The 218469-nt window shown below is 44.3% G+C and carries 162 protein-coding genes and 5 pseudogenes; 74 read left to right on the top strand and 93 right to left on the bottom strand.

The genetic code is table 11. From position 1 onward, the window contains the following. From BQ8014_RS07350 to BQ8014_RS07340, 3 genes are all read right to left on the bottom strand, one after another. Nucleotides 1-1013, bottom strand: a 1013-nt coding sequence (locus BQ8014_RS07350; RefSeq protein ID WP_234998004.1) for a carboxypeptidase-like regulatory domain-containing protein, incomplete at its 3' end; no start/stop codon positions are given. A 162-nt stretch (nt 1014-1175) separates the two neighbouring features. After that, entirely contained in the window at nt 1176-2186 is a 1011-nt protein-coding gene (locus tag BQ8014_RS07345) for a FecR family protein (RefSeq protein WP_080903809.1), read from the bottom strand. Between the two features lie 86 nt (nt 2187-2272). After that, complete coding sequence (locus BQ8014_RS07340; RefSeq protein ID WP_080903808.1) at nt 2273-2839, bottom strand: RNA polymerase sigma factor; 567 nt, start codon at nt 2837-2839, stop codon at nt 2273-2275. Nucleotides 2840-3078: 239 nt separating this feature from the next. Between BQ8014_RS07340 and BQ8014_RS07335 the strand changes: the two genes are divergently transcribed. The 7 genes and pseudogenes from BQ8014_RS07335 to BQ8014_RS07305 all read left to right on the top strand — a co-directional run bounded on the left by BQ8014_RS07335 (nt 3079) and on the right by BQ8014_RS07305 (nt 8855). Continuing rightward, on the top strand, nt 3079-4041 hold the full coding sequence (locus BQ8014_RS07335; protein WP_080903807.1) for a PstS family phosphate ABC transporter substrate-binding protein: 963 nt from the start codon (nt 3079-3081) through the stop codon (nt 4039-4041). A gap of 8 nt (nt 4042-4049) precedes the next feature. Beyond that, on the top strand, nt 4050-4274 hold the full coding sequence (locus BQ8014_RS07330) for a hypothetical protein (protein WP_080903806.1): 225 nt from the start codon (nt 4050-4052) through the stop codon (nt 4272-4274). Between the two features lie 70 nt (nt 4275-4344). Further along, nucleotides 4345-4791, top strand: a complete 447-nt coding sequence (gene argR, locus BQ8014_RS07325; RefSeq protein WP_080903805.1) for an arginine repressor — start codon at nt 4345-4347, stop codon at nt 4789-4791. 38 nt (nt 4792-4829) lie between these two features. After that, nucleotides 4830-5375, top strand: a pseudogene (locus BQ8014_RS07320) (GNAT family N-acetyltransferase); the annotation flags it as partial. Between the two features lie 176 nt (nt 5376-5551). Continuing rightward, nucleotides 5552-6751 carry an argininosuccinate synthase gene (locus tag BQ8014_RS07315; RefSeq protein ID WP_080903804.1) on the top strand — a complete coding sequence of 400 codons (1200 nt, stop codon included), beginning with the start codon at nt 5552-5554 and terminating at the stop codon, nt 6749-6751. Continuing rightward, complete coding sequence (argC, locus tag BQ8014_RS07310; protein ID WP_080903803.1) at nt 6748-7716, top strand: N-acetyl-gamma-glutamyl-phosphate reductase; 969 nt, start codon at nt 6748-6750, stop codon at nt 7714-7716. Before BQ8014_RS07315 ends, argC begins: the two co-directional genes overlap by 4 nt. 11 nt (nt 7717-7727) lie before the next feature. Further along, complete coding sequence (locus BQ8014_RS07305; RefSeq protein ID WP_080903802.1) at nt 7728-8855, top strand: aspartate aminotransferase family protein; 1128 nt, start codon at nt 7728-7730, stop codon at nt 8853-8855. A 110-nt stretch (nt 8856-8965) separates the two neighbouring features. Here the strand turns inward: BQ8014_RS07305 and BQ8014_RS07300 are convergent, their stop codons facing one another. The 10 genes from BQ8014_RS07300 to BQ8014_RS07255 all read right to left on the bottom strand — a co-directional run bounded on the left by BQ8014_RS07300 (nt 8966) and on the right by BQ8014_RS07255 (nt 22929). Further along, entirely contained in the window at nt 8966-10366 is a 1401-nt protein-coding gene (locus BQ8014_RS07300; RefSeq protein ID WP_080903801.1) for an efflux transporter outer membrane subunit, read from the bottom strand. Beyond that, complete coding sequence (locus BQ8014_RS07295) at nt 10363-13551, bottom strand: efflux RND transporter permease subunit (RefSeq protein WP_080903800.1); 3189 nt, start codon at nt 13549-13551, stop codon at nt 10363-10365. Before BQ8014_RS07295 ends, BQ8014_RS07300 begins: the two co-directional genes overlap by 4 nt. Nucleotides 13552-13581: 30 nt before the next feature. Next, complete coding sequence (locus BQ8014_RS07290) at nt 13582-14691, bottom strand: efflux RND transporter periplasmic adaptor subunit (RefSeq protein WP_080903799.1); 1110 nt, start codon at nt 14689-14691, stop codon at nt 13582-13584. A gap of 15 nt (nt 14692-14706) precedes the next feature. Continuing rightward, nucleotides 14707-15171 (bottom strand): MarR family winged helix-turn-helix transcriptional regulator, encoded by a 465-nt coding sequence (locus BQ8014_RS07285; protein ID WP_087880495.1) that lies wholly within the window; start codon nt 15169-15171, stop codon nt 14707-14709. Between the two features lie 202 nt (nt 15172-15373). Next, nucleotides 15374-16558, bottom strand: a complete 1185-nt coding sequence (locus BQ8014_RS07280) for a C1 family peptidase (protein ID WP_080903797.1) — start codon at nt 16556-16558, stop codon at nt 15374-15376. 209 nt (nt 16559-16767) lie between these two features. Then, on the bottom strand, nt 16768-18912 hold the full coding sequence (locus BQ8014_RS07275; RefSeq protein WP_080903796.1) for a peptidylprolyl isomerase: 2145 nt from the start codon (nt 18910-18912) through the stop codon (nt 16768-16770). Nucleotides 18913-19002: 90 nt separating this feature from the next. Continuing rightward, nucleotides 19003-20262, bottom strand: coding sequence for a hemolysin family protein (locus BQ8014_RS07270; protein ID WP_080903795.1), 1260 nt, complete (start codon nt 20260-20262; stop codon nt 19003-19005). A gap of 12 nt (nt 20263-20274) precedes the next feature. After that, nucleotides 20275-20913, bottom strand: coding sequence for an LPS export ABC transporter periplasmic protein LptC (lptC, locus tag BQ8014_RS07265; RefSeq protein WP_080903794.1), 639 nt, complete (start codon nt 20911-20913; stop codon nt 20275-20277). A 23-nt stretch (nt 20914-20936) separates the two neighbouring features. Further along, nucleotides 20937-22208: a hypothetical protein gene (locus BQ8014_RS07260; RefSeq protein ID WP_080903793.1), complete on the bottom strand. Its 1272-nt coding sequence runs from the start codon at nt 22206-22208 to the stop codon at nt 20937-20939. Further along, nucleotides 22195-22929: a type III pantothenate kinase gene (locus tag BQ8014_RS07255; RefSeq protein ID WP_080903792.1), complete on the bottom strand. Its 735-nt coding sequence runs from the start codon at nt 22927-22929 to the stop codon at nt 22195-22197. The genes BQ8014_RS07260 and BQ8014_RS07255 overlap by 14 nt, the downstream gene beginning before the upstream one ends. A gap of 187 nt (nt 22930-23116) precedes the next feature. Here BQ8014_RS07255 and BQ8014_RS07250 point away from each other — a divergent pair, with 187 nt between their 5' ends. The 4 genes from BQ8014_RS07250 to ald all read left to right on the top strand — a co-directional run bounded on the left by BQ8014_RS07250 (nt 23117) and on the right by ald (nt 30646). Beyond that, the gene (locus BQ8014_RS07250) at nt 23117-24304 is read left to right on the top strand and encodes a lipoprotein N-acyltransferase Lnb domain-containing protein (protein WP_080903791.1); all 1188 of its coding nucleotides are present in this window, start codon (nt 23117-23119) and stop codon (nt 24302-24304) included. Continuing rightward, on the top strand, nt 24301-25887 hold the full coding sequence (locus tag BQ8014_RS07245; protein WP_080903790.1) for an alkaline phosphatase family protein: 1587 nt from the start codon (nt 24301-24303) through the stop codon (nt 25885-25887). The genes BQ8014_RS07250 and BQ8014_RS07245 overlap by 4 nt, the downstream gene beginning before the upstream one ends. A 22-nt stretch (nt 25888-25909) precedes the next feature. Further along, complete coding sequence (gene secA, locus BQ8014_RS07240; protein ID WP_080903789.1) at nt 25910-29236, top strand: preprotein translocase subunit SecA; 3327 nt, start codon at nt 25910-25912, stop codon at nt 29234-29236. A 306-nt stretch (nt 29237-29542) separates the two neighbouring features. Then, a complete protein-coding gene (gene ald / locus BQ8014_RS07235; RefSeq protein ID WP_080903788.1) occupies nt 29543-30646 on the top strand; it encodes an alanine dehydrogenase in 1104 nt (367 codons plus the stop codon). A 95-nt stretch (nt 30647-30741) separates the two neighbouring features. Here ald and rseP read toward each other — a convergent pair whose 3' ends face one another. From rseP to BQ8014_RS07145, 18 genes are all read right to left on the bottom strand, one after another. Beyond that, nucleotides 30742-32076, bottom strand: coding sequence for an RIP metalloprotease RseP (gene rseP / locus BQ8014_RS07230; protein WP_080903787.1), 1335 nt, complete (start codon nt 32074-32076; stop codon nt 30742-30744). Between the two features lie 33 nt (nt 32077-32109). Further along, a complete protein-coding gene (locus tag BQ8014_RS07225) occupies nt 32110-33264 on the bottom strand; it encodes a 1-deoxy-D-xylulose-5-phosphate reductoisomerase (protein ID WP_080903786.1) in 1155 nt (384 codons plus the stop codon). Nucleotides 33265-33268: 4 nt separating this feature from the next. Further along, nucleotides 33269-34138 (bottom strand): M23 family metallopeptidase, encoded by an 870-nt coding sequence (locus BQ8014_RS07220; RefSeq protein ID WP_080903785.1) that lies wholly within the window; start codon nt 34136-34138, stop codon nt 33269-33271. A gap of 10 nt (nt 34139-34148) precedes the next feature. Then, entirely contained in the window at nt 34149-34670 is a 522-nt protein-coding gene (gene rimM / locus BQ8014_RS07215) for a ribosome maturation factor RimM (RefSeq protein ID WP_080903784.1), read from the bottom strand. A 13-nt stretch (nt 34671-34683) separates the two neighbouring features. Further along, nucleotides 34684-35988, bottom strand: a complete 1305-nt coding sequence (murA, locus tag BQ8014_RS07210; protein ID WP_080903783.1) for a UDP-N-acetylglucosamine 1-carboxyvinyltransferase — start codon at nt 35986-35988, stop codon at nt 34684-34686. Further along, nucleotides 35985-36596 carry a DUF4290 domain-containing protein gene (locus tag BQ8014_RS07205; RefSeq protein ID WP_080903782.1) on the bottom strand — a complete coding sequence of 204 codons (612 nt, stop codon included), beginning with the start codon at nt 36594-36596 and terminating at the stop codon, nt 35985-35987. Before BQ8014_RS07205 ends, murA begins: the two co-directional genes overlap by 4 nt. Nucleotides 36597-36919: 323 nt before the next feature. Then, a complete protein-coding gene (locus tag BQ8014_RS07200) occupies nt 36920-39037 on the bottom strand; it encodes a tetratricopeptide repeat protein (protein WP_080903781.1) in 2118 nt (705 codons plus the stop codon). A gap of 56 nt (nt 39038-39093) precedes the next feature. Further along, nucleotides 39094-39426 carry a biotin/lipoyl-containing protein gene (locus BQ8014_RS07195; protein WP_080903780.1) on the bottom strand — a complete coding sequence of 111 codons (333 nt, stop codon included), beginning with the start codon at nt 39424-39426 and terminating at the stop codon, nt 39094-39096. A 23-nt stretch (nt 39427-39449) separates the two neighbouring features. Beyond that, nucleotides 39450-40997: an acyl-CoA carboxylase subunit beta gene (locus tag BQ8014_RS07190; RefSeq protein WP_080903779.1), complete on the bottom strand. Its 1548-nt coding sequence runs from the start codon at nt 40995-40997 to the stop codon at nt 39450-39452. Between the two features lie 15 nt (nt 40998-41012). Further along, complete coding sequence (def, locus tag BQ8014_RS07185; protein ID WP_080903778.1) at nt 41013-41570, bottom strand: peptide deformylase; 558 nt, start codon at nt 41568-41570, stop codon at nt 41013-41015. Between the two features lie 2 nt (nt 41571-41572). Continuing rightward, on the bottom strand, nt 41573-41995 hold the full coding sequence (gene ruvX / locus BQ8014_RS07180; RefSeq protein WP_080903777.1) for a Holliday junction resolvase RuvX: 423 nt from the start codon (nt 41993-41995) through the stop codon (nt 41573-41575). Nucleotides 41996-42060: 65 nt separating this feature from the next. Further along, nucleotides 42061-43458, bottom strand: a complete 1398-nt coding sequence (locus BQ8014_RS07175) for an undecaprenyl-phosphate glucose phosphotransferase (protein WP_080903776.1) — start codon at nt 43456-43458, stop codon at nt 42061-42063. A 98-nt stretch (nt 43459-43556) separates the two neighbouring features. After that, entirely contained in the window at nt 43557-44708 is a 1152-nt protein-coding gene (locus tag BQ8014_RS07170) for an OmpA family protein (RefSeq protein ID WP_080905866.1), read from the bottom strand. Between the two features lie 111 nt (nt 44709-44819). Next, entirely contained in the window at nt 44820-45971 is a 1152-nt protein-coding gene (gene gmd / locus BQ8014_RS07165; protein WP_080903775.1) for a GDP-mannose 4,6-dehydratase, read from the bottom strand. Between the two features lie 12 nt (nt 45972-45983). Continuing rightward, on the bottom strand, nt 45984-47057 hold the full coding sequence (locus BQ8014_RS07160) for a GDP-L-fucose synthase family protein (RefSeq protein WP_080903774.1): 1074 nt from the start codon (nt 47055-47057) through the stop codon (nt 45984-45986). 26 nt (nt 47058-47083) lie between these two features. After that, the gene (rfbA, locus tag BQ8014_RS07155; RefSeq protein ID WP_080903773.1) at nt 47084-47965 is read right to left on the bottom strand and encodes a glucose-1-phosphate thymidylyltransferase RfbA; all 882 of its coding nucleotides are present in this window, start codon (nt 47963-47965) and stop codon (nt 47084-47086) included. A gap of 10 nt (nt 47966-47975) precedes the next feature. Continuing rightward, entirely contained in the window at nt 47976-49115 is a 1140-nt protein-coding gene (locus BQ8014_RS07150) for an adenylyltransferase/cytidyltransferase family protein (protein ID WP_234998003.1), read from the bottom strand. Between the two features lie 199 nt (nt 49116-49314). Next, nucleotides 49315-50619, bottom strand: a complete 1305-nt coding sequence (locus BQ8014_RS07145; protein ID WP_080903772.1) for a serine hydrolase — start codon at nt 50617-50619, stop codon at nt 49315-49317. Nucleotides 50620-50730: 111 nt separating this feature from the next. Here BQ8014_RS07145 and BQ8014_RS07140 point away from each other — a divergent pair, with 111 nt between their 5' ends. The 7 genes from BQ8014_RS07140 to BQ8014_RS07110 all read left to right on the top strand — a co-directional run bounded on the left by BQ8014_RS07140 (nt 50731) and on the right by BQ8014_RS07110 (nt 66907). Beyond that, the gene (locus tag BQ8014_RS07140; RefSeq protein WP_234998002.1) at nt 50731-54846 is read left to right on the top strand and encodes a hybrid sensor histidine kinase/response regulator transcription factor; all 4116 of its coding nucleotides are present in this window, start codon (nt 50731-50733) and stop codon (nt 54844-54846) included. A gap of 209 nt (nt 54847-55055) precedes the next feature. After that, nucleotides 55056-58352, top strand: coding sequence for a SusC/RagA family TonB-linked outer membrane protein (locus BQ8014_RS07135; RefSeq protein ID WP_080903771.1), 3297 nt, complete (start codon nt 55056-55058; stop codon nt 58350-58352). Between the two features lie 11 nt (nt 58353-58363). Continuing rightward, nucleotides 58364-60178, top strand: a complete 1815-nt coding sequence (locus BQ8014_RS07130; protein WP_080903770.1) for a RagB/SusD family nutrient uptake outer membrane protein — start codon at nt 58364-58366, stop codon at nt 60176-60178. A gap of 90 nt (nt 60179-60268) precedes the next feature. Next, complete coding sequence (locus BQ8014_RS07125) at nt 60269-62173, top strand: heparinase II/III domain-containing protein (RefSeq protein WP_080903769.1); 1905 nt, start codon at nt 60269-60271, stop codon at nt 62171-62173. Between the two features lie 14 nt (nt 62174-62187). Beyond that, the gene (locus BQ8014_RS07120; protein WP_080903768.1) at nt 62188-63723 is read left to right on the top strand and encodes a right-handed parallel beta-helix repeat-containing protein; all 1536 of its coding nucleotides are present in this window, start codon (nt 62188-62190) and stop codon (nt 63721-63723) included. Between the two features lie 12 nt (nt 63724-63735). Continuing rightward, the gene (locus BQ8014_RS07115) at nt 63736-65682 is read left to right on the top strand and encodes a heparinase II/III domain-containing protein (protein ID WP_080903767.1); all 1947 of its coding nucleotides are present in this window, start codon (nt 63736-63738) and stop codon (nt 65680-65682) included. 10 nt (nt 65683-65692) lie between these two features. Then, the gene (locus BQ8014_RS07110) at nt 65693-66907 is read left to right on the top strand and encodes a glycoside hydrolase family 88 protein (protein ID WP_080903766.1); all 1215 of its coding nucleotides are present in this window, start codon (nt 65693-65695) and stop codon (nt 66905-66907) included. Nucleotides 66908-67084: 177 nt separating this feature from the next. Here BQ8014_RS07110 and BQ8014_RS07105 read toward each other — a convergent pair whose 3' ends face one another. From BQ8014_RS07105 to hisG, 6 genes are all read right to left on the bottom strand, one after another. Next, nucleotides 67085-67318: a YecH family metal-binding protein gene (locus BQ8014_RS07105; RefSeq protein WP_080903765.1), complete on the bottom strand. Its 234-nt coding sequence runs from the start codon at nt 67316-67318 to the stop codon at nt 67085-67087. Between the two features lie 93 nt (nt 67319-67411). Then, nucleotides 67412-67813 carry a lipocalin-like domain-containing protein gene (locus tag BQ8014_RS07100; protein ID WP_080903764.1) on the bottom strand — a complete coding sequence of 134 codons (402 nt, stop codon included), beginning with the start codon at nt 67811-67813 and terminating at the stop codon, nt 67412-67414. Beyond that, a complete protein-coding gene (hisB, locus tag BQ8014_RS07095; RefSeq protein WP_080903763.1) occupies nt 67814-68941 on the bottom strand; it encodes a bifunctional histidinol-phosphatase/imidazoleglycerol-phosphate dehydratase HisB in 1128 nt (375 codons plus the stop codon). Further along, entirely contained in the window at nt 68938-69978 is a 1041-nt protein-coding gene (gene hisC, locus BQ8014_RS07090) for a histidinol-phosphate transaminase (RefSeq protein WP_080903762.1), read from the bottom strand. The genes hisB and hisC overlap by 4 nt, the downstream gene beginning before the upstream one ends. Then, nucleotides 69975-71255, bottom strand: coding sequence for a histidinol dehydrogenase (gene hisD / locus BQ8014_RS07085; RefSeq protein ID WP_080903761.1), 1281 nt, complete (start codon nt 71253-71255; stop codon nt 69975-69977). The genes hisC and hisD overlap by 4 nt, the downstream gene beginning before the upstream one ends. 10 nt (nt 71256-71265) lie before the next feature. Further along, a complete protein-coding gene (gene hisG, locus BQ8014_RS07080) occupies nt 71266-72117 on the bottom strand; it encodes an ATP phosphoribosyltransferase (RefSeq protein ID WP_080903760.1) in 852 nt (283 codons plus the stop codon). 1393 nt (nt 72118-73510) lie between these two features. On the opposite strand from hisG, the gene BQ8014_RS07075 reads away from it, so the two are divergent. From BQ8014_RS07075 to cysC, 9 genes are all read left to right on the top strand, one after another. After that, the gene (locus BQ8014_RS07075; RefSeq protein WP_080903759.1) at nt 73511-76609 is read left to right on the top strand and encodes a SusC/RagA family TonB-linked outer membrane protein; all 3099 of its coding nucleotides are present in this window, start codon (nt 73511-73513) and stop codon (nt 76607-76609) included. Nucleotides 76610-76631: 22 nt separating this feature from the next. Then, nucleotides 76632-78170 (top strand): RagB/SusD family nutrient uptake outer membrane protein, encoded by a 1539-nt coding sequence (locus tag BQ8014_RS07070; protein ID WP_234998001.1) that lies wholly within the window; start codon nt 76632-76634, stop codon nt 78168-78170. 109 nt (nt 78171-78279) lie between these two features. Beyond that, nucleotides 78280-79782: an aryl-sulfate sulfotransferase gene (locus BQ8014_RS07065; protein ID WP_080903757.1), complete on the top strand. Its 1503-nt coding sequence runs from the start codon at nt 78280-78282 to the stop codon at nt 79780-79782. A 2-nt stretch (nt 79783-79784) separates the two neighbouring features. Further along, nucleotides 79785-80978 carry a chromate efflux transporter gene (gene chrA / locus BQ8014_RS07060; RefSeq protein ID WP_080903756.1) on the top strand — a complete coding sequence of 398 codons (1194 nt, stop codon included), beginning with the start codon at nt 79785-79787 and terminating at the stop codon, nt 80976-80978. After that, a complete protein-coding gene (locus BQ8014_RS07055; protein ID WP_080903755.1) occupies nt 80971-81996 on the top strand; it encodes a sulfotransferase family protein in 1026 nt (341 codons plus the stop codon). Before chrA ends, BQ8014_RS07055 begins: the two co-directional genes overlap by 8 nt. A 13-nt stretch (nt 81997-82009) precedes the next feature. Continuing rightward, a complete protein-coding gene (locus tag BQ8014_RS07050) occupies nt 82010-84997 on the top strand; it encodes a glycoside hydrolase domain-containing protein (protein WP_080903754.1) in 2988 nt (995 codons plus the stop codon). A 57-nt stretch (nt 84998-85054) separates the two neighbouring features. Then, nucleotides 85055-88234, top strand: coding sequence for a DUF5107 domain-containing protein (locus BQ8014_RS07045; protein WP_234998000.1), 3180 nt, complete (start codon nt 85055-85057; stop codon nt 88232-88234). A gap of 30 nt (nt 88235-88264) precedes the next feature. Further along, nucleotides 88265-89089 (top strand): 3'(2'),5'-bisphosphate nucleotidase CysQ, encoded by an 825-nt coding sequence (gene cysQ, locus BQ8014_RS07040; RefSeq protein ID WP_080903752.1) that lies wholly within the window; start codon nt 88265-88267, stop codon nt 89087-89089. 104 nt (nt 89090-89193) lie between these two features. Next, nucleotides 89194-89793: an adenylyl-sulfate kinase gene (gene cysC, locus BQ8014_RS07035; RefSeq protein WP_200814365.1), complete on the top strand. Its 600-nt coding sequence runs from the start codon at nt 89194-89196 to the stop codon at nt 89791-89793. A 72-nt stretch (nt 89794-89865) separates the two neighbouring features. Here the strand turns inward: cysC and BQ8014_RS07030 are convergent, their stop codons facing one another. Next, complete coding sequence (locus tag BQ8014_RS07030; RefSeq protein WP_080903751.1) at nt 89866-90450, bottom strand: hypothetical protein; 585 nt, start codon at nt 90448-90450, stop codon at nt 89866-89868. 198 nt (nt 90451-90648) lie between these two features. Here BQ8014_RS07030 and BQ8014_RS07025 point away from each other — a divergent pair, with 198 nt between their 5' ends. Further along, complete coding sequence (locus BQ8014_RS07025; RefSeq protein ID WP_160150051.1) at nt 90649-92784, top strand: ATP-dependent helicase; 2136 nt, start codon at nt 90649-90651, stop codon at nt 92782-92784. 10 nt (nt 92785-92794) lie between these two features. Here the strand turns inward: BQ8014_RS07025 and BQ8014_RS07020 are convergent, their stop codons facing one another. The 12 genes from BQ8014_RS07020 to BQ8014_RS06965 form a co-directional block, all read right to left on the bottom strand. Then, nucleotides 92795-93538 (bottom strand): TIGR02757 family protein, encoded by a 744-nt coding sequence (locus BQ8014_RS07020; protein WP_234997999.1) that lies wholly within the window; start codon nt 93536-93538, stop codon nt 92795-92797. A gap of 127 nt (nt 93539-93665) precedes the next feature. Then, a complete protein-coding gene (locus BQ8014_RS07015; protein WP_080903748.1) occupies nt 93666-94706 on the bottom strand; it encodes a LicD family protein in 1041 nt (346 codons plus the stop codon). 10 nt (nt 94707-94716) lie between these two features. Continuing rightward, on the bottom strand, nt 94717-94986 hold the full coding sequence (locus BQ8014_RS19360; RefSeq protein WP_080903747.1) for a glycosyltransferase family protein: 270 nt from the start codon (nt 94984-94986) through the stop codon (nt 94717-94719). Nucleotides 94987-95171: 185 nt separating this feature from the next. Then, entirely contained in the window at nt 95172-97382 is a 2211-nt protein-coding gene (locus BQ8014_RS07005) for a peptidase domain-containing ABC transporter (protein ID WP_087880547.1), read from the bottom strand. A 322-nt stretch (nt 97383-97704) separates the two neighbouring features. Continuing rightward, nucleotides 97705-99168: a TlpA family protein disulfide reductase gene (locus tag BQ8014_RS07000; protein ID WP_160150049.1), complete on the bottom strand. Its 1464-nt coding sequence runs from the start codon at nt 99166-99168 to the stop codon at nt 97705-97707. Between the two features lie 151 nt (nt 99169-99319). Next, a complete protein-coding gene (locus BQ8014_RS19160; RefSeq protein WP_139785093.1) occupies nt 99320-99556 on the bottom strand; it encodes a hypothetical protein in 237 nt (78 codons plus the stop codon). A 114-nt stretch (nt 99557-99670) separates the two neighbouring features. Further along, nucleotides 99671-100735: a vitamin K epoxide reductase family protein gene (locus tag BQ8014_RS06995; RefSeq protein WP_160150048.1), complete on the bottom strand. Its 1065-nt coding sequence runs from the start codon at nt 100733-100735 to the stop codon at nt 99671-99673. Nucleotides 100736-101796: 1061 nt separating this feature from the next. Further along, the gene (locus BQ8014_RS06985) at nt 101797-102762 is read right to left on the bottom strand and encodes an ABC transporter permease (RefSeq protein ID WP_080903743.1); all 966 of its coding nucleotides are present in this window, start codon (nt 102760-102762) and stop codon (nt 101797-101799) included. After that, nucleotides 102759-103499: an ABC transporter ATP-binding protein gene (locus tag BQ8014_RS06980; protein ID WP_080903742.1), complete on the bottom strand. Its 741-nt coding sequence runs from the start codon at nt 103497-103499 to the stop codon at nt 102759-102761. Before BQ8014_RS06980 ends, BQ8014_RS06985 begins: the two co-directional genes overlap by 4 nt. A 4-nt stretch (nt 103500-103503) precedes the next feature. Then, on the bottom strand, nt 103504-104655 hold the full coding sequence (locus BQ8014_RS06975) for an NEW3 domain-containing protein (RefSeq protein ID WP_080905861.1): 1152 nt from the start codon (nt 104653-104655) through the stop codon (nt 103504-103506). A gap of 108 nt (nt 104656-104763) precedes the next feature. Further along, complete coding sequence (locus tag BQ8014_RS06970) at nt 104764-106743, bottom strand: DUF4954 family protein (RefSeq protein ID WP_080903741.1); 1980 nt, start codon at nt 106741-106743, stop codon at nt 104764-104766. 70 nt (nt 106744-106813) lie between these two features. Next, a complete protein-coding gene (locus tag BQ8014_RS06965) occupies nt 106814-107569 on the bottom strand; it encodes a copper homeostasis protein CutC (RefSeq protein WP_087880546.1) in 756 nt (251 codons plus the stop codon). 592 nt (nt 107570-108161) lie between these two features. Between BQ8014_RS06965 and thrA the strand changes: the two genes are divergently transcribed. Genes thrA through BQ8014_RS06945 form a run of 4 tightly spaced genes read left to right on the top strand, consistent with a single transcriptional unit; the run spans nt 108162 to nt 114055 of the window. Beyond that, a complete protein-coding gene (gene thrA, locus BQ8014_RS06960) occupies nt 108162-110600 on the top strand; it encodes a bifunctional aspartate kinase/homoserine dehydrogenase I (RefSeq protein ID WP_080903739.1) in 2439 nt (812 codons plus the stop codon). Between the two features lie 17 nt (nt 110601-110617). Beyond that, nucleotides 110618-111823 (top strand): cofactor-independent phosphoglycerate mutase, encoded by a 1206-nt coding sequence (locus BQ8014_RS06955; protein WP_080903738.1) that lies wholly within the window; start codon nt 110618-110620, stop codon nt 111821-111823. Between the two features lie 7 nt (nt 111824-111830). Next, nucleotides 111831-113135: a threonine synthase gene (gene thrC, locus BQ8014_RS06950; RefSeq protein ID WP_080903737.1), complete on the top strand. Its 1305-nt coding sequence runs from the start codon at nt 111831-111833 to the stop codon at nt 113133-113135. Between the two features lie 41 nt (nt 113136-113176). Beyond that, nucleotides 113177-114055: a LamG domain-containing protein gene (locus BQ8014_RS06945; RefSeq protein WP_080903736.1), complete on the top strand. Its 879-nt coding sequence runs from the start codon at nt 113177-113179 to the stop codon at nt 114053-114055. Between the two features lie 64 nt (nt 114056-114119). On the opposite strand, the gene BQ8014_RS06940 is transcribed toward BQ8014_RS06945, so the two are convergent. Next, entirely contained in the window at nt 114120-114941 is an 822-nt protein-coding gene (locus BQ8014_RS06940) for an aldo/keto reductase (RefSeq protein ID WP_080903735.1), read from the bottom strand. Nucleotides 114942-115105: 164 nt separating this feature from the next. Beyond that, nucleotides 115106-117151 carry a M13 family metallopeptidase gene (locus tag BQ8014_RS06935; RefSeq protein WP_080903734.1) on the bottom strand — a complete coding sequence of 682 codons (2046 nt, stop codon included), beginning with the start codon at nt 117149-117151 and terminating at the stop codon, nt 115106-115108. A 175-nt stretch (nt 117152-117326) separates the two neighbouring features. Between BQ8014_RS06935 and BQ8014_RS06930 the strand changes: the two genes are divergently transcribed. From BQ8014_RS06930 to BQ8014_RS06910, 5 genes are all read left to right on the top strand, one after another. Next, nucleotides 117327-117671 carry a hypothetical protein gene (locus BQ8014_RS06930; RefSeq protein WP_080903733.1) on the top strand — a complete coding sequence of 115 codons (345 nt, stop codon included), beginning with the start codon at nt 117327-117329 and terminating at the stop codon, nt 117669-117671. A gap of 39 nt (nt 117672-117710) precedes the next feature. Then, nucleotides 117711-118391, top strand: coding sequence for a YiaD family glycine zipper/OmpA-like lipoprotein (locus BQ8014_RS06925; RefSeq protein ID WP_080903732.1), 681 nt, complete (start codon nt 117711-117713; stop codon nt 118389-118391). Between the two features lie 85 nt (nt 118392-118476). Further along, nucleotides 118477-120606, top strand: a complete 2130-nt coding sequence (locus BQ8014_RS06920; RefSeq protein WP_080903731.1) for a Tex family protein — start codon at nt 118477-118479, stop codon at nt 120604-120606. 3 nt (nt 120607-120609) lie between these two features. Beyond that, nucleotides 120610-121089: a Cys-tRNA(Pro) deacylase gene (gene ybaK / locus BQ8014_RS06915; protein ID WP_080903730.1), complete on the top strand. Its 480-nt coding sequence runs from the start codon at nt 120610-120612 to the stop codon at nt 121087-121089. 258 nt (nt 121090-121347) lie between these two features. After that, on the top strand, nt 121348-121971 hold the full coding sequence (locus BQ8014_RS06910; protein ID WP_200814363.1) for an REP-associated tyrosine transposase: 624 nt from the start codon (nt 121348-121350) through the stop codon (nt 121969-121971). Nucleotides 121972-122331: 360 nt separating this feature from the next. Here the strand turns inward: BQ8014_RS06910 and serS are convergent, their stop codons facing one another. Further along, nucleotides 122332-123603, bottom strand: coding sequence for a serine--tRNA ligase (gene serS, locus BQ8014_RS06905; RefSeq protein WP_080903729.1), 1272 nt, complete (start codon nt 123601-123603; stop codon nt 122332-122334). A gap of 274 nt (nt 123604-123877) precedes the next feature. After that, nucleotides 123878-124405: a C40 family peptidase gene (locus BQ8014_RS06900; protein WP_080903728.1), complete on the bottom strand. Its 528-nt coding sequence runs from the start codon at nt 124403-124405 to the stop codon at nt 123878-123880. A gap of 134 nt (nt 124406-124539) precedes the next feature. Between BQ8014_RS06900 and BQ8014_RS06895 the strand changes: the two genes are divergently transcribed. Beyond that, complete coding sequence (locus BQ8014_RS06895; RefSeq protein ID WP_080903727.1) at nt 124540-126531, top strand: KUP/HAK/KT family potassium transporter; 1992 nt, start codon at nt 124540-124542, stop codon at nt 126529-126531. Between the two features lie 66 nt (nt 126532-126597). Here the strand turns inward: BQ8014_RS06895 and rpmA are convergent, their stop codons facing one another. Both rpmA and rplU read right to left on the bottom strand, forming a co-directional pair. After that, the gene (rpmA, locus tag BQ8014_RS06890) at nt 126598-126870 is read right to left on the bottom strand and encodes a 50S ribosomal protein L27 (RefSeq protein WP_080903726.1); all 273 of its coding nucleotides are present in this window, start codon (nt 126868-126870) and stop codon (nt 126598-126600) included. Between the two features lie 21 nt (nt 126871-126891). Further along, a complete protein-coding gene (gene rplU / locus BQ8014_RS06885; protein ID WP_080903725.1) occupies nt 126892-127209 on the bottom strand; it encodes a 50S ribosomal protein L21 in 318 nt (105 codons plus the stop codon). 300 nt (nt 127210-127509) lie between these two features. On the opposite strand from rplU, the gene BQ8014_RS06880 reads away from it, so the two are divergent. Next, nucleotides 127510-129762: a GH92 family glycosyl hydrolase gene (locus tag BQ8014_RS06880; protein WP_080903724.1), complete on the top strand. Its 2253-nt coding sequence runs from the start codon at nt 127510-127512 to the stop codon at nt 129760-129762. Between the two features lie 269 nt (nt 129763-130031). On the opposite strand, the gene BQ8014_RS06875 is transcribed toward BQ8014_RS06880, so the two are convergent. Both BQ8014_RS06875 and BQ8014_RS06870 read right to left on the bottom strand, forming a co-directional pair. Then, nucleotides 130032-130310: a hypothetical protein gene (locus BQ8014_RS06875; protein ID WP_080903723.1), complete on the bottom strand. Its 279-nt coding sequence runs from the start codon at nt 130308-130310 to the stop codon at nt 130032-130034. A gap of 168 nt (nt 130311-130478) precedes the next feature. Continuing rightward, the gene (locus BQ8014_RS06870; RefSeq protein WP_080903722.1) at nt 130479-131999 is read right to left on the bottom strand and encodes an amino acid permease; all 1521 of its coding nucleotides are present in this window, start codon (nt 131997-131999) and stop codon (nt 130479-130481) included. Nucleotides 132000-132987: 988 nt separating this feature from the next. Between BQ8014_RS06870 and BQ8014_RS06860 the strand changes: the two genes are divergently transcribed. Genes BQ8014_RS06860 through BQ8014_RS06850 form a run of 3 tightly spaced genes read left to right on the top strand, consistent with a single transcriptional unit; the run spans nt 132988 to nt 138183 of the window. Beyond that, nucleotides 132988-136143, top strand: a complete 3156-nt coding sequence (locus tag BQ8014_RS06860; RefSeq protein ID WP_080903720.1) for a SusC/RagA family TonB-linked outer membrane protein — start codon at nt 132988-132990, stop codon at nt 136141-136143. Between the two features lie 22 nt (nt 136144-136165). Beyond that, nucleotides 136166-137653: a SusD/RagB family nutrient-binding outer membrane lipoprotein gene (locus tag BQ8014_RS06855; RefSeq protein ID WP_080903719.1), complete on the top strand. Its 1488-nt coding sequence runs from the start codon at nt 136166-136168 to the stop codon at nt 137651-137653. Between the two features lie 29 nt (nt 137654-137682). Next, nucleotides 137683-138183, top strand: a complete 501-nt coding sequence (locus tag BQ8014_RS06850; protein WP_080903718.1) for a lipid-binding protein — start codon at nt 137683-137685, stop codon at nt 138181-138183. 431 nt (nt 138184-138614) lie between these two features. Here the strand turns inward: BQ8014_RS06850 and BQ8014_RS06845 are convergent, their stop codons facing one another. Next, nucleotides 138615-139808, bottom strand: coding sequence for an ATP-binding protein (locus BQ8014_RS06845; RefSeq protein ID WP_080903717.1), 1194 nt, complete (start codon nt 139806-139808; stop codon nt 138615-138617). A gap of 383 nt (nt 139809-140191) precedes the next feature. Continuing rightward, on the bottom strand, nt 140192-140455 hold the full coding sequence (locus BQ8014_RS06840) for a hypothetical protein (protein ID WP_234997998.1): 264 nt from the start codon (nt 140453-140455) through the stop codon (nt 140192-140194). Nucleotides 140456-140743: 288 nt separating this feature from the next. On the opposite strand from BQ8014_RS06840, the gene BQ8014_RS06835 reads away from it, so the two are divergent. The 6 genes and pseudogenes from BQ8014_RS06835 (at nt 140744) to BQ8014_RS18965 (ending at nt 145377) form a co-directional block, all read left to right on the top strand. Beyond that, entirely contained in the window at nt 140744-142087 is a 1344-nt protein-coding gene (locus BQ8014_RS06835; protein ID WP_080903715.1) for an ATP-binding protein, read from the top strand. Between the two features lie 103 nt (nt 142088-142190). Further along, nucleotides 142191-142937, top strand: a complete 747-nt coding sequence (locus BQ8014_RS19695) for an ATP-binding protein (RefSeq protein ID WP_234997997.1) — start codon at nt 142191-142193, stop codon at nt 142935-142937. A gap of 46 nt (nt 142938-142983) precedes the next feature. Further along, a pseudogene (locus tag BQ8014_RS19690) lies at nt 142984-143283 on the top strand (DUF4143 domain-containing protein); the annotation flags it as partial. A 213-nt stretch (nt 143284-143496) separates the two neighbouring features. Continuing rightward, complete coding sequence (locus tag BQ8014_RS06825; protein WP_080905859.1) at nt 143497-144492, top strand: type IV toxin-antitoxin system AbiEi family antitoxin; 996 nt, start codon at nt 143497-143499, stop codon at nt 144490-144492. Then, nucleotides 144470-144802 carry a hypothetical protein gene (locus tag BQ8014_RS18970; RefSeq protein WP_087880494.1) on the top strand — a complete coding sequence of 111 codons (333 nt, stop codon included), beginning with the start codon at nt 144470-144472 and terminating at the stop codon, nt 144800-144802. Before BQ8014_RS06825 ends, BQ8014_RS18970 begins: the two co-directional genes overlap by 23 nt. A gap of 47 nt (nt 144803-144849) precedes the next feature. Beyond that, nucleotides 144850-145377 carry a hypothetical protein gene (locus BQ8014_RS18965; RefSeq protein WP_087880493.1) on the top strand — a complete coding sequence of 176 codons (528 nt, stop codon included), beginning with the start codon at nt 144850-144852 and terminating at the stop codon, nt 145375-145377. Nucleotides 145378-145585: 208 nt separating this feature from the next. On the opposite strand, the gene BQ8014_RS06815 is transcribed toward BQ8014_RS18965, so the two are convergent. Next, nucleotides 145586-147343 (bottom strand): DNA polymerase III subunit gamma/tau, encoded by a 1758-nt coding sequence (locus BQ8014_RS06815; protein WP_080903714.1) that lies wholly within the window; start codon nt 147341-147343, stop codon nt 145586-145588. Nucleotides 147344-147414: 71 nt separating this feature from the next. On the opposite strand from BQ8014_RS06815, the gene BQ8014_RS06810 reads away from it, so the two are divergent. Together BQ8014_RS06810 and BQ8014_RS06805 are read left to right on the top strand one after the other, a co-directional pair. Beyond that, entirely contained in the window at nt 147415-147720 is a 306-nt protein-coding gene (locus tag BQ8014_RS06810; protein ID WP_080903713.1) for an FtsB family cell division protein, read from the top strand. Continuing rightward, complete coding sequence (locus tag BQ8014_RS06805; protein ID WP_080903712.1) at nt 147720-148043, top strand: hypothetical protein; 324 nt, start codon at nt 147720-147722, stop codon at nt 148041-148043. The genes BQ8014_RS06810 and BQ8014_RS06805 overlap by 1 nt, the downstream gene beginning before the upstream one ends. 300 nt (nt 148044-148343) lie before the next feature. On the opposite strand, the gene BQ8014_RS06800 is transcribed toward BQ8014_RS06805, so the two are convergent. Then, complete coding sequence (locus BQ8014_RS06800) at nt 148344-148955, bottom strand: OmpH/Skp family outer membrane protein (protein WP_080903711.1); 612 nt, start codon at nt 148953-148955, stop codon at nt 148344-148346. A gap of 263 nt (nt 148956-149218) precedes the next feature. On the opposite strand from BQ8014_RS06800, the gene BQ8014_RS06795 reads away from it, so the two are divergent. From BQ8014_RS06795 to BQ8014_RS06785, 3 genes are all read left to right on the top strand, one after another. Next, the gene (locus tag BQ8014_RS06795) at nt 149219-150676 is read left to right on the top strand and encodes an aminoacyl-histidine dipeptidase (RefSeq protein ID WP_080903710.1); all 1458 of its coding nucleotides are present in this window, start codon (nt 149219-149221) and stop codon (nt 150674-150676) included. Between the two features lie 267 nt (nt 150677-150943). After that, nucleotides 150944-152437 (top strand): hypothetical protein, encoded by a 1494-nt coding sequence (locus BQ8014_RS06790; protein ID WP_080903709.1) that lies wholly within the window; start codon nt 150944-150946, stop codon nt 152435-152437. Between the two features lie 23 nt (nt 152438-152460). Further along, on the top strand, nt 152461-153459 hold the full coding sequence (locus BQ8014_RS06785; RefSeq protein WP_080905858.1) for an endonuclease/exonuclease/phosphatase family protein: 999 nt from the start codon (nt 152461-152463) through the stop codon (nt 153457-153459). Between the two features lie 5 nt (nt 153460-153464). Here the strand turns inward: BQ8014_RS06785 and BQ8014_RS06780 are convergent, their stop codons facing one another. Beyond that, on the bottom strand, nt 153465-154424 hold the full coding sequence (locus tag BQ8014_RS06780) for a DUF4886 domain-containing protein (protein WP_080903708.1): 960 nt from the start codon (nt 154422-154424) through the stop codon (nt 153465-153467). Between the two features lie 142 nt (nt 154425-154566). On the opposite strand from BQ8014_RS06780, the gene BQ8014_RS06775 reads away from it, so the two are divergent. Continuing rightward, nucleotides 154567-156258 (top strand): M23 family metallopeptidase, encoded by a 1692-nt coding sequence (locus tag BQ8014_RS06775; RefSeq protein ID WP_080903707.1) that lies wholly within the window; start codon nt 154567-154569, stop codon nt 156256-156258. Nucleotides 156259-156430: 172 nt separating this feature from the next. After that, nucleotides 156431-156841: a DUF3836 domain-containing protein gene (locus BQ8014_RS06770; protein WP_080903706.1), complete on the top strand. Its 411-nt coding sequence runs from the start codon at nt 156431-156433 to the stop codon at nt 156839-156841. Nucleotides 156842-156931: 90 nt separating this feature from the next. On the opposite strand, the gene BQ8014_RS06765 is transcribed toward BQ8014_RS06770, so the two are convergent. The 7 genes from BQ8014_RS06765 to tgt all read right to left on the bottom strand — a co-directional run bounded on the left by BQ8014_RS06765 (nt 156932) and on the right by tgt (nt 167409). After that, nucleotides 156932-158692: a DUF3857 domain-containing protein gene (locus BQ8014_RS06765; protein ID WP_080903705.1), complete on the bottom strand. Its 1761-nt coding sequence runs from the start codon at nt 158690-158692 to the stop codon at nt 156932-156934. A 20-nt stretch (nt 158693-158712) separates the two neighbouring features. Then, nucleotides 158713-160665 carry a DUF3857 domain-containing protein gene (locus tag BQ8014_RS06760; RefSeq protein WP_080903704.1) on the bottom strand — a complete coding sequence of 651 codons (1953 nt, stop codon included), beginning with the start codon at nt 160663-160665 and terminating at the stop codon, nt 158713-158715. 44 nt (nt 160666-160709) lie between these two features. After that, complete coding sequence (locus tag BQ8014_RS06755; RefSeq protein ID WP_080903703.1) at nt 160710-161942, bottom strand: Cof-type HAD-IIB family hydrolase; 1233 nt, start codon at nt 161940-161942, stop codon at nt 160710-160712. 68 nt (nt 161943-162010) lie between these two features. Further along, a complete protein-coding gene (locus tag BQ8014_RS06750) occupies nt 162011-163462 on the bottom strand; it encodes an ArnT family glycosyltransferase (RefSeq protein WP_080903702.1) in 1452 nt (483 codons plus the stop codon). A 35-nt stretch (nt 163463-163497) separates the two neighbouring features. After that, a complete protein-coding gene (locus BQ8014_RS06745; RefSeq protein WP_080903701.1) occupies nt 163498-165051 on the bottom strand; it encodes a DUF4435 domain-containing protein in 1554 nt (517 codons plus the stop codon). A 119-nt stretch (nt 165052-165170) separates the two neighbouring features. Continuing rightward, nucleotides 165171-166256 carry an LptF/LptG family permease gene (locus BQ8014_RS06740; RefSeq protein ID WP_080903700.1) on the bottom strand — a complete coding sequence of 362 codons (1086 nt, stop codon included), beginning with the start codon at nt 166254-166256 and terminating at the stop codon, nt 165171-165173. Nucleotides 166257-166263: 7 nt separating this feature from the next. Then, the gene (gene tgt / locus BQ8014_RS06735; protein ID WP_369808785.1) at nt 166264-167409 is read right to left on the bottom strand and encodes a tRNA guanosine(34) transglycosylase Tgt; all 1146 of its coding nucleotides are present in this window, start codon (nt 167407-167409) and stop codon (nt 166264-166266) included. Between the two features lie 201 nt (nt 167410-167610). On the opposite strand from tgt, the gene BQ8014_RS06730 reads away from it, so the two are divergent. Next, nucleotides 167611-167964, top strand: a complete 354-nt coding sequence (locus tag BQ8014_RS06730; RefSeq protein ID WP_080903699.1) for a hypothetical protein — start codon at nt 167611-167613, stop codon at nt 167962-167964. Nucleotides 167965-168036: 72 nt separating this feature from the next. After that, entirely contained in the window at nt 168037-170046 is a 2010-nt protein-coding gene (locus BQ8014_RS06725; protein ID WP_080903698.1) for an AAA family ATPase, read from the top strand. Here BQ8014_RS06725 and BQ8014_RS06720 read toward each other — a convergent pair. From BQ8014_RS06720 to BQ8014_RS06705, 5 genes are all read right to left on the bottom strand, one after another. Further along, a complete protein-coding gene (locus tag BQ8014_RS06720; protein WP_080903697.1) occupies nt 170043-171224 on the bottom strand; it encodes a trans-sulfuration enzyme family protein in 1182 nt (393 codons plus the stop codon). The two genes, BQ8014_RS06725 and BQ8014_RS06720, sit on opposite strands and share 4 nt — an antisense overlap. A 155-nt stretch (nt 171225-171379) precedes the next feature. Continuing rightward, nucleotides 171380-171982, bottom strand: coding sequence for a nitroreductase family protein (locus BQ8014_RS06715; protein ID WP_080903696.1), 603 nt, complete (start codon nt 171980-171982; stop codon nt 171380-171382). A 102-nt stretch (nt 171983-172084) separates the two neighbouring features. Continuing rightward, nucleotides 172085-172750: a class I SAM-dependent methyltransferase gene (locus tag BQ8014_RS06710; RefSeq protein ID WP_369808784.1), complete on the bottom strand. Its 666-nt coding sequence runs from the start codon at nt 172748-172750 to the stop codon at nt 172085-172087. An 18-nt stretch (nt 172751-172768) separates the two neighbouring features. Beyond that, nucleotides 172769-172924: a hypothetical protein gene (locus BQ8014_RS20010; RefSeq protein ID WP_369808783.1), complete on the bottom strand. Its 156-nt coding sequence runs from the start codon at nt 172922-172924 to the stop codon at nt 172769-172771. Then, nucleotides 172924-173253 carry a cupin domain-containing protein gene (locus BQ8014_RS06705; RefSeq protein ID WP_080905856.1) on the bottom strand — a complete coding sequence of 110 codons (330 nt, stop codon included), beginning with the start codon at nt 173251-173253 and terminating at the stop codon, nt 172924-172926. The genes BQ8014_RS20010 and BQ8014_RS06705 overlap by 1 nt, the downstream gene beginning before the upstream one ends. Before the next feature lie 351 nt (nt 173254-173604). Here BQ8014_RS06705 and pheT point away from each other — a divergent pair, with 351 nt between their 5' ends. Together pheT and BQ8014_RS06695 are read left to right on the top strand one after the other, a co-directional pair. Continuing rightward, on the top strand, nt 173605-176067 hold the full coding sequence (gene pheT, locus BQ8014_RS06700; RefSeq protein ID WP_080903695.1) for a phenylalanine--tRNA ligase subunit beta: 2463 nt from the start codon (nt 173605-173607) through the stop codon (nt 176065-176067). A gap of 33 nt (nt 176068-176100) precedes the next feature. Further along, nucleotides 176101-176820, top strand: coding sequence for a YebC/PmpR family DNA-binding transcriptional regulator (locus BQ8014_RS06695; protein ID WP_080903694.1), 720 nt, complete (start codon nt 176101-176103; stop codon nt 176818-176820). A 77-nt stretch (nt 176821-176897) separates the two neighbouring features. On the opposite strand, the gene BQ8014_RS06690 is transcribed toward BQ8014_RS06695, so the two are convergent. The 5 genes from BQ8014_RS06690 to mscL form a co-directional block, all read right to left on the bottom strand. Continuing rightward, entirely contained in the window at nt 176898-177947 is a 1050-nt protein-coding gene (locus BQ8014_RS06690; RefSeq protein ID WP_139785092.1) for a 6-bladed beta-propeller, read from the bottom strand. Nucleotides 177948-178012: 65 nt separating this feature from the next. After that, nucleotides 178013-178549, bottom strand: a complete 537-nt coding sequence (locus BQ8014_RS06685; RefSeq protein WP_080903692.1) for an HdeD family acid-resistance protein — start codon at nt 178547-178549, stop codon at nt 178013-178015. Nucleotides 178550-178712: 163 nt separating this feature from the next. Next, nucleotides 178713-179342, bottom strand: coding sequence for a peroxiredoxin (locus tag BQ8014_RS06680; RefSeq protein ID WP_080903691.1), 630 nt, complete (start codon nt 179340-179342; stop codon nt 178713-178715). A gap of 243 nt (nt 179343-179585) precedes the next feature. After that, on the bottom strand, nt 179586-180068 hold the full coding sequence (locus BQ8014_RS06675) for a ferritin (RefSeq protein WP_080903690.1): 483 nt from the start codon (nt 180066-180068) through the stop codon (nt 179586-179588). 77 nt (nt 180069-180145) lie between these two features. Beyond that, entirely contained in the window at nt 180146-180568 is a 423-nt protein-coding gene (gene mscL / locus BQ8014_RS06670) for a large-conductance mechanosensitive channel protein MscL (RefSeq protein WP_080903689.1), read from the bottom strand. A gap of 207 nt (nt 180569-180775) precedes the next feature. Between mscL and BQ8014_RS06665 the strand changes: the two genes are divergently transcribed. The 9 genes and pseudogenes from BQ8014_RS06665 to kdsB all read left to right on the top strand — a co-directional run bounded on the left by BQ8014_RS06665 (nt 180776) and on the right by kdsB (nt 190867). Then, on the top strand, nt 180776-183046 hold the full coding sequence (locus BQ8014_RS06665) for a cation:proton antiporter (protein ID WP_080903688.1): 2271 nt from the start codon (nt 180776-180778) through the stop codon (nt 183044-183046). Nucleotides 183047-183103: 57 nt separating this feature from the next. Continuing rightward, entirely contained in the window at nt 183104-184384 is a 1281-nt protein-coding gene (locus BQ8014_RS06660; protein WP_080903687.1) for a replication-associated recombination protein A, read from the top strand. A gap of 121 nt (nt 184385-184505) precedes the next feature. After that, the gene (gene serC, locus BQ8014_RS06655; RefSeq protein WP_080903686.1) at nt 184506-185573 is read left to right on the top strand and encodes a 3-phosphoserine/phosphohydroxythreonine transaminase; all 1068 of its coding nucleotides are present in this window, start codon (nt 184506-184508) and stop codon (nt 185571-185573) included. Nucleotides 185574-185576: 3 nt separating this feature from the next. After that, the gene (locus BQ8014_RS06650) at nt 185577-186500 is read left to right on the top strand and encodes an NAD(P)-dependent oxidoreductase (RefSeq protein WP_080903685.1); all 924 of its coding nucleotides are present in this window, start codon (nt 185577-185579) and stop codon (nt 186498-186500) included. Between the two features lie 14 nt (nt 186501-186514). Continuing rightward, the gene (locus BQ8014_RS06645; protein ID WP_080903684.1) at nt 186515-187765 is read left to right on the top strand and encodes a DUF1015 domain-containing protein; all 1251 of its coding nucleotides are present in this window, start codon (nt 186515-186517) and stop codon (nt 187763-187765) included. A 219-nt stretch (nt 187766-187984) separates the two neighbouring features. Continuing rightward, nucleotides 187985-188125: pseudogene (locus tag BQ8014_RS19150) on the top strand (3-phosphoglycerate dehydrogenase); the annotation flags it as partial. A 14-nt stretch (nt 188126-188139) separates the two neighbouring features. Further along, nucleotides 188140-189390, top strand: a complete 1251-nt coding sequence (locus BQ8014_RS06640) for a DUF1015 domain-containing protein (RefSeq protein ID WP_080903684.1) — start codon at nt 188140-188142, stop codon at nt 189388-189390. Nucleotides 189391-189457: 67 nt separating this feature from the next. Beyond that, nucleotides 189458-190099 (top strand): HAD family hydrolase, encoded by a 642-nt coding sequence (locus BQ8014_RS06635; RefSeq protein ID WP_080903683.1) that lies wholly within the window; start codon nt 189458-189460, stop codon nt 190097-190099. A 9-nt stretch (nt 190100-190108) separates the two neighbouring features. Further along, entirely contained in the window at nt 190109-190867 is a 759-nt protein-coding gene (gene kdsB / locus BQ8014_RS06630) for a 3-deoxy-manno-octulosonate cytidylyltransferase (RefSeq protein WP_080903682.1), read from the top strand. 3 nt (nt 190868-190870) lie between these two features. On the opposite strand, the gene BQ8014_RS06625 is transcribed toward kdsB, so the two are convergent. The 11 genes and pseudogenes from BQ8014_RS06625 to BQ8014_RS06575 all read right to left on the bottom strand — a co-directional run bounded on the left by BQ8014_RS06625 (nt 190871) and on the right by BQ8014_RS06575 (nt 204702). After that, complete coding sequence (locus BQ8014_RS06625) at nt 190871-192175, bottom strand: TolC family protein (RefSeq protein WP_234998113.1); 1305 nt, start codon at nt 192173-192175, stop codon at nt 190871-190873. A 57-nt stretch (nt 192176-192232) separates the two neighbouring features. After that, complete coding sequence (locus BQ8014_RS06620; protein WP_080903680.1) at nt 192233-193378, bottom strand: efflux RND transporter periplasmic adaptor subunit; 1146 nt, start codon at nt 193376-193378, stop codon at nt 192233-192235. 32 nt (nt 193379-193410) lie between these two features. Continuing rightward, on the bottom strand, nt 193411-194673 hold the full coding sequence (locus BQ8014_RS06615) for an ABC transporter permease (RefSeq protein WP_080903679.1): 1263 nt from the start codon (nt 194671-194673) through the stop codon (nt 193411-193413). Between the two features lie 23 nt (nt 194674-194696). Then, nucleotides 194697-195974: an ABC transporter permease gene (locus BQ8014_RS06610; protein WP_080903678.1), complete on the bottom strand. Its 1278-nt coding sequence runs from the start codon at nt 195972-195974 to the stop codon at nt 194697-194699. Then, nucleotides 195961-196650 (bottom strand): ABC transporter ATP-binding protein, encoded by a 690-nt coding sequence (locus BQ8014_RS06605; protein ID WP_080905855.1) that lies wholly within the window; start codon nt 196648-196650, stop codon nt 195961-195963. Before BQ8014_RS06605 ends, BQ8014_RS06610 begins: the two co-directional genes overlap by 14 nt. A gap of 284 nt (nt 196651-196934) precedes the next feature. Continuing rightward, entirely contained in the window at nt 196935-198341 is a 1407-nt protein-coding gene (gene asnS / locus BQ8014_RS06600; protein ID WP_080903677.1) for an asparagine--tRNA ligase, read from the bottom strand. A gap of 90 nt (nt 198342-198431) precedes the next feature. Further along, nucleotides 198432-199847 carry a pseudouridine synthase gene (locus tag BQ8014_RS06595; protein WP_080903676.1) on the bottom strand — a complete coding sequence of 472 codons (1416 nt, stop codon included), beginning with the start codon at nt 199845-199847 and terminating at the stop codon, nt 198432-198434. A 54-nt stretch (nt 199848-199901) separates the two neighbouring features. Further along, complete coding sequence (gene purB, locus BQ8014_RS06590; RefSeq protein ID WP_080903675.1) at nt 199902-201245, bottom strand: adenylosuccinate lyase; 1344 nt, start codon at nt 201243-201245, stop codon at nt 199902-199904. Between the two features lie 438 nt (nt 201246-201683). Then, on the bottom strand, nt 201684-202451 hold the full coding sequence (locus tag BQ8014_RS06585) for an FAD-dependent oxidoreductase (protein WP_080903674.1): 768 nt from the start codon (nt 202449-202451) through the stop codon (nt 201684-201686). Nucleotides 202452-202485: 34 nt separating this feature from the next. Then, nucleotides 202486-203076: pseudogene (locus BQ8014_RS06580) on the bottom strand (lyase family protein); the annotation flags it as partial. Nucleotides 203077-203514: 438 nt separating this feature from the next. Continuing rightward, nucleotides 203515-204702 (bottom strand): protoporphyrinogen/coproporphyrinogen oxidase, encoded by a 1188-nt coding sequence (locus tag BQ8014_RS06575; RefSeq protein WP_080903672.1) that lies wholly within the window; start codon nt 204700-204702, stop codon nt 203515-203517. Nucleotides 204703-204824: 122 nt separating this feature from the next. Here BQ8014_RS06575 and BQ8014_RS06570 point away from each other — a divergent pair, with 122 nt between their 5' ends. The 3 genes from BQ8014_RS06570 to hemN are packed head-to-tail and all read left to right on the top strand — an operon-like array spanning nt 204825 to nt 209516. After that, the gene (locus BQ8014_RS06570; RefSeq protein WP_080903671.1) at nt 204825-206918 is read left to right on the top strand and encodes a TonB-dependent receptor; all 2094 of its coding nucleotides are present in this window, start codon (nt 204825-204827) and stop codon (nt 206916-206918) included. Between the two features lie 11 nt (nt 206919-206929). Further along, nucleotides 206930-208171, top strand: a complete 1242-nt coding sequence (locus BQ8014_RS06565) for an MFS transporter (protein WP_080903670.1) — start codon at nt 206930-206932, stop codon at nt 208169-208171. Further along, nucleotides 208149-209516 carry an oxygen-independent coproporphyrinogen III oxidase gene (hemN, locus tag BQ8014_RS06560; protein WP_080903669.1) on the top strand — a complete coding sequence of 456 codons (1368 nt, stop codon included), beginning with the start codon at nt 208149-208151 and terminating at the stop codon, nt 209514-209516. Before BQ8014_RS06565 ends, hemN begins: the two co-directional genes overlap by 23 nt. Nucleotides 209517-209697: 181 nt before the next feature. Here hemN and BQ8014_RS06555 read toward each other — a convergent pair whose 3' ends face one another. Next, on the bottom strand, nt 209698-211371 hold the full coding sequence (locus BQ8014_RS06555) for an arylsulfatase (protein WP_080903668.1): 1674 nt from the start codon (nt 211369-211371) through the stop codon (nt 209698-209700). 31 nt (nt 211372-211402) lie between these two features. Then, a complete protein-coding gene (locus tag BQ8014_RS06550) occupies nt 211403-212767 on the bottom strand; it encodes a sulfatase-like hydrolase/transferase (RefSeq protein WP_080903667.1) in 1365 nt (454 codons plus the stop codon). A 1380-nt stretch (nt 212768-214147) separates the two neighbouring features. Between BQ8014_RS06550 and BQ8014_RS06545 the strand changes: the two genes are divergently transcribed. The 3 genes and pseudogenes from BQ8014_RS06545 to BQ8014_RS19355 form a co-directional block, all read left to right on the top strand. Next, nucleotides 214148-217234, top strand: coding sequence for a SusC/RagA family TonB-linked outer membrane protein (locus BQ8014_RS06545; protein WP_080903666.1), 3087 nt, complete (start codon nt 214148-214150; stop codon nt 217232-217234). Nucleotides 217235-217252: 18 nt separating this feature from the next. Next, the gene (locus BQ8014_RS06540) at nt 217253-218128 is read left to right on the top strand and encodes a RagB/SusD family nutrient uptake outer membrane protein (RefSeq protein ID WP_160150046.1); all 876 of its coding nucleotides are present in this window, start codon (nt 217253-217255) and stop codon (nt 218126-218128) included. Between the two features lie 18 nt (nt 218129-218146). Beyond that, a pseudogene (locus BQ8014_RS19355) lies at nt 218147-218469 on the top strand (RagB/SusD family nutrient uptake outer membrane protein); the annotation flags it as partial.

The following is a 218469-nucleotide window of genomic DNA, read 5'->3' as shown; positions in this document are numbered from 1 at the left end:
TTTTTCGTGGTGATAATAATCACACCATTAGCTGAACGTGAACCATAAGCCGCAGCAGAAGTCGCATCTTTTAAAATATCATAGGATGCTATGTCGTTCGGATTTATATTACTTAAGCTTCCCATGAATATGACTCCATCTACCACGATTAAAGGATCATTGGAACCGGAAATGGATTTCTGACCTCTCAGCTGCATCGAAGGTTGGCCTCCGGCTGAATTGGTTGCTCCAATATCCAAACCGGCGACATTACCTTTGATGGATTCGAGTGCATTCAGATTAGATGTTAAAGCTATAGGAGAATTTTCCAGACGGATAGATGAAACCGATCCGGTAAAATCCTGACGTTTGACAGTACCGTAACCGATAACAACCACCTCATCCAAAGCTTTGGAATCTTCTCTCATTTTGATGGATATGTCTTGCTTGGAACCTATCGGCATGTCCTGTGTATCATAGCCTATATAGGATATCTGTAATAAAGCATCCGGATCGATCTGGAGCGAGAACTTTCCTTCAATATCAGTCATGGTACCGTTTGCTGTTCCCTTTTCTACCACATTTGCACCGATAATGGGCTCACCCCGTTCATCTGTTACAGAGCCTGTAATTTGTCTTCTCGGCTTTTTGATTAGTCTTGTAATTAGAATGGAGCGTCCGGAGGTAGAATACTGCAGCCCCCTGGGAGGTAATACCTCTTCTAAAATTGAAGTAACCGGACGTTGGATCGCATGGATTGAAATGTCCGCTTTCCCTTCTACAACTATATCCCGGTACGAGAAAGTATAAGGGGTTTGTTTTTCAATGGCTTCAAAAAATTGCTTTAATGTCGCGTCTTTGACGGAAACTGTGACTGGGTTTGTTTGTGAGAAGATTGAAAATGGCATAAGTAACGCAAAAAGTAACATCATTATAAAGAGATTTGCTTTTTTCTCTTTATCTTTACCTACCAAAGGGTTTTGTTTCTTTTGATAATGGTTAAACATGTTTTTTAGAATATTAGGTTGATACATAAGATTATTTGTTTTACGGAATTCACCGCAAAAAATTAAGAAGTGTTGACCTTTGGAACCGAAGAATGGCCAGATTCTTCGGTTCTTTCAATTTTAATCAGGATGTGTTTGGTTGCATAGTCTTTAATTTAAGGTTATTATTACTACTGCTTCAACCCTTCGCTATCGGCGGGGAGAAGTAATATAGATATGATCTCCTACGATTTTATATTGGAATGAATAATGGGCCCGCAGGATTTTCATTATATCTGAAATGTATTCGCTGTCAAAAGTCCCTGTAAAGACATCATCTTCTATATTCTTATTATCCAGATGAATGGTCACGCCATACTGTCGCTCCAGTTTATAGAGTATATCCCTTAATGGTACGGAACGAAAAACCAAAGCTCCTCTTAACCAAGCCGTCTCTATGCGCTTGTCCGTTTTTTCCACTCTCAGATCTCCTGACGCTATATGATATAATGCTTTTTCATCCGGATTTAAATAGGCTACACGGACGGGAAACGTATGGGTCATTATTTTTACTTTTCCGGTAATTAAAGTGGTCTCTACGATCTGTTCTTCTTCATAGGCATAAATATTGAAAGAGGTGCCGAGCACTTCAATATCCAAGTATTGGGTTTGTACGATGAAAGGAATATGCGGATCCTTTTTAACTTCGAAAAACCCTTCTCCTTTCATCGCTACTTTGCGAACGCTGTCTCCATAGTTAAGCTTATATTGTAACATGGATGCCGCATTTAAACGAACTTGTGAACCGTCCGGCAAGGTTACCCTCACTTTTTGACCTCTTTCGGATCGTACCGTCATTTCGCGCTCCCCGGCTTTTTCATACTGCTTTTTCTCTTTAAGTAAAAAGAGAGAAGTCACCGAAAGAAAAGAAATAAGGAGTGCTGCCGCAATACCTAACGCATAAGAAACTTTTCTGCGAATCTCCAAGCGGATCCGCTGCTTCCTGGTTCTGGATTTTATCTGTCTGAAGATGTCGTCCATCAGGGTATTTTCGGGTAGTTTGGCTGGTTTATATTCGTTCCATAAACGGTGCACATGGACTGATAGTTCTTCATCATCCGAGAGATTTACCAAGGTCCTGAGTTTAAGTAATTCTTCCTTCGTGATCGTTTCTGAAACATAACGTACTAATAACTTATATAGAGGTTGTTTTTCAAGCATGCATCCTGAGTTTGTAAGTTATACACTATTCATGCCTGAATATAACATTCCTTTTTGAGTGTTATAAAACATATAGAAGAAACTTCTCAGAAGAATATAAAGAAGAGAGATAGATATTGGCTCATTTCTTTTCGTAGGATTTGCATAGCCATGGATATCTGGTTTCGAACGGATTGTTCGGAAATGGAAGTTTTCTCAACTATTTCTGAGATGGATAATCCCCGTTCCTTATTCAATTCAAACAGTTCGCGTTGGCGGGGAGTTAATTGTTTTTTCGCTTCTGATAGTTGGCGGTTAAATTCATCAATGGAGATTTTCTGCTCCGCATTGTTTTCTACCTGAAGGTTTTCTTGGGCATCGGTATGTTCATCCAGCGGCAGGGTGCGATTTACCTCTTTTCTAAATTCATTCAATAATTTATTTTTGGCAATGGTAAACAGATAAGACTGGAAAGATTGTTCGGGATCAAGGAAGGAACGATGTTCCCAGACCTTGATAAATGTTTCCTGGACGATGTCCTTCGCAAGCGGTTCGGCATGCGTAAGACTGAATATGAAAGCATACAAACGGGAAGAATAGAGTTCATATAAACAGGTAAAGTCATGATATGATCCCTTTATTAAACCCTCTATGTATTCTTTCTCATTAGGCATTTGCTGATCCAAGTGTTGTTAAATGCAAATATAATATATTTCGGATGATTATAGTTGAATACGGTTTACCAAATATTTGCTATCTTTAGAAGTGAGATAAAAAGATGTATAGTTGAATATTATAAATAATTTTAGGCCTGTATGTGAATCTGGCATCAAGCACGGAATGCTGTATGAATAAAAGGGACCTTACAAATGAGCGGCAAAAAATATGCGGAATACTTTAAATTAGGGCGATTATGAATAAATTTATTTTTATTACAGTTTTAGTTGTAATAGTTGTGTGTACCGGTTGTGCTAAAGATGAGCAGGAAGAAGAAACTTTTGTGGGAATAGAAAATATTTCGTTTGAAAATTATCCGAAAGTAGATGGTTCGACCTCTTCAAGTGTACTTAATGTGATGGTTGCCTGTAAACTGCTGGGTGTCCCTTGTAGATGGATTGAACCAGGAATTGTTACTGAATGGACTTTGCATCCTAAATATGAAGAACTCCCCGAACAGTATAAAAACTTTTTTTGGCAACATGTTAAGAGTTCTCAAACGCATGGTGCATTTATGAATTTGATTGACGGAGACGCTGATGTTATCCTCACACACAGAACTATTTCGCCAGACGAAAAAAACCATGCCGATGCTGTCGGAGTTACGCTGATTGAAACGCCCATTGCATTAGACGCTTTTGTTTTTGTTGTTAATAAGAATAATCCTGTAAAATCGCTGACGGTCAATCAAGTTCAGAAAATATATACAGGAGAAATAATCAATTGGTCGCAAGTTGGCGGTAAAAACGCAAGTATAAAAGTATTTACACGTCCCCGCAATTCGGGCAGCGAGGAAGTGCTGAGAGAGTTAGTAATGGATGGTTTGGAACCGGCTGATTTTCCGGAAAGCGAAATAGGCGGAATGTCACAGGTTTTTGGTGAAATTCTGTATAACATGGATGCTATCTGTTATACTTTCAATAATTACAAAAATTTACAAGCCCGGGTACCCGACAGTGAAGTACCTAAAATTGCTATTAACGGTATTTTTCCTGATGAGAAAACGGTTAAAAACGGAACATTTCCTTTTATATCGAAGGTACATGTTGCAATCCGTTCCGATTTAGACCATCATTCGATGGCTTACAAACTATACGAATGGTTGCAATCAGAAAATGCCAAATCAACTATTATAGAATGTGGTTTTCTGCCAAAATAATATCAATCATGACAATTGCAATAATAAATCAACTCGCCTTGACAAACTTATATCAACAAATAAAGCATAGATGGGGAGGATCGCTCCGTTTAAGCCTCGTTCTCAAATTGATAAAGTTGGTCAATCAGCTCCTGGGAGGAGCGGTAGATAGGCATGTCCGGAGTCGTGTAATCCGCGGCGGTACGGATATCGGAGGTGAAATATTATTGAAAAACATCTTAATTATTTTATAAAAAGCCACAAAACGTATATTTATTCAAAATAAACCCCTATATTTGCAACATAAATGAATATTTATACAGTATGAACATAAAAGAACAACGTCTGACAGCAATCTGCGAAATTGTACGCTCCGATTCAATCCGAAGCCAAGAAGATTTACAGCAAAAACTGAAGGAGAGAGGCCTTAATGCAACGCAGGCCACTTTGTCAAGGGATATCAAACAATTGAAGATTGTAAAGATCCATGATACGGACGACCAATATATTTATACTTTACCGGAAACGAAGCCGGCGCTCCTACCCGAGGAACTAACAGCGGCAGAGCATCAGAAGATAGAATTCTCGGGAAATTTAGCGGTACTGAAAACCCGTCCGGGATATGCCATGGGCATCGCATCCGACATTGACCAACATGCCCCGGCAGAAATACTGGGCACCATTGCCGGCGACGATACGATACTGATCATCCCAAGGGAAGGCTATAGCCGGGAGAGCATTGCAGCCGCCCTGGAACGGTTTATTGATTGACTTACATAAGATTGTTTTTTTTTAGATTTTAAGGCAAGATGAAAGAAAAAGTAGATATTGATGTGATGGTGGCAGACGAAAGCCACGAGAAATATGTGGACACCATCCTTGACACCATCGAGGCCGCAGCCAAAGTGCGCGGTACCGGCATAGCCAAACGTACGCACGAATATGTGGCGCAGAAAATGAGAGAAGGAAAAGTTGTGATCGCCCTCGCCGGGGAGGAATTCGCCGGCTTCAGTTATATTGAATCGTGGGGAAACAAACAATATGTAGCTACGTCCGGTTTGATCGTTGCAGATAAATTCAGGAACCAGGGGCTGGCAAAAAGGATCAAACACGCGACTTTCAGCCTTGCACGAATCCGTTGGCCAAAAGCGAAACTGTTCAGCCTGACTTCCGGTAGCGCCGTGATGAAGATGAATACGGAGTTGGGTTATGTACCGGTTACCTTTGCCGACCTGACCGACGACGACGCTTTTTGGCGGGGATGCGAAGGATGCGTCAATCACGATGTACTAACGCGGACAAATCGCCGTTATTGTATATGTACAGCCATGCTTTTCGATCCATCCGATCCGCGTTGCCAGATTCTCGAAGAGACCTACGAGTCGCTCCGCCAACGCATCAAGGAGAAGGAAAAGGAACAGAACGCCTCGGTACAGGAACCGGTAGAACCGGAACCGGCCTCCGTAAAAAAAGAACCGGAACCGGAGAAACAAGAACAGAAGAAAGAAAATAATCAATTAATATCACAAGAATGAAAAAGAAAGTAGTATTGGCGTTCAGCGGAGGATTGGATACCTCTTTTTGCGCCATGTATCTGACAAAGGAGAAAGATTACGAAGTATACACAGCCTTGGCCAATACCGGAGGATTTAGCGAGGCGGAATGCAAAGCTATCGAAGAAAGAGCATACAAACTGGGAGTGGCCCAACACATTACTTTAAATGTGGAAAAAGAATACTACGAAAAAAGTATCAAATACATGGTCTTCGGCAACGTATTGCGCAACGGGACCTATCCTATTTCGGTCAGCTCCGAACGGATTTTCCAAGCGTTGGCCATCATTCAATACGCAAAGGAAATCAAGGCCGATGCCGTAGCGCACGGAAGTACGGGCGCGGGGAACGACCAGGTACGCTTCGATTTGACATTCAACGTACTGGCTCCTGAGATAGAGATCATTACTCCTACCCGGGATATGAACCTAAGTCGCGAATACGAAATCAACTACCTGAAACAACACGGTTATGAGGCCGATTTTGTAAAGATGGAGTATTCCATCAATAAAGGGCTTTGGGGAACGAGCGTCGGCGGTAAAGAGACGCTTCACTCCGACCAGACCTTGCCGGATGAGGCATATCCTTCCCAGTTGCAAGCCACCGGTGAAGAGAAACTTACCATTGAATTTGATAAAGGAGAAATCAGCGGAGTAAACGGTATTGCATATGATAATAAGGTAGACGCCATCCGTAAAGTAGAAGAAATCGGGAGCCGTTGGGCCATCGGGCGGGACATGCATATCGGTGATACGATTATTGGAATTAAAGGGCGTGTAGGCTTCGAAGCAGCCGGCCCCCTCTTGATCATCAACGCCCATAAAATGTTGGAGAAACATACCCTGACCAAATGGCAGCAGTACTGGAAAGACCAAATAGGCAACTGGTACGGCATGTTCCTGCATGAAGCCGAATATCTGGAACCGGTAATGCGCGATATGGAAGTTTTCCTGCAGAGCACGCAGAAGCAGGTAAGCGGAAAGGTATTCCTCACCCTCCGCCCCTACGGCTATACGTTGGTCGGCATCGAAAGCAAGCACGACCTGATGAAGAGCGACTTCGGCGTATACGGAGAAGAACAGAAGGCCTGGACGGCAGACGACGTGAAAGGTTTCACCAAGATACTGGGCAATCAAATGAAGATCTATTATAACGTCAACAAGGAAGATACAATATGATTAAAGTAGGAATCATAGGAGGTGCGGGATATACGGCAGGCGAACTAATTCGCCTGCTGATCAACCATCCGGATGTGAAGATTATCTTCGTGAACAGTTCAAGCAATGCGGGAAACAAGATCACGGATGTCCATGAAGGACTTTATGGAGAAACGGACCTTACATTCACAGACGAATTGCCCTTGGAAAAGATCGATCTTCTCTTTTTCTGTACCGCTCACGGCGACACACGCCAGTTCCTCGATACGCACACTATCCCTGATTCATTGAAAATCATCGATCTCAGTATGGACTACCGTATTGAAAGTCCCGAAAATGACTTTGTTTACGGCTTGCCGGAATTGAATCGGCGACGAATTTGCGCCGCTAAAAAGGTGGCTAACCCGGGATGCTTTGCAACTTGTATCCAGTTGGCGGTTCTGCCGTTGGCAAAACATCTGTTGCTGAATGATGAACTGCATGTCAATGCAATCACCGGTTCGACCGGAGCAGGCGTAAAGCCGTCGGCGACGTCACATTTTAGCTGGCGTAATGACAATATTTCCATTTACAAGCCGTTCACGCATCAACATTTGGGGGAAATCAAACAAAGCCTCAGGCAGTTGCAGAACAGCTTTCAGAGTGAGATTAATTTTATTCCGGTAAGAGGTAATTTCTCCCGTGGGATTTTTGCGACAACGTATATCCATTGTAAGGTGGAACTCGACGAAATCAAAAAGATCTACGAAGAATATTATTCGGATCATTCCTTCACCTTCCTGACGGATCGCAACCCCGATTTAAAGCAGGTTGTCAATACAAACAAGTGTTTGCTCTATCTGGAGAAGCATGACGATAAGCTTTTAATTGTTTCGGTAATCGACAATTTGCTGAAAGGAGCCAGCGGACAGGCAGTCCATAATATGAATCTGCTTTTCGGATTGGAAGAAACGGTCGGACTCCGCCTCAAGCCATCGGCTTTTTAAAAAATAAACACATGAATTTATTTGACGTCTATCCACTTTTCAATATCGAAATAGTCAAAGGCCTCGGAGCCCATGTCTGGGATACCGAAGGAAACAAATACCTGGATCTCTACGGAGGTCATGCCGTGATTTCGGTGGGACATAGCCATCCGGACTATGTGGCCGCCATCACCTCCCAGGTAAATCAATTGGGGTTCTATTCCAACTCCGTAGTCAATAGCCTGCAAAAGAAACTGGCGAAGAAACTGGGAGAAGCCAGCGGATATGAAGATTATTCGCTTTTCCTTATCAATTCCGGTGCTGAAGCGAATGAAAATGCGCTGAAGCTTGCGTCTTTCCATAACGGGAAAAAACGGGTGTTAAGCTTTCAGCACGCTTTTCACGGCCGTACCTCGGCAGCCGTACGGGTAACCGATAATCCGAAAATTATCGCTCCGGTAAATGAAAGCATGGCGGTCACTTATCTTCCGCTGAATGACACCGCTGCAGCGGAAGCAGAACTGAAGAAAGGGGATGTCTCTTCGGTCATTATCGAAGGGATCCAGGGCGTTTCCGGCATTCATGTCCCCGATGACTGTTTCCTGCAAGAGTTAAGCGCATTATGCGAACGATACGAAGCCTGCCTGATCCTGGATGAGATCCAGTCTGGTTACGGGCGGAGCGGAAAGTTCTTCGCCCACCAATACGCCGGTATCCGTCCGGATCTGATTACTGTCGCCAAGGGAATAGCCAATGGCTTCCCTATGAGCGGGCTGCTGATTCATCCGAAATTCAAGCCGGTCTATGGGATGCTGGGCACCACTTTTGGAGGAAATCATCTGGCTTGTGCCGCTGCCATTTCCGTATTGGAGATCATGGAAAAAGAAAAGTTGCTCGAAAATGTGAACAAGGTAGGCTCCTACTTATGGGACGCCCTTCATCAACTGCCGGGTATCAAGGAAATCCGCGGACGAGGGCTAATGATTGGCATTGAATTTGAAGAGCCGATCCAGGAGATTCGCTCCAAACTTCTTTTAGAGGAAAAAGTTTTTACAGGAGTAGCCGGCGCATATACGCTCCGTCTTCTGCCTCCGCTCTGCCTGACTTTGGAAGAAGCGAAAGACTTCATCACCCGCTTCAAGAAGATTTTGGGAACATAATCAATTCCTGGGCCAAAAGTCGAAGTAAGCCGGCAAAATCCGGAATATCAATAAAAAGGGAATCAGTCCTTTACGGATGATTCCCTTTTTTCATTTATGTAATAGGTAGATTATTCTATTCCACCGCCTAAAGCGCGATACAGATTCACTCCGTATTGCAATTGCTCCAGTTTATCATTGACCTGGCCCAAGCGAGCTTGCAAATAACTCTGCTCCGCCTGAATCACTTCCAGATAATTGGCTTCATTGGCAATTAAAAGTTTCTTTGTATAATCAACCGATTTAGACAAGGAAGTTACTTGCTTGGTACGGATTTCATTCTTGCTTACAGATGCTTTAAAGCCGAACATGATATCCGAAACTTCTTTTCCCGCAGTCAGAATCGTACTTTGGAAATTGTATAAAGCTTCCTGTTGTTGCGCTTTCGCGATCTTAAGGTTAGCCGTAAGTTTATTCTGGGCAAAAAGAGGTTGCGTAATGCTCCCGAGAATATTCAGAATAAGATTTTCCGGATTAAATCCACCCACAAACCCGAAGTTCGTCCCCGTATTCAGAGTGACCTGCGGATAAAAACTGGCCCGGGCCGCATTCGTTAATTCGAAAGCCGAGCGGAAAGCAAGTTCCGCTTGCAGTACATCCGGACGTTTTGCCAACATCTGTACCGGGACTCCATGCGCCAATTCATCCGGCACATGTTGTGCTTCGATCGATTGACGGGCAATTGGCCCGGGTTTACGTCCCAACATAACGGACAAAGTATTTTCCAACTGACGGATTTGATCTTCCAAATCAGGGATAGTAATCTGCGTATCGTAAAGTAAAGCGTAACTTTGTTCTACGGCCGCTGCATTTTGAAATCCGGCCTCTTTCAAAGCTTGCATCGTACGGGCCGATTCTTCCAGCAAACCGACAGTCTCTTTCACCACTCTCAACTGTTCATCCAATGCCAACAAGGAATAATAAGATGTAGCAATGTTGGCAATCAATGAAGTCTGTATCAAATTACGATAGGTATGAGAAGCTAAAAATTGTGCATATTGTGCCCGGTGCTGGCGATTGAGTTTTCCCCAAAGGTCCGCTTCCCAGGTTACAACTACGCCTAATCCATAAATATCCGTTGTATGATAGCCGAGTACATCCTTTCCTCTACTGCCGCTACTTAACCATCCCTGCTGGGTTTGTCCGGATAAAGCGATGTTGGGAAAATAAGAAGCACGCGCCATACTTAAGTTGGCTTCCGCCTGTTGAATACGCGTATAGGCAATACGAAGGTCAAAATTGGATTGCAGCCCTTCTTCAATCAATAGCTGCAGTTGAGGATCTCTAAAATATTCGCGCCAGGGGATCGAGGCAATGGTAGTCGTATCCGTCGGCTCTTCCTCTCTGTACAAGCCCGTCATGTCTACCTCCGGCGATTTATATTTGTTCACTATCTGACAGGAACTCAATCCTACTAAAGCAACCAGCCCCAATAGAAGGATTCCCTTATAATGTTTTTTTATCTGTATCATTCCTTTTTAGTTTTACGTGTAATCACTTCATCATTCGTATTGATCAATCCGGAACTGCTAAACTTATCCTGAAGCATTTGGAAGATGATATAGAGAGACGGAACGACCAGAATTCCAATCATCGTACCGACTAGCATACCTCCGATAGCACTGATACCAATAGACTTATTACCAATTGCACCGGCACCAGAGGCTAAGGCCAATGGCAACAATCCGAAGATAAAAGCAAAAGAGGTCATCAATATAGGACGTAAACGGGCAACAGCTCCATTTACTGCAGCTTCAACAATACTCATCCCCTGTTGTCGCCTTTGTATTGCATACTCTACTATCAAAATCGCATTTTTAGCAAGCAATCCGATCAACATGATCATTGAGATCTGCACATAAATATTGTTTACAATACCACGCGACAGTCCGAAGAGACCTATAAAGATAAAAACACCAGCTAAGCCCACCGGCAAAGAGAATATTACAGCAAGCGGTATTATATAGCTTTCATATAAAGCGGCAAGCAGAAGATAGATGAAAATTAAACAAAGAGCAAAGATCAGGAGGGTTTGGCTGCCACTCGTTACTTCTTCGCGGGTCATACCGGAATATTCATACCCGTATCCAGCAGGAAGCGATTCCGATGCAATTTCTTCAATAACTTTAATCGCATCTCCCGTACTGTATCCTTTATAAAAATTGGGTATAATAGTTATATCCATTGACGAATACATATTAAACCGGTTTAACATCTGAGGGCCCGACACGTCTGTAATAGTGATAAATTCAGTAATAGGAGCCATTTCCCCGCTTCCTGTCTGCACATAAATACCATCCAAGTCTTCTATTTTTTCACGATACTCGGGAGCCGCTTGTACCATTACCCGAAATTGCTTCCCATAGAGATTAAAGTTAGAAATATACATACTTCCCACATAGGCCTGCAATGTCGACATAACGGAAGATAGCGTCATTCCCGCCTCTTTAATCTTCGGAACATTAGCCTCCAACAGCTTCTGAGGAAAGTTAGGATTAAAAGTCGTCATCGCCATCATTACTTCATCTCTGGCTTTGATTTTATTCAGGAAGTCTGTCGTTATATTATAAAATTTATTGATATCTCCACCGGTTTTATCCTGCATCTGCATTTCCACACCACTACTAAGACCGAAGCCTTGTAAAGTAGGTGTTCCGAAAAACATAAAAGTTGCATTTTGAATCGTTTTAGTCTTCGCAGTCAAAATTGCAGCAACCTCGGCTGCCGTTTTTTTCCTTTGCTCCCAAGGTTCCAACTTCAAAATATAAGTGGCATACGAACTACTCAAGACTCCCCCTCCCATGAAGTTAACTCCGGTAATATTCATCCGATGAGCCAATTCAGGTACATTCTCGTCTATAATCTTATTCAGGGCCTGTACCATTGAGTCTGTCCGTTCCAATGATGTTCCGGGAGGCATTGTAACGAATGCCATCACACCGCCACTATCTTCCTGAGGAACAAAGCCGGTAGGAATCAATTTCATCAATCCGAATAAAATAAGAGAAGAAACTAAAATAATGGCGACCGTAATCCAACGATGTCCTTTTTTCCCCAGAAAATGAAGAGACTTCTTATATTGTTGGGTGGCAGCGCTGAATGTGATGTTAAAACTATAATAAAATCGTTTCAGATAATTCTTCTTTTTCCCTTTTTCTTCCTCTTCCTTGGGTTTGAGGAATAATGCACAAAGGGCCGGACTTAACGTTAAAGCATTGACCGCCGAAATAATGATGGAAATTGCCAGCGTCAAACCGAATTGTTTATAGAAAACGCCACTGGTTCCGCCGATAAAACTGACAGGAATGAATACGGCAGACATAACCAATGTGATTGCCACAATAGCGGGAGCAATTTCCTTCATTGCCTTCAAAGCCGCTTCTTTCGGATCTTTTTCTCCGGCATCTAACTGGGCATGAGCTGCTTCCACAACCACGATCGCATCATCCACAACAATACCGATTGCAAGCACTAACGCAAAAAGAGTAAGCAAGTTAACCGAGAATCCAAATAGCTGGAGGAAAAAGAAGGTTCCGATGATAGCAACCGGAACTGCAATAGCCGGAATCAAGGTAGAACGAAAATCCTGTAAGAAAATGAAGACTACCAAAAAAACCAGCAATAAAGCCTCTATCAAAGTATGTACAACCTTATTAATGGAAGCATCCAAGAATTCGTTTGCATCCATCATGAATGTAGCTTTCATTCCCGGAGGAAAACTTTTCGAGGCTTCTTCTACAACGGCCTTTACATTATTGATAACTTGCTGGGCATTGGATCCGGCTGTTTGATTAATTCCGACAGCGATAGATTCTTTTCCATCCATATTCGAAATGACGGAGTAGTTTAACGCTCCAAGCTTGACGTCCGCAATATCTCTTACACGTAGAATTTGCCCATTCTGGGAACGAATAATAATATTACCGAATTCCTCGGCCGTTTTTAACCGACCGGTATACTTCATTGTATACTGGAACGTCTGATCCGAATTCTGTCCTATTTCACCAGGAGCCGCCTCTATATTTTGATCGTTGAGGGCGTTCACTACTTCAGTCGGAGAAATTTTATAGCTCGCCATCACATCCGGCCTAAACCATACGCGCATAGAATAGTCTTTGGCCCCAAATACATTCGCGTCTCCTACGCCATACACACGTTTAATCTGGGGAAGAATATTAATATTTGCATAGTTTTGAATAAAATTGGCATCATATTCCGGATTATCCGATGTGAGACTTACCATCATAATCGTACTCGCTTGTCGCTTACGTACAGTAACTCCGCTTCGTGTCACTTCGGTAGGGAGCAAAGGATTTGCCGTGGCCACCAGATTCTGGACCTTCACCGCTGCAATATCCGGATCCGTACCTTTTTGGAAATAGACCGTGATATTCGCCATTCCGTTGTTTGAAGCGCTGGAGGTCATATATGTCATTCCTTCAACCCCATTAACCTGTTCTTCTATCGGAATAACCACACTGTTCATGACTACATCCGCATTTGCACCGCTATATGAGGCGGAGATCGACACTGTCGGAGGAGCAATATCCGGATATTGTTCTACCGGCAAAGTAGCTAAACCTATAATCCCCAATACCACAATTAAAATGGATATTACGGTAGATAATACAGGCCTTTCTATAAATGTTTTTAACATTGATTTCTCTTTTAAGTTTTACGAAAAATATTATTCTACTGCAATTTTCTGCCCATTCTTTAAGGTAATGGCACCGTCTGTAACGATCCGGTCACCTGCAGAAAGTCCTTCCGTAATGACATAGCGTTTTCCGTCCGGCATAGGAAGCACCTCGATTGTTTTCTGCACTACGGAATCCCCCTGTACTTTAAACACCAGATATTTGTTCTGAAGTTGAGTCGTACTTTTCTGAGGAATAACCAAAACGCTGTCCATATGCTGCGGAATCACGATTCTTCCACTCGTTCCACTGCGAAGAAGGCCGTGTTCATTAGGAAATTGGGCCCTGAAATTAGCTGAACCGGTCGTTACGTTTACAACTCCGGAAATTGTTTCGATCTTTCCTTTTGCTTCATATTCGCTTCCGTCGGCAAGAATAAGGCTGACAGGAGGTAGTTGCTTGATTTTCTCCGCCTGTGTCGTTCCCGGCAATCCCTTCAACCAATTCATCAGGGTTTTCTCATTCATGGAGAAATAGGCATAAACATCCCCGATATTAGCCACGGTAGTCAAGATATTTGCCGAGTTGACCAGACTTCCCAAACGGTAGGTAATGGTACCGACAACTCCGTCGACCGGACTCGTCACAGTTGCCCAAGACAAGGTTGCCCTGGCATTTGCCAATGCAGCATCGGTCTGTGCCTTGGCGGCCAATGCCGATTTATAAGCATTCTCATAAGTCTGTAACTGTACCTGGCTAACAATACCTTCTTCTGCTAACGGTCTGATCCGGTCTACGTTCAGTTTAGCAGTATTGACGGAAGCCTGGGCGCTTTCCACAGCAGCCTTGGCCGTATTATAGTCTTGTTCCGACTTCGGTGAATTGATTTTGAATAGGGCTTGTCCTTTCCTGACAACAGATCCCTCATCCACATAAATAGCATCGATAAACCCATCTACGCGGGGGCTTATCTCAACATCCTCTCTACCTCTGATTGTCACAGGGAAAATTTGCTGCAACTCAGCACTTTGGGCAGATAACACCTCTGTAGGATATTTCTGAGGCGGAGTCTCCGCTGATTCTTGCTTTCTTCCACAAGAATTCATCAACAGAAGCGATAATGCACCTGTTACACCTAACGTAATCACTTTTACATTCATAACTAACACCTAAGTTTAATTGTTATTTCTTTCCAATCGTTCAAATATATCCAATAATAATTTCATATCCGAAATTATTTGATCCCTATCAAATTCTTTATAAATAAAATCTTGTATGCTTTCCGCCTTCAGATATGCCTTTTTCAAGATCTCTTCACCGCTAGCCGTCAGTTCGATAATCCGGGCACGTGTATCGACTTCACTATATTTCCTAAGGATTAATTTTTTCTTTTCCAGATTTCGCAAAATAGTGGAGGTCGTCATCGGGTCAATATGAATTAGTTGGGAAATATCAATTTGCTTAATTTCTTTCTTCTCCAGCGATAAGGTATGAACAGCTCCCAACATTTCAACTTGCGGACCGGTTAAATCGAATTCATTCAGCATTTTCTGTTTCACTCGTCCCCAAGACTTAGATATAACCCAAATAAGATAATTGAAATTATCTTTACAAGCGAACTTCATTTGCTCTTCATTCATATAAACACAATTATGGCTGCAAATATAATAAGTATACATACAATAAACGGGTTATCCCCGCCAAACTTTATTATAATTAACAAACACTGCCTTTCCGTAACCCAATTATTCAAACTATAACATATTTTCTCCATAGGGCCATAACAAAAAACGGATAGATTTTATCTACCCGTTCTCCACTATCTTTCTTTTATTTAATTTATTACAATCCTAATTTAGCCCTTATTGCCTTAGGAACGGCATCTTTGTGCACGACAATATTCATGGTCTTATAAGCGACAAACGCTTCGGATGCATACCATAGGCCTTTGTATTTGCTATCGGTGCCCCACGAATTCTTTACCATATAGAACTTACGTCCGTTCTGGTCTTTGGCGATGCCGTATATCAACATGCCATGATCGTCCGTCGTTTGGTAATTGTCATACCCCTTCTGACGTAGTTCCTGTGTAACCTCCACTTCCTTCACACCCGGTTTCCCTACCAGTTTCTTTATCTCAGCTTCTTTTTCCGCTTTGCTCAAGCCTACCCATCGCGCCTGATCGGAACCTGAAGTTTCCAATGATTCGATGTCGGCCGCCACAGCAATACCGTTACGCGTAAATCCTTTTTCACTCACATCCGCTCCCCAGGCTATAGTGTAACCGGTATTGATCGCATTATCAAAGACTTGAATCAGTTCATCCAGTGGTAAATTATATGAGGAAGACCACCGCCAGTTATCCGGTATTTCCAAATTGAATGAAGAATAGAAAGGCTCGTGCGTATAGGAAGTTAACGATATATAATCATCAAAATTCAATCCAAGAGACTCTCCAAAACTCTTCGGCGTATATTCCTTACCTTTATAGCTAAACTTTTCGGGGATGACGCCCAGATAATTGTCGATAACTCCGTCAAAACCTTTTTTCCAAACGGGAGTCAGCTTTTCTTCACTATTTTCAACGACAGCTTTCACATAACCGGTTGCCACCTTTTCCAATTCTCCATGTACATGTTGGTCATCATATAATAAACCGGTATACGCTTCTCTCGGAACAGCTCCATAATGCTTAAAGGCGTAAATCACATCGGAAAATGCGCCGCCTTGGGCAAAATTCAGGAATCCATGTAGCCGTACGTATTTTTCCGCCTTATCTTTATAAGAATGATTGACAATAAACATTTCCGACAAATCATACGTCCCCTTGCCTGTTCTCAGCAATTCGGCCTCAATAAAACCCACACCGGAGAACGACCAGCACGTACCTGTCCTGTTCTGATTCTTTACCGGTGTAATTTTCAACTCCTTCACTGGTGTAAAAACATACTCCGCATTATCCTGGGCGAAAACAGTAGTTAGTAGAAAGACCGACAACAGCCCTACCATGACAACCTTTTTAACCATATTGTATCTTTTATTTGTTATTTTATACGCAAATATAGAAATTCCCCATCGAATAAAAAACCTTTCCCGTCATCTATCACCAGCGATTGGACAAGAATGCTTAAAATAATGGTCTTCTTACCCTAATATCCAATTCATCTATAACAGAAAAGAACTGCCCTTCGAATAGATCGAAGGGCAGTTCTTTCTGATTTATGGACGTACCGGAATTAATAGAAACGAATCCGGTTATCTTCGATTTTTGCCTTACTGATGAGATATTGAATGCTTTGGTAGCCAATCCGGTAGGAGCTGTTTGCTTCCAGCACACGAATCTGTTCGGCTTCGTTGTATTCCTTCGCCTCTTTCGTACGGTTGTTTACAATGAAAGCGTATACGCCGTTGTTACCTTGGACAGGACCGGTCAACTGGTTCAATGGGGCCAAGGTTACCGCCGCATTCATTTTGGGTTCCACGCCGACTTGCGTAATACGGGTCGTATTGAAGTTAATGAAGCGTACGGAATCGATCTTGCTGCCCATTGCTTCGGCATAGGCCTCCAATGAGGTCAGTTTCTTGGCTTTCAAATCAGCAGCGATTTTCTCTCCTTTCTTCTGAGCAAGCAATTCGGCTTTCAATTCCGGCTCGACGGATGCCAGCGAGCGATATCCTTTAGGCAGCGTACCCTGTACGGCTGCGACGACAAATTTGCTATCACATTCAAAGATTTCGGAAAGTTTGCCTTTGTCATTCTGGAAGGCCCAACGGATGACCGGACGGGAATTCTTAATGCTTCCGACAATCTGGTCGGCGGCCGTTACCTTCACATCCGAAACAACGGCATAACCGGCTTCTTTTGCCGCTTCGTCCAGTTTATCGATCTTGTTGTTTTTGGCAACGAACTGGTTCAGATCATTATAAATCGCACTGTAAGTCTTGGAGCTGGGAGAGACTTTGATTTCCACGTCTGCAACTTTATATTTCGTTATATTTGCCGTCCGTTCATCCACATTTACGATATGGGTTCCGTAGGTCGATTTTATAACCGTCGGCTGATTAACAGGAGAGTTGAAGATGGCGTTTTTGAAATCTTCGTTCAATCCCCTGACGGCCGTTAATTCGGTAAACCATCCGAGCTCGCCACCCTTTTCAGCCGATTGATCAGCGGAAAATTCCCTAGCGATATCGGCGAATTTAGCTCCGCCCTTCAAGACGTTGATCAAGCTGTCCGCCAATTTAGCCATTCCGGCCTCATTACGGTTATGAGCCAACATGATATGACTTACTTTGACCGAATCCGGAGCGATCTTCTTATCGATGAGTTTGAAAAGACGATATTGATCGTTTTCGAAAATCGGTTCGTTTACCGTTCCCACCTCGGCTGTCGTTGCAAAGCGTTCCAATTGTTCGTCGAACAGCTTGGGAGAGACATAGGCATCGACGAAAGGCATATCAGAGCTTTCGTTCACAATATCCGCCACATGGTTGCCGGTAGCTTCGATCAATTCCTGGCGTACCTTGCCGACTTCTTCACTGGCGTTATCGTAATCTTCCTGGCTCGGACGGATATCCACGGCAAGATATTTGATGACCTTGGCTTCCTCCTGTTTGAACCGCTCTTTCCGCTGGTCATATAACTTTTCCAATTCACTCTTCTTCACCTCAATCGTGGAATCGGGAATTGAAGAATACGGTTGCATGGCAAAAACAATATCCGAATTCTCGACGGAAGAATCGAAAGCATCTTTGGCATCCAGTTTATTCGCGACAACGGCTTTTCCGAGGAGTGTCGTGTATTTTTGTTCCAGTCGCTGGCGTTTGATGTTCTTTTCCCAAAATAACCAGAAGTTTTTCGCTTTAAGCAATTCGGATTGTTGGTCGGCCGGGAGGCTGGCCACGTTTTCATTTTCAATTGTTTTCAGAAAATTCAACAAAGCGGATTTATCGAAAACGCCTGTCTGCGGATTGACGAACATGGGCATTTGCTGGATCAGAGGCGAAATATTCTCACCTTGTACCATATCGAAGAGCTCTTCCGGTGATACGATAATTCCGATTTTATCCAACTCTTTGTCGACAACGACTTCCTGGATCAAGGCGTCGTATACGGACTGGCGGATCTGTGCCGCATACTCATCCGGCAGGTTGGAGTTTCCCGATTGCATCTTGTACACTTCGATCATTTCATCCACACGGGCCTGATAGTCCTGAATACTGATAGGTGTCCCGTCCACATCTGCCACCACTTCCTGTTTCTGTCTAAAAAAAGTTGAGCCGGAGTTTAAGAAATCTCCGATGATAAAAGCGAATAAAGCCAATCCTACTACAATAACAAGCAGTCCGGCTTTGTTTCTGATTTTTTCAAGCGTAGCCATTTATCTCTAATGAATTTTAATTTATATTTCCACTTTTAGGGCACGAAGATACAAAAAAAAGGAATAGCCCTCCCTTTTATCCTTTTTTTTTCATTCTTTGGAGATCAACATGTGTACCAATTCTATTTTAGTCGCTGTCACTTTAAGAATCTTAAAGGTATACTTGCCGATCACGATCGTTTCGTTCAATTTGGGAAAACTCTGGTAGTAATGCAGGATATAGCCGGCAATCGTCAGATAGTCGTCCGATTCCTCCAGATCCAGGCCGAATGTTTCGTTCAGGTAATCGATTTCGATCCGTCCGGAAAGAAGATATTCCCCCTCTCCTACCTTTCGGGCAATGTACGACCTGGTATCGTGTTCATCTTCAATCTCCCCGAAGATTTCTTCCACCAAGTCTTCGAGCGTGACGATCCCGGTCGTCCCCCCGAACTCATCAACGACGACGGCAATGCTTTTCTTCTCCTGCATCAGCCTTTTCATCAGCTTATTGGCCGCCATAGTTTCAGGAACGATAGAGACCTTACGGAGATGCTGTTTCCAGTCGTCGTAATGCTTGAACATCTCGGAAGAATGGATATAACCGACGATATTATCGATGTTATTATTATAGATGACAATTTTCGACAGGCCGGTCTCAATGAATTTTGAACGGAGCTCGTCGATGGAAGCCGTCAGGCCGGCCGCCACGATTTCGGTACGGGGGACAGCGCAATCCCTTACACGCACATTCGAAAAGTCAAGCGCGTTCTGGAAGATCTTCACTTCCGTATTGATATCCGAATAATTGCTGTTCTCGTCGATTCCCTGCTGAATAAAACTGTCCAGATCCGTACGGCTGAAACTATGCCGGATGGATACGGGAGGATTTTTCACTCCGGAGAGGCGCAGGATTCCCCAGGAGACAAAAGAAAAAAGCTTCGACAGGGGAAAAAGCAGGAGAGAGACAAAAAACAGGGGGATGGCGGAAATCAAAAGAACCTGGTTCGGATTCAACCGGCAGATCATCTGAGGAACAAACTTCCCCAAAAAGAGCCAGATAAAGGTAGCGATCAGAATCTTTAGAAGAAGCAACCAGAATTCAGCTCCTTCGTGCGTCACCATCGACGACTGGAAAACGAACAACAAGTAGACGGAATAAGTCGCCAGAGAAATACATTCCCCGATCCGCATGATCAGGATAAACTGGTCCGGATTACGGTAAAAGCGATCTAAAATCCTATATAGCAAATTCTTTTCTTCCCGGTTCAGTTGATACTCCAATTTGCCGGAAGAAATGAAAGCCGCCTCTATTCCGGCAAAAAAGCCGGAAACCAATAACAACACGATTATATTAATCAACAGTTCCACCGCATTAATATATTATATGGAGTCGGCCGCCGCTATCGGAACATTCGCTCCGGGCGGGACCGTATCCGGTTTTTCTTCAATTGGAAAAGTTCCCTGCATACTGAAAATACGATACTTCGACATACTCATTGTCGATTCGAAACCTATTCCCGTAATAATCCGGTCGGCCTGTTCGATACGAATGAATTTATCGGAATAGACCCGGTCCGATTTCCGGTCGATATGAAGCAGCGAGGTTTCGAAACGCTGTCCTTCCCGGTTAACAATATGTACATTCCCAATCAGCGTGATCATGTCTTTCTTGACATAATAAAAAGCCGTATCCGCCTTGACGCTGGCTTCTACCTGCAGTAGCGTATCGAATTGTTCGGCATATACTCCTTTGGGGAAGAACCAATAAGGCTCCCGGGCTTCTTCGAACATCAGGCATTCCGGGGTTACCATCTTATATTTTGTAATCCCCGAATCCGATATGAAGGTAGTCATGTTCAGCGTTTTCATGGTATAGGTAGAATCCGGGTTAAAACGGACTTCCACGATCTCCTTCGGTTCTTTCCGGCAGGATACATGAAAGAAAAGAGGCACAACAAGCAGTAAAACAAAAGCTGTCATGCCGGGATGTCCCGTATTACCGGGAAGACGTCTGGACATATCCGTGTGTTTATACTTCTTCTTTACTCTACTTTCCGTTTAAAGAACCAGAATTCATTAAATGTATAATTGATTGCAAAACGGAAGTATTGTTCGTCGATCATAAATTTGGCGTCAGGGCTAATTTTTACATATTCGAAGGAAAGGTTCAGAAAGGAACGGTTGTCGATCAACGGCAAGCCCAATCCCACGCTGGCCCCGTATTCCTTATAGCCTTCCCTCGACTGGCTTTCCATCACCTCAAATTTCTGGTAAGAGTTACTGTAATGAAGTCCGCCACGATATCTCATTCGCTTTAAGAAAGAGCGCCCGATGATGTTCGGAATGTATTCTCCTCCCAAAGCCACCCGCAGGCGATCCTGAAAGCCATCTTTCGTATCGAAAAACTTGGCATCGCTCCATTGTTCATGTAATACATCCGCTCCCACCATCCATTTATTTCCTCTTGTATAGGTAAAACCGAATCCCAGGGAGTTGGGAAGCCCGAAGGCATTGCTTGGGTTTTTGATAGTATCCGTTTCACTTGTACTTCCCGTATATTGCAACAGCATCTGGGTGTAAGAAGTCGTATTCAGATTTGCCTTGGGGCTGAAAGTCAAGCCTAAGGTTATTTTATCCGTCTTGCTCAAGGGGTGCGTATATTGGATTCCAAAATCATATTTCAAATCCCGCACTCTCAAACGCTGGGAAATGGACAAAGGGTAAGAACCGGACGAAGAGGAAGAAGAATAGCGGTCATGTTTTACATCTCCGAACAGGTAACCGATATTGGCCCCCAAGGCAAGCCTGTTCTTCCATAAATCGTAAGACAAGCCGGCATAGAGCTCGGTAACGCCTCCGGAACCCGAATAAGTGTTAATATAGGTCAATCCGTTCGAGGTCTGCTCCGTACCGTAACTGTACCCTACATGGGAGAAGGGAAGCAATCCGACGCTCATCGCCAGGGAACGGCTCAAGGGGAACTGCATGGCCATGTATTCTACATTCCCGTTCGTATCTTTCTGTCTGTTCGTTCCGTCGTCAAACCAGGATAATTGCGCCATCGCCCCGAAGTCGAAGATGAAAGTCAGGGAATCCATAGAGGAATAGGAAGCCGGGTTCATCGGATTGATTTGCTTGGAAGAACGCAACCCATAGCCGAGACCTCCCATTGCGCGGCCGGCTCCGAAAGAACGATTACCTAATTCTCCATAACCATAACGCGTATAGGGGGAATTCGTATTATTTTGTGCAAAGGCGGCTATTTGCGTAAATATCAGAATACAAACAAGCCCGGTTTTATTAATTCTCAACATTATATTCCAAGATTCTATTTAATCCAATCAACACTAAATTAATATCCGCAAAGATGGAGTTTTTTAAGCGTCTTTCAAAGTAAAACGAATGACCGCCAGTTAAAAAAACGAAAAGATCGGGATATTTTACTTTCCACTCATTAATAAACCCATCCATTTCATAAACGATGCCGTTGACGACACCCGCCTGAAGCGCCGTGTCGGTCGTCGTCCCGATAAAAGGCAATTTCTCGCATTCCTTTACCAGTGGTAATTTACTGGTAAACTGATTCAGCGCCTTGAAACGGGTAGTCATGCCCGGAGAGATATTCCCTCCCAAATAGACACCCTCCGGTGTTATAAATTCATACGTAATCGCGGTTCCGGCGTCGATAACCAACAAAGGCCTTCCCGGTTCCCTGTAAATTGCCGCCACAATGGCAGCCAGGCGATCTTTCCCCAACACAGGCAACATCGGTTCCGGGATGTGGACAGATGGTGGCAAAGGCACGAATTCATCTAAAAAGATAAAATAAGGAAGCCGCTCACGAAGGTAGGCGATTAATTCCACATTCACATCAATAACCGTAGAAAGAATGCCATGCGTAAGCGGGTATTTCTCAAAAAGGCTCTTGATATCGGACAAATGAAACGGCTTGAATACGAATGTTTCCACGATTACTTCCCCGTTGACGACGGCTACTTTAGTGGAAGAATTTCCTTGTTCTATAATAAGATTCACGTGTTCTGTATATTTTCTCGCTGAATTTGTCCACAAAGAAAAACAAAATCGATGAGAAAATTGGCCAATCGATGAAAGAAGATTTGGAAACTGTTCAAATTTTACCGAATGATTTCCTTGTTTGACTTCGCAAATAGGGCAATCTTCTCTTTTTTTCTTAATTTTGTCGCATTAATTGAAATCACAAATGAAACGTTTCCGGATCCTGCTCTTTCTTTTTCTCTTGTACGGCATGGCGGTACATGCAAAGCCCCTTGTCCTGAGCGAAGCAGCCGAAATCAGCTTGCTGACCAGTACACCCATCGACGACAGAGTCTACACCTTGTACGGGCATACTTCCGTCCGGGTGCATGATCCTCAACAAAATGTGGATTTGCTTTTCAATTACGGCATTTTCAGCTTCGACAAGCCGAACTTCATTTACCGTTTCGCAAAAGGAGAGACCGACTATATGCTGGAGGCCTACCCACTTCAAGATTTTGTCATCGAATGCCAAATACGCGGAAGCGGACTGACCGAGCAGGTGCTGAACTTTACCCAAGCGGAGAAACAGGCCTTATGGGAGGCACTGGTTGAAAACGCCCAACCCGAAAACAGAGTCTACCGTTATAACTTTTTCTTTGACAACTGCGCCACACGCCCGGCCGTACTGGTCGAAAAATATACGCAGGGGAAAATCGATTATGCCGATCCAGGCGAGCGGCATACATTCCGGGAATTGATTAATTATTGTACCCGGAATCATCCTTGGCTGACTTTCGGATGTGATCTGGTATTAGGTAGCCCGACCGACCGGGAGGCGACACCGCACGAAGAGTTTTTCCTGCCCCAATATCTGGAACGCGCATTCGCCAAAGCGACAATTCTCCAACCGGACGGAAGTACACGCCCCCTGGTAAAGGCTACCCGGACACTCACCGAAGAAGCTACCCGGGAGACTTCCGAAAAGCCTCTTTTTACCCCGCTCGTATGCAGCCTGTTCCTTTTAGCGTTTGTCTTGCTGGTTACATGGACGGAGCGGCGGAAGAAAACCTATTACAGATGGGTCGATGTCCTACTCTTTTCCATTGCCGGGCTTTGTGGGATCGTCCTGTTTTTCCTCAGTTTTATCTCAGTCCATCCAAGCATGTGGCCGAACGTCTGGTTAATCTGGCTGCATCCCCTCCATCTTGCCGGCGCTTTCTTCTTTATGGTAAAAAAGCTGAACAAAGCGGCCTATTTCTATCATTTTATTAACTTTGCGGCGCTAACGCTTTTGCTTCTTGGCACAGGATTTGTATCACAACATGTAAACGAGGCTTTTATACCGCTGATTTTATGCCTGTGGATACGTTCTGGATACAGTCTCATTAGAAAGAAATGGAATATTGAATGAATAGAATTATCTCATCGCTGATCGCTATTTTTGTCGCTTCAAATCTAAGCGCTCAACAGGCTGCTCCCAAATTGGTCGTTTGCATTACCATCGATCAGCTAAGGGGAGACTATATAGAATATTTTTATAATACATTCGGTGAACGCGGATTCAAGCGCCTGATGAATGAAGGGGCGGTTTATAAAAATCTCCGTTTCGAATTCAATAATATAGACGAGGCCAGCGCTTTTGCCACCCTCTTCACCGGCTCCAATCCTTGTTTCAACGGCATTACGGGTAAAAAAAGTTATGATTTCGAAAATAACAAGGAATATTCCTGTCTCTATGATCCGGAATACATCGGAAATTATACAAAAGAAAACTATTCCCCGGCAAAATTGCTTAGCTCGACCATTGGCGACGAACTGAAAATCGCCTCCAAAGGTCGGAGTGATGTGTATTCCATCGCCCCGAATGCGGAATCTGCCATCTTGTCGGCCGGCCATGCCGCCAATGCCGCTTTCTGGATTGACGATACCAACGGCAAGTGGGCCACAACTACCTTTTACAAAAGCATTCCCTGGTATGTGGACCGTTATAACAGCGGCATCGAGTCCTTAGCTGTCCGGGCCGACCAGATGGTTTGGACGCCCACCTTACCGATCGAACGGTATAATGCACTGCCCTACGTATTGGAAGACATTCCCTTCCGTTATTCCTTCAAGGAAAAAACAGCGGACCGGTATAAAAACCTGAAGACTTCTCCTTTTATCAACAAGGAAGTCAACCGACTGGCCCTTCAATTCATCCAATATGGCGATTTAGGCGGAAGATCCTGTCCGGACATGCTGTCGCTTACCTACTATGCCGGGAATTACCGTACAATCGCACAGAAAGAATTTACACGGGAAATACAGGATACCTATCAACAACTGGATAAGGATATTGAACAATTGCTGGATGCGATCGACAAAAAGATCGGTCTGAAAAATACGCTGATTGTAGTAACCGGGACAGGGTACCATTACATCGAAGAGACTTTCGAAGAACAATTCCCGCTTTCCGGGGGCGAGTTCCATCCCAAACGCTGCGTCGCCTTGCTGAATATGTATCTGATGGCGATTTACGGTCAGCAGGATTGGGTAAAAGGCTACCATAATCAACAACTCTTCCTCAACAAGAAAGCGATTGAGGATGCGAAACTGGATTTAAAGGACGTTCAGGACAAAGCGGCCGAATTTGTAACCCAGTTTAGCGGCGTCCAGCAGGTAACAACCGACATTTCTCTACATACTGGAGCTTGGAATGAAGGCACGGCAAAATTCCGGAACGGAACTTTCCATAAGGGACGCGGTGATTTGATCATCGAGCTGCAACCGGGATGGAAGATCAATAACGACCAGCCGGAAGAAAAGGTGAAAATGGTACGCAATAATGCCATTATCACTCCACTGATATTCATGGGCAATGGCTTGAAACCCCAACATATTTATCGCGAAGTAAAGGCTACCGAAGTAGCCCCGACGGTGACTCATGTCTTGCGCATCCGCCCGCCAAATGCCTGCCTGGACATTCCATTATTCGAGTTATCAAGCAATAAATAAAAAATAAAAAGAAATATACATTATGGGATTTAATGAAATAATGACCAAGTTCTTCGGGAACAAGTCACAACGGGATCTTAAGGAAATAACCCCTTACGTTGATATGATAAAGGCTGTTTACCCGTCGATCAAGGAACTTTCAAATGATGACTTACGCACGAAAATAGACGAAGTCAGACAACAGATACAAGACTATGTCGCCGATGAGAGAACGAAAATGGAAGAACTTCGCAAAGGCATAGAAGAAAAGGAACTGGAACAAAGGGAAACCATCTGGGCGGAAATCGACAAGATAGAAAAAGTAATTACCGACAAATTGGAAGTTATTCTGGAGGAAGTATTGCCGGTGGTCTTTGCCGTTGTAAAAGATACGGCCCGCCGTTTTGCCGAGAACGAGGAGATCATAGTTACGGCGAATGACTTCGACCGTGATCTGGCGGCAAAGCACGATTTTGTACGGATAGAAGGAGACAAGGCAATCTACAGGAACCACTGGAAAGCGGGTGGAAATGAGATAACATGGGACATGATCCACTATGATGTACAATTATTCGGAGGAGTGGTATTGCACAAGGGGAAAATCGCAGAAATGGCAACCGGTGAAGGAAAAACACTAGTCGCAACGTTACCTGTATTCTTAAATGCACTGACCGGAAACGGAGTTCATCTGGTTACGGTAAATGATTACTTGTCCAAACGTGACTCCGAATGGATGGGACCTTTATATATGTTCCACGGACTATCGGTCGATTGTATCGACAAACACCAGCCGAACTCGGACGCGCGTCGCGCCGCTTATAACGCCGACATCACTTTCGGAACAAATAACGAATTCGGATTTGACTATCTTCGTGACAATATGGCTATCAGTCCGCAGGATCTGGTACAGCGGAAACATAATTACGCCATTGTCGATGAAGTCGACTCCGTATTGATTGACGATGCCCGTACGCCATTGATTATCTCCGGCCCCGTGCCCAAGGGGGAAGAACAACTTTTCGAACAGTTCCGGCCGAACGTAGAGGTAGTTGTCAATGCCCAAAAGAACTTGTGCACGAAACTGCTGACCGAGGCAAAAATAAAAATGAACAGCAGCGATGAGAAGGAGCGGGAAGAAGGCAGCCTCCTACTCTATCGTTCGCATAAGGGATTTCCCCGTAACAAAGCGCTGGTAAAATTCCTGAGCGAGTCGGGAATCAAAGCCTCCATGTTGAAAACGGAAGAGTTCTATATGGCGGAAAATATGCGCAACATGCACCTTGTTACCGATGATTTATACTTCGTCATTGATGAGAAGAACAATAGCATTGAATTGACAGACAAAGGTATCGACCTGCTGACCGGTAATTCGGACGATCCCAGCTTCTTCATTCTGCCCGATATCGCATCGGAATTATCCCAAGTTGAAAACATAAAGGGTACCCCGGAAGATATACAGGCAAAGAAAGACGAGATATTAACTAATTACGCGATAAAAAGTGAACGGGTACATACCATCAACCAGCTCTTAAAAGCCTACACCCTGTTTGAAATAGACGACGAATATGTCGTAATCGACGGACAGGTGAAGATCGTAGACGAGCAAACGGGACGTATTATGGAAGGGCGCCGTTATTCCGACGGCTTGCACCAAGCTATCGAAGCGAAGGAACGGGTAAAGGTGGAAGCCGCCACACAGACATTCGCGACTATTACGCTTCAGAATTATTTCCGTATGTATCACAAGCTGGCCGGTATGACCGGTACGGCTGAGACGGAAGCGGGCGAATTCTGGGATATTTATAAATTGGACGTGGTAGTCATCCCGACCAACCGGCCGGTGGTACGGAACGATATGAACGACCGTATTTATAAGACCAAACGTGAAAAGTACGCCGCCGTAATCGAAGAAATCAGCAAGCTGGTAGCGGCAGGACGCCCGGTACTGGTCGGTACCACTTCAGTCGAAATATCCGAATTGTTAAGTCGTATGTTGAATCTGCGCAAGATTCCGCACAATGTATTAAATGCAAAACTGCACCAAAAGGAAGCTGAGATCGTGGCACAGGCCGGACAAACCGGAACGGTGACTATTGCAACCAATATGGCGGGTCGTGGTACGGATATCAAGTTGTCTCCTGAAGTGAAAGCCGCCGGAGGTTTGGCGATCATCGGTACGGAACGCCATGAGAGCCGGCGGGTAGACCGTCAGCTAAGAGGCCGTGCCGGACGTCAGGGAGATCCGGGTTCTTCCGTGTTCTTTGTCTCTTTGGAGGACGACCTGATGCGTTTGTTTGCTTCCGAAAAGATTGCCGGGTTGATGGACCGCTTGGGCTTCAAGGAAGGCGAAGTATTGGAACACAGTATGCTGAGCAAGTCGGTAGAACGAGCCCAGAAGAAGGTGGAGGAAAACAACTTCGGTATCCGTAAACGTCTGTTGGAATATGACGACGTAATGAACTCCCAACGTAACGTTATCTATACACGCCGCCGCCATGCCCTGATGGGTGAACGTATCGGAGTCGACGTGCTGAATACGCTTTATGATACGGCCTCAACCATTGTCGAACAAAGTACAGACGCCGATGATTACGAAGGGCTGAAGATAGAGATTGTCAAGGCATTCGCTATGGAATGTCCGGTCACAAGCGAAGAATTTAAGGACTGGAATACGGAAAAGCTTACCGATACGATTTATGAAGAAGCATTGGCCAATTTCAAACGCCGGATGGAACGTATCACACAGGTTGCCGCACCGGTCATCAAAGAGGTATACGAGAAACACGGGTCGCTTTATGAGAATATCATGGTTCCGCTTACCGACGGAAAACGGATATACAATATCTCCTGCAATCTGAAGGAAGCATATGATACGGAATCCAAATCCGTTGGCAAAGCTTTCCAAAAAGCGATTATCCTGCATACCATTGATGAATCCTGGAAGGAACACCTGCGTGAAATGGACGAATTGCGTCATTCCGTACAAAATGCAAGTTACGAAAACAAGGATCCGTTGCTGATTTATAAACTGGAATCTTACACACTGTTCAAGCAGATGGTAGACCAGATGAACCGGAAGACTGTTTCTATCCTGATGCGCGGCCAGGTGCCAATGCGTGAGGAAGCGGCAGAATCACAACGCGTGCAAGTCCGTCAAGCTGCACCGGAAAAACGGCAAGACATGAGCCGCTATCGTACGGAAAAAGACGACCTTGACCAATCTAACCAAACGCAAAAAGAAGCTGGAGCAGCTGTATCGCAACAGGTCAAACAGGCCCCGATCCGGGTAGAGAAGCAGATAGGACGAAACGATCCCTGTCCTTGCGGAAGCGGCAAGAAATACAAAAACTGCCACGGAAAAGGATTGTAAGGCAATCACTCTTTTTCCTGACGATTAGGAAAAGAGATGTGAAATAATTAAGAAAAAAGGCGGGTTTCGTAAAGAAACCCGCCTTTTTTCTTAAACAGAAATACTTTTTACTTTGTTATTAATAAACAAGACTCTTATAATCGCATGTCCAGGAGAAAGAACAAACAACAAAATAAAACATAGTCTACACTAATACTATCAAATAGAAATACATCATCAAATTATATAATATATTTTTCCACAAAATTAGTAAATAAAACAGAAATATGTAACTTGCGAACAATTTTCTAATCAATATATATCAATATGATTATAGGTGTTCCAAAAGAAATCAAAAACAATGAAAACCGCGTAGGAGTTACTCCCGCCGGCGTAAAAGAATTAGTTGAAAGAGGTCATACCCTGTATGTACAACACACTGCCGGAGAAGGTAGCGGATTCAGTGATGAACTCTATACTGCCGTAGGTGCAACCGTGTTACCGACCATAGAAGAGGTATATGCCATTGCCGAGATGATTATTAAAGTAAAAGAGCCTATCGAACCGGAGTATGCTTTGGTAAAGAAAGGACAACTTCTCTTTACTTATTTTCATTTTGCTTCCGAAGAACATTTGCTTCATGCAATGTTGAAAAGCGGAGCCACATGCCTAGCCTACGAAACGGTATTGGACAAAAACGGTCATCTCCCGTTGCTCGTTCCGATGAGCGAAGTAGCCGGACGGATGGCCATTCAGGAAGGTGCTCATTTCATGGAAAAACCAATGGGTGGCAATGGAATACTCATCGGAGGGGTTCCTGGGGTAAAACCTGCCAAAATACTAATTTTGGGAGGTGGCGTAGTCGGGTACAACGCCGCAGTTGTAGCCGCAGGTTTCGGTGCGGATGTAACAATTACAGACATTTCGCTTCCCCGCCTTCGTTATCTGTCCGAAGTATTGCCATCCAATGTTAAAACACTCTACTCTTCCGCGCACAACATCGAACAGGAATTGCCTAATACCGATCTGGTCATAGGGTCAGTCCTGATTCCCGGCGCCAAGACTCCTCACCTATTGACACGGCAGATGCTGAAACTGATGAAAAAAGGCTCTGTCCTTGTGGATGTAGCGATCGATCAGGGAGGATGCTTTGAAACATCCCACGCAACGACCCATACGGAGCCGACTTATGAAGTCGACGGCATCCTGCACTATTGCGTTGCGAATATACCGGGAGCAGTAGCTCATACTTCGACATTAGCTCTCACGAACGCCACCCTGCCTTATGCCATCAAACTGGCTGAGAAGGGATGGAAACAAGCCACAGCCGAGGATGCCGGATTAAAGAACGGCCTGAACATTGTAGACGGTAAAATTACATTCAAGGCGGTAGCTGATGTATTTAATTTACCTTACCATCCGATTGACTAAATAATTCTTTATTAATAAAAACGCCGTGGTTTTCTAAAACCACGGCGTTTTTTTATTTAGCTTCATTCAGCCCTTTTCCCGATCATCGTTTCTTCTCACTTATTGAAGAAGAAACGGAAGATATCGTTCCCGTTTGCATAAAGCAAGAGGCCGAAAAGAAGGCACATACCGGTAATCTGGGCGTATTCCATAAATTTATCGCTGGGCTTGCGGCGCGTGATCACCTCGTAAAGTAAAAACATTACATGCCCGCCATCCAAGGCCGGAATCGGAAGGATATTCATTACAGCCAGAATGATAGAAAGGAAAGCCGTCCGTTCCCAAAACGTCCGCCAATCCCACTGGGCAGGAAACAAGTTTCCAATAGTGCCGAAACCTCCGAGACTCGATGCTCCCTCCTTGGTAAAGACATACTTCATATCATTGACATATCCTTTCAAGGTATTGACGCCCAACATAATCCCGGCCGGGAAAGATTCGAAAAATCCATACCTGATCGTATGGGTGGGATAGACTTCCGATGCGCGGGCAATGACTTCAATCCCGATCTTACCGGTAGAATCCGTATGGACGGCAAAGCTCTTAAAATCATTCCCTCGATGGATACCCACCGTGATTTCCCGGTCTTTCTTCGTTGCCAGCAAATCAAAAGCATCAACCAGAGTAGGCGTTGCCGTACTGTCAATCGACACGATCGTATCGCCGGGTAGAATCCCCGCCAGTGAGGCAGGCGATTTCAGATCAGGCAGTTTCTTCACAACCATCGGAAAGCGATCGGGAGAGGCAAAACCTTTTTTATCTCTCAGCACACGCTGCATCATATCATCCGGTATCGGAATATTTGTTTCCGTTCCATCCCGCAAAACAGTTACCTGATCCGCCTCTACAACCCGGCGGAAACAGGACTCATTAAATCGCTCCAAAGGTACTCCGTTGGCAGCCAATAGAATATCACCGTCTTGGAAGCCGACTTTCTGAAAAGTCTCGCTGTAAAACATTCCCATCTTCATGTTCTTCAACGGAAGATAGGTATCTCCCCAGGCAAAAAGAATCATGGAATAGATAAACAAAGCCAGCAGAAAATTAAAGAGTACGCCGCCAATCATAATCATCAGCCGTTGTCCGGCCGGCTTCGATCGAAATTCATAGGGCTTTGGAGGCAAAGCCATCTGCTCCTTATCCATCGACTCGTCTATCATACCGGATATCTTGCAATAGCCGCCCAGTGGAAGCCATCCTACTCCATACTCCGTTTCACTTTTTTTCGGTTTCCACCGGAAAAGGGCAAAGCCGGCGTCGAAAAACAGATAGAACTTCTCCACCCGGACTTTAAAAAGCCGGGCAAAAAGATAATGCCCGAACTCATGAACTATCACTAATATCGATAAACTCAATATGAGTTGTAACGCCTTAATCAAAAAAGTCTCCATTTACCTAATTACCTATTATTTATTATTAATAACTCATCCCAATAATCCGGACGCAATGCGGCGCGCCTCTTTATCTGTTTCTACATAATCTTCATATGTCGGCCCGGCCTTAAAAGTTGCACGAAGCATTGTCTGCTCGATGACCTCGCTCATTCGAAGAAAACCAATCTGATCTTTAAGAAAAGCAGCTACAACCACTTCATTGGCCGCATTCAGGATACAAGGCATATTTCCTCCCCGGCGGATGGCCTCGAAGGCAAAGCCTAAGTTGGGAAAACGATCCTGATCGGGAGCCTCGAACGTCAAGCCGGCATATCGGCCGAAATCCAATCGCGGCGACAGGCTTTTCAGCCGGTGCGGATACGAAAACGCATAACTGATCGGCAATTTCATATCCGGGATTCCGAGCTGGGCCTTTATGGCGCCATCCTCGAATTGCACCATGGAATGGATCACCGACTGGGGATGCACCCAGATCTCGATCTGATCCGGAGAAACACCGAACAGCCATTTAGCCTCAATCATTTCAAAACCTTTGTTCATCATCGAAGCCGAGTCGATGGTCACCTTCGCTCCCATCGTCCAGTTCGGATGCTTCAGGGCCTGTTCTTTTGTTACCACTGACAGTTGCTCCCGCGTCAGCGTACGGAAAGGACCTCCGGAGGCCGTCAGCAAAATCTTTTCCACCGGATTCTCCCACTCGCCCGCCAGGCATTGGAAAATAGCTGAATGTTCCGAATCGACCGGCAAAACCGGCGCCTTATATTCGGCAGCCAACCGGGTAACTAATTCGCCGGCAACGACCAACGTCTCCTTGTTGGCCAAGGCAATCGCCTTCCCCGCCCGGATCGCCGCCAAGGTGGGACGAAGCCCCGCGTAGCCGACAATAGCCGTAAGAACGATGTCGATCGCATCAAACTGCACTACTTGTTCGACCGCCTCCGTTCCCGCCCATACCTTGACAGGCAGGTCGGCCAAAGCGTCCTTCAAAGTAAGGTATTTTTCTTCATTTGCGATGACAACAACCTCCGGTTTATATTTTTTTACCTGCTCGATAAGCAAGTCGACCTGATTGTTCGCTACTAATGCATAGGCCTCCAATTGGTCGGGATGCGCCTCGATAACCTGCAAGGCCTGCGTCCCGATCGAACCGGTGGAGCCGATGATCGCTATTTGTTTTTTCTTCATTGACTTAAAACACAATAAAATCTTCCGGGTTTACCGGAGCTCCTTTATACCACAATTCAAAATGCAAGTGAGGTCCGGTCGATAATTTCCCCGTATTCCCCACGATTGCAATGGCTTCGCCGGCGGCTACATGATCCCCGACTTTTTTCAATATCAATTCGTTATGCTTATAGATCGATATAAAACCATTTTTATGCTGCACTTGTATCACATTCCCCATATTGGGATCAAAACCAATGAAGACCACCGTCCCGTCCAGGGTTGCCAAAACGCTGGCCCGCAAGGAAGCGACCAAATCGACTCCATAATGCCGTATCTCCGCATTATAGGAGGAAGAAATGATCCCGTCGACCGGCTTGTAAAAGAAAAGTCCGTCCGTCGGAAACGGATCGGGATTTAACACCGTCAAATTATATTTTTCGTCTTCTTCAAATGTTTTGATATATTCCGCCTCTTTTCTTGAGCGCGGAATGTCATAATCAGCCTCCGTACGCGCCGTCGAATCGATCGTACGAATAGAATCCAAACTGATATTCCCCGACAGGATATTTCCTACATTCTCCAGATATAAGTTCTGTATCTCGATCAGCCGCTCCAACGAATCGGCTCTCAAAGCATTATTAATGATTTCCCTTCGCACTTCCACATCCAAATAGCCGGGCAGGTAATTACGGATCGGTGTCTTGATAATAATAAAAGAGGTAACTCCCACCAGCAGAAAAGCGAACAAAACGATCACAGCAAAAGCCGACAGTTGGGATAAACGGAAAGACCAGACTTCCTCCAACGTCGACTCATTAATAAATGACAACTTATACTTAAAGCGTATCCGGTGCCAAAACGATTTCTTTTTCTTTTGTTGTTTGGTCGCCATTCTTCTCCAATCACAAATTCAATAAGCCCTCCGGCAGGGAAACCGACAATTCCTTTCTGTCCGGGTCAACCGACCGGATCAACTCTCCTACCGCCGGCAGCAAAAACTCACCGTCTCCCGTCTCAATCCGGAGCAGGACATTCATCGTACTCTCGTCGATATCCGTCACGATGCCTACGCTTGCCCGCTCTTCATCCACCACGTGGTATCCGATCAAATCGCGCCACGTGACCTCATTCGGCAAGCTGTCCATCGCCTCTTTCGGATAATAGACCTCCAGGTTGGCAAACTCGGCCGCCTGGGCTTCTGTATCTACATTTTGCAGCTTTATCAAAGTAACAGCATCACTCTTAGGCCGGTATCCTTCTACAAAAAAGGGAACCAGAATGCCGTCGATCTCACAAAACAGGAATAAATCCGGCTCCGGAGATTCCGCAAAAAGATCGTAATCCGTCATCAAGGCAATTTCTCCCTTTACTCCATGAGGCTTCATGAATTGCCCTACCTTTATCATCTCTTCTTTCCGGATCATTCGCCTTTTGTTTTTAGCATCTTGTAATTCGTGCTCCGATAAGATTCAACCGTTTGTCCACATCCTGATAGCCTCGGTCGATCTGCTCAATATTATCGATACGGCTGATGCCTTCCGCACTCAAGGCGGCGATCAGCAACGAAATGCCGGCGCGGATATCCGGCGACACCATCCTTGCGCCCCGGAGCTTAAACCGTTTTCCAAGTCCGATTACCGTCGCCCGGTGCGGATCACAAAGGATAATCTGCGCCCCCATGTCAATCAGTTTATCGACAAAGAAGAGACGGCTTTCAAACATCTTCTGGTGAATCAATACGCTTCCGATCGCCTGGGTGGCCACGACCAGGAAAACACTCAGCAAGTCGGGAGTTAACCCCGGCCAGGGAGCGTCGGCTATGGTAAGAATCGACCCGTCCATAAAGGTATCGATTTCGTAAAATTCATGAGTCGGGATATGAATATCATCCCCTACCTGTTCTATAGTGATGCCCAAGCGGCGGAAGGAGTCGGGAATAATCCCCAGTTTACCGTATCCTGCATCCTTGATGGTAATATCCGAACCTGTCATGGCAGCCATTCCGATAAAGCTGCCGACTTCGATCATGTCCGGCAGGATAGTATGCGTCGCGCCTCCCAGCGATTTCACCCCTTCGATGGTCAAAAGGTTGGAACCGACGCCGGAAATATGAGCGCCCATCCGGATCAGCATAGCTGAAAGTTGTTGGATATAAGGCTCGCAGGCGGCATTATAAATGGTAGTCATCCCTTCGGCGAGTACGGCTGTCATCAATATATTGGCCGTCCCGGTGACGGAAGCTTCCTCCAACAGCATATAAGTTCCCCTCAGATGCGGAGCTTCAATGTCATACAGCTTCCTATCGGGATCATATCGGAAGGTGGCGCCCAGCTTCTGGATGCCAATAAAATGGATGTCCAGGCGGCGCCGGCCGATCTTATCACCTCCGATTTTGTGGAGAACCGCCTTGCCAAAGCGGGCCAGCAACGGCCCGATAATCATGACCGATCCCCTTAGCGAGCCGCTTTTCCGGGCAAATTTCTCAGAGTTCAGATACTCCATATCCACCGTGTCGGCCTGAAAGCGGTAGCTGCCTGCCCCCAGGGGTTCGACTTTCACTTTCATTTCACGCAGCAAACCGATCAGGTTGTTCACATCCAGAATATCGGGCACATTATGAATCGTAACCGGTTCAGGAGTCAGCAAGACTGCACAAATCACTTCCAAGGCCTCATTTTTAGCCCCTTGCGGATAGATATCCCCTGAAAGCCGGTGACCGCCTTCTATAATGAATGAACTCATCTGCCTTTACGTGCGTAATTTTTCTTATTGTTATTGGGAGTTACGTTGTTCCGGTTCAAGATATCCCGGTTTTCAATCAATTTATAGGATTCTTCATTTAAGGTGATCTTACCCTCAGACAATTCCGCCAGGTCACTTAAGATTTTGCGGTCATCTACAGACTCTTTGTTCCACGCCATAAAAGATTTCTTCATATGATTGGCCAGCAAACGGATTAAAGCATCCCTTTCTTCTCCGTCTTCCAACTCTACAGCCTTCTGGATCATCATCTCCAATGTCCGTCCGTAATGGCGGTAGCGGATGCGTGAAGAGTTATAAGGAATACGGGGAGGGCGTGTATGTAAATTTTCCTTCTCTATAATTTCGTATGGATAGTCGATATCCAGTTTAAAATCGGCCATAATAGCCAGGTGGTCCCATAGGATATGCTTGAAGTCGTTTACGTCGCGTAAATGAGGAAACATGTTTCCCATAATATTAATAATAGTATTCGCGCATTTTTTACGTTCTTCGCGATCCTGAATCGTCAGGCAATAATCTACCATATTCTGTATATTACGGCCATATTCAGGCAAAACCAATCGTTTTTCGTTTGTATTATAATCCATTCTGTCGTGTATATTATATCTTGCAAAGATAGTTATTATTATTGATTTACCAAAACAGGACTTTTCCATTCAAGCATTTATTTTTGCCGATCCATAGCGGGAAAACGGCATCGCTACGCACTGGTTTCCATGTCGAATGCGTGCCCCATCTATTTTTCACCAAGGTGGGCCACCAGGTTGACCAAGGTTAGTCACCAGGTTAACCAAGGTTAGTCACCAGGTCAACCATCGTCAAAAATAGAACCGCCGCTGAAATGGCAGCAAAGAGAGGTTGCCCCGGCAACGTTTTGCCTGTGCCCCGACATGTAAAAGGAAGAAGCCTTTTATTCGGAAGTCGTCATCCGTTTGATTATGCTGTAAGCGTTGATGATGCCTAATTCGCCGGCCTTGCTTAAATCGGCAATCCCCCGGTTGGCGTCTCCCTGCGACAAGCGCGCCAGTCCCCGGTTGAAATAGGCTTCGGCAAAGTCGGGATCACGGAGAATCGCCTCGTTATAATCGAGAATGGCCGCCCGGAAATCGCGTTGGGAACAACGGATATTCCCCCGATTGAAATAAGCGTAGACAAAACCGGGATTCAGTTGAATGACCTTGTCATAGTCCCTGATGATTTTTTCATGCTCATACGCCCGGGTATTATCTTTCAACATGCCAGAGGCCGGATCATTCACAACCGACGGCGCTCCGCTCTGTATAACATTGGGCTTCGCATTCAGGTCGATGACCCCGGAGGCATAGTCGTCAGAGGCCGGCAACTGGGACTGGGTGTATTCCAATTGCTTGTAACGGACTACCGCGCGATTGAAATAGGCCAGCATATAGCTCGAATCCTGTTCGATCGTCTTGTCGTAATTCCTTATAGCTTCAGCGAAATCCTGCACTAGCATATAGTCCAATGCCCGCCCGAAATAGTAATCAGGATTGGACGGGTCTTGTTCAATTTTTGAGGAGAATTCATTAATGGAAGCAAAATGGGAGGCAATTTGGGCTTCCGTCAGCGCTGCCTCCTGATTGGTTAGGCGTAACTGGCGGGGCAACACCATTCGGTTGTTGAAATCTTCCATCGACTTGTCGTAGTAGACCAACGCCTTGACCTGATCGGGACGCTCGTAATAGGTGAGGATGAACTGAGGTTCGATGTCTATGCGCACATTCCGGTCCTGGACGCGTCCGCGGATCTCACTATTGTATTTGCTTTTCCGTTCTTCTTCCTTGTCGTAGACAACCAAGCGGTTAAACTTTTCTATGTTATTATCCGACTGCTCGCGGGTCTTCTCATCGCTGCCCGCTTGTGCCGTAGCATTGGAGGAAGCCGTTCCGGATGTTCCACCCTTCTTCGTTCCCTTTTTTTTATTCATTTCCTGTTCCATGTCAACGGCCGTCCAGTAATCCCGGTCGGCCCCGACGGCATCGTTCATCTTCCGCTTAGCTTCGGAGCGGCTGTAATAGCCCGGCAGAAAGTTCGGATATTGTTTCAGTACGACATCAAAATCGCTGACAGCTCCCCGGTAATCTCCTACTTCCAGGTTTAGTAGGGCGCGGTTGTAATAAGCCATGTAATTATCCGGTTCCAGTTCGATCACGACGCTAAAGTCCTCGATCGCCCGGTTGTTGTCTCCCACCTGAAAACGGAGCAGCCCTCGGTTAAAGCGGGCTATCAGGTTCTGCTTATCCATTGTGATCACCTGGTCGTAATCGCTCATCGCCCCGCGCAAGTCGTTCATGTGATAGCGTACCAAACCGCGGTTGATGAAGTAACCGCTCTCGCGGCTGTTCAGACGGATCGCCTCGTTCAAATCAGCCAGAGCTCCCTTCAGGTTGCTTTGTTGAAAGAGGATGATAGCTCGATTGCCGTAGCTAGGTGCATAATATGGGTCTATTTCGATCGCCTTGTCATAGTCGCCCAACGCTTTGACCGTATCTCCGGTTTCCAGGTACATCGCTCCCCGCGTCAGATAGCTCATTGCGTCTTTGGGATAGTTCTTGATCAGTTCCTCAAAAAGGGTTCCCGCTTCCTTGTAGTCTTTTTTCTGAATATAGGCGACCGCCTGGTTGACCATCATCTGGCGGTCGTTCGGCCTGAATTCCAAGCCTTTCTTGTAATCCTGGATAGCAAGGTCGTATATTTCGAGGCTTTGACGGGCGATGCCACGGGCATAATAGGCCTGTACGTAAAAAGGGTTCCGCTCAAGACATAATGTACAGTCTTCTTCGGCACCCTTATAATCATCCAGGTTCAGTTTGGCCACGGCCCGATAGAAGTAGGGCTCCGCAATCCAGGGCTTTGCTTTGATGACCTGGTTGAAATATTGGATCGACAGGACGTAATCCTCAAAGTATAAAGCATTACGTCCTATCGCCAAGACACGATCCGTATTGACTTGCGCAAAAGTCGCACAGATACAGATTTGAAAAAGAAAGGAGATGATTATTTTTCTCATTTTTGTCGCCGCCTGTTTATCTATTGTAACGGCAACAAAAATAAAGAAATAATCTTTTATTTCGGCTCTATTTTCGCCATCAAATGATTCTTTCCGATTTTATCACCTTCTTTCACATCTAATTCTTTCACAACCCCGTCGAACGGAGCCAGAATCCGATTCTGCATTTTCATCGCTTCCTGAATCAAAAGCAGGTCTCCTGCCTTTACAGAAGCGCCGACAATGGCCGTCACCGTCAATACGGTTCCGGGCAAACTGGACAGGATTTCTCCCACCACCGGCTTATGCCAGACTTCCCGATTTTTAAACTTTTTTGTAAGGAGCGTTTTATAGACGTCATCCTCGAGTGGGAAATTAGCCCACTCTTTCCCGTTTATTTTTTCTTCCATGTAAATAGATACGATTAAATGAATTAAAACGGAGGCAACCCATGTTTCTTCTTCGGACGGTCTTCACTCTTGGTTTCGGCAAATTTCAGTGCCTGAAGCAAAACAGAGCGTGTTTCTTTCGGCTCGATGACCGCATCCACAAAACCCCGGCCGGCTGCGACATACGGGTTGGCGAATTTATCCGTATATTCTTTTACCTTCTCTTCACGCATGGCGTCTTTATCCTCCGCTCCTTCGATCTCCTTCCTGAAAATGATGTTAGCGGCTCCTTCCGGGCCCATCACGGCAATTTCGGCAATCGGCCAGGCAAACAAGGAATCGGCACCCAGATGGCGGGAATTCATGGCGATATACCCTCCGCCATAAGCCTTACGGAGAATAACCGTGATCTTGGGAACAGTCGCCTCAGAATAGGCGTAAAGGACTTTCGCTCCGTGGCGGATCACGCCGGCATGTTCTTGGTCGACACCCGGCAGATAACCCGGCATATCTTCCAAAGTGACGATCGGAATATTAAAGGAATCACAGAAACGTATGAAACGGGCGGCCTTGTCTGCACTGTCGCAGTCCAGCACTCCGGCCAATACCTTCGGTTGATTGGCGACGAAGCCGATGGTCTGGCCTCCCATACGGCCAAAACCGATTACGATATTTGCCGCCCATAACTCCTGGATTTCAAAAAATTCGGAGCGATCGGTGATGCATTTGATCACGTCCCGGACATCATAAGGCTGGCGGGGATCAGAGGGAACAACGTCTTCTATATTCAGTTCCGTTACCGGTTCTGCAGGCTCTACCGCCTTTGCTTTTAATTCATTACTCGAAGGGATGTAATTGAGCAGTTTCTTTACCTGATCGAAACACTCTACTTCCGTCAAGGCATAGAAATGGGCATTTCCGGTAATTTCGGCATGTACACGGGCGCCTCCCAGGTCTTCCATGGAAATATCTTCTCCTAATACCGTTTTAATCACGTTCGGCCCGGTAATGAACATTTTCGAAATATTCTCGACCACAAAAACAAAGTCAGTCAAAGCGGGAGAATAGACCGCGCCTCCGGCGCAAGGGCCGAGGATAAGGGAAATCTGGGGGATGACACCTGAAGCAATTGTATTGCGGTAAAAGATTTCCCCGTAACCGGCTAAAGCGCCCACGCCTTCCTGAATGCGTGCACCGCCGGAATCGTTGATACCTATCAAGGGACATTTCATCTTCAATGCGATGTCCATTATTTTAGTAATCTTCCGCGCGTGCTGCAAGCCCAACGAGCCTCCCGATACGGTAAAATCCTGTGCATAGATGCAAACAGGCTCTCCATGGATCGTCCCGGTACCCGTCACTACGCCGTCTGCGGCAAGTTCTTTTTTCTCCATTCCGAAATCACGGCCGTCATGCTTGATAAAAAGATCGTACTCCTGGAAAGAACCTTCATCCAGCAGGGCATGGATCCGCTCGCGCGCCGTTAATTTACCGATTGATTTCTGTTTTTCAATAGCAGCTTCACCTCCGCCCAATTCAAGTTTAGCCTTTTTCTGGCGGAGTGTTTGAATTTCTTGTTTTAAATCAGCCATTATGTAGAATATTAATTATTTACCGACTGCCTTTGTCCGGTAGGAACAAGCAGTATTACCTTTAATAATATTATTTAATTTGCCTTTATCCATTTGTTTGCGCATAGTGGAAAGATTATCGATAAATACGCGTCCTTCCAGATGTTCGCATTCATGCTGCACGACCCGGGCGGCAAAGCCGTCAAAGAATTCTTCTTTCTCCTCAAAGTTCTCGTCCAGATAGCGGATACGTATCGTACGGGCTCTCGACACCTTTTCGTGCAAACCGGGAAAGCTGAGGCAGCCTTCTTCCATAACTATTTCGTCGTCACTTTTCTCGATAATGTCCGGGTTAATCATCGCCCGCTTCAGATCCTTGCATTCCGGATAGTCATCCCCCATAACCGAAGCGTCGATGACAAGTACACGGATGGAATATCCTACCTGAGGCGCTGCCAGTCCTATTCCGTCGGCATGATACATCGTATCGAACATATCCGTAATCAGCTGTTTTATATTTGGATAGTTCCGATCTATTTCCTCCGTCGGCTTCCTCAGTACCGGTTGTCCATATAAATAAATAGGTAAAATCATGTTTAAAATCTGTTTTTTATGCTTTCTAAATAACTCTGCAATATGATCACGGCGCTGATTTCGTCCACCCGTCCTTTCTCCTGTCTTTTCTTCTTTTTCATTCCGCCGTCAAGCATTGCCTGCTTTGCAAGTACCGAAGTAAAGCGCTCGTCATAGTACTCTACGGGGATCTGTGGAAAAGTCCTTTTCAAATGGGTCACAAAAGAGGCGACATATTTCATATTTTCAGATGGTTCATTATTCATTTGCTTAGGGAAGCCCACCACCATTTTATCGACCGGTTCTTTCAAAATATAATCCGCAAGAAAGGCGACCACTTCTCCGCTCGGCAAAGTAGTCAATCCGTTGGCTATCATTTTCAGAATATCCGTTACCGCTAATCCGGTACGTTTCCGCCCATAATCTATTGCTATTATTCTTCCCACGCGTTGCAAAGATAGTGAAAAAAGGGAAAACCTACACACTTAAGGGAAAAGTGTGCAGGAGAATATCAGTAAGCATTCTTTTCTCCCCTGAACATATTGATCACAGTCACAACAATAATCTTCAGATCCAAGAAGAAGGACCAGTTTTCAAGGTACCAGACATCCCGCTTGACACGTCCTTCCATCTGTTCCAAGGTCTTTGTCTCACCCCTGTAACCGGTCACTTGGGCCCATCCAGTTACTCCCGGTTTGACCAAATGGCGCACCATGTATTTATCAATCAGAAAGGAATATTGTTCGGTATGTTTCAGCATATGGGGACGGGGGCCTACCACAGACATCTCTCCTCTGAAAACATTGACGAACTGGGGAATTTCATCCAGATTGGTTCTCCTAAGGAAGCTGCCGATATGTGTGGTACGGGGGTCGTCTTTTACAGCCTGTAAAATATCCGCCGCCTCGTTCACTTGCATTGTCCGGAATTTATAACAATCAAATTCATGGCCGTACAAGCCGGTGCGCTTTTGCTTGAATATGACCGGCCCCTTGGAGCTCAGCTTAATCAGGATTCCAACGATGATGTACAAAAGCGGATAGACGGTCAATAAGACAATTGTAGAGAAAACTATATCGAACACCCGTTTGATAAAGCGGTTGTAGGCTGATTGCAAAGGTTCGCGCCGGATTGTCAGCATCGGGATCGTATCCATCAACTCCAAAATCATACTCCGCTTCACATTCCGGTATACATCCGGAATGATATAAAAACGAACCATATGTTTTTCGGCAAAATTCAATAGCTGGGAGATTTTCTCGCTATTACTTCCGGGAAGCGTACAGTAAATCTCGTCCACTTCATTCTTCAGGACAAATGATTCCACCTCATGCGTCAGCCCCAGATAATTCGGCAACACATCTTTCAACGCATAATTATCATCAAAAAAGCCAAGGATCCGAAAGCCATAGGAAAGATCGTCTTTCATCACCCGGTAAAGCTCCATACCGTTCTTACCAGCACCGACAATAATCACACTCTTTAAGTTGTATCCTTTCCTTCTATAGAATTTCAGGCAAATGCGCAGGAGTACTCTCCAAAAAGAAAAAACGATAATAGCGGAAACGAAGTAAACGACCAGGAAGGTTCTCAGTTGGTATCCGACATTCAAAAAGATGAGGCAGGTTGCGAACAGAAAGGTCTGGAAAGTAATCAGCGTAAAAGATCGTTGTACTATCTTATCAATGAAGACAACCGCCATATGCACCTGAATCGGTACAAAATACAAAGCAAAGAAATAACAGAAATTCAACAGGAGAACGACTTCTCTTAAATTACGGGATATAGCATGAGTATAATAATCTCCCATGCCATAATAAACAGCAAAAAAAAGAAGATTCAATACAATTAAATCTCCCATGCCAACAAGCCATTGGATAAGATATCCTTGTTTTCTGTTTAGATCCATAGAGTTAAATCTGACTGCAAAAATAAGCAATATTTTGCGTAATAAAAAAGGCTACACACCTGTGCAGCCTTTTTTATATTTTAAATTTAAAATTTCAATTATTCATTTGCAGACATTACGACTACACGGTTCCAATTATTTTCAGCATAAGGCTGAACATCCGAACCTTTCCATTCGATAGTAATCTGATTGGAAGAAATGCCGTACTTTTCGATCAATTCTTTTGCAACGGCTCTTGCACGTCTTTCTGAAAGTTTCAGGTTATAATCAGATGTACCTGTTTTCTTGTCGGCATAACCAACGACCTTGATCGGAGTACTATTCTTCTTAACGAACTCGGAAGTGTTGAAGATATTGATCTCCTGGTTCTTGTCAATCTTAGCGCTGTTTAAGCGGAAGTAAACCACATTCTCAATATAATTGTTTTCAACAATAGCAGCTGCTGCAGGAGGACATTCCGGGCAAGATTCCGGACGTTTGCCCAATTCTTCGTTCTCAGAACGTAAAGCATTAATCTTGGAATTCAAATCGTTTAACAGATCGTAATCCATCGGTTGAAGAACTTCGAAGTCTGTTTTGCCAAGTTTGAAATTCAAACCTAAAGTAACAGCGGCAAAACCGTCTTCTTCATGTCCCATGTCAATACGATTGAAGTGTTCGCCCAGCAAAGCTCCCTGAGCTTCCAGATTCAAGTCAATACGCTTGCTTAAACGGAAAGCTGCGATTGCACCGAAGTTGATGGAAGGAGATTCGGATCTGCGGTAGTCTACACCACCGGAAACCTTACCGGAGTTAACAGCATATCCCAAACCGACGAAAGGAATGAAACGGAATACTTTTGCTTCATTATAAGGAGCCCAGAAATTAGTAATATCCCATAACAAATCTGCATGGGCATTAAAGAATTTCTTATGTTGCATTACTTCTGCATTATCTCCTACGAATCCATGAAGAGATCCGCCTTGTAATTGAATACGTCCTCCCAAATAAGGATTATACCATTTTCCAAAGGATACTTGAGGAAGAATGTTCAACCGATTAACAAAATCAGCTTCCTTGTTTTGATCACCAATAAAAATGGAAGCACCGCCACCCAAAGTAATAAACCAATTATCGCCCGCTTTATTTTTTTTGAAATTCGTCTTAGACCCGTTTTCAGTGCTAAAGCCAATTTGAGGTTTATATTCCTGTGCAGATGCAGAAAATATAAATCCAGACAGTAATGCGAAAAGTAAAACCTTAGTCTTCATATTATACATTTTTTGATTAAACATTTCATAACTCACATAAGCAGCTAACTCTCGGCAAAAGTAACGCTTTTTTATATTACAACAAACCTTTTTCGTAAATTGTTCCCATTATCACTCAAAATAGTTCAAAATTTGATACCCACCTTTCTTTAAATAGGATTCTTTTTTCATTAATTTCACATCAGAGAGCATCATATCCTGTATTAAATCCAAAAGCGAGTATCGAGGTTCCCAACTTAAAATCGTGCGGGCTTTCGTGGCATCGCCCAATAACAAATCCACTTCCGTCGGCCGAAAATACTGAGGATCAACGCCTACAAGCGTTTCACCAATTCTTTTTCTGATGGATTCCAAGTAAGCCTCTCCTATCTTTTGATTGAAAACAGATTCATTCACAGCGGACAAGCAAGCAATCTCGTCCACGCCTTCTCCTTTGAATTCAGCCTCCAATCCGATTTCCTGAAAGGCTAACCGTATAAAATCACGAATCGTAGTCGTTATCCCGGTCGCAATCACATAATCGGAAGGTTCGTCCTGCTGAAGGATCAAATACATCGCCCGGACATAATCCTTGGCATGGCCCCAATCCCGTTTGGACGACAGGTTCCCCATATATACCTTTTGCTGGATGCCCAAGGCGATCCGGGCAACGGCACGCGTTACTTTGCGAGTAACAAAAGTTTCTCCCCTTAAGGGAGATTCGTGGTTAAACAAGATTCCGTTGGAAGCGTGCATCCCGTAGGCTTCCCGATAATTTACAGTAATCCAGTAGCCATATAGCTTGGCGACGGCATAGGGGCTTCTCGGATAAAACGGCGTCGTTTCTTTTTGCGGAACTTCCTGCACCAATCCGTATAATTCGGAAGTAGACGCCTGGTAAATGCGCGTCTTTTCCGTCAGCTTGAGCAAGCGTACCGCCTCCAGTATGCGCAAGACCCCTAGCCCGTCCGCATTGGCCGTATATTCAGGGGTATCGAAGCTGACTTTGACATGGCTCATCGCAGCCAGGTTATAAATTTCATCAGGCTGAATCTCCCCGATGATACGCGTCAGGTTCAGGCTGTCCGTCAGATCCCCATAATGCAAGATCAGATTTCGGTTCACCTCATGGGGATCCTGGTATAGATGATCGATCCGTTCGGTATTGAACATCGAGGAACGGCGTTTGATTCCATGTACCTGATAGCCTTTTTTAATCAGATATTCCGCCAGATAGGCACCATCCTGTCCCGTTATGCCGGTTATTAATGCGACTTTGCTCATTGTTTCTTTTTTTTATTGATTTTGCAGATACCATTTATATAAACGGTCGATTCCCTCTTTTATTTCAACAGAGTGGCTCCAACCTAAATCATGCAGCTTCGTTACGTCCGTCAATTTGCGAAGCGTACCGTTCGGCTTGGAAGCGTCAAAGCGGATTTCACCGCCAAACCGGATCTCGTCCCGGATCAGGTAAGCCAGCTCCCGTATACTCAACTCCAAACCGGTACCTATATTTATATGTGTATTCCGTACTGGGCCTTGCGCCGGCTTCAAGTCATCAAAATCAACCCGCTCCATAATATAAACGCAGGCATCCGCCATATCTTCGCTCCACAGAAATTCCCGCAGAGGTTCTCCGGTTCCCCAAAGATCGACCCCCGACTTATGAATCCCGTATTTGGACAGGATTTCCTCCATTTCCTTTTCCGTCGATTCCCCCGTAACGCCTTCCACCGGACGGGCGTTCAGGTCTTTCCGGACAGCCTCCCGGTCGCCTCGGTTCAGGCTATGCGCCAGATGGATTTTCCGGATCATGGCCGGCAGCACATGGGAAGTCTCCAGATTGAAATTGTCATTGGGGCCGTAGAGGTTGGTCGGCATGACGGAAATATAATTCGTGCCGTATTGCAAATTATAACTCTCACACATTTTTATTCCCGTGATCTTGGCGATTGCATAAGGTTCGTTAGTATATTCCAGCGGGGAAGTCAGCAGGCAGTCTTCCGGCATAGGCTGAGGAGCCTCTCCCGGGTATATGCAGGTACTGCCCAGAAATAAAAGTTTTTTCACCCGGTGGCGGTAAGAAGCATGGATGACATTATTCTGAATCATCAGGTTCAGATAAATAAAATCCCCGCGGTAACGGCTATTCGCTAGAATGCCGCCTACATGTGCCGCCGCCAGAAAGACATAATCAGGTTTCTCTTCCTCAAAGAACGTCTCCACCGCCCGCTGGTCAGTCAGATCCAATTCGTCATGCGTTCGCAAAACGAAATGATCATATCCTTTGCTCCTAAGGTTTTTCAGTATGGCGGAGCCTACCAATCCCCTATGCCCGGCAACAAAGATCTTGCTTTCTTTTTCCATTTTTCCTATTTATTAATTTTCTCGTTTTACTGATTTCCCTTGGCTAATTTCATCAAATATTGTCCGTAGGGATTCTTAATCATCGTCAAAGCAATATTCTCCAACCGCTTCTCATCAATCCAGCCTTGGTTAAAGGCTATCTCTTCGAGACAGGCTATCTTCTGCCCTTGCCTCTTTTCTATCACTTCCACAAAAGTAGAGGCTTCCGACAACGAATCATGCGTCCCCGTATCTAACCAGGCAAATCCACGACCCAAGAGTTTAACCCTTAAGGCCTTGTCTTTCAGAAACTGCTGGTTGACGGTCGTGATTTCCAACTCACCTCTCGCGGAAGGTTTTATTTCTTTCGCTACGTCTAATACCTTGTTCGGATAAAAATAAAGTCCGACTACGGCGTAATTGGATTTCGGACTTTCCGGTTTCTCTTCTATGCTTAAGACGACTCCGTCTTCATCAAATTCGGCCACGCCGTATCGTTCGGGATCATTCACATAGTAGCCGAAGACGGTCGCCTTTTGCTCTTTTTCCGCATTGGCGACAGCCTCTTTCAGCATCGCCGTAAAACTCCGCCCGTAAAAGATATTATCGCCTAACACCAGGCAGGCAGACTCACCACCGACAAAGTCCGCTCCGATAATAAATGCCTGGGCCAACCCGTCGGGCGACGGTTGCTCGGCATATTCGAAGCTCAGCCCATAGTCCGACCCGTCGCCCAAAAGCCGGCGAAATCCCGGCAGATCCTGCGGGGTCGATATGATGAGGATCTCCCGGATACCAGCCAGCATCAGCACCGATATCGGATAATAAATCATCGGCTTGTCATAGATCGGGAGCAACTGTTTAGAAACTCCCTTCGTAATCGGATACAAACGGGTGCCGGAGCCTCCGGCTAAAACGATTCCTTTCATGGTATTTTTTTTATCGTCTGATTCTTATTTGCATTGCATTCTCTATCGGTTTCTCGTTGATGAAAACAAGATAGCCTCCGCCGCCGGCGCCGGTCATTTTCCATCCATAGACCCGCGATTTATATTTGGACAGGATTTCCAGTATCTCCGGAGAAACCATCCGGGGAAACATGCTGATCTGCGCCTCGAAACTTCTCACTGAAGCCTCTCCCCATTTACGGATATCCCGGGAGCAGATGCCCTCCCAACAATCATCGGCGGCCCGGCTTAAGGCCTTTACACCGGCTTCATCCACACAAACTTCTTCCAACACATCGAATCCCGCCCGGCGAGGGAAAAGAGGTATTAACCAAAGGCGTTTTTCCACCCATCCCAACAAATCCGGATCTACCTCCGACTCGATGGATTCCGGCCAATAGCCACCGTCATACATCAACCGGTTCAACCCGGGAAGGACAATGCCCAACGAGTCTTGCGAACCGCTGACATACTGCGTTCCCGGAGGATTCTCAAAGCAGAACAAAGTGCGCGCCAGCTTGATTTTGTCACCCTCGGGAATATCCGTTTGCCATAACTCGATCGCCTTTTTCCGCGAGCTGGTCGACATGCCGCTCCGGTCGTTGAATTCATAATCCGGTTCGATGCTGATAGTCAAGACAGCGCCGGGATAGTATTTGCTGACATACGGTTGGTCCAGCCATCCGCCCGCCAAGTCGATACGGTAAGGGATCCGGCATTCTTTCCGCAAAGCGGTTGTAGAGCGGGCCGGCAAATTGGCATGGGGAATCCGTTGGCTGACCACGTATTCAATCCCCAGCTCTTTGCATAATTGTTCTTTCATCGGAGAATGGCCGTCGGTATTCACAAAGAAGATATCCGGCTTCAGCTCCTTCAACTCGGCTTCAAAGTCCAGTACCCCGTTCCCCTTGTTGATCCAAGCGTTTTTCACCACCTTCAGGGCTTTCACCATATACAACCTTTCCTCATCCGTATTGATTGTCTTACGTGCCTTCAGCTCATAAATAGTCTTATCGGAACCAACTCCGACATATAACTCGCCCAGCCGGGCAGCTTCCTCAAAGAAGGCGACATGCCCGCTATGCAGCATATCATAACACCCGCTCACAAAGACTTTCTTCATTTTTTCCATTCTTCCTGATCTTTCTGAAATATATGCATCAGAGCCACAAAAATAGGAAAAAAAAGTAAGGATACCTTGAAAAGCCCAAGAGTATGAATATAGTTTTACACTACTGTCCGACAAAAAAGAAGAGATAGAAAAGCCTAACAAAAAGAAAGATACAGCCAAGGCACCCAGGGAGGAGGTCGGCCTATTGGATTGTAAGACTTTAATTGGCCGCGGAAGAAATTACCGGACGATTGTCGGGAACCCGTTTTTCATAAAGAATAACAAAATCAGATAAGTCGGGAATAATCGTTCTTTTCCTCTTCAGTTCATATTGGTAGACCGTTTGTCCCAACTGATATAAGAAAGGCCTTCCCGCCGTATCATACTCATAAATGCCATCATTAATAACATCGTCTTCATTGACATATACAGTTGCCGCCAGCATATATTCGATTTTGTTTTTAAAATCCACAACATAAGAAACATCCGTCATAAACCCATAGGACCAACCGACTTTATTAAAGACCCTCACTCCCTCCGGAAGGGGATGTTGCGCACTGTCACTAAAAAAGAATTTCACATAACTGTCAGAGTATTTTTCCCGGTCATATTTAGGATAGTTGGTCTCTCCGGGAAACTGGGAAAGGTATTGATAGAGAAAGTGATAATCCGAATCCTTCAGATTAAATCGCCGGTTCTCCGGAGTTGAAGCAGGAAACAGAACGGCCTTTAGCATATCGTGCAGCGATTGGAGAGGCAAATTATTTTGTTTGGTAAAATCCATGGGAGTATAGATAACACTATCGTTGTTGTCCCAATGAGCTTTCCCCAACAAAACAGGTTCTTTCGGGAAATCAAATATCAAATCGGAATAGGTTTCCGGCTGAGCATATAAAACGGAACCATTTGAATCGATAAAACGCATCGGATTGGTATAACGGTTCCCTTCTTCCGTGAAATTCGGAGCAAACCGCCGGATGATCCGGACGTCCGAATATCCTCTCTTCCACAATTCGCTATTCAGATATTTCTGCCCCAGAAACTCATACATACGCGTATAAGGATTGTTTTCACTGATCAATAATGCTTCTTTAATAAAGTGGGCAATCGAAGGATAAGCGTTCTCAGAGGAAGGATCCGTTCCTTGTTTTGTCTGAGGCGAACGGGCACTATCGATCAGCAGGGAAGTAGATTTATCTACGCCAGGGACCTTCAGCTCATTCAGCTTTTGCAAAGAAAGAATGGCCACCGGAAGTTTTACCGTCGATGCGGGATTGAAATACAAATCCTTATCCACATGATAACGATAGGTTTTGAAAGAGGGATTGTTGTCTTTATCCCGATTGATCTCAGTATATATAATCTGAATCCGGTAATGTTCCGGATCCGACAGGAGGCGTTGGAAAAGCGTATCTTTGTTTACACTCAAAATAGCCTTTAAATGCGAATCAGTAGCCACCTGCCCAAAGGTAAGCATTCCACCCCCTAAACAAATAAAAATAAACGAAAAAATAATTTTCACCATACGTTATAATCAATAAAAGGCTTTATTAACAACAAATAGATTTTCAATCCTTCCACAAAACTACGCCTAATTAACCGAAAAAACAATCACCTTCCCTAAAATTTGAGCAATTTGATTAAATTTGCCCCTCATATTATACGAAAAGTTTCCATGCGTATCCGAAAACCGATACAAAAAAGGTTAGTCTTAGTCTTGGGGTTCCTCTCTTTTTTGATGGAGATGACACTTGCCGCCCAAGCGCTGGAGAAAAAATATTACTTAAGAACACTGGACATTTCCAACGGATTATCCCAAAATACGGTCAACTGCATTTTTCAGGACAAGCTCGGTTTTATATGGTTGGGGACGAAAGACGGGCTGAATAGATACGACGGGTATTCTTTTACCATATTCAAGAAAGAGCTCGGGAATAAGAATAGCTTAGGAAGTAATTTCGTAACGGACCTCTATGAAGACGGGCATCGAAATCTTTGGATCGGAACAACAGACGGCATTTTCATCTACGATATGGACAACGAATCTTTTAGGGATTTCGGGGAACAAACCGCCGACGGGCAAAGAATCACCTATCCGGTCAATAATATCATACAGGATAAAGAAGGATTCTTCTGGATCAGTACGGAAGGGCAAGGCGTTTTCCGTTATGACGCCCGGAGAAGAGAGCTGCTTCGGTACCTGCCCGGAGGCGACGGACAGCCTGGAAATTCCAAAGTCAGGCTTTTACGGACAGATCCTTCGGGATTCATCTGGTTCTCTTTGGGCTCCAGAGGGTTATTCTACACGAAAGACAAGATGAAAACCATTCTGCCTTTTGAAAAGGAACCCGGACGGAATCTTTTTGAAGGGGAAGTGATTCTCGACATGTTCTTCGGGGAAGACCAGCTTTTATATCTTATCTTACCCCAAAACGGATTTGTCAGTTTAGACCTGTCGACCGGCCGGCTGACCGAACTCTTCGGTAAAGAGAAAAAGCTGTTCATGAGAAAAATCATACAAACCACTCCCGATGAGTTTTGGATCGGTTCGGAATCAGGCGTCTATATCTATCATAAAAAAAGGACGCCACCCACTCATTTATTTCATATCAATGACGATCCTTATTCCCTATCGGATAATGCCATACACAGCCTTTATAAAGATAGGGACGGAGGAATCTGGATTGGTTCCTATTTCGGCGGAGTGAATTACTATCCTAAACAATACACCTATTTTGAAAAGTATTATCCCAGTTCCCAGAACGGACTGAGAGGGAAAAGAATCCGTGAGTTCTGTGAAGACCCTTCCGGTTCGATCTGGATCGGAACGGAGGATAAAGGTTTAAGCCGGTTCGATCCGAAAACCAAAAAGATCGAACCCATCCATGAAGCGGAACTTTATTCCAACATCCATGGCCTCTGTATGGACGGTAATGAGTTATGGATCGGCACCTATTCGCAGGGATTATACAAGTTGAACACAGTTACCCGGAAGATCAAACGATACATACAAAAGAATGCCCGGGAGCAAGAAGGATTGTCCTATTCCCCCGAAAAAAACATTTATGTCGTCTGTAAAGATCAATCAGAAGAAATCTGGATCGGAGGCGGAAGCGGACTATACCAATATAACAGGCGCTCCGACTCCTTTACCGAAATTCCCAAACTGAATGGAAACCTGATCCGAGACATTAAAGAGGATTCGGACGGAAACATCTATGTCGCCACGGCGATCAACGGTCTATTTTGCTTCAACCGGGCCGAAAACAGATGGCGCAATTACTTCCATGACGAAAAAAACGCCAACAGTCTTCCTCAAAATAATATTTTAAGCCTATTTATCGACAGCAAAAAAAATATCTGGCTGACTACACAGGGAGCCGGATTTTGCTTGTTTGATCCGCAGACGGAGTCTTTTACCTCCTATAACTCCTTTAACGGACTGCCGAACGATGTAGTTTACCAAATAATCGAAGATGAGAAGGGGCGCTTCTGGATCTCCACAAATAACGGACTGTCACACTTCGATACCAAGACATTGCAATTCACCAATTATACGGTATCCGACGGGCTGCCGACCCAACAATTCAACTATAGCTCCGCATTGAAGGCTACCGACGGAACACTTTATTTCGGAACCATCAACGGCTTTATCGCATTCAACCCCAATTCCCTGAAAAAAAATGGACGGATGCCTCCCCTGGTTTTAACAGATTTCCTGTTGTTCAACAAGAAAGTGATTGTCTCAGAGCCGAAATCTCCATTAAAAAAAAGCATAACATTTTCCGACCGGATTACACTCTCTTATAAGCAAAATTCGTTTTCTTTCAAGTTTGCCGTCCTGGGCTATGAATCCCCCGGCCTCGACCGCTATGTTTATAAACTAGAAGGATTCGACGAAGAATGGTACCGCGTCAATGAATCTCATTTGGTCAATTTCTCAAACCTTAGGCACGGCAATTATGTATTCCGTTTAAAAGCCTATAATCCCGATAATCCCCGGAAAGAGAAGATCGTTTCGTTGCAAATCCGGATATTGCCGCCCTGGTGGCTTTCCCCTTGGGCCTATATTCTTTATGTTATTCTATTAGCCGGCGTTTTGTATTTGATTTACAATCAAGTCAGGCGGAGGCATAAGCGAAGGATGAAACGTCAGATGGAACGCTTCGAACAAGAAAAAGAGCGGGAAATTTATACGGCGAAAATCGATTTCTTCACCGAAGTGGCCCATGAAATCAGGACACCATTAACCTTGATAAAATCACCGCTGGAAAATGTAATTGGAAAAAAGAACCTGCCCGAGGAAATCAAAGAAGACCTCGATATCGTAAACCGGAACACCAATCACTTACTCGGCTTGACAAACCAACTGCTCGATTTCAGGAAAATGGAACGCGCCGGTTTCCAATTAAATTTCAGGGAATGTAACGTCTCTTCCCTGATAAAGGAAACAGCACTCCGTTTTAAGCCATCAATTAAACTGAACCATCTGGAATTCAGAGAAGAACTCCCCGAGAAGGATTTTTACGCCTCGTTGGATAAAGAAGCCGTCACTAAAATTATCAGCAACCTCTTTGCCAACGCAATCAAAAATGCAGCGACCTACCTGTCTGTTTCGCTTCTTTCGGAAAGCATAAAAGGAAACGGATACTTCGACATTCTTGTCGGAAATGACGGAACAATCGTCCCGGATGAACAAAAAGAAGAGATATTCAAGCCTTTCGTACAATATAAGCATTCGGGAACAATAAAACAGGGAACCGGCTTGGGATTATCCCTATCCCGTGCTTTCGCCGAACTGCATCAAGGATTTCTGACAATGGACAAGATAAGCACCTGTAATCGTTTCCGTCTGTCTTTACCTATTATCCAGGAATACAGCCTTCATCTCACACAGGAAAGCCCGGAAGAGAAAGAGGTTGCGCCCGAATCGGAGAAAGAGGATGAAAAACGAAAACCGATCGTGCTCATAGTCGAGGACGATAAGGAATTGTCTTCTTACCTCACCAAATTTTTAACTCCCTATTACTCGCTTATCCTGGCTTTTGATGGAGAAAAGGCGCTCCGGGTTCTGGGAAAACAGTATGTTAATCTGGTCTTGTCCGATGTCATGATGCCTAATATGGATGGCTTTGAACTCTGCAAAAAAATAAAATCGGACATAAACTACAGTCATATACCCATTGTATTACTCACAGCAAAGACCGGACTGCAAGCGCAAATCGAAGGAATGGAAATAGGGGCCGACGCCTATATCGAGAAACCATTTTCCAATGAGTTGTTATTAGCTACTTTAAGCAATCTTTTGGTTAACAAGGAAAAGATAATCGAATCACTCCGTAACTCCCCTTTATTGCTAACCGACCCGGCAGTTATTTCCAAAGCCGAGGATGATTTCATGCGGAAAGTTAATGAGATCATCCGGAAGAACATCCAGAATCCGGACTTTAGCCAGGAAGACTTTGCCGAAACATTAAACATGAGCCGTTCCAGCTTATACCGGAAAATCAAAGGAGTCTTCGGCGTTTCCCCCAACGATTTCATCCGGATCAGAAGATTAAGAAAAGCAGCCGAATTACTATTGGCAAAGAACAATCAGGTAACAGAAATCTGCTATCTGGTCGGCTTCAACTCCCCCTCCTATTTCACAAAATGTTTCCTGAAAGAATTCGGAGTCTATCCGAAAGATTATAATGAGACTTATTTAAAAAACAAATCCCGGAACCCTTCCGAGCCTGAGGACGAAGAATAAGAATCCCTGTTTAAAGCTCTTCCACGAAAGATACGCCTATAATTGAACGAATCGTTACATTTTTAGAATGATTTGTTCTGGCCGGTAGGCAATAGTTCCACTTACCTTTGGAGAGTATTTTTAATAAACAAAAATAAGCCATGAAATAAAAATTTCCTGTAAAAAAATACAGGATACTCAATCTCAACATATATAAAATCTAATTATTCATGAAAAAAAAATTATCATTCAGGTCTCTGAAAAGACTAACTATTTTATTATTGTTAACTTTAATTCCAGGATTTAACCAATCTTTGTTTGCCGGAATTACAGAGGTTAACCAAGTGGAACAGCAAACCTATAGGATTACAGGCTCGGTGCATAGTAAAAAAGGCGAATCGTTGTTGGGCGCTACAGTCGTTGTGAAAGGGACAACGAACGGAACAAGTGCAGATCTCGATGGAAACTTCTCCTTGACAGTGTCTAAGGGAGATATTTTAGAAATCAGTTATCTGGGTTATAAAACCCATTCCGAACCGGTTAATGGGAAAACCTCTTTCAATATCATTCTGGAAGAAGATTCCGGATTATTGGAAGAAGTCGTTGTCGTTGGATATGGAACCCAGAAAAAGATCAATATGACAGGTTCGGTTACGACAGTTAATTTCACCGATAAGATCGAAGGGAGGCCGGTCATGAACGCTTCCTCCGCATTGGCGGGTTTATCAGCAGGCTTGCAGGTAATGCAGACCTCCAGCAAACCGGGTGACGACGGCGCTACGCTGAGAGTCAGAGGAACGACGACGATTAATAACAGCAACCCACTCGTCCTGATCGATGGTTTCGAAGCGGACATGAACAATGTGAATACGAATGATATCGAATCCATATCCATCTTAAAAGACGCTTCCGCGACAGCAATTTACGGTTCAAGGGCAGCCAATGGCGTTATTTTAGTTACGACCAAGAAAGGATCGGGAAAAGCGAGGGTGGCATTCAACAGTTTCGTTTCATTCCAAAAACCGGTTAACAAACTATCTTTTGTAACGGACTATGCCGATCATATGGAATATGTAAATGAAGCAGCCAGAAATATAGGTTCTTCCATGCCCTATTCAGATACAAGCATCGCGCTCTGGAGAGATGCAAAGCAAAACCCCGACGCATTGAATGAATACGGAGTTCCCAATCGTATCGCTTATCCCAACACCGATTGGTTCGACGAAGTTTTCAATGCCGGAATGGCACAGGAATATAATCTTTCGGTTCAGGGAGGAACGGACAATCTCAATTATTTAATCTCCGCCGGCTATTTGAATAACGAAGGAATTATGGATGATTCAGGCCTTGAAAAATTCCAATTCAGGACGAATCTGGAGGCCAAGGTTTATAAATGGTGGAAGTTAGGAACCCGTCTTTTCGGATTAAAACAAGAAAAAGGATTGGGAAATATCAGCCGTGGATTTGAATATCTTTCTTTATCCGTTCCGGGTATCTATCCGGGAAGCCCCAACAAATGGGGAGCTCCGGCGCTAACCAACGAAGAATCGTCGAATGCCAATAATGTTTTCGAAAAAATGGTTCGGGAAGGACAAGATAAAATGTTCCGGGCGAATGCTACCCTGTATTCGGTCATCACGCTGTTCGACGGCTTTGACTTCGAGGCTTCCTATAATTATGCGCCTGACTGGGGAGACTATTCCTCCTGGGGAGTAGAAAAAGGAATGTGGAACTACGTGGAGAATGTACGGCGCAACAGTTCCGCTCTGGAAAATGAAAATATATCTTATTCTTCTTTTAAAAGGGCAAGACATACCGCTGATCTTTTATTAAGGTATAATACGACGATAAAGAAAGATCATGAAATCGGAGGTTTGCTCGGATACAATCAAAGTTATTATAACGAAAACGAGTTTGCGGCATCCAAGAAGGGCATGACGGACTGGGATCTTCACGTACTCAATTCAGGCGTCAACTTGAATTCGATTTCAGGCAGTGAAACCGATTGGTCTCTCCGTTCTCTGTTTGGACGTGTCAATTATGCTTATAAATCAAAGTATTTGTTTGAAGGGAATCTCAGATATGATGAATCTTCCCGTTTCGGACCAGATAAGAGAAGCGGATATTTCCCCTCGTTTTCGGCCGGATGGAGAATGATGGAGGAACCCTTTATGCAGCGATTCTCTCACATCTTCCAGAACCTGAAATTAAGAGCCTCCTGGGGAGAAGTAGGGAATAACCAATTAGGCAATTACGATTGGCAGGCCGGATATGGAACGACGAATGTGGTAATCGACGGAGAACCGGGCAAAGGGCTGATCATGAACAAATCGAGCAATCCTTTATTGCATTGGGAAAGCGTAGCAACAACAGATATCGGACTTGATCTTTCTACATTGGATAACCGATTGTCCGCAGAAATCGATTATTACAACAAGCATACGAGCGGTATGATTTTCACCCCCGACAATTATTTAACGGGCGGTACAATTGCCGCAGCGACACAGAATATTGCCGAATTGACAAATAGAGGGGTTGAAGTCACGTTGAACTGGCAGGATAAAATCAGCGACTTCTCTTATCAAATCAGCGGAAACTTTTCATACAACAAGAACGTAGTGGATAAATACCGGGGCAAGTTGGAGAAAGGTTGGGTTATAGACGAGAGCGGAAATTCCGTTTACGTAAATAATATCGGCGATGTGGCCCGTGGAGGATTTGGAGGCCAGATCTTAGAAGGACACATGTTAGGGGAAACTTATCTCCGCTCTTTATACCGGGGAAATGGCTCTTATTCAGGAACAGGGACTCCAGATATCAACGCTGGTCCTAAAGACGGAATGGTTCGCACCGAAAACGATTTAAAATGGGTACAAGCCATGCAGGCCGCAGGTTATAAATTCTCTCCCACCAACAATGTTTCCAAGACGGGTATCTGGTACGGAGATTTTATTTACGCCGACAGGAACGAAGACGGTACTTACGGGGATTCCAATGATATGGATTTTACAGGCAATTCCCAATTGCCCAAATACAATTTCGGATTGAATCTATCGGCAGCCTATAAAGGATTCGACCTGTCAATGGTATGGATTGGAAGCGCCGGATTTAAAAGATACTGGTATCAGGGGGGCTATAATAGCCCGTCTATCGGTTTAGGAGCAGGCGTTCCCAAGAAATTTGCAGAAAACGCCTACCGCTGGGATCCGAATGATCCGGATAATCCTAATAGCAATCCTTACGGTTCCAACCCCCGTTTGACTTTCGGAACTGCAGGGGTCAATGGAGTCAGCAGTGAGTTTTGGGAATATGACGCCTCTTTTGTTAAGTTAAGGAATATACAAATAGGATATACAGTCCCTTCAAAAATATCTAAGAAAGCCCTAATGAACAGAGTAAGGATCTACGTTTCCGGAGAAAATCTGCTTACCCTGACAGATTATCCGGGAATGGATCCTGAAATCGGATCGAACGTATCTTATCCTTTGATGAAACAATTTGCTTTCGGCCTCAATGTAACTTTTTAAAATCTATTGTCATGAAAAAAATATTTCAAGCATTTATCATTGCAATCATACTATCCTCTTGCTCAAATGATTTTTTAGACACGGCTCCTTATGATTCTATTTCGTCAGGAAACATGTGGAATTCCGAATCGAAAGCCGACCAAGGTATATCCGGAATATATAATGCACTTAAGCAAAGAACAATTACAGATAGTTATAAAATTTTCGATGGCCTCGGATTCGTTAATTCATACGGAAGCCATGGAAATGCAGATAATGAAGTTTTGGTCTACCTGAACGGGAATATTACGCCGAGCCATGCCCTTTTCTCCGATACCTGGAAACAACATTATGAAGGAATCCATCGTGCGAATGATGCCATCTTCAATCTGCATAAAGCCGGCTTATCGGAAGAAAAAGAAAACCGGTTGATCTGCGAAGCCAAATTTCTGAGAGCCTATTTCTATTACCGGCTGAATGCCTTATTTAAGGGAGTTCCTATCTATACGGAGCCTACTCCACAAGAACAAATGACCAAAGGCCAATCATCGGTCGATGAAGTCTATCAATTATGTATTGACGATTTGACGGATTGCATCAACAATTCTCATTTTCCCAATAACACACTGGATAATTCCATCTATGGAAGAGCTTCCAAAGGAGCTGCTTATGCCTTACGGGGAATGGTTTATATGTGGAAGAAAGATTATGCCAGCGCCATCGCGGATTTAAGTAAAGTTGAATCCTGCGGTTATGGCTTATGGACCGGGGAATGGTCCGAATTTTTCAAATATGAAAATGAGAAACACAAAGAGATGATATTCCCTCTGCAATATGATGCAATCAGCGGTTTTTCTTCCGATATCCAGAAGTATATCGGAGGACGTTCCCATTACGATGGTTGGACGGAAGCTCAACCGAACCCCGAATATGTCAACTCCTTCCTGAATGCGGACGGTTCCGACTTTAACTGGAATGACTGGCTTCCAGGATGGGATCAACTTACGGTTGCACAACGGGAGGTCTTTTTCTTAAGGGACGGATTGAGCGCTTCCTCATCTGATAGTAAAATAGCTTCAGCCTACAATAATGCAGTACAACGTTTGGGTAGTTCTATTATGTCTACTTACTATTTGCAAAATGGGAACGAAGCTCGAATCAAGGCAGCATTCGAGAATAGGGATCCTCGTTTGCAGAAAAGTGTATTTACGCCATATTCCACCGCTATTTGTTACAACCCTTACTGGAATGGGGGTAATGAGCATGAATTAACACTCCGGTGGCCTTTACTTGATAATGTGGCTCCTTATTGGGATATGTGGAATGATAAAAGAAATACGGCATTTTATATGTATCGGAAATATAACGAAACCAGAAAAGGGCGATATGTAAACCGTGATCTTTGCTCAGTCGACCTTCCCTTAATCCGATTTACGGATGTGGTTTTATTATTGGCCGAGGCTTATAATGAAAACAACCAATTGGACAAAGCGATTCTTGAGTTCAATAAAATCCGTACCAGGAATGGGGTAAATATGCCTGCTTTGACAGCAGGGGGCTCCGGTGCGAACTCCGTAACCGGAAAAGAAGACATGAGAAAACGGGTCCGGTATGAACGCCGGGCGGAATTGGCTCTCGAAGGGATAAACTATTTCGATGAACTGAGATGGGGTACGCTTAAGGAATCCAAATATAATGGAGGTAGTTCCGCCGGACGTAAATCATGGTGGGGAAGTATCAATGCCGAATACAGATGGGCAGGCGATTATATCCTGACATGGCCGGCTCCAACCAAGGAAACGCAGATGAACGCTAATATCAAGCAAACGCCCGGATGGCAATATTAACTATATTCCAAGGTTGTCATGCGACATTAAAAAAATGGCCAATGTCGCATGACGCCATTTGGTTCTATATGATTAAAAACCGATAGACATATGAAGTATAAACTATTTTTATTGTTTTTATTTATTCCTTATCTTATGACAGCCTGCGGCAAATCAGATAAAGATCTGCCTGGAGGAGAGGAAGAAGAAACAACTTTGTCGCCGGATGACGACGGGGCACCTCCTCCTTCCGGCAGTTATGATTATTCCGCCATTGCAGCACATCCCCGGTTATTGATGAACCGGCAGGAAGAAGAACGCTTAAAGGTGAACCTGACAAAAAACAACGACCTGGCTGCCGTACATGAAGCTATCCTCAAGAATTGCAACGAGATGCTGAATGCGGCTCCGGTGACAAGAGTCATGGAGGGCAAACGCCTTCTATCCGTATCCAGAACGGCTCTGAAGCGTATCTTTTATCTTTCCTATGGCTATCGGATGACCGGAGAACCCAAATATCTGACCCGGGCGGAACGGGAAATCCTTGCCGTTTGTGATTTCTCAGACTGGAATCCTTCCCATTTTCTGGATGTAGGAGAAATGGCATTGGGAGTAGCAATCGGCTATGACTGGTTGTATGATAAATTAAAGCCCGAAACCCGGGACAAAATGAGAAAAGCGTTGAAATCAAAAGCGTTCGAACCGTCCTATGTCGGTTCATATAATTGGTTCTTAACCAACCGGGCAAACTGGAACCAAGTATGTAATGCCGGTTTAACTTATGCAGCATTAGCTATTTATGAAGGAGCAAAAAAAGAGTCTGTCGAAATAATCGAACGATGTTTGCAAACCATCAAACTTCCTTTGGAAGATTACGGTCCGGATGGAAACTATACGGAAGGTTATATGTATTGGAGTTACGGAACTGATTTTCAAGTAATGCTATTCTCCGGACTGGAAACGGCTCTCGGCTCCGATAAGGATCTGCATAAGACACCGGGATTCATGAAAACAGCGGAATATATGCTTTTCATGTCCGGGATAAACGGTTTATGCTATAATTATTCAGATTCCTATAACCAAGAAGGTCCCAGACCGTCGATGTTTTGGTTTGCCCAAAAGAGCAATAATTCTTCCCTGCTTTACAAGGAGATACAGCTAATAGCCAATGGAGGCGCTTATATTAAATCTTTTGGAGAAGACCGCCTCCTGCCAATGACTATGGTGTTTGCCAATCTAGCAACTTTTGAAAATATCTCTGCGCCCGAAAAGAAAATCTGGATCGGACAAGGTGTCACTCCCGTAGTCTTGATACGTACATCCTGGGGAATGGCGAAAGATAAATATATAGGAATGAAAGGTGGAAAAGCGGAATCTTCCCATGCCCACATGGACGCCGGTTCGTTTGTCTATGATTCCGATGGAATACGATGGGCGATGGATTTAGGCATGCAATCCTATGCTCCCCTGGAAGCAAAAGGCGTTGATTTATGGAATATGGGACAGAACTCCCAGCGATGGGATGTATTCCGGTTGAGCAACAAAGCGCACAATACATTAACCATCAATGGGAAAAGGCATCAGGTAAGCGGCATGGCTACAGTCACGGAAACATTCGATACGGATGAAAAAAGAGGCGCCACGATCGACCTGGCTCCTGTTTTTAGTGAGGATCTCTCCATGGCCCAACGAACAATCTTACTGGTCAATAATGATTTTTTGCAGATAGAAGACCGGGTTCAGGCAAAGAAAGAGAATACAAACCTCCGTTGGAGCATGGTTACTCCGGCCGATGTGGAAATAGAGGATTCAAAGACAATCAAATTATCAAAAAACGGAAAAATAATGTATCTGACAGTGGAAGCTCCGGTTTCTTTTACTTTAAAAACATGGAGCACCGAACCGGCTACCGACTTCGACGAACCTAATCCGGGAACCCTTATTGTCGGCTTCGAAGCGGAACTTCCGTCCAACGAACCTTGTCATTTCATAGTAAAATTATCCGATAAAAAATAAAGAAACGAGATTTTATGCCCAGAAGAATATATTGCTACCTCTTTTTTCTGCATCTTGCGTCTCTGTCATTTCTATATGCCCAGAGCGATGAGACAGCAAATGAGATTATTTCCGTCACCAAGCTCGGAATAAAAAATGATGGCACGGCTATCGGTACAGAGTTAAATGATTTAGTGAAGAACGCTCATGGAAAAACGCTCTATTTCCCTGCCGGAACTTATAACTTATCCGAGGCTATTGTATTACCGTATGATTACTCAAAGAATGTCAACCTGATTTTTGACAAAAATGCATTAATCAAAAGTGATCTCCACTTGGAGGCATTATTAAAAGTAGGTTATTACGAAATGTCAACGCCTGATAAAAGCTATAGGCGTTTTTCCTACATAGAAGGAGGTATGTTTGACTGTAGCAATGTGGATAATGGAATCATTGTGAACGGACTGAAACAATTAGTTTCATTAAGGTCCATCAGCTTATTCAAAGGTCATAAAACTCATATCAGAATTAATGTGACCGATGACTTTGCCGGTACGGGTAGTGCCGATACTAAAATTGATAATATAACAATACAAGGTATATCCTCTAACCAGGATGTATACGGAATATATATCGACCATTCTTGTGCAGACATCAAAATATCCAACACTTTTATATATGGAACAAAATACGGTATCGTTACAAAGTCCGGGGGACATATACTGAATAATATCCATATCTTATCCCAGGTCACAACCGGGGGAATAAACCTTGGTTCCAGCAATTTTCAACTCACTGAGGGAATCCGGATAGAAAACAGCGGCTTTTTTATCTTAAATGAGATCTATTTTGATACGATTGACAAGGCTATAGTTATTACATCCAGCGATACACCGACACTTGTCATAGACAAAAATATTTATTTCTCTTATTTAAAAGATTTCGGAAGCTCTTTTATATCCAGGGATAACGAAGCCACCACTTCTTTCCAGGCAAAAATATCGAATTCCATATTAAATATATCGAAGAAAGGATATAAAGTTTTTGACATCAATCCTCTTATTGTGGGATATGACTCCAGGGAATATTTCACATTCATAAACAACACAATAAAAAACCCTCATTTATTAAGTCCTTACGATGCTTCGCTATTACAAAAACTAAGGAAAAAATCCAGCGATGCATTGGTTTTTACAAACCAAACAGCCTTTGATCCGGAATGGCACGCCCTCGGAGCTTTAATAGCTTCCCCCTCCCATAGTCTTTTAAGAATTGACCTTTTTGATGATTATGCAGTAGAATTAAAACTGAAATTTAATGGAAATGCAATAACTTTGCTCGACAGTAAGATCATTGGTTCTGAAAAATCCCATTCCTTTCAAATAGGTTATAGTATCAAAGACAATCACTGTGTTTTATTTTATAAGCCTAAAGTCGAAAGTCAAGTTTATCCTGTGATTAGCGACTTATTAGGAAATGGATCTTTTATGACAACTCCCTCTCCCAATAAGCATTTTCGCCTGGCCGATTATGATCTTGCCGGGCATCCCGTTTTACTCATAGAAAAATAGAACAATTATCTTATGGCAAAAAAAAATTATCTTATTCTTATTTTTTGGGTATCATGTATAGCTTTATACGCCCAGCCTGGCTTTTTTTCTTCAAAACTTCCCCCCCAAATATTAGAAGAAGCAATCGTACCGGCAGGGAGCTTCCATCCTCTGCCCAAAGCGGGAGATAAACAATGGAAACAATTACCGGCAGGGATCAAGAATGCTTACATTTCAGAAGCGGAGAAGAATCTTGGAAAACCTTGGGAAGTAACGGCTCCTTCCGAATTCATGGAATACCGAAGGTCGGGAAACCGGATGAAACAGGAATTCAAACTTTTCGATCAACGTTCCCGATTGGAATTTGCCGTCATTGCAGAGCTAATCGAAGACAAGGGACGGTTCATAGATGAAATTATCAATGGGATATGGAAAATCTGTGAAGAATCCTGGTGGGGCGTTCCGGCGCATTCCAAGACGATTCTCCCCGATGTCAGCGAAACTCCGTTCATCGATCTTTTCGATTCCGAAACAGCTCAAATGCTGTCCTGGGTCTACTATTTAATGGAAGAGCGATTGGATAAGGAGTCTCCGATCATTAGCAAGCGGTTGGCCGGAGAGATTAAAAAAAGGATACTCGATCCGGCGTTGGATAATAATTATTGGTGGAAGACCGGAAAAAATAACTGGACGACCTGGATTTCGTCCAATTGGCTGGCTTCCGTTTTATTAGTCGAGAAGGACCGGGAAAGACAAATCGAAGCGATCCGGCAGATTCTTTCATCACTCGATATTTTCTATGGAAGCTATGCGGCGGACGGAGGATGCGATGAAGGTCCTTCCTATTGGAACCGGGCAGCAGCCTCTCTCTTTGAGTCATTGGATTTGCTGAGAATGGCTTCCGGCGGAAAAATCGATTATTCTTCAGATGCCAAAATAAAAGCCATGGGGGCTTATTATTGGAAAATGCATATCGCTGATTATTATTTTGTGAATTTTGCGGATGCACGCCCGATTATCGTACCCAATGCCAGTGCCGTTTACCGGTATGGCAAATATATCAAAGATGATAATTTAGTCCGGTTAGCCCGCTTTATTGCCGAGAAACAGCATTATAACGAAACGGTTCTGCCAAATGAGAACTTCATAAAATACAACGACCGCCCATTCTTATATGGCTTTGGGCGTCAGTTATTGCTGCTCAATCAAATGGAAGACCTGCTAAATGGTGAGAATGACCCTCCGTTGGTTAAAAGCGCATGGCTGAGCAACCTCCAGGTCTTCACGGCAAGGCAAAAGGCACATTCCACCGAAGGCTTCTATTTTGCAGCCAAAGGCGGGCACAATGCAGAAAGCCATAATCATAACGATGTAGGCACCTTTACCCTTTATGCGGACGAAGAGCCGTTGCTGATTGACCTGGGAGTCGAACAGTATACGAAAGAGACTTTCGGGAAGAACCGCTACCAATTGTGGACCATGCGGTCCGACTTTCATAACCTTCCCACAATCAATGGCATCCAACAAAAAGACGGAAAAGAGTTTGCCGCCCGGGAAGTAAAAGCCGAATCCGGCAAATCCCATTCGGCTTTCATCCTCGACATCGCCGGCGCCTATCCGGAAGAGGCAGCCGTCCAATCATGGAAACGGTCGATTCGTCTGGACGACAAAAAGGGATTTACGGTAACCGAAGATTTCCGGTTGAAAGAAGTGAAAGACACGACTTTCCTTTCCCTCATGGTATATGGAACGGTCGAACTGGATCAACAGGGGAACCTGTTCCTCCAATCTTTCAATGGGAAGAGATACCGGGTGGTTTACGATAAGAAGGTATTGACTGCAGTCAAGGAATTTTATCCGGTGACTGATGATTGGCTCAAGGAAAGTTGGGTACATGGGGCCAACCGAATTAAATTAATATTCAAATTTCCGGAATTAAAGGGGAAAACAAGTTATTCTATTTTGAAAATCAATCATTAAAATCGATTATATGAAAACAAAGCATCTCATTTTTCTCCCGTTGCTTTCCATTTTATTGCTTGTGTCATGCCGAAAAACGGAAAAGCAGGATTTGCTGGGAATCATCGACAAAAGTCTTGAACGAGCCACCGTTTTATCTCTGGATATGGCTAAATCGCTGGAGAATGATACACTTCTCCTGCCCCGCTCCTTTGAAAATGGAAAACTGGTCACCTCCGATTCTCGTTGGTGGTGCAGCGGATTCTTTCCCGGGGTATTATGGTATTTGTATGAAAACCAACCGACGGAGGAACTTAAAAAGTATGCTGTCGACTATACAGATAGAGTGGAACGGGAAAAATTCACGACCGACAATCATGACGTAGGATTTATGGTTTATTGCAGTTTCGGCAACGGATTTCGCCTGCTCGAAACGGAAAGTTACAAAGAAGTTATTTTACAGGCATCGAAATCGCTCTCAACTCGCTATAAAGATCCCATCGGCCTCATCCGTTCCTGGGACTGGAACAAGGAAACCTGGCAATATCCGGTGATCATTGACAATATGATGAACCTGGAAATGCTGATGTGGGCCGCCAAAAATTCGGGAGACAAGCGGTTTGAAGAAATCGCCCGGAATCATGCCGACAAGACGATGAAAGAACATTTCCGCCCGGACTATAGTTGTTTCCATCTGGTGGATTACGACACCATCACGGGAAACGCAAGGCTTAAACAAACTGTACAGGGCTATTCCGACTCCTCTTCCTGGGCGCGCGGACAAGCCTGGGCGATCTATGGATATACAATGATGTATCGTGAGACCGGTGATAAGAAATACCTGGATCATGCGGAGCATATCGCGCGCTTTATCCTGAATCATCCCCGGTTGCCGGAGGATAAAATACCCTATTGGGATTTTGACGCTCCCAACATCCCGGACGAATTAAGGGACGCATCGGCCGGGGCGGTCATGGCCTCCGCCTTTATCGAACTGAGCACCCTGACATCTGATAAGAAATTGTCCGAACAATGCCTCCGGACAGCCGAAACGCAAATAAGAACGCTTTCCTCGCCCGAATACCTGGCTGAGCCGGGTACCAACGGCAACTTCATACTGAAGCATAGTGTCGGTTCCCTTCCGGGCAAACAAGAGGTCGATGTCCCTCTTACTTATGCCGATTACTACTATGTAGAAGCCATGGTAAGATATAAGAAATTGGGATCAATCCTAAAAGCCGGTTGATAAATTTTCGAGAAGTCACCCTAATATATGCGAAATTTAGAGTGAACAAAATTGAGTGCACTGGATGGATCAATTGAGTATACTCATTTTCTATATTGAGTATACTCAAAAGAACATTCGAGTATACTCATTTTTATTCAGCATAAAAAAGTCACAAGACGGGAAAAAGGACAGCTCTCAGTGATTGCAAATCTTGGATGAATCAACCGTAAATCCACTCTCTGCCGGAATGAATTTCTTTCGCTCTTTCAGGAAAACCACAAGCTCATCGATGGTTAAATGGTCTGCCGAACAGGTGTAAAACAATCGCTCTTCGCCAAAACGTTCCTTGATCGCCTCTTTTAAAGAATTTTCCGTATAACTGTGCCCTTCCATCATGTGGAGGACTTCATGCCCATGTATCTGTTCCATAGAAATAATCTCTTTTAAATTGATGTGGCAAAGATAAAGCCTTGCCGGTTCTCCTTTCTGTGATAAATGTTACACCTGCTTTTTTCTTCTCGTCTAAAATCTCCGGAAAGTATAGATTTTCCCCGAAGCATCCGTCAGGATCAGTTCGGATCCTTTGAGCTTGGTAATAGAAAAGGAACGTTCGGCTCTGTCCCAATCGGTCAAAGGGAGAAACTGATCATTCGGAAGCGGATTATCCCCCAGTTCAAGCAGTAATTCGCCGCCGGTAACCGTATTGAAACCGTACTGTTGCCGATAGGAGCCGGTAGAAGGATTATAGAGCTGATAGGAGAAAAGCGTATTCTGAAAATTGTACCAGACCGTATCCACGGACACGACCGTCCCTTCCGTTTCCACTTGCCGGAGTTGCCATTTGCCCTCCAGTTTGTTTTCCGTATCTTTGCTGCATGAAATAGCCAACAGCAAAAGAAGTATGAACAGTCCCTGTTTTTTCATTTAAATCACTCCTTTCGTACTTGGTAATTCGTATTTGTAAATGTCGCGGCGGATCGCCATCTTGATGGAACGCGCCAATGCTTTGAATATCCCCTCGATCTTATGATGCTCGTTTTCGCCCTCCGCTTTAATATTCAAATTCATACGGGCGGCATCGCTCAGGCTCTTAAAGAAATGAAGAAACATCTCGGTCGGCATGTCGCCAATCTTTTCACGCTTGAAAGAAGCGTCCCAGACCAACCACGGACGGCCGCCGAAATCGAGCGCCACACTGCACAGGCAATCGTCCATCGGCAAAGTGAAGCCGTATCGTTCGATCCCCCGTTTCGATCCCAATGCTTCCCGGAGGGCATCTCCCAAGGCAATCGCCGTATCTTCAATCGTATGATGTTCATCGACTTCAAGATCACCATCCACCCGGATGGTGAGATCCATGCCGGAATGTTTCCCGATCTGGTCGAGCATATGGTCGAAAAAGCCCAAGCCGGTATGAATATCCGTCTTGCCGTTTCCGTCGAGATTCAGTTCTACCAGGATATCCGTCTCCCGCGTCGTCCGCTGTACTTTAGCGCGGCGTTCGCCGGCATAAAGGAAATCTGTCACCCGATCCCAATCATCCGTAACCAGTATCGGCGCCAGTTTCACCGGGTAGGCTGCCAATTCCTCGTCGGCTCCTTCCGGGTTACGCAGCCAGATCGCTTTGGCACCGAGGTTCTTCGCCAGCTCGACATCCGTAAGCCGGTCGCCAATGACATAGCTGTTGGCTAGGTCATAGCTACCGGAGAGGTACTTGCCGAACATGCCTGTCCGGGGTTTCCGGTTCGGCGAATTTTCCGCCGGGAAAGAAGGGTCGATCAACGTATCGTCGAAAATAACCCCTTCCCCTTCGAAGGTCTGCATGATTTTCCGATGGGCCGGCCAGAAGCTATCTTCCGGGAAAGAAGCTGTTCCCAATCCGTCCTGGTTCGTAACCATGACAAACTCGAAATCGAGATTCTCACGGATAAAATAAAGATTGCGGAAAACCTTCGGATAAAACGCCAGCTTTTCCAAACTATCCAATTGATAATCGACCGGCGGTTCCTGTACGATTGTCCCATCGCGGTCAATGAATAAAGCTCTTTTCATGGCTGATATTGTTTTAATGCATCCAGCAAAGCGTCATTTTCTTCCTTGGTACCGACGGTGATTCGAAGGCAACCGTTGCAAAGCGTTACCGTATTGCGATTGCGCACAATCACTCCCTTTTCAACCAGATGGGTATAGATCCCGTTCGCATCGCCGACATAAACCAGGATAAAGTTCGCGTCCGTCGCATAGATCCGGCTCATGAACGGAAGGCAGTCCGGCAATTCCTTTTGCAAGCGGGTACGTTCCTTCAGGATACAGATCAGTTGTTCTTTCATCCGGTCTTCCCGCCTCAACAAATCATAGGCGAACTCCTGCGTCAATTGGTTGACATTATACGGATATTTGATCTTATTGAACAAATGGATAATTTCAGGCGAAGCAAAAGCCATTCCCAAACGGATGCCGGCGGCCCCCCATGCTTTCGAAAGCGTTTGCAGCACAATTAAATTCGGATACTCTTTCAAACTGCCCAGGAAGGAACTTCCGGATGAAAAATCGATATAGGCTTCATCCAAAACGACAAGTCCTTCAAATCCCTCCAAAACCCGAATAATTGTTTTCCGGCTCAGGCTATTTCCCGTCGGATTATTGGGCGAGCAAAGGAAGACGACTTTCGTCGTCGCATCGACCGCTTCCAGCAAACGGTCGGCATCCAGTTCGAATGTTTCGCTCAACGGCACCTTCCGGTAGGCTATATTATTAATGTCGGCAGCCACCTTGTACATTCCATAGGTCGGATCGATAGCGACCACCGAATCGATTCCCGGCTCGCAGAAGGCGCGGTATACCAAGTCAATCGCCTCGTCGCTCCCATTTCCAAGAAAGATCTGCTCCGGAGCGATTTTCTTTATTTCGCTGATCCGTTTCTTCAGTTTCCATTGCATCGGATCCGGATACCGGTTGTATGGAGCATTATAGGGATTCTCGTTGGCATCCAGAAAGACGGAGGCGCTGCCATGAAACTCATCTCTCGCCGAAGAATAAGGTTTCAAATCCCAGATCACCGGCCGTACCCATTGTTCTAAATCTTTCATTCTTCTTCCAATCTAATACTGACCGCCCTTTTATGAGCTCCCAACTGTTCATGTTCCGCCATCACCATAATCGTTTTGCCTAACTGGCGAAGGCCGTCCGGCGTAATTTCCTGGAAAGTGATTTTCTTGACAAAGCTGTCAAGATTGACTCCGCTGTACGCTTTGGCAAAGCCATGCGTCGGCAACGTATGATTGGTTCCGGAGGCATAATCACCGGCGCTTTCGGGCGTATAAGGCCCGAGAAAGACACTGCCCGCATTGACTACCCGCTCGGCCAGCTCGTTATAGTCGGCCGTTTGTATGATCAGATGCTCCGGAGCGTAACTGTTCACGAATTCGATAATCTCATCCATATTGGCGAGAACAATAATACGACTGTTCTCCAGCGATTTTTGTGCGATCTCCCGGCGTGAAAGCGCGAGCAATTGCTTTTCTATCGTCCCGGTGACTTTCTCGGCCAACGCTTCAGACGTGGTCAGCAGTATAGACTGGCTATCGACTCCATGTTCCGCCTGCGAAAGGAAGTCGGCCGCAATAAAGTCGGGATTCGCCGTTTCATCGGCAATGACAGCCACTTCCGAAGGGCCGGCCGGCATATCGATAGCAACATCTTTCAAACTGGCAAGGAGTTTGGCCCCCGTTACATAAAAATTTCCCGGCCCAAAGATCTTATAAACTTTCGGCACGGTTTCGGTTCCATGTGCCATCGCTGCAATCGCCTGGCTGCCTCCAATCTTAAAGATCTTACTTACTCCCGCAAGCCGCGCAGCATATAAAATAGGTGCCGGCACTTTTCCCTTCGGATTAGGAGGAGTACAGAGAATAATCTCCCCGCAACCGGCAATCCGGGCAGGCACCGCCAGCATCAGTACGGTAGAAAATAAAGGCGCCGTCCCTCCGGGCACATACAAGCCGACCTTCTCTATCGCTACGGCTTTCTGCCAGCAGACGACACCGGGAGTCGTTTCGATTTTCTTCCCGACAAAAAGTTGCGCTTCATGGAATTTCTCTATATTGTCTTTCGCCGTATGAATCGCTTCCTTCAGTTCATTGGATAGCAAAGACCCGGCCTCTTCAATCTCTTCCTCCGATACCTGAAAACTATCCAATTCAACTTTATCAAACAGCCTTTCATAACGTTTCACAGCTGCATCCCCTTCCGTCTGTACTTCTCTTAACACTTTCCGAACCGTATCCGCCATCGCTGTTATATCATTGATAGAACGCTTCAATAAATACGGCCATTCACTCTTCAAAGGATATTTTATTATCGTCATAAACCTTATTTTATAAAATCATTTTCTCTATCGGAATTGCCAGAATACCTTCGGCGCCTATCGATTTCAGCTTTCCTATGATTTCCCAGAAATGCTTCTCATCAATCACGGATTGGATGGAAACCCATCCTTTCGTCGCCAAGGGCGTTACGGTCGGACTTTTCATTCCCGGCAATAATTCCGTAATCTCATCCAACTTATTTTCCGGCGCATTCAAAAGTACATATTTCTTTCCAACTGCCGTCTCAATTGCAGCAAAACGGAACAAAAGTTCATCCAATATGGCCTTTTTCTCATCCGAAAGCCCCTGGTTGGCGATTAACAACGCCTCGCTCTTCATCACAATGGCCACCTCTTTTAATTGGTTGCTTACCAAAGTGCTGCCGGAACTGACAATGTCGAAAATAGCATCTGCCAGCCCAATCCCCGGTGCGATTTCCACCGAACCGGAAATCACATGTAAGGAGGCGTTCACCTGATTGACCTTCAAATAATTCTTCAGGATATTCGGATAGGAAGTAGCGATTGTTTTTCCCTCAAACCAGGACAAGCCCTCATACGACGAGTCTTTCGGTATGGCCAGGGAAAGACGGCACTTGCTGAAACCCAACCGTTTGATCAATTTTGCTTCCTGCCCTTTCTCTATATATTCATTCTCACCGACAATCCCCACGTCCGCTACGCCATTGGCTACCGACTGCGGTATATCGTCATCCCTCAGGAAAAGGACTTCTACCGGAAAATCCGCCGCCGCCAACAATAATACCCGCTTACTTTTATTCAAAATAATGCCCGCCTCTTCCAGAAGCGCCATGGTCTCATCATAGAGACGTCCTTTTGATTGTACTGCAATTCGTAACATTTGTCAAATTATTATGATTCATTGTATATTCACAAAAAAAGGCTCACCGCAGAACGGCAAGCCTTATTATTTCTATGAGTACATTTCTTACGCACCACCCAAGCCCACCGAACTATTGTCCGTTGTAATGATGATGGCGATGATGTATGAAACGTAAACTCATTCTTCTTTTCTTTTACGGAGACAAAATTACAATAAATTAAACAACGAACAAGAATTTCCGCTTAATTTATCCACTCTGCTGATAACATTTCTGCAATTTTCGGAGAAAAGGATTTGCCGTTCCAAATTTTATTTAACTTCATGACTGCCATAGCTGTTACAAATCATTCAATCTTGTCATCGACTGAAATTATATAAAAATTAAGCGGTAATTGCTGAAATAAAACGACAAAAGAAAAAATTCCAAGCCGGAACTATTAGCCGCAAAAACAGCCTGCCATACCCACATCGATTAAATAAAAGGACATAATGCAGAGCAAACTCTTACTCACCTCCCATTCAGTGGACTGATTTTTTCAAAAAAGACATGAAGCATTGGTCATTAAATATTTATCAAATATCTTCCATCACAGGGCCATAAACATCCATATGACAAATAAAATATGATATATAAATCATTTTAACGCAAAAATGTTTCTCAAATAGACAATAAGTTGTATATTTGCATAAAATTATACACATAAATCATTAATTAATATGTAGTAAATCATTTTAAGAAAAACAATTAAACGTCATGGTTATTTTCTCCATTGGATGAAAAAATTCAGATGTTAATCTGAATTTGTACGTTCTTTGAATATTTGTATTCTCATTTAACCAATTTAAAGTAAATATTTATGTCGACAAATTTTTGATACAAGAATAAAGCAGGCTATCATCATTTTTTACTTTTCACATTTTTGCCCACATTTGAGAATTTTACAGAAGATATATATTATATCCTGCCTTTTTTGATTTGAAAAGATAAATTGTCAAATTCTCTTTGATAATTGTCAAAATCATCAAATAACACTTAAATACCAGGCAGATATAAACATATAGGAATAGGTATTAGGCATATATACATTATTTATTTGAAAGGGATAACAAAGAAGCGTAAAGGCTATAGAAGGCTCCCGTATGATAATTTTTATAGTTATGAAAATGGCTTGGTTTCTGATGTATCGTAAATAGATTATCACTATACTTTGAAGGTTTTGTATAAATGAAATACAGATAGACATTTTTTCGTGCAGACAATAAATCCATATTATTCTCAGATCAATATGATTGGTCTTGAGAGGTAATATCTATGCGTTTATTTTGTTGAAAAAGCGTTTTTTAATAGAAATAGAATCAGGAGAATCTTTACTTCTGATTCACATTAATAATTCAACAAGAGTTTGTTTGTATGAGAAAACATTTGTTTATTATTGGAGGGATGCTTGGGTGTATCACATTTGGTGTCTTTGCGGAAAATGGGCCACGCCTTTCATTGGGAACCGTTTCTTCTTCTATTATCAATGAAGGGGTACAACAGCAAGGCCATGCCGTAAGCGGTATAGTAAAAGATAAGCTTGGAGAACCAATGCCCGGTGTGAATGTATCAATTAAAGGGACTACAAGAGCAACTATCACAGATGTTGATGGTAAGTACACGATTGGTAATGTACCAAATAACGCAACTCTCGTGTTCACGTTTATCGGAATGCAAAAGCAAGAAATCCAGGTTAGGGAAGAAACTGTTATTAACGCTTTGTTAGTTGATGACGCAATTGCCCTGAATGAAGTTGTTGCTATTGGTTATGGTTACCAAAAGAAAAGAGACTTGACAGGTGCTGTAGCTACTGTGTCGTCGGATAATATGGTGATGGGTGGTACCGTAAGTAATGCGGCCCAAGCTTTACAAGGGAAAACTGCCGGTGTTGATGTCCGCCAGTCATCGAAAGCACCGGGTGGAACAATTTCGGTAAGAATCAGAGGGAATAACTCGATTAGTAGTTCAAATGAGCCGTTATATGTAATCGATGGATTTCCAACGTCTGAGGGATTAAACCTGAATCCTAATGATATTGAGTCTATGCAAATCCTTAAAGATGCTTCAGCGACCGCAATCTATGGAGCCCGCGGTGCCAATGGGGTGATTTTGATTACAACTAAACGAGGAAAAGCGGGTGAGAATAAAATATCGTACAATGGATATCTGGGCGCTCAACAAATCCAGAACCCATTCCACATGCTTAACGGAAAAGATTATATGAATCTTGCTAATGCATTATATAAAGAGATTGCAGGGCAGGAGAATGAAGAAAACGGAGCTTATACGGAATCTCAATTGGCCAGTAATGTCAATACGGACTGGATCAAAGAAACGACACGTGTAGGTTTGGTACAGGACCATAATATAACATTCCGTGGAGGTTCGGAAAAAACAAAAGTATTAACCAGCCTGGGGCTCTTTAATCAGGATGGCATCTTGAAAAATACATCATTCAAACGTATTTCAGGACGTGTGAACGTTGATCAGACGATTAATGACTATATTAAAGCAGGAGCAACAGTTTATGCGCATCGGGAAACACAGAATTATCAAGAATATTCAGGGAATATTGTTAATTCAAATGTTTTGCTTTCCATTATGACATACGATCCAACAGTTCCGGCATACAATAATGATGGTTCATACGGTCGTCCCCCGGGAGGTAGAGGCGATAACCCTATAGCTAACCTGTTAGAGCGTAAGAATGATAAAACCCAGGATAAATTTAACGGGACAACATTTGTAGAGATTGAGCCGATTACAGGACTACGCGCCAAAGCCACCATAGGTGTGGAATTGTTACGTACATTCAGAGGAAGCTATCTTCCGAGATCTACATATCAAGGCGGTATAGATAATGGCGTAGCATCTACATATGATTTTAATTCAACGCGCCAGCTTTTGGAAGGAATTATCACCTATACTAAAACATTTAATAAAGTTCACGATATTAATATAATGGGTGGTTACACATATGAAAAATATAATGGAGAATACCGGGATATGAAAGCCAAGGGATTTTCAACGGATCTCTTCGGATATAACAATATGGGAGCAGCCAGTACGATTACAAGTAAAGCTTCGAATAAAACGGAGAATATATTGATCTCATTTTTCAGCCGTTTTAATTATACATTCAATGATAAATATTTAGCAACTGTTACTATTCGTCGGGATGGTTCTTCCCGTTTTGGGATAAATAATCATTGGGGAACATTCCCTTCAACTTCACTTGCCTGGCGATTGGGTGAAGAAGATTTCATTAAAAATCTGGATGCCTTTAGCAATTTAAAATTACGATTTGGTTACGGAGTCACAGGTAATGAGCGAATCGGTGATTATGCCGCATATGCCTTGATGTCAAATACGCATATTACATTAGACGGAAATAATAATAATGCCGGGACACATCTTAATGCATCTAATGCAGAGAATCAAGGATTGAAATGGGAAAGTACAGCTCAGTATAATATTGGCCTTGATATGGGTTTCTTTAATAATCGGCTTTTAGCGACTATTGATGGATATTATAAAAAGACAAGTGATTTGCTGTTAAATGTCAGTTTGCCGCTCTATACCGGATTCACATCCGGACAACGGAATATAGGTTCATTGAGAAATATGGGCGTGGAATTTGAGTTTTCGTCCCAAAACCTAATCGGTGAATTTAAATGGGATACAAAACTGAACTTTGCAATGAATCGGAATAAAATATTAGACATAGGCGGTAAGGATATATTTTTAACATCTTCCAAGCCGATGGGGACTGTTTCTGAAGAATCCTATGCGATCATTAGAGAGGGAGAGTCTTTAGGTTCTTTATTCGGATATAAATATGCAGGTGTTTTGCAAGCGAATGAAACATATGCCCTCCAACCCAATGCCCAAGCAGGAGATCCTAAATTTGTTGATGTAAATGGAGATGGCAAAATCGATTCAGATGACCGGACTATTATAGGAAATGCAAATCCGGACTTTACTTTTGGACTTACAAATAATTTCTTTTATAAGGGATTTGATCTAAGCATCTTCTTTCAAGGAGCTGTAGGCTATGATCTATTGAATATGACCCGAATGAATCTTGAATGGAATCGTACAGAAGAGGCTTTGAACAGATGGACTCCAACAAATACAAATACGGATATTCCTCGTAACGGATTCTATTATTCCCAATATGGTGGTTATATAAATGATCATTTTATTGAAAATGCATCCTATGTACGCCTAAAGAATTTAACATTAGGATATACTATACCATTTAAGAAAATCATCAGTAATATGCGTGTCTTTGCTCAAGCTGAGAATTTATTCACGATAACAGGTTACTCCGGATGGGATCCCGAAGTTGATACGAAAGCTTATGAAACTGGCGGTAATGGCGGCCAAACAGCGAACGGTGGAGTCGGATTAGATTTTAATTCCTATCCTGCAATGAGAACTTATACTTTAGGATTAAATGTTACATTCTAATAACCTATTAAAAAGAAAGAATATGAAAAAATATTTGATGGGGCTTTGCTGTATGGGATTTATCGGACTTATATCCTGTACCGATTTAGAGCCGACTTTATATAGTAACTTAACGACTGCTAATGCTTACTCAACTGAAGCTGATATCGACGCGGCCCTAATTGGAGTCTACGCTGACCTAAATCCATATCCTGGGGATGCATGGATGTATTATGGAGGTTATCTTGTCATGACTACTGATTATGCCACTGATATGGGCTTCTCTACGGCTGCCGGTGATCCGAGTAAGTTGAGTACAATGACTTATGATGCAAACAATCGATATTTTAGATATAATTATCAGTTTGCTTATTTAGTTATTACTAACGCAAATATTTTGTTAGCAAATATTGACAACATTTCCATGGATGCGACAAAAAAATCGCAAATTATCGGACAGGCAAAGTTTTTACGTGCTTTAGCCTATCGTGATTTGACCGATATGTTTGGACCGATACCTTTTTATACTCAAATTGTAGATCCGGCAAAAGCTGAAAATGCACCATTAACCCCTGTGTCTGAAATCGTATCTTTCCTTGTAGAGGATTTGAAAGAGTGCATCAATGTATTGCCTGAAAAATGGGATACGGATAAATCCAGAGCAACTAAAGGCGCGGCAGCGACCCTTCTTGGTAAATTATATCTGCGCGAACATGATTATGCCAATGCTAAAACCTATATCGACATGGTATTATCTCTTCGTGACAAAGGAGTCTATCGATTGAATCCTGATTTCAAAAACGTATGGTCCGAGTCTAATAAATTCGACAGTGAGATGATCTTTTGTATTCTGCATGAGTCATCCCAAAACGGGGGAGAGATAGCGAATCACTTCGGACCGACAGACCATCCGGAAGTATCTAACCGCTGGCAATATTATGCCGTATCATTGCCTTTTTGGAGGACTTACGATAAAGAAGATCCACGTCGGGATTTCTTCTATTATAACTATACAGGAAAAGACCCAAGAGACGAAACCACCACTAATGGTTTCTTCTATTATCTTCCAAATGAAGGACAAACGACGCCTCCTAATGACACGACAAAGTTAATGCGGAATGTTGCTACTATGAAATATTCATATGAGATGGTTTCTGATTCATATTATGATGGCCGTACCATCTCTATTTTCCGTTTATCAGATGTCATTCTGTGTAAAGCGGAGATTGAAAATAATTTAAATGGACCGGCAGCAGCATTACCTTATCTGAATGAAATCAGAAAACGAGCTGGCGCCCCTGTTTATGGCGAAAATGCCCGTTTCCCCATTCCGACAACTAAAGAAACGATGAATGATGCTATTCTTAGCGAAAGAGGCTGGGAATTGGTCTTTGAATTCCAACGGAAAGCAGACTTGATTCGTTTTGGAAAATATGAAGAAGTCGTTAACGCGTATTTGAAGAAAATTGGTATTGCAAATCCGACCAATGTGACGACTAAATTACGATACTTCCCTTATCCTTTAGTTGATGCACTATTGAATCAAGAGATGGCGGCATCGAATCCCGAACGTTTACCATAAAATGGTATAATTAATTTTTAGATATCGGAAAGAACAACTGTCAAAAGCATCCTGAACGAAGGATGAACTGACAGTTGTCTTTCATTTCTATAATCATTTGACTTCAAGCATGAATAAACGTAATAAAAACATTGTTCTTTCTATCACAATTTTATTGCTCATTATTGGATTAATTAGTGGGGCTTATAAACTAAAACAACCAACGATTAAAGATATTACCTTTTCCGATCAACATTCAGCAATGCACTATGCTGTAGATATTGTACTGAATAAACCGGCAAAAGTAAATGTTGAATATACTGAAGTAAAAACTGGAGAGACATTCCGAACCCCAATTACAAGCAAAGATACAATTCATCATATTGATTTGTTGTTATTGAAGGCTGACTCTGAATATACCTATAAGGTTATTGTTCATGACTTTTTTCATTTTTCAACCAAGAAATATACATTCAAGACGCGCAAGCAATCGCCCTGGTTGGTTAATCATTGGTTAACAGAAGAGCGGCCACATGAGGCTACAGCTTTAGGAGATGGTATGGTGATGGTAACATATGGCCGGGTGCCTGGTTATATTTTGATAATGGATGCCGAGGGAGAAGTGAGATGGTATTGGCAGGTAGAAGATATTGGCGTTCGATCTGCTTGTATTACCCCACGAGGTACAATTCTTGCAATGCTTAGGCCTCCTATTCAAGATATTAGAGACGACCTACCACAATCTGAAGAAGAAGTTCATGCGGATGAAGAAAAAAAGCCGATGCGTCGCGGCTCTATTGGTTTCGCTGGTGGAACAGCAATTGCTGAAATTAGCTTGTCCGGCAAATTATTGTGGCGATTTGACCTTGACAAAATTCATTCGGAAAAGGATTTTCAGAGTATTCATCATGATGTTTTAATGAATGAGAAACATCAGATTTTAGCATTGTATCGTCCCAAGAAAATTATCGAAAAAAGAATGTTTAACAAACTAGAAACAGACACACTTGGCGGAGATGGCATTTTAGTTCTGGATACGCTGGGAAATATTCTTGATAAATGGTCAATTTGGGATCATTGGGATACAGATAATGATCCCTATATAGAAAGGTATAAATATGACCGTTTTCATATAAACGGATTATGCTTGGACGAGAAAGGAAATTATTATTTATCAGCACCTATAGAAGACCAAGTTTGGAAAATAAACCGCCAAACAGGTGATATTGAATGGAAGTTTGGAAGAAATGGGGATTTTGCGATGGACACGACTACCTATTTTTCATTTCAACATTCTCCTCATTTTAATTCAAAGGGCGAGTTAATGCTTTTTGATAACGGTTTATATGATAAAAGATCAGGCGCTAAATCCTTTCTTTTGGATGAAAAAAATAAAACGGCTGACATCCGATTGAATGCTCCATTACCTTCAGAATTATATACGTCGCGAATGGGAAGTGCCTATTTATTACCGAATGGAAACATATTACAAACAAGTTCAAAAAGAGGGGCTGTTGTTATTACCGGCCAAGATGGGAAAATACTATGGCAGATTAACTTATCTTTTGCACCATACCGTGCCACCTATGTACCTTCCGAAACGTGGAAAGCGTATTTTGAAAAAGTAAAATAATCATGAACGAGTCTAAAGTAACATATAGTTATATTCTCCTGACCTTTCTGAAAATTGGTGCAACAACGTTTGGCGGATATATGTCATTAGTTACCATGGTACAACGTCAGGTTTGTGAAATTGACCGAAAGTTACCCGAAGAAGAATTATTAGATGCCATTTCTTTAGCTTCAGTCTTGCCGGGCCCAATTGCCTTTAATGTGGTGGTTTATGTTGGATATAAATTACGTGGATATATTGGTGCTGTTATAGCTTTTATCGCAATACTGGTTCCGGCTTTCCTTTTGATACTCTTGTTTTCCTTTTGCTATTTTAACTATGGGCAGACGCCAATCGTCCGCAAAGTATTTGAAATGATATTACCTGTCGTGACCGGATTAATTCTTGCCGTTGGTTATAATATGGGTAAAAAGCAAATAACCTCATGGGCACAGGGAACTGTCATGATAATTTCTTGTGTGACCATTATTTTCATAACAGGATATGTTACAATCCTATGTGTAATAATTGCCGGAGGTACATGGGGGTGGCTATATTTTCGCCCTAAAAAGCAACCGGTCATTAGTGATTCAATAAAAAGGCATCAAGCGAATTCATTAATTATTACCAGTATTTCAATAGTCGCGATGCTTTTCTTTTTTATTATAGGGCTTCATTTTATTGAAAATAAATCCGTTCCGGTTCAATTGGCATCTATCTTTTCAGGTATGAGTCTAACTCTTTTCGGTGGAGGATATGTTGTAATCCCTACTTTACATGAAATGTTTGTAGAGAACCTACATTGGCTTACATCTACAGAATTTGCAGATGGTATCGCCATTACTCAAATGACGCCAGGACCAATTTTTATCAGTGCTGCATTTATTGGTTATAAAGTATGGGGAATATATGGAGCTTGCATATCGACTCTCTCCTTTTTTATACCACCAGCTATATTAATGATACTTTGCTCCCGCTTTTTAGAATTCTTAAAAGGGTCAAAAGATATAAATGCTATATTTAAAGGAATTCGTCCTGCTGTTATTGGAATGATTTTTGCGTCTGTCCCGGCCTTAGGGCAGACAATATCATTCAGCTGGATATCTTTACTTCTTTTCCTAAGTGCAGTTTTTCTTACAATTAGATTTAAACTAAGTCCTATATACATGATCATTGCAGCTGGTATAATAGGATTGATTCTATCGATATATGAATAAAATAAAGGCAGTACAAATTATCGGAACGCAGCGTTCCGGTTCGAATTTATTACGAGTCATGCTGGATACAATGGATGATGTTTTTGCTCCTCATCCACCTCATATTTTGCAACGGTTTCTACCATTGCTGCCATATTATGGCTCACTTAACAATAAACAAAACTGGGAAGAACTGATTCACGATGTATGTGAACTTGTGAGATTAAACCCGGTTACATGGGAAAATATCGAATTGGACGAAGCTGAAATTGCGAGAAATTGTCGAACATTTTCACTCTATGAAATATTCCGTGTTATCCATGAGCTAAGTGCACAGCAGGTAGGTGCGCATATTTGGGTAAATAAAAGCATGAAAAACATCCATTATATTAAAGGATTTGATTCCATCGATATTCATCCCTTATATATTTATCTTTGCAGAGATGGCAGAGATGTTGCCCTATCGTTTAAAAAAGCGATTGTCGGTGAAAAACATATCTATTCTATAGCTAAATGTTGGCAGGAAGACCAAGCGGCTTGCTTAGAATTGCAGAAGAATATTGATAAGGCTTTCTTTTTTGCGCTGAAATATGAGGATCTAATTTCACAACCAGACGTAGAATTAAAAAAAATATGTTCTTTTATTGGTGTTGATTATACAGAAAAAATGTTGGAATACTACAAAAGCAAAGAATCAGAACAAACCTCTGCAGCAGGAGAAATGTGGAGAAATGTAAAACAACCCGTCTTGAAAGATAATAAGAATAAATTCTTAAATGAATTAAGTTTGGCTGAAATTAGAATCTTTGAAACAGTAGCAGGGAAAGAGTTAGCGGCTTTAGGATATAAGTTAGTTACTCCGGCAGAAGATATTAAGGCTTTTACATCTATAGAGATTGAGGAATTTGAATTGAAGAACAAGCAGTTGAAAGCACAATTTTTACAACAGGCAGCCACTGTAGATAAACAAAAGCGAGAACCGCAGGAAAGATTATTGCAATCTATAAGAGAAAGGAAACTAAAGAAAACTGAAAATTAATAATAAACCGTTTATGAATAAGCTAAAGCTTTTTATTATACCATTTTTTATAGGAATTATTACTTTGCAAGCACAAAATATACTTCCTTCCAGAAATTTATATGGAACAGGCATTTGGGATCGTGATTCATTGGGAAACCATCGCGCCGTAGTAAATGTAAACCAGAAAGCAGATGCTGTCAGGGTTATAATTCCTTGGCGACTTCGCTTAGCCCATCCTGAACAGAACCAGATTTGGGTCATAGATGCTAATACGGGTCAACGCATCACGAATGTTAACAAGATTAAGGCTAATAAAGAACAATGTGAACTTGTTTTTCAACCAAATACAGTTCCAGGGAATTATTATATTTATTATTTAAAGACACTGGGTAGTCGTAAAGCCTATTATCAAAAATTAATCTATGAACCGTATTCAAACACTGCAGATGAAGTGTGGTTAAAGAAATATGTCAAACCTTCTAACCTACCAGAAGCAAAATTAATACGATTTGAATCAATTGATGAGTTTAACAGCTTCTATCCGATGGAAGTTATTGCAACTAAAGCAGAGACTGAAGATCTGCTTAATAAACAAAAAAAAGCAACTGTTTTTTTTACAGAAGACCGTGTCAATCCAATTAGAATGACTGATAATATTCCTTATAAATGGATTACAGACAACCGGCACGATTATTTTGAGGGAACTACTAAACGTGGTGAGTATTACACATTTCAGATAGGTGTATGGGCGGCTAAACAGACGGTAAAAAACTTAAACGTCGATTTCTCAGATCTTATTTCACCGACAGGAGCGATTATTCCCGCATCGACTTTCACCTGTTTCAATACCCAAGGGATCGATGTGAAAGGGAATGCTTTCCACAAAATCTGTAATGTTCCGCAAGGGAAAGTCCAGGCTCTATGGATAGGTACTCAGATAAATACACACATCCAACCTGGTATATATACAGGAAAGCTATTCGTTACAGCCAATGGCATGCAGCCGCAAGACATCCGCCTTACATTAACCGTTTCAGAAGATCATATTGAAGCATCTGGAGATAACGAGCCATGGAGACATTCACGTCTGAGATGGTTGAATTCGCAACTGGACGAAGATGACGAGGTGGTTGCGCCTTTCACAGAACTAACGCGTAATGACAAAACCATTTCTTGTCTAGGCAGAACTATTACGATTGGCAAGAACGGATTGCCAGAGCAAATTGCTAGCTTTTTTACAGAAAAATTGACTACTATAAGTAAAGATCCGCGAGATATTCTCTATTCTCCAATAAACTTTATTATTGATGGAGAGGACGGTGCATGGGAGAATTTAAACTTTGAGTTCACTAAGCAAAAACGGGGCGTCATTGCTTGGAAGGCTTTAAATAAAAGCAAGTCATTTGTTATGAATCTTGAAGCTGCAATGGAGTTTGATGGTAATATTGAATATAAGCTTACATTAATGGCTTTAGAAGATATAAAAGTAAATGACATGCGATTAGAAACCAATCTAAAACCTGGCGTCGCAAAATATTTTATGGGTTTAGGTGAAAAAGGTGGCTATTGTCCTGAAAAATTAAATTGGAAATGGAATGTAAAACGCAATCAAGATGGCCCTTGGATCGGAGATATTAATGCAGGTCTCCAAATTCGTCTGTTTGATCATACTTATGATAGACCGTTAAATACAAACTTTTATCAAGACAAACCTCTATTGATGCCAGATGCATGGTTCAATAATGGTAAGGGAGGTATAGATATAAGAAAGTCAGAAAAAGGTTCTTCTGTTGTTTCATATACAGGCGTTCGGGAAATAAAGAAAGGGGAAGTATTAAAGTTTTATTTTAACTTGGCCGTTACTCCCTTTAAACCTGTAAACACTATAAAAAAATGGAAGGACCGTTATTACCATGCTTATGACTTTATCGATAAAATAGAGGATTATGGCGGTACTATAGTAAATGTCCATCATGCAACGGAGATTAATCCGTTCATTAATTATCCATTTCTTCGTACACAGGCAATGAAAGCTTATATTGATGGTGCGCATGCAAAGAATATTAAGGTAAAAATATATAACACGGTGCGTGAGTTATCCAATAGCGCAACGGAGTTGTTTGCTTTGCGAAGTCTGGGTGATGAGATCTTTTCTAAAGGCCCGGGTGGAGGCTATTCATGGCTACAAGAGCATCTCGACCAAGATTATATTCCGGCATGGTATGCTTCAAACTATAGAGATGCGGCTATTGTGAACAGTGGAGTATCGCGTTGGCATAATTATTATGTAGAAGGATTAAATTGGTTAACTCAAAATATTGGCATTGATGGACTTTATATTGATGATTTAGCATTTGACCGAACTACAATGAAACGTGTGCGTAAAGTTCTTACGCGCTCAAATCCAAACGCGATGATTGACCTTCATTCCGCCAATCAATATAATGAGCGTGATGGATTCGCAAATAGTGCAAACCTTTATATGGAACATTTCCCATATATCGATCGCCTTTGGTTTGGTGAGTATTTTGACTATAACTTACCTCCGGAATTCTGGCTTATAGAGATATCAGGATTACCGTATGGGCTAATGGGGGAAATGCTGCAGGACGGTGGTAACCAATGGCGTGGCATGTTATATGGAATGACTTCACGGGCGCCATGGTCAGGAGATCCACGTCCAATATGGAAAGTGTGGGATGAGTTTGGCATTGAAGAAAGTGATATGATTGGCTATTGGGTGAAGAATAATCCAGTACAGACAAACGAAGAGCATACATTGGCTACGACGTATGTTAAAAAAGGAGATAAAACCTTGATCTCTTTGGCTACATGGGAGGATAATGATACGCCGGTCAAGTTGAAAATCGACTGGGAAGCATTAGGTTTGAATCCGGCAGAATCAGTTTTGTATGCCCCCGAAGTAGAGGCATTTCAGCCGGAAATGAAATGGCGCCCGGATGAAATGATAACCGTCCCCAAAGGAAAAGGATTCCTGATTATAATAAAGAAAAAATAATCAGGTTAGAAAAAGCTACTGGTGATATACTTTAATATTAAACTAATAAAGGGACATATGATTAACTTATTCTCACAAAGGATGAAGAGCTTGATTCTATTGGGATGCATGCTCCTCGTAGCTTCTATCATGACAGCTCAAAACGCCAGAGTTATAGAATCAAAAGTGTCTATGAAGACTTATCCTTTCAGTGATGCTGATCCTGTGGCCAGGCCGGAAAATCTTTATTACCCCTATTTTCGTTTCGATGGTTTCACTTCTGAAGGAAAACAAAGAGAGTGGAAAACAGTAGAACTAGAAAATGACTACATAAAAGTAACCCTCTTTCCGGAAATAGGCGGAAAGATATGGGGAGCCGTAGAAAAATCAACAGGAAAAGAGTTCATTTACTATAATCATGTAGTTAAGTTTCGAGACATTGCTATGCGAGGTGCATGGGTTTCAGGCGGCATTGAATATAATTTCGGGATTATTGGTCATGCACCTACATCAGCCACTCCTGTGGATTATATAACAAGAACAAATCCGGATGGAAGTGTCAGTTGTTTTCTATCAGCTACCGATTATATTACCCGGTCAAATTGGACGGTCGAAGTAAATTTGCCCAAAGACAAGGCTTTTTTCACAACAAAAACAACCTGGTATAATGCTTCTTCCATGGATCAACCTTATTATCAATGGATGAATGCAGGCTATAAAGCAGCAGGAGATATTCAATTTTGTTATCCCGGTAATTGTTATATTGGACATGATGGCGAAAGTAACCCATTTCCAATCGATAAGCAAGGGCGGGATCTTTCTTTGTATAAGAATAATGATTTTGAAAGTTCAAAATCCTACCATGTGATGGGCTATTATAATGACTTTTATGGAGCTTATTGGCATGAGGATAATTTCGGTTCTATACATTATGCCCGTTCTGATGAGAAACTTGGCATGAAGATTTTTCTTTGGAGCCAAGCGCAAGATGGAAAGATTTGGGAAGACTTGCTGACAGACACTGATGGACAGTATGTCGAATTACAATCCGGAAAAATGTACAACCAACCTGCAACAAAAAGCGCTTTTACGCCTTTTAAGCATAAATCGTTTGCTCCCCAAGGATTTGATGAATGGACGGAATATTGGTATCCGGTCAAGGAAACTCGAGGTATTTCTAAAGCAAGCACGATAGGTGCAATAAATTGGCAGAGAAATGGAGGCAAGCTTACCGTCTACTTTTCCCCGGTACAGAAAGGTACAACAACGCTTCGTTTATATAATGGGACAAAAGAGATTAAATCAGACACACTCCAGATGGAGATATTAAAGACTTGGGTGGGTGAATTTGATGTTCCTGTGGATGCAACATTAAAACTGGTCATAGGAGATGATGAATTAGTTTATTCCGAATCTCTTCAAGACTATGAAATCAGCCGCCCACGCGAATTGCCGAAGGACTTTGATTGGAATTCGGTCTATGGGCTTTATATAAAAGGAGAACAGTGGATGAATATAAAAATGTTAAGCAATGCTGAAGCCAATCTTAAAGCTTGTTTAGAAAAAGATCCCTATTTTGCGCCGGCGCTTGTTCGTCTTGCTTCATTGATGAACCAAACGGGGAGATATGATGAGGCATTTCGTTTGAGCGCTTATGCCTTAAGCATTGATACTTATGATGGGGAAGCAAATTACAATTTCGGATTATCAAACAAGTATCTTGGGCAAACGACTAATGCAAAAGATGGCTTCTCTGTAGCGACCTATACCGAAGCCTTTCGGAGTGCTGCCTACGCCCAACTGGCAGGACTCTCTATTGCAGAAAAGGACTATAAAAAGGCAATAACCTATGCTCTAAAAAGCTTGGATTATAATACGAGGAATATGGATGCAATACAGGAATTGTTGGTTTGTTATCGATATTTAAAACGACCTGTAGAAGCTGGGAGGCTGATTGCTGAAACATTGGAAGGAACGCCTCTAAATCATATAATCCGTTATGAAGCCTATATTCAAAATCCGTCAGAACGCGCAAAATACGATTTCAAATCACTGATAAGTAATGAACTACCCCATGAGACCTATTTGGAAATGGCCCTTTGGTATGCTGATAAAGGCTGTATAGACGAAGCCATCGAGTTATGCTCTTTTGCACAAAACTATCCGATAGCGGGCTACACACGTGCCTTTTTATTACATCAGAAAGGGTTGGATGATTTAGCGCTTGAAGCGTTAGAAGCAACTGAGGCTCTCTCTCCAAATATGGTTTTCCCTTTTAGGCCTGAAAGTTTGAAAGCCTTGGAATGGGCTGATTCCATTCAATCTTCCTGGAAGACAAAATACTATCAGGCGTTGATTTATTATAAGAACTGTAATAAAGAAAAGGCAATTACTTTATTGAATCAATGCGATGATGCTGATTATGCCCCTTTATATTTGACCAGGGCCTTGTTGAAAGAAAATAACGAATGCCTCAATGACCTGAGAAGGGCAGAGGAAATAGAGCAAAGCTGGCGTGTTGGGGTTGCATTGATCAACTATTTCATGAATCAAAATGAATGGAAAGAAGCAAATAGTATAGCTGATAAATACTATAAAAAGTATCCGAAGAATTATGTTGTCGGACTTAAATATGCGCGAACATTGTGTGAAAATGGACAATATTCCAAGAGCATTGCATTATTAAAAAAAATCCAGGTGCTTCCAAATGAAGGAGCGTCTGCCGGACGCGATGTCTATCGGGATTCCTATCTTTACCAAGCGATCAATGAAATTCATTCCAAGCGATTTTCAAAGGCACTGAAAGCGATAGAAGGTTCAAAAATATGGCTGGAAAATCTCGGTGTCGGGAAACCTTATGAAGACCAAATCGATTACCGCTTGGAGAATTTCCTCGAAGCTTTGGCCACTCCCCACCCTACCGCTAAAAGAGATTCTTTATTTCAAGCCGTTGTTAATGATTCAAATCCGGCACCCAAGTCCTTTAATTCTAATGAACTATTGTCTGTATTAGCTTTGCATAAATTAGGCAAAGAAACTGAAGCGAATCAACAGATTGATAATTGGATGAGATTATACCCCGATAATCAATTAGTAAAATGGTGCATTGCAGCCTATAAAGGAGATTCTTCTGATGCTGATAAGTTACTCCAATTACGGAATGCTTCTACGAATGAAATACCATGGGAAACTTCCGGAAATGACAGGAATTTTGATTTGATTACAAAATTGATAAAACTAATGGCTATAGCAAAATAAGCCTTTTATTCAAAATGGGAAAAATAATAGATGACAGCATATAATACATATTTGCCAATTGCTATCCAAGCTGCTATATCAGCCGGAAAGATTATTCTGGAGATATATAACAATAAAAATGATGATTTTGAGATCAAATTAAAAGCTGATCGTTCTCCCCTTACAAAAGCTGATCGATTAGCCCATAAGGATATTATATCCTATTTAAAAAAAACATCTTTACCTGTGCTTAGTGAAGAAGGGACGTCTATTTCTTATGAGGAAAGAAAAAAGTGGAAATTATTTTGGTTAGTCGATCCGCTGGATGGAACAAAAGAATTTATTAATCGAAATGGTGAATTTACAGTAAACATTGCGTTGATATCTGAAGGCGTTCCCGTCTTAGGGGTTATTTATATCCCTGTATCCCAAACGTTATATTGGGGAGTAGAAGGAGAAGGAGCTTTCAAAGCGATGAACATAACAATTGACAAGAAACAATGGGCCGAACAGAAGATTCCGTTGCCACTCCCGGAAAAACATGATGGAATTGTCGTTGTTGCTTCGCGTTCGCATAGTAATCGTGAAACAGAAGAATATATTGATAAATTATCCACACAAGATAAACCGGTACAATTGATTATGGCTGGAAGTTCACTGAAAATAACATTGGTTGCCGAAGGGAAAGCCGATGTATACCCGCGTTTTGCCCCAACGATGGAATGGGACACAGCTGCAGGCCATGCAATTATAAGAAGTGTTGGCTTGGAAATCTATCAAGCCGGGACCAATCAGCCATTAATATATAATAAAGAAAACCTTCTGAATCCTTGGTTTATCGTTCAGAAAGAATCTTTTGAAATAGAACATAAGTAACTCATAGGCATAAGATATTGTCGGTAATAGATAAAGAGTTCTATTATTCAATCATTTGTTTGTGTTTTTCTTATATATTTATCGGCGTTTTTTAAAATATTTACATGATGATCAGCAATCCAATTTATACTGTTTTCGACAAAATGCTTCGGCGTGAAGATAAAGAGGAACTCTTAAAACAGCACGGCCTTGTTATTTGGATGACAGGGCTTAGCGGCTCGGGGAAAAGTACATTAGCCATAGCTTTGGAAAAAGAATTGCATAAGAACGGACGACTGACCTGTGTGTTGGATGGCGATAATATACGTTCCGGGCTTAATTCCGATTTAGGGTTTTCCTCTGAAGATAGAATCGAGAATATTCGTCGTATAGCTGAGGTCTGTAAATTATTTGTTGATAATGGCGTGATTGTGATATCTGCATTTATTTGCCCGACAAATAATCTCCGGGAAATGGCATCTCAAATAATTGGCTCATCCCACTACTTTGAAATCTATGTTAGCACACCATTAGCCATTTGTGAAGCCCGTGACCATAAAGGATTATATGCTAAAGCAAGGTCTGGAGAAATTAAGGACTTCACAGGGCTCACTGCCCCATTCGATATTCCACTGCAGTCTTCTCTTATTATTGATACCTCTGCAATAAGCATATCTGATGCAGTAAAACGAATCATGGAAAAAATCATCGGACGAATTAAGTAGGGTTCCCTGAATAGGAATCATTCCCCCCTGAAAACTGACAACAGAACGGGAGGCCGTAAATAAACATTTCCGTCATTTGCCTCCGATGCTAAAATGAACCGGGATATATACGGGTGAAGTCACGGGTACATCGCCTATCATGAAGGTAGGTTTAAGTTGAACGGTTACATTTGATTTTTCCGTTCCGATGCCGATAAAGTTCTTTGCAATACCGGTAATGGCCTCTTTCGAATTATTTTTCATCAGGGTGACCAAGTCGAAGCCGATCGCGAGGGGCAAGGTACGGCTTTGTCCCGCCCCAACCTGAAGCGTCTGGTTCAGCGATCCTGTCGTAAATTGGATATCATCAATGCTTATAATATATTGCAATCCGTGAAGCATCGCTTCCGATTGATTGGGATTCTTCACATTTAGATTCAGCACGAAATCCAAAGGGATGGAAGTCGCCGTACCTGCCAGAATGGAAGTGACTTTGGGAATGGAAGCCAGCGAAAGCCCATTCGACAAATCCATTCCGGACAACGACAAATTGGATATAGATTGGTAACTATAATCACAATGGATCATATTATACGAACTGGTCAAACCTTTCTGAAGACTGTCGCAACTTACGAACGCAATCAGCGCTAAGCAAAGCGCCATGAACTTTTTCCTCATTTTTTATTTATCTTAACAAACAAAACCAATACCCGTTTTCAGCGTCAAATATACATGAAAACCTTCAAATAAAAACTATTTACCGGTTCGCGTTTGAATGAAGGCTTGATATTTACAAAATATGGATTACTTTTATAACAGGGAATAAATATGGTTTTACCGTTTATGTTCCCCAAAAGATTAATAAGATTATCTGCTTTGGAAAACTATTTGGCTAAACTCAATCCCGAACAACTCGAAGCCGTCCGGACGACCGAAGGCGCCGTACGCGTACTGGCGGGAGCCGGTACCGGAAAGACACGCGCATTGACTTCACGTTATTGTTATCTCACCGATACGGCCGGGGTGGCTCCTAAAAACATTCTGTGTGTCACCTTCACGAACCGGGCAGCAAATGAGATGAAACAGCGCGTCAGGGCGGCATTGGGGGACATGGACCTCGGCTATGTCTGTACCTTTCATGCCTTTTGCGTGCAATTGCTCAAAGAAGACATCCACGTCCTGAACTTTCCGAAAAACTTTATCATCCTGGATGTGGAAGATCAGAAGCAATTGCTGTTGAATATTTTCGAAGAGATGAAACTGACGCTTCGCGAAACGACAATCAAACGTACGATCGATGAGGTACTCGAGGCTAAAAAGCTATATGCCACGACCTATATCGACTATATCTACGAACTGAATAATGAGGAGCTGAAAGCGAAATTTACGCAAACGACAGACCGCGATGAAGAAATCTTCCTGCGCTACCTGTACGAGCAAAAGAAAAGCTTCGGCTGTGACTTTAACGATCTGATCAATTTTACAACTTACATTCTGGAACATTTTCCCGATGTTTTGAAAAAGTGGCAGGACCGGATGCAATATGTGATGGTCGACGAATTCCAGGATGTAAGCCTTCGACAATATAAAATTGCACAAATGCTTGCCGGCAAACATGGCAACCTCTTTATTGTCGGGGATCCCGACCAGACAATCTATTCCTGGCGCGGATCCCACGTAAAATTGTTCCTTGACTTCGACAAAATCTATCCCGAAGCCAAAACAATTGTGCTGACAACGAATTATCGCTCCACTCCGGAGATCCTGAAGGCCTCGAATACCTTGATCGAAAAGAATGTCCTTCGTTTTCCCAAAGTCCTTATCCCGACCAAACCTACCGGAGAGCTTCCACTCTACAATCATGCGCATACCGAAAAGGAAGAAGCGGAATGGATCTACGCGGAAATCAACCGGTTACGGGGGGCCGGCGCCTTATTGAACCAAGTAGCCGTACTCTATCGCGCGCATTATCTCACCCGGGCGTTGGAAGAGTGCTTTATCGAAAAAGGATTATCCTACAATATTTACAGCGGGGTTGAGTTCTATGGACGCAAAGAGATCAAAGACGTGATCTGCTACCTGCGTATGGTCAGCGCGGGAGACGACATTGCTTTTTTGCGTACAATCAATACGCCGTCGCGGAAAATCGGGAAGAAGAAAATCGAGTTTCTCAAGAATTATGCGGATAAGTCCGGTTTGTCGCTCTATAAAGCCTTAAAAGAGAACCTGAACACCTATCTGTTCAGCAACACGCAGGCCGGACGCTATGTAGACGCCATTGAGTATGTAAAGGAACAATATAGGACAAACCGTCTCGGTGACTTATTGCAGACGTTGCTCGACAGGAGCGGTTATGAGGAATTCCTGCGTTTACAGGGCGACCAGGAACGGCTCGATAACGTAGCCGAACTTAAACGGGCTGTAGAAGCAGCGGGTTTGGACGACGATGCTTCCTTGGAAGGCTTCTTAGACCGGATCGCTTTATATACGAACCTGGATCATGAAGACCGGCAGGAGACCGTCAAACTAATGACGATCCACACCTCGAAAGGGATGGAATTTCCTTATGTTTTTATCTGTGGGCTGAATGAGGGCGTTTTCCCCGGCCGCCGCATTAATACTCCGGAAGAAATGGATGAAGAGCGGCGCCTGGCCTATGTCGCCATGACCCGGGCGATGGACCGGCTTTATCTTTCCGATTCGGAAGGCATCTCGAACGACGGCGTCTTCAAATTCCCTTCCCGCTTCATTTTCGATGCCGGCAAAGAAAACCTGAAGTTCGTAAAAGAACTTGATCCTTACCTGGAAAACTATACCCGGCGGATCACCCTCCTGTCCCAGGAGCAAACCTTCCAGGCCGGAGACCGAATCGAACACCCGGTATTCGGTCCGGGAACAATCGTAAGCATCCACCTAAACGAATCGGCCTATTCCATCCTGTTCGACAACTTAGAGACGGAACGGAGTATTCGGTTCAGTGCAAAAATAAAGAAGATGGAAGGCAATGGATAAGTCATCCGGGTTATAGACGGGAGAAAGGAAAGACGCCTCCCGCTTCACCCAATCCGAACAAGGCAAAATCATATTTGCAGGGATCTTCCGGGCACATATCCTTTAACCGTTCTGTAATTTTCAGGGCAGTAGCCATCCGGTCCGTTTTCGGAAGGTCATTGCTCCATAGCCGACGGGCAATCCGGCATACATGGGTATCCAAGGGAATGATCAGGTCGGCCGGGCGGATCTTCGTCCAAACTCCCAGATCGACGATTCCATCGTTCCGTACCAGCCAGCGAAGCATTAGATTGGTTCGTTTGCACGGACTGGTATCTATAGATGCCGTAACATGCCGCATGTCCGCCATTGCCCCGAAACGCGCCAAGCCCTTCAGGACACCTCCGTTTTCCGGAGTAAACAGGTCTTCCAAAGATTCGTTTTCCGAATAATAAGCATACAAGCTCCGGCAGAGATCATGCAGATCGTGCTCGAAGAAGGTGCGGTGAATGTTTTTCCGGGAGTGACGGAGCCCCTCCCATTCTTTACTCATAATATAATCATAAGGAGCATACCCCATCACCCGGTGCATTTTATCCGCATCGTTCAGGATCGAACTCCGTTTTCCCCAAGTAATGACCGAAGTCAGTACGGCCGACACTTCGATATCCTGCAATCGCGTAAAACGACGGGGAAAACGAATAGGATCCCGCTCGATGAAGGAAGGAACATTGAATTCCCTCACCAATTCATCTAATTGTTCTTTCTGATTCACGTTCTCATCTGTCTTTTCTATTTTGAAGAACAAAAACAGCCCCTATTTGTTCCCTATTCCCTCGGACGTATTTCCCTTTTCATGAAAATGCATTAACAAGCCATTTTCACAAAAGTAGTCTATTTAATCATATATAATTATTTTTTAATCCTATCATTCGACCTTCATCGTCGGTTTGGATAGGTAAACTTACACGCGGGAAATAAGGTTGCTCTAATCTATGTCCCCATGCATACACAATTATTTTATCTTTCCAAGATGTATATCTACTATCTAATACTTCAATCGAGTTGGCTCTAATATAAAAAAGAGAATCTTCAAATATTATCTTCTTGAATTCATATAAAGCGGAATTTGGGCAAATAATTCCATTAGCAAAAACCAAATCAGCACCTTGTCTTTTATATACCCAAAGGTCTATAAATGGAAATGTATATTTATATCCAGAAATTTCTTCCCCTTCACACCCCCATATCTTATAATAATTTTTCTGCGACCGATGCTCGACGAACTCATCAAATGAAACATCTTGTTCCTGTTGTAATTTTTCAAAAAAAGCAGAAACATCCTTTTCCTCTATACCAAGATCGACATCATCATCCCAAGGCATTATTCCTCCATGTTGAATGTATCCCAAATGGGTACCACCCTGTAAAACAAGCTCAATTTTAAGTTGATAAGCAATATCACTAATAATTGAAAGTAACTTTTTTACTTTTCTTTTCCGATCCATAGTCCAAGGACTTATTTTGATTAAGGTATCCCAAATGCACTTAATTCTTGCAGGCCATTCTCCCCAATCAATTTGCTCAAATGTTAACCATGGGACATCCTCATAATAAGCATTCAATCGTCCATTTAACGATAAATTTACAAATTCATTATCTAATCGATCTTTAATCGGATTTATAGTAAGTAATTTCTCAGCCCCTTTCTTGCTTAAAAAATAAATGGAATTTCCCCATTTATAGCCAAGAAAATAGGGATCCATATTGCCTTTCTCACATGAATTCTTATTTAGTAAAGCTTTCTTTAAATTAGTTTGTTCTAAGTTTCTTTTGGGTAAATCATACGGAAAATAAATATCTAAATCTTTAGGAAAATATTTCATTATATTCTCAAGCTCTTCAATTGTTACATTTAATTCAACATTACTTTCAACAATCAAACAATAACACTCATTCGTTTCTAAAAAATCTTACCCCTTTCTCTTCGCTTAATCGCCCTGCATAAAAGAGATTTTTTTCATCAGAGGCTATATGATATTTTTTACAAAGATTATTCTTTTTTCTTTCTGAAACCTTCTTATAGGAATCGGTTATTGCATTGTAAATAATTTCACATTTGGACTTATCTATATAGGTCAGCTTTTCCAAGGAAGTCAGTGTATGTTGGGCTATACAAACAAATCGGTCGCATTGATTAATCGTCTTTTCATCTTCTTTCAATGCTTTATAGATCTGAGCGTCCCAAGGATTCTTAAACTGAAATATTTTCCTTTTTGTAATTGATTAAAGCTTTCTTAAATCTCCTAATAGAGAAATTCCCCAGTTGGTATAATGAATAACAAGTATCACTTTACAGACAAACATTTTTTTTAAATAATGTACCAATGAACTGTTTGTCATGAAATTCAATTGAAATATATATTCAGTTGGTTTTTCACCAGCGTATAATAAGCTCCCTTCTTAGCTGTCAACTCATGATGTGTTCCCTCTTCAATCACTTTCCCTTTTTCCAAAACAATGATATTATCTGCATGCTGGACCGTGCTCAAGCGATGGGCGACGATCACCACCGTCTTTCCCCGGTAAAAGGCATTCAGATTGTCCATGATGATCCGTTCGTTGTTTGCATCCAAGGCGTTGGTCGCTTCATCAAAAAAAAGATACTCCGGATTCTTATAGACGGCACGGGCGATCAATAAACGTTGCCGTTGCCCCTGGCTGATGCCGTTTCCTTCCATACCGACCTTGGTATTATATTTTAAAGGCAAGGATTCGACAAATTCTTTGATATTAGCGATCTCTACGGCATGAAGTAACCGCTTCTTATCGATCGCTTCTTCTCCAACGGCGATATTATTGGCTATTGTATCGGAAAAGATAAAGCCATCTTGCATCACAGCTCCCGCTTTCTGGCGCCATAAATGCGGGTTTATCTCGCCAAGAGAAAGGTTTCCTACCTTTAATGTCCCCTTTAAGGGTGCATAAAAGCCGAGTAACAGTTTGATTGCCGTCGTTTTTCCGCTTCCGCTCGATCCCACGATCGCCGTAATTTTATGCTGGGGGACCCGGATACTAAGGTGATCTAAAACATAATCCCTCTCTGCCCCGTCGTAACTGAAACAGACTTCATTTAAGTAAATAGATTTGTCTTCCGGTAATTCATGAATTGTATCTTTAATGGTTTGTTCTTCATCCTCCTTGTTATGGATTTCATTAAGGCGTTCCAAACTTATTTTAGCATCTTGAAGGGATTGGGAAAAGCTGATTACTTGTCCGATCGGACCGGATAATTGGCCAATAATATAACTGATGGACATCATCATACCCAGAGTAATGTTTCCATCGATCACGGCCTTGGCTGAAAGGAAAGAGATCAATAAAGTCGTTGTTTGGCTAAAGAAAACTGAACCGACTTGTTGGTATTGTCCCAAAGCCATTCCTTTAATGCTGATATTAAATAGTTTCACCTGTATCCGTTCCCATTTCCAGCGTTGTTGCTTTTCGCAATTGTTCAGTTTTATTTCCTGCATTCCGGTTACAAGCTGGATCAGGCTTCCCTGGTTTGCCGAAGATTGTGTAAAACGGCTATAATCAAGTTTTCTACGGAAACGCATAAAAAATAAAATCCAAGTAACGTAAATTGTGTTTCCGACAAGAAAAACAAACAGAATGGTGAGGTTATAATAGCCCAGTATCGCAGCAAAAATAAAAAAATTGAAAAAAGAAAAGAGGGTCGTCAGGGTAGTCCCCGTCATAAAGGATTGGATACGGCTATGATCGCCGATACGCTGCATGATATCCCCCACGTTCTTTGCATCGAAGAAACGGAGCGGCAGCTTCATCAGCTTAGCCAAAAAATCTGAGATTAACAGGATGCTGATACGGGTATTCATATGAAGGGTAATCCAGTTTTGGATAAATCCGACAGCCATTTGAGTAATGGAAAGAGTTAATTGGGCAATCAAAGCCAGTGTAATAAAATTCAAGTTATTATTACCGATACCCTGGTCTACCACCGCTTGGGTGAGGAAAGGGAAGATGAGTGACAAAACGCTTCCTATAAGCAGACCGACAATCAATTGGATAAGCTGGCTCTTATAGGGTCGGAGATATCCCCAGAAATAGCTGAGGTTCTTTTCCTGTTTATCTTTATCGTCTTCAATAGTGTAAAATTCAGGAGTGGGGTTCAGCAATAAGGCTGTTCCGGTATCCTCATTATTTGATTTGCTACTGATCCAGCATTTAAGGAAACCTTTTTTATCCATCGTATACTTTTCCCCTGCAAGATCAGCTATCTTAATGATATATTCTTCCTCCTTCTTTTTCTTAATGCCATAACAAACTATAAAATGGCTCTGATTCCAATGTAGAATACAGGGCAATGGTACATCTTCAATTAATTGTTTAAAAGTAATTCGTACTCCATTCGTATGGAATCCGATACTTTCTGCTGCATCGCTAATCTCTAACATAGATACTCCTTCCCGGGTAATAAAACTTTTTTCTCTTAATGTTTGTAATGTATAATTACGTCCATAATATTTTGCGATCATACGTAAACAGTTTGGACCACAATCCATTCTGTCTAATTGGGTGTAAAGAGGAAAGCCTTTCATCATAATAAAACTAATATGAATCCATTTTTTATTGAGTGAGTTCCCCTTTTCGAAATTCATCCATTATATTATCTATCTAACAATTAAAAGTTTATCGAAAAACATTTTAATGTTACACGATCATTAATCCTCTTCTCTTTCGTTTTTAGCTTTATCACATCACAAGATTTTAAAAAATTTATTAGGAATATTGAGTTACATCGGAGATATAAACAATAATATAAAACTGATATTATAACTTATCCACATATACTTTTTTAGTGACAGACAACTTCTTTATAAGTAATTTACAACATTAAATCAGCATAAATAAGAATAGAATCTATTTCATAATTTTATCATCCAATCGTTCTTTCAATTTACTTATTGAACTGGGTCTGGGCAAATCATCATCTAAGATTTCACCATTCTGATCCAATAGAATATAACGAGGAATGATAAATGTACCACCTTTATAAATTTGACGTTGAATATCGGTAGATAAATATTTTGATATCCTTAGATTATAACCAGTCAGGTGAAACTCGTCTATATTTTTTCGCCAAAGCTTTTCAAATCGGTCCTCATCAATCGAAAGATAAACAGGAACAAGACCATCATACTTATTAAGCAAATCATGCAACTCCTCATTATACTGAAACTCAGTTTTACACGGATTACACCATGTTGCCCATAAGTCAATAAAGATATAGTTGTTTTTTATCCCTTCGACCTTAGATAGCTCTTTTAAACTATTTATCTGATCAACAACAACAATAATAGAATCATTTTTATTATTCGTAGATTCCAATCTCTTTTCATCTCTCCTCTTTTTTATTATTGCCACATATTGACTCTGCGGATACTTATTTGTCAAATATCTAAACATTTTATCTTGATCAAATTCATTAACCATATATTGCAACTGTATGATATAAGCACCTCCCAAATAGGGTAATTGAATAGAATCAGGGGCCAATAGAAAAGGAACATAGGGGCCAAATGCATTTTCACCATACCCAGCTACAAGCTTCTCTTTTTCTACCTTATCTAATTTTCCATATAAATTATTATAATAGCTAGAAACATAATTAGGACCAAAGCTATATCGAAGAATATCTTCATTCATTGGAGGATAATCTCTATATATGGTTTCGATTAAATTGTTTATTTCACGAATATCTTCAGATTTAAGTTTAATCTCTTTCTGAAAAAGCAATCCTCTCAAATTACGTATGAATTCATTATAAATCGCAAAATGAATGTCATTATCCAATGCATGACAAAATTCAGATGTTACTTTCTTTTCTGATTTTAATCTTTGGATATCCCTGGAGAACCCAGATAATAGATGTTGGATTTGTCTATTAATAGACTTCAAATCTATTTCTTTGTAAAGATTTTGAGAAAAAATAGAATCTATTTCTATTCCATACTTTAAGAATCCAGGGATAAAAAAGTTATTATTAAAATAAGACATACCTTCTGAATTCTTTCCGGTAATTGTAATCCCATCCTTCGAATAATCAAGAGTTAAACTTTCATTACCTTGCAAAATAAGCATATACCTACTCCCATTGGAATACTTACATTCTATAAAATTCAAACCACAAATATCCAACTTATAATCAATGCTTATATTAGGTTTTAATTCTAATTTGTCAGAGACAATATAATTATTGAAAGCATCATCAATCGGTCTATATATACTGACTGATATATCCTCCTTTGTATGAAATGTTATAGTTGTAGTTTGAGCAAATACTTGGCCAACAGAAAATATCAATAGGGTTATTATTATTTTCATTTTCATCTATTTTCACATTATAGGGGTTATTTTATCCTTCTACTAAATTTTTCCAATGTATGGGCATTAGAAAACAATAGATTAATAAACATATTCACAGCTATTAACTATAGAAGATTAAATAACCCCCCAATTCCTAAATTTCAATTAATTAAGAAGCAGCCCTGCAACCTCCTTTTCCTTCTACACATTTTCCAGAAATATCATCTATAATCTCTTTAGTACTGCTGTAAGTTTTAGTCCAAGAGGAGCTAAAAGGTGGATTTGCACCATTTGAACATGAACAATTAAAAGTTCCAGCAGTAAATGTTCCATCATATCCATCATTTCCCCCGACAATACTTTTCATTGCACAATCATCAAGCTGTGCCACATCATACATTTTCATTTTTCGCTACTTTTTCATTTTTCATTTTTCATTTTATTTAAAGTGATGCTATAGAAACTATGCAACAAGTGATCAGTTTATTGCCTATTACCCTATAGCTTTGTAATAGTAGATTTAAATCGATTTTATGTATCTTAGGTCTTCTATTTTATAATTATTCGGCAAAACATAACCATTAACCAAAATCGTGGGAGTCGCATGAAGCTTTGTTTGTTCCTTCCACGTTTCGTGTTTTCCAAACTCATTGATCACCATATTACCTTTTACATTTACTTCGTATCTTTCAAAGAAGCCCTCTCTTTTAAACATTCCTCCTTCAAACCATTCATCGTATATCCGTTTTCTGTCAAGATCACTCCTGTTAAAATAGATTGCCATAAGAAATTTATTGCTATCGTCCAATTCTTTGCTAAAAGAAGAAAAAATATACTGTACACATAAATGATTAGTTTGTTTCAATAGCACATTAATGCGCTTATGAATCTTGGCACATGGATTACAATGCGGATTGGTAAGAATAGTAACAAGAACGGTACCAGATAAATTTCCCCATAGGATATTGGAGGATTCCCGATTCACTTCATAATGAGGCTGCTGTTTTAACATGGCAGAGAAAACATCTTCATTTGCTTTTATGCTATTCAATTCCTGAGCTATCTGTGAAGTCCTATTGCTTTCAATTAATTTAGGCATTAATAGATTAATAGAAAAGATAGGAATCATATATAATAAACCTACGATCAAAAAATTCGTTATTCCAAGATCTGAAAAACGAATAAAGCCGGATCCTGCATCAACAAGGAAGATGATCCATACTAAAACCTGCACAAGCAAACAAAGCGGACACCACTGTTTGACTTTTACCTTCTGATACCATATGCTCCAAAAACTATAAGGTAAAGCAAAGATATTTATTACGGCAACATATGGTAAAAGCGGAGGTATAGCTATTGCGATAAATAAATTCGTAAGAAAATAGCCTATACCTATTTCAATCCAGCCAAGAACCCCTCCTATTTTTGCGGCCGCCGATTCGAGGACATCATTGCAGTCGCTCTTTCTAAAAAGGGAGCAGATTTTATCTGCGTAGCTACCTTGAATATGCATTTGTTTAAGAACAAGAAGATAACCGACATAAATTCCGGCAAGATTAACTGCAGTAAACAACAAACGGCCCATATCGTATGGATTGTTTCTTATAAAAAACAGAATCCCCAATAGACAAATGAAAAAATACAGAAGTAGTTTTTGTCCCGATAAAAACAGCTCATTCCTTTTATGTTCCTTATAGTCAGGTTCTATAGACAGATTACTGGTCTCTACCAGAAGAGCAACGCCGGACCAGGTCTTGCAAAAATCGTCGGTATTTACTTTCAAATCTTTCCTCTCCATATATAATATACATCTCCGGATATTATCTTATATACAACCGAGAAATCTGCTCCTACATGGGCTATAAAAGGATATTCCATCTCGGACAATGCATTTTTTTTATCATTGCATTGTATCCCTGCATTTTCAATTTTATAATCTGACAACATGCTGGACAACCCATACAGATTATATTTATGCGGATGTTCCGCATAGAATTTGTTGGAGAATGATTCTGTATATTTTACTCCTAAATAATTTAGAAATGTGGTAAACACATTTTCATATTGTCTCTTTAAGAATAAATTCATCATAATTAGTACTATACGATTTATTAAGCACTAATAAACACTAGTCTAAAAAAAAGTAAGAGTAACTTTCTTCGATAACAAAGAAAACATTTACATATTACAATAGAACAAGCATACAGTTACTTTTTTGTTACATTCCATAAGTACCACTTAATAGGAAAAAGGAAGAATATTTTTATTGATTTACCTGAATTTGCATCATATAAAAAGTTTAATATTCCATAGGAGAAGGTTTGTGCTATTGTTTCAGCTTTCCAAATATCAATATTATATAAATTTCATCGGACTTTACAGAGATTCCAGTACTTAACGCTTGCTAAATTCTCATCGTATGGATGAAATCACATGATACCATCGCATACAAGAAGAAAAAAACGAAGTAAAAAACATTTCTTTTCCATTTCAATTAATTAAGAACAACCGACACCCTTACATGACAATATTGGGGATTAGCGCATTCACGATATTTAATCTGGTAAGCCCTAACAATAACGCCGAACAGTAATTCTTGCTGTTCGGCGTTTGCCATAAATGTTAATAATTCGCATCTATATATTTTTATCCCCTCGGACGGATTTCCCTTTTCATGAAAGAGACGTAAGACAGACCGAAGCAAACCAGCGTCGCCGCAATCAGGCAGGTCCATTGCGGCCAAACGACCAGCAAACTCTGTCCCAAAGGCAACGGACTCGGAATGGCTCCGTAAACCTGCTCCATCGTGAGAGGACCTAAACTACGCACCGAAGGCATCAAGAGCGTAGTCGTCGCCTCGTTGAATAGCTCTGCCGGAGAGATCCGCATCAATCCGAGCATCAGGCTCTGGTAATGCATTACCTGCGCCGGAGTCGCCATTTCGGACGGGCTGAGCGCCTTCCCGATCAGATTGATGATCATCGTATAAAAAATGCTAAAAAACAACCAGATGGCAATGCAAGCCAGGGCCGAAGTCGCCGCCTGCCGGAACCGTATGGAAAAGAAGATAGAAAGGCTCAGCCAGAAAGCAACATAAAACATACTGATAATCAAAAAGAAGACAATGCGCATAAACTCCCCTACCGTAGGAGGAATACCTATGGCTATCAGTCCGAATCCCATTACCAGAAATCCCAGCGAGAATAACAGAATGGAAATCACGATCAGAGAGGCCACAAACTTCGCATTGATCAGATAATCCCGCGGAATGGGCTGGGAAAGAATCCGGCTCAACGTCCCCCTGTTCTGTTCCGAATTAATCGCGTCGAATCCCAGGGCGATCCCCAAAAGAGGTCCCAGAAAACTGATGAAGATGACGAAAGAAGGCAGCGTCCCGTCGGATACGGTAAACAGTTTCAGGAAAAGGAACGAACCGTCGGGATCGTCCGGTTTAATCGCCTGCCCGATATTCGTCAGGGCGGTATACAAGGAACCCAGGCAGGTTAAGGCGATGATAATTCCCAAAATAAGAAATCGCCAACTCTTTATGGAATCCGAGATTTCTTTACTTACAATCACCCAGAACGGATGAATGGTCCCTGTTTTATTCATGCTTTCTCCCCTCCTTCCTCATAATATTGGCTGTAGATCTCATCCAATCCATGTTCATCTTTATGCAAATCATTCAATGCAATATCAGCGAGCAGCTTGCCCTTTTTGAACAATCCGACGCGATCGCAGACCTGCTGTACCTGATTCAAATGGTGGGAAGAAAAAAGAACCGTCAACCCCTCCTCCTTGCTTAAGCGGTGAATCAGATCCATGAAATCGCGCACGCCGGAAGGGTCGATACCTGAAGTCGGTTCATCCAGGATGATCACCTCCGGTTTCTTTATCAAGACATCCGCCAACCCGAGACGTTGTCGCATACCGCGGGAATATTTGCCGGTTTTCTTCGCCACTTCGTTCCCCAATCCGACACGGTCGAGGAGCTCCTGCGCATTTTCTTTCGCTTCTTTCCTGGAAAATCCATTGATTTCAGCCGTATAGACCAGGTTTTCCAGTCCGGTCATGTCGTCATAGAAACCGACATCCTCGGGCAAATAACCGACTTTCCGCTTGACATCCACCGGGTGGGTAGTCGAGTTGATTCCGCAAACGGTCACCCTGCCGGAAGTCGGTTCCGTCAGCCCGAGCATCATCAGAATGGTCGTTGATTTCCCCGCACCGTTAGGGCCCAGCAATCCGAAGATTTCTCCTTTACCGATGCTTAGATTCACCTGATCCACAGCGGTAAAATCACCGTATTTCTTGGTTAAATCGATAAGCTCAATAATAGACGCCCCCATCGACTTACCTCCTTCCGTATTTGCGGAATAAATAGTAGATGCCTCCCAATACGCCTAAGATCAGAGCAACCCCTAACCAACCCCACAACATCGACGTCTTGACAGCGACGCGAAATTCGGCGGCCGAAGCGACTTCCGGCGTTTTGGATTCCATTTTTACGACATAATCGCCCGGAAGCGCCTTCTTCGAGGCTTTCACGGTGGCTACGACCGGCACGCTTTCCCCGGCTTTCACCCGGTCGATCTTAGCCGGTTCGAAGGTTACCTCCCAGTCCACCGGCTTGGTAGAAGTCAACTGCACGTCCTTCAGCTCGGCCGAACCGGCATTCTTCACTTCCAGATCTATCTTTTTAGTACTTCCGACGGTAATATCCGCACTTAGCAAGCCCGTCGGGGTAGTCAGCTCCATCTGGTAAGAACCGGTGATCACCACTTCCAGTTCCAAGTCGGCGGAAGTAGAGCCGGTTGTCGCGCGTACCGGTATCTTGTATGATCCGGCAGCCACGTTGACGGGCGGAGTGATATCGACCGAAATATTGGCCGTTGCATTAGGTTCGACCTGTGCGGAAGTCGCCTGTTTGTAATCGGCTTTGAAAACCGCATTCCAGCCGCGGGGCGCATTGGCAAGCAGGGCATAAAGTTGCTTTTCGGCCGTACTGTTCTTCAATGCCGCATTGAAGGTAAAGGTCGACTTCGAGTTCCCCTCCATGTTCGGCTGGTTAGTCGTAAATTCGGTTTGGTACGTTCCCTGTTCGGAAACGACGATGGCTAAGGGAAGGCTGCCCAATCCTCCGGCAGAAACGGTGAAGTGATATCTCCCTTTGTTGACTTTGAGGGGGACTTCCACTTTCAGGGAAAAAGTCTTCTTTTCGCCGGGCAATACGGAAAGACGGTTGATTGTCCAGTTTCCCGCCTTCATCTCATGTTTCCAACTGCCCGGTAAGCCGGAAACGGAGAGACGGGCGTTTTTGGTTGTTTGGCTGTGATTAATAAGATCGATGCTATAGTCGATCGACTCCCCGGGAGGAACAGCAATCTCGGTATAGGGAGTATACAAGGCGACTCCTCGTATGGAGTCCTGTGAAAAAGATTTAATGGGAAGCCATCCCAAGAATAAGGCAAAGAACAAGGTTAAAGAATAAGTACGCATTGTCATAAAAAAACCCTCCATTAATTTTAAAATGATTATCAATACGAAGTGCAAAACTAAAGACTTACAGTATTACACATTATTAAAAATCACAAAAAAAAGACAAATGTTAAACTAACCGAGCCGCGCGATGAGTTCGTCCCCCAAGGTGTTTTTTTTGCGGATATGGAGCAATACGCTTTCTACGAAACTGTTCTTTTCAAAAACGCCGCGTACCTGCTCGAAATCCGTGATCTGATCCTCCCGGCTACCATCCACGCCGAAGCTGATGCGCGAAGAGAGTGAAAATTCTTTTTTGGTATGCTCGTAAATCATCCTGTCCAGCAAAACCACCGCCTCCTTCCACTGCCGCACGATCCGGATGATATCCTCTTTAGTGATGGTTTCCAGGGAAGTATGATAGAAAGATTGGATCTTCTCCCATGCCCACGTCCACTCCAGGGAATAATACTCCCGGTGCAAGGTTTCGAAAACAGGCTGGATCGCTTCCACCTCCCGGATTGTACCGGATTCGATCGCCCCGATCAGGCGGTCTATCTCTGTCCGCGGCGCCAGCAATCCGGCCAGATCGCACCAGTCGGACGCCCCTACCTCCGTATCCGGCCGCAGACAATCCCTGATCTCCTCCTCCGTCCGGCAGGGGCAATTCGTCAGGCGGGAAACAATGGAGTTTCCCAGGAACTTATGAATGGCCAACTCATAAAGTTGCAAGCCTTGCTTCAGCGAGGTGCTTTTAATCTTGCAACTCTGGTAGGTATAAGTATCCGAAGCCTCCCCGCAAGTCTGTTGCAGTTCCTTTAGGATACCGATCGCACGGAACATTTTCTGTATGGTATAGGGGCTGAGCAGATTGAAATTAATCTGGTCAAGCAGATGCGGATCCTTTCGCTTGTCCCGCTTCGGGAACTTTTGCGCATCCCGGATCGTACCGACGCTCCGCAGATTGATTCCGGGAATCAGTACGGATTCGTCCCGCTTCTCTATCAGATAGGAAAAAGGCAGGTCCGACGTGTCGGAATGGTGGTAGTGCCGCCCCATGATCAGGGAAAAGGCGCCGATCTTGGCCGGCCAGAGAATATAGGAATCACTCGTGGTCTTTGCCCCCCGTTCCACCACTCCCTGGTGAATCGGGCCCAGTTTGTACATATGGTTGCTCTGGTTGGATCCGGAGCCGGCGTTCATGAAGGAGAACATGCCGGCAATCAGCAAAGTGGATTTATGATGCGTCACGGTATAAGGCCCGGCAAAAATCGCACAGGCCTCCCCGTTCTCTCCCTGGCAATTGCTGAAGAAAAGGGAGTCAGTGGCCGAATAGGCATGCCCCAGATGGCAAGCCTGACCGACAAAGCAGCGCTTCAACATCGTCCCGTCCTCCACATGGGAACCGGAGCTAAGGATAAAATCTCCGGCGATAACCCCCTGCCCGACATGTACCGGATCGAAGGCGTTGCTGTTAATGCTTCCGTTCTCCAGCATTCCCGCCCCTTCGATCACGGCGAAATCCCCGATCCGTACATTCCGGATCATTCCTGTATTGACAATCCGTACCTGCTTTCCCACCGTTCCTCTATCAGAGGTATGGGATTCCACATAGGCCTGGATCATCTCCTTGATCCGCTGCACCAACAGCGGGCGGTGGCGGTAGAAAGACTGGATATAGGCCAGATGGGCCGACAACTCGTCATAGATGGTTACTTCCCTCCCGCCGGTTTCATTCAGGACGGAAACTTCCACTCCGTTCCCAAAGCCGGTGCGCCCCTCGACCAACATCGTTTGGATGTTCAGGATCTGGACATCCTCTCCGATCTCATAATTGGCAACATAATTCTGCACATTTTCAATCAATGCGTTATTGCCTATCCGGCAATTATGCAGCGTCGCATTCCGGATACCCGAATGTTGCACGAAGTTGCCGGGCAGCGTATATTCCTTCTCGAAAAAACCCAGCCGGATCTCCCCGGAAAAACGGACATGCTGTATAAACTCAGGATGAAACTCAGGATGGACCTTTACAGCCGTCCAATCTCGCGACGAACAGCCCTGTTGGTTTAATTTTTCGATTTCTTGAGGAAGTAAACTCCTATATTTTTCCATTCGTTAAAAGATTATGTAGAGTATCAATAATATAAAATCAGAATGCGTTGCTAAGATAGTTATTTTTCTGTCAACTAAATTTCCGGTTGCATAGAGCTGCCACTTTCCGGCGGTCGGTCTGCATGGTTTCGAACTCGGAAGTGACAGCGCTGCTCCCCATCGGCACCGCCTCCTTCCGGTAAGCCATCCGGCTCCGGACAATGTTCCGGGCCGAAGAATGAAACTCCGTCGCCCCGGTTGCCGCCTCTATCTGCGCAATATTCTCTTCCCTTACGCCGCAACCCGGCATAATAATGATCCGCCCGGCCGCCCTCCTGACAAGCTCGGCAATCAAGGGAATCCCCTTCACGGCATCCGACTGCTGCCCGGAAGTCAGAATCCGGTCGCATCCCGCACCAATGATTTGTTCCAAAGCGACGAAAGGATCGCGGCAGACGTCGAAAGCCCGGTGAAACGTTACCGACAACGGGCGGGCGGCCGCAACAAGCCGGTGAAGCAAGGGAACGTCGATATCCCCCGTTTCCGTCAGGCAACCGAAAACAACCCCATGCACCTTCAGCTCTTTCGCCAGTTCGATATCCAGCAACATCGACCGGATCTCCGCCCCGGTATATAGGAAATCCCCCCCGCGGGGACGGATAATTATGTTGATGTCGATGGAAGCCGTCAACTCCTGCGCCGTCCGGATCTCACCGCAGGAAGGGGTAGTTCCGCCCTCGGGAATGCCGGCGCACAATTCCACTCTGCGGGCTCCTCCGGCCTCCGCCTCTACACAACTCTGCGCCGAATTGGCGCATATTTCAATAACCCGGTTTGTTTCGCTCATCTTCATTTAATTTTTGACGAAACAAAAATAGGAAAAATAAAGCTTTCCTATACTGTCTTTCAGATAGATGTACACTCAATATCATGCTTCACCGAACCCAAATTAGTGTTTGATAGCTATAGAACAGGTGTTTCACAGCTGTAAAACACCTGTTTGACGGCTATAGAACACGTGTTCTACAGCCGTCAAACACTCAACCGGATATACCGAAAGCCGATCGCCTCAAGCATCATTTGCCAATCTCTTGCGCGTATTGCATGAAAAAGAGCGTACGGACAGCCCGGAATCTTAAGAATTAATGACTAACAAACGGGAGAGAAAAGACACTCATGGGGATTATTTTCCGGCAAATACGATTGATTTTGAAAAATAATATGTAATATTGTCCCCACATTTAGAAAGATAGAAATAATGAGTGCAAAAAATATTGCATATTATACCTGGGCATTGACAATGACCCCTGGGGGGGTTGAAAAATAAATATAAACAAGTGCAGCGGCCACGTCCTGTACTGTTGCAAACCTGAGCGCAAGAGCGCATTTCCTGCCGGGAATCCCGGCGTTTTTCCACAAATATAAATTAAAAATAAAGCATGAAAGTATTGAAATTCGGCGGAACATCCGTAGGTTCCGTGAATAGTATTTTGAGTGTAAAGAAAATAGTAGAGGCTGTAGAAGAGCCTGTAATCGTCGTCGTTTCCGCCCTCGGCGGTATAACCGACAAGTTATTATCCATCTCGCAAATGGCCGCCCAGGGGAATATCATTTACGAGAAAGAATTTGCGGACCTTGTCACACGCCACATGAATGTCATCGAGGGAGTCATCCCGGAAGACGACTTGTGCAAGAAAGTCCAGGCGGACGTATTGACCTTATTGGAGGAACTCCGGAATATTTATAAGGGGGTTTTTCTGATCAATGACCTTTCGGTGAAAACATCCAATGCGATTGTCAGCTATGGGGAACGGATTTCATCACTCATCATATCCAAGGTCATCAAAGACGCCCAACTTTATGACGCCCGCAAGTTCATTAAGACAATCAAGCAATTCAATAAGAATATCGTTGATTTCGACCTGACTAACCGGTTGATCCAAGAAACCTTCCAGACGCTGCCCAAGGTGTCGCTGGTCCCCGGTTTTATCTCTTCCAACAAGGAGAATGGTGAAATTACCAACTTGGGACGGGGCGGATCGGACTATACCGCTTCCATCCTGGCGGCAGCGCTGAATGCAAATATTTTAGAGATATGGACGGATGTGGACGGCTTTATGACGGCCGATCCCCGGGTGATCAGTTCGGCGTATGTGATCGAACAGCTGACTTTTACCGAGGCGATGGAGCTTTGTAATTTCGGTGCTAAAGTGATCTATCCGCCGACCATCTATCCGGTTTATCATAAAAACGTCCCGATCCGCGTACGCAACACCTTCAATCCGGAAGCTCCCGGCACGCTGATCTCGGGCGAACTCCCCAAGACTTCAGGAAAAGCCCTGATCAAGGGTATTTCCTCCATTAATGACACTTGCCTGGTCACGGTGCAGGGATTGGGTATGGTCGGAGTGATCGGAGTCAATTACAGGATATTCAAGACGCTGGCAAAAAACGGCATCAGTGTCTTTATGGTTTCCCAGGCCAGTTCGGAAAACAATACGACATTCGCCGTTTGTAATGCGGATGCCGACATGGCCGTCCAGATGTTGAACGAAGAGTTTGCATTGGAACGCCAGCAAGGGGAAATCAACGATATGATTGCCGAAAAGGATCTTGCGACGGTCGCCATCGTAGGAGAAAACATGAAGCGGACGCCGGGCATTGCCGGTAAACTGTTCGGAACGCTCGGAAGGGCGGGCATCAGCGTGATTGCCTGTGCCCAGGGGGCTTCGGAAACAAACATCTCCTTTGTCATCAAGCTGGAATACCTTCGCAAGGCGCTGAATTCCATCCATGACTCCTTCTTCCTATCGGAATATAAAGTACTTAACCTTTTTATAGTGGGTGTGGGGACAGTGGGCAGTAACCTGATTGAACAGATCCGCGCCCAACAGGAGAACCTGATGAAAAGCGGGCTGAAGCTGAAAGTCGTAGGCATTGCCAACTCCCATAAGGCTTTGTTCATCCGCGAAGGCATTAAGCTGGATCATTGCATTAAGGAACTGAGGGAAAAGGGAGAAGACAGCTCGACCGGTAAGTTGGTCGAGGAAGTGCTGAAAATGAATATTTTCAACTCGGTTTTTGTAGATTGTACGTCCAGCGAACAGGTGGCGGACGTATACGAAACCTTGCTGAACAACAACGTTTCCGTAGTAACCGCCAACAAGATCGCCGCTTCTTCCGCATACAGCAACTATCAGACGCTGAAAGACACGGCCCGGCGACGGGGAGTCAAGTTCCTCTTCGAAACGAACGTAGGCGCCGGCCTGCCGATCATCAACACGATGAACGACTTGATTAACAGCGGAGACCATATACTGAAACTGGAGACAGTCGTTTCCGGTACGCTTAATTTCATTTTCAATGCAATCAGCGAAGAAGTTCCTTTCAGCCGGGCGGTAAAAATGGCAAAAGAAGCCCGGTACTCGGAACCGGATCCGCGGATCGACCTGAGCGGCGTTGATGTGACACGGAAGTTGGTGATCCTCGCGCGCGAAGCCGGATACAAAGTGGAGTGCGAAGATGTAATACAGCATCCGCTCCTGCCCGCGGCCTGTTTCGAGGGTACGCTGGACGACTTTTGGACGAATATCCGGCAAGTGGATGCGGAATTCGAGGAAAAACGCAAGCAATTGGAATCCGAACATAAACGGCTCCGCTTTGTCGCCCGGATGAACAGGGGAATTTGCGAAGTGGGGCTGGAAGCCGTCGACCGCAGCCATCCCTTTTACGAACTGGAGGGAAGCAATAATATTATCATGATCTCGACCGAACGCTATCATGACTATCCGATGGTGATCAAGGGCTATGGAGCCGGTGCGGACGTGACGGCCGCCGGTGTTTTTTCCGACATCATCTCGATTGCAAATATCCGATGAATTAATCTTTTATAATAATGAAACATATTATCATACTCGGCGATGGGATGGCGGATGAACCGATCGCCGCATTAGGAGGCAAAACGCCTCTTCAATATGCGGACACGCCTTACATGGACAAGCTGGCCGCTATGGGAGTGACCGGATTGCTCAAGACGGTTCCCAAAGGATTCCATCCGGGTAGCGAGGTGGCGAACATGGCCGTATTAGGCTATGATTTGAACAAGGTCTATGAAGGGCGCGGAGTGTTGGAAGCGGCAAGTATCGGCATCGACTTGCAGCCGGGGGAATTAGCTTTGCGTTGTAATCTGATCTGCATCGAAGGCGACTTGATAAAGAATCATTCCTCCGGGCATATTTCCACGGAAGAAGCAGACGAACTGATTCGCTTTCTCAACGAAAAGTTAGGCTCCGACCGGCTCAAGTTCTATACGGGCGTTTCCTACCGCCACCTGCTGGTCATTAAGGGGGGTGACAAACGATTGGATTGTACGCCTCCCCACGATATTCCGTTGCATCCGTTCCGTCCGGCCCTCATCAAGGCGGAAGCGCCCGAAGCGGAAGAAACGGCCGCTTTGCTGAATGATTTGATTTTGCGATCGCAACAGATCCTGCCCGGCCATCCCATTAACCAGGCGCGTATCGCCCTCGGAAAAGACCCGGCAAACAGTATCTGGCCTTGGTCGCCCGGCTACCGTCCTGCGATGGAGACGATGCAGCAGATGTACGGTTTCGGCAAAGGAGCGGTCATTTCGGCTGTGGATTTAATCCGTGGGATCGGACGATATGCCGGGCTGGAAGTGATCGAAGTGGAAGGAGCTACCGGGCTTTACGACACCAACTATGAAGGGAAGGCCGATGCAGCCATCGAAGCGCTTAAAACGAACGATTTCGTTTATCTCCATATCGAGGCCAGCGACGAAGCGGGGCACGAAGGAGATGTCGACCTCAAAATCAAGACCATTGAATACCTGGACCGCCGGGCTGTCAAAAGGGTTTACGAAGCGGTGAAGGACTGGGACGAGCCGGTCGCTTTCGGAATCCTGCCCGACCATCCGACGCCTTGTGCAATCCGTACGCATACCAATGCGCCAATTCCTTTTATCATCTATAAGCCGGGGAATACGCCGGACAAGGTAACCTGTTATGACGAGTTTTCCGCGAAGGAAGGCGGGCTCGGAGTTTTGGAAGGAGATCAATTTATTCGCGAACTACTTAGATAACATAACCATGAAATATTACAGCACCAACCATTCCGTACCGCCGGTCAGCCTGGAAGAGGCCGTCATCAAGAGCCTTGCAGCGGATAACGGGCTCTATATGCCGGAATCGATCCCGGTTTTGGATCCGGCGACGATTGCCGGCCTGAAAGAACAATCTTTCCATGAAATAGCCAATACGGTCGCACAGGCCTTCTTTGGCAAAGACATGGAACCGGAAACCTTGCGGAAGATCGTGGAAGATACGCTTTCATTCGAGACGCCGGTCGTTCCGGTTAGCGATTCCATTTATAGCTTGGAACTCTTCCATGGCCCGACGCTTGCTTTCAAAGATGTGGGAGCGCGCTTCATGGCGCGGCTGCTCTCCTATTTTATACGGCAAAGGGGAATCGAACAGGAAGTAAACGTACTCGTGGCCACTTCCGGAGATACGGGAAGCGCTGTGGCAAACGGCTTCCTCGGTGTACCCGGCATCCATGTTTACGTACTTTATCCGAAGGGGAAAGTCAGCCCCATTCAGGAATGCCAGTTCACCACATTGGGGCAGAATATCACGGCGCTGGAAATCGACGGTGTCTTCGACGACTGCCAGGCGTTGGTGAAAGCCGCCTTCCTGGATGTCGACCTGAACAGGCATATGCAGCTTACTTCCGCTAATTCAATCAATGTCGCCCGTTTCCTGCCGCAGTCTTTTTACTATTTCAATGCCTATGCGCAGTTGGACCGGATCGGGCAAGCGAAAGAACTGGTCGTCTGCGTACCGTCGGGGAATTTCGGCAATATTACGGCCGGACTTTTCGCCCATAGGATGGGATTGCCGATCAAGCGTTTCATCGCGGCCAACAACCGGAATAATGTATTTTACGAATACCTGAAAACGGAAGTCTATACCCCCCGTCCTTCCGTAGCAACCATCGCCAATGCCATGGACGTAGGGGCGCCGAGCAATTTCGCCCGTATTCTGGATCTGTTCGGGTCGGATCATCCGGCCATCAGTGCCTTGATTTCCGGTTCTTTTTATTCCGATACGGAAATAGCGGAAACCATCAAGGAGATCGATGAAAAATATCATTATTTATGTGATCCGCACGGAGCTTGCGGGTATCGCGCACTGGCCGCCGGCCTGAAACCCGGTGAAACGGGAATTTTCCTCGAAACCGCCCATCCGGCGAAATTCAAGGAAACGATCGAAGGTATTCTAGGGCGGAAAATCGAAGTTCCCGCCAAGCTACAGGCGTTTATGAAGGGTACGAAACAAAACATCGAAATGTCCAAAGACTATCGTTCTTTTAAGTCGTATCTATTGGCACAATAAAAAAGTTCTGTAGGATTAATCTTTATCTAAATACTATAATTATGTCTAACTACTCTATAATACTGGTATGCATGATTTGCTCGTTCGGATTTACAGAAGCAATGGGACAAGAAACAGATAATCCTTCCTATCTGGGGAAATTTACGGCTTGTGAGAACTTTGTCGCTTTATGGGATTTCAAAGAAAAGAAGGGGGAAGTACGTTATGCGGCAGGAGATAAACAATTCCTTCTTACCGATATGACGGCAAGCGTAGACCGGATGGAAGAAGGCCCTCTTTCCGGATATTCCGCCTTCTTCGACGGTAAATCTTATTTGAAACTGGATCATAGCCAAACAGGCGCTTTAAATATTGTCTCTCCGGGAGTGACAGTCATAGCCTGGATTAAATGGACAGGAGAGCAAACCGGATTTATCGGCGGCATGTGGAATGAATATGAAGACGGTGGAAAACGCCAATACGGTTTATTTGTCTCTTTACCTTATTATAATGGAAGGGATCAAGTATGCGGACATATTTCCAAGACAGGGAAACCAACGCCTCCTTTTCCTTATTCCATTGACTATTCGGCCAGTAAACAACTGGTTCCGAAAGGCCAATGGTGTTGTGTGGCATTCACTTATGACGGTAAGTACATCAAATCGTATTTAGACGGAAAATTCGAGAAAAGAGAAGAGGAATTAATTGATCACACCAAAGGCTTTGAAGGCTATCCGGATGGAATTATCCAATCCAAAAATCCCTATTATTTCCCTGATGGAATGGGGGATAACGGTTCTGATTTTACCGTAGGAGCCGTACTGCTGAAGAGTGGAATGGGCAATTTTTTCAAAGGTCAAATCGGTGGATTAGCCATTTATTCCCGTGCGTTAACCGGGAAAGAAATAGCTTATTTAACCGAGATACCTTTAAAAAAATAAAGAGAGCCCAGGATCCTCCCCCCACTCTATCGTTTTCCACCTATTACCAAACGATGAATAAGCATCAGAAATCGAAATTATCAGGATCCGACCCTAAACGCAGATTTTTATCTAACGACGTGATTTGCTTTAGTTCCTCGGGCGTCAACTCAAAGTCTGTAATATTCAGGTTTTGGGCCTGACGTTCCCGATGCACTGATTTGGGAATAACGATCACGCCCCGCTGCAGGTTCCAGCGTAATACGACCTGTGCCGAAGTCTTTCCGTATTTTCCGGCAATATGTTCGATCAACTGATTACCCAGAACGTCCGTTTTACCGGCCCCCAAAGGCCCCCAGGCTTCGGGGCGGATTCCTTTGGCCTGGCAATAATCGATCACCGGCTGTTGTGCCAGATACGGATAACATTCGATCTGGTTTACCGCCGGGACTATTTCCGCCGTTTTCAGCAGATCGTCCAGATGATGCGGATTATAATTGCTTACGCCGATGGCTTTGGCTTTTCCTTCCTTATAGACCTTCTCCATCCGCTTCCAGACCTCGACATAATGTTCTTTGACCGGCCAATGGACAAGGTATAAATCGACATAATCCAAACCAAGGCGATTCAGGCTGGCATCGATAGCTCCTTCCACCTTACCCGAACGCTGGTCGTCATTCCAAAGTTTGGTGGTAACAAAAATCTCCCGGCGCGGAATCCCGCTGTCTTTTACGGCCTTTCCGACCGCTTCTTCATTCCCGTATATCATCGCCGTATCAATATGCCTGTAGCCGAGCTCCAAAGCTGATTTTACCGTTTCGTAAGTGATCTTCTGATCTTCGATACGAAATACCCCCAACGCGATGGCGGGTATTTCCACTCCGTTATTTAACTTAAACTTTTCCATAACTTATAACTGCTTTTTAATGATTCATTTGTCATACGACTTTTTTCGTTTTACAATAATACATTTTTTTTCGACCCGCCAGATACCCCTTATGAATAATTAGCATAAAAAAACGGGAGGCATTCGCTGCCTCCCGCCAGATAGAAAAAACTTGGAATTTTATTTTACCAGATATGTACGCGCTTTCCTTCCGGAAGATAAAGCGAATCTTTCTCAGTGATGTGGAAAGCGTCGTACCAGGCGGAAATCTGAGGCAAGGCCCCGTTTACACGCCATTTGCCCAATGAATGAGGATCGGACTTGGTCCGCAAGAGAATAGCCTCCGGACGGATATTGCCGGCCCAAACATTGGCGTAGGCCAGGAAGAAACGTTGTTCGGGCGTAAGGCCCTCCTTTTCTTCCAATGGCTTTCCCGCCGTCGCACTGCGGAATGCCTGGAAAGCAACCTGCAAACCGCCGTAATCAGCGATATTCTCACCCAACGTCAACTTTCCGTTCGCATGCACTCCCGGAGCCACTTCGATGCTATCGAAATGGGCGACCATAACGGCAGCCCGCTCGTTGAAACGCTTTGCATCTTCTTCCGTCCACCACTCTTTCAAATTACCATCTTTATCGTACTGGCGCCCCTGGTCATCGAACCCATGCGTCATTTCATGGCCGATCACCACCCCGATGGCTCCGTAGTTGAACGCATCATCCGCATTCATGTCGAAGAACGGATATTGCAGAATCCCGGCAGGGAAACAGATTTCATTCGTTGTCGGGTTATAGTACGCATTGACCGTCTGCGGTGTCATTCCCCATTCGGTCCGATCCACCGGCTTGCCCGCTTTACCGAGCATATATGCATACTCGAACTTATTGGAACGGATCACGTTAGCAAAATAAGAATCATCCTTGATTTCCAATGCCGAATAATCTCTCCATTTGTCCGGATATCCGATTTTAATGATAAAGGCGGACAGTTTTTCCTTTGCTTTTGCTTTAGTCTCATCGCTCATCCAATCGACATTCCGGATACGTTCGCCCAGGGCAGTCTGCAAATTCCGGACTAAGGCAAGCATCCGCTCCTTGGCTGCGGCGGGAAAATACTTCTCGACGTACATCTGTCCGACCGCTTCCCCCAGCATTCCGTCCACTGCGGAGACGGCGCGCTTCCAGCGGGGTCTCATCTCCTGGATGCCGGCCATCGTCTTGCTGTAGAAGTCAAACTGGGCGGCATAGAATTCATCGCTCAGGGAGGAAGCCGACGCATCAAGCAACTTCCATTGCAAGTAAGCCAGTTGCGCATCCAATGGCTCCGAATTGATAATAGTAACCGCCTCTTTCACAAAAGCAGGCTGCCCGATATTGATCTCTTTCAGATCTTTCAATCCGACCGTGCTGAAATAGGCGTCCCAATCGTACGAAGCGTATTGCTTTTTCAATTCGTCATAGGTCAGCTTGTTGTAATTGGCTTGCGGATCTCTCAGTTCCACACGGGAACGCGAGGCCTTCGCCAAGCGCGTTTCGATGTCCAGCACCTGTCCCATCGCCTTCTCGGCGGCAGCCGGATCGAATCCGGCGAGCTTAAACAGATTGACGACATAAATCTTATACTTCTCGCGAATCGCTTTTGTCTTGTCGTCATTATCTAGGTAATACTCCTTCTCTCCCATGGACAGACCGCTCTGGTAGGTCTGCACGATGTTCATCGCACTGTTTTTATCATCCGCCCCCACGTAAAGGGCAAAGAAGGGAGCAGCTCCCGATTCCTGCAACCCGGCAATCAGGACAGGTAGTTCCGCTTTCGATTTTACGGCTGAAATCTTATCCAGATAAGGTTTCAACGGGGCAAACCCGTCTTTGTTCCGCTTAACGCTATCAATTGCAATTTTATACAGATCGCCGACTTTTTGGGCGATTGAGCCGGCCTCATGCGACTCTTTGGCCAGGCCTTCGATCAGCTCCCTCAACTGTTCGCGGTTATTTTCAGCCAATTGGTCGAAAGAACCGAAACGGGAATACTCACCGGTCAATGGATGCGCTTTCATCCACCCGCCGCAAGCATATTGATAAAAATCATTTCCCAGACTCGCAGTCGTATCCAGGTTGGCAATATCAATCCCTGCCGTCAGTTTTTGTTCCTGCGTCTTACCGCCGTTGCATCCTGTGGACAATACACAGAGCGCCAGGAAAGGAACATAATAATGCATTTTTAAATTCATCTTTAAAAGTTTTACAGTCCAAAGCGAACTCAGTCGCCTTTCTTATTTTGAAAACAAAGTTATTCTATTTTCCGTATTTAACCGAGTTTATAATCAATTGTTTTCGTCGTTTTCAAAGACTTTTTCGTATCTTCGCCAAGGCAATAGAATATAAACAATTTAAATTTAAAATGTTATGAGCCAAGACAATGAATTTTTATATGATGAAGATGATTCCGTCGCTTTTATTCAAAACTACCTTCCTCAGGACTTAAAGGAAAAGTTCAGCAAAGATGACATCATCTATATTGTCGATTTGATTTACAATTATTATGAATCGAAGGGTTATCTGACTGAAGAAGAAGATGAAGAAGATGAAGAAATTGATAATGACGTGGAAATCGATGAAGAGGAATTACTGGACTATGTTGTAAAGAATGCCATGAAAGACGGAATCGGGAAATTCGAGGCCGAAGAGATCAAGCAGATCGTACACGGTGAACTGGAATATTGCGACTCCATCAACTTATTTGACGAATAATTGTTTTATTAACATATAAATTAAAAAGAATATTCAAAGATGAAAAGCGTTAAATTATTTTCGATTTTGGCTCTATGCGGCGCATTAATTTTATCAGGTTGTGCCTCGATGAACAACACGACCAAGGGTGCGGCCATCGGAGTAGGTGCCGGAGGTGCAGTGGGTGCCGGAGTAGGTGCAATAGCCGGTAATACGGCCTTAGGCGCCGTAATCGGCGCAGCAGTAGGCGGCACAGCCGGCGCGTTGATCGGCAAGAAAATGGATAAACAAAAGCAACAACTGGAACAAACTTTACCGGAAGACACGAAGGTGGAAACGATCAACAACGGCGAAGCGTTGAAGGTTACCTTCGATTCCGGCATTCTGTTTGCAACCAATTCCAGCACGGTCAGCGAGGCTTCCAAGACTGCTTTGCGCGGCTTCGGAAGTAACTTGAACGCCAATGCGGATACCTATATCAAAATCATAGGCCATACGGATAATACCGGAAAGGTAGATTATAACCAGACCTTGTCCGAAAAACGCGCCAAGAGCGTATATGACTACCTGACTTCCCAAGGTGTCAGCACGAACCGTATGACATACGAAGGAAAAGGGATCCACGAGCCGGTTGCCGATAACAGCACTCCGGAAGGCCGTTCGCTTAACCGCCGGGTAGAAATCGTAATTCTGGCAAATGAAAAAATGATTCAGGAAGCACAACAGGGAACGTTGAAGTAAAGAGAACGCCCACAAAGAAAAAGGCCCGGAGAATCCTCTATTCCCGGGCTTTTTTCGTTATTTTTGTCGAAAATAAATACCAGATATGACGGCATCTTTTGCGGCGTTTATCGCACGTACCCTCGCAATTTCAGAAAAACAGACGACCAAAACCATCGAACTGCTGGAAGGTGGCGCCACTCTCCCTTTCATCAGCCGGTACCGGAAAGAAGCGACCGGAGGATTGGACGAAGTACAGGTCGGAGCTATCCAGGATGAACTGGAACGGCTGACCGAACTTGCGAAACGGAAAGAAACCATCCTGAAAGCCATTCAGGAACAAGATAAATTAACCCCGGAACTAAAGCAACGCATCGAAAATTCATGGGACGGGACCGAACTCGAAGATATTTATCTGCCCTATAAACCGAAACGGGTAACGAAGGCGGAAATCGCTCGGAAACGAGGCCTGGAGCCGCTGGCGCAACTTATCTTACTGCAAAAGGAACGAACGGTGAGCAACCGGGCGGAGAGCTTTATCACCGGCGAAGTGCCGACGGCAGAGGATGCGCTCCAAGGAGCCCGCGACATCATTGCCGAATGGATTAATGAAAATGAGGAGGCCCGCAACCTGGTCCGCCAATCGTTCGGACATACGGCGGTCATACAATCCAAAGTCATCAAAGGCAAGGAGGAAGAAGGCGCAAAATATCGCGACTATTTCGACTTCTCCGAACCGCTCCGCCGGAGTTCTTCCCACCGGATTCTGGCATTGATGCGAGGCGAGGCGGAGAAAATATTGAAAGTAAGCCTATCGCCGGATGCCGAAAACTGCGTCGAACGACTGAAACGGCGTTTTGTCAAAGCGCAGAACGAGGCGGGCGAACAAGTCTCGATGGCTGTAGAAGATGCTTTTAAGCGGTTACTCAAACCTTCGATCGAAACGGAATACGTCCGCCTCAGCAAAGCCAAAGCCGACGAAGAAGCGATTCGCGTTTTCGCCGGAAACCTCCGGCAACTGCTTCTCTCGCCCCCTCTCGGACAGAAGCGGGTACTGGGAGTCGATCCCGGCTATCGTACCGGCTGCAAACTGGTTTGCCTCGACGCACAAGGAAGCCTGTTGCACAACGAAGCGGTCTATCCCCATCCTCCGCAGAACGAGCGCAGCAAAGCGGCGGCAAAGGTGGCCCAACTGGTTGCCTCCTATGCCATCGACGCGATCGCGATCGGAAACGGCACCGCCAGCCGCGAAACGGAGGAATTTATCACGAACATCCGGTACGACCGGAAGGTACAGGTCTTTGTCGTCAGCGAAAACGGCGCCTCGATTTACTCGGCCTCCAAAGTTGCCCGCGACGAATTTCCGGAATACGACGTAACGGTCCGCGGCGCCGTCAGTATCGGCCGCCGCCTGATGGATCCGTTGGCCGAACTGGTAAAAATCGACCCTAAAAGCATCGGCGTGGGGCAATACCAGCATGACGTAGACCAGACGGCGCTGAAGAAGAGCCTCGACCAGACGGTCGAAAGCTGTGTGAACTCAGTCGGAGTCAATGTGAATACCGCCAGCCGGCATCTGCTGACTTATGTTTCGGGGCTTGGCCCGGCTTTAGCGCAGAACATCGTGGACTACCGGACAGAGCACGGTCCCTTCCTCTCCCGCCGGGAGTTATTGAAAGTGCCGCGCATGGGCGAAAAATCATTCGAGCAATGCGCCGGATTCCTGCGCATTGCCGGAGGAAAGGACCCATTGGACAACTCGGCAGTACATCCCGAAAGCTATCCGGTGGTGGAACGGATGGCTGCTGATCTGGGTTGTAAAGTCACGGAACTGATTGCCGACAAAGAACTAAAGAAGAAGCTGGATTTAAAGAAATACGTCGGCGAAACGGTCGGCATGCCTACCCTGCTCGATATTATGGAAGAGCTGGACAAGCCGGGACGCGATCCGCGCCAAACCATTCAGGTTTTCTCTTTCGATCCGACGGTAAAGAAGATAGAAGACCTGAAGGAAGGGCAGATCCTTCCGGGCATAGTGACGAACATCACGAATTTCGGATGCTTTGTCGACATCGGCATCAAGGAAAACGGATTAGTGCATGTCTCCGAACTGGCCGACCGCTTTGTCAACGATCCGGCGCAGATTGTGTCGATACACCAGCACGTACAGGTGAAAGTTATCGGTATAGATCTCACCCGCAAGCGCATCCAATTATCCATGAAAGGAATGAACTGAAAGATGAAGAAGATTAACAAAACGAATGTCGCCCGACTATTGGACAAGGCGGGCATCACATACGATCTCGTACCGTATGAAGTAGATGAAAACGATCTGAGCGCTACCCACGTAGCCGCCCAACTGGGTGAAGATGTTGCGCAGGTTTTCAAAACGCTCGTATTGGAAGGCGACCGTACCGGCCACTTTGTCTGTGTCATCCCCGGAGCCGCCGAAGTGGATCTGAAAAAGGCTGCCAAGGCATCAGGCAACAAAAGCTGCTCGCTGATTCACGTAAAGGAACTCTTGCCGCTTACCGGTTATATCCGCGGAGGTTGCTCGCCTATCGGCATGAAGAAACGGTTCCCGACCTATATTCATCAGACGGCCGCCGGCTTCGAACGCCTTTACGTCAGTGCCGGACAACGCGGCATGCAGATCCGCCTCTCCCCGCCCGATCTGATCCGTGAAACACAGGCTGTCATTGCCGATCTGATCTCATAACCACTGAATAATCTCGTTCGGCGTAGCGCGTCTTCGCTACGTCGTATTCCGTTGTTCGGCGTAGCGTCTTCGCTACGTCGTAGATAAAAGCAAGGCTCCTGCCTTGCCTGTTTTCAATACATCCAAAATTATGAATATGCAAGGCGGAGCCTTGCTTTTAGCACGGACGTAGGCCCGAGCCTACGCCCAACAAAAACAACAACAATAAAATGCCAGCGTTTAACAATACAACTTATTATTTTATTTAGTTAATTTACAATGTATGAATTTGCATTTAAATTTATGCCAAAACACATTCATATCAGTTCAACAACAAAACTTAACTATGAACAGAAAATGAGTACAGGGTACCAAATTATAGAGCAGGACGGAATTTATTTTCTTACTTTTCAAATTGTAAAATGGGTAGATATTTTCAGTAGAAAAGTGTATAGGGACATAGTGATTGACAGTCTTAAATATAGTCAAGAACACAAAGGATTAGCCATATATGCTTATGTCATAATGAGCAATCATGTTCACTTATTAGTAAAAAGTGAAGCTGCCAAATTGAGCGATACGGTACGTGAGTTTAAAAGTTACACAGCCAAGGAAATGCTAACAGCTATTAGAAACGAAGCGGAAAGCAGACGCGAATGGATGTTGAATATTTTTGAATTTGCAGCAAAACAACACAAACGAAATGAAAAATATCAGGTTTGGACACAAGAGAATCATGCAGAAATAATAGAAAGCAACAAATTTGTGAAGCAAAAGATAAAATATATTCATCAGAATCCAGTCAGGGCCGGAATAGTGGCAAATGAAGAGGATTATTTATATTCAAGTGCAGGGTATTTCATAGGAAACAAAGGATTAATAAATATTACTTCTACGTTTTAATTATTATTGATTTTATTGATATTCAAACAATAAAGAACAAAGAAAAAATCTTTATCCAGTGTCGCATTTCGACGTTCGTAGCGTCTTCATTACATCGTGTTTCGACGTGTTTTTATATTCGGAGTAGCATTTGACTACGTCCCGTTTCGGCGTTTGGCGTAGCGTCTTCGCTACGTCATATTCCGTTGTTCGGCGTAGCGTCTTCGCTACGTCGTAGATAAAAGCAAGGCTCCTGCCTTGCCTGTTTTCAATACATCCAATTATGAATATGCAAGGCGGAGCCTTGCTTTTAGCACGGACGTAGGCCCGAGCCTACGCCCAACAAAATATATGCTATATTCCAAACAATATCTGAAATTCCTATTTTATCAGGTCAAATCCGGTATAGGGGATTAACTGCTCAGGGATCCGGATTCCTTCCGGCGTTTGATTGTTTTCCAGCAAGGCCGCAACGATGCGGGGCAAGGCCAAGGCGCTTCCATTCAGCGTATGGCAAAGCTGTGTCTTCTTATCGACATCCCGGTAACGGCATTTCAGGCGATTCGCCTGGTAGCTCTCAAAATTGGAAACGGAACTGACTTCCAGCCAACGTTTCTGCGCGGCGGAATATACTTCAAAATCAAAAGTCAGCGCCGACGTGAAGCTGATATCTCCTCCGCAAAGGCGTAGGATCCGCCAAGGCAATTCCAGTTTATTTACTAAGGTTTCGACATAATCGACCATCTCCTGCAAAGATTGGTAAGAGTGTTCCGGCTTGTCGATACGTACGATTTCCACTTTGTCGAACTGATGCAAGCGGTTCAGCCCGCGTACATCTTTCCCATACGAGCCTGCTTCGCGGCGGAAACAAGCGGAATAAGCGGTATTCTTTACCGGAAAATCGGATTCGTTCAGGATCACGTCCCGGTAGATATTGGTGACCGGCACTTCAGCCGTGGGGATCAGGTAAAGATCATCCAGGTTGGCATGATACATCTGTCCTTCCTTATCGGGCAACTGCCCGGTTCCATAACCGGAATCGGCATTCACCACATAAGGCGGTTGGATTTCCAGGTAACCGGCTTCACGCGCATTGTCCAGGAAGAAATTGACCAGGGCGCGTTGCAGGCGGGCGCCATATCCCTTATAAACAGGGAAACCGGCTCCACTGATCTTTACTCCCAGTTCAAAATCGATCAGGTCATATTTCTTGGCTAAATCCCAGTGAGGAAGGGCATCCTCAGGTAATTCGGGTATAACGCCTCCCATTTTCTCACAGACATTATCGTCGGCTCCGTTGCCTTCGGGAACGGACTCATGCGGAAGGTTGGGAATCGTCACCAGCAAGGCGTGCATCCCTTCTTCCGCATTATGCTTGGCTTCTTCCAAAGCCTTGTTGCCTTCCTTCATTGCAGCCACTTTGTTCCGGGCGGTTTCGGCTTCTTCCTTGCGACCTTCTTTCATCAGGCGGCCGATCTCTTTCGAGGCCTGGTTCAACCCGGCCAGGTTTGCATCCAGTAGGGATTGGGAATCCCGCCGTATCTTGTCCAACTCGATAATTTGTCCGATGACAGCTTTCCCGTCAAAATGTTTAATCGCCAACCGACGGATCACCTCCTCCGGATTTTCCGTAATTACTTTTAATGTCAACATACTTACATCAATGATTTTAATGCCCCGCAAAGGTATGGAATTATATTTATTTATACTCCTCCCACCCCGGAAACTTATGAGCCTGTTTAAAAATTCCTCAATTTTTTCTAAAGATTATTTCGTTATTTGTTTAGCCTTTTTTGTGCAGTTACTCCGTTCTCAGCTCAAATAACCTACGCTATTATCGCTTCGTAAACGAATCAAGTACCCTAAAAACCGAACTAAACAAATTAACGGGCAAAATTTAGAGAGGCTCTATGCTTCCAAGCGCATTTTACAAATCCACGCGTCCGCCGGCCACCCAAGTGCGGGAATAATACGGATCATCGAGACTGCTGACAACGACTCCGTTGGAGGTACTGGTATGGACAAACTTTCCATCTTTCAGGTAAATGCCGACATGATTCGTCGTGCGCCCTTTCCGCCGTCCGGTCTTGAAGAAAACCAGATCGCCTTCTTGCAAATCCGTTTTGGCAATCATTTTGCAATTGGATGATAACATTCCTTGGGAAGAAGAGGCCAGGGATAGACCGTAAACTTCTTTAAAGATGACCCAAACGAAACCCGAACAGTCGATTCCTTTTTTGGAATTGCCCCCATAGCGGTGAGGAGTGCCTAACCAAGTAGAAGCGGCTTCATATAATTCGATATTATCTCCCGGGGCAATCGGTAAACCGAATTGGCGGGACAACAACACTGGCACCTCCAACTCTTCGGACGAAATCTTCAATGCCCCGCAGGAACTCTGGGCGATCATGATTGTAAATAAGGCTATGACAAGAATGAGTCGTTTAAGCATCATTAGAAAAAGTTCGTTTCGGACAAATATAGAAAAATTTCAATAAAACAACCCTCTTCTGTAAAAAAGAATATCCGTTTTTTTCATTCATTTAAATATTCGAGTACTTTAGCGGCGAAAAAATAGGATTTATTTGCATGAATACAAAAAAACATAACATCCCTTTTAATGCATTAGGAGTAATTCTCGCTATAGGTATCGTTTTTGGAGACATCGGAACCTCGCCGCTTTATGTTATGCGGGCCGTACTCAAAGACCTTCCGGTCGGCGCCAGTTATCAGCCGGACTACATACTGGGCGCTGTCTCTTGCGTCATTTGGACGCTTACCTTACAGACAACCATCAAATATGTCCTAATTACTCTCCGGGCGGATAATAAAGGGGAAGGGGGCATTTTATCCCTTTTCGCCCTCATCCGGAGAAACTATCGCTGGGCTTACATTATCGCCGCTTTCGGCGCAGCCACCCTGCTGGCGGACGGAGTCATTACTCCGGCCATGACGGTGCTCTCGGCCATCGAGGGACTGCATAGCGCAGTTCCCTCGGTCTCTGTCGTTCCTGTCACCATCACCATTATTCTGATTCTTTTCCTGATCCAACCCTTCGGTACCGGTTCCTTAGGCAAATATTTCGGCCCGGTTATGGTTTGTTGGTTTCTGATGATAGGCCTTTTGGGAATCAGCCAATTCATTTTCCGCCTGGATGTGTTCAAAGCCTTCAACCCGATGTATGCATTTCATTTCCTGCAGGAAGCGCCGGACGTATTGGTCATTCTGGGCGCCATTTTCCTTTGTACCACGGGAGCGGAAGCACTTTATTCAGACCTTGGGCACTGCGGATTGAAGAATATCCGTATCTCATGGTTCATGGTCAAAACCATGTTGATATTCAACTACCTGGGACAGGCTGCCTGGATACTGGATAATCCGCAACGGGCAGTGCATGATGTCAACCCCTTTTTCTCCATGATGCCTTCCTGGTTTGTCTTTCCGGGAATCGGCATGGCCACGGTCGCGGCAATTATCGCCAGCCAGGCCTTGATCAGTAGTTCGTTTACCGTCATCAGCGAAGCGATGTCATTAAATATCTGGCCATCGGTTAAGATCAAATACCCGACGGATATCAAAGGCCAGATGTATATCCCCTCCGTGAATTATATATTATTGGCTTTATGCCTGTTGATCGTTTTAATTTTCCAATCCTCCATGAAGTTGGAAGCGGCCTACGGGCTGGCAATTACCCTCAGCATGATAATGACCAGTTTACTCTTGTTCCTTTACTTCCTGCAGACAAAGAAACCCTTATGGTACAGCATTCCCCTGACGCTCTTTTTCCTGATAGTGGAAATGAGCTTTTTCATCGCCAACATGCAGAAATTCACTCACGGCGGCTTCATTTCACTCATAATAGCAGGCATGATATTCTTAATCATGTATACCTGGTACAACGGACGGAGAATTAAGAATAAGTATACGACTTACGATGCGGTAGACGGAACAATACGGCATATCGAGCAGGTTAGCGAAGATCAAACGCTTCCCAAAGTCGCCACTCATCTGGTTTACATCACCCGTGCCAAAAACAAGAGCCAATTGGAGAGTAAACTAAATTATTCCCTCTTCTATAAACGTCCGAAACGGGCGGATACTTACTGGTTCGTATGCCTGATTATCAGTGACGAGCCTTACGAATTCAACTATTCGGTCAAAACGTTCATTCCGAAAAAAGTCTTCAGAATCGACATTCGCGCCGGATTCAAATTAGGTTATCATACCGATAAATATGTACATCTGATCACCAATGAACTGGAAAGAATCGGCTTGGTCGATCTCTCCACCCGGGATCCATCGTTGAAAGGAACCGAAATAAAGGGAGACTTCCTCTTTGTGGTTGTCGACCGGATCTTCCGTAATCTGGAACTGAATCCTATTCGCCGGATCCTGGTTTCAATCTACGACTTAACGAAAAAACTGGCCAGCAACGATGTCCGGGTTCTGGATATCGATCCGTCTTTTGCGGTACAGGAGACTGTTCCCCTCGTTATCCCGGATCATACGGAGGAAGAATTGCGGGGGCTTTTACAGAAATCCAAACTGGAAGCGATCGGCAAAGGGGAAAAGGAGGGATAACAAAAAAATCGGATTGCCATACGTAATGACAATCCGATTTTTTATTATTCTTTACCTGAATCCGGCTTACGCTTCCGCGACCGGTTGCTTGGGCTGGATCGAAACGAATGACCGTTCGTTTTTTCCTTTGCGGAAGGTAACGACTCCATCCGTCAAGGCGTACAACGTATGATCTTTACCGATTCCTACGTTTTCCCCCGGATGATGTACCGTGCCTCTCTGGCGGACGAGAATGTTGCCGGCTTTGGCTAATTCACCACCGAAAAGCTTCACACCTAATCGTTTGCTATGCGATTCGCGGCCGTTCTTGGAACTACCGACTCCTTTTTTATGTGCCATTTCCTTTTACCTTTTTTAATGTTAAGCTACAATCTCTTTAATACTCACTTCGGTGAATTGTTGACGGTGACCGTTCAACTTGCGATGTCCTTTTCTCCTTTTTTTGTGGAAAATCAAGACTCTATCACCTTTTACCAGCGGAGAAAGTACTTCACATACCACCTTCGCTCCTTCTACTGTAGGAGCGCCTACTTCTACACTCCCGTCTTTGTCCACCAACAGCACTTTGTCAAATTCCACTACAGCGCCGCTTTCAGCATGCTGAATGTGGTGAACGAATAACTTCTTCCCTTGTTCAGCCTTAAACTGCTGACCGTTAATTTCTACGATTACGTACATCTGTTCTTCTTCTATAACAGGTTACCTCCCGGGGGTGGGCGCCTTCTTCGGCTCCGCTTGTCTACCCTCTGCAGAATTCAGACCGCAAAAGTATTCATTCTTCATGTATTATGCAAGAATAATTACAAAAAAACGAGTATACTGAATGCATTTATCGAGTATACTGGAATGGTGAATTGAGTATACTGAAAATGTCCATCCAGTATACTCGATTTTAAAAGTATCTTAACTTGTTTTGCCAGGAGGATTTACTACCTTCGCATCTGAGAAGAATTTTTACAACCCCAATATAATAAACTCATGAGAACATTTTGTACGCAAGTCTGCGTGTATCTCCCTCTTTCATTGGCGTTGCTTTCCTGCCAGGGAACCAAACAGGAAACGGCAAGCCAGTTGAACAATTTGACCCAATATGTTGACCCTTACATCGGTACCGGTGATCACGGCCATGTGTTTGTAGGAGCCAATGTGCCGTTCGGACTGGTACAACTCGGCCCGACGAACTATAGCCAGGGCTGGGATTGGTGCTCCGGTTATCACTATTCCGACTCCACGATCATCGGATTCGGACATACCCACCTAAGCGGCACCGGCATCGGTGACCTGGGCGATATTTCATTTATGCCGGCAACCGGACAGGTAGCGCTCACAAGAGGCGACCTGAAAGATCCCGCTTCCGGAATCTATTCCTTATTCTCCCACGAAAAGGAAAAAGTAAAACCCGGCTATTATTCCGTCCATCTGGATCGCTTTCATATCGATGTAGAACTGACTGCCACAAAACGAGTCGGCTTCCATAAATATACGTTCCCCCAATCGGACAGCGCCAAGGTAATTATCGACCTGGAGCATGGCATCGGCTGGGATCAACTGGCAGAAGGCAAGATTATACAGGAAAACGACAGCGTTGTCTCCGGCTACCGCTTTTCCAACGGTTGGGCAAAAGACCAACGGGTTTATTTTACGGCCATTTTCTCCAAGCCGATCCAATCATTTGCCACCCGCAATGTTACCCGCAAAATCGACAACAAAGAGGTAACAAAAGAGGCCTATGGCGAAGCGTCATTCCGGACGTCGGATAAGGAAACGGTTTTAGTGAAAGTCGCCCTCTCCCCCGTCAGTATCGAAAACGCCAAGCTGAATATGCAAACCGAGCTGCCCGGCTGGGATTTCGAAGGAACCATCGCCAAAGCCGACCGGGCCTGGAACGAGGAACTGAATAAAGTCGACATACAAAGCGCAGACAACAAAATCAAACGTATTTTCTATACGGCGCTTTACCACACGATGATCGCACCTTCCGAATTTTGCGACGTCAACAAGGATTATTTCGGAGCGGATCTTCAACCTCACGCCAATGCGTCCTTCACCAACTACACCACGTTCTCCCTTTGGGATACATATCGCGCCGCCCATCCGCTGATTACGTTGATTCATCCCGAAAAAATACCGGATCTCATCCAGACGATGCTGACCATCTACAAGGAACAGGGTAAATTGCCGGTATGGCACCTCATGGGAAATGAAACGGACTGTATGGTCGGCAATCCGGGCATTCCGGTAGTAGCGGACGCACTGTTGAAGGGCTTCACCGGATTCGACAAGGAACTGGCTTTCGAAGCAATGAAAACTTCGGCCATGCTGGACGAACGCGGATTGAAGTACCTGAAAGAATACGGTTATATCCCTTATGACAAAGAGAATGAATCGGTCGCCAAGACGATGGAATATGCATTGGCCGACTGGAGCGTCGCCCAAGTAGCCAAAAAAATGGGTAAAACCGAAGATGCGGACTATTTCCTGAAAAGGAGTAAAGCTTATACGCACTTTTTCGATCCATCGGTCGGATTTATGCGGGGACGTTCTTCCGACGGAAAGTTCAGGACGCCTTTCAATCCGTTCCAATCCATTCACCGGGAGAATGACTATACAGAAGGCAATGCCTGGCAATACACCTGGTTGGTTCCTCATGATGTGGACGGCCTGGTTGGACTGTTCGGCAGTAAAGAAGCCTTCATCCAAAAGTTAGATTCACTCTTTATCGCAGAGGGTGATTTAGGTAAAGACGCCTCTCCCGACATCAGCGGACTGATCGGACAATATGCGCACGGCAACGAACCGAGCCACCATATCGTCTATCTTTACTCTTATGTCGGCCAGCCGTGGAAAACAGCGGAAAAAGTACGTCAGATCCTACGTGAATTATACACCGACCAGCCGGCCGGCCTGTGCGGTAATGAAGACGTAGGCCAGATGTCAGCCTGGTATGTACTTTCAGCATTAGGCCTTTATCAGGTAGAGCCGGCCGGAGGCAAATACATCATCGGCAGCCCGGTCATCGACGAAGCGACGATTCAGGTCGGAAACGGCAAGACGTTCCGGGTGGTTGCCCATAATAACAGTGCGGCCAATCTCTACGTTCAATCCGCCAAACTGAACGGAGTTGCCCACAACTCAGTATCAATCGATTTCAAAGACATTACCGCCGGAGGCGCACTGGAATTGGAAATGGGCCCTGCACCGTCACAGGAATGGGGCGTCAGTCCGAAATAAAAAAAAGGAAGAAAATACATCAATAAATATGAAATGAATCAATAAATGAGGTCCTTGTAGGGTATTCCGTAGGGACGAATTTCCTTATATGCCCCTTTTGACACGTATTCACAACGACGAAGGAAACGGGAAGAAAACTCGGCGTATGTATCTGGCGAACGAATAAGAATACCCTTCTCCAAGGCTTTTTCGTATGCGATCCGACTGACGGGGACTGCGGCAGTAAATGGGCGCTGATAACGGCGTTACAATCAAAAACGAAGATGGGCTTATTCCTCTTCGGAAAGCATTTCATCCAGCTTTTCAGGCGTCAGTCCGTTGTCCGAAGCCTCTTTTCCGGCTTTGTCCAACAGCTTCCGGTATTCCGGCAGGCTTTCTTGTACGCGGTCGTAATGCTGTTCTATTTCGGCCTCATCAGGCAGGCCGGTTTCCGACAACTCGTTAATTTGTTTACTGAATAACCGGTTCAGGTGGGAACGAAACCTATAGAAGCTTGTTCTCCATTTCCGGGCAGTTTCGCTGTCTACTTCCAATACGATACGTTCCATAGGTGTCAATATTATAAAGTTTCACATGAAATCTACTAACAAAGATACTAAAATAAACGATGACAACGAAAATAAAAAATAGAATAAAGACCAACGGATACATGCGGGCGAATGCAATTCGCCCTCTACAAAAATTTTACCACCTTCTTACAATTTACAATACCCGGACTATTCTTTCTCCTCTTTTCGTTTTTCCAATTTCCTTACAACCGAATGTTTACGGCTATAAAGGAAATAAATAGAAACACCAATCGCCATCCAGATGATCAGCCGTTCCCAACTCTCTTTAGGCAACGAGGACATCATCAACAGACAAACCAGAATGCCTAAGATCGGGATAAGCGGTACGAACGGCACTTTGAATTTGCGAGGCACCTCCGGCATCGTCTTTCGCATAATGATTACTCCGATACAAACCAGGATAAACGCAAAAAGCGTCCCGATCGAAACCATATGTCCTAAATCAGAGACAGGGACAAATCCGGCAAAGAGACTCACGAAAATCATAAAAAACAGATTCGTTTTCCAGGGAGTACTATACTTCTTATGTACCTGGGAGAACATTTTCGGTAGCAACCCATCGTGCGACATGGAATAAAACACCCTGCTCTGTCCCAACAACATCACTAAAATAACCGAAGTATATCCGGCAAGTATCGCCAAGATGATACCATCTTGCAGCCAATTGTAAGGAGTATGTGCTATAGCTGTCGCTACCGGCTTTGCATCATTGATAAATTCCGTATAATGTGCCAAGCCGGTCATCACATGTGAAAACAATACATATAATATGGTACATACGATCAAGGATCCCAATATGCCGACAGGCATTCCTATTTTCGGTTTTTTCGCTTCCTGTGCAGCAGTAGAGACGGCATCAAAACCGATAAAAGCAAAAAAGACTACAGCCGCACCACGTAATATCCCCGACCAGCCATAATGGCCGAAGTCATCACTATGTAAGAAATCCCAGAATCCGATTTCTCCGTTGCGCATCGCTTGCTCACCAGCATTAGCAATAATATATGGATCGTGATTCGCCGGATTCATATAACGCCATCCCACGATTATAAAGATGAATACGACGCTTAATTTCAACACAACGAGAATATTATTTGTCCACGCAGATCCTTTTGTCCCCAAAATCAAAACGTAGGACAGCACAAAGACTATGAAGATGGCCGGAAGATTAATTACACCGTTATCAATCACCATACCATTCGATAAAGTCAGCGTTTCAAAAGGAGAAGTAAATAGTTCATAAGGAATGAAATTCCAATCATGCCGTATTAAGAACTCGATCAGGTATCTCGACCAACTGACCGAAACGGTGGCTGCCGCCAATGCATATTCCAGCACCAGATCCCAACCGATTATCCAGGCGATAAACTCTCCCATCGTCGCATAGGAATAAGTGTATGCGCTCCCTGCAATAGGAAGCATGGAAGCAAACTCCGAATAACAAAGTCCGGCAAACAGACAACCGATGGCGGCAATAATAAAAGAAATTGTCACTGCAGGCCCCGCATTATCCGCTGCGGCAATTCCGGTCAATGAAAACAAGCCGGCTCCGACAATCGCTCCTACCCCTAAACAAATCAACGAGGCCGCACTCAACGACCGTTTCAACTCCGTATTGGATTCTACATCTTTCATCAATGCAGACATCGGTTTTCTTATAAACAACATAACTTATCGCATTTATTTCGCCACAAATATATACATAATGAAACAAATAAACATAAAATAAGAGCAAATAAACACGATTCACTTATTATAATGGCCAATTTGAAAAGGAAACTTCAATTAGACTATAGAAGAAAAGCCTTTCTTTAATAATCTCTGAATGTCTATTGTAAATAAGATTAATTCTATATTTTTGTAAGCATTGTCTAACAATAATTATTATGGATACTTTGATATTAAATAGAGAAGAAAAGGAAACGCTGCTTTCCGAATAGACAGTAAAGATATGTATAAGGCCGTGCTGGCTTTTATTGACGCCGTAAAACAAAAAGATAATTGTCCTTTATCCATAGAAGAATACCGCCAATTGGCAGAACAAGCGGTAAAAGACAAAAGGGTCGGCATTCATTATACAAGCATGCAGGATATGAGAAAATCTGAAAGGATTTGGCGTAGAACTTCGCTCCTTAGTAGTCATGAGGAACTATAAAATTATTTATTTTACAGAAGAAGAGGTTATTTATGTTTTTATGATATGGAAATCCTTTTTATCATCTTTATAATCTGATTTTTTATTTACAAAGAGCAAGAATAGATTTTCAATTGATAGAATTTGTACAAAAATCATCAATTAAATGACCTTTTTTACAGGAAAGTTCAAAGTCATATCTCCTTTTTGCAAGAAGATTTCCAATAAAAAGAGACTTTCTTTATTTTATTTTAATCAAAGCTCTTTCACTTTATTTCCACTATAAAATTACATTTTAACACTAACAATAAAATACCTCAAAACAGCTCTAGAGAGAAAAACAAAGATGTTATAGAGGATTCAACATGTTAAATAGATAGTTTTTATCGATATAATTTACACAAAAGTATTGTTTCCTTATTTTTTATATATACTTTTGCAGTTGACAATGTGTTAACATATCTCGATTTTCATATCAAAAAAAGAGCTAATTATATTTGAGTTTAACAAAAAAGTGTGTCTATGAAAAAATGTACTTATTTCTTATTATGCCTATTTATAGGTATTGGAATGGCCTCGGCACAAACAACGCAAGTAACAGGTACTGTTACTTCCGCCGGAGATGGCGAGCCTATTATTGGAGCATCGGTAGTAGTGAAGGGAACGACTAGAGGAACCGTTACAGATTTTGATGGTAAATTTAGCCTATCTGTACCGACCAGCGAAAAAACGTTGGTTATCTCCTATGTGGGAATGAAAAGTGCAGAGGTACCAATCAGACCAATAATGCGAGTAACGCTAGAACCTAGCGTACAAAGTCTTGATGAAGTTGTTGTAACGGCATTGGGACTCAGTAGATCCGAGAAAACATTAGGTTATTCTGCGTCAACCGTAAAAAGCGATGAAATTACAGCAGCCAAATCAGGATCACTTATGTCTGGATTGGTTGGAAAAGTTGCAGGTCTAAATATTTCAACGGCCGGTGGAACGGGAACATCTCAAAAAGTAATTATTCGCGGCTATACTTCTTTTACAAGTAATCAACCCTTATTCATTATTGATGGAAGTCCTATTCAGAATAGCTTTGCAGGGAATGATGTAACGAATAATTCTGTTGACTTCGGCAATTTAGCAGGAGACATTAATCCTGATGATGTAGAATCTGTTACTGTATTGAAAGGAGCCTCCGCAACCGCTTTATATGGTTCCAGAGCAGCAAACGGTGTAATCATGATTACCACAAAAAAGGCGAAGGCCAATCAAAAACCAACAATAACCTATTCTGGAACTTTTTCAGGAAGTAACGTTTTAAGAGTTCCGCAAACTCAAAATATGTTCGGAGAAGGTTGGCCTCTATGGGACGCAGCAGAGAACGGATCGTGGGGACCCAAGTTAGATGGAAGAATGCATGAGTGGGGAGCAGAAATTGATGGAGTAGCAAGACAGAAACCATTCTCTTATGTTAAAGACAACCTCCGAAATTTCTATGAGACTGGACTTGAAATGAATAATAACATAACATATAGCAGCAGTGGAGAACATACTGGAATAGTGATCTCTTATGGAAATCTTTCTTCTGATGGAATTGTACCTTCTGATGTCGATAAATTTGAAAGAAATAACTTTTCTTTCCGTGGAAATACTAATTACGATAAATTATCGATTAGCTATAATGTAAATTACGTAAGAAAACAGATTACTGCGGTTTCTGCGGGTCAAGGAAGTGATGGAGCTGCTCTATTTCAGGAAATTATTCAAACTCCAGTCGATATAGATTATCAAGACTTAAAAGATTTATCTAATCCATATAATACGATTGATAATTACTACACATGGTATGCAGAAAATCCTTATTGGGTAGCAAAAAATAATGGAAATAAATATGTAGACAATCATACATTTGGGAATATTGATCTTAGTTATGAATTTATTCCAGGATTAAAAGGTATCGGACGTATCAGTGGTGATTTTGTCGATTCTCGTAGAAAATCATGGAATGCTCAGGCTATCATGACTGAAGGTTCTTATAGCTATGGAAATAAAACAGATCAACCTGGAACTTATGATGAGTATAACGAATCCCGAGGACAGCTTGATGTTACAGCTTTACTTGATGCAAATTATAAATTAAACGACCTTTTTAATTTAAGTGGATTTGCTGGTATAAATTACAACCATAGGGATCTTTACACAAGTGATGCATATCTTTACGGATTAAATGTGCCAGAGTGGTATAATCTAGAAAATGGAAATGATAAACCCGTAACTGTATCCAGGAATTATAAACGTCGTCTTATTGGAGCTTTAGGACAGGCTGAATTAGGATTCAAAAATTATTGGTTTACTACCCTTTCCTTACGAAATGACTGGTCATCAACATTACCCAAAGATAATCGAAGCTATTTTTACTGGGGAATTAATTCAAGCCTCATCATAACAGATATGTTCCCTTCTTTAAAAAGTAATTCTCTTAGTTTCTTAAAAATTCGCGCATCATATGGAAAAACAGGAAATGATGCAAATTGGTATTTAATAGACACCAATTATGAACCCACCAAGATACTTTTAGGATTTGGAAACCTTAACTTACCTTTAAATGGAGTACCAGGACTCACTGTTGGAAATAGAAGAGGTAATCAAAACCTAAAACCAGAAATCACCACCGAGGGTGAGTTGGGTTTTGATATTAGACTATTTGACAATAGAATAAACTACGACTTTGCATATTATAACAAAAGTACCAAGGATCAAATTATTGCAGCAACACTACCTTATGAAACAGGGTATACGTCATTTACTCAAAATGTTGGAGAAATCCAAAATAGAGGAATTGAAATGGCATTAAATCTTGTTCCTATTAGAACTCGAGATTGGGAATGGAATTTCGATATTACTTTTGCAAAAAATAAAAGCAAAGTAAAAAAACTATGGGATGTCGATGGAAAACCTGTCAATGAATATGTACTCAGGTCTGTTTATGGAGTAGATTATGTCGCACTTGTTGGAGAAGAGTTAGGTGTTTTTAAAGTACCTAAAGTACAAACATATGAAGGGAAAACAGTAGTAAATGCATCTACAGGAAGACCTCTAATAATAGCTGGAGAAAAAGAAGCAGTCGGTACATCTAGCCCAGACTTCACAATGGGATTTGTAAACCGCTTAAAATGGAAAGACCTATCCTTTGGCGTTGTATTCGATTGGAGAAAAGGAGGAAACTTCTGGAGTAATACAGCGGAAATGCTCACATGGAACGGCAACGCTACAGCGACCATGTATAATGAAAGACAACCTTTTGTCATTCCTAATTCAGTAAAACAAGTTGGGGATAATTATACAGAGAATGACGTTCCTATTATGTGGAATGCACAGTATTCTTATTATAACCATTCGACGAATACGGCTCAATACAAAAATTTTGTCCTTCCAAAAGACTATTTTAAATTAAGAGAAGTATCTATCACTTATTCCATTCCAAAAACAGTCTTATCTAAGACATTCCTTAAGGAAGTAGAAATTTCTGCTGTAGGTAGAAATTTGTTAATGTGGACTCCAAAAGCTAATAATTTTGTTGATCCTGAAGCAACCAACTATGGCAATGATATTCTTTCTGAAGTTGGAGAATTTACAGCTGCACCCACGACTCGAACATTCGGAGGTAGCCTTAAAGTTGTATTTTAAATAACAAACTAAAATTAGATATATGAAAACAATATATAAAATAATAATTTATTGCTTGGTAATATTTACAACCATATCTTGTGATAATACGCTGGATGTAAATACCAATCCTAATTATCCTTCAGAAGCATCTGTTGAAATGTTGATTCCATCTGGTATTGCATGGACTTCTTCCCGTTTAGGAAGTGATTTAGAGCTTTTAGGAAGCCTATGGGCGCAGCATTATGCTCAGAACAATGCATCCAATCAATATACTAATTATGATTCTTACAATATATTAAATACAAATCTTAGCGGTGTATGGAGTGCAGCGTATTCAGGTGCTTTACCCGATTTATACCTTGCAAAAGAAAAGGCAGAAAAAGATTCTGATTTTGCTTCATGGATTATAGCACAAGTTCTAATTGCTTTTAACTATCATATTTTGGCCGATTTCTATGAAACAATTCCTCTCTCTGAAGCACTAAATGAAAACATAGCAGCGCCAAAATACGATGAAGGTAAAGAAATTAATGCTAGCATTATCGCAATGTTAGATGAAGCGATTGCTAAAAAAGGATCAGCATCTGAATACTCACCGATAGAAAACAGAGATTTTGTTTTTAAAGGAGATGTTAGTAAATGGATTGAATTTGCAAAAACACTAAAATTAAAGATTCTTCTTCGTGATTTTTCCGCAAACCAGACTGCGATTACAGCATTACTAAATGAAGGAGGATTTTTAACAACAGATGATGCCAAAATGAACGGATTCATGGATAAAGAAAATAATTCAAATCCATTATATGAAAATGATCGTAGGAAATTAAATACTCCAAACAACTTACGTGCAAGTGCAACAATGGTAGCATTCTTATTAGAATATAATGATCCTAGAATCTCCGCATATTACGAAAATGCTCAAGCTGAAGGAACGGATCCTTACAAAGGACTTCCTCAAGGAGGTTATACTATTGAACAGACCATTATTCCTTCTGCAACTCTCTCAAGAGCACGTTTAGCTCCTGAAGATCCTGTATATTTCATGTCTGTAGCGGAAAGCAATTTCTTGCAAGCAGAGTCATATGCTAGGCTTGGAAATAAAACAAAAGCAAAGGAATTTTATGATTTAGCTGTTACAAAAGCTTTTGATAGATGGGGATTTGCAGATCAAGCTAACGACTTTTTAATAGGAGCTTATTTATTTGATGATACAAACGTAGAGACTATGTTAAAGTCCATAATTACCCAAAAATGGGTTGCCTCTGTTCGCTGTCAAGCATGGGATGCTTTTTTTGATATTAATCGAACGGGCTATCCTAAGTTAGGGACAACATATCCAGTATCAGCAACAGATTGGACGACCCCTAATCCTCTTTACATTATTGGAGAGTTAACACCAAGTGTAAACTCCGTGATTTCTTCTGGAGAATTTCCTAGAAGAATATTGATACCGAAGAATTCTTCCGATAATAATCCTAATGCTCCAGCAGTCATTCCTTTGACAAAAAAGATGTGGTGGCATAAATAATCATTCTAAACCATAAAAGATTATAGAATATGAAAAAAATTAAATTATTTTCTATTATAGTATTTGCAATATTATTCGGCGTAAGTTGTGAGACTTATGATGACCCAGAAGTTGAGTATTCATCTGTTTTCCCCTTATCTGGAGAATGGAAAACGGTTATGACTAATTCTGCAACGGGAGCAACAGCAAAAGTGGTACTTTATACATACAATACATCTGACGAAAGTACCACTCAAATGTGGCTTAGAATTGGAACAGCAACGTCTTTCAATGCCAATTATGGGGTAAGAGGAAAGGTGGATATTAATATTAGTGCAAAAACTTTTTCCGTGACAGATCAACCAAACGCTTTTCTAACTAATGGAAAAACTTTTTCTATCTCCAATGGAAATGTGGTCTTAGATGGAGCAACAACTCCAAGCGGACATAAAGCGGATGCAATATCTTTTACTTTGACAACAGAGCAAACTCCTGGCATCACATATACTTTTACAGGATTTAGGAGAACTGGTTGGCCAGAAGATGAATAAAACATATTTTTGTATATCTAAAAGAGGGTGTTAAAGTTAACACCCTCTTTTTTCTTTTTATATTGACAACTGTTGCCAAAAACGCTGCACTTCTGGGATTCTTCGTCACTTTTGGTGAAGCTTTATCCAGTTGTCGATAATACAACTTTTCTTCTGAGTAATTCAAACCCGGCTCTTCCATACATTTGTCGTTTTATGTTTTTAAGTCGATTAACACTTCCTTCTACAATTCCGTTATGCTCCTAAATAAAGCAACTTTCTCTTCCAAAGAGAAATGCTGAATTACTTTTGGCTTTATGAGGGGTTCTTCTATATACAATAAACTCTTTAGCCGTATAATCTCAGAACGAAGAGTATCATTCTCTTTTTGAAGCTACATATTTTCTTCAAGAAGTCCTGATATGTGAGTTTATTATCCATGATTTGCATAATCATAATAACGGTGTCATATACAAGGGGAGATAAATGAGACCATCCATCTCTCTCACATCTTTATCATGTAGCACATACGGTATAGATAGCTGATTACCATATTTAGCGATGCACTTCTTAAGAGAGGTAAGTGTATAGGTTTTACCAGACTTCACCTCTATGGGGAAAATGTTATGACGACTGGTGGTTATGGGCTTTGCTATCAAAAAGTCTATTTCCATACGGTCGTCATTAGACGTTCTGGAACTATTGCTATAGAAATACAGCCTATGCCCGGATGCGCGTAGCATCTGAGCTACAATATTTTCTATCAACATACCTTCGTTTACTTCCAACTTACCGAACATCAGTTTCTGATAAAGCTCCTCACTCACGATTCCACGCTCATCAAAAGCATGGCTAATGAGCAAGCCTGTATCCCCCATATAGCATTTCAACGTAGTACGCACCTCGTTCAGTTTCAATCCAATGCTGAGGTAACAACAATTGATAATTTTCGCATCACCTAACCCAAAAAATGCTTCTGAATAATCACGCATACGAGCCTCATTTTGCAAAGCAGATAAGCGGAACTTTTTCTGATGTTTCTGAAGCTGTCCCGGAATCTCATCAAAAATAGCCACCACCTTCGTTTCTTGGTTGTCGGCATACTTCTTGATATCATTCCTATATAAAGCAAGAATGTCACGCTTCACCTCATCCACTTTTTCAAAATCGTGCGTTTCCACATACTTCGCCACTGTCTGAGGCATACTGCCTACAATCAGATATTGGCGGAAGTAATCCAAGGTTTTGCGATGAAAAGCACCCATAGGCTTGCGCTTTTCAAATTGGAGTTGTATATAAGGCATCATCATCTCATCATCCATCGCCCAAAGAAATTCTTCAAAATCCATGGGGTGCATCTCAATGGCATGTTCTTCTGATGGCAGCATGATGTCCTTTACATTCTTCTTGATGGAGATGAGCGAGCCCGTTTCAATATAGTCGTACCGATGATCGGCTACCAAATGCTTGATGGCAACCCGGGCACGCGGGCAGAATTGCACTTCATCAAGAATAATGAGCGAATGTGCTTCTTCATCAGCTTTAGCACGTGGGGTGAGTTTACGATTGAAATAGACTTCAAGGCTCATAAAGAGCATATCAAGATCATCTAAATAGAAATAGAAATTGAAAAACTCTAAATACAAAGATACACGTTTTCAAAGAAAAATAAGTCTGCCAAAGCAAAAACATCCTTTTTCTACTCGTTTCTGCCATTTTATCGTTACTTTTGTAATCTAGAATTCCGGCAAAAGTACATAAGGAAAAAGCACAGCACGAGAAAAAAGGTTATTACTCTGATAAATAAAAAGTTGAATTTCCCATAGCTTTCTCTCCCATTTGTTAAATGACTACTCGTACCGATTAAAGCAGATAGTACTGATTACTAAGGATGTGGATAAAGTGTATCGAACTATATATTCTGTCTGCTGTTCACACAAATTTTTATAGCTAACTTATTCAAATCTGCCTTGTACTATAAATTTTGACGAATAGATGTGTCCTGACGACAAATTTCAGAGCATAACGATCAGATAACCCTGTCTATAATCTCCAGTTTTGCTTGCGTTGGTTCTTCATAGGCATTGCAAGCCCGAAGATACTCTTTCAGTTCTATAAAATTAGAACCATAGAGATTGTCGCTGAACTTTTGCAGTTTTACCATTACGTTGATGTATGTACTCGGATCCTTTTGGCGTGTAAGTTTTCTTAATGCCAATATATAATCCTCCCTGAAAACAGTTGGAACAATGATATGTGTCTGTTCGGCTTTAACCAACTCTGCAGTCATCATGATTCTTGATATTCGGCCGTCGCCATCATTGAATGGATGAACCTCACTAATCATGAACATCATGAATATCGCACGGGCAAATAAATCTTAACACTGATAAGAAAACTACAATCATCAGAGGGAACTTACATTATTAAATTGAGCAGAGATAAGAAAAGAGACTTCTTACCTATGTTTTCATCACTATTACATCTCTTTTTGCCTATGTTTTCAATTTATTTTTGTCTATATTTGCCTATGTCTTTAGAAAACAAGCAATCTTTTTGCTTGTAAAAAAATGATATAAAAATGATTTACAGAAACATATATCTAAGATTGAAAGAGTGGGCTTCTAATCCGCAGCGTAAACCTCTGATTTTGAGAGGTGCCAGACAAGTCGGCAAGACGACCATCATAAATGAATTTAGCCGGGATTTTGACAACTACATTCATCTGAATCTCGAAAGACCGGAAGATGCACGCTTATTCACAGAGTCGGACACGGTTTCAGATATTATGCAGGTCGTTTGCTTTCGCCAAAATATATCTATGGGGAAAGGACGCACCTTGTTGTTCATTGACGAAATACAAACTGAACCAAAAGCTGTGGCATTACTACGCTATTTTTACGAAGATATACCGCAGCTTTATGTCATAGCGGCAGGTTCAAGATTGCAATCCTTATTGAAAGAGCGTGTTTCTTTTCCTGTCGGACGTGTGGAATATATGCAGTTAGCGCCTTGCTCATTCGGAGAGTTTTTGGGAGCTATCGGTGAGATGCAATATAAAAAAGCTATCGAGCAAGCGACATTACCGGATGCGCTACATGCAGAAGCTATTAAGCGCTTTAATTTATACACCCTTATCGGCGGAATGCCCGAAGTGGTGGCAGACTATGCAGAATACAGAGACTTAACCCGATTGAAGCGTATCTACAATACACTGCTGAAGGGATATAACGAAGATGTGGAAAAATATGCACCTACACAGAAACAGACGCAAATCATACGCCATATACTAAATACCGGTTGGAGCAAAGCCGGACAAATCATAACACTGGGTAACTTCGGCGGCTCTAATTATCTCTCTAAAGATGTTCGGGAGGCTTTTACAATTATGGAAAAAGCCTTTCTATTGGAATTGATTTATCCAACCACCAGTGTACAAGCACCCATTGAAGCATCATTCCGACGAGCGCCCAAACTGCGCTGGGTAGATACCGGCCTGGTCAATTTTGCCGCAAATCTTCAAGTTGAATTAATCGGGAAAAAAGACATTCTCGATTCATGGCGGGGCGATATTGCAGAACACATCGTTGCACAAGAACTACGAGTATTGTTAGATAATGCTTATATCGAAAAGTTGAACTTCTGGGTACGCGATAAAAAAGGCTCGAATGCCGAAGTTGATTTCATATGGCAGCGAGGAACAGACATCATCCCGATCGAAGTAAAGTCAGGAAATAATACACATCTACGATCCGTACAATCTTTTATGGATTTATCCAAAGGAGAGACTGCTGTGCGTATCTGGAGTGGGAAGTATTCGGTGGACAAGGTAAAAACGCCAAAAGGGAAATCATTCAAATTAATCAATATCCCCTTTTACTACGTAGGGGCCTTACCTCTACTATTAGAACGCGAGATATCATAACATAGTACTCACATATTAAAACCAATCTTTTACCGGGTGAGCCTGCAGGCCTACCATGTGACTGACTTTTCACGAACACGCATAGTACAAACAAGAATATAACATGAAAATATTATTACTGGCGATAATATTTATTGATAGGGAAATCATTCCAGTTATAAAAGAAGCTATTAAATACTTTCCGGTAATCACTATCACAGGTCCTCGGCAATTCGGTAAAACGACTTTGATAAAACATCTGTTTGATGAGCTATCTTATTACTCCTTAGAGAATCTGGATATCCGAAACTATACGGCAAATGACCCTGTCGCATTTTTGAATCAAGATACAAAAGGTATGATTTTAGATGAAGTGCAAAACGTTCCGGAATTGCTATCCTATATTCAGGGAATGGTGGATGAAAATCCGTCAAAACGATTTATCTTATCGGGTAGTTCCCAATTTTCCATGCTTCGATCAATCACACAGTCTCTTTCCGGAAGAACGGCTATCTTTGAATTACTTCCCATGTCTTATTCCGAAGTCAAAGATTCAGCAGACAATAAATCGTTGGACGAGTTGTTGTTTGACGGTTTCTATCCGGCCATTTATGCAAAAAAAAATATTGCAACTTTCCTCTATCCCAATTATGTAAAAACATATCTTGAACGTGATTTGCGCGATTTATTACAGGTAAAAGACTGGATGCAGTTCCAAACGTTTCTCCGCCTATGCGCCGGACGGACAGGAAATCTATTCGTTGCTTCAGAGCTATCGAACGAAGTGGGAGTTAGTGTGAATACAATAAAATCATGGTTATCCGTTTTACAAACATCTTATATTATAACAATACTCCCCCCCCTATTTTGAGAACACAAGCAAACGACTAACCAAAACGCCAAAACTCTATTTCCTCGACACAGGATTAGCCTGTTATTTATTAGGTATAGAGACTCCTCAGCAATTAAACAGAGATAAAAAAAGAGGTGACTTATTCGAAAATTTCATCGTTACGGAAGCCTTAAAACAAAGATATAATAAAGGTAAAGATAGTAATTTATTCTTTTTTAAGGATAGTAATAAAAACGAGGTGGACTTAATGTTAAAACATGAGGATCGCTTTGATGCCATAGAGATTAAATCGGCGCAAACCTATAACAGCGAATTTGAAAAAGGCTTAAAGAAGTGGTCGAGAAAACATTTGAAAATCGTATAAGCAGCAAAACAATCATTTACGCCGGAGCATACGAGAACACAGTCGGAAACATAAAATTAGTCAATTACAAGAATCTTAATACGGTACTTGAATAGGATTTAGCAAGAACGAATCGATTAGATTTCCTTATTTGCTTAAACCAATATCGTTCATTATATTTGCATGTTCATTATTTGTGAACATGTGTATTTAGTGAACAAAAACAAACCAGATATGGAAAAGGAACTTGTAAATAGCGCTATAGATAGGCTCTCTGAAATTGTTGGTAATGCAAATATTCGGTTGGAGAAATCTCCTAATCCTGATTTTGATTATATCTTGCATATCAATGATATAGAATTTCTTTGCAAAGTTAAGGGAGCTATAACAACAAGTAACTTCGGAAATATTCAAAGAAACCTCATTGAATTGCAAAAGCAAACTGAGATCCCTATCCTCCTTGTGGTCCAAAGTATTTATCCGGGCCTCATGATTGAGCTTATTCAAAACGAAATAAACAGCATGGATGTTGCAGGGAATTGTCAAATAAGAGTTGATAAATTAATTCTTCATGTGGAGGGGAAAAAGACAACAGGAAAATATTCCATACCCGTTTCGAGCAAGAGCAGGCTATTTCAGGAGGCTGGTCTGAAAATCATATTCCGGTTATTGGAAAATCCGGACTGGGTGAATTTACCTTACCGGCAAATACAAGAATCGGCAAATGTTTCATTAGGTTCTGTCAATATTATCATGAATGAATTGATTGAGTCCGGCTATATCCTAAAAACAAATGAAGGTAAATCTCTAAAAAACAGGAAAGAGCTATTAGAACGATGGATAGTCGGATACAATGATATTCTTAAGCCCAAACGGTTTGTAAGGAAGATGACTTTCAAAGATAGTAATATCAAAAAAGATTGGAAAAATATATCACTTCCCCCTGATTGTTTTTGGGGAGGCGAATCTGCTGCTAATTTATATGACGGTTATTTGTATCCGAGACAATATACCTTATATGGTGGGAATATCGGAGCATTAGTAAAAACCGGACTCCGTACAGACGAAAATGGAGAAATCTTTGTTTATAATAAATTCTGGACTTTCACAAATGACGAAAGAATGACTCCCGTATTATTAACATATGCCGATTTGATGGGAAGTGGCAACAGCCGTAATATCGAAGCTGCACAAAGAATATACAAGAATGAGTTACAGCATCTCCAGTGATAAATTCAATAATCCTTTATTAAAGGAGTTATTACAAGTGCTTAGTTCATATTTCGAAAGGAAGAATCTGCCTTTCTATGTGATAGGTGCAACAGCGCGGGATATAATAATGAAGCAACTGGCAGATCAGGAATCATCCCGCTATACACGGGATTTGGATATTGCTATTACCATAACTGACTGGAATAAATTTGAGGAAATATCAAACGAGATAGTACAGCTAAATGACTTTGAAAAATCTACCCACCAAAAGCAACGGTTTTATTACCACAAAATCTATGAACTGGATATTATCCATTCGGAGCAGTAGCCAAAAAAGATGAAAATATTTATTGGCCACCTAAGGAGGAAATAGCCATGTCTGTAAAAGGATTCAATGAAGTCTTGAAAAACTTTATCACCATTCGGATTGATAATGAGTTTGATATCCGGATCACTTCACTCAGTGGCTTATTTCTATTAAAACTCAATGCTTGGATAGATCGCAACGTATCAACGAGTAAAGATGCCGAAGACTTATGCTACATTCTTGAGAATTATTACAATGTTTTTGAAGAACGAAATATTGAAAAGAACTATCATCAGGAGGTTTATGAAATGGATGATTTTGATACGTTTGTCGTCGGAGCCACTTGGTTGGGATATGACATCGCTGCCATATTAACTCAAGGACAAAAAGAATATTACAGTTCAAACCTCATTTCCGAATTACAAAAAAACGAAGAAAGCCGTTTGATTGAGCAGATGCTGAAACAAGCTGTACTGTCTCGTATGAGACAGTTTATCGAGCTTTATCTGGAATATCATCAATTTTGCAGCAAACTATTTCTAATGAGTATTAAAATGAATATAGAATCACACAACTACGTGTTATACGTAATGTAGATATACGGCTATTACGCGGTAATTCAGGTCGCAGACATTGCAAAGTTCAATCGCCTTGAAAAGAGAATGAATCTTCAGGCGATGCCTTGAATAAGTTTTAATAAGAATTATTTGTTTGCTATATTTGCAATAGCGGTTGAATCAACCGTGGTTGCAATAAATCACTTTCCTCTGTTTTCTGTATATTTTTATCCTTTTTGCCCTTTTTCTATTCAATGGAGAGGTTGAATTCATCCTTGAGCTTGAGGAGGGTCGGGTTGATGTCGGAGAGAAGTTTGAATTTGTCAGTGGACGTGTAGGCTTTCTGGTTTTCGTTGGTTTCCAGGATACGGATGCTCATCTGGATATGGGTGTTCCGGAGATGGGAACGGAGGTAGGACAGGATCTCCAGGCTGTTGTTCAGAAGCTCATCCTGTTGGCCGGGATTATAGACCGGCACTTCGATTTGGGAGTCGGACAAGAGTACCGGCTTGTTGTTGATCATCGTGTTCTTTAGATGGACTTTTTGCTCGATCGTTTCTGAAAATTCATCCCAGCAAAGCTGTAAATCCTCCTGTGTAAAAGACTCCTTCTGATCCACTACCTGCGTTTCCTGTACCACCTGCGCTTTCGGTTTTACGGAGCCGATCTCCTTTAGCGACGCACCGATAGGGGCATGCGTCGTACGCTTGGGAGTCGCGGAGGGAGAAGACGGCATAGAAGCCGAAGACGGAATGTGGGTTGTCACTACCGTCGGACGTGCATCGGACGAGGCCGCTTGGGAGGTAGCCGGCGCCTGCGGGGAAGCGGATGGAGACTGTCTGTCCTCCTTTGCATTCGCGTTCAAAGGGTTCAGGTGCTTTTGAGACGAATCCGCCGGAGAAGGCGTCGTGGGACGGTTCAACTGGCAGAGCTGGATCAACGTCAGTTCCAGGAGTAATCGTTTATTCCGGCTGTTACGATAATTCAGGTCACAGGTGTTGCAAAGTTCAATCGCCTTAAAGAGGAAAGCTTCCGGACAGCGTTTCGCCATTTCCTTATACCGTTCGCGAATAGAAGAGCCGACTTCAAACAAGACCAACGTCGCCTCGTCACGGCAGACCAACAGATCCCGGAAGTGGGCTGCCAGTCCGGTGATGATATTCTGCCCCTCGAAACCATGGCTGATGATCTCGTTCAGAATCAGCAGGCATTCCCGCACGTTGCCGTTCAGTATAGCCTCCGTCAGGCGGAAGAAATACTCATAATCCAGGACATTGAGGTTTTCGATCACCGCCCGGTAAGTAATATTCCCTCCCGTAAAGCTGACCACTTGGTCGAAAATGGACAAGGCGTCGCGCATCCCCCCGTCGGCCTTCTGCGCGATAACATTCAGCGCTTCCGGCTCAGCGGTTACCCCTTCGCAGGAAGCCACGTATTGCAGGTGCTCGACCACGTCAGAGACTGAAATCCGGGAGAAGTCATAAATCTGGCAGCGGGAAAGAATAGTCGGCAGGATCTTGTGCTTCTCTGTCGTCGCCAGAATGAAGATCGCATGATGTGGAGGCTCTTCCAATGTTTTCAGGAAAGCGTTGAAAGCCGCCGGGCTCAGCATATGTACCTCATCGATGATGTAAACCTTGTATTTCCCCAATTGCGGCGGAATGCGTACCTGGTCGATCAGCGAGCGGATGTCGTCGACCGAGTTATTGGAAGCGGCATCCAGCTCGTGGATATTCAGCGAGCGTTGCTCGTTGAACGCCCGGCAGGATTCGCATTCGTTGCAGGCCTCCCCTTCCGGAGTCAGGTTCATGCAATTGATCGTCTTGGCAAAAATCCGCGCGCAGGAAGTCTTCCCTACCCCGCGCGGACCGCAAAACAGATAGGCGTGCGCCAGTTTATTCGTAAGAATCGCATTCCGCAAAGTGGTCGTCAGCGACTTTTGCCCTACAACGCTTTGAAAGGTGGACGGACGATATTTCCTTGCTGAAACGATATAATTATCCATGGTGTATTTTCTTCTTTCCAGACAAAGATAGCAAAATAATTTATTGTACATTTGCAGAAACAGGTATTCCCATGTCACGGATCAAAGACTTTTACACAAAATATTTATCCAAAATCAACAAATACTGGTTGGTAACTATTATATTCCTGATACTAACCTTCACGGCCGGCGACAGTACGTTGTATAAGCGTTACCAGTACGACGAAAAAATACGTGAACTGGAAAAGGAAATCAAGTTTTATCAGGAAGAAATCGAGGTAAACAACCAAAAGCTACATGACCTGCATACCAATAAGGACGGGCTGGAACGTTTTGCGCGCGAGCAATATTATATGAAGAAGCCGGACGAAGATATTTATATTATTGTTGAGAAATAATGACCAAAGAAGCAAGAACACTATTATACAACATTTCGGGATTATTCATCCTGGCCGGTGCCGTTCTCTATTTCATCCAGTGGACGTATGCCCCCTATCTCTTCGCTTTGGGAGCGGCCGGAATGACGGTCTCTTTCCTGACCGCCCCATACAAGGAACTCGATTTCCGCCAGAGGCGTTTTTACCGTTATAACCTGTTTTCCGGTGTATTGATGATCGTCGCCTCCGCCATCATGTTCAAAGGGCACAAGGCATGGATAGTCTTCCTGACCATCTCCGCGATTTACCAACTTTATTTCGCCTTCAGGGCGCCGAAAGAATAACGGCAAAATCAGGCAGGCCAAACGCATTTAAACTCCTGTCATGTTCGGCGGAAGCTCGAGCTTCCGTCGGTGATAAAAGCGAGGCTCCCGCCTCGCAATGATTCTCCTTTTTAAGTATAGTCAAAGCAGGAGTTTTTGCTTCCAACACGACGGAGTGAGGACACTCCGCCGAACAAAGGGATAAATGCGAGTTTACCTGAAATATCAAGTCGATTCCCTTCCGGTACAGAAATAAAAAAAGCGGGGACTCCAAACGGAGCGCTCGCCTTCCTTATTGTTGTGAATTTATGTTTTGCTTTTTTACTTATCTATCTTGGTAGCATAGTTCTTATTCAGATATTCAAGCACTTCGGCTGTGATATCATAAACCTTGTCAGCCAGAAGGACGGTTCCCCCAACGGTACTGCTGAGAATAATCTGGTATTTCTTGTCCGCATTGAATTTCTTTAATTCCTCAATCAACGTATCCCGGAGCTGCCCGTTGATCTTCTGCTGTTCTTCGCCAAGTTCCTGGGACAATTTACGATCCAGTTCCTGAAGTTCCTGTTGTTTCTTCACCAGGCGTTGTTGTTCCTGTTCCGCACGCTCACGGGTCAGAAAAGCGCCATTATCCAGTTTACGTTGGAACTCCTTCACTTCGGTATCCAACTGGCGGGCCCTCTGCGTAAAGTTGGCGCGGGCGTTTTCCTGTTTTCTCAGGATCTGTTCGTTCAAATCCTTGGAGAAGTTATAATTCATCAACAAAGTGTCCACATCAACGTAGGCAATGGGAAGAGTGGCAATGGAGCCGTCTTTGGAAACCTCCCTTACCTGAGTATTACCTGTCACTTTTTTCCCGGAAAAATGTAAGATAAACAAGATCACAACGGCAACGGCTAATATACCGCTGATGACATAGTTAATATTCTTCATAGAGCGAATTTTAATACTTTATCGTTATATCTATTTTGTTTTATACTTGCTACAACAACTAAGGAACACCTTACAAATAAGAAGATTTATGAATATCCATCACCGGATTAAGCTCATTTTCCATATATTTGTGAACGCAAAGATAAGAGTTTAACAATTATCACGCGCGTTTTTCATATTTAATTCTACTTTTTTTTGATTTATACTGTAAAAACAGTTAGGATTGGAAAATACAGAAAGGTATCATTTTAAATATATAAAGCATGAAAATTACAGATTTGAAGCCAACGGCAGTATGGAGTTTCTTCCATGAGATTACACAAATTCCCCGTCCCTCGAAGAAAGAGGAGAAAATCATAGCTTACCTTGAGGATTTTGCAGCCAAACATCATCTGGCAGTCAAGAAAGACGCAATCGGTAACGTTTTAATTTCAAAGCCGGCAACTCCGGGCTATGAAAACCGCCAGACGGTTATCCTGCAATCGCATGTCGACATGGTCTGCGAGAAGAACAGCGACGTTGTGCATGATTTCGATAAGGATCTGATCGAGACGATTGTAGACGGCGATTGGCTCCGCGCCAACGGAACGACACTCGGCGCGGACAACGGGGTAGGTGTAGCTGCCGAATTGGCCATACTCGCTTCGGACGACATCGAACACGGGCCGATAGAATGTCTTTTCACCGTAGACGAAGAAACCGGCCTGAGCGGCGCCAAAGCGCTTCAGAAGGGATTCCTTGGCGGAAGCATTCTAATCAACCTGGATAGTGAAGACGAAGGTCAAATCTTCATGGGATGCGCCGGAGGCAAAGACACCACGGCGACCTTTGCTTATGAGCCGCTTCCCGCTCCCGATTCCCGGATTTATTTCCGTATCGGCGTAAAAGGACTAAACGGCGGACACTCGGGCGGAGACATCCATAAAGGATTGGGAAATGCCAACAAGATCCTTGTGCGCTTCCTCTATCTTCTCCAGGAAAAATACGATTTTGTACTTAGTACGATCGAAGGGGGAAACCTAAGGAACGCCATTGCCCGCGAGGCGCATGCCGTGATCGGTTTGCTGCCTGACGACCGGGAAAAAGCAGGGGCTTTGCTGAATATTTTCAGCAGCCAGGTAGAAAATGAACTGAAGCATATCGATCCGAATGTAAAACTGACCATCGGCTCGGTAGACCGTCCGTCCCATGTACTTGACAAGGATCTGAAGAAACGTATCATTTATGCCCTTTCCGCTTGCCCTCACGGCGTTATCGGAATGAGCTACGATGTGCCCGGGCTGGTCGAAACCTCTACGAATTTGGCATCGGTCAAGGACATAGACGGCAACAAGATTATCGTAAGCACCAGCCAACGCAGTTCCCTCGAATCCCAGAAGATCGCCGTAGCCAACCAGGTTGCCGCCGTCTTTTTATTGGCCGGCGCCGAGATAAAACAAGGGGACGGATATCCCGGCTGGGCGCCGAATCCGGATTCGAAAATATTGAAGATTGCACAAGAGACTTACCGTAAACTATTTCACAAAGAAGCCGAGATCATGGCTATCCATGCAGGGTTGGAATGCGGGTTATTCCTTGAAAAATATCCGTATCTGGATATGATTTCTTTCGGCCCTACCCTTCGTGAAGTACATTCTCCGGGCGAGCGCATCGAGATAAAAACGGTAGATCTTTGGTGGAGGCATTTGCTCGAAGTATTAAAGAATATTCCCGTACAATAATAAGGGAGTAAAAACGTTATAAAAAAGAGAGTGCGCCAGAAGAAGAAAGCTTTGCAAGAATTCATAACTATAAATGTATTCATTCATAGTTATGACTGCACCGATTCATAGTTATGGCTGCGTTCATTCATAGCTATCATTTTTACAATTGATAAGCAATTGATTTTTAACGCACTCTCTTCTTTTTTTAAACCGCATGCAACGTTTCCACTCGTGCCCGCGTCTTTAAAAAAGATAGATCACAAGACAAATAGATCATTGTTTAATATGAAAAGGGTTATCCTGTTTCCAATTTTGTTTTCCGTTTACCTTTTGCTTTCCTTCCTTACGGGATGCGAAGGGTTAGACGAAAACTATTCGACCGACCCGAACGACCGCCTCACATTCTCCGCCGATACCCTCACCTTCGACACGGTCTTTACCACTATCGGTTCGGCCACCAAAAAGATCATGGTTTATAACCGGAACAACGAAGCGCTGAAGATAGAATCCGTCCTGTTGGCAAATGCCGGCAAATCCTACCGGATCAATGTAGACGGACGAAAGGGGGATTCCTTCCACGACATTACCATCTGGCCCAAAGACAGCCTCTATGTTTTCGTGGAAGTAACTATCGACCCGAATCAAAAGAACCAGCCGTTGCTTGTCGAGGATTCGGTTATTTTCTCCACGAACGGGATCCGGCAGTCCGTACTTCTGCAGGCTTACGGGCAAGACGCCGAAATCTATCGCGGAGGGAAATTCATTACGAAAGACACGGCTTTTACAGCCGAACGTCCCTATTTGATCTACGACAGCCTCTTCATCTCCGAAGGTGCGGTCCTGACAATCGAACCGGGCGCTTCGCTCTATATGCATGATAAGGCAAAGATTATTGTCAAAGGCGGCCTCCTGGCTAAAGGGACGCTGGAAAAGCCGATCACTTTCCGGGGAGATCGCATGGATATACTCTTGGATGAGAATGATGTCGTTTTGCCTTACGACCGGACCCCGGGACAATGGGACGGCATCTTTTTCCTGCAAAATAGCTTCGGGAACGAATTCGACTACGTGACCGTACGGAATGTAACTTCCGGCTTGGTGTTTGAAGAATCGACGCCCGAACAACCGAAGATCAAGATCGGCAATTCGCAGGTCACCAATGCAGACGGGCCGATCCTGTCCGCTATTAATTGCCGGCTCGAAGCCTTCAATTCTGAATTCAGCAATGCGAAAGACGGCCTGGTTACCCTCATCGGCGGGCATTACGCTTTCACCCATTGCACGTTTGCCAATTATATGTCTTTGAAAAGACGCTCCACGAATACGCCCAGCCTAACGATGGCAAACAGCGCAACCATCGATAACGTGAAAAAAGACCTTCCGCTCCTGCAGGCGTCCTTCGATAACTGTATTATCGACGGTAGTTATGCCGCTTCGGGCATAGGAGACACATTATTACACGGGGAACTCATGCTTTCCGAGGCCAAAGGCATTCTTTTCAATTATCGCTTCAATCACTGCCTGATCAAAACCAAGGGAAATGAAAACACCTACTTCGTGTCGGTTCTTTTCGGAAAGAGCCCGACGTATGTGGCAACCGGGATATCCAGCAATTACATCTACGACTACCGGCTGGCTAATGAATCCTTAGGCATCGGCAAGGCCGATCCAACGATTGCAGCAAACTATCCGGCCGACCGCTACGGTATACCGCGGACAGCGAATGCGCCAGACATCGGCGCTTATGTCTACGTGCCTCAGGAGGAAGAGAAGAAGTGAAACACGCGTTCTACGTATTTTGTATCACCTTCTTGCTCTCTCTATTCGGCTGCCCGGCGGGAGGAAAGGCGCAATCCGCATTCCGCATCCTTTTCTATAATACGGAGAATAGTTTCGACACGACCGACGATCCGGAGAAGCAGGATGACGAATACTTGCCGGAAAGCGGTCGCCATTGGACGCGCGGCCGTTATTACACGAAGATGCAACAGATCGCCAAAGTGATCACCGCTGCCGGTGAATGGGGAACGCCCGCTTTGGTAGGACTATGCGAAGTGGAAAACGATTCGGTGCTGCACCGACTGGTAAACCATACTCCTTTAAAAGCCTTTCCTTACCGGTATTGCCTGACGCATGGCTCCGACCCGCGAGGGATCAATATCGCCCTGCTCTATCAGCGCGACCGTTTTGCATACCTTGGGCATACTGCTTACCGGATTCCCTTCAGGGATCCGGAGAAACACTCGCGCGACCTTCTGCATGTCTGGGGAAAAGTGAGCACCGGGGATACGCTCGATGTATTCGTCTGCCATTTCCCCTCCCGCTACGGAGGGGAGAAAGGGAGTGAATCTTCCCGATGGGACGCGGCCTCTTATCTGCACCGTCTTTGCGATTCGCTGTCTGCCATACGGCAACATCCGACTCTGGTTGTCATGGGCGACTTCAACGATACGCCCCGGAACAAGAGCCTGCGCCTCCTCTCCTCCGGAAGCCACCCGCTTACGAACCTTTTTGCCGATCCCGCCCGGTTGACGCAACCCGGAAGCAACAAATACCAGGGCAATTGGTTGCAATTGGATCAAATCCTCCTAAGTCCGTCACTCCTTTCGCCGGACTCGCCAATCCATTATGTAGACGGCAGCGCCTGCCTGTTCGACCCATCTTTCCTGTTTACCGAAGATAAGACCTACCGGGGCAAACGCCCCCGCCGGACGTATTACGGATACAAATATGAAGGCGGCTTTAGCGACCATCTTCCTGTCCGCGCCGATCTCATCATCGGAACGGGAGGCGATAATTAATCCGGCTATTGCTTTTCTTCGACCGGAATAACCTCAAAACGGGTACTACAGGCATATTGCGCTGCTTTCTGGCAAAGGCGGAAATTGGCATCCGTCACCGGAACGTTTCCATTGCCCGTACGAAATGTGTTTCCGGCAATAGTTTTACCCAGGCAGGGAGCGATCAGCGTCTGAAACCAAGTGCAAGCCAATGTATAACGGCCGGCTCCCAAGTCGCTATGGTATCCATCCCGGGTAAGATCCAACGGAGCATTATTCAGCGAGGTGTTCCGAAGGTTTTGTATGGCTGTGCCGGACGGGATGATCAGGTCGATCCCGGTTTCCGCAATCATGGATTTCACTGCCCGGAGAATAGCATGGTACATGGTATCCTGATTGCTGCCGTATTTGGCGAAGTCCTGGTGCTTGGAATCCGTTCCATAGGCCCAGGTCATCTGCCAGCCGAGGCAGACGCCCGCATTAGGGCAATGGACAATCATGGCGTCTATCAGGTACTTCAAATAAGGTTGGTATGTTTCATATTTGCCGGAATTGCCCGATACCTGCTGGATAATAATGATATCCCAGGGCTCATCCGAGACGGCCTCCGTAAATGTACATTTATTATCGGCTTCTTCCCAGACATTCTTTCCGGGATAGGATTTCTGATATCTGTAAGCCGAATCCCCGGTCAGGTATTGTTGGTAATGTTTCTCAAGGGAGCACCCTCCGATGGTCAGCTTACCCAGCGTCACGTTATCGATGCCGGCGCTTTCCAACAAATCCGGAAGATACTGCATCCCGTCTTCCGTGAAACTGTTTCCGATGCCCAGGATCTTCAGTGAAGAAGGATGATGGGGTAACGAGTTATTTCTTAAATTGGTAACGGACAAGGCGCTAACTGCCTTTTCCTGACATGCCGTACGATTCGGCAGGAATATCAATACGAATGCTAATAAAGCAACTTTAAATAAAATGTTTTTCATCTGAATTAAATTTATTAAGTATCCAAAAATACGATTTTTCCCGGTTTAAAAATCTCTTTATCCTAAAATAAGTCTTTTTAGCATTCACTTTACAAGGATAGAAGTACCTTTGTTAATATAAATTCTGAAAAGATTATAATCCATGTATCGTTTTTTATTTTTTAGCCTTTGTTTTTTATCGGGAGCATTCGAAGGAGGGTTTGTGCAGGCGCAGGAAACCTATCGCAATCCGTTCGACTTTCCCATTTTACTCAGCGCTAATTTCGGAGAGCTTCGTCCGAACCATTTCCATTCCGGACTTGATTTCAAGACGCAGGGCGTGGAGGGCAAGCCGGTTCATGCCGTTAAAAGCGGTTATGTATCGCGCATCGGCGTAAGTCCCTGGGGATACGGCAATATTTTATATGTAAGTCATCCGGACGGTACAACCACCGTTTACGCTCATCTGCAACGGTTTGAAAAGCGAATCGCCGATTATGTAAAAGAGCAACAATATGAACGGGAAAGCTTTGCCGTCAACCTAACGCCGGAGCCCGGACTATTTCCTGTCCGGCAGGGGGAAGTCATTGCATTGAGCGGAAACTCGGGTGGCTCCGGAGGTCCCCATCTGCATTTTGAAATACGGGACACCAAGTCGGACGAAGTAATGGATCCCCTACTCTATTACCAAGATAAAATCAAAGACGACAGGGCGCCTCGGATTCTGGGCCTGCAGATCTGTCCGGCCAAAGGCTTCGGCGTTGTCGACGGTTCGCAAGAGCGGCAGACACTCAAACTGGTCACCGGCAAGGACGGGAAGCAAACAATCAGCGGTAAAATCGAAGCATGGGGAAAAGTCGGATTTTCCTTGCGCGCCAACGATTATATAACCGGTACGGGAAATATCTACGGCGTACGGGAAATTACCCTTTCAGCCGATACGATTGTCTTATTTCACAGTAAAATAAACCAGTACGCATTGAATGAAACGCGTTACCTAAACAGCTTCGTCGATTATCCCCAATGGAGAAATACCCATGCTTTCTATACGAATCTGTTCGTGGAACCAGGTAATAAGCTCCGTTTCATCCAGACCGTCAATCGAGGATATATTTATATCCGCAAGGAAGGAACCTATCATCTGACCCTTCAGTTGAAAGATCTACACGGTAATACGACCCAATTGCCGATCTGGATCGAAGGGAAAGAGCAGAATATCGAGCCGCTGGATACGACCGGCTCTACTTTTCTCCGGTGGATAACCGATAATATTTTCGGAGCCAAAGGAATCCGGTTGACAATTCCCAAAGGCAACCTCTACGACGACCTGCATTTCCGCTATTCCGTACAAGAGCCGGAGGGAGCCATCGCAGCGATTCATAGGCTCCACGACAAACCGGTGCCGCTCCATCGCTCCGCCCAGTTATCCCTTCGCCTGCAAAAAGATTCCTTGGAAAACAAGCTTCAGTATGGAATCGTCAGCCTGCACAACGGCCGTGCAAGTTGGATCGGCGGGACCTACCGGGACGGATGGATAGATGGAGACATCCGGGAAATGGGCAGTTATACCGTACGAATCGACAGCATCCCTCCCCGGATAAGTCCGGTTCGCCAGGCACAATGGCTCAGTAAAAAGCAAATAGCCTTTACAATCACGGACAATCTGAGTGGCATCCAATCCTACAGAGGAGAAATAGACGGCAAGTTCGTCCTATTCGAAATGGATGGGAAAAATGCATTAATAACCTATGATCTCGACAGGCAACGGCTGAAAACCGGCTCCCATGAATTGACACTGACGGTCACCGATGCTTGTGGCAATTTTTCCGTTTTCAACCATACCTTTACATGGTAAATATATTCGCTTTCCCTACGTAATTCCGATGGAGTAATTTCGGCCGGTCGGCCGGCAATAAGGTTAAATATTACTAATTACATTTCAATATGACACACAACAAGTCTACAATTAAATATTATACGTATATTTGCCTTACAATTTGATAGTATATTTATTAAATTAATTCACCATGAAAAAATACGGAATTACAACAGTTTTTACATTAATCGCCTTGTTTGTATGCAGTCTCACGATGAATGCCGTTTCCCCTCCCCGTAACTATATCCATGATACGAAAGAGGAAAATGGGAAAGTCATTTCAAAAACCATCTTTTTGAATGAAGACGGTCTCCTTAGCAAGGAAGTAAAATATGAATTTACCTACTACGATTCCGGTAAGGTTGCCGAGAAAAAAGCATATCGGTGGAACAGCCGGAAAAACGACTGGACTCCTTTCTATAGGACGACTTTTACCTATAATACGGAAACAGGAGAAATCCATTCTGTTTATGGGATATGGAACGGAAAAGCGAACGAGTATAATTTGAATGTCCAGGAAATCGATCTTCCTGCTTCAGATTACGAAAATATTTTTTCATAAACATATAAACTCAATTTAGCATAAGGGAGAATTCGTGACGAATTCTCCCTTTTCTGTTTTAGAAGTCTAAATAATAATGACTGTTCAAATTTAATCTTTCAAATTCAGGAGGAGTTGCGTTCCGTTGGGATCGGACCAGGCGGTCAGCAACTGGCGGAAAGCGGCATAGTCAGCCGGGGTGATAAGCTGTTTTTTGAGCGCAAGGTTGCGGATAACGTGGACGACAGAGCCCGATTGCTTCACTTGGATGGCGAGCTGTCCGACGGCATTGTCCAATTCGATATTTGTCTCCGGCGTGCTTAACTGCCAGCCCTCATCCAGCGTGACGGTGTAATGATATTGCTCATTGGCCGGATACGGAAGCAACAGATGCTCGGTACGGCGGGTGTTCAGGCGGTCGTATGAAGAATGAAGGAAGGCGACGGCCGGTACGGGGAAGGACAGCAGGGCGTAGCCGTTGTTGCTTTTTAAGGTCTGGACGGCGGTATATTCAAACGTTTCGTCATCTTTCCCCGGAGTGGTCTTAAGCTCTTTTCCTCCTTGGGTGAGCGCCTGAAGGGAGCCTATATAAGGAATCAAACCGTTACCAAGTACGGCGGTGACCGTCGCTTCGGCTTTGTCGGGCGAAACCTTTAGCTGGGTTTTACAGTCTATTGCATGGGAGGGCGATGGCAACGTGATCTTTTCACCGGCGGAAGAAAGCCCGAGTATCGTTTCATAGGCGGTATACCAGGCCGCATTGGCGATGGATTTGCTGGTCGGGGAAAGCACATATTCCCTTCCATCCGCCGACGCAAGAACGATGAATTCGCTGATAGCAGAAAGGCCCAAACTGGCGGAAGGAGCCTGGGTCGGATAGACGGCGGCCGTTTTGGCTTCGATACCCGCTCCTTTCAACAATCCGGCGAGTAAGCCCAGTTTTTCCGCTCCCGTACCGTAAGCGGTATTGATCACGGAGATTTCGGGACGTACCCGGAAGCCGGTTTCCGTCAATGTCAAGGGAGAATAGCCCACTTCGTCGACTACATAAGAGAGAAGGATTTGCAGCTTTTCGGTGTCCGTCTTGGCTTCCCTGGTCAGATGTTGGGCTAAGGCAGGAACTCTCAGGTCACGGGTGCGTCCGTATTGGAACTGCAGTTTTTCCAAAGCTTCCTTTTCGGAAGCGAAAGAGGAGGCGGTCAGTTGCGGAATATCGCCTGCCTGAACCGACACATAGGGAGCCTTGGAACCGGCCGGCAGATTCGACAACGTCCAACTGATCTGCTTAGTGCCATCCTTAACGGTTTGGATCGCCTTGGCATTCAGATTGGTGATGGCATAATGCAGCGGCTTGCCTTCCGGGGCGGAAATGCTCAACCGGTATTCCTTGACCGGGGAAGACTCCGCCAGTGTTTCGCATAAATCGATTTCGGGAAGGTAACCGGGCTTGGAAAGCACCGAATAGTCCAGAAAGATGGTAGCGCCCAATTCCAATCCGGTATGCACGACTACCAGTTCTCTCAGTTGGTTATAAGCCGGAGCGTCGGCGGCTGCGCGAGGGAGCACTTCCACAAAAGCATTCTCCGGCGTTTTCACGATCGTCCCGTCTTTTTGCTTTGTATAGGAGGAATGTATCTTTACCTCCTGATATTCCGGATTGTATTGGATAAATGTCTCTCCGTAAGTCGAGTTCATGGCTGTATGGGTATAAATCGCCAACTCTTTGGCATAACGGAATTCCTGGCTTCCGTCCCCATGCAACGTCCATGATTTGGAGAGTAGTTTGAATTCCGCTTCCGGGCCGGCAAAGACAGTAGCGGCAGACAGCAGAAGGACGGACAGGATAAGGGTTTTGTATCGTATGTGAGTCATATTCTATCTCTTTTTAATGATTATTTTTTTACGACCAGATATTCACCGAAACTCTTGTATGCATTGACTGCATCCCGGAAGCAGGGCCAGTCTTCCGCCGCATAGACCCGTTTCTTCAGCGCCAGAGTCTGGTGTAATTCTATTTTGTCTTTCGTTTGGCAGATGTGCCCGCTGAAATCGGCGATGCTGCTCTTCTGGTTCTCTTCCTTTTCTTTATTCAGCAGTCGGTAACCGGCAGGCAGTTGGATCGATTCGTCCAACACGACTAAACGAGAACACCGGTCTTTGAAGCCATACCGGCGGGTTTCCGGATCCGTATTGATCTGCAAGAAGGTCATGACTTGCGAGTAAAGGTTATTCATAACCAAAGGCCTGAATAGTAGCTCCTCTTTTCCCCGGACGGCATAGTCCGGAATTTCATAGCGGAAAGTGATCCGGATCGGGCCTGCCTGGTAGTCTTTGGGATTCTTGCCATAATCCACACTTAGCATACGAGCTTTGGGAGAGACTTGCAAAAGCTGTCTTTCCATCGTATTCTGCCATTCGGACTGCCATCCGGTCGTAAAGATCCGGCGGATATTGCTGTCCGACTGCCCTTCGGCGGTAATGGTAAATTCGCCTTTGAGATTTCCCTTTTCATCCAGGCGATTGGAAGCCTTGATACGTACATAATGATTTTCGGGAGCGGAAACCGGCGTCACGCAGAGGTCGGAACTTTCCGGCACGCCGGGCAAGTAATTCTGTTGTTGTTCCGCGCTGCTCCATAATTCCCGGCAAAAAGGAACCCAGGTCGGGTCGAGCGGCATATAGGTGCCGTTGCCCAGTTTGACGACAGCCACGCAATGGTTAAAATGGTCGGCCGGGATGCTTTCCACCCGGCTGCCGGCCATCGTCATCGCCGGATAGGCTTCGAACCCGGCCATACGGAGGAAAGAAATGAGTGTGCCGGCAATATCTTTGCAGACTCCGCAACGGTCGGTATAATTCATTTTCGTGTTATGCAGCGTATAGCCTTCGCCTTTCCCCATGGAGATGCCCGCATAGCGGATATTGTCCGCCACCCAGTGCGTAAGGACAGCGATCTTCTCCATTTCCGTCTTTTTCCCCTTGATCAGTTCATCCACCTTTTTCTGGGCTTCGGGCAGGGAAGCAAAACTTCCGTAGTCTTCATTTACTTTATGGAACCAGCGGGATTTATCATTCCAGGTCGGGGTGGAAGACATCATTAACTTCGGGGCGGCGTCGAAAAGGTCGACCATATTATCTTCCCGTGGGAAAGGCAGTAGGTTTTCCACGGCGAAGGTATAGACCTTTTTCCCGTTTTCGTAACGCAGCGAAGAACTGCATTCGCCTTGGTAAAACTGGAACTGCAACTCCTTTTCCATCGGGACGGACACCTTGTAGACTTTACGGATCGTCGGCGTCTGGCTCCAGAAAGGGACAATATCATAAAAATGCCCGCGCATCGGCGGGATGAAGCGCGAATCGTCGTCTCCAACGCCGGAAAGCAGGGCGTAAGTAAATCCTTTTTTCCGTATCTCATAGGCAACGATATCGCCCGGTTCCAGCCGTCCGGCTTCCAGCATGATCTGACGGGCTCCCCAGTAAATCATCCGGGCCGGAGCGGCATAATCGAGCGCCTTGCTCACGTCCAGGTTCTCAACGCTTCCGTCCGCATGGTAGATACTGGCCGAATGAAAAGCGGCATGAGCCGTCAATGGGTCGTAATCGTATTTGATTACCCGGTTATTGAGGGCACCCTTAGGGGTTTGTACCTTGAAAGCGTTATAGACGGTAAAGCTGCCGGAGCCGGTCGGTTCCACTTCCACTTTTATACTGTCGAGAAGCGTTATGCAATCATAGGAGGCATATTTTGTTTCCCTTTGCAAGGCTTCTTTTTGCGGTTGCCATACCTGTCCCGTCAGTGTCGTAACTGCCGAAAGACAGAGCGTCATTATAAAGAAATACTTCATATATATTATTGGTTGGTTAAGTAATTTGTCGATAGCAAATTCTGTCAGCGTTTTTTCAAGACACTGTTGATGACACGGACGGAAGAAACCAGCTTGTCGGTAGAGGTGACGATGTCCACGTTCCATACATGCGAAGAACGACCTTTGTGAATGATCGTCGCGATTGCGCGGACCGTATCGCCTTCCCGGGCGGAAGAAACATGGTTACCACTGACCTGCATCCCGACGGCAATTTCGTCCGCTCCGCAAATCAACATCGAACCGACTCCGGCAATGGTTTCCGCCAATGCAAGGGAAGCGCCTCCATGCAGGATTCCGAACGGCTGCCGATTGCGCTCATTCACCGGCATAATGGCCTCCACCCTTTCAGGGGAAGCGTAGGTATACTCTATTCCCAGATTTCCCATGAGCGAATGGGCTGTGTTGGCATTGAGCTGTTTCAGGATGATCGCCGACGGAATACTTTCCTTCAGGATATGTTTCTCTATCGCTTCGGCCACTCCGTCTTCGTTGTTGGACAGCGTCGTTTCGCCGGCGCAGATTTTTACCGCATCCGGTGCATTTCCCATGGCGATGCCCAGGCCTCCGGATTGGATCATCGTAATATCGGCGATGCCGTTTCCAATGACCATGACTTCACTTTTATGGGCGCCGATCTTGTCCATGAGTATGGAAAGACCATTGGCTTTGTCGATATTTTGGGGTGCAAATTCCAGGAAATAAGGTTCGGAACGTATAATACTCAAGGCGCCGTTCAACCTCTTCTTTTCCTGTTGTGCCAAATGATCCAATACTTCAGGATCATTACCCACCAACATGATCTTATGGATGGCAAAATTGATATCTTCACCAAAATTAGTGCTCGGGATGATCGTCATGCCGTTCAGCTCGGCCTCTCTTTTTACATATTCATTGTCGGGAGAATCGGTGAGAATAGTATTCCGGTTATATGTAAAAATTGCCAGATTATGTTTCTTTGACAATTTCAGCAAGAAAGGGACCATCTCTTTCTCTACCGCTTTCTCGAAAAGAAGCCTGTTGGATTTTGCATCGAATATCTTTCCTCCGTTATAGGAAAAAAAATAGCCGTCGAAATTACCCAGTTCAATGGCTTCTGCAAGCGGAGTAACTCCGCAGGTCGGGCGCCCGGATGCAATGACCACCCGGATACCCATATGTTGCGCCTTGATTAAGGCGGTATGGGTACGTTTTGTTATCTCATGCTGATCATTCAGCAAGGTACCATCAATATCTAAGACCAATAATTTATATTTCATAGGTGAATCTGTTGAGCAAAGTTCGTTTGGAAACCCGCATTTTAATTTTATTTTTCAATTTCTTATTGTCAGGCTGTTTCATATATAACGACTGCGTTGTACAGTAAGTTCACGCAGAATGTCAATAAAATGGTTGCATATAGCATTTTAATATTTATCCGCTTAAACATCTGGTAGTAGACGGTTCCCAAGGTAGCGAGAAGCAACAGCGATAAAAGGATCGTTACGATCGAAGGCGAAAGGAACTGCTGGCTGATGATATGCATTGCATGAGCCTGTATTTTCGCGATCTCCGGATGAATCGCCGGAATCTCCGCCGGATTCAATGCCCCTACCATGAATAATGCGATCAGAAGCACACCCAAAGAAACAACGATAGCTACTAACGTGGCGAAAACACGGGTCACCTTAGAGCGATGCTCAGTGATATACAGGAAAAGCTGCGACAAAAACAGGCCTATGAACGGATAAACAGGTAAGAGATCCATACTTTGCTTATGCGCCGGAATGGAATAGAAAACAAAAATACAGACCGAAGCAACCAAGCTGAACAGCTTGATTTTATCCAATGAACAAACCTGCGACCAGATCGTCTTCGCCACCTCTCCGACCGATTTCCCCGAACGTTTGATTTCCAACCCGAACAGAGAAAAGAAGGCAAGCAATGTCCACGGGAAAAAACCACAGAATAACGTCACAAAGTGATACCAAAAGCTATGTACCGGAACGGTTGTATATCCGTCCTGTAAAGGAACCGGAGACAGTCGTCCTATATTTTCAAACCATACCGCGCTCAGAAAGGCGTCACCTCCTTCTTTCCATGCAGAAATGTACCAGAGTAACGGCAAAAACAAAGAGGAGACGCAAGTATAAAGCAAGGTTTTCAATACTTTCCGCATGCAGTATTTTCGAAGTATCAGCAAATAGACTCCGAACACGAATAGGGGCAGGATGATTCCGACCACCCCCTTCGTCAGTATCGCTCCGCTCAACAGGAGCGGAACAAGAACCGGAAGTCCTTTCAGTTCCAGCTTGTTCTCCCATCGGTAAAGTTGGATGAACGATAGGAAAAGGAACATCGTAAACAGCATATCGGAGCCTGCAGTCATCCCCGCCCGATGCATTTCAAAGCAGGTAAGCAATAGGAAAGTGGCGATAAAAGCCTCCTGGAAGCGGATCCGTTTACCGAAAAAAATAAGGACCGCCGCGATCAGGATGGCGAAAGCTAATGCTGAAGGCAGTCGCGCCGTAAACGTATTTACTTCTCCCTGCGGATAAGAGCAAAGGGCGATTACCCATTGCGCCATCGGCGGACAATAAGACGGAATACCCGATTCGGTCTGGGGCAAAGTCCATTCACCGGTTTTCAGGATGGTGGAAGCAATCATTGCCTCCTGCCGTTCCTGTTGGCTGGAGAAGCCGCCTACCCCGAGCCAAGGAAGGGTGGAAATCAGACAAACAATAATTGCGGTGCTGATCGGTTTTTGCAAATACAAATATTGAAGTGTTGAGGTTCGCATACGTTCGATTTCCTTTTAAATTAAATCCCGGCAGCCTATATAATATCCAACGATTTCCGTATAGCCTCCCGGATGACTGTTGCATCATTACTTTTCTCTTTCAATATCGAGAGGATAAAATCAAAATAGGTCTCTTTGTTCCGCAGTCCGCAAAGCCCGCATAAACGGCTCTGGGGCAACATCCCTTTTTGATTGTAAACCCGCAGGATACTTTTATAATCGCCTGAAGAAGCGTATTGTTCAAAATCCGTTTTTATTTTATGATAGATTTCATTGACATGAATGTTTTCCCGAATGTTTTGTACATGTTCATTCAATTGTTCTACCGTCGTAATCTTCCGGTCTACAATCGTTTCCAGTTTCTTCCGTACCCAGTGTTTGGCGTGGAGGATGATCTGCGCTTCCAGCTCTTTGGTAAAAAGCTCGATCACGCTCTCCTTGACCTCCTGGAAGACCAGATCCGGATCTTTCAACATCCGGCGGGCCACCGTCCGGATGATCGGCTCCAACATGAGCAGGTTTTCGACTTCAGCGACATCTGGGACAAAGATGTTTTGTTCCCGCAAGTAGGCGATTTCGCCCGGCGTACGACGGTCGCGATCCACAATCCCCTTGGAGTCCAGCGTATGGAAGTCCTTGAGCTGTGTAAAAGCCTTGGTCGTTTCGATCACTTTCTGACAGCCGCCCATCGGCTTGACCAGGTACTCCGGGAAGATCAGCGGATAAAGCCGGTTGTCGAGACTGTTTGCATCCGTTCCCTCGATAAAGAGGATAGGTTTGCGGTTACCTAAAATCTCGATGTACAGTTCTTCCGGGAGGCTGGTGTTCCCCTCGATGATTTCATAATCCCACTCCTGCAGATCCGCATTGAAGGCGCGAATCCATAGGCGGATACTGTTCGTTCGCGACGTGGCAAAGTCGATGTCGTGAGTCAGGTAGATATAAGTACAATCGGGGCGCATGGCCTCGATCTCATCCCATAAATTGTTTTTGATGGAATTGTGAAGCAATAACTCCGGTTCTTCGATGATTAGGAGCGCTTCGGGAGGAGCGCACAAGACGGAACCGATAAAATAGAAAACGGCCTTTTCCCCGTCGCTCATCCGTTCGGCGGTATAGGATTGCCCGTCCCGGCTGGTTGAGGCCAACTCGAAAAAACCGGATTTACGGACGAGGCGATTATGTGGGAACATATGTTCCCAGATCACCTGAATCCGGTCAATTTTCGTAATCGGAAGAGGCGGATGTTCTTCCTTTTTACCGGCTTCCTTGTAGTTGACAGCCGCCTCAAACTCTTCTTGCTGCAATTGCAGGATGAGACGTTCGTAATCCGATAGAGGGGAAGACAGAAGCCGGTCGGCGATCAGCCGGTGGAATGATTTCAAATCGATGAGGCTGTCCACGCTCCCTCTGAAATTGACGAACAGACCGTGGAGGCCGGATATATAAATAGCTTCGTCCGGATGCTGCCGGACAATTTCCTTGCCAAAAGAAGTTTTCCCCGCACCGTTGGCGCCAATGACCACCAACGTATGGGCGTCTATTGTCGGAACCTTTTTATCAACATTCGCAGGAAGCTTGAATTCCATATTACTTTCTCGATTTCCCACCAAAGGTAAGTAATAAAACTGAAAGTAAGAACAAGGTAGCATACTAAGGATTTACATCTTTTTACCGGATGGCCATCCGAAACCCGGCAGGGAAAAGATTACCGCGGAGCTCTGCGGTAAAGATAGATGGCGATAAACGTGTAGACGACATTGGGTATCCAAGCCGCCACCATCGGACTGACGGCTCCGCTGATGGCAAAAGTGGACGTGACGGTCATGAACAGAATATAGGAAAAGCTGAGGCCCAGTCCGATCCCGATGTTCAACCCCATACCTCCCTTGATCTTCCGCGAAGAGAGAGAGGCGCCGATGATGGTAAGGATATAAGACGCCATGATAGTGGCATACCGTTTATGATATTCGATTTCAAACGTCTGGATGTTGCCGATTCCTCTTTTCTTCTGCCGGCTGATATAGGTTGCCAGTTGAGGGCTGGTCATGGTTTCACAATCATTCTCCGAAATGAGGAAGTCGGAGGGGACGATCGTCAGGCTCGTATCCTTCCGCGAGCCTTCGCTGATCTTTTCGTACATGCCGTCGAAATCCCGGATGATATAGTCCATGATTGTCCATTGGTAAAGCGAGTCGTATTTAATGGATTTGGCCGTTAAGCGGGAAATCAGTTTTTTCTTGTCGAAATGTTCCAGAGAAAAGCGGTAACCCATATTGGCGCGGGCATCGTAGCGGTCGAAATAAGCGAAGATGCCCGGCTCTACTTCCAACTGCACGTTCCGTGCGTCCATAATTTTCTTATCTTTTATGTATTTGTTCTGGAAATCGATACGGGTGATATTGGCCGGCGGGATAACAAACGCATTGAGGATGAACGTGCCGACAGCGATCACGGTTGCCGAAATCATATAAGGTACCATCAGGCGCTTGAAACTCATCCCGCTTGCCAGCATGGCGATAATTTCCGATTTATCGGCCAGCCGGGAAGTAAAAAAGATCACGGCGATAAAAGTGAAAAGCGGACTGAACAGGTTGGCGAAGTAAGGGACAAAGTTGAAATAATAGTCGAAAATGATTGCTTTCAGAGGAACTTCCGGCTGCAGGAACTTGTCGATTTTTTCGTTGATGTCGAAGACCACGGAGATGGAGATAATCAACGCAATCGCGAAGATATAAGTCCCCAGAAACTGCTTGATAATATACCAATCGATCTTCTTTAGCCTGAACTTCATTCCTCTATTATAACCTGTTTGACATTTGACGTACCATTTTATCCTTCCAAACCGTGAAATCTCCGGCTTGGATATGCAATCGCGCCTCTTTAACGAGCCAAAGATAGAAAGAAAGGTTATGGATTGAAGCAATTTGCAGCCCTAATATTTCATCCGCCTTGAATAAATGGCGTAAATAAGCCTTACTATACAGCGTGTCAACGAACGAAGTCCCTTCGGGATCGATAGGAGAAAAGTCGCTTTCCCACTTTTGGTTCCGCATGTTCATCGTGCCGTAACGGGTGAACAACTGGCCGTTGCGCCCGTTGCGGGTCGGCATGATGCAGTCGAACATATCGACACCCCGTTCGATGGCTTCCAACAGGTTTGCCGGCGTCCCGACACCCATCAGATAGCGGGGTTTGTCTTTGGGCAGCACCCCGTTCACGATTTCGATCATCTCATACATCTTCTCCGTCGGCTCGCCTACCGCCAGGCCCCCGATGGCATTGCCGTCCGCTCCGATGGCGGCAATCTTTTCCGCCGCCCGGATGCGTAGATCCGGATAGACGCAACCCTGCACAATAGGGAAGAGGCTTTGCTCATACCCATACTTCGGTTCGGTTTCCCGGAAACGCTTCACGCAGCGGTCCAACCAGCGCTCCGTCAGTTTCAACGACTGTTCGGCATAGGCATAGTCGGCATCTCCCGGGCAACATTCGTCGAAAGCCATCAGGATGTCGGCTCCGATGCTGCGCTGGATGTCCATTACTTTTTCGGGAGAGAAGAAATGCTTGGAGCCGTCGATATGCGAACGGAATTCGGCGCCTTCTTCCGAGAGCTTGCGGTTCTCCGCGAGCGAAAAGACCTGGAAGCCTCCGCTGTCGGTCAGGATCGGACGATCCCAACTGTTGAATCGGTGCAATCCGCCGGCCTTCTCCAGTATTTCCAGCCCGGGACGCAGATAGAGATGATAGGTATTACCCAGAATGATCTGCGCATGAATATCGTTTTCCAGCTCGGTCATATGGACAGCTTTCACGGCCCCCTGCGTACCGACAGGCATAAAAATAGGCGTTTCGATGGTTCCGTGACCGGTTGTGATCACACCCGCCCGTGCATCGGATTTAGGATCGGTATGTTGTACGTTGAACTTCACTCTTAAAAATTTCATGCAAAGGTACATTATAATTTCGAATCACATAAGCAAGGCAAGCGGGCAGAGAAAAAAATCACTACTGTCAGATAAAGAAGAAGAGGTAGATTTATTTCTTGGATCATCCTCACTCGAATGCGTTTTTAAGGTTATTGATTTTGTTATCACAATATACTGATTATAATATAAATGTACTGACAAGCTAATTTTCGCCCGCTGGTGAAAGATTTTCTACTGGCCGGCAAAAGATCTTTCACTGGCCGGTGGAAGATCTTTCACTGGCCGGTGAAAGGAAAGTTTGCACTTTCCCTATTGGATCCCCATTGGCATTATTACTTGCATCTAATACAGGAGAGAAAGACTTCCGCAGTCTCAACTGTTGGTTGGATTACTCTCCGCTATTACCTTGGAACTGGGCGGCAGAATAGACAATCGCCTACGCCGAACGGATTCAATCGGATATTCATTTTTCTTAAAAAGGGTATGACAGACAGCATGAGCGTTGGCTTCCCTGAAAAAGAGGGGAATTCAATTGAATTAAAATTCGAGTCGGACAAAAGCGAAGAAAAATAGAGCGACCCCTCAGATTGTTTTCCGGAAAGAAAGCAGGGAATAAATAAAATCCTTAGCTTTGTGCCTGTAGAAATGGAAACTACTTTTCAAATAGATACGGATAATGCTCCTTTTCAGGATGCCTTGCACTTGATTACGCATACGCGGCAGTCGGTTTTTCTTACGGGAAAGGCCGGGACGGGAAAGTCCACGTTCCTGAAATATATCTGCGCCCACACCAAGAAAAAATATGTGGTGCTGGCCCCGACGGGAATTGCTGCGATCAATGCCGGAGGCGTTACGCTCCATTCCTTCTTCAAACTACCCTTTCGTCCGATTTTACCGGACGATCCCGACCTGAGCGCCAAGAAAGGGCGGATCTATGAGTTCTTCAAATACGGAAAGAAACAGCGCAAGCTGCTCACGGAAGTGGAACTGATCATTATCGACGAGATTTCGATGGTGCGGGCGGATACGATCGATTGCATCGACCGGATCCTGCGGGTATTCTCCGGAAATACGCGCCTGCCGTTCGGCGGGAAGCAACTGCTGTTTGTGGGGGATGTCTTTCAGTTGGAGCCGGTAGTAACGACAGACCAGAAGGAGATCTTGTCCCGTTTTTACGCATCTTCCTTTTTCTTTTCCGCCCATATCTTTAAGGAGATCAATTTGGTTCCGATCGAATTACAGAAGGTATACCGGCAGAAAGATGCGGATTTTATCCGTATCCTGGATCATATCCGCAGCAATGAAGTGCTCCCCGGGGATTTGGATTTGTTGAACGAGAGGGTTTTCCCTGACTTCAATCCGCAAAACGAGGATATGTATATTACAGTGGCGACCCACCGCTCCCTCGTGGATTCGATCAACCGGGAGAAGCTGGCGGAATTGCCGGGAGAAGAACAGATCTATCACGGCATCATCAGCGGGGATTTCCCCGAAGCATCCCTGCCGACACAATTGGATCTGGCGCTAAAGGAACAGGCTCAAGTCATTTTTATCGATAACGATCCCGACCGGCGTTGGGTGAACGGGACGATCGGCATGATCTCCGGAATCGATGAGGAAGGACATGTCTATGTGCTACTGGATAACGGCGTGGAGCATTTGGTAGAACCGGCTTCGTGGCGGAACTATAAATATAAATATAACGAAAAGGAAAAACGGATAGAGGAAGAGATTATCGGCACCTTCGAGCAGCTGCCGATACGGTTGGCTTGGGCGATCACGGTACACAAAAGCCAGGGACTGACTTTTGCCCGTGTCATTGTTGACCTGTCGCGCGGCGTTTTTGCCGGGGGGCAAGCCTATGTCGCCCTGAGCCGGTGCATGTCGTTGGAAGGGCTGGTCTTGAAATCGAAACTGAATCCCTACGATGTGTTCGTCCGGAAAGAAATCGTCGCTTTCAGCAAGCAGTTCAATAACCAACAGTTGATCCGGGAAAGCATGGAGGAAAGCGAAGCCGACCTGCTGTATTCCCAGGCTGCATATTCGTTCTCCAAAGGAGAGATGGGGAAAGCCTTGGACGCTTTTTCCAAAGCGGTCGACAAGCGGAACGAGCTTTCCAAGCCACTGATACGACGCTTCCTGCAGCGGAAATTGTCTCGCCTGAACAACCAGGAAAATCAGATCCGTGAATTAAAAGAGAAACTTCATGAACAGGCTGAAGCCATGAAAGAGTATGCCCACGAGTACTATCTGATGGGAAATGAGTGTGTCACGAAAGGGCATGACCCCCATGCGGCTATCCGTTGTTTTGATAAGGCCTTGAAGCTTTATCCCGGCTATGTGGACGTTTGGGTGCGTAAAGGGATCACCTTATCGGATTTAGGCGAGAGCTATGCCGCCCAGATTTGCCTGAACGAAGCTGTTCGTCTCAGCCCCCGCTCCTTTAAGGCTTTATATAACCGCGGGAAATTGCATCTGCAACTGAAGTATTATGATGAGGCAGCTTCCGACCTGAACCGTTCCGTCGGTATCAAGCCACGCCATGCAGCAGCGCATGAGTACCTAGCCGAGGCTTACCGCCATCTTGGGGAGGAAGAATTATACCTTAAACATCTGACCATTGCCAATGCCTTACGGGGCGAAACAAACGGCTAAATCTTATCCAAGGCCTGTCTCAGGTCTTCAATCAGATCTTCTGCATCTTCCAGCCCGACGCTGAAGCGCAGGAATCCTTCCCTGAAAACTTCTGGATACAAATATTGGCGTTCGTCATTCGGCCCAAGGAAGACAATCAGGCTTTCGTCGTGTCCCAGTGAGACGGCGGATGTGATGACATTCAGGTAACTGACAAACCGGTTATGGGTTTCGGTGTCGCCCTTCAGGCCGAAAGCCATGACACCTCCGTATCCGTTCGACATTTGTGCTTTGGCCACCTCATGCTGTGGATGGCTAGGCAGGCCGGGGAAAGATACGAAGCGCACCTTCGGATGGCTTTCCAGAAAGCCGGCAATCAATAGCGCATTGTTGTTATGCTGCTTCATGCGCAGCTTCAGGGTGATGGCTCCGCGCATAATCAGCCAGGCATTGAAGGGGCTGATCGCTCCTCCCACATTGATCATCGCTTCTTTCCGTATCCTGTCGATCCGTTCCAGACTACCGAGGACGGCTCCGCCCATGGCGTCGCCATGCCCGTTGATATACTTTGTAAGGCTTTCAACGACCAGGTCGGCTCCCAGCTTGGTCGGCCGTTGGTTGTACGGCGAAGCAAAGGTGTTATCGACCGACAGCAAGGCCCCGTGTTCGTGCGCCAATTGGGCGATCGCCCGGATATTGCTGATACTGAGTGTCGGGTTTCCCGGCGTCTCGATATGAATCAGTTTGGTATTAGGACGGATCGCTTCGCGCACAGCCCCGAGGTCGGAACTGTCGACCAACGTACTGGTGATATTGTATTTTTCGGGCAGGTATTCGTTGAGCAGCCGGTAGACCGCGATATAGGTGATATTGGATACGACCACATGATCGCCTGATTTCAGAAAAGTGAAGAAGATGCTATGCAAGGCGGCGACTCCGGTTGCCAGCACTACCGCATCTTCGGTTTCAGACAGCGCCGCCAGTTTCTCCTGTAGATACTCTTGGTTGGCTCCTCCGTTGCGGGTGTAAAGTTTGGTACCCGCTTCGCTCCAGTTGACCCCGCTCGGATCGTAAGGGAGGGCGTAGCTGTTGGCCATTGTGATCGGCCGCCGGATGGCTCCGGTCTCCTTATCGATACTGTTTCCCACATGTACGCTTCGTGTAGAGAATCCGTAAGATAAATCTATGTTTTTTGCCATGATAAATATATAATTGTTAGTTCGGGGCAAAGATAGTGGAACCCTTCTTACCGGACAATCGCCTGTTTATGGCATATCCGCCTACCTGAATGAGGGTAGAAACAAGAAAGGCGTCCTTTGAAGGGCGCCTTCCGGTTGGAAACAGGCCGTTTCCTTTATCTATAAACTAATACTCTCTTTTCAATCGGGGCAATTTCCTTTTCACCCGGTTGGACGGTAGGCGTACCGAAAGGCAGTTGGGCTATCAGCTTCCACCTCGGATTGATGTCCCATGCCTTAGCCACTTCCGTGTCGACCAGCGGATTGTAGTGCTGAAGGGAGGCTCCGAATCCCACTTCTTCCAATGCTGTCCAGATCACATACTGGTGCATGGCGGAAGTATGTTGCGACCAAACGGGGAAGTTTTCGCTGTAGAGGGCAAACGTTTTTTGCAACCCTTCGACCACTTCCTGATCCTCATAGAAAAGAACTGTCCCGTATCCTGCGCCAAAAGCTCCGTCGATCTTATTTTCCGTAGCCCCGAAAGCATCGGTAGGGAGGATTTTGCGTAAAATCTCTTTTGTAATGTTCCAGAACTTCTTATGATTCTCACCTAAAAGAAGTACGATCCGCGTAGATTGCGAATTGAATGCGGAAGGCACATTCTTTACGGCCTCTTCAATTATTTCCTGGATTTCTGCATCCGAAACGGGCGATGCATTGCTGATTCCGTAATATGTTCTCCGTTTTTCAACGGCTTCCTTAAAACTAAGTCCCATAATGATTATTTTTATCAATTTACTATTTAATTATAAAATCTATAACTATAACAGAGACGCTTTAAGGATTGTTTGTCCACAAAGACTGAATAAAATGTAAAATCACACTTTTTCGGCAATGATGGCGATGGCCATGATCCGTCCTTCATGACGTCGGAAGATACGGCGCATTCCCCGGATTCGTTTGGCAGCTGCCGGATGGGTCAGGATGTTGAACAGGATCCGGAGCGTCCGGAAGAAGCCTTCATCGTCGATCACACGTTTGGGTTCCAGCAGATGCATGGGGTTTGTTATCACCTTCCGTACGGCAAAGCCTTCGTCTTTCAGCAACTGTTCCCATTCGGCTGTCGGCAACGGGGCTACATTCGAAAGGATCGCTCCCTGCATCTCCCGGTAAATTTGCTGCCGGATCGCCGGATCAGATCCTTCGGCTGTCAGGGCTATTTCATGGATTCCATAAAGGCCTCCTTTCTTCAACAGGCGGTAGGCCTCCCGGATGATATCCGTTTTCTGGCGAGCTGACTGCATCGTGAGCATGGCTTCTCCATAGACTTTGGTCGCCGATTCGTCCGGCAAGCCCGTCGCATTGGCATTGCCCGCCTGTATGCGGTAATTAGGCCCTTGGATGATATTTTGCAAATAGGCGACCGCCTCTTTGTTGAGCTCAACTCCAGTATAGGACTTCGGCTCGGCTTTCAAAGCAATGGAAGCCGTGAAACCGAGACCGGGCGCAAACTCGATGACTTCGTCGGCCGGCGATATTGCCAAAAGGAATAGTGTTCGGATTTATGCCAGCGCAAACTCGATGACTTCGTCGGCCGGCCCGATCTGAAGGCCTTCCATCAGCCGGAGTGTCAGTTCTTTTCCGCCCGGACGCAATACTCTTTTCCCCATTCCGGCCAATACCCAATGGCCCTGCGCTTTTTCTATCGGTGTCTTCATCACTTTCCGCGGATCATGGTTAATAACATCTTGAACGATTCCACTGCCTGTAGCGCATGAACGATGTTTGCCGGCATAAGGATCGCTTCACCCTTCTTCACCCGGTGCGGTTGTCCTCCGATGCGAATTTCCGCCTCTCCATCCAGAATCTGTACAAAGGCGTCGAATGGCGCCGTATGTTCCGACAATCCCTGCCCCTTGTCAAAGGAGAAGAGCGTGATATTGCCCGCTTCATTCTTCATCACCTGTTTGCTGACGATTCCTCCGGAGGAATATTCGATCAGTTTCTCCGGTTCCCAAACCTCCGCTTTCTTAATTATTTCTTGCATAATCGGTAATTTTAAGTTTATAATTTTAACTCCGGCCTCTTTATTCGACGACCGATACCACAAATCTACTATAAGAGAGCCGGATAAATCTGTACCATAAGTTACACTCCGACATTTTATTTATGAACATTGATAATGTAGGGGCTAATCATCATTCGCAGCTCCAACCGGTTTGCATAGTTTCTATCGAAATATCCCCCCGCAAACCAGTGTTTCGGGTTTACCGGCAAAACCTCAATAAGAGGATATTTGGTAAAATTTAAACAGTTTCTTAATCGTTTGAAGAATTCTTTCTACTTTTGTTGGTCATTTACAGACCCTATGTTAAAAAATACATAAACTTATTTAGTGATGAATATATCATACAATTGGTTAAAGGAGTATCTTCATTTTGATTTATCGCCGGAGGAAGTTTCGAAGGCATTGACCTCTATTGGCCTGGAAACAGGCGGAGTGGAGGAAGTTCAGAGTATAAAGGGAGGCTTGGAAGGATTAGTAATCGGAGAGGTGCTGACATGCGTCGAGCACCCCAATTCAGACCATCTCCATATAACGACAGTGAACATAGGTAAAGAAGAGCCTTTGCAGATTGTATGCGGAGCACCGAATGTGGCAGCCGGTCAAAGGGTCGTTGTGGCTGTCAACGGAACGCAGCTTTACAACGGGGAAGAGACCTTCACCATCAAACGTTCCAAAATCCGCGGCGTCGAATCCAACGGCATGATTTGCGCGGAAGATGAAATCGGCATCGGAACGGATCACGCAGGAATCATCGTCCTACCTCCGACGACTGTCCCAGGCACGCCGGCAAAAGAATATTACAAGATCCAGAGCGATTACGTTTTGGAAGTAGACATTACCCCCAACCGGGTGGATGCGACCTCCCACTTCGGCGTGGCACGCGACCTGGCGGCTTATCTGAAGCAAAACGGAAAGCCGGCGCATCTGGAACGTCCGTCCGTGGACGGATTTAAAATCGACGACCCGACGCCGGGCATCGAAGTAACCGTTGAAAACAAAGAGGCATGTATACGCTATTCAGGAGTAACGATCAAGGGAGTAACCGTAAAGGAAAGCCCGGATTGGCTGAAAAACAAATTAACGCTCATCGGCCTGCGCCCTATTAATAATGTGGTGGATATAACCAACTTCATCCTGCATGAGTTGGGACAACCGCTTCACGCCTTTAACGCCTCTAAGATAAAAGGAAACAAAGTGGTGGTGCGTACCGAACCGGCCGACACGAAGTTTATTACTTTGGACGGAGTGGAACGTACACTGACGGATCAGGACCTGATGATTTGTAACCTAAACGAGCCTATGTGTATCGCTGGCGTCTTCGGCGGTCTGGACTCCGGCGTAACGGAAGAGACGACGGATGTCTTCCTTGAATCGGCCTGCTTCCACCCGACCTGGATACGTAAGACAGCCCGACGTTTCGGACTGAATACCGATGCCTCCTTCCGTTTTGAACGGGGATTGGATGCCAACCAAACCATCTATGCTCTGAAACGGGCTGCGCTGCTGGTTCAGGAATTGGCAGGAGGCCGCATCACGGGCGAAATACAGGATGTTTATCCGGAAATAATGAAACCTTATCCGGTAGAAATCACCTACCAAAAGATTAACACTCTGATCGGAAAGGCCATTCCTGAAGCCACGGTAAAAAGTATCCTGGAAAGCCTGGAAATAAAGATCGTCTCCGAGACAGAGAAAGGCTTATTCCTCGAAGTTCCTCCTTACCGGATCGACGTACAGAGGGATGTGGATGTGATTGAAGATATCCTGCGTATCTATGGGTATAACAATGTGGAAATCGGCGACCAGGTAAAGTCCAATTTAAGCTATCAGACGCTGACCGACCGCAACTATCATTGGGAAAATATTATTTCAGAGCAATTGGTAGGCAGCGGATTCCACGAAATACTGAACAACTCCCTGACCCGCGCCGCCTATTATGAAGGTCTAACGAGCTATCCGGCATCCCATTCCGTCAAATTAATGAATCCGTTGAGCAACGACCTGAATGTCATGCGGCAAACATTGCTATTCGGCGGATTGGAAAGCATTGAACATAATATCAAACATAAAAACGGCGCAATCCGATTCTTTGAATTCGGCAATTGCTATGATTTCAACACCGAAAATAAAAGGGAAGACAACACGCTCTCCGGATACAGCGAGGAATACCGTTTAGGATTATGGCTGAGCGGAAGCCGGGTGGAAAATAATTGGGCACATCCTGACGAACCTTCTTCCGTCTATGAATTAAAGGCTTATGTGGAGAATATCCTGACCCGCCTGGGTATCAATCCGGGCAAAGTCGCATACGAGGAATTCTCCGGCGATTTGTATGCAGACGCCCTTGCGATTTCAACCCTTTCGGGGCGAAAGATCGGAACCTTAGGCATTATCCATAAAAAGATACGGAAAACGATCGATATCGAGCAAGAAGTGTTTTATGCGGAACTTTCCTGGACACAATTGATGAAAGAGATAAAGAAAGCCAAGATAACGTATTCCGAAATATCCCGCTTCCCGGCGGTAAAAAGGGATTTGGCCTTATTGATAGACGAACGGGTAACTTTTGAAGAGATCCGGAAGGTTGCCAGGGAAAGCGAAAAGAAATTACTGAAAGAGATCACACTCTTCGACGTCTACGAAGGGAAGAACCTGCCGGCAGGCAAGAAGTCCTATGCCGTCAGCTTCTATCTGCAAGACGAGGGTAAGACTCTAAACGACAAACAGATCGATGCGATCATGAAGAAAATACAAACGAACCTGGAACAAAAAGTATCGGCACAACTTAGATAATAATCCGTTTTTAAAATAAAGAGATAAAAATATATGGGAAGAGCGTTTGAATATCGTAAAGCGACAAAGCTTAAACGTTGGGGCAATATGGCTCGCGTATTTACAAAATTAGGCAAACAAATCACAATTGCAACCAAAGAAGGCGGTCCTGAACCGGAAAATAATCCGCGTTTACGCATATTGATGCAAACGGCCAAGAAAGAAAATATGCCGAAAGACAATGTGGAACGCGCCATCAAAAAAGCAACGTCAAAAGATTTCACAGACTATAAGGAAGTGAACTATGAAGGATACGGTCCTTTCGGCATCGCTATCTTCGTTGAAACGGCAACCGATAACACCACCCGTACCGTTGCCAATATCCGCAGCTATTTCAACAAACATGGCGGCTCATTAGGTACTTCCGGCTCCCTGGAATTCCTATTCGACCATAAATGCGTTTTCCACCTGACAAAGAAAGAGGATACCGACCTGGAAGAGCTCGAACTGGAGTTGATCGACTATGGGGTAGATGAGGTTGAGGAAGACGAAGGCGAAATCATTCTCTACGGAGAGTTCTCGCAAAATGCAGCCCTTCAGAAATATCTGGAAGAAAACGGCTACGAAATCACCAGCAGCGAATTTGTCCGCCTGCCCAACGACCAGAAGGAAGTAACTCCCGAACAACGCGAAACGATTGAGAAACTTCTGGAGAAACTAGAAGAAGACGAAGACGTACAGAATGTCTTTCACAACATGAAAGAAGAGGACTAAAAGCATTTTGCCCGGAGTAATCAAGTATGATATCGATTACATACGGGTCTGCCAAAAGGAGTAGGGAAAAAAAAGATTCAGGCCTTTAACCGGACAAGGAAGACTATGGGATTATCTCCGGCCTTCCAATTGGGAAATGCGCGCTTCAAATCCTTTCCGCTCTTGCTAAAGCAGAATGTATGCGCATAGGCGTCGAGAGGCTGCAATTTAGGGATTGCTCCCGTTTGATAGAAATCATCCTGGAATCCATCGGCCACCGAATAAGCAATGTTCTCCGTTTTATCATAACAAAAAGTATAGGTTCGAGGCTCTTTTCCTGCATTATAGTAGGAAGAGAGCAAGAACCGCTTCCCCAAGACAACGGGATAAGCCGATGCTTCCGCCTCGGAAGAGGCAAATAAGCCCTGGTATTGAAGGATATGAAGCGTATCTTTCAAAAGCCTATGCGGCTCCAAAGAAGGAGTATAAGCATAGACGCCCTCCTCTCCCACACAGATTTCGGGATCGAAATAAGCGCTGCACTCGCGCCCAAGGTTGGCCGGCGATAACTTTCGACTTTCCAATTCCAGAAAATCGGTAGAGTATTTGCATAACCTCCGCTCCCTGTGGCAGACAGACGGGTCATCCGCATCCCGGACGTATTTATCCACCACGGCCCAAAACATCCCGTTATAGAAAGACAGCGTGTATAAACGATCCCAAAGGGATTCTCCTGCCAAGTCTTTCCCGGCGAGCAATTTTCCGTCATAAGTATAGTACAACGCTTCCCGCCGGTCGGTGATCACAATCAATTGCTTTCGGATAATATCAACGACATAATTGGCCACAAGCTTGTCCTCTCCGTGCAGGTCCGTGATCCGACAGACCAGCCGTCCTGAGATATCAAAATGATAAAGCTGACGGTTGTTGACCAAAAACAAATGCTCTCCATCTCTCCTGATCAACCTGGCGTCTTCCAACTTTATACCGGGAATTGTCTCCAAAGGAACAGCGACCACCTCTTTAGCAATATCGGACAAGAAACCACGAGTCTTTTCAGTCAATGTGTTTTTCCGGAACAAATCGTAGCCCATATACAAGTAGATCGAAAAAACAAGTAATAACAAGAATGTGCAAGCCTTTTTCATATCCCGTCAGTTAAACATACTAAACACATAACGGAAGCCGGGGGTATTTATTGGGTTCTCACCCATTAATAATTATCGATCACTTTTGCTGTCTGCGGACGGAACCGATACCAGTTGACCAGTTCACTGACGCCATAGGCAACGATCGCAATGCCGAAAACAATGAAGACCGCCGAAGCTGTATCAAACGGGTTCAACAACACAATAATACCCGTAATAAGTAACAGGGAAGGTATCACATACAATCCCCAAGGCACCCAGTAATACTTCCGTGCCCTCAATAAGGTGAAAAACTGTTGGATCCCCGCAATCAACAAGCAGGCTCCCAATACATACATCACGATATTGACAAAGAAAGCGGGCATCGCCACGAGCCAGATACCGAGCAAGATGCTTCCTGCTCCTTCGATCGGAAAACGTGAACCAACCAGCTCTTTCGGACGGGTAAAATAAGAGATCAGGGAAAATATACCCGGAAGGATAAACAAGACTCCAAGGGTAATCACCAGGTATGTGATCGCCGTTTCCGGCCAGATAATCAATGCCAGTCCTAATAATATAGACAACACGCCCCGGAGGGGTGCACTACTGATTGCTTTCATAATTATATTGTTTTAAGTTTATATAGCAACGAAGATAGGATTATTTCCTGATTTAAAGAATTAAAAGACCGATGAAATCAAAAGACAGGCATAAAAAAAATAGCCTCGAGATTCACATCCCAAGGACTATCAAAAAAACTCTACTCACTCTTCTATTAGTCTTTTAGTGGTGACTTAGATAGTCAGCAACACTTTCGTTTGATGCTTTCAATGCATCTTTGCCTTTTGACCAGTTAGCCGGACAAACTTCGCCATACTCTTCAAAATGCTGCAATGCATCTACCGTACGCAATACTTCTTCCACATTTCTACCCAAAGGCAGATCGTTAATCGTAGCATGACGTATAATTCCTTTCTTATCGATCAGGAACAAACCTCTGTATGCAACCGGTTCACCTATGCAAACGGAAGTTCCTTCAACAGTTAAATAATCGGCGGCTAAAACGCCATAATTTTGTGAAATCGTTTTGGTGAAATCAGAAACGATCGGATAGGTAACCCCTTTAATACCCCCTTTATTTTTTTCCTGATGCAACCAAGCAAAATGTGATTGCTCGGAATCAACCGAACAAGCAACCAAAGCGACATTACGTTTTTCGAATTCGGTTAGTTTTTCCTGAAAAGCGTGTAGTTCTGTCGGACAAACAAATGTAAAGTCCATTGGATAGAAGAAAAAGACAACATACTTTTTCCCAATGTACTGTTCTAATGAAAAATCTGAAACAATCTCATTGCCGTTAATGACTGCCGGAGCTTTGAATACCGGCGCTTTTTTCCTAATTAGTGACTTCATAATTTAACTTTTCAGTTCTTGTTTTTTTATCTGACACAAATCTACGAAAGCCTATCCAGACAATCCTAAAAAATGCAATGGATAGTATTTATAGAGATATAGATAATATCAATACCATCAAGTTGATTTCCTCATGGAAAGGGATCAAATAATAGATCCGTAAGTCGGTCGGTCAAAAAAAAAGAAGGAGAATGATGTCCTCTCGGCTCACTCTCCTTCTTTTAGAGATAAAATTCAAAAAAATTATTTCGTATTCAATGAATTATCGACAAACCACAAGAATTGTTCGCCTCCGGACAATCTGATCTTGTCTACGATGGCCTTAGATGAAGATTCTTCCTCCACTTGTTCATGAATAAACCATCTTAAAAAGTCTTGTGTGGCTTTATCATTCTCGGCCAAGGCCAAATCATCAAGATCATCAATCATTTTGGAAACTTTGACCTCGTGTTCATAGACATGCTCAAATATCTCCAAGGCACTACCATAACCATCGGGAACCACACTTATCTCCGAAACGACAGGCGTACCACCCCGGTCAACCACATAATCTATAATTTTATGTGCATGCTCCAACTCTTCCAGGGATTGTCTTTTCAACCAGGAAGTAAAACCGGAATATCCCAATATCGCAAAATGAATCGACATGGATAAATACAGGTTAGAAGACCACATCTCTGCGGCAATCTGATCATTTAGTGCTTTTTGCATTTTTTCGCTTAACATAGATTAATCCTTTCTTTTTTATTGGTTATATACTAATAACAACAGTCCATTCATTATGTTCCCTCAAAATAGACGATCTATTTATTCTTTTCCTTCAACAGGTCACGAATCTCCTTTAATAAAGTGATGTCTTCAGGCGGGGCGGCCGGTGCAGGCGCAGGAGCCTCCTGTTTCTTCTTCAGGGTGTTCACTCCCTTCACCAAAAGAAAGATTGCAAAGGCGACGATGATGAAGTCAAAAGTAACCTGAAGGAAATTACCATAGTTAATAGAGACCTCTGGCGTTACTGTTTGCCCGGCTTCCACGACTGCATCTTTCAGTATGATTCTCAGATCCGTGAAGTTAACGCCTCCAACAAGCAAACCGATGACCGGCATGATCAAATCTCCCACAAGCGAAGAGACGATCTTCCCGAAAGCGCCACCAATAATGATACCTATCGCCATATCGAGGACATTTCCCCGCATAGCAAACTCCTTAAATTCTTTTACAAATCCCATAACTTTTACATTTTATTTAGTGATAAATAAATTGATTATTTAAAAGCGAATATACAATAAAAATCCATAGTAAGCCCCAAATCGTTAAAAAATGCCATAAAAAACACAAATAAGGAAAATACGAACCCATAAATCCTCCATTTTTGCTATTTTTGTTCGACGGGGCAGACATTTATTGCCCATTAAAAAATCAACACAACATAGCTTATGTCACATTTACCAACTCTTGTCACCGACTTGGCTCTTATCCTAATTACAGCCGGTATTGTTACTGTATTATTCAAACTGATAAAACAGCCGGTCGTCTTAGGGTATATTGTCGCAGGTCTTTTGATAAGCCCCCATTTCATGCTGCTACCTTCCGTAGCCGACCCGGCCAACATCTCCCAATGGGCGGAAATAGGAGTCATTTTCCTGCTTTTTGCCCTGGGACTCGAATTCAGTTTTAAAAAACTGATAGCGGTAGGCGGGACAGCCTCCATCGCAACAGCCATCAACATGGGATCGATGATTACGATCGGATATATTGTCGGGCAGCTAATGGGTTGGACCAATATCGAAAGCCTTTTCCTCGGCGGCATGCTCTCCATGTCATCCACGACGATCATCATTAAAGCATTTGTCGATATGGGATTGCAGAAGAAGAAGTTCGCCGGCATCGTTTTCGGGATGCTGATCGTGGAAGACCTTGCCGCGATTCTGATGATGGTACTGTTCACCACCCTTGCGGTCAGCAAACATTTCGAGGGTATGGAGCTGATCGACAACATACTCAAACTACTCTTCTTCATTCTGATCTGGTTTATCGTCGGCATCTACCTGATCCCTACTATCCTGAAGAAACTGAAAGCCCACATGAACGACGAAACCTTACTGGTTATTTCAGTCGCCCTCTGCCTCGGGATGGTCTGGTTTGCCGATGCCGTAGGCTTTTCAGCGGCATTGGGAGCTTTCATCATGGGCTCCATACTGGCTGAAACAATTGAGGCCAGACATATCGAACATCTCATCGAGCCACTTAAAAACCTGTTCGGCGCCGTGTTCTTCGTATCCGTCGGCATGATGATCGCTCCGGAAGTGATTGTCGAATATGCCGTTCCGATCCTGATACTGACCGTTGTCGTACTAATCGGGCGCGTTATCTTCGCCACTCTGGGAGTCCTGGCATCGGGGCAAGGGCTCAACGATTCGCTCCATGCCGGTTTCAGCCTGGCGCAAATCGGCGAATTCTCCTTTATCATCGCCACCCTCGGAATGCAACTGGGCGTAATCAGCGACTATATTTACCCCGTTATTGTGGCTGTGTCAGTCATCACCACATTCACAACCCCTTACTTCATCCGGGCTGCGAATCCGATTTCCGACTTTATCGAGGCCCGCATCCCCAAGGGATGGAATAAACTGATTATAGGATATGCCGCTTCCAACCAAAAAAACGTTATAAAACACAATTCATGGCAGAAAATTCTCCGGAATGTGCTGGTTTACGTATCCGTCTATTTTTCCTTATCGCTGGCCATCCTTTTTATCGCCCGAAAGTTCCTGAAACCAGTGATTACATCCTATATTCCGGACATCTGGGGATCGCTTCTCTATGCCCTGGTTACCTTACTTATCATGGCGCCCTTCATGAGTGGGATCATGAAACGTAAAAACAAAACCAGGGAATTCAAAGAATTATGGGAAGACAACCACCTCAATAAAGCGGTTCTGATCGCCTTGACGCTCCTTCGCTTCGGTGTTTGCGTCATTCTCGTTTTCTTTGTCCTGATCCCCCTGTTCCCCCAAGCAACATCTCTTCTGCTGGTGATCTCAGGGTTAATCGCTATTGCAATTTCTTTCATCCAGGGCTTCGGCATCCAGTCAAAAAGGATGGAACAGAAATTCCTCGACAATCTTCACCGCAAAGAGCGGATAGAAGACAGCAAACGGACAATCAATCTCCAGACCAAAGACCAACTGCTGCGAATGAACATACATATAGAAGAAATTGAAGTTCCGCCGAATTCCTGCCGGATAGGCAAAACCCTCGCTGAATTAAACTTCAAGCAAGAAACCGGAGTGAATATCGTCAGCATCATCCGCGGGGCGCAAAAGATCAATATTCCGACGGCAAACGACCGGCTGTATCCATTCGACCGCATCATTCTGGCCGGCACGGACGAGAATATACAGAAGTTCACCAACGCCATCGAAGACAAAAACCGTGAGATGAATGAACTGGTCATCCCGCAACACCAGGTGGGACTGGGTCAATTAGTCATTGAATCTAACTCTCCTCTGCTTAACCGTTCGATACGCGACCTGAAGCTGCGTGAGAAAACCGAATGCATGATCATCGGTATCAGCCGCAATAACGAATACCTGACCGACTTCGCCGCCGACACTGTGCTTCTGGAAGGAGACGTGCTGACTTTGGCAGGAGAGAAGAAGCAGTTGGCCAATTTGCTTCAGCAATATGAGAATAAGGCAAGCTGATGGTTTGCCCTCGTTTTTTGTTTTGAATACTGAATATTTATCCCGACTTTTGCGTATATGATAAGTCAACCTTTAGCAGAAAGATTACGCCCCAAAACACTGGATGAATACATCGGACAAAAGCACTTGGTGGGGCCGGGCGCCGTACTTCGGAAAATGATCGAAGCGGGGCACGTACCTTCCTTTATCTTATGGGGACCTCCGGGGGTAGGCAAAACGACGTTGGCACAAATTGTCGCCTCCAAATTGGAAACGCCGTTCTATACGCTTAGCGCCATCAACTCGGGAGTAAAAGACGTACGCGAGGTCATTGACAGGGCGCAAAGCAACCGTTTTTTCGATACGACCGCTGCCCCCATCCTCTTCATCGACGAAATTCACCGCTTCAGCAAGTCCCAACAAGATTCACTCTTGAATGCCGTAGAAAAAGGAATTGTCACCCTGATCGGCGCCACGACGGAAAACCCTTCCTTTGAAGTGATCCGTCCCCTCCTCTCCCGCTGCCAGGTCTATGTTTTGAAATCATTGGGAAAAGAGGATTTGTTGGAACTGCTTCACCGCGCCATTATGGAAGATATCATATTGAAAGAACGGAAAATCCGGTTGACCGAGACCAACGCCCTACTCCGTTATTCGGGAGGGGATGCCCGGAAACTGCTGAATATTCTGGAGTTAGTCGTATCCGCAGAAAATCCGAAAGATGCGGTTGAAATCACCGACGCCAAAGTAGTCGAACGTCTACAGGAGAATCCGGCGGCATATGACAAGGGAGGAGAAATGCATTACGATATCATCTCCGCATTCATCAAATCGGTACGTGGAAGCGACCCGGACGCCGCAATCTATTGGTTGGCGCGGATGGTAGCCGGAGGAGAGGATCCGGAATTCATCGCCCGCCGTCTGCTGATTCTGGCTTCCGAGGATATCGGACTGGCCAACCCGAACGCTCTGCTTCTGGCGAACGCCTGTTTCGACGCACTGAAGAAAATCGGCTGGCCGGAAGGACGGATCATCCTGGCGGAAACAACGGTATACCTTGCCTGCAGTCCCAAAAGCAATTCGGCTTATCTCTCTATCGACAAAGCGATCGCTTTGGTGAACGAAACAGGCAACCTGCCGGTTCCGCTCCACCTGCGCAACGCTCCTACCCAGTTGATGAAAGAATTGGATTACGGAAAGGAATACCAATATGCCCACGATTTCCCCGGACATTTTATCCGACAGGAATATCTACCTAAAGAAGTGAAAGACCAACGTTTGTGGGAAGGACAATCCAATCCGGCTGAACAAAAGTTAATAGACCAGATGCACCACCTGTGGGGCGACCGATATAAGTGACTGTTGAAAAGTCACCTCCAAACATATAGTATTGAGAAAAAAGACGTACATTCGTACACTCATAGCACAATCAAAATTCGGTAAAAATGAATTTCTTTATTAACATTTAATACATTTTGCAATGAAAAAGCATAATTTTTATGCAGGTCCGTCTATTCTAAGTGAATATACAATTAAAAACACTGCAGCAGCAGTTGAAAACTTCGCAAACACAGGATTATCTCTACTTGAAATCTCACATCGCAGTAAAGAATTCATTGCCGTCAATGACGAAGCGCAAGAGTTGATCAAAGAGCTGTTGGATATTCCTTCCGGCTATGAAGTCCTCTTCCTTGGCGGTGGTGCCAGCCTTCAGTTTTGCATGGCTCCCTTCAATTTCCTGAACAAGAAAGCCTCTTATCTGGACACCGGCGTATGGGCTTCCAAAGCCATCAAAGAGGCAAAGTTCTTCGGTGAAGTAGATGTCGTTGCTTCCTCCAAAAACAAAAATTACACTTACATTCCTAAAGATTATACGATCTCCGCCGGTTCGGAATACTTCCATATCACGACAAACAATACGATCTACGGAACGGAACTTCACGAGGACCCGAATGTATCGATTCCTTTGATTTCCGATATGTCTTCCGATATATTCTCCCGTCCGGTGGACGTTTCCAAATATGAATTGATTTATGCAGGAGCGCAAAAGAATCTGGCTCCGGCCGGCGTTACCCTGGCAATCATACGTACGGATGCACTGGGGAAAGTGGAACGTCCGATTCCGACGATGCTGAACTACCAGACGCATATCGACAGCAAATCCATGTTCAACACCCCTCCGGTAGTGGCTATCTATGCTGCTTTGCAGACATTGAAATGGTACAAGGAACAGGGAGGCATCAAGGCTCTTCAAAAGAAGAACGAGGTGAAGGCGGCTATTTTATATGATGAGATCGACCGGAACAAATTGTTCGTGGGAACCGCCGTACCGGAAGACCGCTCCCTGATGAATGTATGCTTTGTCCTGAAGGAAGAATATAAGGAACTGGAAGCTGATTTTGCAAACTTTGCTGCAGCCAAGGGGATGGTCGGAATCAAAGGACACCGTTCGGTAGGCGGTTTCCGCGCCTCTTTATACAACGCCCTGCCGAAAAGCAGTGTGGAAGCATTGGTAGAGACAATGAAAGAGTTTGAACAACAACATTAAACAATGGCAAAAATACTTATAGCAACAGAAAAACCTTTTGCTGCGATAGCAGTCAAAGGAATTCGCGACGTGATTGAGAAAGCGGAGTTCGAACCTGTTTTGTTGGAAAAATATACGGAGAAGGCGCAACTGCTGGAGGCCGTAAAAGACGCCGAAGCGCTGATCGTCCGCAGCGATATTGTGGACGCGGAAGTTCTGAAGGCTGCCAAGCAACTGAAAATCGTTGTTCGTGCCGGAGCCGGTTACGATAATGTAGACTTGGACACGGCGACAGCGCAGCACGTCTGCGTCATGAATACTCCGGGACAAAATTCGAATGCTGTAGCCGAGCTGGCCTTCGGATTATTGGTTTATGCCGTACGTAATTTCTATAACGGCACTTCCGGAACGGAATTGAAAGGAAAGAAACTGGGAATTCTGGCCTATGGAAATGTCGGGCGCAACGTAGCCCGCATCGCGAAGGGTTTCGGAATGGAGGTCTATGCTTATGACGCCTATTGCCCCTCCACAATCATAGAGAGTGAAGGAGTTAAACCGGTGGAATCAACGGAAGAACTGTTCAAGATAAGCCAGGTCGTATCCCTGCATATACCGGCAACTCCGGAAACCAAAGGCTCGATCGGTTTCAAATTGATACAGAGCATGCCAAAAGGGGCGATTCTACTGAATACGGCCCGAAAGGAAGTGATCGATGAAGAGGGATTACAGAAGGCTTTTGCCGAGCGTCCGGACTTCAAATACTTGTCTGATGTCAAGCCGTCGATCGATGAAGAATTGAAGGCAAACTACGGGGAACGCTATTTCAGCACTCCAAAGAAGATCGGCGCCCAGACAGCGGAAGCCAACATCAATGCTGGAATTGCCGCTGCAGAGCAAATCGTCGACTTCTTGAAAAACGGGAACCAAAAATATAGGGTAAATAAATAATTCTTACTGATTAAATGGCTATTATCAAACCTTTTAAAGGAATCCGTCCCCCAAAAGAATGGGTTACGCAGGTTTCTTCCCGTCCTTATGATGTCTTGAATTCGGAAGAGGCGCGTCGGGAAGCGGAAGGAAATGAAAAATCATTATACCATATCATCAAGCCGGAGATTGATTTTCCCAGAGGAATGGACGAACATGAACCTGCCGTCTATGAAACAGCGCGGGAAAACTTTTTGAAATTCCAACAAAAAGGCTGGCTCAGACAGGACTCGAAGGAGCAATACTACATTTATGCCCAGACGATGAACGGGCATACACAATACGGACTGGTGGTCTGCGCTTCGGTACAGGATTATCTGGACGGGCATATAAAAAAGCACGAGCTTACCCGCCGGGACAAAGAAGAAGACCGGATGAAGCATGTACGGATTACGAATGCAAACATGGAACCCGTTTTTTTCTCCTATCCCGACAATGCGGACTTGGAGGCAATCGTGCAGAAATATGTTGCTACTCCGCCGGAATATAATTTTACTGCGCAGCCGGAAGGCTTCTCCCACACATTTTGGATTATTGACCGGGAAGAAGACATCCGGCGCATTACGGAGTTGTTTGCCACCATCCCCTCGCTCTATATTGCCGATGGGCATCATCGTTCAGCAGCCGCAGCTTTGGTGGGCGCCGAAAAAGCAAAACAGAATCCGCATCATCGGGGCGATGAGGAATACAATTACTTTATGGCAGTGTGTTTCCCCGCCAGCCAGCTGACGATCATCGATTACAATAGGGTCGTCAAAGATCTCAACGGTTTAACAGAGGCTGAATTCCTATCCCGGCTGAACAAACATTTTACCGTAGAGGAGAAAGGGGCGGGAATTTACAAGCCGACTGCTCTGCATAACTTCTCTCTCTATCTGGGAGGGATATGGTATTCCCTGACGGCAAAGCCGGGGACTTTCGACGATAACGATCCGATCGGGGTACTGGATGTAACTATTTCTTCCGATTTGATTTTAAACGAAATCCTTGGAATAAAGGACCTACGTTCGGATAAACGCATCGATTTTGTCGGTGGAATCCGTGGATTGGGCGAATTGAAACGCCGGGTGGACAACGGAGAAATGCGAGTAGCGCTGGCTTTGTATCCCGTGTCGATGGAACAATTGATTAATATAGCCGATAGCGGCAATATCATGCCTCCGAAGACAACCTGGTTCGAACCGAAGCTCCGCTCCGGCCTGGTAGTCCATTCGTTGGAATCATAAAAAATAGAATTTCAACGGACGAGACTTTGCAGCCTCGTCCGTTTTTATAAACAAGATAAAAGAAAGAATGGTGGGAATTAAAAACATTATTTTCGATTTAGGCGGAGTGATAATCGACCTGGAGAGAGAACAATCGGTGAAACGGTTTATCGAAATCGGGGTCTCCGACGCNACTTGTCTGATGTCAAGCCGTCGATCGATGAAGAATTGAAGGCAAACTACGGGGAACGCTATTTCAGCACTCCAAAGAAGATCGGCGCCCAGACAGCGGAAGCCAACATCAATGCTGGAATTGCCGCTGCAGAGCAAATCGTCGACTTCTTGAAAAACGGGAACCAAAAATATAGGGTAAATAAATAATTCTTACTGATTAAATGGCTATTATCAAACCTTTTAAAGGAATCCGTCCCCCAAAAGAATGGGTTACGCAGGTTTCTTCCCGTCCTTATGATGTCTTGAATTCGGAAGAGGCGCGTCGGGAAGCGGAAGGAAATGAAAAATCATTATACCATATCATCAAGCCGGAGATTGATTTTCCCAGAGGAATGGACGAACATGAACCTGCCGTCTATGAAACAGCGCGGGAAAACTTTTTGAAATTCCAACAAAAAGGCTGGCTCAGACAGGACTCGAAGGAGCAATACTACATTTATGCCCAGACGATGAACGGGCATACACAATACGGACTGGTGGTCTGCGCTTCGGTACAGGATTATCTGGACGGGCATATAAAAAAGCACGAGCTTACCCGCCGGGACAAAGAAGAAGACCGGATGAAGCATGTACGGATTACGAATGCAAACATGGAACCCGTTTTTTTCTCCTATCCCGACAATGCGGACTTGGAGGCAATCGTGCAGAAATATGTTGCTACTCCGCCGGAATATAATTTTACTGCGCAGCCGGAAGGCTTCTCCCACACATTTTGGATTATTGACCGGGAAGAAGACATCCGGCGCATTACGGAGTTGTTTGCCACCATCCCCTCGCTCTATATTGCCGATGGGCATCATCGTTCAGCAGCCGCAGCTTTGGTGGGCGCCGAAAAAGCAAAACAGAATCCGCATCATCGGGGCGATGAGGAATACAATTACTTTATGGCAGTGTGTTTCCCCGCCAGCCAGCTGACGATCATCGATTACAATAGGGTCGTCAAAGATCTCAACGGTTTAACAGAGGCTGAATTCCTATCCCGGCTGAACAAACATTTTACCGTAGAGGAGAAAGGGGCGGGAATTTACAAGCCGACTGCTCTGCATAACTTCTCTCTCTATCTGGGAGGGATATGGTATTCCCTGACGGCAAAGCCGGGGACTTTCGACGATAACGATCCGATCGGGGTACTGGATGTAACTATTTCTTCCGATTTGATTTTAAACGAAATCCTTGGAATAAAGGACCTACGTTCGGATAAACGCATCGATTTTGTCGGTGGAATCCGTGGATTGGGCGAATTGAAACGCCGGGTGGACAACGGAGAAATGCGAGTAGCGCTGGCTTTGTATCCCGTGTCGATGGAACAATTGATTAATATAGCCGATAGCGGCAATATCATGCCTCCGAAGACAACCTGGTTCGAACCGAAGCTCCGCTCCGGCCTGGTAGTCCATTCGTTGGAATCATAAAAAATAGAATTTCAACGGACGAGACTTTGCAGCCTCGTCCGTTTTTATAAACAAGATAAAAGAAAGAATGGTGGGAATTAAAAACATTATTTTCGATTTAGGCGGAGTGATAATCGACCTGGAGAGAGAACAATCGGTGAAACGGTTTATCGAAATCGGGGTCTCCGACGCAGAAACGCTGCTCGACCCTTATGAGCAAAAAGGTATCTTCCTCGAACTTGAGAACGGAAGCCTCACCTTTCCACAGTTTTGCGACAAATTACGCGCCCATACGGGAAAAAACATCTCCGAAGAGGCCATAAGCCATGCCTGGAAGGGATTTATCATGGATGTTCCCGCCTATAAGCTGGAGTATCTCCTCGAACTTCGGAAAAAGTACAAACTCTACCTGCTGAGTAACACCAATCCGGTCATTATGGATTGGGCCCGGACTCCGCAGTTCACTCCGGCCGGACGTCCTATCACGGATTATTTCGATAAGATTTATGCTTCTTATGAAATCGGTATCACCAAACCGGATCCGGCTATCTTTGAGTATATGATCCGGGATGCAGGACTGGATCCTTCGGAGAGCCTCTTTGTGGATGATGGCAAACGGAATGTGGAAGTTGGAGAGGAATTCGGTTTCCTAACGTACCAACCATTCAATAAAGAAGATTGGCGGAAACCGGTTCAAGCTATTTTGGATCAGTCAAAATCGACGAAATAACAGAAGAATATGAAATTCATAGGAATTATACCGGCGCGTTACGCCTCTACGCGCTTTCCGGGAAAACCGCTGGCCGACATGGATGGAGAGCCAATGATCCAAAGGGTATATGAACAGGTACGCCCTGTATTAGACGAAGTCTACGTGGCGACCGACGACCTCCGCATCGAAGAGGCGGTCAAACAATTCGGCGGACAGGTGGTCATGACTTCCGCACAACACCGTAGCGGCACGGATCGCTGCTATGAGGCATATGCCAAAGTGGGTGAAGGATATGATATCATAATCAATATCCAGGGGGATGAGCCCTTCATCCAGCCAAAGCAATTGGAAGTGCTGAAAAGTTGCTTCAACGATCCGAAGGTGGAAATCGCCACGTTAGTCAAGCCTTTCCATCCGGATGATGACTTCGAGGCGGCGCTATTCAATCCCAATACGCCTAAAGTCGTTCTGAACAAAAAGAACGAGGCTCTATATTTCAGTCGGTCTATCATCCCTTATATCCGCGGGGCAAAGCATACGGAATGGCTGGCTAAGCATACTTTCTATAAACATATCGGACTATATGCCTATCGTGCAGATATACTGAAGGAGATAACCACCCTTCCTCCCTCCGGTTTGGAACTGGCGGAAAGCTTGGAACAGCTCCGCTGGCTGGAAAACGGCTATCGCATTCAGGCAGGTATCACCGAGCAAGAAACGATCGGCATCGACACACCCGAGGACATGCAGCGGGCAATCGAGTTTTTGCGTACCCAAAGAAAATAAAAATCACAGTACGATCGGCTTTCCGTTATAGAAATCCAGGATTTTCACACGGAAAATGTAGTTGTATTTTGCCTGCGCCTGTTCGGAAAGGCTGGTTGCATATTTCGTCTTGGCCTCGTTGTACTCGAATACGCTGCTCTTTCCCGAATTATAGCTTTCTTCAGCATACTGGTGGGCGATACGGGAAGCCTCGACCGACTTTTCCGCAGACACGAACTTTTCCTGCGAAGCAACGGCATTGTAATAGGCCTGCTGTATTTCCTTATAAAGCGTTTTCTTGGTATTTTCCATCAACAACTCACGCGTGTATATAGCAGCTTTCGCCGAACGAACGCTATTTCGCACCTGAAAACGATTAAAGATCGGAATTGAAAGAGTAAAGCCGAACATCTTCTGGGCATTTTGATCCCATTGATCTTTAAAGGGAATATTCTGGAACCCTTCGCTGCCTTTTCCTGAGTAATGATAATAGCCATTAGAATAGCTGGCGCCAAAACTAAGGGTCGGGTAATATCCGGCTTTGGCTATCTGGAGCGTCCGCTTCTGGCTTTCAAGCAAATATTCCTGTTCCTTTATCTGCGGCTTGAACGTAACCGCGCGTTCGTAAATATCATCGGGCGGCAGGATACTTCCCATATATTGGTTGACAACATCCTCCGTTTCGGGAACTTCTATTTCAAAAGTGGTCGCGCGTTCCAATTCCAAAGCTTGCGATAAATCCAACAGGGCCAAATTAACATTATTCTTCGCTTCCACAAGTCCGGCTTCATCGCGCGCCAACTGCGCTTTGATTTCATAGAGTTGGGCCAAAGGCGCTTTTCCGGATTTAACCAATAATTCCGTTTTCCGCACTTGTTCCGTACTTAAATCTACTTGCAATTGCGCAACCTCCCGCAACTCTTTATTATAAAGAACTTGCACATAAAAGGAAGCAACATTGACGGCCAGGTCTTCCTTCGCTTTATTCAAGGATTCTACCGCTGCCTTTAAATCCAACTTACGCGCTGCGATATCATTTGGTATCTTAAATCCGTCGAAGATAGGCATTCCTATATTTACGGAAGCGGATGTACTGGCCGCGTTCCGGTCAACCAGAATATTATCTTCCGATTGCGAACGTCCATAGCTGAAATTCTGTCCCACGCTGGCATTCAGATTAGGCAACCAACTGTTTTTACTCGTACTCAGTTCGATCTCCCGATTCACCTTATCCTGCTCTTTTTGCTTCAGATCGATATTGTGCTCGATCGCATAACGGATGCACTCTTCAAGGCTCCACTGTTTCGGTTCCTGTGTCTGCCCGCTCATGCTGCAAAACAACAAGAGAGGAAGGCCGATTAATATCATCTTTTTCATTTGCCGGAATTAGTTAGTTTTTTTAGCTACTTCTTTTTTCTTTTTCGGATCAATTTCCGCACCACGAACCTTACTCTTTTCCGTTAATCCTTCCTGTATTTCAATTTTGATACCATCGGAAAGACCAACTTTCACCCGGTGTTTTTCAAAGAGCTGCTCCGGTTTTTCTTGTTTCAGCAACTGCACATAAGCCGTATCTCCTTCAAATGTCACGCAACTTTCCGGAACGGTCAGCACATTGATTGCCCGCTTCAGGACAATCTCCGCATTCGCACTGTATCCAGCGCGGATAAAAGCGTCCTCGGGAACACTGACCGCCGCTTTGATTTCAAAAAGAATGGCTCCATTGGTCTCAACACCTTTCGGAGCGACATACTCCAAGGAAGCGTCGAATTGACGGCTTTCCATGGCGCCGACCGTTAATTTTATCGGCATTCCCTCATGAATCCGGCCGATCTCGGTTTCATCAACCGTCCCCTTAAAGATCATGTCGTTCATATCGGCAACCGAAGCGATTGTCGTTCCGTCATTAAAATTATTGCTTTGAATGACCGAATTTCCGACTTTGATCGGTACATCCAGGATCATCCCGGTAATGGTACTGCGAACCTGCGTCGTACTGGCGATCTTTGAATTCTTAGCAATTCCGTCCCGGATAATTTCCAATGCCGATTGAGCATTCGAGAATTCCTCCCTTGCTTTTTTATAGGCCGCATCGGTTACTTCAAACTCAGCCTTGGCAACGACTCCGGAATCATATAATCCTTTATCACGATCATAGTTTTGCTTTGCCTGATTAAGGTTTATCTCCGCCAATTTAACATTCGATTCGGCGCTGTTCAACTGCACCATTTCAGGAATGACCTTGATTACTGCCAAAATCTCTCCCTGCTTGACCATTTGCCCGGCAATTTTCGGCAGCTCGGATACAATCCCGGAGATCTGGGGCTTAATCAACACCTCAAACCGAGGTTCCACCTTACCGGTTGCAACCGTCTTTGTCTCTACCGTATCGCGTTTGGGCGTGACAATCTCATACTGGGTAACAACCGGACGGGACTTTTGCCATAAAAAGTAAAACGTGCCGATTACCGCCAACCCTATCAGTGAAAGGAATGCAATACGCAGGATCTTTTTTACAACTGGATTCTTCATGATTATTCTATTGCTTTTATTGTTTTTCTTTTTTATTCTTCTCTAATTGCATCTATCGCCTTGATTTGCATCGCTCGCCAGGCAGGAATCAACCCGCTCAATAAGCCGCTCAACAATAATACCACTGTCGCAGCAATCGCCGTCGTTATGCTAACTTCCGGATCTTTAAAAAAAGTACCGTCATCCGACGGAGCAGACTCAATCAACCGGTTAATCGAATCCAGGATAAAAACGCCGACCGTCAATCCGATCAATCCGGCTAAAGCGGTAAGGAGGAGACTTTCGCTCATAATCTGTGATATAATATTCCAAGGTTTCGCTCCTAATGCACGGCGAATCCCAATTTCTTTTGTCCGTTCCTTTACCGTCACCATCATAATATTGCTGACGCCGATAACCCCGGCTAATAAGGTTCCCATTCCTACAAGCCAAACCAAAATATCAATCCCGACAAATAGATTTTCAAATGTCCGGAAATTAGCGGCCAGATTGAAACAACCCACCGCCTTGCGATCATCCGGAGAAATATCGTTTTGCGCCTTTAGGATGGCGGTCACCTGGTCTATCACCTCTTCCATCCGGTATCCCGGCTTTGCGGAAAGACACATGAAATAGAATGCATCTCCCTGGTTACTGGTAATCTGCATCGTTGAGAAAGGAAGCATAACGCTTTCTTCGCTTCTTCCTCCCATATTAAAATTCGCAGCTTTCCCTTTAATCACGCCCACGACCTGATAATAGATGCCATTAACCCGGATATATTTTCCTATCGCCTCTTCCCCGTTGGGAAACAAGACTTCCCTCACCTTTACTCCGATGTTACAGACTTTACGGGATTCCATCTGATCCACATCATTCAATAAGCGGCCTTCATAAACCTCTTGCGCTTCAATGTGAAAATAATCGGGATAGATTCCTTTTACACTATAGCCACCCGAACGTTGGCCGTATGCTATATTTTTATCTGATCGCGCTCCCCAGGTAATCGGTGACAAATAAGAGATTCCTTCCACGTTCTGTTTAATCAGCATGGCATCCCGGTTCCGCATTTGCCAGTAACGTCCTTTTTTAAATCCCTTATATGGTTCGGAAGTAGACTCCGTCCAGAAAAAAGCGGAGTTGGTAGCGAACCCTTCCGTTCCGGCAAATACGCCGTTCTTCATCCCTCTTCCAGAGCCCAACAGAATGATCAGCATCAGAATACCCCAGAAAACGCCGAAGCAGGTCAAGAAACTACGCACTTTATTACGCGTAATCGTTGCCCAAATTTCTCCCCATGTATCTAAATCAAACATCGTTCTTTGTTTTCATTGGTTTACTATTCTGCCCTCATCGCTTCAATTGCAGTAATCTTCACGGCTTTCCGCGCCGGCATATAACCGGCAAGTACCCCCGCTCCTATGATCAGGATGGTTGCCGATATGGCTACTCCGAGATTAACAGTCGGGTTCAGGAAGATCGTTGTATTCTCTCCGGGATTCCCGCCTCCGGCTGCCTGGGTAGCCTTTGCCATCTCCATTCCGTAATTCACTAACTCAGTCACGCCGATGCCCATGATCATCCCGAAATACCCGAAGACGGCGGTAATCAGGATCGACTCCAATATAACCAACTGCAGGATCGAAAGCGGGGAAGCGCCGATCGCTTTCCGTATTCCGAATTCTTTGGTCCGCTCTCTCACCGTAATCAGCATGATGTTACTCACCCCCACGATACCCGCAGTCAACGTTCCGATACCCACAATCCAGATAAAGAGTGCGATTCCGTTCATCATTCCGTTCATCATCCGGAAGTCATCGGCCGTATTCCAGATATATAAGGCTCCCTTATCTTCAGGGTTAAATTTATGTATCTTCCCAAGCCGTTCCCGCAATTTCTTTTCGAAAGCATCTGTATCGGCCTTTGTCTTTACATTCTGAAGCGTCATGAGCAGCCTGTCGATTTTTTGTCCTTCCCCATACAAGATCTGTCCGGTGGTAAATGGGATAAAGGCCGGATCATCATTGCTTTTCTCTTCGCTGTCATAAACTCCGATCACCTGGTACATAACCTTTCCCGCCTTGATAATCTTTCCCAATGGATTTTCCTCCTTGAACAACACTTCCGCCATACGGGGACTGATCACAATCACTTTTCTCCTTTCTTTTAAATCCAGGTCATTAATAAAACGCCCGTTTCCGGCCAAAACCTTCACCAAATCGATCTTTGCATGATCCGGATAGATAGCATTTAATGAATAAGTTCCATATTCTTCCTTGTAAGACAGTGTATCGTTATGGTAAAGCGTAGAGGATTTGGCGTTTATTTCGGGAAAACCGATGGATAAAGCTTCCAGATCGGTTGTCTCCAGGCGAATCCGCCGGTTTGTCTGCATACCCTGGTATGGCATGGTTGTATACCCGGCGCGTACGGAAACGCGGTTGTCCGACCACCGGCTGAAGTTGGACATCACTCCGTTCTTCAGTCCATTACCGGCTCCCAGCAAAGTAATCAGCATAAAGATCCCCCATGAAACAGAGAATCCGGTCAGGAAAGTACGAAGTTTATTCTTCTTGATCGTACTCCAGATCTCACGTATATTGTCAAAATCCAACATGTCCCTTCCCTTCCTCTATATCTTCAATCAATCCGTCTTTTACACGGATAATTTTCCTTGTTACATCCGCCACCGACTGTTCGTGCGTAACGATAATCATCGTCATCCCTTCCGCATTTACCTGGCTTAACAATTCCATCACCTCCCGCGTTGTTACGCTATCCAGCGCCCCGGTCGGTTCATCCGCCAGGATAACCTGCGGCTTGGCAATAAGAGCCCGTGCAATGGCTACACGCTGTTTCTGCCCTCCCGACATCTCGTTCGGCATGTGATCCGCCCAATCTCTCAATCCCACCATATCGAGATATTCCATGGCGATCGTATTCCGCTTACGCCTATTAACGCCCTGGTAATAAAGAGGCAAAGCAACGTTTTCCATTGCATTCTTGAATGAAATAAGATTGAACGATTGGAAAATAAAACCGATCATCCGGTTACGGATCTCTGCAGATTGCGTTTCGTTCAAATTCTTTATCAACTGACCGTCCAGATAGTATTCCCCCGTATCATACGTATCCAAAATGCCTAATATGTTCAATAAGGTAGATTTTCCCGAACCGGAAGCGCCCATAATAGAGACCATTTCTCCCTTTTCTATTATTAAATCAATCCCTTTCAGTACATGCAGGGGGGCGCCGTTATGGTATGTCTTATTTATATCTTTGAGTTCAATCATCATTGTTCTTTATGTATATAGACGAATCAGTTGTGAACTAGTTACAAAATTAATTTACTTTTCATTCTAAAGGCAAATATATTTTATCTTAGGATACCTTGTATCACAAGGTACTTATAATTATGATAATTTAACAAGTCTATAGCCAAAAAGAAAATTATCAAGGAGATCATGCGGCCTCGCACTTTACCGTCTTTCAGCGTTAAAAACAGAAAAGGATCTGTTCGGTAAGTAGTTTTCTTACTCCCATAACAGATCCCCGTCAATAAATAAATTGTTAATTGTCAGAATTCCACACTTTTCGGCGTACGCGGGAATGGAATGACATCCCGGATATTAGTCATACCGGTCACGAATAGCAATAACCGCTCGAATCCCAAACCGAACCCGGAATGAGGTGCCGTACCAAACTTACGGGTATCCATATACCACCAGATATCTTTTTCAGGAACACCCATCTCCGCTGCGCGCCGGGAAAGCTTTTCATAGTCTTCTTCCCTTTGCGACCCGCCGATGATTTCCCCTATTTTCGGAAAAAGCACATCCATTGCACGCACCGTCTTCCCATCTTCGTTTTGCTTCATATAGAAAGCCTTGATTTCCTTCGGATAATCCGTTAGGATCACCGGGCACTTGAAATGTTCTTCCACCAGATAACGCTCATGTTCAGAAGCCAGATCCGCTCCCCAGAAAATAGGGAACTCAAACTTATGTCCATTAGCTACGGCCTCTTCCAGGATACGGATTCCTTCGGTATAGGGCAAACGGATAAAATCCTGTTTCAAGACAAAATCCAGTCGTTCCAAGAGTCCTTTATCAAAATGATCGTTCAGGAATTGGATATCATCCTTGCAATGCTCCAACGCCCAGCGGATGCAATACTTGATAAAGTCTTCCGCTAACTGCATATTTTCCTTGATTTCATTGAATGCGACTTCCGGTTCGATCATCCAGAATTCGGCCAAGTGCCGGGGTGTATTGGAATTTTCTGCACGGAACGTCGGGCCGAAAGTATAGATCGCCCCCAAAGCCATTGCAGCCAATTCGCCTTCCAACTGTCCGGAAACGGTTAATCCGGTTTGCTTTCCGAAGAAGTCTTCGTCATAACGGATGGAACCCGATTCGTCCTTTTTCAAATCGTATAGGTTAAGCGTCGTAACCTGAAACATCTGCCCTGCGCCTTCGCAATCCGAAGCCGTAATAATCGGCGTATGAAAATAGTAAAAACCTCTTTCATGAAAGAACATATGGATAGCGATAGACATATGATGACGAATACGGAAAACAGCGCCGAACGTATTGGTCCGCGGCCGGAGATGAGCTACTTCACGCAGGAATTCCATGGAATGCCCTTTCTTTTGCAACGGATAGGTCGCCGGATCGGCGGTACCGTATACTTGGATTTCTTCCGCCTGGATTTCAACGTTCTGCCCCTGTCCCTGCGATTTCACCAACAGGCCATTCACATTAATACATGCTCCGGTCGTAATCAGCTTGAGTAATTCTTCATCAAACCGGGTGGTATCGACGACTATCTGTACATTATGAATGGTTGATCCGTCGTTCAAAGCGATAAAACTGACTTGTTTGCTACCCCGGCGTGTACGAACCCAGCCTTTCACGTTCACCTTTGTTCCATAGGCGTCGTTCTTTAATACATCTACAATTCTTGTTCTTTCAATTGTTTCCATTCTTAATTTTCTTTCTCTCAATAATTTAAACAAGTTAGCCGGTCAGTCAAAACAGTAACCGGCTAAGCTTGAACAATATATTTTCCTTATTTATTCGAAAGCCCCCATTCGGAGCGCGTTCACTTCCCTTTCCGACAGATAACGCCACTTGCCGCGAGGCAAATTCTTCTTCGTTAATCCGGCAAAATAAACCCGGTCCAATTTAATGACATGGTAGCCTAACGTCTCGAACATACGCCGTACGATACGGTTCCGCCCAGAATGAATTTCGATACCGACCTGGCTTTTATCGTCTTCCGTCGCATAACTGATCGCGTCGGCATGAATTTCACCGTCTTCCAGTTCCAATCCGTTGGCCAGCTTCTCCATATCTTCGATCGCCACGTTCTTGTCCAACCATACATGATAGATCTTTTTCTTTTTGAAGGAAGGATGGGTCAGCTTTGAAGCCAGATCACCGTCGTTAGTCAATAACAAAACCCCCGTCGTATTACGGTCCAGTCGTCCGACCGGATAAATGCGCTCACGACAAGCATTTTTCACTAAATCCATCACCGTCCGGCGTTCCTGCGGATCGTCGGAAGTCGTCACACAATTCTTCGGTTTATTCAGCACGATGTAGATCTTGCTTTCGATTTCCACCGGTTGGTCATGGAACATCACCCTGTCTAAACGGGTAATCTTGGTTCCCAATTCCGTTATGACCTGATCGTTCACCTTCACGACACCTGCCTGGATAAATTCATCCGCTTCCCGGCGGGAGCATACTCCGGCATTGGAAAGGTATTTATTCAGACGAATCGGCGCCGTCGGATCGGTAACCAGTTCCTTATATTTAACGACCGGCTGTGGAGCGGCAGAAGGACGGCTTATCCGTTTCTGATTGAACGGGGGACGGTTGCCGCCTTGGGGACGGTTGCCGTAACCTCCGCTGGTTCTCGGGCGGTATCCTCCGCCTTCTCCTCCGCGGAAATCACGTGAATCACGTGAATCACGATTTCCATACGAGTTGACACGGCTGCTCTCGCCTACTCTCGGTCGTTTCCGGCGTACGCCGCTTGCATCTTCGGAAGCATAGTTTCCACTGTTGTTTCCTCCGTAGCCTCCTCCCGATTGGGAATAACGGTTCGGTTGGCGCGGTCTGTCATACGAGTTGGGCGAACTGTTGTAGGAAGAACGATTGTAGTCATTCTCCCGGCCTTCATTAATCCGAGGCCGGCTCGGACGATTGCCATAAGATGAATTTTCATTGCTGTAACCTCCGGTTCTCGGACGGTTCCCATACGACGGCCTGTTATTGCCGTAGCTATTTCCTTCATACGAAGAATGGTTGCCACCGTATGCCCCCCGGTTGTTACTCCGGTTTCCATAGCTATTTCCTTCTCTTTCCGGACGGTTAAAAGGTTTTCGCTCATAATTGTTTTCCCTCGAATCAGTTCCTTCCCGTCGTATACTCGGGATCACCTTTCTTGGACGTGGTTGTCCTTCATTTTCTTCTGTTGCCATTTTTTTAATCAATTGATAATAAGACAATGCAATCTCACGATTGCTTTACTAACACTAAACACCTAAATAGTTAAGCGGTGTCACCGCTTTTAATTCCTCTTTTACCTTTTCACTCACATGGAGCGAGTCAATGAATTTTTTAATCGATACCTCTGTTATCTGTTTATTCGTTCTCGTCAATTCTTTCAATGCCTCATAAGGCTTTGGATAACCTTCCCGACGAAGAATAGTTTGTATAGCTTCTGCCACGACAGCCCAATGGGCATCTAACTCGTGGCGCAGGACTTCTTCATTTAATAACAATTTTCCTAATCCTTTTGTTAAACTTTTAAATGCAATTTCTATATGCGCCAGCGGTACGCCGATGTTGCGCAAGACAGTCGAATCCGTCAAATCCCTTTGCAAGCGCGAGATCGGCAATTTCATGGATAAATGGGTAAGTATCGCATTCGCCATTCCCAGGTTGCCCTCCGCATTCTCAAAATCGATCGGATTGACCTTGTGGGGCATGGCCGAGGAACCCACTTCGCCGGCCTTGATCTGCTGTTTGAAGTATTCCATTGAAATATATTGCCAAAAGTCCCTGTTCAAATCAATCAGTATGACGTCGATCCGTCTTAATGCATCGAACAGCGCCGCCAGATTGTCATAATTGGAAATCTGGGTGGTCCACTCCTCCCGTTGCAACCCCAAAACATCCCGGACGAAATGGTTGCCGAATGCACACCAATCCTGTTCCGGAAAAGCGACCTGATGCGCATTGAAATTCCCCGTGGCTCCGCCGAATTTAGCGGAAATGGGAACGTTCTTCAACAAAGCCGATTGCTGTTCCAAGCGATAAACAAAGACCCGGATCTCTTTCCCGAGGCGGGTCGGAGAAGCCGGCTGCCCATGCGTTTTGGCCAGCATCGGAACGTCTTTCCAGCGCTCTGCGTAATCAGCCAGCACATCGATTACTTTCTGAAGTGATGGATAATAAGTTTCCTCCAATGCATCTTTCAGGGAAAGCGGAACGGAAGTGTTATTTATATCCTGTGAAGTCAGTCCGAAATGGATAAACTCTTTATAATCCTGCAACGAGAGTCCGTCGAATTTCTCTTTTAGGAAATACTCCACCGCTTTTACGTCATGGTTTGTAATTTTTTCAATATCCTTGATGCGTTGGGCGTCTTCAATGGAAAAAGCCTGGTAAATCCTACGCAAAGGAACTTCCACCGCCGGAAGATCCAACGATTTCAATTGGGGGATTGTCTTAGCCAGAGTGATAAAATACTCAATTTCCACGCGCACCCTGTATTTAATAAGGGCATATTCTGAAAAATAAGCGTCTAATCCTTCTACCTTCTCCCTATACCGGCCGTCAATCGGCGAAATAGCAGTTAGTGATGATAATATCATAATATTCTATTGAGATATTCCAGAGCCTACAAAGGTAGTGTTTTCATCAATAATATTCAAATAGTTAAAAACAGAACTTCAACGTAATTATTCAAAAAAAATACATTAATACTTTAAATATCGTTTTACGTTCATTACCTTTCAAAGATGCGCGATCTTGTTTAGGATTGAAATCTCCCTTCCGGGATTTTGCTATCGACAAGGCAATAAACCCTTTTTCATGCCGGGACATAGGTAAAACGTTGCCGAAGCAGTGCCTTTTTATTTTATCAGTAACAACAATCTAATTTTTCCCGATGGAGCGAAGATCTTTTACCGGCCGGTAAAAGATCTTCGCCCGACCATAGAAAATTAAAGAATCAGTGCAAAACAAAAGAAATCAGTATGTCGAAGCATTCAAATGCCAACACGCAAGCCATGTCTTTGCTTGCACCAATTTTAGGCCCCGAACCGCTTGGCTTCGTCCGACGAGCGATGGACGCAATCTTCGAGGGATAGACCGTAATAATAGTTCCCGAGAAGGAAAAGATCCTCCTGCGTTCGCAATTCTTCTACCTTCCGGAGCAAGGGGGTATGGGGCAAACGAAGGGAAGGCAGCGAATGGGTAGTCGAAAAAGATTCCAGGATATCCTCCGGCCGGAGGGAGAGAACCCGGCAGAGAATAGCGCGCTTTTCCTCTTCCGTCGTACGTTGCCCTTCCACATGGAGGGTAAAACTCCGGAGTTCAGGATGTTCGGCGACATCCCTTGTTACGATGGAAAGGAATTCGTCTGAAACCGGAATGATTCCCGCGAGCTTAGGAAGGGTGAGCGCGTCCTTTTTCACGATGATGTCCAAGGTTTCGGAATGAAAGGGAGGGATCGTCCGGAAATAGTCGGCGATGGCCGGCTCCAACGATCGGATAAGCCCGGCGGTGATATGGGCGGGAGTCGCTAAGGCGACGGCTTGCGACTCCAGGACTTTCCCATCCGACGTACTGATTCGGTATTTTCCATCCTCTTTTGCGACCTCCATCACCTCCGTCCCGGTATGGACTTGCAAGCCGCCTTTCTCTACGATATTCCGCAGGAAAGAAAGCAAGCCGCCTTTGAACGAGAACTTGCGCGGATACTCTTTCCGCCTCTCTTTCCGTCTTTTCAGGAAGATTTCGGCAGGATACTCATCAGCATTCTGCGAAATAACCGCACGGAACAGTTTGGAAAACAAATGGTCATAGTTTGTCGCGCCGACAANGAACGTTCTTCAACAAAGCCGATTGCTGTTCCAAGCGATAAACAAAGACCCGGATCTCTTTCCCGAGGCGGGTCGGAGAAGCCGGCTGCCCATGCGTTTTGGCCAGCATCGGAACGTCTTTCCAGCGCTCTGCGTAATCAGCCAGCACATCGATTACTTTCTGAAGTGATGGATAATAAGTTTCCTCCAATGCATCTTTCAGGGAAAGCGGAACGGAAGTGTTATTTATATCCTGTGAAGTCAGTCCGAAATGGATAAACTCTTTATAATCCTGCAACGAGAGTCCGTCGAATTTCTCTTTTAGGAAATACTCCACCGCTTTTACGTCATGGTTTGTAATTTTTTCAATATCCTTGATGCGTTGGGCGTCTTCAATGGAAAAAGCCTGGTAAATCCTACGCAAAGGAACTTCCACCGCCGGAAGATCCAACGATTTCAATTGGGGGATTGTCTTAGCCAGAGTGATAAAATACTCAATTTCCACGCGCACCCTGTATTTAATAAGGGCATATTCTGAAAAATAAGCGTCTAATCCTTCTACCTTCTCCCTATACCGGCCGTCAATCGGCGAAATAGCAGTTAGTGATGATAATATCATAATATTCTATTGAGATATTCCAGAGCCTACAAAGGTAGTGTTTTCATCAATAATATTCAAATAGTTAAAAACAGAACTTCAACGTAATTATTCAAAAAAAATACATTAATACTTTAAATATCGTTTTACGTTCATTACCTTTCAAAGATGCGCGATCTTGTTTAGGATTGAAATCTCCCTTCCGGGATTTTGCTATCGACAAGGCAATAAACCCTTTTTCATGCCGGGACATAGGTAAAACGTTGCCGAAGCAGTGCCTTTTTATTTTATCAGTAACAACAATCTAATTTTTCCCGATGGAGCGAAGATCTTTTACCGGCCGGTAAAAGATCTTCGCCCGACCATAGAAAATTAAAGAATCAGTGCAAAACAAAAGAAATCAGTATGTCGAAGCATTCAAATGCCAACACGCAAGCCATGTCTTTGCTTGCACCAATTTTAGGCCCCGAACCGCTTGGCTTCGTCCGACGAGCGATGGACGCAATCTTCGAGGGATAGACCGTAATAATAGTTCCCGAGAAGGAAAAGATCCTCCTGCGTTCGCAATTCTTCTACCTTCCGGAGCAAGGGGGTATGGGGCAAACGAAGGGAAGGCAGCGAATGGGTAGTCGAAAAAGATTCCAGGATATCCTCCGGCCGGAGGGAGAGAACCCGGCAGAGAATAGCGCGCTTTTCCTCTTCCGTCGTACGTTGCCCTTCCACATGGAGGGTAAAACTCCGGAGTTCAGGATGTTCGGCGACATCCCTTGTTACGATGGAAAGGAATTCGTCTGAAACCGGAATGATTCCCGCGAGCTTAGGAAGGGTGAGCGCGTCCTTTTTCACGATGATGTCCAAGGTTTCGGAATGAAAGGGAGGGATCGTCCGGAAATAGTCGGCGATGGCCGGCTCCAACGATCGGATAAGCCCGGCGGTGATATGGGCGGGAGTCGCTAAGGCGACGGCTTGCGACTCCAGGACTTTCCCATCCGACGTACTGATTCGGTATTTTCCATCCTCTTTTGCGACCTCCATCACCTCCGTCCCGGTATGGACTTGCAAGCCGCCTTTCTCTACGATATTCCGCAGGAAAGAAAGCAAGCCGCCTTTGAACGAGAACTTGCGCGGATACTCTTTCCGCCTCTCTTTCCGTCTTTTCAGGAAGATTTCGGCAGGATACTCATCAGCATTCTGCGAAATAACCGCACGGAACAGTTTGGAAAACAAATGGTCATAGTTTGTCGCGCCGACAATCGGACGGAAATAATCCCGTACCGTTTTCCCCGCCTTGGAGGAAAAGAAGAGCCGGGGACCGTGCAGGAACAGGGAAAAAAAAGAGATTTCCGACTGAACGCCTTTGACTTCCCCGCCGGCAAATAATTTGTAGGCGCACCGGTCCAGGCCCAAAATTTCATCTCCCAGCTTTAGGTCTTCAACAAGAGAGAGAAGATGAACATAGGTATTATAACAGGTATGCGAACCCAGTTCCATCCAGTAATCTGGATAAAGGGCGGAACGGCACGTCCGGATCTGGCCGCCGATCTCATTTTCCTTTTCGAGAACCAGCACTTTCCGTCCGGCCTTTTTGAGCTGGCAGGCGAAGGAAATGCCGCTGATGCCTCCGCCTATAATGATGCAATCATACATGACGCAAAGGTACGATTTTTTCTTTTTGCAAAAGAATCACTATATGTAGTGATTGTCCCCTATCCGGGACATGATTACTTTTGCAAACAAAAACAAATTGCATACTCAGTCATCTTAAAACCATGAAAAAAAGAAGCGTATTGTTACTCGCCCTCTCCCTCTTAACGGTTTCCTTTGCCGCCGAAGCCTCCGGACCGCTTTCGGAGAACGACTCCGTCCCTATGTCGGTACAGGCGAAAGAAGTCGTCATCGTCGCCTTCAAAAACAATAAGGATCTATCCCGGCTGCCGGTATCTTCCAGCCTGTTGACCGAAGAATCGCTCAAAGAACGGAATGTCGTTTCCATTAAGGAACTCAATGCCTTTGTCCCCAATTTTTTCATGCCGGAATATGGCTCCAAGCTGACGTCACCCGTTTATATCCGCGGGATAGGCTCGCGCATCAACGCGCCTTCCGTCGGGCTTTATGTAGACGGGGTGCCATACTTCGACCGCTCTTCCTTCGATTTCAACATACAGGATGTCGACCGGATCGAGGTGCTGCGCGGCCCCCAGGGAACCATTTACGGACGCAACGCCATGGGCGGTATTATCAATGTATATACAAAATCACCTTTCCGGTATAAGGGAACCGATCTCGGGGTGTCCACCGGAAACTATAACCAATACAAAGCGAATCTTTTCCATAGCGGAAACGTAAAAGAGAAATTCGGTTATTCCGTTTCAGCCAATTACCAGCATCTGGGAGGTTATTTCAAGAACTTGTACCGCAAAAAGCAGGCAGACCGGATGAATGCTTTTGCCGGGCGGATCCGCCTGGGCTGGCAAATCAATGCGGACTGGGTGGCCTACCTTTCTTCGGCTTACGAATACTCTGACCAGGACGGCTACCCGTACGGGATTTACCATTCGGAAAACAACACCGTAGACAAAGTCAACTACGACGCCCGTTCTTTCTATCGCCGGAATATGTCGAATAACGGATTGAATCTCGAATATTCCACGCCGGAAATCCGGTTTTCCTCCCAGACCTCTTTCCAGTACTTTGACGGGAAACAGGGAATCGACCAGGACTTTACCGTGGATGATAAATATTACGTCACTTTTACCCACCGCCAGCAGATGTATTCCCAGGAATTCAACCTAAAATCAAACGAGGAACATTCGTACCAATGGTTGTTCGGCGCCTTCGGTTTCTACCAGAACTATAACCAGGAGAACGATGTGGAATATCATCAGCTTCATAAGGAAACAATCACCGGAGTAGATAATCCGAGCATGGGTTATGCTTTTTACCACCAATCCGTCTTCCGGGACTTGCTGCTGGAAGGACTGGCATTGACGGCCGGCATCCGTTACGGCTGGGAACGCACCGAAATGGAAAACAGGACTACGGCAATCGATTCTATTCATCACACAAACGATCCCATTAAGGGAAACGATTCTTTTTCCAGAATAACACCCAAAGTTTCACTTCAATACCAATTCAACACCGACCGGATGGTCTATGCCTCCGTCAGCAATGGTTATAAAGCGGGTGGATTCAACACGACAGCCGAGGAAGAGAAAGACCGCACATTTCGCCCTGAAAAGAGTTGGAGCTATGAAACCGGCGGCAAGTTCAATTTCTTTCAGGACCTGATCCATACGGAAGTTTCCCTTTTCTACATCGACTGGCGGGATCAGCAGATTTCACAAAAAAGGGCGACTGAACAAGGATTCAAGCTGCGCAACGCCGGCAAATCGGTTAGTAAGGGGCTGGAGGTCATGACGCAGATACAGCCAGCAAACGATATGAATATCCAGTTGAATTACGGCTATACGCATGCGAAGTTCAAAGAATTCCTATATGACGAGGCAAAAGGAATTGATTATGGAGGTAATTTCTTACCTTTGGTGCCGAGAAATACGTTTTCTGCCGCAATAAACTATGCCGTTAGGCCGGCTGTAGATTGGCTGGAACGGATTGATTTTAATATTCAATATGTCGGGTTAGGCAAACTATATTGGAATGAGGACAATCTATCGGAACAGCCTTATTACCAGACGGTCAACGGCAGGATTTCCCTGACACAAGGAAATATCTCGCTCGACATTTGGGCTAAAAACATATTGAATGAAAAATATATTACCTATTATTTCGAATCGATGGGGAACCAATTCGCTCAGCAAGGACGGCCGTTCACTGTAGGCGTAGACGTAAACCTGAAATTTTAACGGCATCATACATGAATTTGAATCTTCAAAAGGGAAGCAAACTTTTTACTTTTTTCTGTTTATATATCGCCCAATCCATACCGATGAGCTTTTTCTCAACGGTATTGCCGGTAATTATGCGGCAGCAGAACTTTTCCCTTGAAATCATCGGCATGCTTCAGTTCCTTAAACTGCCGTGGATATTGAAATTCCTCTGGTCGCCCGCCATCGACCGCTCCAGTTCGCAACTGAAACATTACAAACGATGGATTTTTTCGTCGGAGATCATTTATGCCATACTGATTCTCTGCATTTCTTTCCTGGACTTCCATGTGACCCCACTGCTGATTATCGGGCTGGTGGTCTGCTCTTTCATCGCCTCTGCAACGCAGGACATAGCGACGGACGCGTTAGCGGTTGTTTCTTTCGGAAAGAGAGAAAAAAGCTTAGTAAACAGTATGCAGTCGATGGGCAGTTTCGCCGGTGCTATGGTAGGCGGGGGATTGTTGTTACTGCTCTATAACAAACTGGGATGGGGCAATTTGCTACCTTACCTGGCCTTGTTCGTCGTGATTTCCCTCCTTCCCTTACTCTTCTTCAGGGAAAAGCAATTAGATGAACCGTTAGTAAAAAAGGACTTACCGAAAGCCAATCCGGACGACTTGTTCGGCTTTTTCAAACAAAAGGGAATCTGGAAACAAATCCTGTTTCTTTTCCTTTATTATATCGGTCTGATCGGAATCTTGAGTATGTTGAAGCCTATGCTGGTGGATTACGGATATAATATGAAAGAAATCGGAATTATGTCCGGTATTGTGGGAACGTCTATCGGCTGCCTGGCTTCCTTTACCGGAGGTTTCATCGTCCGCCAGATCGGACGGCATACTTCCCGGATCCTATTTGCGACCCTCACACTGGTGACAACTCTCTATTTTTATCTCCTGGTGACGGAGTTCCCGATAAATACGGCGACACTGCATTGCGGCATCTCCCTCCTTTGGGCGAGTTACGGCCTCTCCACGATCGTGGTCTATACTACGGCAATGGACTGCGTCCGCAAAGGATATGAGGGTACGGACTTCACCATCCAAACGGTGATTACCCATTTGAGCAGTATGCTGATGGCAGTCGGCGCCGGGAAACTGGCCGGAACATTCGGCTATGATAAACTGTTTCTTACGGAGATCGGTGTTGCAACCCTCTCCTTACTTTATATTTTAACAGTCTACAGGACGAAAAAAACAGGAACTGATGAATCAGGAACTTCTAAATAAATACAGCGTACCTGTCCCCAGATACACAAGTTATCCTCCGGCTAACTTCTTTCATGAAGGTTTTACGGAAGAATCCTACCGACAGGCGATCCTTGAATCGAACCGGCAGGAACCCCGTGCGATTTCATTTTATATCCATATTCCGTTTTGCTCCCAAATGTGTTATTACTGCGGGTGCAACGCGATCCGGATGCGGGACCGGAAAACCGTCCGGCACTATATCGATGCGGTCAAAAAAGAAATGCAACTTGTCTTTCCCCTTATTTCCCATGACCGGAAGGTTTCCCAGATACATTACGGGGGAGGAACGCCGACTTCGCTCCCTATCGAAATACTGAAAGAGCTTAATGGACAGATCTTAAATGAATTTGATTGCATCGAACAGCCGGAAATCGCCATCGAATGTCATCCGGGGTATCTGAAGGAAGAATATTGGGAGGCTTTGCCGGAAGCCGGCTTCAACCGGGTTAGCCTCGGCATACAGGATTTTAACGAGGAAGTGCTGAAGGCAGTCCGCCGTAAACCGTCCTTTTTACCGGTGGAAGAGATCGTAAGCCGGATGCGGGAAAAAGATATTTCGGTCAATCTGGATTTTATCTACGGGCTCCCGCTTCAAAGCGTCGAATCCTTCACCGAAACAATTCGGCGTGCTATTACCATCCGTCCCAACCGAATCGTCACCTTTTCCTACGCGCATGTTCCTTGGGTTAATCCCTTGCAGAAGAAGCTGGAAGAGGCCGGCTTGCCGACGACCGACCAAAAGGAGGCGCTCTTTACGCACGCCTCCGCTCTGCTCCGCGAGGCCGGCTACCAGTCCATCGGTCTCGATCATTTTGTTTTACCGGAAGACGAACTGTACCATGCCGTCAAAGAAAAGGCGCTCCATCGTAACTTCCAAGGTTACTGTACCCGCCGGACGACCGGACAGGTTTATGCCTTCGGTGTTACAGGCATTAGCCAGTTGGCGCACTCCTACAGCCAGAACACGAAAGATTTCGATACTTATCTCCGCCAGATAGAAGAAGGCCGCCTGCCGGTCTCCAAAGGTTACCTTCTCGATCCGCAAGAACAAATCACCGGTAGGGTCATCGAGACATTGATGTGCAACTACCATATCGACTGGCAAGAGATAGCCGCCTACTTCCACCGTCCGGCAGAAGAGATCAAGCAAACGATCCGCTATGACGAAGCGGCCCTCGCCGCCTTTGCCCGCGACGGCCTCATCACCTTCGACGAGAACCATCTCCAGATGCTGCCGGAGGCCACCCCTTTTGTCCGCAACGTTGCCGCCTCTTTAGATCCCCTCCTACTGCATACCGACAAGAAATTCTCCAAGTCCATATGAGATGAATCCGGAATTTACAGCTATTGGGTAGATTCTACCCGAAGCTTTTCCCCGTCCAACAGGCTTCTCAACCGTGCAACTTAATCATGCCTTTCTACTTAATAGTATTTCTTACTCCTTGCTTATCACACCAATATATTAATTATTCAAATTCCGCAATGAATGTAGAGAATAAATTCTCTCAAGGACGAGGAACTACCATATGTTGTTCCTCCCATATCATATAATGACGTTCCATTTCTTTTACCCGTTCAGGATATTTAGCCGATAAATCATGTAATTCCGTACGATCTGCATTCAAATCATACAGCTCCCATTGCTTAGAACCTGCCGGCTTAACAATCTTCCATCCCTCAGCATCAATCAAAGCTTTCTCATTAAAATGCTCGAAACACAGATCTCTATCATCTCTCGTATATTTCTTTTCAAATAGGGGAACCAAACTCTTTCCTGCATAGGGTAGTATCTGATATCCATGATATTCGGTAGGATAGTTAGCTCCGGTTAGTTCCACACAAGTCGCCATCAAATCGATGACATGTCCTTTCTCCGTGACAATCGATCCTTTGGGCTGTTTAATTCCTTCCGGCCAATAAGCAATCAGAGGGGTACAAATGCCGCCTTCATACGTTTTTGCTTTCCAAAAACGAAAGGGAGTATTGGCAACATTCGCCCATCTGGCGCCTATCGAAGCATATGTATTCTGAGTACCGGGCAAGACTTCCTTCTTCCGCGGATAGATGATTTTTTCTCCGTTGCGCATCTCGGCAGGGCGATCGTTTTCTCCCTCGGAATAATTCTGGCAATCCTCATTGCTGGCGCCATTATCCGATAAAAACAGGATCAAAGTATTATTTAATTCCCCACTCTCCCGTAATGTCTCCATAACCCGCCCAATTTCACGATCCATCCGATCTACCATAGCTGCATGGACCGCCATGGCATGTGCATCCCATTCTTGCGTAGGATCCTCTTCCCATGAATCCTGAAACTGACGCGGAGATAGAAAGTTATCGGAATCACCGAATATTTTCAACTGCTTCATCCGCTCATAGCGGGCTTCACGAATCTTATCCCAACCGGCCTTGTACGTATCTTCGTATTTCCGGATATCTTCAGGAAGGGCATGCAACGGCCAGTGGGGACTATGATACGACAAATACATGAAAAAGGGTTTATCAGACTTTGTGTAGCGATTTATGTAGGCCACTGCACTATCGGTCAAAGCAATTGTGCTATAATAATCCGCCGGTACCGTATCCATAGGTTGATCTCCATTGACTAAACTAAACGGGTCAAAATAATTGACTACCCCATAAATTGTTCCATAAAAATCCTGAAAGCCGCGGTTCACCGGGTAATTCTCTTTGGGAGCAAATTCTTCATGACGCACTTGATGAGCCAACCATTGGCGTTGATCCGGCCGTAACGGAGTTTCGGCTACATGCCACTTGCCGATCATTCCTGTTTGATAACCGGCTTCTTTCAAAACTTCCGCTATTGTAACTCCGTTATGTGTCATGGTCCCACGGTAACCGGGCAAATGATCATCGAATGTCATTCGCCCAATGCCTGCCTGATGAGGATAAAGTCCTGTCAACAAAGACGCTCTCGTAGGACAACTGCGTCCCGCATTATAGAAATGGGTAAACCGGATCCCGTTTTCCGCCAGCTTATCCAGGTTGGGAGTCTGTACTTCACCCCCATAACAGCCTAAATCGGAATATCCTAAATCATCAGCCAGAATAATAAGGATATTGGGCTTGTTTTTTCCCTGGTTATCAGCATAAACAGCTGCACTTGCCGAAACAGCAAGCGCAGCAAAAGAAACTGATCTAAATGTTCTTATATTCATCGGCTATTTAGTTTCAGTTAAAAACGTGTCTTTATTTATCCCCAGGAAAAGTATCGAGCAAAGTTTTTAGTTCTCCCGCTTTTTCAGGATAGTCATTAATTACATTTACACGTTCGCTTGGATCTTTATTAAGGTTAAATAGTTCAGATAAAACGACCTCTCTCTTTGTCTCATCGACGATCCTTGTTCTCCTGTATTTCCATTCTTTATCTTTAACAGCCTCGGCTTTGCCATGATTTACCAGATAAATCGGACGATGTTCATAATGCTCGTGTTCTGCCTTTCCTGTAAGGAGATCTGCGATTGACTGCCCGTCTACTACCCGGTCTTCAGGCAAACCAGCCCCAGTCCATTCTGCCAAAGTAGGTAGAACATCTACATTGCTTATCGGATTGCCAGGAATAAATCCCGGTTGGGTATGGCCTTTCCAATAAATAATGAACGGAACCCGTACGCCTCCTTCATACGTTTGTCCCTTGGAGCCTCTGAAAATTCCGGCAGCTCCCGCATGCCAACGTTCGGTTATGCCGTCCTTCGACATTCGCTCCGGATATTCTATCCACGGACCATTGTCGCTGGAAAAAATAAAAATCGTATTCTCTGCGAAACCCAGCTCTTCCAATGTTTTCCATAGCTGTGAAAGATTAAAATCCAATTCCTCTACGACAGCCCCTAACTCACCGCTTGATTTTCTGTTTTCTTGCAGTCGCTCGGCTGCGGCAGCAAACCCAACGGGTAAATGGGGCATATTATAGGCCAGATACATAAAAAAAGGACTGTTTTCCTTTTGCCTCCTGATAAAGTTAACAGCCTCCTGCGTATAGAGTGAAGTAAGAAGAGAATCCGCCGGACGGATGATCTCCGGTGTTCTATCTCTAAAGATTTTAATGACCGTATCCGTTTGTACATAGGGATCCCTGTAGTCGTGACTGTACAGCATGCCGTAATAGGAGTCAAATCCTTGGGCAACAGGATGGTTATAAGCATGCCGGTCACCCAAATGCCATTTACCGATTGCCGTTGTATTATAACCCACGCTTTTCAATATTTCTGCAATCGTTACTTCCTCGTCTGCAATTCCTAAAGGAGAACCCGGAGAAATCGGATCGGGCAAATTAAGTCGGGAAGCGTATCTTCCGGTTAACAAGGAGGCCCGGGAAGGGGTACTTGAAGGACTGGTTACTGCATAATTTGTCGCCCGTACTCCAATCCTTGCGATGGAATCTAAAAAAGGCGTTCGTATTACCGGGTTGCCATAGCATCCCAAATCGGAATATCCCAAATCATCCGTCAAAACAAAAATAATATTAGGATGTTCCGCCTGCCCCATCGCTTTAGTCAAGCAACCCTGTAAAAGGAAAATCCCTCCCCATATAAAAACCTCTTGTTTTTTCATTTTGCTAATAATTATGTTACCAATGACCGTTTTTAATCAATTATTATTTAAATCTAATTCTTTTTGTAAGATCGACCAAAGATAATATCCACTAATCGATTTTACCCCATCGCCGTTGAACAAATTTAGGAAATACTCTCATACTATTGATATTTAGCGAATTAAAAATTTATTAGTTAGAAGCCGAATGTGATTAAATAAATATCCGACAATAGTGAATTTGAATTCTATTGTAGTCTATTTGAGAAGACCTATCTCTTTCTATAGGGAGCAAAGTAAAGTGATCCCATCAAGGAGGCAAATACCCTATTTATGGTATTTCTAACATTCCTGTCAAATTAAGCTTATTATCTTTCGGAACAAAGGCAAATTCTGGTTTTAATGGAATATGAAAAACGAAATAAGTATAGTAACGTGAGTTTCTTATAATCTGGCATTTATAGACAAAAATTATACCCTTGGCTCATTCTTCGCAAGAAGTGGATGCGAATTGTATTTTATTTAGATTAACGGGTCAAACTTAATAAACATTTTCAAAAACAACAAATATTTAAATCTATTTTTACTAGAAATGTATATTTGAGGCTTTATCTTCTGTTCATAAAGAAAAAAACAATCAATCATTTGATTATTAGATAAAAAAATGAAATTATGAATCCTTACTTTACTTGACTTCGGTTTGATACAGGATATGAGATCTATACTGACTTCAGTTATACAGGCGGCCGTCTAAAATATTTCTACTTCAGTAATTGAAGTTTCACAAATAAAAGAGCAAGTACACTCTTTTTTATGCCAAAGCAGTGGCATAACATTGCCTTTTTCCTACTATGGCCATGGCATTTCTATTTTTAATCAAAGTTAAACCGGCGTAACGCCAAGGCGTTTCTATTGCTTAAGCAAGGCCAAACAATAGATCGGGTATATATCTGCATGAAAATCAACATGTAGTAATACTACATCCCTGCTATTGACTGACAATAGTGAAACGTCTGTAATATAAAATGTTTTTCCCGCTTCTTGCGAAGAAGCAGAAGAGTAAAGAACAGATGGTGACACAACGTACGAGAAGAAGTAAACTATTATTTGAAACAACAGAAAATTAAACTAAAACAGAATCTAAGATCTATACGTGATAGAAATCCTATTATTAACCTAAAAACATAAATTATGCCAGAATAAGTAGATATATAAACAAAATTGTGTGCGGACACAGAAACTCCGAAATCAAAGATTGAGGGAGTGCACCTTTTATCAAAACATGAGGGAGGAATAATGTCTCCCTAATGTCAGGTAAAATACTAATAGGATGGAAAAGTAAATGCTACTCTTTCTATCCAAAGTTAAATCTAATCATCTATAAATAAAAATCACCATGTTATGAAAAAACAGTTTTTCTCATTTCATTTGTTTAGTCGTATACTTCCATACCTTCTATTTATAGGAGTGATATCATCCCAAGTAAACGGACAAATCAGTTCCGACATGGACATTACGGGAACTGTTAAAGACAATAAAGGAGAGGCCTTAATTGGAGTTAATGTCGTAGAAAAAGGGACAAATAAAGGGACAATTACCGATATCGAAGGGAAGTTCTCCATCAATGTTTCCAACGGAAATTCCACATTGGTGTTCTCCTATATCGGTTACACAACACAAGAAATTGTTGTGGGTAGCAAAAGGACAATTAATATTACTTTAGCAGAAGACTCTCAAAGTTTGGACGAAGTAATCGTTATCGGATATGGAACCATGAAAAAGAGTGACCTGACAGGAGCAGTCGCCCGGGTTTCGCTGGAGGAAAAAAGCGCAATACCGAATGTAACCCTTGCCCAGGCACTTTCCGGGACAACGGCCGGAGTAAATATCCAACCGGTCGGACTTGCCGGAGGTGACGCGAAATTGTCAATCCGGGGTCAAACATCTTTATCGGCAAATGACGATCCCCTAATCGTTCTGGATGGCATCATCTACAACGGCTCCATCACCGACATCAATATTAATGATGTTGAATACATCGATATATTGAAAGATGCAAGTGCCGCCGCTGTATATGGTTCGAGATCCGCAAATGGAGTTATCATTATTACGACCAAAAAGGGAAAGACCGAAAAACCGCGAATTTCGGTAAATATGTATCGAGGGGTGCAAGGAATGACAAACAATCCGATGAAAGTAATGAACGCCGATCAATACGCCATCCGTCTGGTGGATTATTATTATCAACAGGATTTATATACCTGGTATAAAACAAATCCGACCAGTGATGTTGGCAAACCGGTACGACCTGACATTACAAATCGTGAAGTGGTAGCCACCCGCCTAAGAAGGGAAGAAGAAAAAGAAAATTATCTGGCAGGGAATGAGATCGACTGGGTAGATCAAGTAATGCGTGACCATGCCATCATTGAGAATTACGATGTAAGCGTTTCGGGTAACGGCAATCGAGTAAATTACTACATTTCGGGATCGTATATTGGTGAAGAAGGTATCCTCAAAAATGACCAGTTTAAACGGTATACCTTTAACAGTAAAGTCAATACAAAAATCACAGACTGGTTTTCTATCGGTCTGAATGTAAATTACTCATATCGTGATTATTCCGGAGTCAATGCAAATCTGGATGCCGCACGAAAAGCAAGCCCATTAGCGAATAATGACTTGAGTGATCCTAGAAAATATGTGATTTACCTGACAGATGAAAGCTATATGCCCCATCCATTAGGATATACCAAAGCCGACAATGTAGATGTCAGAAACAATTTGTTTTTCGTAGCGAATGCTAAAATTGACATTCCGTTTATTAAAGGACTTTCTTATGATTTCAATTATTCAAATACGTATTATAACCAGAAAAATAATACTTTTTATCCGGAAACCATTGCGGATGGAGTAGCAAATAAGGGAAAAGCAGAGAAAAAACCTTTAGAAGAACGAAATTGGATATTCAATAATATCATTACCTATCTGAGAACATTTGGAGATCATAGCATCAATGCTACTTTATTATATAGCAGAGAGAAAAGAAACGGAGAATCCTATACATTTACTGCCGAAGGATTTGACAATCCGGCTTTAGGATTTAACAACATGCAGTTGGGAACAAAGTTGACTACAACAGATAATAAAGCATGGCAGGAACAAGGCGTATCTTATATGGGACGTATAAATTATCAATATCTTAACCGCTACATGATTACAGGGACGGTCAGACGGGATGGATTTTCCGGATTCGGATCCGACCAGAAATTTGTCACCCTGCCTTCTGTTTCTTTGGGATGGGTCTTATCTGAAGAATCTTTTCTCAATAATGCCGAATGGCTTTATTTAAAACTCAGAGGTTCTTATGGACAAAATGGAAATCAAGGAATCGGACGTTATTCCAGTTTTGCAAAAATGACCAGCGATCCTTATGTTTATGGGTCCAGTACATCAATAGGAGTTTATCCTTCCGCAATGGGAAACTCCTCCTTGGCTTGGGAAAAGACAAATTCCTATAATTTAGGCATTGATTATGCCCTGTTTAATCGACGCATATCCGGCTCAATCGACGTATACACGGCAAAAACTCAGGATGTATTGGTTAAAAGAAAGTTACCTATGTCCACCGGTTATGAAGAAATATGGACTAACATCGGAGGCATTAATAATAAAGGTATAGATATTGAGCTGAAAACCGTGAATATTGATCAGAAAAATTTCGCATGGAATACTGGAATAACCTTCTCCTTAAACAGAGATAAAATCAGTAAATTATATGGAGGAGGGGACGACAAGGATATAGGCAACTCCTGGTTCGTCGGCGAACCGATATCAGCGATTTATGATTACAAAATAGACGGTGGCCTATGGACTGAAAAAGATCTATATTCCGGAAATATATACAGCGGTTGGTATCCCGGTCAATATAAGTACGTAGATATCAATAAAGATAATGCGATCGACCCGGTAAATGATAGAACAATCATCGGTTATAAAACACCCAATTACCGGTTCAGCATCAGTAATACGCTAACCTATAAGAATTTTTCTCTTTTCTTTCTAATAAATTCAGTACAAGGAGGAAACGGATATTATCTAAGGAACAATTACGATGTTGTAAACGTATCTTCACGCTCCGATGATGTATATAGAATCAATCAATCTGCGGTTCGCCAGTACTGGACTCCAGAGAATGGCGTAAACAATGCAACAGGCATTTATAATTCGCCGGCTGTAACGAGTGGCGTATATGAAGACAGAAGTTTTGTACGGTTACAAGATGTATCTCTCACCTACACTTTCGACAAAAAAGTCTTAAATTATTTGGGGAAATTGGATAATCTCCAAGTTTATGTTGCAGGAAAAAATCTTTACACTTGGACAGATTGGTCAGGTTGGGATCCTGAAATCGTCACAGATGATTCAGCATCTCTTAATCAACCAACAATGCGCAACCTAACGGTTGGATTAAAATTATCATTTTAATAATTAATCTATATGGATATGAAAAGGATTAATATATATATGACGTTATTAGTAGCCATACTGACATGTTTTACTTCATGTAATGATAGCGAATTTCTGGAAGAAAATCCTAAAGACTTTTTGGCCCCTGAAAATGCTTACTCGTCAATCAATGGAATCAAGCAAGGAATTACCGGATTACATGCGACATTCCGTCGTAATTTCTTTTTCGGAGATGAAAATCAGGATATTGAAACTATTTACAAAGCATTAGGAACGGATATCGCCTTTCACGGGGAAGATCCCAACAGTACACGTTTTTTATGCAACTATGTCACTTATCTGACACCTGCATCCAGTTATGTAAAAGAGTATTGGCAGCGCCCCTACCGACTGATCCAAAGAGCGAATACGCTTATTAAAGCAATTGATGAATTAGATCCGGCCCTTTGGACGTCCGAAGGACAAAAAGAAGCTTATCGGGCGGAAGCCATGTTTTTCCGTGCCCATGCTTATCGCCATTTGGTTTCTTTCTTTGGGGATGTGCCGATTGTCAAAGACGTTATTAATTCCGCAAAAACCGATTTTGTCAGGGATCCCGCTTCCGAGGCTTATAAATTAATGGAAGAAGATCTAACTTATGGAACACAGTATCTCCCTGATCCCGGCAAAGAAGAAAATCCGGGAAGGATAACCAAAGGGGCGGCTTGGCAATTATTATGTGAAGTATACCTGGCTCAAAAAAAATATGAGCAAGCCGTAAATGCCGCGACAACCGTAATAGAAAAGTTGGGATATCATCTAATGACAGAACGGTTTGGTTCGACCAATGACGTATTTGGAACTGGGGATGTCTATCTGGATCTATTTGCCTTTGGAAATCAAAACCTAAGCGAGAATAAGGAGACGATTTAGGCTCTTCAGTTCGAACCATTGATTGACGGAGGTTCCAATAACAGGGGAACCCGTGCCTTTGGTCCTGCTTATTTCAGGATGGGAAATACTCCCGATGGCAAACAAGCCTTCAGAGGCGAACTTATAAACGGCGTTTATACAGGTTACTCAGATACGTTGGGACGCGGAGTTGCTTGGATACGTCCGACAAACCTTAGCTCTTATACGGTATGGGAAGGCAATTGGGACAACGATATTCGGAATGCCCGCCACAATATCAAAAGAGATTTCTACTTTGATAATCCGGAATCAATTTATGACGGGATGAAAATCGATTTCAGCTTATATCCGCCATCGGCGGG

This window comes from Parabacteroides sp. Marseille-P3160, assembly GCF_900162725.1.
In the GTDB taxonomy this organism is placed as follows: domain Bacteria; phylum Bacteroidota; class Bacteroidia; order Bacteroidales; family Tannerellaceae; genus Marseille-P3160.
The sequence above is the reverse complement of the archived record's forward strand: the minus strand, read 5'-3'. Positions and strand labels throughout refer to the sequence as shown.

Excerpts from the sequence above, each read along its gene's own strand:
- BQ8014_RS07285 (WP_087880495.1), bottom strand. The coding sequence starts at position 15,171 with ATGAATGAAGAGCAAATGAAGTTCGCTTGTAAAGATAATTTCAATTAT.
- hisG (WP_080903760.1), bottom strand. The coding sequence starts at position 72,117 with ATGTTACGAATTGCAGTACAATCAAAAGGACGTCTCTATGATGAGACC.
- BQ8014_RS06825 (WP_080905859.1), top strand. The coding sequence starts at position 143,497 with ATGGAAAAGGAACTTGTAAATAGCGCTATAGATAGGCTCTCTGAAATT.
- BQ8014_RS07250 (WP_080903791.1), top strand. The coding sequence starts at position 23,117 with ATGAAACGTTTCCGGATCCTGCTCTTTCTTTTTCTCTTGTACGGCATG.
- BQ8014_RS06925 (WP_080903732.1), top strand. The coding sequence starts at position 117,711 with ATGAAAAGCGTTAAATTATTTTCGATTTTGGCTCTATGCGGCGCATTA.
- BQ8014_RS06790 (WP_080903709.1), top strand. The coding sequence starts at position 150,944 with ATGAAAAGGGTTATCCTGTTTCCAATTTTGTTTTCCGTTTACCTTTTG.
- BQ8014_RS06595 (WP_080903676.1), bottom strand. The coding sequence starts at position 199,847 with ATGGCAACAGAAGAAAATGAAGGACAACCACGTCCAAGAAAGGTGATC.
- BQ8014_RS07000 (WP_160150049.1), bottom strand. The coding sequence starts at position 99,168 with ATGAAAATAATAATAACCCTATTGATATTTTCTGTTGGCCAAGTATTT.
- BQ8014_RS06985 (WP_080903743.1), bottom strand. The coding sequence starts at position 102,762 with ATGAATAAAACAGGGACCATTCATCCGTTCTGGGTGATTGTAAGTAAA.
- BQ8014_RS06945 (WP_080903736.1), top strand. The coding sequence starts at position 113,177 with ATGTCTAACTACTCTATAATACTGGTATGCATGATTTGCTCGTTCGGA.
- hisB (WP_080903763.1), bottom strand. The coding sequence starts at position 68,941 with ATGAAAAGAGCTTTATTCATTGACCGCGATGGGACAATCGTACAGGAA.
- BQ8014_RS06705 (WP_080905856.1), bottom strand. The coding sequence starts at position 173,253 with ATGCAAGAAATAATTAAGAAAGCGGAGGTTTGGGAACCGGAGAAACTG.
- BQ8014_RS06650 (WP_080903685.1), top strand. The coding sequence starts at position 185,577 with ATGGCAAAAATACTTATAGCAACAGAAAAACCTTTTGCTGCGATAGCA.
- BQ8014_RS06800 (WP_080903711.1), bottom strand. The coding sequence starts at position 148,955 with ATGAAGAATATTAACTATGTCATCAGCGGTATATTAGCCGTTGCCGTT.
- BQ8014_RS06875 (WP_080903723.1), bottom strand. The coding sequence starts at position 130,310 with ATGGAACGTATCGTATTGGAAGTAGACAGCGAAACTGCCCGGAAATGG.
- BQ8014_RS06745 (WP_080903701.1), bottom strand. The coding sequence starts at position 165,051 with ATGGAATTCAAGCTTCCTGCGAATGTTGATAAAAAGGTTCCGACAATA.
- BQ8014_RS06980 (WP_080903742.1), bottom strand. The coding sequence starts at position 103,499 with ATGGGGGCGTCTATTATTGAGCTTATCGATTTAACCAAGAAATACGGT.
- murA (WP_080903783.1), bottom strand. The coding sequence starts at position 35,988 with ATGAGTTCATTCATTATAGAAGGCGGTCACCGGCTTTCAGGGGATATC.
- BQ8014_RS07070 (WP_234998001.1), top strand. The coding sequence starts at position 76,632 with ATGAAAAAATATTTGATGGGGCTTTGCTGTATGGGATTTATCGGACTT.
- BQ8014_RS07105 (WP_080903765.1), bottom strand. The coding sequence starts at position 67,318 with ATGGAACAGATACATGGGCATGAAGTCCTCCACATGATGGAAGGGCAC.
- serS (WP_080903729.1), bottom strand. The coding sequence starts at position 123,603 with ATGTTGACATTAAAAGTAATTACGGAAAATCCGGAGGAGGTGATCCGT.
- BQ8014_RS06620 (WP_080903680.1), bottom strand. The coding sequence starts at position 193,378 with ATGAAGAATCCAGTTGTAAAAAAGATCCTGCGTATTGCATTCCTTTCA.
- BQ8014_RS06750 (WP_080903702.1), bottom strand. The coding sequence starts at position 163,462 with ATGCGAACCTCAACACTTCAATATTTGTATTTGCAAAAACCGATCAGC.
- purB (WP_080903675.1), bottom strand. The coding sequence starts at position 201,245 with ATGATATTATCATCACTAACTGCTATTTCGCCGATTGACGGCCGGTAT.
- BQ8014_RS07125 (WP_080903769.1), top strand. The coding sequence starts at position 60,269 with ATGAAGTATAAACTATTTTTATTGTTTTTATTTATTCCTTATCTTATG.
- BQ8014_RS06720 (WP_080903697.1), bottom strand. The coding sequence starts at position 171,224 with ATGGCAAAAAACATAGATTTATCTTACGGATTCTCTACACGAAGCGTA.
- BQ8014_RS07130 (WP_080903770.1), top strand. The coding sequence starts at position 58,364 with ATGAAAAAAATATTTCAAGCATTTATCATTGCAATCATACTATCCTCT.
- argR (WP_080903805.1), top strand. The coding sequence starts at position 4,345 with ATGAACATAAAAGAACAACGTCTGACAGCAATCTGCGAAATTGTACGC.
- BQ8014_RS07030 (WP_080903751.1), bottom strand. The coding sequence starts at position 90,450 with ATGAGGAAAAAGTTCATGGCGCTTTGCTTAGCGCTGATTGCGTTCGTA.
- BQ8014_RS07305 (WP_080903802.1), top strand. The coding sequence starts at position 7,728 with ATGAATTTATTTGACGTCTATCCACTTTTCAATATCGAAATAGTCAAA.
- hisC (WP_080903762.1), bottom strand. The coding sequence starts at position 69,978 with ATGAAAGATTTAGAACAATGGGTACGGCCGGTGATCTGGGATTTGAAA.
- pheT (WP_080903695.1), top strand. The coding sequence starts at position 173,605 with ATGAATATATCATACAATTGGTTAAAGGAGTATCTTCATTTTGATTTA.
- BQ8014_RS07045 (WP_234998000.1), top strand. The coding sequence starts at position 85,055 with ATGATTAACTTATTCTCACAAAGGATGAAGAGCTTGATTCTATTGGGA.
- BQ8014_RS07135 (WP_080903771.1), top strand. The coding sequence starts at position 55,056 with ATGAAAAAAAAATTATCATTCAGGTCTCTGAAAAGACTAACTATTTTA.
- BQ8014_RS06880 (WP_080903724.1), top strand. The coding sequence starts at position 127,510 with ATGAGAACATTTTGTACGCAAGTCTGCGTGTATCTCCCTCTTTCATTG.
- BQ8014_RS20010 (WP_369808783.1), bottom strand. The coding sequence starts at position 172,924 with ATGAAGACACCGATAGAAAAAGCGCAGGGCCATTGGGTATTGGCCGGA.
- thrC (WP_080903737.1), top strand. The coding sequence starts at position 111,831 with ATGAAATATTACAGCACCAACCATTCCGTACCGCCGGTCAGCCTGGAA.
- chrA (WP_080903756.1), top strand. The coding sequence starts at position 79,785 with ATGAACGAGTCTAAAGTAACATATAGTTATATTCTCCTGACCTTTCTG.
- BQ8014_RS06810 (WP_080903713.1), top strand. The coding sequence starts at position 147,415 with ATGTCACGGATCAAAGACTTTTACACAAAATATTTATCCAAAATCAAC.
- BQ8014_RS07340 (WP_080903808.1), bottom strand. The coding sequence starts at position 2,839 with ATGCCTAATGAGAAAGAATACATAGAGGGTTTAATAAAGGGATCATAT.
- BQ8014_RS06780 (WP_080903708.1), bottom strand. The coding sequence starts at position 154,424 with ATGAAAAACATTTTATTTAAAGTTGCTTTATTAGCATTCGTATTGATA.
- BQ8014_RS06675 (WP_080903690.1), bottom strand. The coding sequence starts at position 180,068 with ATGTTAAGCGAAAAAATGCAAAAAGCACTAAATGATCAGATTGCCGCA.
- BQ8014_RS07175 (WP_080903776.1), bottom strand. The coding sequence starts at position 43,458 with ATGGATCTAAACAGAAAACAAGGATATCTTATCCAATGGCTTGTTGGC.
- BQ8014_RS07205 (WP_080903782.1), bottom strand. The coding sequence starts at position 36,596 with ATGGATTATAATACAAACGAAAAACGATTGGTTTTGCCTGAATATGGC.
- BQ8014_RS06995 (WP_160150048.1), bottom strand. The coding sequence starts at position 100,735 with ATGGGCCGTTTGTTGTTTACTGCAGTTAATCTTGCCGGAATTTATGTC.
- BQ8014_RS07260 (WP_080903793.1), bottom strand. The coding sequence starts at position 22,208 with ATGTTGAGAATTAATAAAACCGGGCTTGTTTGTATTCTGATATTTACG.
- BQ8014_RS06955 (WP_080903738.1), top strand. The coding sequence starts at position 110,618 with ATGAAACATATTATCATACTCGGCGATGGGATGGCGGATGAACCGATC.
- BQ8014_RS06605 (WP_080905855.1), bottom strand. The coding sequence starts at position 196,650 with ATGATTGAACTCAAAGATATAAATAAGACATACCATAACGGCGCCCCC.
- BQ8014_RS07300 (WP_080903801.1), bottom strand. The coding sequence starts at position 10,366 with ATGATACAGATAAAAAAACATTATAAGGGAATCCTTCTATTGGGGCTG.
- BQ8014_RS06920 (WP_080903731.1), top strand. The coding sequence starts at position 118,477 with ATGACGGCATCTTTTGCGGCGTTTATCGCACGTACCCTCGCAATTTCA.
- BQ8014_RS06755 (WP_080903703.1), bottom strand. The coding sequence starts at position 161,942 with ATGAAATATAAATTATTGGTCTTAGATATTGATGGTACCTTGCTGAAT.
- BQ8014_RS06660 (WP_080903687.1), top strand. The coding sequence starts at position 183,104 with ATGATAAGTCAACCTTTAGCAGAAAGATTACGCCCCAAAACACTGGAT.
- rfbA (WP_080903773.1), bottom strand. The coding sequence starts at position 47,965 with ATGAAAGGAATCGTTTTAGCCGGAGGCTCCGGCACCCGTTTGTATCCG.
- BQ8014_RS06570 (WP_080903671.1), top strand. The coding sequence starts at position 204,825 with ATGAAAAAAAGAAGCGTATTGTTACTCGCCCTCTCCCTCTTAACGGTT.
- BQ8014_RS06635 (WP_080903683.1), top strand. The coding sequence starts at position 189,458 with ATGGTGGGAATTAAAAACATTATTTTCGATTTAGGCGGAGTGATAATC.
- BQ8014_RS06640 (WP_080903684.1), top strand. The coding sequence starts at position 188,140 with ATGGCTATTATCAAACCTTTTAAAGGAATCCGTCCCCCAAAAGAATGG.
- thrA (WP_080903739.1), top strand. The coding sequence starts at position 108,162 with ATGAAAGTATTGAAATTCGGCGGAACATCCGTAGGTTCCGTGAATAGT.
- BQ8014_RS06975 (WP_080905861.1), bottom strand. The coding sequence starts at position 104,655 with ATGACAATGCGTACTTATTCTTTAACCTTGTTCTTTGCCTTATTCTTG.
- BQ8014_RS07275 (WP_080903796.1), bottom strand. The coding sequence starts at position 18,912 with ATGGCTACGCTTGAAAAAATCAGAAACAAAGCCGGACTGCTTGTTATT.
- BQ8014_RS06910 (WP_200814363.1), top strand. The coding sequence starts at position 121,348 with ATGTATGAATTTGCATTTAAATTTATGCCAAAACACATTCATATCAGT.
- BQ8014_RS06815 (WP_080903714.1), bottom strand. The coding sequence starts at position 147,343 with ATGGATAATTATATCGTTTCAGCAAGGAAATATCGTCCGTCCACCTTT.
- BQ8014_RS06765 (WP_080903705.1), bottom strand. The coding sequence starts at position 158,692 with ATGACTCACATACGATACAAAACCCTTATCCTGTCCGTCCTTCTGCTG.
- rimM (WP_080903784.1), bottom strand. The coding sequence starts at position 34,670 with ATGATCCGGAAAGAAGAGATGATAAAGGTAGGGCAATTCATGAAGCCT.
- BQ8014_RS07245 (WP_080903790.1), top strand. The coding sequence starts at position 24,301 with ATGAATAGAATTATCTCATCGCTGATCGCTATTTTTGTCGCTTCAAAT.
- BQ8014_RS06715 (WP_080903696.1), bottom strand. The coding sequence starts at position 171,982 with ATGGGACTTAGTTTTAAGGAAGCCGTTGAAAAACGGAGAACATATTAC.
- BQ8014_RS06645 (WP_080903684.1), top strand. The coding sequence starts at position 186,515 with ATGGCTATTATCAAACCTTTTAAAGGAATCCGTCCCCCAAAAGAATGG.
- serC (WP_080903686.1), top strand. The coding sequence starts at position 184,506 with ATGAAAAAGCATAATTTTTATGCAGGTCCGTCTATTCTAAGTGAATAT.
- BQ8014_RS07160 (WP_080903774.1), bottom strand. The coding sequence starts at position 47,057 with ATGGAAAAAGAAAGCAAGATCTTTGTTGCCGGGCATAGGGGATTGGTA.
- BQ8014_RS07345 (WP_080903809.1), bottom strand. The coding sequence starts at position 2,186 with ATGCTTGAAAAACAACCTCTATATAAGTTATTAGTACGTTATGTTTCA.
- BQ8014_RS19160 (WP_139785093.1), bottom strand. The coding sequence starts at position 99,556 with ATGAAAATGTATGATGTGGCACAGCTTGATGATTGTGCAATGAAAAGT.
- BQ8014_RS07190 (WP_080903779.1), bottom strand. The coding sequence starts at position 40,997 with ATGGCTGATTTAAAACAAGAAATTCAAACACTCCGCCAGAAAAAGGCT.
- BQ8014_RS18965 (WP_087880493.1), top strand. The coding sequence starts at position 144,850 with ATGTCTGTAAAAGGATTCAATGAAGTCTTGAAAAACTTTATCACCATT.
- BQ8014_RS07290 (WP_080903799.1), bottom strand. The coding sequence starts at position 14,691 with ATGAATGTAAAAGTGATTACGTTAGGTGTAACAGGTGCATTATCGCTT.
- BQ8014_RS07145 (WP_080903772.1), bottom strand. The coding sequence starts at position 50,619 with ATGGTGAAAATTATTTTTTCGTTTATTTTTATTTGTTTAGGGGGTGGA.
- BQ8014_RS07050 (WP_080903754.1), top strand. The coding sequence starts at position 82,010 with ATGAATAAGCTAAAGCTTTTTATTATACCATTTTTTATAGGAATTATT.
- argC (WP_080903803.1), top strand. The coding sequence starts at position 6,748 with ATGATTAAAGTAGGAATCATAGGAGGTGCGGGATATACGGCAGGCGAA.
- rpmA (WP_080903726.1), bottom strand. The coding sequence starts at position 126,870 with ATGGCACATAAAAAAGGAGTCGGTAGTTCCAAGAACGGCCGCGAATCG.
- BQ8014_RS06625 (WP_234998113.1), bottom strand. The coding sequence starts at position 192,175 with ATGAGCGGGCAGACACAGGAACCGAAACAGTGGAGCCTTGAAGAGTGC.
- BQ8014_RS06895 (WP_080903727.1), top strand. The coding sequence starts at position 124,540 with ATGAATACAAAAAAACATAACATCCCTTTTAATGCATTAGGAGTAATT.
- gmd (WP_080903775.1), bottom strand. The coding sequence starts at position 45,971 with ATGAGCAAAGTCGCATTAATAACCGGCATAACGGGACAGGATGGTGCC.
- hemN (WP_080903669.1), top strand. The coding sequence starts at position 208,149 with ATGAATCAGGAACTTCTAAATAAATACAGCGTACCTGTCCCCAGATAC.
- BQ8014_RS06930 (WP_080903733.1), top strand. The coding sequence starts at position 117,327 with ATGAGCCAAGACAATGAATTTTTATATGATGAAGATGATTCCGTCGCT.
- asnS (WP_080903677.1), bottom strand. The coding sequence starts at position 198,341 with ATGGAAACAATTGAAAGAACAAGAATTGTAGATGTATTAAAGAACGAC.
- BQ8014_RS06545 (WP_080903666.1), top strand. The coding sequence starts at position 214,148 with ATGAAAAAACAGTTTTTCTCATTTCATTTGTTTAGTCGTATACTTCCA.
- ald (WP_080903788.1), top strand. The coding sequence starts at position 29,543 with ATGATTATAGGTGTTCCAAAAGAAATCAAAAACAATGAAAACCGCGTA.
- BQ8014_RS06805 (WP_080903712.1), top strand. The coding sequence starts at position 147,720 with ATGACCAAAGAAGCAAGAACACTATTATACAACATTTCGGGATTATTC.
- BQ8014_RS06855 (WP_080903719.1), top strand. The coding sequence starts at position 136,166 with ATGAAAACAATATATAAAATAATAATTTATTGCTTGGTAATATTTACA.
- BQ8014_RS07055 (WP_080903755.1), top strand. The coding sequence starts at position 80,971 with ATGAATAAAATAAAGGCAGTACAAATTATCGGAACGCAGCGTTCCGGT.
- BQ8014_RS07075 (WP_080903759.1), top strand. The coding sequence starts at position 73,511 with ATGAGAAAACATTTGTTTATTATTGGAGGGATGCTTGGGTGTATCACA.
- BQ8014_RS06940 (WP_080903735.1), bottom strand. The coding sequence starts at position 114,941 with ATGGAAAAGTTTAAGTTAAATAACGGAGTGGAAATACCCGCCATCGCG.
- BQ8014_RS06575 (WP_080903672.1), bottom strand. The coding sequence starts at position 204,702 with ATGTATGATTGCATCATTATAGGCGGAGGCATCAGCGGCATTTCCTTC.
- BQ8014_RS06695 (WP_080903694.1), top strand. The coding sequence starts at position 176,101 with ATGGGAAGAGCGTTTGAATATCGTAAAGCGACAAAGCTTAAACGTTGG.
- BQ8014_RS07150 (WP_234998003.1), bottom strand. The coding sequence starts at position 49,115 with ATGGAAAAAATGAAGAAAGTCTTTGTGAGCGGGTGTTATGATATGCTG.
- BQ8014_RS07280 (WP_080903797.1), bottom strand. The coding sequence starts at position 16,558 with ATGGTTAAAAAGGTTGTCATGGTAGGGCTGTTGTCGGTCTTTCTACTA.
- BQ8014_RS06935 (WP_080903734.1), bottom strand. The coding sequence starts at position 117,151 with ATGAATTTAAAAATGCATTATTATGTTCCTTTCCTGGCGCTCTGTGTA.
- BQ8014_RS06690 (WP_139785092.1), bottom strand. The coding sequence starts at position 177,947 with ATGAAAAAGGCTTGCACATTCTTGTTATTACTTGTTTTTTCGATCTAC.
- BQ8014_RS07115 (WP_080903767.1), top strand. The coding sequence starts at position 63,736 with ATGGCAAAAAAAAATTATCTTATTCTTATTTTTTGGGTATCATGTATA.
- BQ8014_RS07225 (WP_080903786.1), bottom strand. The coding sequence starts at position 33,264 with ATGAAGAAAAAACAAATAGCGATCATCGGCTCCACCGGTTCGATCGGG.
- BQ8014_RS06850 (WP_080903718.1), top strand. The coding sequence starts at position 137,683 with ATGAAAAAAATTAAATTATTTTCTATTATAGTATTTGCAATATTATTC.
- BQ8014_RS06840 (WP_234997998.1), bottom strand. The coding sequence starts at position 140,455 with ATGATGACTGCAGAGTTGGTTAAAGCCGAACAGACACATATCATTGTT.
- rseP (WP_080903787.1), bottom strand. The coding sequence starts at position 32,076 with ATGGAGACTTTTTTGATTAAGGCGTTACAACTCATATTGAGTTTATCG.
- ybaK (WP_080903730.1), top strand. The coding sequence starts at position 120,610 with ATGAAGAAGATTAACAAAACGAATGTCGCCCGACTATTGGACAAGGCG.
- BQ8014_RS06615 (WP_080903679.1), bottom strand. The coding sequence starts at position 194,673 with ATGTTTGATTTAGATACATGGGGAGAAATTTGGGCAACGATTACGCGT.
- BQ8014_RS06725 (WP_080903698.1), top strand. The coding sequence starts at position 168,037 with ATGGAAACTACTTTTCAAATAGATACGGATAATGCTCCTTTTCAGGAT.
- BQ8014_RS07100 (WP_080903764.1), bottom strand. The coding sequence starts at position 67,813 with ATGAAAAAACAGGGACTGTTCATACTTCTTTTGCTGTTGGCTATTTCA.
- BQ8014_RS06760 (WP_080903704.1), bottom strand. The coding sequence starts at position 160,665 with ATGAAGTATTTCTTTATAATGACGCTCTGTCTTTCGGCAGTTACGACA.
- BQ8014_RS06740 (WP_080903700.1), bottom strand. The coding sequence starts at position 166,256 with ATGAAGTTCAGGCTAAAGAAGATCGATTGGTATATTATCAAGCAGTTT.
- BQ8014_RS06770 (WP_080903706.1), top strand. The coding sequence starts at position 156,431 with ATGAAAAAATACGGAATTACAACAGTTTTTACATTAATCGCCTTGTTT.
- mscL (WP_080903689.1), bottom strand. The coding sequence starts at position 180,568 with ATGGGATTTGTAAAAGAATTTAAGGAGTTTGCTATGCGGGGAAATGTC.
- BQ8014_RS07335 (WP_080903807.1), top strand. The coding sequence starts at position 3,079 with ATGAATAAATTTATTTTTATTACAGTTTTAGTTGTAATAGTTGTGTGT.
- BQ8014_RS07120 (WP_080903768.1), top strand. The coding sequence starts at position 62,188 with ATGCCCAGAAGAATATATTGCTACCTCTTTTTTCTGCATCTTGCGTCT.
- BQ8014_RS07005 (WP_087880547.1), bottom strand. The coding sequence starts at position 97,382 with ATGAAAGGCTTTCCTCTTTACACCCAATTAGACAGAATGGATTGTGGT.
- cysQ (WP_080903752.1), top strand. The coding sequence starts at position 88,265 with ATGACAGCATATAATACATATTTGCCAATTGCTATCCAAGCTGCTATA.
- BQ8014_RS06610 (WP_080903678.1), bottom strand. The coding sequence starts at position 195,974 with ATGTTGGATTTTGACAATATACGTGAGATCTGGAGTACGATCAAGAAG.
- BQ8014_RS06550 (WP_080903667.1), bottom strand. The coding sequence starts at position 212,767 with ATGAAAAAACAAGAGGTTTTTATATGGGGAGGGATTTTCCTTTTACAG.
- BQ8014_RS06870 (WP_080903722.1), bottom strand. The coding sequence starts at position 131,999 with ATGTTGTTTATAAGAAAACCGATGTCTGCATTGATGAAAGATGTAGAA.
- kdsB (WP_080903682.1), top strand. The coding sequence starts at position 190,109 with ATGAAATTCATAGGAATTATACCGGCGCGTTACGCCTCTACGCGCTTT.
- BQ8014_RS07295 (WP_080903800.1), bottom strand. The coding sequence starts at position 13,551 with ATGTTAAAAACATTTATAGAAAGGCCTGTATTATCTACCGTAATATCC.
- secA (WP_080903789.1), top strand. The coding sequence starts at position 25,910 with ATGGGATTTAATGAAATAATGACCAAGTTCTTCGGGAACAAGTCACAA.
- BQ8014_RS07170 (WP_080905866.1), bottom strand. The coding sequence starts at position 44,708 with ATGAAGACTAAGGTTTTACTTTTCGCATTACTGTCTGGATTTATATTT.
- BQ8014_RS07195 (WP_080903780.1), bottom strand. The coding sequence starts at position 39,426 with ATGGAAGAAAAAATAAACGGGAAAGAGTGGGCTAATTTCCCACTCGAG.
- BQ8014_RS07110 (WP_080903766.1), top strand. The coding sequence starts at position 65,693 with ATGAAAACAAAGCATCTCATTTTTCTCCCGTTGCTTTCCATTTTATTG.
- cysC (WP_200814365.1), top strand. The coding sequence starts at position 89,194 with ATGATGATCAGCAATCCAATTTATACTGTTTTCGACAAAATGCTTCGG.
- BQ8014_RS06565 (WP_080903670.1), top strand. The coding sequence starts at position 206,930 with ATGAATTTGAATCTTCAAAAGGGAAGCAAACTTTTTACTTTTTTCTGT.
- BQ8014_RS06965 (WP_087880546.1), bottom strand. The coding sequence starts at position 107,569 with ATGAGCGAAACAAACCGGGTTATTGAAATATGCGCCAATTCGGCGCAG.
- BQ8014_RS07065 (WP_080903757.1), top strand. The coding sequence starts at position 78,280 with ATGAATAAACGTAATAAAAACATTGTTCTTTCTATCACAATTTTATTG.
- def (WP_080903778.1), bottom strand. The coding sequence starts at position 41,570 with ATGATTTTACCTATTTATTTATATGGACAACCGGTACTGAGGAAGCCG.
- BQ8014_RS06555 (WP_080903668.1), bottom strand. The coding sequence starts at position 211,371 with ATGAATATAAGAACATTTAGATCAGTTTCTTTTGCTGCGCTTGCTGTT.
- BQ8014_RS19695 (WP_234997997.1), top strand. The coding sequence starts at position 142,191 with ATGAAAATATTATTACTGGCGATAATATTTATTGATAGGGAAATCATT.
- BQ8014_RS06900 (WP_080903728.1), bottom strand. The coding sequence starts at position 124,405 with ATGATGCTTAAACGACTCATTCTTGTCATAGCCTTATTTACAATCATG.
- BQ8014_RS07315 (WP_080903804.1), top strand. The coding sequence starts at position 5,552 with ATGAAAAAGAAAGTAGTATTGGCGTTCAGCGGAGGATTGGATACCTCT.
- BQ8014_RS06860 (WP_080903720.1), top strand. The coding sequence starts at position 132,988 with ATGAAAAAATGTACTTATTTCTTATTATGCCTATTTATAGGTATTGGA.
- tgt (WP_369808785.1), bottom strand. The coding sequence starts at position 167,409 with ATGAAATTTTTAAGAGTGAAGTTCAACGTACAACATACCGATCCTAAA.
- BQ8014_RS06665 (WP_080903688.1), top strand. The coding sequence starts at position 180,776 with ATGTCACATTTACCAACTCTTGTCACCGACTTGGCTCTTATCCTAATT.
- BQ8014_RS06970 (WP_080903741.1), bottom strand. The coding sequence starts at position 106,743 with ATGGAAAAATATAGGAGTTTACTTCCTCAAGAAATCGAAAAATTAAAC.
- hisD (WP_080903761.1), bottom strand. The coding sequence starts at position 71,255 with ATGACGATAATAAAATATCCTTTGAAGAGTGAATGGCCGTATTTATTG.
- BQ8014_RS06685 (WP_080903692.1), bottom strand. The coding sequence starts at position 178,549 with ATGAAAGCAATCAGTAGTGCACCCCTCCGGGGCGTGTTGTCTATATTA.
- BQ8014_RS07220 (WP_080903785.1), bottom strand. The coding sequence starts at position 34,138 with ATGGCGACCAAACAACAAAAGAAAAAGAAATCGTTTTGGCACCGGATA.
- BQ8014_RS07200 (WP_080903781.1), bottom strand. The coding sequence starts at position 39,037 with ATGAGAAAAATAATCATCTCCTTTCTTTTTCAAATCTGTATCTGTGCG.
- BQ8014_RS07330 (WP_080903806.1), top strand. The coding sequence starts at position 4,050 with ATGACAATTGCAATAATAAATCAACTCGCCTTGACAAACTTATATCAA.
- BQ8014_RS06540 (WP_160150046.1), top strand. The coding sequence starts at position 217,253 with ATGAAAAGGATTAATATATATATGACGTTATTAGTAGCCATACTGACA.
- BQ8014_RS06775 (WP_080903707.1), top strand. The coding sequence starts at position 154,567 with ATGTATCGTTTTTTATTTTTTAGCCTTTGTTTTTTATCGGGAGCATTC.
- lptC (WP_080903794.1), bottom strand. The coding sequence starts at position 20,913 with ATGTCCAGACGTCTTCCCGGTAATACGGGACATCCCGGCATGACAGCT.
- rplU (WP_080903725.1), bottom strand. The coding sequence starts at position 127,209 with ATGTACGTAATCGTAGAAATTAACGGTCAGCAGTTTAAGGCTGAACAA.
- BQ8014_RS06795 (WP_080903710.1), top strand. The coding sequence starts at position 149,219 with ATGAAAATTACAGATTTGAAGCCAACGGCAGTATGGAGTTTCTTCCAT.
- BQ8014_RS06835 (WP_080903715.1), top strand. The coding sequence starts at position 140,744 with ATGATTTACAGAAACATATATCTAAGATTGAAAGAGTGGGCTTCTAAT.
- BQ8014_RS06680 (WP_080903691.1), bottom strand. The coding sequence starts at position 179,342 with ATGAAGTCACTAATTAGGAAAAAAGCGCCGGTATTCAAAGCTCCGGCA.
- BQ8014_RS18970 (WP_087880494.1), top strand. The coding sequence starts at position 144,470 with ATGAGTTACAGCATCTCCAGTGATAAATTCAATAATCCTTTATTAAAG.